The following is a 230,686-nucleotide window of genomic DNA, read 5'->3' on the forward strand; positions in this document are numbered from 1 at the left end:
GCCGCGTGGGCGATCCAGGCGCCGATGGCCGAGCCGAGGTCACCGAGCGGGGGTCGGATCCGGTCGAAGCTCAGCGCCTTGTCGAGGTGCGCGTGGGGGTCCGCGGGGGCCTCGGCGACGGCCTCGATGAGACTCGACGCGGCGATGGCCAGGAACTCGGCCCGCGCACCCGGCACCGCCCCGGCGGGCGGGAGGCCCATGACACTGCGGGCGCCGTCGCTGACGAGCCGGTACGCCTCCTCCGGCGTGAGGTGTCCCGCGGTCACGAGCAGCGAAGCGGTCTCGAGCGCGTCCGACCGCCCGACCGGGTTGAACGGGTCCCGGACGTTGTCCGCTCCGGCCGCCACCCGGACGCCGGCGTCGAGGAGCGCCCGGAGCGCCGTCAGACCGCGCGGCGTCGACACCGGGTGCTGCCAGCCCTGCAGGTACAGGTTCGTGATCGGAAGTGTGATGACGCCGAGGTCCGCGGCGAGCACGTCCTCGATCACCTCGGCGCGGCGCTGCGGCGACAGGGTGCCGAGACGCACGCAGTGTCCCGCCGAGTACTGCCGGTCCCGTGGCCAGTCCCGCACCGTCCGCGCGTAGCGGTCGAGCGTCACCGGCCCGTCGAGGCTCTCGTCGGCGTGCATGTCGACGCCGAGTCCGCGCCGCGCCGCGATCGCGAGGAGGCGGTCGAGATCCGCGTCCGGGTCGTCGGCGAGGTGCGGGGCACCGCCGACGAGGTCCACCCCGAGGTCGAGCACCGCTTCGACGTGCGCGTCCGGCGCGCGGTGACCGGCGAGTGCGACGAGCTCGATGTCCATGAGGCCGGCGAGTTCACGCCGCACCCGGAGCAGCGCTCGTGCGCCGCGGGTGGCCTGGTCGGTCGTGGCCGTTCCGTCGCCGCTGAGCACGTCGACGTGCGTGCGGACCGCGGTCGTGCCCGTGGCGAGCATCGCGAGGGCCTGGGTGCGGGCCCGGTCGGCGATGTCGTCGACGGTCATGTCCGCCGCGTGGGCGATCCAGGCGCCGATGGCCGAGCCGAGGTCACCGAGCGGGGGTCGGATCCGGTCGAAGCTCAGCGCCTTGTCGAGGTGCGCGTGGGGCTCCGCGGGGGCCGTGAGGAGCAGACGCCCCTCGAGGTCGAGGGTGGCGTCGGCGTCCGCCGTGAGCGTGCCGGCCGGGGCGACCTCGGACACCGTGCCGCCCTCGATCGCGATGTCGATACGGCGCCCGTCGGGCAGCAGTCCGTGGCGCAGGAGTGCCAGTGGCCGGGGCAGTGTCGCGCTCACGGGATCCCTCCGCTCGTGTGCCAAAATGTTGATCGCATCAACATCGCCGATGCTAGGGCGGCCACGTTTCCCGCGCGTTTCGCCCCCGTTGCCGCATGTAACGACCCGCGACGCCGCCCGCAGCGGCCAGCACGATGGAGGAGCCCGTGGTCACCACCGAGGTCGTCGACCCCGACGCCGCCGGCACGCGCGTCGTCGACGAGCAGGCCCGCCGGATCGGCCAGCACATCCGCGAACTCCGACGTGGCCGGTCCCTGACGCTCGTGCAGCTCGCCGACCGGAGCGGGCTGTCGCACTCGTTCCTCAGCCAGCTCGAGCGCGGGCACACCCGAGCGAGCATGGTGTCGCTCGACCGCATCGCCGGCGCACTCGGGACGAGCCAGGTCGCGCTGCTCGCCGCCGGTGATCCGCAGCTCCGCGAGCCCGACGACCCGCGCCCCGAGGTCGTCCGCGCCCACGAGGGTGCCCGGAGCCCGTTCGCCCTGGGATCGGCCCGCCTGCTCGTGCACGGCGGCAGCCACGCGTTCGAGCCCCTCGAGTGGATCGGCGCGAACACCGATCCCGGCGAGCACTACGAACACCACGAGGACGAGTTCCTCACCGTCGTGGCCGGGGCGGTGCTCCTCGACCTCGCCGGGGACGTGACGCGGCTCGGCGTCGGCGACTCCGCGTACTACCGCGGCGGCACGCCGCACCGATGGTGCAGCGCCGACGGCGAGCGGTTCCACCTCATCGTCGTCAAGCAGACGCCCGCGCCGACCGGAGGTGCGGCATGAGCGCGCAGGAGGCCCGCATCGCCGTCCGGGTCACGGCCAGGACCGCGGTGGCCCGGGACGTCGTCACCCTCGACCTCGCTCCGGTGGACGCGGCACCGCTGCCCGCGTGGACCCCGGGGGCGCACGTCGACCTCGAGGTGCGGCCCGGGCTCGAGCGGCAGTACTCCCTCGTCGCCACGACCGCGGACGGGCACTGGCGCGTCGCCGTCCTCCGCGAGCAGGAGGGCCGCGGGGGATCCGCCGCCGTGCACGACGTCCTCGTGCCCGGCGAGACCGTGGCCGTCCGCGGTCCGCGCAACCACTTCGCGTTCGACCCCGCACGGCCGGCGGTGTTCGTGGCCGGCGGCATCGGGATCACCCCGATCCTGCCGATGATCGCCCTGGCCGAGGCCGATGGCACCCCGTGGACCCTGCACTACGCGGGACGGGATCGGGCGGGGATGGCGTTCGCGGGGGACCTCGCCGCAGCGCACCCGGCCCAGGTCCGGCTGTACCCGGGCGACGAGGGCACCCGGCTCGACGTGCCGGGCCTGCTCGCGGGACCCTCGGACGCGGTCGTCTACGCGTGCGGGCCGCGGCGGCTCGTGGACGCGGTCGTGGCGGCCGGCGCCCACCGCGGCCCTGACGCCGTCCGGGTCGAGCGGTTCACGGCCGCCGACGATGCCACCGCACCGGGGGAGCCGTTCGAGGCGGAACTGGCGCTGTCGGGGATCACCGTCACCGTGCCTCCCGACCGGTCGCTGCTCGACGTCGTCGAGGACGCGGGCGTGCTCGTGCTGTCGTCGTGCCGCGAGGGCACGTGCGGCACCTGCGAGACCCCCGTGCTCGAGGGGGAGGTCGAGCACCGGGACACCGTGCTCAGCGCCGAGGAGCACGCCGAGGGGCTGACGATGATGATCTGCGTCTCGCGGGCGCGCGGCGGCTGCCCGCGGCTCGTGCTCGACCTGTAGGGCCCATCGCTGCCGGAGAGCGCGCGCCGACGACGACTGCGCTGTCGCTGCTCGGCGCGCTCGTCGTCCGGGCGCGACTTCGACCGAGCTCAGGCTGGGGGTGACAGGAGCGCTCCGGTGACGACGGACCCGTGGAACGTCCGGACCGCGACGAGACACCATGCGGCGACGAGCCCGACGGCGTAGACCACGGCGAGCACGTCGACCGCGACCAGCCCGGAGTGGAGGGCGAGCCCGTTCAGCCCGGTGGCGCACGTCCCGACCGGGAAGGTGAACGACCACCAGGTCAGGCCGAACGGCAGCCCTCGCCGGACGGCACGTGCCGTGACCAGGACGGCCAGAGTGGTCCACAGCAGCGCGAATCCGAGCATCGCGAAGCCGTAGACCAACGCGAGGACGAGCAGCGCGTGCGCCATCCGCGCGCCCACTGCGGACGGGGCGTTGCCCGCGAGCAGGTTCACGGCGGTGATCGACTGCCCTACCGGACCGAGCACGATCCAGAGCGTCGGAACCATGGAAGCAGGTCCCACGCCGTGCTCGCTGAGTCGGCCCCAGATGAGCCCGATGACCGCCAGGGACGCCACGAGGCTCATGCCGAAGCAGGCGTAGCAGCCCCAGAGCAGCGTGATCCTGGCCTGGCCGTCCGGCGCGTGCGGCAGCAACAGCGCTCCTGTGGACGCGGACACCATGGGCGGCACGATCGGCATGAGCCACCCACCGAACGCGGCCGCCGGTCCGTTCTCGTGGCGCGTGAACACGAGGTACGGGACCGCGACGGCACTGACGAGGCCCATCAGCGTGCCGAGCGACCAGAGGACCCAGTCCACGGTGACCGCGGCCGACAGCCCGACCCAGTCCCGACCGACGAGGAGCGCGCCGGCTCCGACGGTGAGGAACGCCATCGGCGGCGCGCCGTAGAAGTGCGCGATCACGGGATGCAGGTGGTGCTGCCTGGCGACGCCGCTGAATCGAGTCCAGTGCGCGACGGTCGCACAGACGAGTGCGACGAGCATCACCGCTGCGACCGCCCAGATCGCGGTCGCGAACAGGCGGAGGCCCGGGAACTGCAGTGGCAGCGTTGCCGCCGTCGTCGCGACGATGCCGGTGCCCATGATCGACGCGAACCAGTTCGGCGTGAGATTCGAGACGACCGAGTCGGACCTGTCGAGTTCTCGGAACATCATGCGGCGACGCGCTGTGGGTCGGGGAGTGGTGTCGGTGGTCATGCCTCCACGATCGCGTCGACAAGGAGGGCCGCGGAACGACGATCCCGTTGTCCTGCCACAATGGCCACTTGTGGTCCGACGACTGACCGATCGCTTGCTCGACCTCGACACCATCGAGGTCCTCGATCGCGTCGCGGAGACCGGCTCGTTCTCGCGGGCAGCGACCTCGCTCGGCATCACCCAGCAGGCGGTGTCGGCCCGGATCGGCGCCGCGGAGCGGCTGGTCGGCGTGCCCTTGCTCCGGCGGTCCTCGAGCGGATCGACCCTGACGACGGCCGGCACCACGGTGCTCGAGCTCGCTCAGCCCGTGCTCGAAGCGGCCCGTCGGCTCGAGGTGGGGATCGACGCGTTGCGAGCCGACACCGGTTCCCTCACGGTCGCTGCTTCCCAGACGGTCGCCGAACTGTTCCTGCCGTCCTGGTTGCTCGAACTCCGCGTGGCGCTCCCGACGGTCACGGTCCGGCTCCTGTCGGGGAACTCGGCGGACGCGGTCGAGCACGTCCGGTCGGGGCGTGCCGATCTCGGGTTCGTCGAAGGCCCGTCGATGGCGACCGACCTGCGCCACGCCCCGCTCATGGACGACGAACTCGCCGTTGTCGTCTCGCCGGATCACGCCTGGGCGGAACGCGGGGTGGTCGCGGCAGCCGACCTCGCGAGCACGCCGCTGCTCGTGCGGGAGGAGGGGTCGGGCACGCGCGCGACCTTGGAGGCATGGCTCCATGCCGCCGGCCTCTCACTCCACGAGCCGGCCGCTGTGCTCGGCACGACCGGTGTGGTGCGGGCGAACGCCGTCGCCGGTGTCGCTCCCGCTGTCATGAGCCTCCGGACCGTCGCGGCCGAACTCGGCAGCGGTCGCCTCGTCCGGATCCCGGTCGCCGACCCGCCTCTCGTCCGACCGCTCAGCGCCATCTGGTCCGCCAGCCTGTCAGCACCGGCTCGGACGCTCCTGGCGCTGGCCGGACGCCGCGCCTGAGCGGCTAGCGGCCCGCGTCGATCCGCTGCGCGCGGAGCTCGTCGACGAGTTCGGGACGCGAGCGCATGTAGCGGATCCCGGACTGCGTGCCCCACACGTACAGGCCGGCCGCGAGCACCGCGAGCACGACGGAGTCCCACGGCGCCCCGATGAAGCCGAGGCCGCCGAAGCTCCCGATCGCCGACATGCCGTAGACGACGGCGAGGTACGCGACGAGCCAGATGCCGCCGACGACCTCACCCGCACCGTGGTGCTGCAGGGCGTACGTGACCGCGTACCAGATGAGTCCGACGACGACGATCGGGATGGTGAGGACCAGCTCGGACCACGGCACCCAGTAGATGACGAGCGCGCTCACGACGAACGCGAACGGCGCGATCACCGACATCCCGGGCAGGCGTGCCGCGCGATCAGCCAGACCCGACCGCCGGAACGCGACGAGCGACACCGAGCCGATCGAGAACGTGAACGCGATGAGCGTGCCCGTCACACCGATGATCGCGTGCCAGCTCGGCAGGGGGAGCAGGAACAGGATGCCGACGAGGAAGTTCGTGATGAGCGCCCGTCGCGGCACGCCGGATCCCGGGTGCACCTTGGCGAACCACGAGGGGAAGAACCGGTTCTTCGCCAGGCCGAACATGTTGCGCGCGTTCGACGCCGTGAAGACGATGCCCGACCCCGACGGCGACACCATGGAGTCGGCGATGAGGACCCAGTACAGCCAGGTCATACCCAGGAGCATGGCGAGCTGCGCGAAGGGCGAGTTGAAGTCGATGCCGCTCCAGCCCTTGCCGAGCAGGTGCTGCGGCACGCCGAAGATGAACGCGAGCTGCAGCAGCAGGTAGAGCGCGATCGCCGCGAGGATCGTCGTGACGAGTGAGGCTGGGATGTTCCGGTGCGGGTTCCGGGCCTCGCCCGACAGCTCGACGATGTTGCGGAAGCCGGTGTAGGCGAACACCATGCCCGCGGTCGCGATGGTGCCGAGGGCCGCGCCGATGCCGTACGGCGCGAACCCGCCGCCGGCGGCGAAGTTGTGCGTGCCACCCGCGCCACCGCTGTGCGTGAACCCGCTCGCGAACAGCATGACGATGGTCAGTGTCGGGATGCAGATCTTGACCGCGGTGACGATGTTGTTGCTGCGTGCGAAGAACTGCACACCGAAGTAGTTGACGACGACGAACACCGCCATGAGGCCGATGGCGACGAGGATCCCGGGGAACGTCAGCTGGCCGTGGCGGAAGAGCCCGGGGATGTACGAGCTGGCGTACTGGACGACCCCGGACGCTTCGGTCGGCGGGTTCGCGACGTAGGTGACCCACATGCTCCAGCCCACGATGCTCGCGGCGAAGCGCCCGTTCGAGTACAGCGGGTACCGGACCAGCCCACCGGATTCGGGGTGCACCATGCCGAGTTCGGCGAACACGAGTGCGACCGCGAGCATGACCGCGCCGCCGATCACCCACGCGATGAGCGCTGCCGGCCCCGCCGTCTGTGCGGCGTACATCGCGGAGAACAGCCAGCCCGAACCGATGACGCTGCCGATTCCCGTGGCGACCAGGGACCAGTAGCCGAGCCGCTGCTTGAGGTGGCTGTCCTCGCTCGTGGCGGACTGGGGGACCGGACTCGCGCTGACCATGCACCCGTCGTACCCCGATCCACGTGGGTTGGCACGACCCGAGCCACCCGTGGACCACGGCGCGCCGACGTCCGGGAGGTCCGGTGTCGGCATGCGCGACCGGTACAGTCCCGCGCATGATCGTGTGGATCAACGGCACCCACGGTGTGGGGAAGACGACGACGAGCGCGCTCGTGCAGCAGATGCTCCCGGACGCGCGCGTCCTCGACGCCGAGAAGGTCGGTGAGGTCCTCATGGACATCCGACCGGGCCTCCCGGCGACCGACGACTTCCAGCACTGGGCGCCCTGGCGACCGCTCGTCGTCGAGACCGCCCGACGCGTGCTGCAGTACACGGGCGGGACCCTCGTCATGCCGATGACCGTCCTCGTCGAGCGGTACTGGCGCGAGATCAGCGACGGCCTCGCCGCGCACGACATCACGGTCCGGCACTTCGTCCTGCACGCCGACCAGGAGACGATCCGCGACCGGATCCAGAACGATCCGGTCCTCGGCCCGTCGACGTTCCGGTTCTCGCGCCTGGAGCCCTACGCCGAGGCCGCTCGCACCTGGCTCCACGCCGAGGCGGAGGTGGTCGACACGACGCACATCGACCCGACGCAGGCGGCGCAGCGGATCGCCGCAGCGGTCCGCGCCGGCTAGGGCCGGAGGCCTGCGGACCCGTGCCCACGGGCCTCCCGATTCAGGGCCGCTCCGTGCCCTCGAGCGGGCCCCCGCCGAGCGCGGACAGCCGGGACAACCCCGCCTCGGCGACGAGCTGCTGGGCCAGCGGCCGAGCCCGCGCGACGGCCTCGGCCGGATCGACGCGCGTGACCTCGCCATCGGCGAGGCTCAGCTCGCCGTCGACCCACACGTCCTTGACCTCGCGGCTCCCGGCGACGAACACGACCGCCTGGTAGGGGTCGTGCACGTTCGCCAGCGCCGGGCTGTCGCCGTCGAACACGACGACGTCCGCGCGCTTGCCGGGCTCGAGCGAGCCGATCTCGCCGTCCATCCGCAGCGCCCGCGCGCCGCCGATGGTGCCCATCTCGAACGCTTCGCGGGCGCTCATCGCGGTCGCCTGCAGATCGCGCATCCGGGCGAGCAGCGCCGCGGTCTTCATCGCCTGCAGGAAGTCCTGGGAGTCGTTCGAGGCGGGACCGTCCACGCCGATGCCGACCGGGACGCCGAGGGCGCGGAGTTCGGCGACGGGAGCGATGCCGCTCGCCAGGATGCCGTTCGCGACCGGGTTGTGTGCGACGCCGACGCCGTGCTCCGCGTAGAGCTGCCGGTCCTCCCGGTCCACCCACACGCTGTGCGCGGCGATCACGGGGACGGCGAACATGCCGGTGGCCGCCGCGTGCCCGACGACGGTCTTGCCGGTGCGCTGTCGCGCCGCGGTGACCTCCTCGCGCACCTCGTGGATGTGGATGTGGATGCCGTGGCCGCCGTCCACCGCGTACCCGATGTGCTGCTCCCACGCGGCGTCGGTGTAGCGGCCGATGGAGGAGATCCCGACGCGGAACGAGCTGTACCGGCTCGCGGCGGTGGCCTCCTCGAGCACACGGAGTTCGTCGAGGATCGGCGCGGGCCCGAAGTCCCGGTCGACGTCACCGGACCCGAACGAGAGCACGCCGCGGAGCCCCAGCTCGTCGAGCGCCTGGACGACGCCCGGCGTGGCGGGGTCGCCCGGGATCGGGTCCGAGCAGAACATGTCGTTCGCCGTCGTCACGCCGCTGCGGAGCATCTGGATGCCCTGGAGCATCGTCCCCGCGTACGCCTTGTCCCGCGTCATGACCGGGTTGACGGGTGCGATGAGTTCCTGCAGCCACTCCCACAGCGTGTACTGCGAGCCGATGCCGGTGATGAGCCCCTCGCTGAAGTGCCCGTGCGTGTTCACGAACCCGGGCGTCACGATGTCGTACGCCCCGCCGCGGACGACCGCGTGTGGGTTCGCCGCCCGCAGGTCGTCGTAGGTGCCGACCGCCCCGATGCGATCGCCGTCGACGAGGACGGCACCGTCACGGATCGCGGCGGGCGTCGGCGAGGCGTCGGAGTGTGCGGGGACACCGGCGACGGGGACGGACTCGGGCGCTCCGGTGAGCACCCACCCGCCACGGATCAGGGTCTGGGCCATGCCTGTGACCCTAGGGGCGACGTGTTCCGGGGATGTTTCCGGTCGGTCACGAGCGTCGGCGGGTCCCGCCCCCTCGTCATCGCGCCGAAACACACCGCCACCGCCCGGAAACACTGCGCTGCTACAACGGCCCCATGCTCACCGTCACCGGCGCCGTCCGTGTCCTCGTCGATCCCGGCACGGAGCGCGGCGGCGACGTCGTCCTCGAGGACGGCCACGCGGAGTCCTCCACCCTCGACGCGACGGGCTGCGTCGTCACGCCCGGACTCGTGAACGCACACCACCATCTGTTGCAGACGGCGTTCCGCACCCTGCCCGGAACGCGTGGGGTCCCGATGGCGGACTGGCTCCCCGCGATGGCCGCCGCCTACGGACGAGTGGGGCACGACCCCGAGCTGTACGGACTGGCGGCGACCGTGGGAGCCGCCGAGGGCCTCCTGAGTGGCGTGACGACCATCGCCGACCACCACCTCAACTGGTCCACCGACGCCACGCCCGAGGACACCGTCGCGCTCGCGCGGGCGACGGCCGACGCCGTCCGCGCACTCGGCGGCCGACTCGTCTTCGTCCGCGGCTCCGCTCGGGACGACCCGGAGCAGGCCGCGGCGTCGGCCGACGCGATCGTCGGCGCCTTGCTCGACCGGGAGGCCGTGGGCGGCGTCGACCCGGACGGTCGCCTCCAGATCGCGGTCGGGCCGGCGGGCGTGCACTCCGACGGGCGTGAGACCTTCCTGGCACTCGGTGAGGTCGCCGCGCGCCACGGCCTCCGGCGGCGGACGCAGGCGAACGAACAGGTGGACACCGCGATCGCGCTCGAGCGGTACGGCCGACGCCCCATCGACCTCCTGGAGGACTGGGGCTGGCTCGCACCGGACGTCACCATCGCGCATCTGTGCGACGTCACGGACGACGAGATCACCCGACTCGCCGGGGCCGGTGTCACCGCGACGCACGCGCCGGGCTGCGACGTGCCGATGGGCTGGGGAATCGCACCGGTCGCCCGCCTCGCCGACGCCGGCATCGCCGTCGGACTCGGGACGAGCGGTGGCGGGAGCAACGACGCCGGTCACCTGCTCGCCGACGCCCGTCTGGCCATGCAGGTGTCCTCGCTCGTCGGCCCGCAGCTCCCGGCCCGCCAGGTGCTCGGGATGGCGACCGCCGGGTCCGCCGCCGGTCTCGGTCGGCCGGAACTCGGTCACCTGGGTGCCGGGACCGCCGGTGATCTCTGCGTGTGGGACGTCTCGGGCGTCGCCGATGCCGGCGTCGACGACCCGGTCGCGGGCCTCCTCTGGGCGTCACCCGGTCGCCGTCCACGGCACGTCGTCGTCGGCGGCCGCGTCGTCGTCCGGGACGGGAGGCTCGTGGCCGCGGACGAGCGCGAGCTGGCGGCCCGGCTGCGGGAGCGGTTGGGTCGGACGCCTGCGGTGGCGTAGGAGGCCGCCAGCGTCACCAGGGCCGGGGAGCGCGACGCCGCCCTCGGACGGGAGACCCCGTGTGGCTCAGGCGGGCAGCTCGCCGAGCACGCGCCGCCACGCCGTGGTGAGCGTCTGGTACTCGTCGTCCGGGATCAGGTCGCGGACGCCGGCCGCGAGTACCGCGGAACGGACGGCTTCCTGCGCGCCGTCCTCGGCGAGTTCGTCGTCGTGGATGTGACGGAGGTCGCGTGCCGCCGCACGGCCGGCGTCCTGCGCGGCTTCGATCTCGTCGACTCGGCCCGCGGTACCCGCAGCGTGGAGCGCGTGCTCCCAGGCGGCGACGAGCTGCACGTTCGTGACGACGGGGACGTCGATGCCCCCCTGGATCTCGAACGCCCAGCTCGGCTCGGGCAGCACGATGTCCTCGTCGGCCTTCCACAGGCGACCGAGCGCCTCGGCCTCCTGCGCCGTGAGGGACCCGGCGCGCTCGATCATCGCCTGGAGGTGCTGCGCGTACGTCCGCTTCGACATCGTTGCCTTCCCGACCGCCGCCGGTGCGACGTGCCGTAGGTCATCCTGGCATCCCGACCAGCGAGGTGGCGGGAGACGGCGCCAGATCCGCGAGGACGAGGAAGCGGCGCCCTTGTCTAGGGTCGGGATGTGCTCGACTCCTCCGACCGCCTGACCCCGCCGCCCCAGCGCGTCCTGGTCGCCGGGCCGTCCGGCGCGGGCAAGACCACCTTCGCGCAGCAGATCGAACGCGTCGCCGGGTTGCCGCACACCGAGGTCGACGCGCTCTTCCACGGTCCGGGCTGGACGCCCCGACCCGACTTCGTCGAGGCGGTCGACGCGTTCACGCGCGAACCGAGGTGGGTCACCGAGTGGGCGTACACGTCGCAACTCGGCGACCTCGTGGTGTCGCGTGCGGACACGCTCGTCGCGCTCGACTACCCGGTGCTCCTGCACATGTCCCGCCTCGTGCTGCGGACGATCCGACGGTCGGTGCGACGCGTCGAGCTCTGGAACGGCAACGTCGAACCGCCGCTGCGGACGTTCATCGGGAACCCCGAGCACATCATCCGCTGGGGCTGGAAGGGCCGCGCACGGATCAGAGCGAACGTCGTCGCCGCTGAGCGCGACTGGCCGCAGCTCCGTGTCGTCCGTCTCCGCTCGCAGCGCCAGGCGGACGCGTGGTTGCGGTCGCTCGCGCTCTGACGGACCGCACGACGATCAGCGCGACGGCGACGATGACGCCGATCAGGACCCCACCCCACACCTGCCACGACCGTGCCTCGGTGGTGAACAGGAGGACCGCGAAGTCCGCGAACTCGCTCGGCACCGTGAGCAGCGCGCGGGACCCGAGCGCGCCGGTCAGCGCCACGATCGAGGTCGGTCCGATCCACGCCAGCCCGAACGCGACGACGGCCCCGACGATCTGCCGACCGAACGGGCGCTGCCAGAACGAGCCGACCGCGACACCGACGGCCAGCCCGGGCAGCAGGTGGGACACGGACAGCAGATCCGCGGACCAGGTCGGCGGTGCCGTGGTCGGCCGGACGACGAGTGCGTCGGCCCAGTCCGTCAGCGTCGCCGCGGCGAGCGCGATGCCGATCACGGGCCCGGGGGCCGGAACAGCGACGACGAGCGAACAGGCGACGAGTGCGACCACGGTCGCCGACAGCGCGATGACCACCAACCCGAACAGATAGACCTGCTCCGGGGTGACGAACGTCGCCACGTACCCCGTCGGCCGACGGAGTCCGACCCCCGTGACGACGGCCGACTCGACGACCGCGACGAGGTCGAGCGCGAACACGCCGATCAGCGCGGCCAGCACCGTGCCGATCGTCCGTGGCACGCGCACGGCGCGGAACAGCACGCCGGCGAGTGCGCCGCCCACGACGAGCATCGACGCCATGAGCGCGACGTCGTACTGGCTGAACGGCAGGAGCGCGATCGGCATCTGGTGCGGCGAGGTCACGTCGGACGCCCAGAGGTTCTGCAGCGGCAGCCGCATGCCGGTGATGATCCACGGCAGCAACCCGACCGCGGCGGATCCGGCACCGACGGCGAGTGCGGTCGTGCGGCTCCGGCTGGTCGGTGCGACGGTCATCCGAGGACGCTAGCGGGACGGTGGCCGGCGCGACGTCCTCCGCCCGGTGGATCTGTGGGGCCGCGGAGGTGGGCAGGACGCGGAACGACCTCCACCGCATGGGCGGCGCGCGCCCGTCCCGCTGCCGAGAGGCCCCAGTCCTCGACACGCGCCATCGGTTCGATCGTCACTTCTGGATGGGTGGTGAACGTGCACGGCATGTGGAGACGGTACCGGGGCAACGCGCACGCGGCGGTGGTGCTGGAGGCCTGTCGACTGACGTCCACTCGGTCGTCCGGCCGAGCGACCTCGTCCGGGCGGCTGACGACGGCGGGGTCCCCGACGACGACGATCGTCCCACCAGCGCCCGGTCCGACACCGGAGCGAGGCGCGTCGACGGAGCGGACCGGCAGCGGTCCGACGGAGGGAAGTTGCGATGGACGACAGGTCGAGCGCGGCGGGGACGACATGGACCGCAGCAGGCACCGAGCACGCTGCACGAACAGCGCTGGTGGACGCGCAGTCGTCGGGGTTCGACCCCTGGGTCGCGTACTTCGAGGCGAACACCGCGCGACAGCAGCGACTCGAACGGGACTGGGACCGGTCGGCTCCCGTCGCGCTGAGCGACCGGCAGCGGCGTGGGTTGGTGCGGTCGTTCCAACGGCTCGAGCTCGGTGAGGGCGGCGACGGGGTCCGGCTGCTGTCCAAGGCGAGGGCGGCCGGCGACCCCGTGTACACGCGGGCCCTGGAGCTGCTCGTGTCGGAGGAGCAGAAGCACTCCGCGCTGTTCGGTGTGGGCCTCCGCCGGATGGGCGCACCCTCGCTCCGGAGGCACTGGTCCGACTCGGCGTTCACCCGACTGCGACGTCTGCTCGGGCTGCGCACCGAGATCGCGCTGTTCATGATCGCCGAAGCGGTGTCCGTCGAGTACTTCGAAGCGCTCGCGGACCACGCTCCCGATCCGATCCTGCGCGGGATCGGCGAGCGCATCCGGACGGACGAACGCGAGCACCTCCGGTTCCAGGTCGACGGACTCCGAGCCGGGTTCGCCGACGCCTCCGACCTCACGAGGGCCGCCGTCGGGGTCGCGTGGTGGGTCGTCGCCGTCGGAGCTGCGACGGTGTTGTGCGTCGACCACGCCGAGGCGCTCCGTGCATGCGGACGGCGACCGCTCGGCTACTGGGGTCGCGCACTCCGGCGGTTCCGTTCCGTCGCGCGGTCAGCCCTCTGGAGCGGGCACTCCCGCGAACCGTCGGAACCGGACGACCGTCCGCACCTGCTCGGCCCCGAGGTGGCGATCGACGCGGCGAGCTGACCCGCGCGCACCGTCAGGCGCCTCCGCGATGTGGTGCCGACCACCCCGCTCAGCCCGCCTCCCCGTTCGCGAGCGCCCAGACCCGGTCCCGCGTCATCGGGAGGCGGTGGGGACGGACGCCGATCGCGTCGCGGACCGCGTTCGCCACGGCCGGCGCGACGGGGTTGTAGGGTGCCTCGCTCATGGACTTGGCGCCGAGGGGCCCGAGGGGGTCGTGCGTGACGGCGAACACCACCTCGGTCCGCGGCACGTCGGAGATCTTCGGGACCCGGTAGTTCCGGAAGCTGTCGGTCGTGACGCGGCCGGTGTCGTCGAGCACGACCTCTTCGTACAGCGACGAGCCGATCGCCTGCGCGGTGCCGCCCTCGACCTGGCCGCGGAGCTGTTCGGGGTTCATCACGGTGCCCGCGTCGACCGCCTGGACGCTCTGCAGGATCCGGACCTCGCCCGTCGGTCGATGCACCGCGACGCGGATCCCGTGCACCGTGAAGGCCACGGATCGCGGCGTGCCGTCGTGGTGGCCGTGCGCGACGAGGGGACCGTCGGCGAGGAGCTCCGCGGCGGACACGAACTCGTGCCCGATCCGGACGCCGTCCGGTTCGACGGCCACGCTCGGCCCGAGGATGCCCGACGCCGTCCGCGGAGTCCGCGCTGCGACGACGTCGAGGGCCCGGGCCGTCATCGCCTCGCGCAGGTCGAGGGCGGCCGCGTACAGGGCCTTGCCCGCGACGACGACCCCGGCCGAGCCGAACGCACCCGTGTCGTGCCGGGCGGCGTCGGTGTCCGACTGGTGGATGTCGACCCGATCGGGGGTGGTGCCGAGCGCCGTTGCGACGAGCTGCGCGTGCACCGTCGTCGTGCCGTTGCCGAACTCGGCCGTCCCGACGCCGATCCGGTAGTGCCCCTCGGGCGTCAGCGCCACGGTGGCGTGGGCGTGGTGCCCGCGCGGGGGCAGGGTCGCGATCGCCGCCAGCGCCATGCCCGATCCGAACGCCCAGTCGCCGGACGCGGGGTCGAGCGCGGGGCCGTCCATCCGCGGCACGAGGGCATCCCGCGCGGCGGTGTCGGGTCCGGTCCGCAGGGCGCCCTCGACCAGGTCGATGCACTGGTCGAGTCCGTAGCTGCCGTCGAAGTGCAGGTCGGACTCCTCGTCGGGGTCGGTGACGACGAGCGGATCACCCGGCACGATGACGTTCCTGCGGCGCATCGTGAACGGGTCGATGCCGAGGCGGCGCGCGAGTTCGTCCATGGCGGACTCGATCGCGAACACGACCTGCCCGAGTCCGTAGCCGCGGAACGCCCCGCCGGGCAGGTTGTTCGTGTAGACGGACTCGGCGTCGACGCGCTTGGCCGCGCACCGGTACACGGCGACGGACTCGCTCACCGAGTGGAACATGACGCCGATGCCGTGGTTGCCGTAGGCACCGGTGTCCATGGTCTCGTCGACATGGAGGGCCGTGAGGACCCCGTCGGCGGTCGCACCGAGTCGGACCCGCACGCGCATCGGGTGCCGCGTCGGGGCGATCGTGAACTCGTCGCGTCGCGCGTACTCGTACTGTACGGTCCGACCGGTCCGGAGGACGGCGAGCGTCACGAGGTCCTCGGTCAACATCTCCTGCTTGCCGCCGAACCCGCCGCCCACCCGCTTGGCGAGCACCCGCACCCGCTCGGGGTCGAGTCCGAACACGCGGGCGATCTCGTCGCGGACCAGGAACGGCACCTGCGTCGAGGTCCGGAGCACGAGTCGGCCGTCGTCGTCGAACCACCCGCGGGTCGCGTGGGTCTCGAGCGCCGCGTGCGAGACCCGGCCGGTGGTCCACTCGCCCTCGACGGTCGCGGCCGACGCGGCCAGCGCGGCCTCGACGTCCCCGGTCTCGTCGTGGAACGCGGCGACGACGTTCCGACGCGGCTCCGCGATCCGGTGCTCGTCCGTGGTCTTGTCGCCGTGCAGGAGCGGCGCGCCCGGAGCGCGGGCGGCGTCGGGGTCGTGCACGCTCGGCAGCACCTCGTACTCGACGCGGATGTGCTCGCACGCCTGTTCGGCGATGCGCACGCTGTCCGCCACGACAGCGGCGACGCGTTGCCCGCGGAACCGCAGCACGGGGTCGAACACGCGGGTGTCGTCCGGGTCGTCGAGCCGCGACTCGTGGCGTCCGGTGGAGAACAGGACACCGGGGTCGTCGTGGTGGGTGAGGACCGCGTGGACGCCGGGCAGGGCCTCCGCGTCCGTGACGTCGATCGCGGTGATGCGTGCGTGGGGGTGGGGGCTGCCGAGCACCGCGACGTGCAGGAGCGCCTCGGTCTTCCGGACGTCGAGCGTGTACTCCTCGCGGCCCGTCACGATGCGCATCGCCGCCGGGGCGGCCACCGAGGTGCCGACGGCGTCGCCGGTGGTCGGCGTGCAGGTGTTCCGCACACCGGCGAGCGCGTCCTCGATCGCCCGGTAGCCGGTGCAGCGGCAGAGGTTGCCCTTGAGCTTCCGGTGCAGGTCGGCGTGGTCGTCCTCGGTCAGGGTCGACGCGGTGACGACGAACCCGGCGGTGCAGAACCCGCACTGGAACGCGGCCGCGTCGGCGAAGGCACGCTGCACGGGGTGCGGGTCCTCCGGCGTCCCGAGCCCCGCCGCGGTGGTGACGGTCGCACCGTCGAGCCGATGGGCCGGCGTGATGCACGCGTGCACGGGTGTGCCGTCGACGAGGACCGAGCAGGCACCGCAGTCGCCGGAGTCGCAGCCCTTCTTGACGGCCGTCACGCCGTGCTCGCGGAGCAGGGTCCGGAGGACCTGACCGGGCTGCGGGGCGACCTCGAGCTCGGCGCCGTCCACGTGGAGCCTCACGACGCCTCCTCGGTCCGGCCGGTGAGGCTGCCGACCGACGCGGCGGCCTCGTCCCGGAGTTCGTGTGCGAACCGCACGCTGACCGCGCGGCGCCACGCGGGGCTCCCGTGTGGGTCGTCGTACCAGTCGGTGACGTCGGCGAGCACGGCGGCCAGCGCGTCGTGCGATGGGACCGCGGAGAACCGGAGCACGACCGGGCGCGGTGTCGCGGCGGTGACGACGAGCGTGAAGCCGCCGAGGACGCCGGAGGACCCGGGCGGGCCCGACCGACCCGGACGCCCCCAGCGCGCGGTGACGAGCGCCCCCGACCGTCCGTGCGGGCTGAGCGACACCCGTCGGTACCCGGTCTCGTGGCGGAGCGCGGCGACCGGGACCTCGAACGCCCGCAGCACCTCGCCGTCCCGCAGGTCGAGCGTCCGCACGCCCTGCACGAGGTGCTCGACGGCCGTCCGGCGCTCGGCCCCGTCGGGGGTCCACACGACGGCCGTCGCGTCGAGCGTCGCGAGGAGTGCGATCATCGCTCCCGCGGGGAGCCCGACCGCGACGTTCCCGCCGACCGTCGCCGCGTTCCAGATCTTGAACGAGGCCAGGAGCGCGTTCGCGCACCGACCGACGAGCGGCCACGCGGTCCAGTCCGGGTCGGGGGCGGTGCGGACGAGGGTGGCGATCGTGCAGGTCGCGGCGATCGTGAGCGTCTCACTCGTGCGTTCCACGTCGGGCCAGCCGAGCGTCGTGAGGTCGACGAGCCCGGTCAGGCCCGGCTGCTCCTCGGAGTAGAGCCAGGTGCCGCCACCGAGCGGTCGCTCACCGGGTGCGAGGGCGAGGTCGTCGCGGTGTGTGGGTGTCCGCACGGTGCGGACGGTGACGAGGTCCATGGACGGATCCGATCTGCGGGAGGGGGACGGGGACGCGCGGGACGACCGGACCTCGGCCGTGCGCGATCATGCCCCGGTTCCACGCCGCGAGCGGTCGTCGGTGCGTGACCATGGCGACCTCCCGTCCCGGATCCGGGCTCGCCGCCGGACCTCGTGTGCAGCGACGCTACGGTCGGCGTGTTTCGGCCGAGGGGTCGGCGTGTTTCCGCCCGGTTACGGCTGGCGGGGTGTCGGCCCACCCGCCGAGACATGCCGGAAACACGGCTGTGCGATCCTCCCGACATGCAGCCTCAGCGAACCGATCCGGGAGGCACGGTGCCCGCGACCGCGCCGGTCGCCGTCCGCGGCCACCGCGTCTGGACGGACGGCGCGTTCCGTCCGGCCACGGTCCTCGTGCGGGACGGCCTCGTCGACGCCGTGCTGCCCCTCGACGCGCCGGTGGAGGTGCCGGTCGTCGAGGTCTCGGCCGGCCGCGTGCTGCTCCCGGGGCTCGTCGACACGCACGTGCACGTGAACGAGCCGGGCCGGACGGAGTGGGAGGGCTTCGCGTCGGCCACCCGGGCCGCGGCGCTCGGCGGGGTCACGACCATCGTGGACATGCCGCTCAACTCGGTGCCCCCGACCACCACCGTCGACGCACTCGCCGTCAAGCGGGAGCGGGCCGAGGGTCGGGTCGCGGTGGACGTCGGGTTCTGGGGCGGCGCCGTCCCCGAGAACCTCGGTGCGCTCCGGCCCGTGTGGGACGCCGGCGTGTACGGCTTCAAGAGCTTCCTGGCACCCTCGGGCGTCGACGAGTTCGGCCACCTCGACGCCGACCAGCTCCGGCGTGCACTGGCGGAGATCGCCGCGTTCGACGGCGTGCTCATCGTGCACGCCGAGGACCCCGCGCACCTGGCGGACGGCGGAGCCCTCGGCACGGGATACGGCGCGTTCCTGGCGTCGCGGCCACCGGCCGCCGAGGAGGACGCGATCGCCCGGGTGATCGACGGCGTCCGCGCGACCGGGGCACGGGCGCACGTCCTGCACCTGTCCGACGCCGGAGCGCTGCCGATGCTCCGCGCCGCCAAGGACGAGGGCCTGCCGATCACGGTCGAGACCTGCCCCCACTACCTGACGATCGACGCGGAGTCCGTGCCGGACGGCGCGACCGAGTTCAAGTGCTGCCCGCCGATCCGCGAGGCGGGCAACCAGGACGCCCTGTGGGCGGGCCTGCTCGACGGCACGATCGACATGGTCGTCACCGACCACTCGCCGTCGACGGTCGACCTCAAGCGGGGGAGCGGCGGCGACTTCGGCCTCGCCTGGGGTGGCATCGCGGGCCTCCAGGTCGGGTTCCGCGCGACGTGGACAGAGGCGGCCCGGCGGGGTGTGCCGCTGGAGCGGATCGTGCCCGCGTTCACCACCGGGCCGGCCGCCCTCGCCGGCATGACAGACCGTGCGGCGATCGCGCCCGGCGCCGTCGCGCACCTCGTCGAGTTCGACCCCGACGCCGAGGACACCGTGCACGTCGAGGCGCTCGAGCACCGCAACCCGATCTCGGCCTACGACGGACGGACCCTCCGTGGCCGCGTCACGCGCACGTGGCTGCACGGCGCGCAGATCGCGACCGCCGACCAGGGCGTGACCGCGGTCGCAGGACGGCTGGTCCGCCGTGCCTGAGCCGCAGGGGGGACGCGCCGTGGAGCGGGCGGACGTGACGGAGTGGGGGACGGTCCTCCCGGACGGCGTCCTGCAACCCGGGACCGGACCGGTGCGGGGCGACCACCTCGTCGAAGCGCGACCGAGCGACGTGCTGTGGGGGCGCCTCCCGGCGCGTGACGACCGGCCGGTCACGACCGTGCAGCCCGGCGACACCGTGACGTTCGACACCGTGAGCCACGAGGGGATCCTCGCGGACCAGGGCGGCGATCCGGTGGCGTTCTTCGCCCGGCACGGCGTCCCGCGGGAGTTCGTGCTCGACGACGCCGTCGCGATCACCGAGGAGCTCCGTCGCGACCCGGTCGACGGGCCGCACGTGGTCTCGCGGCCGGTCGCCGTCGCGGGCGCGGAGCCCGGCGACCTCGTGTCGATGACGCTGCTCGAGGCGCTGCCGCGCGTGCCGTACGGGATCGTGTCGAACCGGCACGGCCGCGGGGCGCTCCCGGGCGAGATGCCGCGCGGCGAACTCCCGGTGAGCGTGTTCGCGGACGTGGTCGAGCGCGACGGCGAACTGCGCGGCCGTCTGCCGGTCGCCGACGGCGGTCCGCGCCTCGTGACGTTCCCGCTCCGGCCGTTCCTCGGCATCGTCGGCGTGCAGGTGTCCGACGACCTCCGCCCGCACTCGGTGCCGCCCGGCCCGCACGGCGGCAACCTCGACATCGCGCTGCTCACCGCCGGGACGACGCTGCACCTGCCCGTGCAGGTGCCCGGCGCCGGGGTGTACGTCGGCGACCCGCACTTCGCGCAGGGGGACGGCGAGGTCGCGCTCACCGCCATGGAGGCCTCGCTCCGCGCCACGTTCCGGGTCGACGTCGTGCCGCGCGAGCGCGCACTGCAGGAGTTCGGTGAGCTCGCCGGACCGCTCGGCGAGACCGCGGAGTACCTCGTGCCCACCGGCCTCGACGCCGACCTCGACGAGGCCGTCCGGCGGTGCGTCCGCCAGGCGATCACGCTCGTCCGTGCCCGGTGGGGTGTCGACGAGCACATCGCGTACGCGTACCTCAGCGCCGCGACCGACTTCCGCGTGTCGCAGGTCGTCGACCTCGTGTGCGGGGTGCACGCGACGATCCGCGTGGCCGACTTCGCCGCGGTGCCCCGTGCCGCGGTGCCCCGTCCGGCGGCGCACCGTGACCGGTGAGGTCGGCGGGGTCGACCCGCGCGCGACGGTGACCGGACCGAGCTGGCCGGAGGGCCTGCACGCGGCGTTCGACCGCTACGAGGCGGCGCTGCTCGCCGACGACGTCGCGGTCCTCGACGCGCTCTTCGAGCCGGGGCCGGAGACCCTCCGCGCCGACGCGGCCGGGCTGCTCGTCGGACACGACCGGATCAGCGCCTTCCGCTCGTCGCGTGGCGGTGTGCCCGGGCGGAGCATCGGACGGACCGAGCTGCGACCGCTCACCGACGACGTCGTGCTGGTGGTGGCCGAGTCGCACGTCGACAGCGGCGGCCGGGGCATCCAGACGCAGCTCTGGCGCCGCACGGAGGGCTCCTGGCGCATCGCCGCCGCGCACGTGACCGGCCGGGCACCCGCGTTCGACCGGACGATCTGGCGCGTCGTCGGCGACCCCCTGGTGTCCGGCGCGTCGGTGCCGACGCCGGACCGAGGAGCGCGGGACCCAGCGCTCCCGCTCGCCGGTACCGCGCTCCCGCTCGCCGGCGTCCGGGTCGCGGTCAAGGACCTGTTCGCCGTCCGCGGGCAGGTCATCGGTGCGGGGAACCCGGTGTGGGAGCGCGAGGCCCCGCCGGCGACCACTCACGCTCCGGCCGTCCGTGCCCTCCTCGACGCGGGCGCCTCGATCACCGGCATCGCCCGGACCGACGAGTTCGCCTACAGCATCGCGGGCCGCAACGCGCACACGGGCACCCCGCCGAACGGCGCGGCGCCGGACCGCATGCCGGGCGGCTCGACCTCCGGCCCGGCGGCCGCCGTCGCGCTCGGCCAGGCGGACCTGGCGCTCGGCACCGACACGGCCGGGAGCGTCCGCGTCCCCGCCTCGTACCAGGGGCTCTGGGGGCTCCGGACGACGCACGGTCTGGTGGACCGGGAGGGACTGCTCCCGCTCGCGCAGTCGTTCGACACGATCGGGTGGCTGGCCCGGGACGCCGCGACCGTCCGCGCCGCCGCGGTCGCGTCCGGTGCATCCGGCCCCGCCGATGTGCCCCCGGACCGAGACGCCGCCGACCCGCCCCTCGACGCCGCCGACCTGGTCGTGTCCCGAGCGCTCCTCGACGCGGTCCAGCCCGCGACCGGCGCTGCCTTCCGGCGGTGGCTCGCGGCGGCCCGGCTCGAGCCCGACGAGGTCGCGCTGCCGCCGCTCGACGAGCTCGCCGAGACCCTCCGCGTCGTCCAGGCCGCCGAGGCGTGGCGGAACGACGGTGCCTGGGTGACCGCGCACCGCGACGCCCTCGGCGTGGACGTGCTCGCCCGCTTCGACGCTGCCGCCGCCGTGGACGCCGCGGCCGAGGCCACGGCCCGCCGCCGACTCGCCGAGCTCCGCACCGCGGTCCGGACCGCGCTCGACGGACGGGTCCTGTGCCTCCCGACCGTGCCCGGCCCCGCGCCGCTGCGCACGGCCGACGCGGCGGACGTCCAGGTGGTCCGTGCCGCGACGCTCCGCATGACGGCCGTCGCCGGGGTGGGCGGTCTGCCCGCGGTGTCCGCACCGTTCCTCATGGTCGACGGCGCACCCGTGGGCGTCTGCCTCGTCGGCTCACCGGGACGCGACGTGGCGCTGATCGACCTCGCCGTGTCGCTCGGCACGCCGCGGCGCTGAGCGGCAACCGGGCGGCGGCACCTGTTACACGCTTGAAACGACCGGCCCAGTAGCGTCGACCGTGGAACGGAAGGAACACAGATGCAGCCAGTCGACCCGCCCGCACGACTCCTCATGGGTCCCGGCCCGGTCAACGCGGACCCGCGCGTGCTCCGGGCGATGTCGACCCCGCTCGTCGGGCAGTACGACCCGTGGATGACCGCGACGATGACCGAGACGCAGGGCCTGTACCGCCAGGTGTTCGGCACCGACAACGACGCCACGGTGCTCGTCGACGGCACCTCGCGCGCCGGGATCGAGGCCGCGCTCGTGTCCCTGCTGGCGCCGGGTGACCGGGTGCTCGTGCCCGTGTTCGGGCGCTTCGGCCACCTGCTCGTCGAGATCGCCACCCGCGCGCAGGCCGAGGTGCACACGATCACGACCGACTGGGGCCAGGTGTTCCCGCCGTCCGTGATCGAGGAGGCGATCATCGCGACCCGGCCCACGGTCCTGGCGATCGTGCAGGGCGACACGTCGACGACGATGAACCAACCGCTCGACGAGCTCGGCGCGATCTGCGCCCGGCACGGCGTCCTGCTCTACACGGACGCCACGGCGAGCCTCGGCGGCAACGCGTTCGAGATGGACGCCTGGGGGATCGACGCGGTCACCGCGGGCCTGCAGAAGTGTCTGTCCGGTCCCTCGGGCAGTGCGCCCCTCAGCCTGTCCGACGCCGCCGTCGCGGTCGTGCGGTCACGGCACTCGGTCGAGGCCGGCATCCGCGAGCCGGGCGACGACGTGCAGGACGACCCGATCCGGTCGAACTACTTCGACCTCGGCATGGTCCTCGACTACTGGGGGCCGCGACGCCTCAACCACCACACCGAGGCCACGAGCATGCTCTACGCCGCGCGGGAGTGCGCCCGTGTGCTGCTCGACGAGGGGCGCGATGCCTTCGCCGCCCGGCACGCCCTGGCCGGCGCCGCGATGCTCGAGGGGGTCCGCGCGCTCGGACTCAGGGTGTTCGGCGACGTCGCCCACAAGATGCACAACGTCGTCGCGGTCGAGATCCCCGAGGGCGTCGTCGGCGACCGGGTCCGCTCCGCCATGCTCGAGGACCACGGCATCGAGATCGGCACCTCGTTCGGGCCGTTGCACGGTCGTGTCTGGCGGATCGGCACGATGGGGGTGAACGCCCGGAAGGACGCCGTCGTGACGACCCTCGCCGCGCTCGAGCAGTGCCTCCGTCGTGCGGGCGTCGCGGTTCCGCAGGGGGGCGGCGTGGACGCCGCGCTCGACGTCTACGCGGGCGTGCGCGCGACGCCGACCGTGGACCGGGAGGCACGGTGACGGAGCCGACGCGCGCCTCCCGTCCGGCGGCGGCACGGGCCGCGACGATCGCCGACCGCTGCGACGAGCTCGCCGCCGTGACCTCGATGGAGGGCGGCATCCGCCGCGTGTACCTGTCCGCCGAGCACGCGCGGGCGAACACGATCGCGGCCGGGTGGATGGAGCAGGCGGGGCTGCGGACGTGGCAGGACGCCGCGGGCAACCTACACGGACGGGTGGCGGCGCTCGGTGCCGACGGTGATCCCCGACCGGTGCTCCTCGTCGGCTCGCACCTCGACACCGTGGTGGACGCCGGACGGTACGACGGCATCGTCGGCGTGCTCATGGGCATCGCGCTCGTCGAGCTGCTCGGTGACCGCGTCCACGACCTGCCGTTCGCGATCCAGGTCGTCGCGTTCTCGGACGAGGAGGGCACCCGCTTCGGCAAAGCGCTCCTCGGCTCATCCGCGGTCGCCGGCGTGTGGAACGACGCGTGGTGGGACCTCGCCGACGGAGACGGCACGACGCTGCGCGACGCGTTCACCGCGTTCGGGCTCGACCCCGCCCGGGTCGGGGAGGCCGCCGTCGACGCCGGATCGCTCGCCGGGTACCTCGAGGCCCACATCGAGCAGGGCCCGTTCCTCGACCGGTCCGGGCAGGCACTCGGTGTCGTCACGAGCATCGCCGCTGCGCGACGGTTCAGCGTCGAGGTCGTCGGGGAGGCCCGGCACGCGGGCGGGACACCGTACGAGATGCGCCACGACGCGCTGCTCGGCGCGGCCGAGGTGGCCCTCGCGGTCGAACGGACCTGCGTGGCCGAGCAGCACATCGGTACCGTCGGCACCATGACGGTCGAACCCGGCGCGGTGAACGTCATCCCGGGGCACGCGCGGCTCTCCGTCGACCTCCGGGGCGAGTTCGACGACGGACGGGACCGTGTGTGGGACGCCCTGGTCGCGGAGTTCGACCGGATCGCGGAGCGCCGCGGCCTGACGATCACGCCGACCGAGGTGCACGCCGCGCCCGCCGTGTTCTGCGCACCGCGGCTCATGGACGCCGTCCGGACGGGCATCCGGGCGACCGGCGAACCGACCCCACCGGAGCTGTTCTCGAAGGCGGGCCACGACGCGATGTCGCTCGGCCTCGTGACGGACGTCGCGATGCTGTTCCTCCGGAACCCGGACGGCATCAGCCACCACCCCGACGAGTTCGTGTCGGTGGCGGACATCGCCCTCGGGCTCGACGCGCTCGTCGCCGCGGTCGAGGCGCTGGCGGCGGCGGAGGTCGGCCCGTGACGGCGCCGGACCTCCGGAGCCGGATCGCCCGGGTCTGGGACGACCTCACCCCGGCCGAACGACGGGTGGCGGCCGTGGTCCGGGACGACCCCGAGCTCCTCGTCCTCCGCACCTCGGCGGAGACCGCGGCCGAGGCCGGCACGTCGAAGGCGACCGTCAGCCGGCTCGTCCGCGCGCTCGGCTACCGCGACGCCGCCGACGTCCGCGAGGCACTCATGGCAGCCCGCGGTGCCGGCCTGCCGTGGTCCGCCGAGGACGCCGCGCACGTCGACGCGCGCGAGGTCGAACGCCGGAACCTCGACGCCGCGTTCGCCTCCCTCGGCCGGGCGGACCGCGCGGGACTCGCGCGCCGCATCGTGCACGCCCGACGCGTCACCGTGGTCGGGGTCCGCAACGCCCATCCGATCGCGCTCCAACTGCGCGCCCAGCTCGCCCAGGTCCGCGCCGACGTGCGACTCGCTCCCTCCGCGGGCCAGAGCGTCGGAGAGGACGTCGCCGACGTCGGGGCCGAGGACCTCGTGGTGGTCGTGACCGTGCGTCGGCACGCCGCGGTGGTCGGCGCGCTCGTCGAGCAGTGCGTCGCGAACGGTGCCGACGTCGTCGTCATCGCCGACCCGACCGCCGCGGTGCTCGCAGCGTCCGCACGCACCCTCGTGCTGTGTCCGGTCGACTCGCCGTCCGCCTTCGACAGCCTCGCCGCGATGGCGGCGGTCGTCGCGGCCATCGCGAACGACGTGTACGACGCGAGCGGCCCGGCGGGACGCGACCGCGTCGCCGCCATCGCCAGCACCTACGCCGCGCTCGGCGAACTCGACGAGGGCGACCGTCGGCGCCCCACAGGACGACCGGGAGGTCCGCAGCGGCACCCGGGGGAGGACCGCCATGGACGTGACTGAGTTCGACGCCCTCGACCCGGACGCCGCCGCGGCGCTCGTCCGGAGCTGGGCCGACGTCCCGCGCTGGGTGGACGCGGTCGTGTCCGCCCGTCCGTACGCGACGACCGCCGCGCTCGCGCAGCACGCCGGCGACCTCGCGGCCGGCTGGACCGACGACGAGGTCGAGGCCGCGTTGGCCGACCACCCCCGCATCGGCGACCGGGCGACCGGCACCGGCGCGAGCGCCGCGGCGTCGCGGACTGAGCAGGCCGCCTCCGCCGACACGGATGCCACGACCGCGGCCGCGATCCGCGAGGGCAACGTCGCGTACGAGGCGCGGTTCGGCCGGGTGTTCCTCATCCGTGCCGCCGGCAGGACGGGTCCGGAGATCCTCGCCGAGCTCCGGCGGCGACTCGACGACGACGACGACACCGAGCGGGCCGAGGTCGCGGAGCAGCTCCGCGCGATCGCCCTGCTCCGGCTCGAACGGAGCGTCGCATGAGCCACGTGACCACCCACGTCCTCGACACGACGCACGGGAGGCCCGCCGCGGGCATCGCCGTCACGCTCACCGACGCCGCCGGCTCCGTGGTCGCGGTCGGCACGACGGACGAGGACGGCCGGGTCGGGGACCTCGGCCCGGACCTCCTGCCGCCCGGCGCGTGGACGCTGACGTTCGCCACGGGGGAGCACTGGGCGCGACTCGGGCTCCCCGTATTCCACCCGCGCGTCGACGTCACCTTCGTCGTGCCCGAACCCCCGGCGGGCCACTACCACGTGCCCCTGCTCATCAGTCCGTTCGCCTACTCCACCTACCGAGGGAGCTGACCCCATGACCGACACATCCAGCGTGCACCTGGGCCCGAACCAGTACGGCAAGGCCGAGGTCCGCCTCGTCCGCGTGACGCGGGACACCGACCGGCACGAGATCGAGGACCTGACGATCACGACGCAGCTCCGCGGTGCCGCCCTCGCCGACTCGTACACGTCGGGCGACAACGCGAAGGTCCTGGCGACCGACACGCAGAAGAACACGGTCTACGCGTTCGCCCGCGAGCACGGCGTGCACAGCCCCGAGGAGTTCCTGCTCCGTCTCGGCCGACACTTCACGACGGCGTTCGACTGGTACGAGGGCGCGACGTTGACCGCGGACCAGCACGGGTGGGCGCGCATCCCGGTGGACGGCCGCGACCACGACCACGCCTTCGTCCGCGCCGGCAGCGGCACCCGCACCGCGGTCGTGCAGGTCGACGGCGACGACGTCCACGTCCTCGCGGGCGTGACCGACCTGACCGTGCTCAAGTCGACGGGGAGCGAGTTCCACGGATTCCCCCGCGACCGCTACACCACGCTCGCCGAGACCGACGACCGGATCCTGGCGACCTCGGTGACGGCGCGCTGGCGGTACCTGCCCGAGGCGGTCGAGGCGGGCATCGACTGGAACGCCACCCACGCGGGTGTCCTCGAGCGCATGCTCGCGACCTTCGCGGACCTGCACTCGTACGCGCTGCAGCAGACGTTGTTCGCGATGGGCCGCGCCGCCATCGAAGCCTTCCCCGAGATCGCCGAGGTCCGCTTCTCGATGCCGAACAAGCACCACTTCCTCGTCGACCTCGCGCCGTTCGGCCTCGACAACCCGAACGAGGTGTTCTACGCCGCCGACCGCCCGTACGGACTCATCTCCGGCTCGGTCGTCCGCGACGGTGTCGCCGAGGCCCCCGCCGCGTGGACGTCGGTACCCGGGTTCGTGTGACCACCGACGCGACCGGGGAGCGTTCCGGCAGCACGGTCGTCGGCCTCGTGCTCGCCGCCGGCGCGGGCTCCCGCATGGGCCGACCGAAGGCACTCGTCCGGGGTGCCGACGGACGCCCCTGGGTCGAGCGCGCCGTCCGGACCCTGCTCGACGGTGGCTGCGGGACCGTCGTCGTGGTCCTCGGAGCGGCCGCCGATGTCGCACGGCCGCTCGTACCCGACCATCCGGCCGTCCGGGTCGTCGTCGCCGACGCCTGGGCGGAGGGGCTGGGGGCGTCGCTCCGCGCCGGACTGGTCGCGGTCGCCCACGGCGACCGCGCACCCGACGACCGCTCGTGTGACGACGACGGCGCACGAGGCGGCGCCGACGCGGTCCTCGTGACCCTCGTGGACCTCCCTGAGCTCCCCGTCGCTGCCGTCCGACGCCTGCTCGAGGTGGACCCGCCCGGTCCCTGCGGACCGCACGGAGGCCGCCGTGCCCGCCTCCGGCAGGCGGTGTTCGGCGACCGACCGGGGCATCCCGTGCTCGTCGGGCGCGCACACTGGGCACCGCTCGCGGCGTCCCTGCACGGCGACCGCGGGGCCGGAGCGTACCTCCGGCAGCACGGGGTGGAGCGGGTCGAGTGCGGCGACCTCTGGGACGGTGCCGACCACGACCGGCCGGCCGGATCGACGCCCTGACCCGGTTCCTCGTATACACGACATCGCGATCCTGACCGCTCCGCCGAGCTCCTGACGGCGGCTTGAAACTGCTCCTCAGCAGGGGTTTCCCTCGCGCCCCGGTACCGCGTCCAGCATCGCTTCACGAGCCGGTAACGCGCGTTCACACCCCGGAAACACGGTTCTGTATACCGTTTGGTCACCCCACCCCTCCACCCCGAGGAGCGCCCCGCGTGACCGACTCCCTGCGCCACCCCGACGCCGACCCGACCGGCTTCCGCCTGGTCGGCGTCCTGCACCTGCCGCCGCTCCCGGGAGCCGTGAACCACACGGGCGTCCCGGTCGCCGACATCGCGGTGCGCGCCGCGGAGGACGCCCGCGCCCTGCAGGACGCCGGCTTCACCCACGTCATGGTGCAGGACGCGAGTGACATGCCCCAGGCCGTGCGTGTCGACGCCCCCACGGTCGCGGCGCTGTCGGTCGTCGGTGCCGCGGTCGTCGACGCCGTCGGCGTCCCGGTCGGTGTCGTCGTCGGCCACAACGACGGCCCGAGCGCCGTCGCGATCGCCCACGCGATCGGTGCCACGTTCGTCCGCGTCAAGGTGCTCACCGGCGTCTCCGTCGGTCCGACCGGCTGGATCGAGGGCTGCGCGTACGAGGTCGCCGCGATGCGCCAGCGCCTCGGCAGCGACGTCGAGGTCTGGGCGGACGTGCACGAGGCGACGAGCCTGGCACTCGCGGGCAGCACCGCGTGGGCCGCGCAGGAGGCCCGCGCCTTCGGCCGCGCCGACGTCCTCGTCGTCACCCGGGACAGCGGCGTCGGTGACGCGCTCGACGACATCGACCTCCTCCGGCCGACCGCCGGGGACACGCCCTTCGTCGTCGGTGGCCGCGTCGGGCTCGACACCATCGCGCAGACCGTCACCCGGGCGGACGGCGCGATCCTCGGCAGCGCGATCAAACGGTCGAGTGCCCCGGACGCCCGCGTCGACCCCGCGATCGCCGCCGCCTTCGGCCGCGCGCTCGTGCCCGCCGCCGCCTGACGCCCGGCGACACCGACCCCGCACCTCGCCCGCACGGCCCCCCCACACCAGCACCAGCGCCGGACCCCAGGACAGGAACCATGACCACCACCCCGCCCAGCCCGTTCATCGGCCCGGACAGCCCGCTCGACGCGCGCCAGCAGCAGATCGTCGAGCGCGTGTCGGCCGCGGAGCACGCGTCGATCGTCGCCCTGCCGACGGACCACCCGCTCGACCCGAAGCGGCGTGCGCGGGACGAGGCCACCTACCCGGAGCTCATCGCGCAGCCCGACCGCATCCGCGAGACCCTGGCCGCCAACGACGCCGCCCTCGACGAACTCGCGGACCGGATCGCCGCGATGGACGTCGACCGCGTGTTCGTGACCGGCGCGGGGGACTCCCTCGCGGTGGCGATCGCCGCGCGGCAGACGCTCGAGCTCATGCTCGGGGTCCCGGTCGAGCCGGTCCAGAGCCTCGACCTCGCGTACTACCTCGCACCGCTCGTGACGACCCGCAGCGTCGTCGTCGCCCTCTCGAGCTCGGGGGAGACCACCCGGACGGTCGAGGCGGCCCTCGTCGCCCAGCACATCGGCGCCCTGACCGTCGCGATCACGAACACGGCGGGTTCCACGCTCGACACGGAGTCCGAGCGCACCCTGCTCCTCCGAGCCACCCGGGTCGGCTGGCCCACCCAGTCCTCCACCACGGCGCTCGCGCTCCTCGTCGACCTCGCCATCCGCGTCGGTGCGCTCCGCGGGCACGCGGCCGCCCCCGCACTCCGGCAGGCGCTCGACACGGTGCCCGCGCTCATGGAACGCGTCATCGCCGAGACCGAGCCCCGCCTGCGCGCCATCGCACAGCGAGAGCAGGCCGCCGACGCGTTCCTGTTCTCGGCCGCCGGCCCCTCGTGGGGCGCGGCGATCATCGGCGCCGCCAAGGTCAAGGAGTGCACCCCCGACCACGCCGAGGCGATCCAGGTCGAGGAGTTCCACCACTACAACTCGCTCAAGGCGGGGGAGCCCATCTGGGTGATCGCGCCCGCCGGGCCGTCCGTGCCGCGCGCCGTGCACACCGCGAGCGAGGCGAAGCGCTTCGGCGGCAGCGTCACGGTGGTCACGACCGAGGGCGTGCACGACTTCGACGACGTCGCCGACGACGTCGTGACCGTCCCGGCGGTCCCGGAGCCGATCAGCCCACTCCTCACGGTCCTCCCGGCCCAGCTCACCGGCTACCTGCTCGCGATGGAGCAGTTCGCCACGGCCGAGGCCGCGGTGGCGGCCGAGGCGGGGACGACGACCACGGCGGCGACGCATGCGTGAGGACGCGGCCGCGCCGAGCCTCCTGTGCGTCGGCAACCTGACGATCGACGACTCCGTCATCGACGGCGTGACCACCACCGCACTCGGCGGCGACGCGCTCTTCGCGGCGCTGGCCGCGCGACGCGTGCTCGACGACGTCCGCATGCTCGCACCGGTCGGGACGGACCTGCCCGCCGCGCTCCTCCAGGACGTCGCCGACGCGGGGATCCGCGTCGAGTCGGCACGGCCGCGCGACGGACGCACCGTCCGCAACCGGGTCACCTACGCCGCGGACGGCACCCGCACCTGGGACCTCCTCGACGGCGAGGACGCGTTCGACGCGATGTCGGTGTACCCGGACGACGTCACCCCCGCCGCGCTCACGGCCACGGGCGTGCTCGTCTCCGCCATGAGCCTTCGGTCACAGCTCGCCCTCGGCCCGTGGCTCCGCACCGCGACCGCGGCGACCGTCTACCTCGACCTGCAGGAGGACTACGTCGCGGGCAACGAGGACGCGCTCCTCGCGCTCCTGCCGACGTGCGACGTGTTCCTGCCGAGCGAGGTCGAGGCGGTCGCCCTCGCGGGGACCGACGACCTCGTCGCGGCAGCCGCGGTGTTCCGCGCCGCCGGGGCGGACCTCGTCGTGATCAAGACGGCCGAGCGCGGCTGCGTCCTGGCGACGGCGGACCGGACGCTCGTCGTGCCGACCGACGTCGTGACCGCCGTCGACGCCACCGGCGCGGGCGACGCGTTCTGCGGCGCCTTCGCCGCTGCGCACCAGACCGGCGCGGACCCGGTCACCGCAGCCCACGTCGGCGCCGCCGCCGCCCGCGTCGCGATCAGCGCACACGGCGTCACGGCGCTCCTCGCCGAGCGCACCGCGGCCGCCGCCGCACCGAGTGGCGCGCCGACCGCCGCGACGACCGGGGCCGCCTGATGCACGTCCGACTCCTCAACCCGAACACGAGCCTGCCGATGACCGACGCCGTCCTCGCCGCCGCCCGCGCGGTCGCGCGCCCGGACACCGTCCTGACCGCGAGCCACTCCAGTGGTGCGCCGGCGACCGTCGAGACCCACGTCGACGAGGTGTTCGGCGCCGCCGGTGTGCTCGCGCAGGTGGAGCAGGGCGAACGCGACGGGGTCGACGGCTACGTCGTCGCCTGCTTCGGCGACACGGGCCTCCCGGCCGCTCGTGAGCGCGCCCGCGGACCGGTCGTCGGCATGACGGAGGCAGCGCTCCAGACCGCCGCGCTCCTCGCCCACCGGTTCACCGTCATCACGATGCCCCCGCGGACCATCGCGATGACCGACCGCGTGGTCGCGTCGCTCGGCCTCGGGCACCGCTGCGTCGTCCGCGCCGTCGACGTGGCGGTCGAGGAGATCGAGACCGGCGCCGGTCCCGCCTTCGACGCGTTCGCCCGGGAGGCACGGCACGCGCTCGTCGCGGACGGTGCGGAGGCCATCGTGCTCGGCTGCGCAGGACTCACGGACCTGGTGTCCGGCCTCGGGGACGCGCTCGGCGTGCCGGTGGTCGACGGTGTCGCCGCCGCCACGACCGCGGTCGAGGGGCTGCTCGCGCAGGGGCTGACGACCTCGCGTGCGAACACCTGGGCCGCGCCGACGGGGTCCCCGACCACGAGCGAGGTGTGGGCATGAGCGTGCTGTTCACCGACGTGTTCGTCTGGGCACCGGAGACGCCCGCCGGCATGGTGGGGCCGACCGATCTCCTGGTCGTCGAGGACACCGTGCGCGCGATCGGCCCGGCGGTCCGGCAGCAGGCTCCGGCGGACGCGCGGGTGGTCGCCGGTGGCGGACACCACGTCCTCGTCCCCGGACTGGTCAACGCGCACTTCCACTCGCCCGCGAACCACCTCAAGGGCGCGTTCCCCAGTCGTCCGCTCGAGACCTTCATGCTCTACGAGTCGCCCGCGGACCCCGACCTCGCCCCGACCCCGCGCGAGGCGTACCTCCGGACGATGCTCGGCGCGCTCGAGATGCTCCGGACCGGGACGACGAGCGTGCAGGACGACGCGTTCCTCATGCCGGCGCCCGATCCCGACGTCATCGACGCCGTCATGCAGGCGTACGAGGACAGCGGCATCCGCGCGAGCGTCGCCCTGGACCAGCCGGAGCTCGCCGACGCCGACAAGCTCCCGTTCCTCGACGACGCCGACGACGCGCTGGCCGCGGCACTCCACGCGCCGGCACCGGCCGCGGCACCGGAACTCCTGGCCGCGTACGACCACCTGTTCCGGCGGTGGCACGGCGCTGCCGACGGCCGGCTCACCGCAGCGGTGTCGATCTCGGCGCCCCAGCGGGTGAGCCCGGAGTACTTCGGTGCGCTCGACGACCTCAGCCGTACGCACGACGTCCCGCTCTTCGCCCACATGCTCGAGACACGCACGCAGCGTGCCCTCTCCGCGCCCGGCAGCGGGCAGGAACGGTTCGCCGGGCGGAGCCTCGTCCGGTACACCGCGGACCTCGGGCTGCTCAGCGACCGCGTCAACGTCATCCACGCGGTGTGGGTCGACGAGCACGACCTCGACCTCATCGCCGCAGCGGACGCCGTCGTGGCGCACAACCCGGTGAGCAACCTGCGGCTCGGCAGCGGCGTCATGCCGTTCCGCGCCATGCGCGACCGCGGCATCCGGATCGCGCTCGGCGTCGACGAGGCGATCTGCGACGACACCGTCAACACCTGGGGCGTCGTCAAGCAGGCCGGTCTCATCCACAACGTCGCCGGGCTCGACGCGGACCGCTGGCCACTCCCGGCCGAGGTCCTCGACGCGCTCTGGGAGGGCGGCGCCGCCGCGATGCGCCGCGACGGGTGGAACGCCGAGCGCGGCCGGATCGGCCGCGTCGCCGAGGGCGCGCAGGCGGACCTCGCGCTGCTCGACCTGCACGCACCGGCGTTCACGCCGTTCAACGACCTCCGCGGACAGCTCGTCTACTGCGAGTCCGGCGGCAGCGTCCGGATGACGGTCGTCGCCGGTCGGATCGTCGCCGAGGGCGGCCGCGTGGTCTCGGTCGACGAGGCCGCACTCCTCGCGGAGGCCCGGGAGCTGCACGCAGCCCGGCGTCCCGCGCTCGAACGCACGTGGGCCGCGGCCGACGCCCTGTACCCGGCGTACGACGCCGTGGTGCGGCGGGCCGCCCGCACCGACGTGGGCATGACCAGGTGGATCGCCACGGACAGGACGACAGCATGACGCACGACGACACCCGCACCGATACCGCCCCGGGTCACGGCTTCTGGGACTACCGGCCGATCACCGACGCGCCCGGCCGGGACTGGCCCGACGGCCGACGCCTGGCCGTCTACGTCGCCGTCGGACTCGAGGAGTACCGCTTCGGCGTCGGAGCGACCGAGGACATCGTGCCGGACGTCACCGCGCCGGACCTCGTCAACACCTCGTGGCGGGACTACGGCAACCGCGTCGGGGCGTTCCGCCTGCTCGAGCGTCTCGACCGTGCGGGCATCCCACCGACCGTGCTCCTCAACACCGCCGTGTACGACGCCGCGCCGGACCTCATCCGCGCCGCCCGGGCCCTGGGCGCCGAGTTCGTCGGGCACGGCATCTCGAACTCCGACTCGCTCGGGGCCATGTCGAGCGCCGAGGAGGCCGCGTACGTCGCCGCCGTGGCCGACCGGATCGCCGCCGAGGAGGGCGAGGCGCCGGGCGGCTGGTCGAGCCCCTGGCTGACCCACACGCCCTCGACGCTCGACAACCTCGTCGCGAGCGGGTACCGCTACCTCCTCGACCTGCGTCTCGACGACCGCCCCGTGCCGATCACGACCGCCGCCGGCCAGATCGTGGCGCTGCCGTACGCGCTCGAGGTGAACGACAGCACGACGATCGTCGGCCGCGGCGCGTCGGCGTCCGAGTTCGCTGACATGGTGGTCGACGAGTTCGACGAGCTCCTGGAACGCTCCGAGGAGCAGCCGCTCGTCATGAGCGTCGTCGTGCACTCGTTCATCTCCGGCGCCCCGTTCCGCCTCCGTGCTCTCGACCGGGCCCTGCAGCACATGACCGCACACCAGGACCGCGTCTGGTTCACCCAGCCGCGGGCGATCGCGGCGCACCTCGCGACGACGGAGGTGACGGCGTGAGCGACCCCATGGACACCCCGAACGCTGGAGGCACGGCCGTGGGCGCGGCGGCCACGACGGGCGGCGTGACGGCGTCGATCCGGGACCTGCACGTGTCGCTCGAACGTGACGGTGCCCGCAGCGCGGTGCTGCGCGGCGTCGACCTCGACATCGCCCGCGGCGAGATCGTCGGGCTCGTGGGGGAGTCCGGCTCCGGCAAGAGCATGCTCGCCATGAGCCTGCTCGGGCTCCTGCCGGACGCCGCCCGTCCGCACATCAGCGGCGAGATCCGGGTGCAGGGCACCGACATGGCCCACGGCACCGACGCCGAACGGGCTCGTGCCCGGCGCACCGCGCTCGGCGCCGTGTTCCAGGACCCGATGACGTCGCTCAACCCGACGATGCGCGTCGGCCGTCAGATCGTCGAGGCCGGGCAGGACCGCGCCGGCTCGATCGCCCTCCTCGACGCGATGGGCGTGCCCGACCCCGCGATGCGGTTCAGCGTCTACCCGCACGAGCTCTCCGGTGGCCTCCGCCAGCGCGTCATGGCGGCGATCGCGATGGCCGGGAGGCCCGCCCTGGTCGTCGCGGACGAGCCCACCACCGCGCTCGACGTCACCGTGCAGGCGCAGCTGCTCGACCTGCTCCGCGAACTCCGCGACGAGCAGGGCTGCAGCGTCCTCCTCATCACCCACGACCTCGGCGTCGCGGCCCAGATCGCCGACCGGATCGCCGTGATGTACGCGGGACGCCTCGCCGAGGTCGGTCCGACGGACGCCGTGCTCACCGCCCCCGCGCACCCGTACACGGCCGGCCTCATGCGGTCCCGCCTGTCGCTCGGTCTCGACCGCGACGTCCGGCTCCCGACCCTGCCGCCGGACACGCTGACGCCCGAGCAACGCCTCGTCGGCTGCCCGTACCGCGCACGGTGCCCCCTCGCGTTCGACCGGTGCGTCGCCGAGACCCCCGGGCTCGACGCCTCGCTGCCCGCGCCGGGCCACGCAGCCGCGTGCTGGGCCCCGGCCGAGGTCGTGCGCACCGACGCGGCCACGCCGCGGACCGCCGCGGTCGCACCCGGCCCGGGCCGCGCCTCCCGGCCGGTCGCCACCCGCGCCGCACCGGCCGATGCCGCGCGCGTCGGTGACGGCACGGCCCCGGCCCCGGCGGTCGTCGTCGACGACGTCGTCTGCACGTACGTCACCGGCCACGGCCGACGGCGCCGCACCGTGGAGGCCGTGCGCGGCATGCGCTTCGACGTCGCCGCCGGTGCGTCACTCGCGATCGTCGGCGAGAGCGGGTCGGGCAAGTCGACGATCCTCCGCGCGATCGCCGGCCTCGTGCCCGTCCGGTCCGGACACATCCGGGTCGCCGACGGCGGCGCGCAGATGGTGTTCCAGGACGCCGGGTCGTCACTCACCCCGTGGATGACGGTCGGCGAGACGCTCGCCGAGCGGCTCCGCCCGCAGCGGCTCGGCCGCACCGAGACCGACCGACGCGTGTCCGAGGCCCTCGACGCCATCGGTCTCCCCGCATCGGTCGCACGGCTCCGCCCCTCCGACCTGTCCGGTGGGCAACGGCAGCGCGTCGCGCTCGCCCGAGCGACCGTCGTGCGGCCCGCCGTGCTCCTGTGCGACGAACCGACGAGCGCGCTCGACGCCTCGCTCGCCGCGACCACCCTCAACCTCATCCGGGACATGCGGGAGGAACTCGCCATGACCGTCCTGTTCGTCACGCACGACCTCGCGGTCGCCCGGCTCATGGGCGACCGGATCGCCGTCGTCGAGCGCGGCCGCATCGTCGAACTCGGTGCCGCCGACGCCGTCATCGGCGACCCACGTGAGCCGTACACGCGCACGCTCGTCGCGTCGGTCCCCGAGATCGCGGTGGCCCGGTGAGCGCCGTCGTCGCGACCCGCCGGTTCTCACCCGCGGCGTTCACGAGCGGCGTGCATGCCGGACGCACCACGGCATGGGTGCTCGTCGGGCTGCTCGGCGCACTCACCGTCGTCGCGATCGTCGCCCGCCTCATCGCGCCCGACGACCCGATCCAGCCGGTCGGCGGCGTGCAACTCCCGCTCGGGTCGCCGGGACACCTGCTCGGTACCGACTCGATCGGGCGCGACATCCTCTCGCGCACGCTGTACGGCCTCCAGACGTCCTGGTTCTCGGCACTCGCCGTCGTCGCGGTCGGCCTCGTCGTCGGCGGCGTGGTCGGCGTGGCGGCGGGCGTCGCCGGCGGGTGGGTCGACAGCGTGCTCATGCGGGTCACCGACCTGTTCCTCGCGCTGCCGTCCACGCTCGTGGCCATCGCGATCGTCGCGGCGCTCGGACCCGGCATCACGAACACGCTCATCGGCATCTCGGTCGTGTGGTGGCCCTACTACGCACGCATCATCCGGTCCGAGATCCGCGCCACCGTCGCCCGACCCCACGTCGAGGCGGCCCGGGTGGCCGGGGTCGGCCGGGCACGGCTCGTGTTCCGGCACGTGCTCCCCGCCGCCGTGCCGACCGCCATCGTCACCGCGAGCCTCGACATCGGCAACGTCGTGCTCCTGCTCGCCGGGCTGTCGTTCCTCGGTCTCGGCGCGCCGTCACCCGCACCCGAGCTCGGCGCCGACACCGCCGCGAACACGCAGCTGCTCCTCAGCGCGTGGTGGGTGCCCGTCGTCCCCGGCGTCGCCGTGCTCGTGCTCAGCCTCGTCGCGAACCTCGCCGGCGACGGCATCCGCACGCTCGTCGGGTCCAGGAGGTGACGAGCGTGATCCGCTTCCTGCTCCGTCGTCTCGGGTCCCTCGTGGCCGTGCTGCTCGTGCTCAGCGCCGTCGTGTTCCTGCTCCAGCAGATCTCGCCCGGCGACCCGGCCCGCGCGGCACTCGGCGCGAACGCGTCACGGCAGGCCGTCGACGCGGAACGCCACCGCCTCGGCCTCGACGACCCGTTGCCGGTGCAGTTCGTGCGGTTCATCGCCGGGGCCCTGCACGGTGACTTCGGGACGTCGTACCGGACGCACCGGGCCGTCGCCACCGACCTCGCATCGGCGTTCCCCGCGACCGTCGAGCTCGTGCTCGCCGCGTTCGTGATCGCGCTCGTGCTGGCCGGGCTGTTCGCGGCCTCCGCGGCCCTCCGCTGGCCGTTCGCGGGCGTCTACCGGGGCGCGCTGCTCCTGGGCGCGACCGCACCGCCGTTCCTGCTCGCACTCGGCGGGATCATCCTGTTCTACGCGCAGCTCGACTGGCTCCCCGCCTCCGGGCAGGGCACCGGCGGGGTCGGGTCCGCGGTGTCGCACCTCGTCCTGCCCGCGACCGTGCTCGCGATCGCACCGGCACTCGCGATCGGGCGCATCCTGCGGGCCGGCCTCGAGACGACGCTCGTGGCCGACCACGTCCGGACCGCTCGGTCGAAGGGCCTCGGCGAGGGGGCCGTGCTCGCCCGGCACGTCGTGCGGAACGCGATCGGTCCCGCCCTGGCGATGGCGGGCCTCCAGCTCGGGTTCATGTTCGCCGGCGACGTCGTCGTCGAGCAGGTGTTCAGCTGGCCCGGCATGGGCAACTACCTCGCCAACAGCATCCCGACGTCCGACTACCCGGCCATCGCCGCGGTGACGCTCGTGCTCGGCGCGGTCTACGTCGTCGTGAACACGGTCGCCGACGTCCTCCAGACCGCCGCGGACCCGCGTCTCGCCTGACGGCGCGAGCGACCTCGGCCAGCTCCACCCCATCCCACCCAGAACGCACCACCCCATCCCATGAAGGAGACACCGTGAGGCTCAGCTCACTCCGTCGGCGGACCCGCATCGCGCTGGTCGCGGCCGCGGCCGTCCCGCTCCTCGCCCTCGCGGCCTGTTCCGGAGGTGGCGGCTCGAGCCCGAACGCCGCACCGGAGAACGGCACGCTCACCGTCGGTCTGCTCGGCGACATCGGCCAGCCGCCGGACCCCGACATCTACTACGCGAACAACGGCCTCGCGATCGTGCTCAACACGTACGAGGGGCTCGTGCAGTACGCGAACGACACCGACTCGGTGAAGATCGCGCCCCGCCTGGCGACGTCGTGGACCGTGAGCGGCGACAACACCGTCTACACGTTCCACCTCCGCAAGGGCGTCACCTTCCACGACGGCACCCCCTTCACCTCGGCGGCGGTCAAGGTCGCCTTCGACCGACGCATCGCCGTCAAGGGCGGCGCCGCGTACATGGTGCAGGGCGTGAAGAGCGTCGCGACGCCGGACGCCTCGACCGCCGTGGTGACCCTCGACGCCCCGAACTCGGCGTTCCTGGACTACCTCGCCTCGCCGTTCGGCCCGAAGATGGAGTCGCCCACCGCGCTGCAGAAGCACGCCGGATCGGACGACGCGCAGACCTACCTGCAGACCCACGACGTCGGGACCGGTCCGTACGAGATCAGCTCGGCCGACCCCGGCACCTCGTGGACCCTGTCCCGCTACGCCGGGTACTGGGGCACGAAGTCGCCGTTCACCACGGTGAAGCTGCCGATCTACTCGGACGCCTCGGCGCTGCAGCTCGCGTTCGACCGCGGGGACGTGTCCGCGATCGTCGCCGCACTGCCCTCGTCGAGCCTGTCCAAGTACGAGGACAGCAAGCAGTACGCCAGCTACATGCTCCCCACGCTGCAGTCCGCCCTGGTCACCGTGAACCCGACCAAGTCGTTCTTCAGCAGCAAACAGGCCCGACTCGCGTTCCTCGAGAGCATCGACCAGAAGTCGATCGTCAAGCAGGTGCTCGGCAGCCGCTCCGAGCCGGCGACGACCCTCTACGCCAAGGGCATGATCCCGGGCGGCAAGGACGAGCAGACGATCACGTACGAGCCCTCGGCGATGAAGTCGTACGCGAAGACGCTGCCGTCCGGCACCACGATGACCATCGGCTACGCGAGCGGCAACACGAACGCCCAGCAGATGGCGAACATCCAGGCGGCGAAGCTCCAGGCCGACGGCATCACGGCCACGGCGAAGTCGTACCCGACGTCCCAGGTGTTCGGGTGGATCAACGACCCGACCACGGGCCCGGACGCGTTCTTCGACGGCAACAACGGGCCGGACGGCGGCTCCCCGTACATGTGGGGCCACGTCTTCTGGGACAAGTCGGGCGGCATCGACTACTTCGGCTGCGACGTCCCGGCGGTCGACCAGAAGCTCGACCACGCCGTGCAGACCGGCGACGACAGCGCGTACGTCGCCGCGGCCGAGCAGTACGCCCAGACCGGCTGCTACTACAACCTCTCCTACAACAAGGACTGGGTCGTCGCGCAGAAGTGGCTGACCGGCGTCGCGAAGTCGCACAACATCGGCGCGAACGAGCTGGACTTCAGCAAGCTCGGCATCGCCGGGTGAGGTCCGCGGGCGCCGGTGCACGCCGGCGCCCGCGGTCCTTCCCCCCGTCCACCGCTTCCAGGAAGATCGACCTGATGACCCCTCCCGAGATCGCCGCCCTGGCCACCGTCCCCGCCGCGCCGTCGCTCCCACTGCGGATCCACGCGCGCCTCCGCGAGGCGATCATCCGCGGCGAGTACCCGCAGGGGCAGAAGCTGCCGGAGGTCCGGATCGCCGACGAGCTCGCGGTCTCCCGCGTCCCGCTGCGCGAGGCCGTCCCGATGCTCGAGTCCGAGGGGTTCGTCGTCACGACGCCCCGACGCGGAGCGGTCGTCGCGACGTGGACCTCCCGCCTCGTCCACGACCTCTTCGACCTCCGTGAGGTCCTCGAGGTCGGAGCGGCCCGCCACGCCGCCCGCGCCGTCGCGGGTGGTGCCTCCGTCGACGCACTGCACGAGGCGCTCGAGCACTCGCAGGCCGTGGTCGACGACGGGGACCCGTACGCGATCGCCGCGGCGAGCACGCGGTTCCACGAGGTGATCGTGGAGATGACCGGCAACACGCTCATGCAGGCCTCGATGCGCTCGGTCTCCGGCCGCGTGCAGTGGTTGTTCTACCTGACGAGCGAACTCGACGTGCACGACGCGTTCCACGACCACGTCGAACTCGCCGCCGCGATCGAACGCGGCGACGAGCGGATGGCGGAGGCGCTGGCGTACTCCCACATCGAGCGCGACCGGATGCCGTCGATCGCCGCGCTCCACCCACGCGACTGACCGCGGCGGGCCGTGTCGCGCGCAGGTCAGCGCGCCGGCGTCACGACGCCGCCGCGCCCTCCGCATCCCGCGCCGCCTTCCGCCGCCCCACACGGGGCAGGAACACGCCGTCGCGCAGGGACCGCTCGATGTCCTCGAGCGACCGGTTCTTCGTCTCGGGCAGGCGGAAGAAGATGAACACCCAGGCGACCACGTTGAGCCCCGCGTAGACCCACATCGCGCCGCCGAGCCCGAGCCAGAGCACGAGCGTCAGGGCCGTGACGGTCACGAGCAGGTCGGAACCCCACAGCGTCATCGCCTGCAGACTCGTCGCGGCCGGTCGGACGGTGAGCGGGTAGAGCTCCGATTCGAGCAACCAGCCGATGACCTGCAGACCCCCGGACTGGAAGAACATGAACAGGAGCAGGAACAGGAGACTGAGCACCGGGTTGAGGTGGTCGCCCCCGAACAGGAACAGCGCCCCGAACGCCGCCAGGCTCGCCGCCGAGAACGGGAGCGTGAGCAGGGGGAGCCGCCGACGGCCGATCCGGTCCACGAGCCGACTGCCGATGAACGTCATGAGCAGGTACACCGCACCCACCCCGACGTTCGCCCAGAGTGCGAACGCATGCGGGAACCCGGCCTGCGTCAGGATCGTCGGCGTGTAGTAGATCATCATCTCGAGCCCGGTGATCTGCGTCAGGATCGCGACGCCGACCCCCGCGACGAGCGCGGGCCGCACCCACCGCTCCCGGAGCTGCGACCACGCCGCGCCCCCGCCGGTGCCTCCGTTCTGCTCACGGTCGGCGACGGACCGGATGTCGTCGAGCTCGTCACCCGCGTCGGCGGGGGACCGCCGCACCCACCGGAGGACCGTCCCCGCGTCGTCGTCCCGGCCCGCGTGCACGAGCCATCGGGGGCTCTCGGGGAGCACGAACATGCCGAGCAACAGCACGATGGCGGGCACACCGGACAGCATGATGAGCCAACGCCAGGAGAGCACGTCGTCGAGCGCGACGTTGACGAACGCGGCCGACAGGATGCCGATGCCGATGGCACAGCTGAACAGGGTGACCATCCGCCCGCGCCGCTCCCGGGGCGACAGCTCGGCGACGTACGTCGGGATGACCTGCGTCGACCCCCCGACGGCGAGGCCGAGGAACAGGCGGCTGAGCACGAGGGTCGTGGGGCCGGGGGAGAGTCCGGCGAACACGACGCCGAGCACGAACACGGCCGCCACGATCATGATCGTCCGACGCCGACCGATGCGACGTGAGAGCCAGGAGCTGCAGAACGCGCCGAGGACGGCACCGGCGAGGATCGCCGCCGTGATGAGCTGTTTCACCCCGTTGCCGATCCCGAAGTCCTTGCCGATCGAGATCAACGTCCCGGAGATCACACCGGTGTCGTAGCCGTAGAGCAGACCGCCGAGCGCCGCGATGAGCGCGATGCGCCGGACGTGCCCCCGCGTGGCGGACGCGACCTCGTCGTCGGACCGGCCCTCGCGGTCGATCTCGTCGGGGATGCCCCTGCCCTTGGTCGCTGTCGTCACCGCGCACACGGTACGGCGGTCCCGCCGAGCGCGGTCACGGCCGGGAGGCCCGGGCGCCGCGTCGCGCCGACGCCGCCCGGCGTCAGGCCGAGTGGGCGGGCCGTCGCGTGTGGTCGCCGCGGCCAGAACGTGTTCGGGTCTGCTCGGCCCAGTGGAGTGCGGGGTTCCGCGGAACACCGGCGAACCGGTCGGAGTCGGTGAGGAAGGAACGGACGGCGGTCATGCGACCAGCCCTTCACGAGGCTGTGGACACCTCATCGCTGCCGGACCGCCTCGCTGTGCCAGCGTTCCGCGGATCGCGGAGGCCGTCGTGGCGACGAGACTGCTGAACAGCCCGGTTCCACGACTCTACGATCTGCGATCGGGAGGCCCAACTCCCTCCACCGGACCATCCGGATCGCGCGGTCCACGCCCTTGCATGCATCTCCACGACCACGGCGCGCCGCTTAGGCTGGACCGCATGGCCACCGTCATCCTCGTCCGCCACGGCCGCACCACCGCCAACGCCTCCGGTGTCCTGGCGGGGCGGGCGGCGGGCGTGGCGCTCGACGACGTCGGACGGTCGCAGGCGCGACGCACGGCCGAGCGACTCGCCGTCGTGCCGCTCGTCGGCGTCGTCACCAGCCCCCTCGAGCGCTGCCGTCAGACGGCGCGGGCCGTGACGGACCTCCAGACCGGATCACCCACCACCCTGGCGGACCGTGGCATCACGGAGTGCGACTACGGGGACTGGCAGGGGCGCGCCCTCGGCGAGCTCGCGAAGGAGGCCCTGTGGTCGGTCGTGCAGTCGCAACCGTCGGCCGCGGTGTTCCCGGGCGGCGAGTCCATGGCGGCGATGCAGGCACGCGCCGTCGCGGCGATCCGGCGCCACGACGCCCGGTTCGAGGCCGAGCACGGTCCGGGCGCGGTCTGGGCGGCGGTGAGTCACGGCGACGTCATCAAGTCCGTGATCGCGGACGCCCTCGGCATGCACCTCGACCTCTTCCAGCGGATCTCGGTCGGGCCGGCGTCGGTGTCGATCATCCGGTACGGCACCGCCCGTCCGGACGTCGTCGCCACGAACACGGACTCGGGTGACCTGTCCTGGTTGCGCGCGCCGGCACCCGCCGCGGACGCCCCGGTGGGCGGCGGTGCCGGGCATCCGGAACCGACGGCCGACGGCCCCGCCCCTCGCTGACCGGGGTCCGACCGGACGCTCGTAGGATGGACGCATGCCCACCATCGTGCACGGGTTCGACTGGCCCGATCGCGTCGTCGTCGGCACCGTCGGCCGACCGGGATCGCGCTCGTTCTACCTGCAGGTCCGGTCCGGCTCGCGGGTCGTCAGCGTCGCCCTCGAGAAGGAACAGTCCGCTGCCCTCGCCGAGAAGATCGGCGAGATCCTCGACCAGCTGATGACGACGGCGGGCAACCCCGTCAGCGTCCCTTCGGGGACACCTGTCGAGCTCGTCGACAACGAGCCGCTCGACCAGCCCGTGGAGCCGGAGTTCCGAGCCGGTGCGATGACGCTGGGGTGGGACCCGACGACCTCGCAGGTCGTGATCGAGGCGTTCCCCATCGACACCGCGGACGACGACGACGTCCCCGACGAACCCGCCGAGATGCTCGTGGTGCGCGTCCCGGTCGGGACGGCGCGCGCCTTCGCCGAGCGCACGCTCGAGGTCGTCGGCGCCGGTCGAGCGATGTGCCCGTTCTGCGGCACCCCCATGGACCCGGACGGGCACGTCTGCCCGGTGCTCGGCGAGCGCTGATGCCCGAGGGGCCCGACCTCCTCACCGCGGACCTCGAGATCAGCGGGCGCATCACGACCGCCTCGAACGCCACCTTCCTGGGGACCATCGGCGACACCACGGTCGTGTACAAGCCGGTGTCGGGGGAGCGCCCGCTGTGGGACTTCCCGGACGGCGACCTCGCGCACCGCGAGGTCGCGGCCTACCTGGTGTCCGAGGCGTTCGGATGGGACGTCGTCCCGCGCACGTGGCTCCGCGACGGCCCGCTCGGCGCGGGGATGGTGCAGCTCTGGCAGGACGTCGACCCGGACCAGGACCCGGTCGACCTCGTCCCCTCGGACCAGGTCCCGGACGACGGCTGGCGCGAGGTCCTCGACGGGGACGACGAGACCGGCCGACCCGTGACCCTCGTCCACGAGGACTCCGTCGCACTCCGGCGCATGGCCGTGTTCGACGTCGTCGTCAACAACGCGGACCGGAAGGGCGCGCACGTCCTCGCGATGCCCGACGGTCATCGCCACGGGGTGGACCACGGGTTGACCTTCCACCAGGAGCACAAGCTCCGGACCGTGCTCTGGGGCTGGGTGGGCGAGGAACTGACGGACGACGAGCTGGCCGGTCTCGACCGCGTCCGCGCCGGGCTCGAGGGCGACCTCGCCGAGACGCTCATCGCGTACCTGAGCGCCGAGGAGATCGGGGCGTTCGCCGGCCGGTGCGCCCGCTTGGCAGCGCGTGGTCGCTTCCCGGCGCCGCACGGGCCGATGCCCGCGCTGCCCTGGCCGCTGTTCTAGCGGTCCCAGCCGCCGCGCCCCTGGTCTCCCCGCCCCCAGCCGCCGCCGAAGGCGTCGTCGAACCCGGCGGCGCCGAAGCCGCCGCGTCTCGAACCGAGGTAGGACCCGACCACCGCGGCCCCGAGGTCGTCGGCCTCCGGTGCGACGACGGTCCCGCCCGCGCGCTTCGCCATGGCTTCGATGAACCGGGCGAGCCCGGGGTCGTCGCCGAGACGGAAGAAGCTCGTGTGCGCTCCCAGGCGCGTCGACGTGTCGAGTTCGCGGATCGCGTGGGCGATCGTCAGCGGATCCGGCGGGTAGGCGAAGTACACCTCACCGCCCGGCTCGAGGTGCGAGGTCGGCTCGCCGTCCGTCACGATGAGCAGCACCGGTTGCGCGTTCGGGTGCTTCCGGAAGTGCCGGTTCGCCAGGAGCAGCGCGTGGTGCAGGTTCGTGCCCTTGTCCCACTGCGCGTCGAGCCCCACGAGCTGCTCGATGTCCATGACCTCGGCGGTCCTCCCGAACCCGATGAGCTGCAGGTCGTCGCCGCGGAACCGACTCGTGATGAGCGTGTGCAGGGCCAGCGCGGTGCGCTTCATCGGCATCCAGCGGTCCTCCATCGCCATCGAGAACGACGTGTCGACGAGGAGCGCCACGCACGCCTGTGTCCGCGCTTCGGTCTCCTGCACCTCGACGTCGTCGATCGTCAACCGGACGCCGGAACCGATCGCGCGCCCCTCGCCAGCGGTGCGCGTCAGGGCGTTCGTCATCGTGCGCGTGACGTCCCACGGCTCGGTGTCCCCGAACGCCCAGGCCCTCGTCGCGCCGGAGCGCTCGCCCGCGGCTCCAGCGCTCCGCAGGTCACGGCCTCCCGTGCGGCCGCTCATCTTCGCGGCGACGTCGCGGAGCAGCGCCGTGCCGAGCTGTCGCATGGCCTTGGGTGTCAAGCGGAGCTGCCCGTCGAGTCCGCGCTTGAGTGCCCCGGTGTCGCGGAGGGCCTTCTCGAGCTGCTGCAGCGTCCGTGCGTCGACCGCGGACTCCTCACCGAGCTGCCGCCGGAGCGCGTCGAGGTCGAGGTCGTCGAGCTGTGACCCGTTGTGCGACTGCGCGAGCTGGTCGGCGAGCTGGTCGAGGTCCGCCAGGTCCTGGAACACTCCGGTCCCGTCGCCGAGCCCGAGACCCTCGTCGCCGTCCATGCGCTCGCCCCCGCCCCAGTCCTCGCCCGGACGGAGCGCGCGGAGGTTCCCGTCGAGTTGCGCGAGGGACTGCATCAGGTCGGGGGAGCCGAAGGCCTGGGCCGCCAGCGCGTCGAGCTCGTCCCGCTGCTCCCGGGTCATCGAGTTCCGCATGCGCTGGGCGGCCGCGGCTCGGGCGGCGAGGGCGTCGAGCAGTTCGTCGATGTCCACCGGCGCCTCGGGGAAGAACGCCCCGTGCTTCGCCATGAAGTCCTCGAACTGCTCCGGCGTGTCGGCCCCCCGCGCGTGCGCGTCGAGCAGTTCGTTCAGGTCGGTGAGCATGTCGTTGATCGCGGCCCGGTCGGCGTCGGTGGCGTTCTCGAGCGCCTGCTTCATCCCGGCGAACCGCTGGTCGAGCATCTCGCGCCCGAGCAGGTCCTTGATCCGCCCGTAGGCCGCGGCCGCCTGCGGACTCTGCCACCGGTAGTCGCTGAGCTCGCTCACCGCCGCGGCGGGGGAGGACGGGAGGCTGTCCAGCTGCATCTGGGCGAGGGCGCGGACGCCGTCGTCCATCTCCACGTCACGCGCCAGCTGGCCGCGCTCCTGCGTGACGGCCTGGTCCAGCAGCTCGCGGATCTCCTCGAGCGTGCCGTCGAGGTTGTGCTTGCGCGTCAGTTCGCGTCGACGCTCGGCGACACGGCGGGCGAGGTCGTCGAGCCCGGCCTGGTCACGACCACCGCGGCGGAGGAACTCCCGCATCGCGCGCTCGGGTGAGTACCCGGCCATGACGTCCTGACCGATGGCGTCCATGGCCTCGCTCGTGTCGACGGGCGGCGCGAGCGGGTCCGGGCCGCCGGCGTACTTCCGGTACCGGGCGTCGCGGGCGAGCCGCCGGTTGGTCCCCGTCATGCGACCTCACATCCCATACGCTGCTTCGCCCCCGCCGGTCTCCTTGCTCACGCGACGGGCCAGGTACAGCCCCTCGAGCGCGAGTTCGATCGCCCCGGCGCGCTCGCCGTCGGTGTGCGCACCGAGCCGGTCGGCGACCTGGTCGTACAGGTCGGACTCGCCGAGTGACGGCAGGCCGGACAGGAAGTCCCGCGCGGTCACCTGCTCGCCCGTGGTGACCATCCCGCCGCGTTCGAGCGCGTCGACGAGCACGCCGAAGTCGATGCCTCGGAAGTGCGCGCGCACCGTCTCGGCGGTCGCCGTGCGGAGCAGGTGCTCGAGGACGTCGTCCGCGCGGTCCTCTTCGCCCGACTCGAACTCGATCTTGCCGCCGAGCACGTCGACCGCGGTCTCGAGGTCGATCGGGCGCGCCACGGCCTCGTCCTCGCCCTGCCGTGTCGCGCGGTGGACCGCCGCGGCGGCGATGGTCTCGGCACCGGCGATCGCGAACCGCGCGCTGACGCCGCTGCGCTGGTCGACCGCGCTCGACTCGCGCAGCGCGCGGGTGAACCGGGCCAGGATCTCGACGAGCACGTCCGGCACGTCGGCGGTGAACTCGGCCTCCTGCCGGATGACCGCGATCTCGTCGTCGAGCTCGGTGGGGTAGTGGGTGCGGATCTCGGCACCGAAGCGGTCCTTGAGCGGGGTGATGATGCGCCCGCGGTTCGTGTAGTCCTCGGGGTTGGCGCTCGCGACGACGAGCACGTCGAGCGGCAGGCGGAGCACGTACCCGCGGATCTGAATGTCGCGTTCCTCCATGACGTTGAGCATCGCGACCTGGATCCGCTCGGCGAGGTCCGGGAGTTCGTTGATCGCCACGATCCCGCGGTGGCTGCGGGGGATGAGCCCGAAGTGGATCGTCTCGGGGTCACCGAGGCTGCGGCCCTCCGCGACCTTCATCGGATCGACGTCGCCGATCAGGTCCGCGACGCTCGTGTCGGGCGTCGCGAGCTTCTCGACGTACCGGTCCTCCCGGCGCCGCCACTCGATCGGCAGGGCGTCGCCCAGCTCCGCCGCCCGGCGCACGCTCTCGGTCGTGATCGGCTCGTACGGGTGCTCCCCGAGCTCGGAGCCGGCGATGACGGGCGTCCACTCGTCGAGCAGGCCGGCGAGCGTCCGGAGTATGCGCGTCTTGCCCTGGCCACGTTCCCCGAGCAGCACGACGTCGTGACCGGCGATGAGCGCACGCTCGAGCTGCGGGATCACCGTCGACTCGAACCCGTGCATGCCGGGCCAGGGATCCCGACCGGCGCGCAGGGCGGCCAGGAGGTTGTCACGGATCTCGGCGCGGACGCTCCGGGCCTGGTGGCCCGAGGCGCGGAGATCGCCGACGGTGGTCATCGTTGGACGCATCACCCCGTCAACGGTACGCCCGCCCTCCGCGGCCGGGCGGTCAGTCGTCGAAGTCGGTGCTGCGGCTGACGGCTTCCCAGGTGTCCGCGTCCGCGCGCAGCGCGTCGAGGGCGGATCGGAAGCCGTCCGACGCGTCGTTGCCGAGCAGGAGCATGAACGGCGGCTCGTCCGACTCGACGGCGGTGATGAGCGCCTCCGCGGCCTTGGCCGGGTCGCCCTTCTGCGTGCCGTGGACGGTGTCGTGTTCCTTCCGGCGTCTGCCGGCGGTCTCGGCGTAGTCCGCGATCGGCTCGGCCGACTGGGTCAGCGAGCGTCCGGCGAAGTCCGTCCGGAATCCACCGGGCTCGACCACCATCGCGGTGATGCCGAGCGGCGCGACCTCAGCGCGGAGCGACAGGGTCAGGGCCTCCATCGCCGCCTTGACCGCGGCGTAGTAGCCGGATCCGGCGGGGGAGATGCGGGCGCCGATCGACGAGATGTTCACGATGGTGCCGGATCGGCGGCCGCGCATGCCGGGCAGCACGGCCTTGATCGTGCGGACGGTCCCGAACACGTGGGTGTCGAAGAGGGTCTGGACGGGTCCTTCCTCGCCCTCCTCGACCGCCGCCCGGTACCCGTACCCGGCGTTGTTGACGAGGACGTCGACGGCGCCGAACCGGTCCTCCGCGGCCCGCACGGCGGCGGTGACCTGCGCGTCGTCCGTGACGTCGAGCGCGAGCGCGAGCGCGGAGTCGGGGTGGTCGCGGGCGATGTCCTCGACCTTCGTCACGTCGCGCGCGGTGACGACGGCGTTGTGACCGTGGGCGAGCACGGCCCCGGCGAACGAGCGCCCGAGTCCGGTCGAGCAGCCGGTGATGAGCCAGGTGGCCATGGTGGGTCCTTCCGTGGTGGTGGAGATGGTGGTCGTGGTGGTGGACCCGGCGCCGCTGCGAGGTCGGACCCAGTGCGGCTGCGCGAGGACTCCGCGCGGGTCGACCGACGCGGCGACGCGGCGGAGGCGGGCGGTGTTGTCCCCGCTCAGACGACCCGCGGCGCGTAGGCCTCGGCGAGGCGGTCCATGAGCGCGTCCTTCTCGGGGTCGACCTGCTGGCGCTCGGGGTGCGCGTCGTACCAGGCGACGATCTCGCGCGCGCCCTGCCGGAACGTCGTGCGCGCCGCGAACCCGGGCACGAGCGTCCGGATCTTGGCGTTGTCGAACACCATCGTGTTCGCCTTGTCGCCGATCACCCCCGCACCCCACGCCGGGTCGTTCGCGAGGATCGCCTCGGTCGGCACGTGCACGAGTTGCGGCTCCGGCGCGCCCGCAGCGGCCGCCACCTCGGTGAACAGCTGGTTCCACGTCGGGGTCTCGTCGCCGGTGATGTGGAACGCCTCGCCGATCGCCTCGGCGCGGTCGAGGACGCCCGTGAACCCGACGGCGAAGTCGCGGCTGTGGGTGATCGTCCAGAGCGAGGTGCCGTCGCCCGGGACGACGACCGGCTTGCCGGCCCGCATCCGGGCGATCACGGTCCAGCCGCCGTCGAACGGGATGAGCGTCTCGTCGTAGGTGTGCGAGGGTCGGACGATGGTCATCGGGAAGTCGTCGTCCCGGTAGGCCTGCAGCAGGAGCTCCTCACAGGCGATCTTGTTCCGCGAGTACTCCCAGTACGGGTTCTTCAGCGGGGTCGACTCCGTGATCGGCAGGTGGGTCGCCGGCGTCTGGTAGGCCGACGCGGAACTGATGAAGACGTACTGGCGGGTCCGTCCCGCGAACACCTCGATGTCCTGACGGACCTGGTCCGGCGTGAACACGACCCAGTTCACGACCACATCGAACTGCGCGTCTCCGAGGGCCGCCTCCAGCGCCTCCCGATCGGCAGTGTCCGCGGTCAGCCGGGTGACCTCGTCGGGGATCGCCCGCAGGTCGCTCGATCCGCGGTTGAGCACGGTCACGTCGAACCCCTGCCGCACGGCCTCCCGCGTGCAGGAGGCGCTGATCGCGCCGCTCCCGCCGATGAACAACACCCTGGCACCCGTCATCGTCCGCTCCTTCGCGTCCGCGCCCGTGGTCCGGGCGCACGCTCCCAGCCTGGCACCCGCCGGGAGGCACGGTCCAGGTCCGGCGGTCCGGTCCGGCCCGGCGCGGTCCGGCGCGGCGCGGTCCGGCCGGGCCGGGCGCAACGGGAGGGGGTCCCGCCGACGTCCGAGAGCCGGAGCGGGGTAGCGTCACTGCCGTGCTCCACCGCTCCACCTCGCCCTCACGGGTGCTCCGCCCCGGCCTCGTCCTGGTCGGCCTGCTGCTCGTCGCCGCGAACCTCCGCGCCGGGATCACGTCGGTCGGGCCGGTGCTGGCCGACGTGCAGCAATCGGTGCACCTTCCCTCGGCGACGGCGTCGGCGCTCATCAGCCTGCCGTTGCTCGCGTTCGCGGCCGTCGCACCGGTCGCGCCCGCGATCGCACGCGCCCTCGGGATCGAGCGCACGCTCGGGGTGTCCTTGGCCGCCCTGGCGGTCGGGATCGTCCTCCGCTCGGTGCCCGGACCGGCGCTGCTGTGGGTCGGCACCGTCCTGCTCGGCGTCGCGATCGCGGTGGTGAACGTCGAACTGCCGGCGCTCGTCAAGCGGGACTTCCCCGACCGCATCGGGCAGGTCACGGGTGCCTACTCCGCCGTGCAGTCGACGTTCGCCGCGATCGCGGCCGGGATCGCGGTCCCCGTCGCCGGCTCCGACGGCTCGGGCTGGCGGCTCGCGCTCGGGCTCTGGGCGGGTCTCGCGCTCGTCGCGCTGGCCGTCTTCGCGCCGCAGCTCCGAGCCCGGACGGTCGTGCCGCCGGCCGCGGACGACGTCGCGCTCGACGACGTCCGGCACCCGGACCCGACCCACCGGTCACCGTGGCGCTCGGCGCTCGGATGGCAGGTCACGGCGTTCATGGGCCTCCAGTCGGTCGGCTACTACGTCGTCATCACGTGGCTGCCGACGATCGAACGCACCGCCGGGGTGAGCGCCGCCGCGGCGGGCGTGCACCAGTTCCTCCTCAACGCGTTCGCCATCGCGGGCAGCCTCCTGTGCTCCGCCGCGCTGCCACGGTTCCGGGACCAGCGCATCCTGGCGTCGGTGAGCCCGCTGTTCTTCGTGGCGGCGATGGCGGGACAGCTCGTGGACCCGCACCTCGCCGCGGTGTGGGACAGCCTCATCGGTGTGTCCGGTGGAGCGTGCATCGTGCTGGCCCTGTCGTTCTTCGGCCTCCGCACCGAGCACCACCGACAGGCGGCGGGGCTGTCCGCGATGGCGCAGACCGTCGGGTACCTGTTGGCCGCGGCCGGACCGATCGCCGTGAGCGCCCTCCACGACGCGGTCGGTTCCTGGCGACCGGCACTCGTGGTGCTGCTCGTGCTCGAGGTCGCGCTCGCCGGGCTCGGCCTGCTCGCCGGGCGCCGCCGGGTCATCGGCTGAGGCTCCCCGCCCTGGCGACCAGCACGACGGCTGCCCGCACGGCCGTCAGGTGAACTGGATCGGCGTCCCCACCGGCAGGGTCGCGAGCGCGGCGGTCATCGCGGCGGAGATCCGGACGCAGCCGTGGGAGCTGCCCGTGGGGTCCGGGTAGTAGTGCAGCGCCGTCAGGGCGGAGTTCCCCCCGTACCCGGGAAGCAGGGCGGAGTGCGCCCCGGTCAGGGCGATCGGGTGGCCCTCGGTGTACGCGATCCTCGTGTCGACGTAGTCCGCCTCCATGTACGTCGAGGTGGCGGCGGGCGTCGGATCGGTCGGTGTGCCCAACCGGGCGGCCTCGCTCGTGGCCGTCGCACCGCTCTCGGTGACGATCGCGATCGTCGAGGTCGCGTTGTCGACCCGGATCATCCGGTCCGTCCGGGTCAGGGTGAAGTCGGCCGCCCGCGCCCACGCGAAGGTCGCGCTCGGGGCGGTGGCCACACCGTTCGTGCCAGGGGTGCTCTTCCGGGACGGCGTGGACACCAGGACCATCCCGCCGTCGGCACCGGGGGAGCGTCCCCAGACCGCCGTGGCCGCTGGCCGGTTGACGGTCGGCACGGTGGCGCCGAGCGCTGCGATCGGCGCGCTGTCGGCGGCGGGGCTGGCGTAGAGCGGCACGAGCGCCTGCCTCGGTGTCGCGATCTCCCACTGGTTCGCGGGGTGGGCCGTGGTGCCGTCGAGCAGGCCGGGGATGACGGCGTCGTAGTACGCCAACGGCAGCGCCGCGAGCGCCTGGGGACCGACCGGCGGTGGCACGGCCGCGAGGGTGGGTGTCGGCGCGGGCGTCGGGGTGATGCGGCGTGCCTCGGCGGTGGGGGTCGTCGCGGGCGTGGCCGGACCACCGTGGGTGACGCCGACCCCGATGCCCACCGCGACGAGCCCGACGACGACGCCCACCGCGACGAGCAGCGGACGCTGCCGCCGCCTCGACCGGGAGGCCCGCAGCGCGTCGGCCTGGTCGCCCGGCTCGTCGACGTGATCGGTCGTGTCCACTGTTCCCCCTCCGGCACGAGGGGCCCTCGACCCTCGTGCGCCAGGTCCATTGTCGTCCGCGGGTGCCCCGTCGTCCGCCGCCGCTCCGGACGGTCAGGCGGGACGGAACCGGCGGAGCCGCAGACTGTTGCCGACGACGAACACCGAGGACGCAGCCATGGCGGCACCCGCGATCATGGGGTCGAGCAGCCCGGCCATGGCGAGCGGGAGCGCGGCGATGTTGTACGCGAACGCCCAGAAGAGGTTGCCGCGGATCGTCCGGAGTGTCCGTCGGCTCAGGGCGATCGCATCCGCCGCGGCCGCCAGGTCACTCCGGACCAGGACCACGTCCGCGGCGTCCATCGCCACGTCGGACCCCGTGCCCATCGCGATGCCGAGGTCCGCGGCGGCGATCGCGGCCGCGTCGTTCACACCGTCCCCGACCATGGCGACGACCGCCCCGGCGCGTTGCAGGTCGGTCACGGCGCGGTGCTTGTCCTCGGGTCGCACCTCGGCGACCACCTCGTCGATGCCGACCTCGGTGGCGACGGCACGGGCGACCTCCTGCCCGTCGCCGCTGAGCAGGACCGTCCGGAGACCCATGCGTCGCAACCGCTCGACCGCGGCGCGACTCGTCGGGCGGACCGCGTCGGCGACGAACACCAGGCCGAGGACGCGGCCGTCGCGTGCGACCGCCACGACGGTCCGCCCGGTCGCGGTCGCCCGTTCGACGCCGGCCACGAGTGCTGCCGGCAGGGGTGTCGCTCCGAGCCCCGTGACCCACGCTGGACGACCCACGCGGACCACGGCGCCGTCGACCACGGCCTCGACGCCGGATCCCGCGGTGGAGCGGAAGGCCGAGACGGCCGCAGCGGTGTCGTGACCCGCGCGCTCCACGAGCGCGCGCGCGACCGGGTGTTCCGACCGACGTTCCACGGCGGCGGCCAGGGCGAGCACGGTCTCCTCGTCGGTCCCCGTGCCGGGCGCGAGCACGACTTCCCGGACCTGCATGCGACCGGTGGTGACGGTGCCGGTCTTGTCGAGCACGACGGTGTCGACGCGCCGGGTGACCTCGAGCACCTGCGGGCCCGTGATGAGCACCCCGAGCTGCGATCCACGGCCGGTCCCGACGAGCAACGCCGTGGGCGTGGCGAGACCGAGGGCACAGGGACAGGCGATCACGAGCGTCGCGACGCCGGCGGCGACCGCCGGACCGGTTCCGGCCCCCATGGCGAGCCAGCCGACGAGCGCGACGAGCGCCAGGCCGATCACGACGGGGACGAACACCGCGGAGACCCGGTCGGCGAGCCGTTGCACGGACGCCTTCCCCGTCTGGGCGCGGACGAGGAGGCGACCGATCCGCGCGACCTCGGTGTCGGCGCCGATGCTCGTCGCGGCGACGACCAGGGCCCCGCCGACGTTCACGGTGGAGCCGGTCACGGCGTCACCGACCGCGACCTCGACGGGCACGGACTCGCCCGTCATGATGCTCGTGTCGACGGCGGAGGTCCCCTCGACGACGACACCGTCGGTGGCGATCCGGTCGCCGGGACGGACGACGAACCGGTCGTCGACGCGGAGCGCCGTGGTGGGCACCTCGACCTCCCGACCGTCGCGCAGCAGGCGGGCGGTCGGGGCGCCGAGGTCGAGGAGCGCCCGCAGCGCGGCCCCCGAGCGACGACGGGCCCGGAGCTCGGCCACGCGGCCGGCGAGCAGGAACACGGTCACGACCGCGGCCACCTCGGCGTAGGAGTGCGTCCCGGCCCCGTCCCGGCCGGCGAGATCGGCCACCAGGGACCAGACCGACCAGAGCAGGGAGGCGGTCACCCCGAGCGACACGAGCGTGTCCATCGTCGCGGCGCCGTGTCGAGCGTTCACGACCGCCGACCGGTGGAACGGCCATGCGCCCCACGCCGCGATCGGGAGCGCCAGCACGAGCGCGACCCAGGTCGACCCGGGGAACCGCAGGACGGGCACCATCGACAGCGCGACCACGGGCAGGGCGAGCGCGGCGGAGACAGCGAGTCGGCGGCGCAGGGGGAGGGCGGGGTCCCGTTCCTCGACGTCCGGTTCGGGCAGGTGCGCGTGGTACCCGGCGGCCTCGACCGTCCGGATCGCGTCGGGGACCCCGATCTCCGGCGGGAGGAGGACCGTGGCGGTCTCGGTCGCGTAGTTGACGCTCGCCGCCACGCCGGGCAGCTTGTTGAGCTTGCGTTCGATGCGGTTCGCGCACGATGCGCAGGTCATGCCCTCGATCGCGAGGTCGACCGGTGCGGCGGTGTCGCTCATGCCTCCGCCAGCGCGTACCCCGCGTCGTCGACGGCGGCCGCGACCTCGGCGTCGCCGAGCGGACGCTCGCTCGTGACCGTCGCGGTCGAGATCCCGCCGACCTGCAGGTCCACCACGACGCCGAGGACGCCCGGGAGCTCGCGGAACGCCTCGTCGACGCTCATGACGCAGTGCTCGCAGGTCATCCCGCTGATCCGGTAGTCGGTCGTCGTCGGCTCGGTCATGCTCGTCTCCCTCGGTCATCGCGATACCCTGGCGGGGTACCGCACCACGATACCGCCACCGACCGGGAGGCACGGCATGACCGACGAGACCACGCACCACCACGGGTACATCTCCGCGAAGGACGACTACCTGAAACGGCTCCGGCGCATCGAGGGGCAGGCGCGCGGCCTGCAGCGGATGGTCGACGAGGAGCAGTACTGCATCGACATCCTGACCCAGGTCTCCGCGATGACGAAGGCCCTGCAGTCGGTCGCCCTCGGACTGCTCGACGACCACCTCGCGCACTGCGTCGCCGACGCCATCGCGGAGGGCGGCGATGCCGCGGACGAACGCATCCGAGAGGCATCGGCGGCGATCGCGCGGCTCGTGCGCTCCTGATCGTGCGCGGCCGCCGGTGACGGTGGTGCTCCCTACGCTGCAGTCCGTGGCCGAACCGGTGGGTGTGTGGTGGGCGCGACGGCAGTGGTCGCGCGGGCGCGAGGTGCCCTACGCCGTCGGTGAGTTCCGCGAGGCATGGCGTTCCTTCCCGGTCCTCGTGCGCCAGTACCACCCCGACCGCAACAGCGGCATCGTCCTCAGCCAGATCCCGCCCGCCGCCGACGTCTTCCTGTGTTGGGAGTGTGACGCCGGCCACGTGTTCGTCGCCACACCGAGCGAACAGCGGTCCCGTCCCCGCCGCGAGCGCCGGCGGTCCTCGTGGTGTCCCGAGTGTGCCGCGCAAGCCCGACCCCGCGGACCGCTGACCCTGCTGCACCCCGCCGTGGTGCCGGCCACGGGTCGGGGCGGGGTCACCGGGCCGGCATCCGACGCACCACGTGCGCCCGCTCCGCTCGCGACGCGTCCGACTCGACCCACACGTCGTGGCCGGGACGTCTGCACCCGGACCCCCGACCTCCCGGCGGGGACCCCGTTCCGCAGTGCGTGCGCCCCGCGCCCGGCGTCCGCGGTGGAGGCGCAGCTGCGTGCCGACCTCCGCGCGCGGCTCGAGCACACCGAGGGCGACAACGCGGTGCGTCTCGCCCGACCATTCTTCGACCACCTCGAGGCGTGGCCCGACGTCGTGCTCCCGGAGCTCCGCGTCGCGATCGAGTACGACTCGACGGGACGCCACGGTCTCGAGCACGTGGGCCGCCGTGAGGACGCCGACCGCCGGAAGGACCGTGCCCTCCGAGCCGCGGGGTGGGAGGTCATCCGCATCCGGACCGGACGGCTCCCGGCACTCGGGCCGCACGACATCGAGGCCGGCGGGTGGTCCCGGCGGACGCTCGCCCGGCTCGTGGACGAACTGCGGGCGGTGCGCGGGGACCTGCTCGTCGACGCCTACCTGCGCGACTGACACCGGGCACGGTCCGCACGGGGCCCGAGATCAGGTCCGGAGCGCGACGGCCTCGCTCACCCAGCGCGTGTAGAGGTCCCACGGCGCCGGCTGGCCGTCCGTCACGCGGCCGACGTGCTGGCGGAGGTCGTCCTCGATCCTGAACCACTCCGACCCGGGGTACCGCAGGTGCGCGAACTGGTGGTGTCGGGCGCGTTCCAGGGCGCGCCCACCCCGTTCGAACCCGAGGAGTTCCTCGTGCCAGAGCCGGGCGAGCCGCTGGCGGGGGTTGGCGGAGGTGCCGATCTTGATGCGCTCCTCGAAGCGGATGTAGTAGACGACGTCGACGCGTGGCGGACGTGCCTCGCCGTCGGGCACCGCCCCGACGCGCCACTCGCACACCCCGCAGACCCACCCAGACGGATACCGCACGCCGGTCCGTGCTCCGCAGGCGGCGCACGGCGCGGGGAGGACGTCGTCGACACCGCCCGTGGCGCCGGCCCACTCGGCCGCCACGGCCAGGTGCTGCGCGCAGAGCGCGACGGGCGCGTCCGGAGGGACCGGGCGGCGGCAGGACGAGCCGCACGCCGGACCCGCACAGGCGGCCGCCCGTGTGATCCGCGAGCGTCGCGCGGCGGTCCCGTGGCCACGGTCGTCGATCGCCTCGTCGTTCGTCACCCTCGCACGGTACGGCGGACCCCCGACGCGACGGCGCTCCCGCAAGCGATGTGCACGGCAGGGCGTCCGTTCCACTCCGCTCGGAAACGGCTGGGAATCGAATTGCCGGACGGAGTCCAGGAAGGCCGACTCCGGCGGAAACACGGGGACCGAGAAAGCATACCGAGTATCCTTTTCCTGAACCATGCTCACGCATGGTTGTATGACGGCCATGGGGAAGATCTGGGAGTTCGGTCGGCGCACGAGCGGCAGCGCGGGGGAGGCGCTCCTCACCGCCGCTGACCGCGCGTCGCTCGCGACCGTGTCGGGCGCGGTCACCACGGCACGACCGTGGTTGCACTTCTGGTACTGCGACACGGAGCGGGACGCCCGAGCAGCGGCCGACCGCATGCGCGAGTCCGGATGGGGCATCCGTCGCCTCGGCCGGGCCGTCGGTGAGGACGGATGGGCCGTGATCGCGGTCCGCACCGTCTCCGTGATCGACGAACGCACGGTGTCCGACGCCCGGCGGTTCTTCACCGACCTGGCCCGTCACCACCACGGTGACTACGACGGCTGGGAGTACGGCGTCGACGCGCCCGCTCCCTCGCATGCACTTCGGCTCTGACGACGACGTCGACCGACCACGACACCGCTGATCGCGACCGGGCCCGAGGCGGCCGCGCGCGGCGGGGAGCACGGCGCCGGGAGGTCCTCCGGCGCCGACACGCGGAAGCGGCGGCGCGCACCGCGCGCCGCCGCTTCCCTACGCTGTCCCTCGTGCAGCTGTTCCTGATCCGCCATGGGGAGACCCCCACGAACGTCGCCAAGCGCCTCGAGACCCGCGTCCCGGGTCCGGACCTCACCCCGACGGGACGCGAGCAGGCCGACGCCCTCGCGGCATCGTTCGTGAGCCGCCGGCTGGACGCCGTCTACGTCTCACCGCTCGTCCGGACGCACCAGACCGCGGCCCCGCTCCTCCAGGGGCGTGACCTGGTCGCGGTGGAACTCCCGGGCCTGCTCGAGATCGAGGCGGGTGAGCTCGAGGGTCACGACGACCGTGCCGCCGTCGAGCGGTACCACGGCACGATCGGTGCGTGGGTCGCGGGGAACCTCGACCGTGCGATGCCCGGCACCATCACGGGCCGCGCCTTCCTCGACCGATTCGACGGTGCAGTGGAGCGCATCGCGACCGCCGGCGACGAGGTCGTGGTCGCCGTGAGCTCGGGCGCGGCCATCCGGGCGTGGGTCGGCCTCCGGGTGGACAACGTGGACCTCGCGTTCGTGGCCGATCACGTCCTCGGCAACACGGGTGTCGTCGAGCTCCAGGGGTCACCGGACGACGGGTGGACCTGCGTTGCCTGGGAGGGTGCCGGAGTGACCGCGGGCGCGACCGACGCGGCCGGTGGCGTCATCTGACCGCGGCTGGCGGGATCTGACGACGGTCGGAGACCACTCCTCGGCGACCCATGCCGCGCCTCCCGGCCGACGCCGCCCGCGACCCGAATGGACGAGCGTGGAGAGGGTCCGGGCGTGACCCGAACGCACCCGGACCCTCCGGTGCCCGGCGTCGCGATGTGCGACGGGGCGTCCACGCGGACGATCGCGCCATGACCCGAACACGGCTCGGTCGCCCCGTGGGCCCGCCTGGTGGCGGGCTGGTCCAGTGTCGATCGCGGTCCCGACGGGTGCAGGGGGGATGCATCCACCAGGAGCGCGTGCATGACCGACGCTGGAGGTCTGGCTCACGGCACGGGCCGACCCTTCCGTCGGCGCTGCCGGAGGACGACAGCGCCGACCGCGGCCTGGAGCAACCCTGCGGCGACCGCGGCGAACGGAGCGAGGTGCCCCGTGGACGGCGCGAGCGCGAGGAGTCCGGACGCCGCGGTGGCGGCGCCGATCGCGGCGACGACGACCGAGATGCGGCGTGGTGTCGCAGCGACCCTCCGCACGACGACGGCGGCTGTCACCGCCGCGGCTCCCGCCGTCACCATGAGGCCGGCCTCCACGACCCCGGCCGACGCGATCGGCGGCGAGGGCAGCAGCGGCACGACCCCGACCAGGAGGCCGGCGCCGCCGAACACGGCGAACGAGACCCGCCCGATCCACGATCCACGGACGGCGTCCCATGCGCCGCCGTCGCCGAACCCGAGCACGAACGCGGCCATGAAGGTCGCGGCACCACCGAGCATCGCGAACGACGCCTGACCGGACGGTCCGGTGGGACCGCCGGTGGGACCGGCGAGCTGGGCGATGACGCTGAGCAGGGCGCCCACCACCAGCGCGGTGCCACCGAGGAGCATCGTGCTGCTCCGCGGTGCGGTGACGCGCGCTGTGGTCATGTCGGCTCCGGGTCGGTCGGCGGTGGACGGGGACGACGCCGGTACCACCCCTGAGACCACGACACCGGCGCCGTTCCGTCCGATCACCAGCAGCGTAACGGCAAAACCGTACTGTTGGGTATGCTTCTTGGCCCCACTCCGGGGGTGTCGGTCCGGCGGCGCTCGGGGAGGACGGGGGTTCGACCCCAAAACGGGGGACGCAGCCTGTCCCCGTGTACCGCTCGGCCCGTCGACCGGGCAGGCGCGGACCCCGGACGGCGGGACGCCCCGCTCCTCGCGATCCGCGGCACTCCGGGCGCGCGGGCAGCACGGCGGCGAGGGCGTGGTGCCGCACGACACACGTCGTGTACCCCGCGCGAGGTGCACGTCGCCGTCGGGGCGGCGCGACCGTGTGGAACGGGTGGTGTCGCGACGGACCGCTGCCCCATACGATGCTCATGACCGCCACCGAACGTACGTCCAGTACGCGAACCCGAGAGACCGACCTGTCCCCTCACGCGCATCTCCTCCCGGGAGCCCTGGTGCACCGCCGTCAGCTGACGGAGGTGCTGCTCACTGCGCTCGAGCGGACGAGCGACAGCACCTTCGTGGCGGACGTGCACTGGCCGAGGCGGCACGCGTACTTCGGACCGTGGGGCACGGACGACGTCGCCGTCGGACCCGCGCTCGCGCTCGAGACGCTCCGTCAGACCGCGATCGCACTCGCGCACCTGCACCTCGGGGTGCCGTTCGGACAGGCGTTCGTGATGGAGTCGATGCGCGTCGAGGTCGCCGACGACGCGGTCCGCCGCTCCGACCGCCCCGGATCGCCGACCATCGACGTCGTGGTCTCGGAGCTCGTCGAGCGCAAGGGCGTCGCCGCGTCCTACGACTCGATGCTCACGGTCCGCGACGGCGACCACGTCCTCGCCCGCGGGGGCGGTCGTGCCCGCACCATCCCCGGACCCGTGTACCGCCGGATGCGCGAGGGCGCGCCGTCCTCAGCGGACGTCGATCGCCTGCCGCCTCGCCCGAGTCCGGCCGCGCACGGGCTGGTGGGCGCGCCGACGCCGGACTTCGTCCTGCTGTCCGGTGCCGCGGGCAGCGACGCGTTCGAGCTCTCGCTCGACGCCACGAACCCGGTGTACTTCGACCACCCGCTCGACCACGTGCCGGGCATGGTCGTGCTCGAGGCCGCGCTGCAGGCCTTCCGCGCCCACGCGGACGATCCGACGCACACGCCCCGCGAGGTCACGGTCGAGTTCCTCGCCCACGCGGAGCTCACGAGTCCCGTGACCATCACGCTCGAGCGCGAGGACGGCACCGAGGTCGCGGTCCTGTGCCAGGACGGCGTCGTCGTGTCGCGCGTCCGCGCCTCCGCCTTCCCCGGCTGAGTCGCACTGCCCCTGCTGAGTCGCACTGCCCAGCTGAGCGGCACTGCCCGGCCTCGTCGCACCGCCGGCCGAGCCGCACCGCCCGACGGAGCGGTGCCGTGGGGCGTGCGGTCAGACCGCCGAACGCATGATGCGGGCCGGGAGGTCCGCCACGAGCGGCTGCCGCTCGGCCGGCACGAGCGCCGGGATGAGCAACATCGTCCACATGTTCTCGAGCTGCTGGAAGAGGTCCTCGCGGCTGTGCAGGATGTCCGAGACGAGCTGCACGCCCGTGTACGCGGGGATGAGGAACGCCGCCAGGCGCGTGGGGTCCACGTCGGCGCGGATGTCGCCCTCCTCGACCGCCGCCGCGATGAGCCCCTCGACCGTGTGGATCCAGCCCGCGTACGGCGCCTCGCGCTCGAGACCGTTGCCGCCGGCCTCGGTGGTGAGCCGCACCCCGGCGGACACGACGACCTCGTCCTTCATCTGCTGGGCGAAGGTCTGCGACATCCACATCATCCGCTCGAGCGCGGTGCGTCCGAGCAGGAACACCCGCTCGCCGTACGACTGCGCGATCTCGTACTGCAGCTCGATGACCGCGTTCGCCACCTCCTCCTTCGACTTGAAGTGGTGGTAGAGCGCACCCTTGGTGACGCCCGCCTCCGAGGCGACGACGTCGAGCGACGCGTTCGCGTACCCGCGCTGCTCGAAGATCGTCGCGGCGCTCCGGACGATCTTGTCGCGCGTGACGACGGCGCGCTCCTGCTGGGCCATGGTGTCCCCTCCGACTCCCAACGGCCCCGACGGCCGCTCCGACATGGTAGCCACGCTCAGGTCCTGTTACCGTCCGCACGACACCCCTCGACATGAATGGATGGCCCCCAGCGTGCAATCGTCCCCCGAAATGTCCTCCTCGCTGTCCTCCTCGACACCTGTCGCGGTGACCGGTCCGCTCGGGTTCATCGGGCGACGCGTCGTCGACGCGCTCGTGGCGGAGGCCGTGCCGGTCCGCGGTCTCGTGCGTCGTGCGGTGCCCGAGAACGCCGCCTTCTCCCCGGTGTCCGGGGACCTGCTCGACCCGGAGGCCGTGGCCCGCCTGGTCGCGGGTGTGCAGACCGTCGTGCACAGCGCGGTCGCGATCGGCGGGGACGACGACGCCGTCCGCCGCACGAACGTGGACGGCACGCGCATCGTCGTCGAGGCGGCGGCCGAGGCAGGAGCGCGCGTGGTCCTGGTGTCCACCGCGGCGGTGTTCGGCTCCGGGCCGCACCGGGGCGGTCCGCGTCCGGGTGCGACGCCCGAGTCCGCGACCTCCGTGAGCCGTGCGGAGGCGGAGCGGTTGGTCCTCGGAGCTGGCGGAGCCGTCGTCCGCCCGAACGTCGTCCACGGGGTGGGGGACCGATGGGTGTTCCCGTCGGCGCTGCGCCTCGTCACGGCCGTGGGGGCGGTTCCGGACACCGCGGCGCGGGTGAGCGTCGTGCACGTCCGGACACTCGGCCGCCGCATCGCGGCCGCCGCCCTCACGCGCGCATCGGGCGTCGTCCCCGTCCACACCGATCCGCCCGTGGCCGCGGGCGAGGTCGTGGTCACCGCCGCCGAGGTGCTCGGCCGCTCCCTGCCCCCGGTCGTGTCCGTGGAGGAGTTCCGCGATCGCGCCGCCGGTCGGGGCCTCAGCTCCCACCAACTCGCGATGCTGCTCGACGACGCGTGGTTCGACGTCGCCGACCCGGAGCCACTCGGCACGCTCGAGCTCGACGCCGAGGACCGCGACTGGTACCGGTCCCTCGCGGGGTGAATCCGGCCGGCGTCACTCGCGACGCCGAGCCAGCGCCGCGTCGATCGCGGTCGCGCCGAGGGACACCACGGCGACCACCACGAGCACCCAGCCCGCCGCCGCCGGGGTCAGCGCGCCGGGGTGGACGGGTCGCGGGACCGCCAGGAACACGACCGCCGTGATGCCCGCGAGCGCCCCGAGCACCGTCCAGACCGTTCGACGGACCAGACCGGCGACCAGGCGTCGGTCGCGTCGGTCGGCGAGCACACGCACGTTCACGTTGAGGTGACCGGTCTCGAGGGCTTCCCCGATGCGGTCGACGCGGCGGGGCAGGCGCCGGAGTCCGGGCAGCACCGCGAGTGCCTCACGGACGAGGAGGTCCCGGACCCCGGCGGGGGTCACCTGGTCCCGGATCTGGTCGCGGGCGAGCGTCCGGGCCTCCTCGAGCAGGTCGAACGCGGGCGTGACGGTGCGCAGCGTGCCCTCGAGGATCGCGAACGCCCGGGCGGCCGCGACGAACTCCGCGGGGACCGCCATGCCGTAGCGGCCGAAGACCTCGACGGCCGCGTCGACCGTGTCGATCCCGATGCGGGCTCCGGGTCCGAGCTCGTCGACGACGAACGTCGCGATGTCCCGTCGGAACGCCGGTTCGTCCACGGGGTCGGCGAGCGGGGCGAGCCGGAGCACCCCGTCGGCGATGCCGCGCGTGTCGGCCTGCAGGTAGGCGACGAGCAGTTCCTGGACGGTCTCGCGCAGGGTGAGGTCGAGCCTCCCGACCGATCCGAAGTCGACGAGCGCCGGCCGCCCGTCGGGCATGACGAGGATGTTGCCGGGGTGCAGGTCCGCGTGGAAGACCCCGTCGACGACCACCTGCCGGATGAAGGCGCGGACCACGGTCCGCATCAGTGGTTCCAGCGACGCGGTGTCGGCCCCGTCCGCGCGGGCCGTCGCGAGCGTACGACCGTCGAGGAACTCCATGACGAGCACGCGGCGGGAGCTCAGCTCGTCGACGAGCTCGGGCAGGTGGAGTTCCGCGGCACGACGACTGCGCGCCTGCGTCGCGCGGAGTGCGGCGAGGTTCGTCGCCTCGCGGCCGAAGTCGACCTGCCGCACGAGGTCCGTCGCGTACTGGGCCGCGGCGTCCTCGACCCCGAGCCGACGTGCCTGGGCGGAGGTGCGCGCGAGGAACCGGGTGACCCGCAGGGCGATGTCGACGTCGCGGCGGATCACGACCGCGACGCCGGGTCGCTGCACCTTGACCGCGACGGTCCGGCCGTCCCGGAGGCGGGCACGGTGGACCTGCGCGATCGACGCGGCCGCGACCGGGACGGGATCGAACGCGGCGAACACCTCGTCGACGGGCGCACCGAGCTCCTCACGGAGGAGGGCCGCGACCGCGTCGGCCGGCGCGGGGGTGACGTCCTCCTGGAGATCGGCGAGGGCGGCGCGCCACTCGTCCGGCAGCAGGTCGTCACGCGTCGAGAGCAGCTGACCGATCTTGACGAACGCGCCGCCGGCCTCCTCGAGTGCGCGCCGCAACCCGGTCGCCTGCTCGACCCGGAGACCGGCCGTTCCCGGGGACCGCGAGAAGTCGAGGCGGCCGAACGGCAGCAGCCCGTTGCGCCGAGCGATGCCGAGCAGCTCCGCGAACCGGCGAGCACGGTCGCGGAGCGTCCCCGTCGCGGTGTCGTCGCCCTGGGCGAGATCGGCCAGGCGCGGCAGGGTCGCTCGTCGGTCCGTCACGACCCGATCCTGGACCGCGACCCTGAGCACGGACGACACGGCGCAGCGGCGACACGGCGCAGCGGCGACACGGCGCACCGGCGACACGACGCCCGCACCGGGACTACCGTCTGCGGCACCGCGCCCGAATCGTTCCGGCGCGGGGAGAGGAACGACGTGTTCGAGGCCGAGAACATCCGCGACTGGATCGGGCAGCCGGTCGTCGACGCCGGCGACGACCGGATCGGCAGCCTGGAGAGCATCTACTTCGACACCGCGACGTCGCAGCCGGCGTTCGCGAGCGTCCAGATCGGTCTGATCGGTCGGCAGCGACTCGTGTTCGTGCCCCTCGACGGCGCCACCGTGTCGCCCAAGCACCTCAAGGTGACCTACGACAAGAAGCTCGTCAAGGACGCGCCGTCCATCGACACCGACGGCGAGCTCGAGGCGTCGGTCGAACCGACGCTGTACCAGCACTACGGCCTCGTGTACCAGGCCGGTGCGGGCGGCGAACGGCGACTCGGGCGCCGCTGACCCCGACGACCGTCGAGCGGGCCCTGGACGTCCCCCCACATCGGCACGTCCATCCGGCCGCTCGACGGCCGTCGCACGGCCGGAGCCGCGCCTGTGCTCGAAGTCTCCCACAGGACGCCCGTCCTGGGAAATCGACGGGAACCAGGCCGGGGCGGCGTCCCTCATCGCTCCTGCCACTACGGTGGTCTGCCATGGGCATGCGTGAGGACCAACGCCGACGCACGAGGGACGCCATCCTCGAGGCCGCAGCCCTGGAATTCGGGGAACGCGGCTACCAGGCGACGACCTACGCCTCGGTAGCGGCCAGGGCGCAGGTGGCGAAGAGCCTCGTCAGCTACCACTTCGCGTCGAAGACCGACATGGTCCAGGCGATCATGGACGTGTCCTTCACGCAGGAGGGCGTGTTCGCCGCGCTGCCGGCCGCCGATCGTCCCCCGTTCGACGAACTCGCCCTGTCGACCGTCTTCGTCGCGATGCAGGAGCAGTCGGACCCCATCGGTCGGGCCGTCGTGCGGCTCGAGCGCGAGGCCGAACTCATCGACATCGACCTGCCGGTGCCGTACGTCGGGTGGATCCAGTTGTGCGCGACCACGCTGCAGCGCGCGGTCGACATCGGGGACGCCCCGCCCGAGGTCGACATCCCGTTCGAGGCGCACCTGATGGTCGCCGGGTTCGTCGGCCTCCACGAGCTCGCTGAGTCGCTCGGCGAGTACGAGGGCTTCGTCGCCCGGGCCGTGTCGAACGCGCTCGACCGCTACGCGACGCTCGGTGCCACCCCCGCGGCCCTCGCGTCCGCCACCGAACGCGCGATCGAGGCGATGGAGGAGGCCGGGTGCGACGACGTCGACCGCATCCGTCGTCGGCTGCGGCGACTGGTCGGCTGACCGCCGCCCACGATCGTCACGCGGGCCGGGAGGCGTAGCATCGGTCGCCCCGCCGCCCCCGTCCCCGCTTGGTGAGGTCCCCATCCTGCTCTGCCGTCCGCTGGCCGTGATCGCCGCATCCGCCGCCCTGTCCGTCGTCGTCATCGGCACCGCCGACCCCGGTGCGGGACCGGCCGCGTCGGCGGCCACCGTGGTGCCCGCTTCCACCGCGCACCACGGTGCGCGCGCCGGTCGCGACGGTCTGCCCCCGCGCGGAGCGGAGTACGTCGCGCTCGGCGACTCCTACGCCGCCGGCTACGGCCTGCCACATGCGACGGGGGACCCGGTCCCGGCCTGCGGCCAGTCATCCGAGGACTACCCGCACCGCATCGCGGCCAGCCTGGACCTCCGGCTCGTGGACGTGACGTGCGCGGGGGCCACGAGCGCCGACGTCGTCTCCCGACGCCAGAACGGTGCCGCACCGCAGGTCGACGCGCTGAGCGACCGGACGCGGCTCGTCACGCTGTCCATCGGCGGCAACGACGCGGGGCTGTTCGCGACGGCGTCCTCGTGCGTCGCCCTGTCCCGACGCGGACCCGTGCTGTCGGGGGCGGACGTGCCGAACTGTCGCAGCCGCCTGGTCACCGACGGGACCGACGCGCTCGCGGCGGCCGTCGAGGGTCCCGTCACCCGTGGCATCCGGTCGGCGGTGCGTGCGGTGCGGACGGCCGCGCCGCACGCCCGACTCGTCGTCGTCGGGTACCCCACGATCTTTCCGGACGCCGCCCACACACCAACGGCGGGTTGCTTCCGCGCCGCGCTCGACGCCGCGAGCCTGACCGGGTCGTTCCCGCGCGATGCGTTCCCGTTCACGGACACGGACGTCCGCTACCTCCACGGCGTGCAGCAGCGGCTCGACCGGACGACGCGGGCCGTCGTGCACCAGGCCGGTGGGACCTACGTCTCGATGCTCTCCGCGACGGCCGCCCACTCACCGTGTTCGAGGACCCGGCCGTTCGTCCGGGGGATCACCCTGTCCGCCTCGTCCGGCCTCCGGGACGTCGACCTCGTACCCGGGGCGCTGCATCCGAACGCAGCGGGTGCCGGAGCGATGGCCACGGACGCCGGACGCCGCATCCGCGCCGTGTACGCGGAGGCCGCGGCACGGGCCCGGGAGGCACGGGCCAGCGCGTCCGCGCAGGCGCGGGCGTCCGCGTCGGCAGCGGCTCGTGCGGCCGCCGCTCGGTCCTCCGCCGACGCGGGCCGGCTGGCGATCGGCGCGGGGGTGGTCGGCCTCGGCGCTGTCGTGGTCGTCTGGGCGTTCGTGCGTCGTCGACGTCGTCCCGACGGGTCGTGACGGCCGTGGTGACGAGCGCGGGCATCGTGCTGTACCGACCGGCCGCGGCATCGGTCGCTCGTGGTGCCGCCGACCCGGAGATCGACACCGAGGTCTTCGTCGCGCACATGGCCGGCCCGTTCTGGCGGCGGCGACCACGGGCGTGGTCGTTCCCGAAGGGCGAGTACCTCGACGAGACACCGCTCGACGCCGCGCGGCGCGAGTTCCACGAGGAGATCGGCGTCCCCGCACCGGACGTGCCGTACGTCGAACTCGGCACGTTCCGCCAGGCCTCGGGCAAGCGCGTCACGCTGTTCGCGGGCGCGTCGGACCTCGTCGTGGAGACGGTCCGGAGCACGACCTTCCTCGTCGAGCTCCCGCGGGGGTCGGGCCGGATGGTGTCGTTCCCCGAGGTGGACGACGCCCGGTGGACGAGCGTCGCCGCGGCACGGACGGACCTCGTGGCGGGTCAGGTGCCTGCGCTCGACGCCCTGCTCACCCTGCTCCGTCGCGAGGAGGCGTAGCGCCGACGAGAGGGGCGGCGAGAGAGGCGTCGCGCCCACGAGAGGGGCGTCGCACCCGAGAGAGGCGTCGCGCCCACGAGAGAGGCGGCGGGCTCAGGACGAGGGCCGCACACGACCGGACACGACCCCGCCGCGGACGTGCACGGTGAGGGTGCCGCTCTCGCTCTGCGTCACGAGGGTGACGGATCCGGTGAGGGCGTCGGCACGGGGGAAGCACGACGTGCTCGCCGTCCGACCGTCCGCCGTCGCGAGCAGGCAGACGAGCGACGCGTTCGTCCCGACCGCCGCGTACACGTCCCACGGCGTCTGGGCGTCGTCCGCCGACAGGGAGCGGTTCGTGAACACCAGGCGTGTGGAGTGCAGCCGCACGGGAGCCGAGACCGCTCCCGGGATCTGGTCGGCGAACGTCTGCGGCGCCGAGAGCAGCGCCGCGAGGGTGCGTTCCCCGTCGCTCGTGGCGGCCGCGACCGACGGTCGTGACCGCTGTTGGTCGATCGTCGTCCCGACCAGTGCACCGACGCCGAACGACGCGAGTGCGGTGCCGACGATCGCGACGAGGCCGACACGGCGGAGCCGGACCGGGAGGCGGCCCCACGCTCCTCGCCTCGGCGCGCGACCGGAGCCGGAGCCGCTGGACCGCCCGTCGTCGAGCGCGGTCACCGGTGCGACGTCGCTCGCCCGGGCCGAGGTCGGGTCGGGCGGTGCGGGGGCAGCGGCGCCCGCACCGGACGGGACCCGGTCGGCAGCCATCGGCATCGAGTCGGTCCGGTCGGCGCCGGTCGGTCGAGCATCGCGCGTCTCGGCGGCGACCGGCCGGCCAGGCGCGGGGTCGAGGGCATCGAGCGCCCGGCGAGCGGCCTGCGCCTCGGCGGGCGTGGCGTCCGGCCCGTACGCGATCGCCTGCAACGCCGCGCGGCGCCGGCCCGGCTCCGGGCCTGCGCCGCCGACCCCGTCATCGAGTGCCGACATGTCCTCCGCCGTTCGTCCCACCCATCCTGCTCCGTGGAGCGGCCCGCGGAGCGGCCGGGGTCAGTCCTCGGCCTCGGTGGCCTCCAGGTCGGCGGTCCGGGCGTCGTCGTCCGTGAGCGCGTCGTCCGCGGGCGCCGCATCGCTGTCGAAGGACAGGTCGCGCTCCAGCCGTTCCGCGGTGACCGGCTCCCCGTCGACGATGGGCGGTTCCCACTCGCGGTCGCTGCCGCTCGTTCCGTCGTTGCTCATGACGCCTCCTCGTCCGCGTGGCCGGGGCGCCCACGCTGAGCGCTCCTCGCGCCGACGGTAGGCGCGGCCCGCGACCCCCGTTCCCAGGGACGTCGTCGTCGCCGTCGGCCTAGGCTCGGCGACATGACGGAACCAGGGCACGACCAGCGCGACCCGGCTGCGGCTGCCGAGGCGGCAGCGGCGAGCACCTCCGACAGCGTGCTGCAGGGCGACCTCACCCGGCCGATGAGCGAGGACACCCAGTCGGGTGCGGCGGACTACGTGGCCACGAACACGGGCGGTGTCTCCGCCGAGCGCCGCAACCCGCTGCCGGACGAGGAGCAGGGACGGGGCACGGAGTACGACCCGGTGGACCAGGGCCCGCAGCAGGAGGGTCAGGGCGGCTGATCCCGTTCCGCGGGAGCGACGGCTGCCCGCGCGCCGCGGACCACGTTCAGCGGACTCAAGGCAAGATCACGGCATGACCGCTGCCTCCCCGCGCACCCCGGCCACGGTCGCACTCGACCGTGCCGGTGTCCCTTACACGCCGCACGTGTACGAGCACCACGAGACGGCGACGAACTTCGGCGCCGAGGCGGCCGCGGCGCTCGGGCTCCGCGAGGACCAGGTGTTCAAGACGCTCGTCGTCCAGGTCGACGAGCAGCTCGTGGTCGCGGTGGTCCCCGTCGCGAACCGACTCGATCTCAAGGCGATCGCGACCGCGGTCGGGGGCAAGAAGGCGTCGCTCGCGGCACCGGACCTCGCGGAGCGGCGCACGGGATACGTCGTCGGCGGCATCAGCCCCGTCGGACAGCGCACCACGCTCCGAACCGTGCTCGACGCGTCGGCCGAGGACTACGCCACGATCTTCGTGAGCGGCGGACGGCGGGGGTTCGACATCGAACTCGCGCCGCGAGACCTCCTCGCGGTCACGGCGGGCGCGACGGCCGCGATCGCGCGGGACTGAGCCGACCCCGTGGCGACCTCCTCGCGGACCTGAGTCGGGTCGACGCAACTTCTTCCCGCACCCGGGAATGGCCGGGGCACCTCTGCGTTGTATTGAGTCGGACGCACTCAAGTTCCACAGGAGGTCCCTTTGTCAGACGTCTTCGGCCCGACCGGCAGCGACAACTCGTTCGACGAGTTCCTCGCCCGCCTGCTCCAGGGCCAGCAGCGGTCCGTGCCGTTCGGCCGGCCCGTCGACATCACGCGGCTCCTCAGCCGCCGCACCCACGAAGTGCTCCGCGCCGCGGCGACGTTCGCCGTGGAGCGCGGCCACCACGAGATCGACGCGCTGCACCTGCTCCGCGTCCTCGTGACCGCCGAGCCGTTCGCCGGGCTCGTCCGCACCGTCGGCGCCGACCCCGAGCGGTTCGCCGCCGCGGTCGACGAACGACTCCCGGAGCCGTCCGACGAGCGCCCCGAGGGCCGTCCCGCGCTCACGCCCTCAGCGCAGCGCGCGCTCCTCGACGCCGCGCAGGCCGCGCGCGCGTTCGGATCCACGTACGTCGACCCCGAGCACGTCTTCTTCGCGCTCGTGGTCGAGCAGGACACCGTCGCCGGGCAGATGCTCGTCGCCGCGGGCGTGACGCCGCAGACCATGCAGCAGTACGCGCAGGACGCCGCCCGTGCCGCCCGCGAGGGTCGCCCGGTCGCTGGCAGCACCGCGGCCGGCACGCCGGGCCAGGGGTCCGACACCCCGACGCTCGACCAGTTCGGCACCGACCTCACGGCCCGCGCGCGCGAGGGCGGGATCGACCCCGTGATCGGTCGCGCCGGTGAGATCGAGCAGACCGTCGAGATCCTGCTCCGCCGTACCAAGAACAACCCGGTCCTCATCGGTGAACCGGGCGTCGGCAAGACCGCGATCGTCGAGGGCCTGGCCCAGCGCATCGTCGACGGCGACGTCCCCACGCTGCTCCAGGGCAAGCGGGTCGTCGCACTCGACATGGCCGCGATGGTCTCGGGCACGCGCTACCGCGGTGACTTCGAGGAGCGACTCACCAAGGTCATGGACGAGATCGCGGCGCACCGCGACGAGCTGATCGTGTTCGTCGACGAGCTGCACACCGTCGTCGGCGCCGGCAGCGGTGGTGACGGCGGCATGGACGCCGGCAACATCCTCAAGCCGCGCCTCGCCCGCGGTGACCTGCACATGGTCGGCGCCACGACGCTCGACGAGTACCGCCGCATCGAGAAGGACGCCGCGCTCGAACGCCGCTTCCAGCCCGTGACGGTCGGCGAGCCGAGCGTGGCCGACGCCGTGCAGATCCTCGCCGGCCTGGCGCCGCGGTACGCCGAGCACCACGGCGTCGCCTACACGGACGACGCCATCCGCGCGGCCGTCGAGATGTCACATCGCTACGTGACCGACCGCTTCCTGCCCGACAAGGCCATCGACCTCATCGACCAGGCCGGCGCGCGGCGCCGTCTCGCCCTCAGCGGCACGGTCGACGTCGACGCCCTGCGTGCCGAGATCGTCGACCTGCAGTCCGCCAAGGACCGCGCGGTCGCCGAGGAGCAGTACGAGGAGGCATCGCGGCTCCGTGACGCCATCGACGGACTGGAGGCCCGGATCGAGTCCGCCACCGCGCCCACCGCGACCGACGCGAGCAGCGCCTCCCGGACGGAGGCCGACACGACGATCACCGAGGCGGACATCGCCGAGGTCGTCGCCCGTGCGACCGGCATCCCCGCCTCGCGGCTCACCGCGGACGACCGCGCCCGGCTCGCGGTCCTCGAGGACGACCTGCACGCGCGGGTGATCGGGCAGGACGACGCGGTCGCCGCCATCGCCAAGTCCGTCCGTCGCAGCCGCACCGGCATGGGCGACCCGCGTCGCCCCGTCGGGAGCTTCCTGTTCCTCGGCCCGACCGGTGTCGGCAAGACCGAGCTGGCGAAGGCGCTCGCGTCGAGCCTGTTCGGCGACGAGACCGCGATGCTCCGCTTCGACATGAGCGAGTTCGGGGAGCGCCACACGGTCAGTCGGCTCGTCGGCGCCCCTCCCGGGTACGTCGGGTACGACGAAGCCGGGCAGCTCACCGAGCGTGTCCGCCGGAACCCGTACTCGGTGATCCTGCTCGACGAGATCGAGAAGGCGCACCCGGACGTGTTCAACCTGCTCCTGCAGGTGCTCGACGACGGACGACTCACGGACGGGCAGGGACGCACCGTGGACTTCCGGAACACGGTCGTGATCATGACGTCGAACCTCGGGTCCGAGTTCCTCGCCAGCCGTTCGGGCGCCCTGGGGTTCTCGGCGGCGACCGACGCCTCGGGGTACGAGGAGCAGGACCTGCGGAACCGGGTGATGGGCAAGCTCCGCGAGGCCATGCGGCCCGAGTTCCTCAACCGGATCGACGAGATCGTGCTGTTCCGCAAGCTCGACCGCGCGCAGCTGCACGCCATCGTCGGGCTCCTGCTCGCCGACACCGCACGTCGGGTGGCCGCGCAGGACCTCGACCTGGAGGTCCGTCCCGCCGCGGTCGACTGGCTCGCCGAGCACGGGTACGAACCCGAGTACGGCGCCCGTCCGCTGCGTCGGCTCATCCAGCGCGAGGTCGAGGACCGCGTCGCGGACCTCATGGTCCGCTCCGAGGTCGCGGCCGGCGAGACCATCGCGATCGACGTGGTCGCCGACCAGCTCGTCGCCACCGTGGACCGGGACGCCCGCGTGCGGGTCTAGGTCCACTCCGGGTGGAGGAACGCCCCCGGTGTCGCATCGACACCGGGGGCGTTCCCGTCGCCTGTCCGGGCGGTGCCACGGACCGGACGGGCGTCAGCGCGCGGCGTTCTGCACGAGTCCGACCGCGTACGACGCGAACCAGTCGCCGGCCGCCGGCCCACCGTTGCACGTGCCGTCACTCGCACCGGGTGTCTTCACCCACAGCAGCGCGTCGAGCTGGCCGCTGCCGTACGTGACGTGCGGGTCCTGACCGAGGCCGGCACCCGCTGGGTTGCACCAGTCGCCGCGGGCACCGCGACCGTTCCGCGAGACGTCGATGACGAAGTGCGATCCGCCGGTGAGGGCGGACACCTTGCCGGCGTAGGAGCGCTCCGGGTCGACGGCGTTGAAGTTCGACACGTTCGTGAAGAACCCGCGCGCCTGGCTGACGCCCGCCTGGTTCAGCTCCGAGGCCGTGACGGCCGGCGCGTTCCAGCTCGAGTTCCCCCCGTCGAGGTACGCGGGGACACCGGCGGCGTGGAACTGTGCGACCGCTGTCCTGAGGAGCGGGAGCCGCGTCGACGCGTCCTGCGAACACGACGGGAGCATCGCGAGCGAGTCGGGCTCGACGAGCACGACCGCGCGATGACCGTGGAGGTCGTCCGCGATCTGCTGGTTCCACGCGGTGTACTGCGCGGGCGTCAGCCCACCAGCGGAGTACCCGCCGCAGTCCCGGTCGGGGATCGCGTAGGTGACGAACACCGGGGTGGTGCCCTTCGATTCTGCGCTCGCCAGGTTCCGTGCGATGGTGCTGTCGAGCAGGCCGCCCTGGAACCACTCGCCCAACCAGATCGCGATCGGCTGGCGTGCGATCGTCCGCGCCGCCGCTGCCTCGGTGGCCCGGCCCTGTGCGGCGAGGGTCGCTGCCGCCTGCGCCGGCTGGCTGTCGGGCTGGACGTACAGACCGCCCTGGTAGATCGTCTGCGTCGGAGCAGTACGGATCGTCGCCGGTGTGACGGTGGCGGTCGCCGCCGATGCGCTGACGGTCTCGGTGATGGCCGTCGTGGTGCTGATCGACGCGACGGCGGCGGCCACGAGGGCCGCACGGACGATGCGGTTCATCGGTTGTTCCCCTGGGTGATCGCTGACAGACGTCCTGTACGTCTGCCGTGTGTGGGGGACAAGTCAACCGGCCGCCGTTCCGCTTGTCCACGCGGACCGGAGGGGCTTGCCAACCGCCACGCCGTGTGCTCCTCGCCGGACAGCAGGACGGCCTGTACCCCGGTGGGCATCCCGGATCGGCACACGGCGTACCCCGATCCGCGCCGGTACCGACGGCACGTCGGCCAGCGCCGTCCCCGTACGGTTGGGGCATGACCGAGCACGCCGCGTCCCTCGTCGAACGACTCACCGCCGTGGTGCCGGACTTCCCGAAGCCGGGGATCCTCTTCCGCGACGTCACCCCGGTGTTCGCCGATCCCGTCGCGTTCTCGACCGTCTGTGGCGCACTCGCCGAGCCGTTCACGGACGTCGAGGCAGTGGCGGGCATCGAGGCGCGCGGGTTCGCGTTGGCCGGGGGGATCGCCGTCCAGCGGGGCAGGGGTGTGCTCACCGTCCGCAAGGCGGGGAAGCTCCCCGGCGAGGTCCTCAGCGAGCAGTACGCGCTCGAGTACGGCGAGGCCGCGGTGGAGCTGCGCCCCGGACAACTGCCCGAGGGCACGCGCGTCCTCGTGGTCGACGACGTCCTCGCGACGGGTGGTACCGCCGAGGCGACCATCACGCTGCTCGAACGTGCCGGGTACCACACGGTCGGGTTCGCAGCGCTCCTCGAACTCGACGGCCTCGGGGGCCGGGCCCGTCTCGAGGGTCGACTGCCGGTGCACACCCTCGGGACCGCGCCCGCCTGACGCCTCGCGCGCGCTGCGCAGCGAGCACTCCCGCCACGGTGCGGGCCGGGGTCGTCGACGGGGCGGTGCGGGCCTCCCGGCCGACTAGTGTTGGTGCACCACCGAACGAGGGAGCCCCACCACCGTGACCGAGTCAGTCGTCCCCGCCGCCGACCAGCCCGACGTGCCGCCGGCACCCGCGACCGTGACGGCGACGACCACGACGACCGGGACCGAGCTGTTCGCGGGCGAGCGGTCGGTCGTGGCGATCCGGGTCGACGGTGTGCTCCGTGACCTCGCGGCCGAGGTCTCCGCCGGGGCGGTCGTCGAGCCCGTGACCCTCGCTGAGCAGGACGGCCTCGACATCCTCCGGCACTCGACCGCGCACGTGCTCGCGCAGGCCGTGCAGGCGATCAACCCCGAGGCGAAGCTCGGCATCGGACCGCCCGTCACCGACGGCTTCTACTACGACTTCGACGTGGCCGAGCCGTTCACGCCCGAGGACCTCAAGGCCATCGAGAAGGGCATGGGCCGCATCATCCGGCAGGGCCAGCGGTTCGTCCGTCGCGTGGTGAGCGACGACGAGGCGCGCGAGCTCATGGCGGGGGAGCCGTACAAGCAGGAGCTCATCGGCCTCAAGGGCGCGGCGAGCGAGGGTGACGCCGGCGAGAGCGTCGAGGTCGGTGCCGGCGAACTCACCGTCTACGAGAACGTGGACCCGAAGTCCGGCGAGGTCGTCTGGCAGGACCTCTGCCGCGGGCCGCACCTGCCCACGACCCGGGTCATCGGCAACGCTGCGAAGCTCATGCGGGTGGCTGCGGCCTACTGGCGTGGCTCCGAGAAGAACCCGCAGCTCCAGCGGATCTACGGCACCGCATGGCCCGACAAGGACCAGCTCCGCGCGTACCTCGAGCGCCTCGAGGAAGCCGCCAAGCGCGACCACCGCAAGCTCGGGGCCGAGCTCGACCTGTTCTCGTTCCCGGACGAGATCGGCTCGGGCCTCGCGATCTTCCACCCCAAGGGCGGGATCATCCGCCGCGAGATGGAGGACTACTCGCGGCGCCGCCACGAGGCCGAGGGCTACTCCTTCGTCAACACGCCGCACATCACGAAGGGCGACCTCTTCGAACAGTCCGGCCACCTCGGGTGGTACAAGGACGGCATGTTCCCGCCGATGCACCTCGACGAGGCACGGAACGACGAGGGCGAGATCACCCGGCAGGGCGCCGATTACTACCTCAAGCCGATGAACTGCCCGATGCACATCCTCGTGTACCGCTCGCAGGCCCGGTCCTACCGCGACCTCCCGCTCCGGTTGTTCGAGTTCGGGACCGTGTACCGGAACGAGAAGTCCGGTGTCATCCACGGCCTGACCCGTGTCCGTGGTCTCACGATGGACGACGCCCACATCTTCACGACGCGCGAGCAGATGAAGGACGAGCTCACCCGCACGCTGAACTTCGTGCTGTCGCTGCTCCGGGACTACGGCCTCACCGACTTCTACCTCGAGCTCTCCACGAAGGACCCGGACAAGTACGTCGGCTCCGACGAGGTCTGGGAGGAAGCCACGAGCACCCTGGCGGAGGTCGCCGCCGATTCCGGTCTCGAGCTCGTGCCGGACCCGGGCGGAGCGGCGTTCTACGGTCCGAAGATCTCGGTCCAGGCCCGTGATGCGATCGGCCGCACGTGGCAGATGTCGACGGTGCAGCTCGACTTCAACCTGCCCGAGCGCTTCGGCCTCGAGTACACCGCCGCGGACGGCTCGCGTCAGCGTCCGGTGATGATCCACCGCGCGCTCTTCGGGTCGATCGAGCGGTTCTTCGGCGTCCTCACCGAGCATTACGCGGGTGCCTTCCCCGCGTGGCTCGCACCGGTGCAGGTCGTCGGGATCCCGGTGGCCGAGGAGTACGGCGACTACCTCGACGAGGTCGTGACGCGGCTCCGCGAGCAGGGCGTGCGCGCCGAGGTCGACCACTCTGACGACCGCATGCAGAAGAAGATCCGCACCCACACCAAGCAGAAGGTCCCGTTCATGCTCATCGCGGGCGACGAGGACCGGCAGCAGGGCGCCGTGAGCTTCCGGTTCCGCGACGGCAGCCAGCACAACGGCGTGCCGATCCAGGAGGCCGTGGACCGCATCACGACGGCCATCCGCGAGCGGGCGCAGGTCTGACCGTGGCGGAGACCCCGGGAACGGAGGGCGACCCCTTCGTCATCCGCTCCTCCGCGGACATGGCCGCCGTGCCCGACGCGTTCCAGCGCCTCTGGACGCCGCACCGCGCGGTGTACATCGAGCAGGGACGCGCGGGGGAGGGGCGTGGCCAGAAGGACGACTGCCCGTTCTGCGTCGCGCCGACCCTGCCGGACGAGGACGCCCTCATCGTGGCCCGCGGCCGGACGGCATTCGTGCTGCTCAACCTCTACCCGTACAACAACGGCCACCTGCTCGTCTGCCCCTACCGCCACGTGCCCCTGTACGACGAGGCGACCGACGAGGAAGCCGCCGAGATGACCGCCCTCACGCGCACCGCGATGGGCGTGCTCCGGACCGTGGCGCACTGCGACGGCTTCAACATCGGCATGAACCAGGGCGAGATCGCCGGCGCGGGCGTCGCGGCGCACCTGCATCAGCACATCGTGCCGCGCTGGGCGTCCGACTCGAACTTCTTCCCGATCATCGCGCGGACGAAGGCGATCACCCAGCTCCTCGGCGAGACCCGGCGCCTGGTGGCCGAGGCGTGGCCGCACGAGTCGCGTGTTCGCCCAGCGTGATCACGCTCCGCCGGGCAACTAGACTGGGTGGATCATGAGCGACAGCACCGCATCGACCACCGATCCCGCCTCGACCCCCGGCACCTCGATCACCGGTTCCTCGCGCGTCAAGCGCGGCCTCGCCGAGATGCTCAAGGGCGGCGTCATCATGGACGTCATCGACGCAGAGCAGGCGCGCATCGCCGAGGACGCCGGCGCGACGGCGGTCATGGCGCTCGAGCGTGTCCCCGCCGACATCCGGGCCCAGGGCGGCGTCGCCCGCATGTCCGACCCGTCGATGATCGAGGACATCATCGCCGCCGTGTCGATCCCCGTCATGGCGAAGGCACGCATCGGCCACTTCGTCGAGGCCCAGGTGCTGCAGGAGCTCGGTGTGGACTACATCGACGAGTCCGAGGTCCTCTCGCCGGCGGACTACGTCAACCACATCGACAAGTGGGACTTCACCACGCCCTTCGTGTGCGGCGCGACGAACCTCGGTGAGGCCCTCCGTCGCATCACCGAGGGTGCGGCGATGATCCGCTCAAAGGGCGAGGCCGGCACGGGCGACGTCTCCGAGGCGACGCGGCACATCCGCACGATCTCGAAGGAGATCGCCGCGCTCCGCAACCTCAAGGACGACGAGCTCTACGTCGCCGCCAAGGAGCTGCAGGCTCCGTACGACGTCGTCAAGGAGGTCGCCCGGACGGGTGCGCTGCCCGTCGTGCTGTTCACCGCGGGCGGCGTGGCCACCCCGGCGGACGCGGCGATGATGATGCAGCTCGGCGCGGACGGCGTGTTCGTCGGCTCGGGCATCTTCAAGTCCGGCGACCCGGCGAAGCGCGCCGCGGCGATCGTGAAGGCCGTCACGTTCCACGACGACCCGAAGGTCATCGCCGAGGTCTCCCGCGGTCTGGGCGAGGCGATGGTCGGCATCAACGTGGCCGACGTCCCCGCGCCGCACCGCCTCGCCGAGCGTGGCTGGTAGCCCCGTCGTCGGGAGCGCCCGGCCCCGGATCGGGGTCCTCGCACTCCAGGGCGACTTCCGGGAGCACATCGCGTCGCTGACGGCGCTCGGTGCCGAGGTCGTGCCGCTCCGTCGCCCGGAGGAACTCGCGAGCCTCCAGGGCGTCGTGATCCCGGGGGGCGAGTCCAGCGTGATGGACAAACTGGCGCGGTCGTTCGGTCTCGCCGAGCCGTTGTCCCAGGCCATCCACGAGGGCCTGCCGACGTACGGCACCTGCGCCGGGATGATCATGCTGTCGTCGCGCATCCAGGACGGCATCGACGGGCAGCAGACGCTCGACGTGCTCGACACGACGGTCCGCCGGAACGCGTTCGGCAACCAGAACGACTCGTTCGAGATCGAAATCCCGATGCCGGACCTCGGCGAGGCCCCGGTGCACGCCGTGTTCATCCGTGCCCCGGTGGTCGAGGACCACGGTCCCGACGTGCAGGTCATCGGCGCCCTGCCCGACGGCCGACCGGTCGCGGTGCAGCAGGGCAACGTCATCGCCTCGGCGTTCCACCCCGAGGTCAGCGGCGAGGACCGCTTCCACCGCCGCTTCCTCCAGCTCGTCGCCGACGCCTGACCCGGTCGGCGCGCGCCAGCGGGGAGGCGCGGCTCCACCCGTCCCGTCCCTCCCGGCCTGTACGATGACCGGGATCACCAGAACCGATCGAGGAGAACCGTGTCCGGGCATTCCAAGTGGGCAACGACCAAGCACAAGAAGGCGGTCATCGACCAGCGCCGTGCGAAGTCCTTCGCGAAGCTCATCAAGAACATCGAGGTCGCCGCCAAGATGGGCGGTGCGGACCTCTCGGGCAACCCGACGCTGGTCGACGCCGTGCAGAAGGCGAAGAAGACCTCCGTCCCGAACGACAACATCGACCGCGCGATCAAGCGCGGCGCCGGCCTCACCGGTGAGTCGATCGACTACCAGACGATCATGTACGAGGGCTACGGCCCGAACGGCGTCGCGATGCTGATCGAGTGCCTCACGGAGAACAAGAACCGCGCCGCGGCCGAGGTCCGGACCGCGATGACGCGCAACGGCGGCACCATGGCCGACCCGGGCAGCGTGGCCTACAACTTCGCCCGCAAGGGCGTCATCTCGGTCACCAAGACCGACGGCCTCACCGAGGACGACGTCCTCGGTGCCGTGCTCGACGCCGGTGTCGAGGAGGTCACCGACCAGGGTGGCGGGTTCGAGATCATCACCGAGGCCTCGGACCTCGTCGCCGCGCGGACGGCCCTGCAGGACGCCGGGATCGACTACGACGCCGCCGACGCCGAGTTCGTCCCCGGGCTCCGGATCGACGTCGACGCCGAGACGGCCCGCAAGGTGTTCAAGCTCATCGACGCCCTCGAGGACAGCGACGACGTGCAGAACGTCTACGCGAACTTCGCGATCCCGGCCGAGGTGCAGGCCGAGCTCGACGAGGACGAGGACTAGTCCCGTGACCGGGTCCGACCGGCCCCGTCCGTGATCCGCGTCCTCGGCGTCGACCCGGGCCTGACCCGGTGTGGCGTCGGCGTCGTCGAGGTCGCGGCCGACCGTCGGGCCCGTCTCGTGCACGTCACGGTGGTCCGCACACCGTCGGACATGGCGCTCGAGCAGCGGTTGGTCCGCATCGCCGCGGGCGTCGGTGCCGCGATGGACGAGTTCCGGCCCGATGCCGTGGCCGTCGAGCGTGTCTTCGCCCAGGCGAACGTGCGCACGGTCATGGGCACCGCCCAGGCGGCAGGACTCGCACTCCACGCAGCGGCGTCGCGGTCGATCCCCGTCACGTTGCACACCCCCTCCGAGGTCAAGGCGGCGATCAGCGGCTACGGCAACGCCGACAAGAAGCAGGTGGCGACGATGGTGGCGCGGGTGCTCGGACTGGCCGAGGCCCCGAAGCCCGCCGACGCATCGGACGCGCTCGCACTCGCGATCTGCCACGCCTGGAGGGTCGGCGCACCGACCGAGGCCGGTGCGGGGGCCGTCACGCTCACGCCGGCACAGCGGGCGTGGCGAGAGGCCGAGCGGTCGGTGGTGTCTCGTAGGCTCGGAGGATGATCGCGAGTCTCCGAGGCACCTGCATCGACACGGCGGGTTCCCGCATGGTGGTCGAGGTCGGTGGCGTCGGGTACGGCGTGACCGTGACCCCGCAGCACGCGTTGGCCGTCCGCCACGGGGCCGAGGTCTTCCTGTGGACCGTGCTCGTCGTCCGCGAGGACGACATGTCGCTGTACGGGTTCGAGACCGCCGAGGCGCTGCAGGTGTTCGACCTGCTCCGCGGCGTCTCCGGCGTCGGGCCGAAGTCCGCGATGGGGGTGCTCGCGACGATGACGCCCGCACAGGTGGCGCGCGCGGTCACCGACGACGACGACACGGCCTTCCGCAAGGTGAGCGGCATCGGCCCGAAGACGGCCAAGCTCATCACGGTGGCCCTCGCCGGCAAGCTCACCGCCGTACACCAGGCCACCCCGTCGCCCGCGGCTCCGCACCCCGCATCGGAGGACGTCGTCATCGCCCTGGTCGGTCTCGGTTGGCGCGAGGACGCTGCGCGCACCGCCGTCGACGAGACGATCGCGAACGAGCCCGGTGTCGCAGCGATGGGCACGCAGGCGTTGCTCCGTGCCGCGCTCGGCACGCTCCGGCCGTCGGGTGCGGCGCGATGAGCGGGATCACGTCCTCCGCACCCGAGTCCGAGGCCGAGCTCGCCTTCGAGGGAGCCATGCGGCCGCGGTCCCTGGCGGAGTTCGTCGGCCAGCGCAAGGTGCGCGGGCAGCTCGAGCTCCTGCTCACGGCCGCGGCGATGCAGGAGCGCACGCCGGACCACATCCTGCTGGCCGGGCCTCCCGGGCTCGGCAAGACGACGCTCGCGATGATCGTCGCGCACGAGTCGGGGCGACCGTTGCGGATGTCGAGCGGGCCGGCGATCCAGCACGCCGGCGATCTCGCCGCCGTCCTGTCCTCACTCGTGCCGGGAGAGGTCCTGTTCATCGACGAGATCCACCGCATGGCGCGCTCCGCCGAGGAGATGCTCTACCTCGCGATGGAGGACTTCCGCATCGACATCATGGTCGGCAAGGGCGCGGGCGCGACGAGCATCCCGCTCGACCTCGCCCCGTTCACCCTCGTCGGGGCGACCACGCGGGCCGGGCTGCTGCCGAACCCGCTCCGCGATCGCTTCGGGTTCACGGCCCACCTCGAGTTCTACGAACAGGACGAGCTCGAGCAGGTCCTCGTCCGCGCCGCGGGGCTGCTCGACCTCGCCATCGACCGGTCCGCCCTCCGCGAGATCGCCGGACGGTCCCGGGGGACACCCCGCATCGCGAACCGCTTGCTGCGTCGCGTCCGCGACTACGCCCTCGTGCACGCGCCCGTCAGCGGCATCGACGCCGTCCGTGGCGCACTCGACCTGTACGACGTCGACGAGCTCGGTCTCGACCGCCTCGACCGCGCGGTCGTGGAGACCATGCTCACGCGGTTCGACGGCGGTCCGGTCGGTCTCAACACGCTCGCCGTGTCGGTGGGCGAAGAGAGCGAGACCATCGAGTCGGTCGTCGAACCGTTCCTCGTGCGCGTCGGGCTCGTCACCCGGACACCCCGGGGCCGGATCGCGACGCCGACGGCGTGGCGGCACTTCGGGCTCACACCCGGCGGCGCCGCCCAGCAGGGCTCCGCTCCCACGGCACAGCCAGAACTGTTCGAGCGCGACTGACGCTCCGAGCGGCGACGCGGGGCGGGACGATGCTCCCAGCGCGGTGCCCTAGACTACCCCCGCCCGATTCGAGCACCCCCCGGAAGGCCCATCCCATGCAGTCTAGTCCGACCACCATCGTCATGCTGGTCCTCGCGTTGGGGCTCGTGTTCCTCATGTTCCGCAACAGCCGGAAGCGGAAGCAGCAGCAGGAGACGATGACCACCAAGATGGTCCCGGGCGCGCGCGTCATGCTGTCGTTCGGGCTCTACGGCACCATCGTGTCCGTGAACGACGAGAAGGTCACGGCCGACGTCGAGATCGCGCCCGGCACGATCGTCACCGTCCACCGCCAGACCCTGTCGCGGGTCGTCGACGACAACGGCGACGACGCCGCCACCGCGGTCGTGGGCACCACGGCCACGGGTGACGAGGAACCCCGGCCGGTGATCGCCCCGGTCGAGACCACGGGCGAGCCGGAGTTCGGCGAACGTCTCGGCAGCGACACCACCGGCGTGGTCGACCCGGACGCCAAGCGCGACGACCGCTGACCCCGACCCACCGCCCGGCCGACCCCGATCGGCCCGCCCGAGGGCGACTCCTCCGCACCCGGTAGCCGATCGGCTGCGCGGTCCGTACAGAAAGCAGAGACGCACAGGTGGCACGAACGACACCGGTCAAGAAGGCGCTTCGCTCGCTCACCTGGTTGGTCATCATCATCGCCGCGCTCTCGGCGCTCAACGGGACGGCGACCATCCTGGCCAACAGCGCGAAGACCTCCGGATGGTGGGACTCGGCGAGCTGGGTGCCGGAACTGGCGCTCGACCTCCAGGGCGGCACGCAGATCACGCTCGCCGCGAAGCAAACGGGTGGCAACGACGTCAACGCGCAGCAGCTGCAGCAGGCGGTCGAGATCATCCGTGAGCGCATCGACGCCTCGGGAGTGTCCGAGTCCGAGATCAACACGCAGGGCTCGAACAACATCGTCGTGTCGATCCCCGGCCGGCCCGACAAGCAGACCATCCAGCGGATCGAGGCGGCCGCGAAGCTGACCTTCCGCCCCGTCCTGTACACGACCGCGGCGACGAACACCTCGGTCGGCGGCAAGGGGAAGAACGGTACGGCCTCACCGACGCCGTACAGCCCGCCCGCGTCGCTCGAGGCCACGCCCACGGCGAAGCCGACGAACGCGAGCGACCCGAACTGGGTGAGCGCGCGCCTCCAGGACCTGTACGAGAACTACGACTGCAACGCGCCGGACGACGTCACCTCCGCCCCCGACTCGAAGCCGCTCGTGACGTGTGACCAGGACGGCGCCAGCAAGTACATCCTCGGCCCGGTCGAGGTCGTGGGCGCCGACATCAGCAACGCGACGTCCGGCATCGCCACGAACTCGCAGGGCGTGTCCACCGGCGAGTGGGCCGTCAACCTCAGTTTCAACGGCCAGGGCACCAAGGACTTCCGCGCGGTCACCTCGCGCCTCGTCTCGCTCACGGCGCCGCGGAACCAGTTCGCCATCGTCCTCGACGGCACGGTGATCACCGCGCCCGCCACGAACAGCGCGATCACCAACGGCAAGGCGCAGATCACGGGGTCGTTCACCGCGGACTCCGCCAAGACGCTCGCCGACCAGCTCAAGTTCGGTGCCCTGCCGATCAACTTCACGGTGCAGAGCAACGAGGTCATCTCGGCGACCCTCGGTTCGGCGCAGCTCATCGGCGGTCTGATCGCCGGTCTCATCGGTCTGCTCCTCGTCGTCATCTACTCCGTGGTGCAGTACCGGGCGCTCGCGTTCGTGACCGTCCTGTCGCTCACGGTGTCCGCCGCGATCACCTACCTGGTGATCGCGATCATGTCGTGGCGCATCGATTACCGGTTGTCCCTGGCCGGCGTGGCAGGCCTCATCGTCGCGATCGGCATCACGGCCGACTCGTTCATCGTCTACTTCGAACGCATCCGCGATGAACTCCGCGAGGGCCGCGCGCTCGAGAGCGCGGTCGAGGCGGGGTGGCGCCGTGCCTTCCGCACGATCCTGGCGTCCGACTCGGTCAACTTCCTCGCGGCCGTGACCCTCTACATCCTCGCGGTGAGCGACGTGAAGGGCTTCGCGCTGACCCTGCTGCTCACGACGATCATCGACATCATCGTCGTGACGCTGTTCACCCACCCGATGCTCCGGCTCATCGCGCGCACCCGGTTCTTCAACGAGGGACACCGCTTCAGCGGGCTCGACCCGACCGCACTCGGTGCGGTGTACCGGGGCCGCGCGCAGTTCCGTGCCCCCGTCGTGGACGGCAAGCGCCAGCGGAGCGCACGTGAGGCCGCGCGACGACAGACGATCGCCGAACGCAAGGCGCAGGGCACGACGACGACCACGGACTCCGAACGCCCTGAGACCGACGGGAAGGACTCCTGATGGCCAGCTTCAGCCAGTTCGGCAGCGACCTCTACACCGGCAAGCGCTCCTACGACATCGTCGGGCGCCGACGCCTGTGGTACACGATCGCCATCGCCGCGATCGTCATCTCCGTCGTCGTGCCGTGGCTCCGCGGTGGCTACCACCTCGGCATCGAGTTCACCGGCGGGTCGGAGTTCACCATCTCCGACGTGTCCACCCTCGATCAGGACCCGGCCACCGCTGCGGTCGAGCGGGTCGTCCCGGACGTCGTCCCGCGGGTGTCCCAGCTCGGCCGGGACTCGATCCGGGTCCAGACCTCGCAGCTGACGACCGCGCAGAACGACGACGTCGCTGCCGCGCTCGCCAAGGCGTACGACGTGTCGGACACCAAGGTCGCGTCGTCCTACATCGGTGCGACCTGGGGTGCGGACGTCCTCGACCAGGCCATCCGCGGTCTCGTGATCTTCCTGATCCTCGCTGCCGCGTTCATGACCATCTACTTCCGCACCTGGAAGATGTCGCTCTCGGCCATGGCGGCGCTGCTCCACGACCTGCTCATCACGGCCGGGGTGTACGGCATCGTCGGCTTCGAGGTCACGCCCGCCGCGGTCATCGGGTTCCTGACGATCCTCGGGTACTCCCTGTACGACACGGTCGTGGTGTTCGACAAGGTCCGCGAGAACACCGCCCAGGACGCCGAGGGCTCGCGGCGCACCTTCGCGCAGTCGGTGAACCTCGCGGTGAACCAGACGCTCGTCCGCTCGATCAACACCTCGGTGGTCGCGTTGCTGCCCGTCGCGGCGATCCTCTTCATCGGGTCGTACGTCCTCGGCGCCGGGACGCTGCGGGACATCTCGCTCGCGCTGTTCATCGGCATCATCGTGGGCACCTACTCGACGATCTTCATCGCGTCGCCGCTCTACGCACACCTGCGGATCGGCGAGGAGAAGATCCGCAAGTCGGACCAGAAGAAGCTGCAGGCCGCGGCACGACAGCCGGCCTGACCACCGAGAGGCGACCGCATGCAGGAGATCGACGTCCACGAGGCCATGCGCCGCGTCGAGGGCGGAGCGCGACTCATCGACGTCCGCGAGCAGGACGAATGGGACGCGGGCCACGCCCCGGTCGCGCGCCTGCTGCCGATGTCGGCCCTGCAGGAGCGGTGGACCGAGATCGCCACCGACGATGAACCGGCACTGATCATCTGCCACTCCGGCCACCGGTCGGGGATGGTCGCCGACGCGCTCGAGCGGTCGGGTGTGCCGGCCGTGAGCGTGGCCGGTGGCATGGTCGCCTGGGCGCAGGCCGGGGGAGCGGTCACGACGGCCGCTGACGACGCGAGCGGGCACCACGACGCCGTGGGCGAACCGGGTTCGGACGCCTGAGTCCGCGCGCGTAGTGTTGAACGCACAGCACCCGGCGTTGCCTGCACCACGAGTGTCGGGCAGTCCGCGTGCGGACGACCGCGACCGCGGCCGAGGGACATCAGTGGGACGACGCTCCGAGCGACGTGCCGGGGCCGGAGGCGACGCATGACCGACACACGGGAATCCGCGGCGGCCGAGGGCGCCGCAGCGCGACCCGATCCGGCGACGATGCCGTCGAGCGCCCCGACCGGTGCCAACACGACCGGTTCGATCGGGTCGTTGCGCTCCCTGCTCCCGCGACTGTTCTCGCGCGCCCAACCGGCCGGGGCCGTGGACACCCTCATCCGGACGGTCCGCGCGCACCACCCGAAGGCGGACGTGACGCTCATCGAGCGCGCCTACTCCGTGGCCGAACGCGCCCACGACGGACAGCGCCGGAAGTCGGGCGAGCCGTACATCACCCATCCGGTGGCGGTCGCGCAGATCCTGGCCGACCTCGGCATCGGGTCCATCACGATCGCGGCGGCGCTGCTCCACGACACCGTCGAGGACACCGAGTACACACTCGACGAACTCCGCGACGACTTCGGTGACGAGATCGCGATGCTCGTCGACGGCGTCACCAAGCTCGACAAGCTCAAGTACGGCGACAGCGCGCAAGCCGAGACGGTCCGCAAGATGGTCGTCGCGATGTCGAAGGACATCCGCGTCCTCGTCATCAAGCTCGCCGACCGGTTGCACAACGCGCGGACATGGGGCTTCGTCGAGTCCGCCTCCGCGACCCGGAAGGCCAAGGAGACGCTCGAGATCTACGCGCCCCTGGCGCACCGTCTCGGCATCCAGATGATCAAGCTCGAGCTCGAGGACCTGTCGTTCGCGGTCCTCCATCCGAAGCTGTACGTCGAGATCGACAGCCTCGTCAAGGAGCGCACCCCGAAGCGCGAACAGTTCGTGCAGAACGTCATCGGCCTGGTCAAGAAGGACCTCAAGGCCGCGCGCATCCGCGGCGACGTGATGGGCCGCCCGAAGCAGTACTACTCGATCTACCAGAAGATGATCGTGCGAGGGCGGGAGTTCGACGAGATCTACGACCTCGTCGGCATCCGGGTCCTCGTGCCGACGGTCCGCGATTGCTACGCCGTGCTCGGGTCGGTCCACGCGCGGTGGACCCCGCTCCCGGGACGCTTCAAGGACTACATCGCGACCCCGAAGTTCAACCTGTACCAGTCGTTGCACACGACCGTCATCGGCCCGCAGGGTCGCCCGGTCGAGATCCAGATCCGCACGCACGAGATGCACCTCCGTGCCGAGTTCGGGGTCGCGGCCCACTGGAAGTACAAGCAGCGGATGAACGGCCGCGACGTCGACACGACGAGCCACTCCGACGCCGACATGGCCTGGCTCGCGCACATCTCGGACTGGCAGGCGGAGACGAGCGACCCGACCGAGTTCCTCGACTCGCTGCGGTACGAGATCGGTGCGAAGGAGACCTACGTCTTCACGCCGCAGGGCAAGGTGATCGGGCTGCCCGCCGGAGCCACCCCCGTGGACTTCGCGTACGCGGTGCACACCGAGATCGGCCACCGCACGATGGGTGCGAAGGTGAACGGTCGGCTCGTGCCGCTCGAGAGCGAGCTGTCGAGCGGCGACGTCGTCGAGATCTTCACCTCGAAGAACCCCGACTCCGGCCCGAGCCAGGACTGGCTCGCCTTCGTCCGGAGTCCTCGGGCCCGCAACAAGATCAAGCAGTGGTTCACCAAGGAACGCCGCGAGGAAGCGATCGAGCAGGGCCGCGACGCCATCGCCCGTGCGATGCGCAAGCAGAACCTGCCGCTCCAGCGACTCATGAGCCAGGACACCGTCGCCGAGGTCGCGTCGAGCATGCGGTACGAGGACGTCTCGGCGCTGTACGCCGCCATCGGCGAGGGACACGTCTCGACGCAGTCGGTGATCGAGAAGATCCTCGCGAGCGTCCAGACCGAGACCGAGACCGACGAACCCGAGCTGACGTTCCCCGCCCGGGTGTCGAGTCGGGTGCTCCGGAACAGCGACAGTGGTGTGCTCGTGCGCGGCGCACCGGACATCCTCGTGAAGCTCGCGAAGTGCTGCACCCCGGTGCCGGGGGACCAGATCGTCGGGTTCATCACGCGCGGACAGGGCGTGTCGGTGCACCAGGCGACGTGCTCGAACGTGCAGTCGCTCATGCAGGAGCCCGACCGGATGATCGAGGTCGAGTGGGCCCCGTCGTCGAAGAGCGTGTTCCTCGTGCAGATCCAGATCGAGGCACTCGACCGCGCTGGCCTCCTCAGCGACGTCACCCGGGTGCTCTCGGAACACCACGTCAACATCCTGTCGGCGACCGTGTCGACCTCGTCCGAGCGGTTGGCACTGTCCCGGTTCGTGTTCGAGATGGGTGACACGACCCACCTCGACCGCGTGCTGAACGCGGTACGCCGCATCGACGCCGTGTACGACGTCTACCGGGTCAGCGCGGGCTGAGCCGGCGGGGGACGGTCATCGCAGGGCCTCCTCGAGCCGGCCGACCGCCTGTCGCGAGTGTGGCGCGGACCGCGTCGCCGCCAGCGCGGTCCGGATCGCGTCCGGATGCACGAGCGCGGTCAACCGTCGCACCGCCTCGGCGTCGTCCCGCTCCCACCGCTCACCGACGCGCAGGAGGTCGACGGCCGTCCGGAGGGGGGCGGTGACACGTGCCGGACCGACGACGACGACGTCGGACCGAGTGAGCCGGGTCTCGCGCACGCGGAGCCGCGGCCGGGAGGCCCGAGCGCGCGTCCCGGGGCCGGCGCAGGCCTGCAGCACGGCGGGGGCGCGTGACCGAGCACCCCAGATCCACGCCGCCGTGAGCCGCTCGGCGACGATGCGCGAGTCGGACACGGACCACGCGAACGCACTCGCCCGCGTCAGGGCGTCGTCGGGGAGCGCGACGGACGCGAAGCAGGCGTCGACCTCGTAGAGCTCGCCGTCCAGCCGCGCGGCGCAGAGCTCCGCGAGGGCGAGGTCGTCAGGGGTGTGGATGCGGCGCACCGGACGAGTCTGGCGCGGCCGTCGGTCCAACGTCGTCGGTGCATCCCGCCCTGTGGAGGAGTCGCCCGACCGGGCGATCTGAGGCCGCTCAGTACGAGCTGGTGTCGTCCCCGAGGCCGGACGCCGCACCGGTACGAGCCCGATGGGCGTACTCGTCCATGATCCGTGCCGATGCGCTCGTGCCGATGCGATCCGCCCCGGCGGCGACCATGGTGATGACGGCGTCGAGACCGCGCACCCCGCCGGACGCCTTCACCCCGACGTCCGGTCCGACCGTCGCCCGCATGAGGCGGATGTGGTCCTCGGTCGCGCCGCCGCCCGCGAAGCCCGTCGACGTCTTGACGAACGAGGCTCCCGCCCGGACGGCCGCGTGGCAGGCGGCGACGATCTCGTCGTCGGTCAGGAACGCGGTCTCGAGGATCACCTTGACGGGGACGTCGCCCGCGACCTCCACCACCGCGCGGACATCGGCCTCGACCGCGGCCCAGTCGCCGCTCTTCGCGGCGCCGATCTGCTGCACCATGTCGAGCTCGAAAGCGCCATCGGCGATCGCCTGACGGGCCTCCGCGGTCTTGGTGCTCGTGGTCGTCGTGCCGTGCGGGAACCCGATGACGGTGCCGACTCCCACGCCGGTACCGGTGAGGCGCTCGACGGCGTGTCGGACGTCACTCGGACGGACGCACACGCTGAGGACCCGGTGGGTCGCCGCCTCGTCGAGTTGGGTGTCGACGGCGGCGCGGTCGAGTTCGGGCTTGAGGATCGCGTGATCGATGAGACGACGGACGTCGTCGGCGGACGCGGGGAACAGTGCGGATTCCACAGCATCCGAGCGTACCGTCCCGGACATGCGTCTCCTCGTCACCGGAGCCACCGGGTACATCGGCGGCCGCCTCGTCCCGCGCCTGCTCGAGGCGGGCCACGACGTCCGTGTCCTCGCCCGGACCCCGCGCAAGCTCGACGACGTGCCGTGGCGGGATCGCGTCGAGGTGGTGCAGGGCGACCTCACCGACGCCGACGCGGTCGCTCGCGCCGTCGACGGCATGGAGGCCGTGTACTACCTCGCGCACAGCATGGGGACGCGCGGCGACTTCGAGGAGACCGAGCGCCGTGCCGCGCGCACCATGGCCTCGGCCGCACGCGCCGCCGGTGTCCGACGGTTCGTCTACCTCGGCGGGCTGCACCCGGACGGCGCGACGAGCAAGCACCTCCGCAGCCGGGCCGAGGTCGGGCAGGTCCTCCTCGACTCGGGCGTCCCCACCGTCGCCCTGCAGGCGGGGGTCGTCATCGGGTCCGGCAGCACCTCGTTCGAGATGATCCGGCACCTCACCGACGTGCTGCCATGGATGCCGGCGCCGCGGTGGGTCCGGAACCGCATCCAGCCGATCGCCGTCCGCGACGTCCTGTACTACCTCGTCCGGGCGATCGAGCTACCGGCGGACGTCAACCGGACCTTCGACATCGGCGGCCCCGACGTCCTCCGCTACGGACAGATGCTCAACGCGTACGCGGTCGAGGCGGGCCTGCCCCAGCGACCGATCTCGACCCTCCCGGTCCTGACGCCCGAGCTGGCGGCCCACTGGTTCAACCTGGTGACGCCGATCCCGCGTGCCCTCGCCAAGCCGATCATCGAGTCCTTGCAGTACGAGTGCGTGCAGCGGGAACACGACATCGACGCGTTCATCCCGCATCCCGACGGCGGCCTGACCCCGTACCGGACGGCCGTCCGACTCGCGTTGCAGAAGACGCGCGAGGGCGAGGTCGAGACGAGCTGGCGCAACGCGAGCATGGACGGCGCGCCGAGCGACCCGCTGCCGAGCGACCCGGAGTGGGCCGGCCACGTCGTGGACGTCGACGATCGAACGCGCCGGACGACGGCCTCGGCTGAGGACGTCTGGCGTGTCATCGAGTCGATCGGTGGCGACAACGGCTGGTACTCGCTGCCCCTCGCCTGGGCCCTGCGCGGGTGGATGGACCGCATCGCCGGTGGCGTCGGTCTGAGCCGCGGCCGACGGAACCCGGATCGACTCGAGACCGGGGACGTCCTGGACTGGTGGCGGGTCGAGGAGCTCGACCGGGGCCGTTACCTCCGGTTGCGAGCAGAGTTCAAGGCCCCGGGCCGGGCCTGGCTGGAGCTGTCCGTGCGGCCCACCGAGGACGGCTCCGAGTACCACCAGCGGGCGATCTGGTTCCCGCAGGGACTCGCCGGACGCCTCTACTGGTGGTCGATCCTCCCGTTCCACGGGATCATCTTCCCCGGCATGGTCGAGCGCATCACGGCGCGTGCGGAACGCGGCGGCGGACGCCAGGACCTCCCACACGAGGCGCCGCTCGGCACACCACACCGTGAGACCGCCGCGAGCGAACGCTCGGCGGCCGGATGAGGTCCCCGGCTCGCACCGGAAGCCCGCCCACGGCAGAATGGACCACGACGTCGAGGAGGCAGTCATGACCGACGAGCAGACCGGAATCGAACAAGGCGGCGCGGACGAAGCCCACGAGGCTCCCGCGGGGGAAGCAGCAGCGGACTCGTCCGCCACCCCGGCCCCACGCCAGCGGCCGTCGTCCTCGGACCACGACGGCGAACTCGTGCTGTTCGTGGGCGACAGCCTGACGGCAGGCGGCGACTGGCAGTCGTGGCTGCCGGGGGAGCGGGTGCGGAACCTCGGGGTGAACGGGGACACCACCGACGGCGTGCTCGCGCGCCTCGACGAGGTCGTCGCGGCACAGCCCGACGTCATCGTGCTGCTCATCGGCACGAACGACTTCGGCAACCACCGGGCGACCGCGGAGCACGTGGTGCGCAACGTCGAGTCCATCCTGGTGGACCTGCGCCGCGACCTGCCGGGCGTCCGGCTGCTGCTCGTGTCGATCCTGCCCCGCGCGGCGTCGTTCACACCCCGGATCGAGGAGGCGAACCGGCACCTCCGGCAGTTCGTCGCGACCTGCCGCGCACAGTTCCTCGACCTGTGGCCGGCACTCGCCGAGGGCGACCGGATCGACCCCCGGTTCACCGAGGACGACCTGCACCTCAACGAGGACGGCTACCGCGCCGTGGTGGGCGAGCTCCTCCCCGCGCTCGAGCGGCTCCGGGACCTGCCGCCGATGTCGCGTCCGATCAACCTGGCGGACCTCCGCGACCTCCAGCGCTGATGCCGTCCGGCTCCCGCCGACAGGCGGAACCGGACTTCACACGTCCCGCTCTCGCGCCCGGCCTCCTGGCCGCGGTGGGCCTCCTGGCCTGCATCGCGCTCGTCGGCTCGTCCGGCTTCGTGTTCGTGCGTGTCGGCGTGACGTTCCTGGCGCTGGTCGTCATCGTGTTCGCGTTCCGGGCGCGAGCGTGGGTCGCCGCCGCCGTCACGCTGGCGATCGCCGTGTGCTGGAACCCCGTCGTGACGGTGCCGATCCCCGGCCAGCTGTGGGCGGCCCTCCAGATCGTCGCGGCCGCGGCGTTCGTCGCGGTGGGCATCGTCGTGAAGGTGCCCGACGACCGCACCTGACGGACGGTCACGCGCGCGCTCACGCCGCCGAGCGACCGCACTGACGCCGCCACCGTGGACCGATAGGATTCGGATGGCGGGCACCGTGCCCGACCGCATCGAGAAGGGCGTGGATGGCCGACGAGACCGCACCGGAGACCGAGAGTCCGCTGCTGAACCCTCATCCGTCCTCCGGCGGACTCGAACGATCCGACGTCGTGGTCCGGAAGGGCCGGCTGACGCTCCTCAACGGGCACCTCACCCCGCAGCAGTCGATGATCGAGGACCTGCTCTTCATCGACGACGCGCTCACGGCCGCCGACGTCGACCACATGCTCATCCGCGGCAACGACACCCGGCCCGTCCTCGCGCTCGACGAGCGTGACCGACAGCGCGCCGAGAGCACGCTCATGGACGCCTGCGTGAACGAGCCGTTCTACGCGAAGCCACCGGGGGAGCGCGCGGTCCTGATCGCCGACGACGGTCTCGGGCAGTCCGGGAGGGACGTGCTGCGGCTGTTCCGTCCCCGTCTGGAGCCGATCGGTCGCCTCCGCTACGGCGCGGACACCGCGGTCCAGGTCGAGTTCTGGCGCGTCACCGACACCGAGGTCCTCGCGCCCGTCGAGAACGCGATGATGCGCCGCAGTCTGCCGCTCGACGAGTTCGTCCGGACCGAGGTGGAGCGCTACGGCCGCACGTGGCAGACGATCGAGCACATGTTCGACGACCACGTCAGCGACATCACGTTCCCCATCGACATCGTCTTCTCGTGGGTCGACGGCAACGCGATCGAGTACCAGCGCGCCCGGCAGGCACAGCAGGCCGGCGCCGTCCTGGGCGAGGGCGACGACGCCCCGGCCCGCTTCCGGCAGATCGACGAGCTCAAGTACGCACTCCGGTCGGTGCACACGTTCGCGCCCTGGATCCGCACGATCTACATCGCGACCGATTCCCCCGCCCCGGCTTGGCTCGCCGATCACCCACGGGTGCGGATCGTCCGGAGCGAGGAGTTCTTCGCCGATCCGTCGGTCCTGCCGACGCACAACTCGCAGGCCGTCGAGTCGCAGCTCCACCACATCCCCGGCTTGAGCGAACACTTCATCTACTCGAACGACGACATGTTCTTCGGCCGCTGGGTCGACCCCTCGATGTTCTTCTCGCCCGGCTCGATCACGAAGTTCATCCTCGCCACCACCCGCATCGGCCTGGGGACGAACAACGCCCAGCGCAGCGGCTTCGAGAACTCGGCACGGGTGAACCGGCAGCTCCTCCAGCAGCGGTTCGGCGCGATCACCACGCGGCACCTCGAACACGCCGCCACCCCGCTCCGCAAGAGCGTCATGTCCGAGATGGAGCACGAGTTCGCCGACGAGTTCGCGCGCACCGCAGCGTCACGGTTCCGCGCCGCCGACAACATCTCCGTGACGAACTCGCTGTACCACTACTACGCACTCATGACCGGGCGCGCCATCGTCCAGGAGAACGCGGTGGTGCAGTACGTCGACACGACCATGGTGTCCGGCCTCACGGCGCTCGACGAGCTGCTCCGCCGGCGCAACGTCGACTTCTTCTGCCTCAACGACGGGAGCTTCCCGGAGGTCTCCGACGACGAGCGCACCGCCCGGGTGACGGACTTCCTCGAGAAGTACTTCCCGTTCCCGGCCCCGTGGGAGCGGCCCACCGATGGGATCGCTCCCGCCGGAGCCGCTACCGCCGGCTGACGGGGGAGGCCGGCACCACCTCGTCGCGGAACACCGGGATGCTCGAGGTGACCGGCTGCGGTTCGACCGCGGCCGGGATGACCACGCCTGCCGCAGCGAGCCGTTCGGCAACCTGTACCGGCGCGACGCGCTCGCCCACGGTCGCGTAGTGCCCGATCGGAACGACCGAGTGGACCACGGTCGATCCGTACACGTGCACGAGGTTGAACGACTGCGCACCGTCGCGCCCGCGGGTGCCACCGCCCTCGGTGACCAGGTCCTGCGTGTAGCAGGTCGCGCTGGCGACCGAGACGGGGATCCCGGCGAACTGCGACGTCGTCGAGTAGTGCAAGTGGCCACCGATGATCGAGATGATGTCGGAGCCCTCCACCACCTCGGCGAGTGCCTGCTGGTCGCGCAGTTCGACGAGGACCGTCAGGTCCTGGACACTCGGCACGGGCGGGTGGTGGAGCGCGAGGATGGTGCCGTGCGGCGCCGCCACGCTGAGTTCCTCGGCGAGCCAGTCGAGCTGCGCGGAGGTCAGTTCCCCGTAGTGGTGGCCAGGGACACTCGTGTCGAGCGTGATCACCCGGAGCCCGTTGACGTCGTACACGAAGTCCACGGGCCGGTCGGTGGGCTGCAGACCGAACAGCTCACGCCGGAACGCGCCACGCTCGTCGTGGTTGCCCATCGCCCAGATGAGCTGGGCACCGAGTCGTTCCGACGCCGGTTCGAGGATGCGGCGGACCCGTGCGTACGCTCCTGGCTCACCGCGGTCCGCGACGTCGCCCGTGACGACGATGGCCTCGGGGTGCGAACCCGACGCCTCGATCTCGTCGACGATCTGCTGCAACCGCGCAGCCGAGTCGACGTCTCCGTACAGCTCGCCGTCAGCGGCGATGAGGTGGGTGTCGGAGAGGTGGAGCAGGAAGTGGTTCGGCCTGGGGTGTTCGGCCGTCCGGATGTCCATGGAGCTCGCAATCAATCACTCGTCGAGGAACAGCGCGGCCAAGGTTGTCACAGCCACGTACACCAGTCCAGCACCCGCGCGTGAACGTGCCCTGAACTGGGTGGGCGTGTCCGATCGTCCCCAGGTGAACGACGAACGACGAAGCGCCCGACCACCATCGTGGTCGGGCGCTCCCGTGTGTCGGTTCAGTGACCGCCGCTGCCGACCTGCGGCGCCTGGTGCGTGCCCTCGAGGTCCGGCCCGTGGTGCGCCGCATGCGCGGCGTCGAGCTCGGGCTTGGTGACGGGGGCGATGCGATCCTCGAAGAAGAACTTCGACATCCGAGCGCGGACCCGCTCGACCGGGCTGATCTTGCCGCGTGCGTTCGGACGGAGCATGAGCGGCTGGTACTCGTTGAACTGCAGCAGACGCCACCGCTCGTACTCGTCGAGCTGCTCGTGGACCTCGATGTACTCGCCGTGCGGCAGGCGCACGATGCGGCCCGACTCGTACCCGTGCAGCACGATCTCGCGGTCCTTCTTCTGCAGCGCGAGACAGACGCGCTTCGTGATCCAGAAGGCGAAGAACGGGCCGAGGACGACCATCGCCTGCACCACGTGGATGACGTGGTTCAGGGAGACCATGAAGTGCGTGGCGATGATGTCCGAGCTCGCAGCGGCCCAGAGGCTGCCGTACAGCGTCATGCCGGCGGCACCGATGGCCGTGCGGGTCGGCGCGTTCCGCGGGCGGTCGGCGATGTGGTGCTCGCGCTTGTCGCCCGTGACCCACGCCTCGAGGAACGGGTACAGCAGGATGGCGCTGATGAGCAGCACGAGCACGATGATCGGCGCGAGGATGTTCATCGAGAGCGTGTAGTTGCCCCAGATCACGAACTCCCAGTGCGGCGGGACCAGACGCAGGGCGCCGTCGGCGAAGCCGATGTACCAGTCGGGCTGGGTCCCCGCGGACACCGGGGACGGGTCGTACGGACCGTACGTCCAGATCGGGTTGATCGTGAACAGCGACGCGATCAGTGCGAGGATGCCCGCGACGATGAAGAAGAACCCGCCCGCCTTCGCGGCGAAGGCCGGGAGGATCGGGACACCGACGACGTTCTCGTTGGTGCGGCCCGGGCCGGCGTACTGCGTGTGCTTGTTGATGACGACGAGCACGAGGTGCACACCGAGCACGGCGACCAGGATCGCCGGCAGCAGCAGGATGTGCAGCGTGTACAGGCGGCCGACGATCGCGGTCCCCGGGAATTCCCCGCCGAACAGCAGGTAGGCGATCCACACGCCGATGACCGGGACACCCTCGATCATGCCGACGATGATGCGGAGGCCGTTGCCGGACAACAGGTCGTCGGGCAGCGAGTACCCCGTGAAACCCTCGGCCATGGCGAGGACCCAGAGGAGGAAGCCGAACACCCAGTTGAGCTCACGCGGCTTGCGGAACGCGCCCGTGAAGTACACCCGGAGCATGTGCAGCATGATCGAGGCCACGAACAGCAGCGCCGCCCAGTGGTGGATCTGCCGGACGAACAGACCGCCGCGGATGTCGAACGAGATGTTGAGCGTCGACTGGTACGCCGCCGACATCTCGATGCCCTTGAGCGGGACCCACGAGCCGTCGTACGAAACGTCCGCCATCGACGCCTGGAAGAAGAACGTCAGGAAGGTGCCGGACAGCAGCACGACGACGAAGCTGTAGAGCGCCACCTCGCCGAGCATGAACGACCAGTGGTCGGGGAAGATCTTGCGACCGACCTCTTTGACCAGCCCGGAGATGCTCGTGCGCTCGTCGATGTAGTTCGCGGCCGCGCCGACCAGCCGGGACGTCGGCGTCGGCGCGTTCTGCGGCGGTGTGGCCGCCGCCGGCGTGGGACCGGTGGTCCGTGTGGTGGTGGTGCTCATGAAACGCGCTCACGCTCCCAGAAGCTGGGGCCGACGGGCTCGTGGAAGTCGCTCTGTGCGACCAGGTAGCCCTCGGAGTCGACCGTGATGGGAAGTTGGGGAAGGGGCCGGCTCGCCGGGCCGAAGATGACCTCGCAGCTGTGCGCGACATCGAACGTCGACTGGTGGCACGGGCACAGCAGGTGGTGCGTCTGCTGCTCGTAGAGCGCGACGGGGCATCCGACGTGGGTGCAGATCTTCGAGTAGGCGACGATGCCGTCGTACCCCCAGTGTTCCTGGCCCTTGCGGGGATGGAGCTCCGACGGGTCCAGGCGCATGAGCAGGACGGCCGCCTTGGCCTTCTCCTCGAGCATGTCCGACTTGTCGAGCAGACCGTCGGGGATCACGTGGAAGACCGAGCCCTGGGTGACGTCGGACGCCTTGATCGGCAGGCCGGTCGGGTCCTTCGTCAGGCGTGTGCCCTGCTTCCACATCGTGTAGCTGAGGAGCTTGTTGGGGTCGGCAGCGGGCGCGAGGTCGCGCACCAGCACGACACCAGGGAGCGGGAACGCCACGAGCGCACCGATGAGGCTGTTGCGGATGACCGTTCGACGGTTGAAGCCCGATTCCTTGTCGCCGAGCCGGAAGGCCTCGACGGCCTTCGCACGGGTCTCCTCGGAGCCACGGGTCGCGTGACGCTGCTCGGAGATCTCGCGGTCCACGACGAGGGTCTTGGACCAGTAGACGGCACCGAACCCGAGGGCGAGGAGCGCCAGCGTGATCGACAGACCGAGGAACAGGTTGCCGAAGCGGACCGTCGACAGGTCGCCGGCGCGGACGGGGAACGCGACGTAGGACGCGATCGCCAGGATGCTGCCGATGATCGAGACGTAGAAGAACGTCGCGACCTGACGCTCCGCCAGACGCTCCTTCTTCGGGTCGACGTCGGTCCGCCGCGGGCGGTGCGGCGGCTCACCCGGGTTCTGGAACGGCTCGGCGGGCAGGACCGCGGTACCGGCGGGGATCGAGGGCGTGTCGTGCTTCTCGACAGCGGAGGACGCGGACAGTACGTCGTCGTCGCGCTCTGTCATGGTGTTCCCTTCAGTGGTGTCGTGCGACACGGGTCGATCAGTTGGTCTTCGCGGTGAGCCAGACGGTCACCGCGACGACCGCACCGAGTCCGAAGATCCAGAGGAACAGGCCCTCTGCCACCGGGCCGATGTCACCGAGGGCGAACCCGCCCGGGGACTTCGTGTCCTGGATGTACTTCAGATAGGTGATGATGTCCGCCTTCTGCTTCGGCGTGATGTTCAGGTCGTTGAAGACCGGCATGTTCTGCGGACCGGTGAGCATGGCCTCGTAGATGTGCTTGCCCGACACCGTCTTGAGGTTCGGCGCGTACTTGCCCTCGGTCAGGGCACCGCCGGCACCCGCGACGTTGTGGCACATCGCGCAGTTCACCCGGAACAGTTCGGCGCCCTTGGCCGCGTTGGCGTTGCCGTTGGTGAGGCTCGCCTTCGGGATGGACGGGCCCGGGCCGAGCGACGACACGTAGGCGGCGATGTCCGCGACCTGCTCATCCGTGAACTGCGCGGGCTTCTCCTCGACCTGCGGGCCGTTCGACGCCGCGGGCATGCGACCCGTGCCGACCTGGAAGTCGACCGAGGCGGCGCCGACGCCGATGAGCGACGGACCGGACTTCGTGCCCTGTGCGCTGAGCCCGTGGCACGTGGCGCAGTTCGACGCGAAGAGCTTCTGCCCCTCGTTGACCCGCGACTGACTGGTGGCCGCGACCGTCGTCGACTGCGAGGAGTCCGCGTTGGCCGATGAGGTGAACAGGGCGTACGCGCCACCGGTCGTCATCAGGCCGACGACGATCAGCGACACGGTCGCCAGCGGGGAGCGGCGGCCCTTCTTGGCGCCGGTGCGGCGCTCGGACTTGCTTCGAGAGAACATGCGCGTGGGGCTATCCGATTCCTACTTGAGAAGGTAGATGACGGCGAAGAGGCCGATCCAGACGACATCGACGAAGTGCCAGTAGTACGACACGACGATCGCGGTGGTCGCTTCCTTGTGACCGAAGTTCTTCGCGGCGAAGCCGCGGCCGAGGGTCAGGAGGAACGCGAGGAGGCCGCCGGTGACGTGGAGGCCGTGGAAGCCCGTGGTCATGAAGAAGGCAGACCCGTAGGCGCTCGAGGACAGCGTGACGCCCTCGTGCCAGAGGTTCGAGTACTCGTAGACCTGGCCGCAGATGAACACCGCGCCCATGCAGTAGGTGACGAAGAACCACTCGGTCATGCCCCAGTCGCGCGGCTTCCAGCTCGTGCGGTGCACCTGGAAGCGCTCGGCGGCGAACACCGCGAACTGGCAGGCGAAGCTCGACAGGACCAGGACGATCGTGTTCGTGGCGGCGTACGGCACGTCGAGGTGCGCGGTCTCGGTCGCCCAGAGCTTCGGGGACGTGCTGCGCAGCGTGAAGTAGATCGCGAACAGGCCGGCGAAGAACATGACCTCGCTGCCCAGCCACACGATGGTCCCCACGGCGACGGGGTTCGGCCGGTTCAGGACCGCGCCCTGGGCTGGTCTGGAGAGAGGGGTGCTTGTCACGTCGTCCATTATGGCCCGAACCACGGACAGTGTTTTCGCAGGCAACTGGCGGGTCCTTCGAAATCAGTACGATCGGGGGCATGCACGACTCGTTCTCCTGGCCGTCGGTCATCGGCTCCCTCATGGCCGGCACGGACCTGTCGATCAGCGAATCCGCATGGGCCATGGAGGAGATCGTCGCCGGGCGTGCCACACCCGCCCAGATCGCCGGGTTCCTCGTCGCGCTCCGCGCCAAGGGCGAGACGGTGGACGAGGTCGTCGGGTTCCGTGACGCGATCCTCGAGAGCGCCGTCCCACTCGACGTCGACCCCATGGCGCTCGACATCGTCGGGACGGGTGGCGACGTCGTCGGGACGGTGAACGTCTCGACCATGGCGGCGATCGTCATCGCGTCCGCCGGGGTGCCCGTCGTCAAGCACGGCAACCGCGCATCGAGTTCCCGTTCGGGGTCGTCCGACGTCCTCGCGGCACTCGGCCTCGACCTCACCCTCGACGCCGCGCGCGTCGCCGAGACGTTCCGCCGCGTCGGCCTGACGTTCGCGTTCGCGAGTGCCTTCCACCCGGGGTTCGCCCACGCCGCGTCGGTCCGCCGGGAGATCGGCGTCCCCACGGTCTTCAACTTCCTCGGACCCCTCGTGAACCCGGCTCGGTGCGAGGCGAACGCCGTCGGCGTGGCGCAGCTCGACCTCGTGCCGATCATCACGGGCGTGTTCCAGACACGGGGTGCGACGGCCCTGGTGTTCCGGGGGGACGACGGTCTCGACGAGCTCACCACGACGGGCCACAGCCACATCTGGGAGGTCAGCGGCGGCTCCGTGACCGAGCACGATCTCGATCCCCGGGACCTCGGCATCCCTCGTGCCCGAACGACCGACCTCCTGGGCGGCGAGCCCGCCGAGAACGCCGCGATCGTGCGGCGCGTGCTGGCGGGGGAGACCGGGGCGGTGCGCGACATCGTGCTCCTCAACGCCGCCGCCGGCCTCGTCGCGTTCCGGCTCGCCGCCGATCCCACACAGGTGTTGCGGCCGCTGCTACAGCGGTTCCGCGAGGAACTCGTGGTCGCGGCCGACGCCGTCGACTCCGGAGCGGCGGAAGCGAAGCTCGCGGCCTGGGTGGGCGAGCATCGAGCCTGAGGCGTTCCTCACGGAGCACGGGCGTGTCGACGACGCGCGTCGTCCATCCCCGTCAGGTCCGGACCGCTCGGGGACGAGGCGGGCCGTGCGGCGGGGGAGGCCGGTCCTCCCGACCGACACGCGGACGGCCCCGGCCACGGTCGTGGTCGGGGCCGTCCGTCGGCGGGCGTCAGCGGCTCAGCGGACGTCCTCGTCGACCCAGTCGAAGGTCTTCGTGACGGCCTTCTTCCAGAGCCGGATCTGGCGCGCCCGCTCGGTCTCGTCGAGCTGGGGCTCCCACCGCTTGTCCTCCTGCCAGTTCGCCCGCAGCTCGTCGAGGTTCTGCCAGAACCCGACAGCGAGACCGGCCGCGTACGCCGCACCGAGCGCGGTGGTCTCCGCGACGACCGGCCGCACGACGGGCACGTCGAGGATGTCCGCCTGGAACTGCATGAGGGCGTCGTTCGCGACCATGCCGCCGTCGACCTTGAGCTCCGTCAGGTCGACGCCCGAGTCGGCGTTGACGGCGTCGAGGACCTCGCGCGTCTGGAACGCGGTCGCCTCGAGCGCGGCGCGGGCGATGTGGCCCTTGTTCGCGTAGCGGGTGAGCCCGACGATCGCACCACGGGCGTCCGAGCGCCAGTACGGCGCGAACAACCCGGAGAAGGCCGGGACGACGTACACGCCGCCGTTGTCCTCCACGGTCGTCGCGAGCGCCTCGACCTCCGGCGCGCTCCCGATCAGGCCGAGGTTGTCGCGGAGCCACTGGACGAGCGACCCGGTGACGGCGATGGAGCCCTCGAGCGCGTAGTGCGTCGGCTGGTCGCCGAGCTTGTACCCGACCGTGGTGAGGAGCCCGTTCTCCGACCGGACGATGTCGGTTCCCGTATTGAAGATGAGGAAGTTGCCGGTGCCGTAGGTGTTCTTCGACTCGCCCTGGTCGAACGCCGCCTGACCGAACGTCGCGGCCTGTTGGTCGCCGAGGATGCCCGCGATCGGGACCTCGCGCAGCAGGTTCGACGGCTCGACCGTGCCGTACACCTCGGATGACGAGCAGATCTTCGGCAGCATCGACTTCGGCACGCCGAACTGCTCGAGGATGTCGTCGCGCCACTCGAGCGTCTCGAGGTCCATGAAGAGGGTCCGCGACGCGTTCGTCACGTCGGTCGCGTGGACGCCTCCATCCGTGCCGCCGGTGAGGTTCCAGAGCACCCAGGTGTCGGTCGTCCCGAAGAGCAGGTCACCCGCCTCGGCCTTCTCCCGCGCCCCCTCGACGTTCTCGAGGATCCACATGATCTTGGTGCCGGCGAAGTACGTCGCGAGTGGCAGGCCGACGATCGACTTGAAGCGGTCGGTGTCACCGTCCGCGAGGCGGTCGACGATGGACTGCGTGCGGGTGTCCTGCCAGACGATCGCGTTGTAGACCGGCTTGCCCGTGGTCTTGTCCCACACGACGGCGGTCTCACGCTGGTTGGTGATGCCCACGGCCGCGACGTCGTGCCGGGTGATGTCCGCCCGCGAGAGCGCCTGACCGATGACCTCGCGCGTGTTGTCCCAGATCTCGGTCGGGTCGTGCTCCACCCAGCCCGCGCGGGGGAAGATCTGCTCGTGTTCCTTCTGCCCGACGGACACGATGGACCCGGAGTGGTCGAAGACGATCGCTCGCGTGCTCGTGGTGCCCTGGTCGATGGCGACGATGTAGTCGGCCATTGGTGTGTGCTCCTCTGGGTTGTCGGTGCCGGCCGCTGGTGCGGCGCGACGGTTCGGTTGGGACCGGTCCGGGAGGGACGGGGCCCGGTCGGCGGGTCCGCTCAGGGCCCGGGACGGGGACGTGGTCGTGGAGGCCCGTGGTCGTGGAGGCCCGTGGTCGTGAAGGCCCGTGGCCCCGCGTCAGCTGCCGATCGGGAGCAGTGCCACGGACAGCACCGCCGCGAGCGCGCCGCCGACGAGCGGGCCGACGACCGGGACCCAGGCGTAGGCCCAGTCATTCGATCCCTTGCCGCGGATCGGCAGGATGGCGTGGGCGATGCGCGGACCGAGGTCACGTGCCGGGTTGATCGCGTACCCGGTCGGACCGCCGAGGCTCACACCGATCGCGATGACGAGGAAGGCGACGGGGATGGCGCCGAGCTGCGCCGGGGTCTTGCCGTTCGTGAAGGCGATGATGACGAAGACGAGGACGAACGTGCCGATGATCTCGGTCACGAGGTTCCAGGCGTAGTTGCGGATGGCAGGACCGGTGGAGAACACGCCGAGCTTGGCTGCCGGGTCCGGTTCCTGGTCGAAGTGCTGCCGGTATGCGAGCCAGCACAGCGCCGCTCCGATGACCGCACCGATCATCTGCGCGAGCCAGTACAGCAGCATCGTGCCGAACGAGATGTTCCCGAGGATGAACTGCGCCAGACTCACCGCCGGGTTGAGGTGCGCACCCGACTTGTACGACACCGTGACGCCGGCGAACACGGCGAGGCCCCAACCGATCGTGACCATCAGGGTGCCGGCCGCGAACCCCTTGGTCTTCGTCAGGGCGACGTTCGCCACGACGCCGGTGCCGAGGAGGACCAGCACCGCCGTGCCCACCACCTCGGAGAGGAACTTGATCCCGATGCCGTCCATCGGCGACCTCCTTGTCATGAGGAGGAGGTGCGGGCGACCCGCCACTCCCCGTTGAGTGATTGTCGCCGAGCATAGCGGCGGGTCCGGGCTGGCCGGACGGCGGATCCGCGCCCGTGCGGGCACGTTGCACGAACGTGCAGAGCAGCGCGCGGACCGCTCCGCGCGTCCGACCGCACGAGGGTCCGCTGAGCATGCACGTTCGTGCACGCGGTCCGCCGCACCCCTCGCGCTACATTGACGACCAGCACCGGACGACGCCGACCGTGACCACCCTCGTCGTCTCGGGCCGACCACGGGAGGCACCGCATGAAGAAGCTCGTCAACGATCCGCGCGAGGTCGTCACCGAGACGGTCCGCGGGTTCGCGCTCGCCCACGCCGGGGCCGTCGTCCTGCAGGAGGACCCCGTCCACCTCCGCCGCGCCGACGCGCCGGTCGCCGGCAAGGTCGCCATCGTCAGCGGTGGGGGGAGCGGGCACGAGCCGCTGCATGCCGGGTTCATCGGGTACGGCATGCTCGACGCCGCGGTACCGGGACCGGTCTTCACGTCGCCGACGCCCGACCCGATCGTCGACGCGACGAAGGCGGTGGACGGGGGAGCGGGTGTGCTCCACATCGTCAAGAACTACACGGGCGACGTCCTCAACTTCGAGACGGCCGCCGAACTCGCCGAGGCCGAGGGGATCCGCGTCGTGTCGGTGCTCGTCGACGACGACGTCGCGGTGCAGGACTCCCTCTACACGGCAGGGCGCCGCGGGGTCGCCGGCACCGTCGTCGTGGAGAGGCTCGCAGGGGCCGCTGCCCAGCGCGGCGACGACCTCGACGCGGTCGCGGACGTCGCCCGACGCGCGATCGCGTCGACACGGTCCATGGGGCTGGCGCTCGCGCCGTGCACGGTGCCGCACGCGGGGGAGCCGTCGTTCACCCTCGGGGACGACGAGGTCGAGCTCGGCATCGGCATCCACGGCGAACCCGGGCGCGAGCGCATCCCGATGGCCCCGGCCGACGTCCTCGTCGAGCAGGTGATCGGACCGGTGCTCGCGGACCTCGACGCACCGCGCGGCTCCCGCGTGCTCCTGTTCGTCAACGGGATGGGCGGCACTCCACTGTCCGAGCTGTACATCGTGTTCCGCCGCGCCGCCGAGATCCTGTCGGACCAGGGACTCGAGCTGTCGCGTAGCTTGGTCGGGAACCACGTCACGTCTCTCGAGATGCAGGGGTTCTCGATCACCGTCACGGTGCTCGACGACGACTCCACCGCACTCTGGGACGCCCCGGTCGAGACCCCGGCGCTCCGCTGGGGCCGCTGACCGCCCCGACAGAGAGGAACGACATGCCGCTCGACACCGACTGGGCGACGCAGTGGATCCGCAGGACCGCCGACGTCATCCGGGACAACCGCACCGACCTCATCGCCCTCGACCGCGAGATCGGGGACGGCGACCACGGGGAGAACCTCGACCGTGGGTTCCACGCCGTCGTCGAGTCCCTCGACGACGGCGACCTGGCGACCCCCGGCGCGGTCCTCAAGCTCGTCGCCACGCGGCTCATCAGCACGGTCGGCGGCGCGTCGGGACCGCTCTTCGGCACCGCGTTCCTGCGCGCGTCGCAGGCGCTGGGGGATCGTGAGACGCTCGACGCCGACGCCGTGGTCGCCCTGCTGACCGCCGCGCGGGACGGCATCGTCGCCCGCGGCAAGGCCGAGCCCGGCGACAAGACCATGATCGACGCGTGGACGCCGGCCGTCGATGCCGGCACCGCCGCGGCGGCCGGGGGAGCGACCCCGGAGGCCGTGCTCGTGGCGGCGGCCGACGCGGCGGCCGAGGGCGCGGCGGCGACCGAGCCGCTCGTCGCGCGCAAGGGCCGGGCGAGCTACCTGGGGGAGCGCGCCGTGGGGCACCGCGATCCGGGCGCGCAGTCGACCGCGCTGCTCCTCCGGGCAGCGGTGGACGCATCGGGCGGCCCGGCGTGAGCGTCGGGATCCTCGTCGTCTCGCACAGCGCCAAGATCGCCGAGGGCGTCGTCGAACTCGCGGCACAGATGGCCCCGGACGTCCGGTTCGCGACCGCGGGCGGCACCGACGACGGCGGCATCGGGACGAGCTTCGAGGCCGTCACCGACGGCATCGCCGCGCTCGGCGACACCGACGGCGTCGTCGTCCTGTGTGACCTCGGTTCGGCCTACCTGACGACCGACACCGCACTCGACTTCTTGACGGACGACGACCGTGGTCGGGTGCACGTCTCGCACGCGCCGCTGGTCGAGGGGACCGTCGCAGCCGCGGTCGCGGCGCAGACCGGAGGCGACACCCGCGCGGTGGTCGCGGCCTCGGAGTCCGCCGGGGGAGCGGACACACCGGACGGGCCGGAGTCCGTACCGGACGGTGGCACCCCGGCCGGACCGACCACGGGCGTCGTCTCGGCGACGGTCGAGCTCGTGAACGCCTCGGGACTCCACGCCCGACCCGCGGCCGAGTTCGTCAAGACCGCCGCCAAGTACGACGCTTCGGTCACCGTGAACGGCGTGGACGCCAAGAGCCTGCTGGCGATCATGGCGCTCGCACTGCCCCAGGGCGCGACCGTCGCCATCGACGCGACGGGGGAGGACGCGCGAGACGCGGTCGAGGCGCTCGTCGCGCTCACGGCCTCCGGGTTCGGAGAGCGGGACGCCGAGTAACCGTGAGCGAAAATCGGACAACCGCTGGGTCCGGCGACTAGCGTCCGCGATGACGCGCGACGCCGCACTCCGACGGCCCCTGGGCGCGTCCCGTTCGAGAGGGACCCCGCATGTCCGAGAACTACCCGCCCGCACCGACTGAGCCCGGCGGTCCCGTCACCGCTCCGTCGCGCTCGAACGGTCTCACGATCGCTGCCCTCGTGCTCGGGGTCATCGGTGTCGTGTTCGCGCTCCTCGTCCCCATCATCGGGATCATCTGCGGCGTCCTGGCGCTCGTGCTCGGCCTCGTGGCGCGTCGACGCGGCGCTGCCCCTGGGCGCGGGCGCGGCATGGCACTCGCTGGCGTCATCCTGGGCGCCATCGCCATCGTCGCGGCGATCGTGAACATCATCGTCGCGGCGTCGATCATCTCGCAGCACATGTGACACTCCTGCGGATCGACGGATGGCCTCGGCAGAACGCCGGGGCCATCCGCCGTTCCGAGCAGGGGCCGTCCGCCGTTCCAAGCCGGCCCAGCGCTGGCGCTTACCTGACATAATATGCATTATCGGCGCGTGGGACGGCCGCGCGGCGCCGTCTTGCAGAGACCGCCTCGGTATCTAAGTGGCTCTTCGCAGTTGAGACAGCAGAGCGTCGTCAGGTCGGGGGTCGCGAAGGTAGCGTGGTGCCCGTCGAGGTCTTCAGACGGTGAGTGTGAAAACATCTATCCTGGGAGACCTCGACCTTCTTCCCCGGCTCAACGCGCCAGCCCTCACACCCCGGCGGCTGCCCCCTCAGCTGCGAAGAGCCGGAAACCGTAACTGGTTTCGTGGAGTGATGATGAGGGTTGGGGTGGCGTTGCGTTCATCTGATGTACCCTCAGCGGTTTCTTGCCCATTTCTCGAATCTACTCATGGACGCCGCCTCGAGTCCTTCGGGGCCAATCCGCGAACGCCCTACTAGGTTGCCTCCGCGGAGCATGTGAAATTGCTACTTTCCGCCCCCTCGAAGTTTCTGTGCCAGACCGTAACCCACGAGGATAAGTCCGAGCACAACCCCAAGGAGGCCGAATATGACGAGCGCTTCCCCGCCCACACGTGGATTCGCAGCGTTCACAGCTACTGGCATGAGGGTCGCGATGACGCCCAGGCTGAAAATGGCGGCGCCGAAGAGCATTACGCGACTTGCGCTCGGTGTTTGGCCGTTGTCCTTCGCCACCTCGGTTGCCTCCTCTTCGGATTTGACCGCTGAATCATCTACGCGGCTTCTTCTACCTGCTCGTTGATCGCGTAGGTGGCGGCCTCACCAATAACGCCACATACGAAGGTTGACGCAAGAAGCCCGATGCCCGCTGTCGCAGCAGTCACGCACGCGTCGCAGGCGATCTCAACCCCCGTTCCGGTGATGTAACCAGCCAGATTCTCGCCCTCTAGAACCGATACGAGGCTCGCCCCGGAAAATACTGCCGAGATCAACTTAGCGATCAGAGCATGAGGAATGCGCCCCGACGGATCGACATTGTTGATTGGGTCATCAGCAGCGTAGGCGTAGCGGTTCGCGATGCTGGGTTCGAGGGGTGCGTCGAGGGTGTCCTCCTGCGTCCACGACCCGGTGCCGGGCAGGCACCAGCAGAGTCCAAATTTGACAAGTCCGTCGCCGTGGATCCGGATGCCGTCCTTGTATCCATAGGGCAGGTAGAGGTACCAGTTCGAGTTACCGCCGGCGGTGAAGATGCGCCCGCCGTGGGGATCGAAGGACACTGAGTACAACCGCTGGCCGCCGTCGCTGAGCATCTCGACGGGGTTCCCGATGCCGTGGTCAAGGAACAGCGCGGTGGTCAAATCGGGACCGGTGACGTCGAGGATCTGCCCGGCGGCCGGGTCGTTGAGCATGTAGGAGCGGAGTCCGCTGCTGTCCTGCAGGGCCAGGCGGCCGTCCCTGCCGTACGTGTGAACGTACGAGTCACCGCCAGGCGTGCTCTGGCTGAGCAGCTCGTTTTGATCGGCACCCGCGTACGTGTAGGTGGTGGTCTTCCCGCCGGTAGTCGAAGACGTCATCTGCTCCGCTCCGTTGTAGGTGTACGTCACTCCTGGCGACGCCGTGAGGTTGCCCGCTCCGTCATAGCTATACCCAGACGAGGTGATCTCGTTCTGCGCGTTGAACGTCAACGTCTCGGACGAGCTCGAGGATCCGATCATCGGCATTCAGTACCGCACGCGTCCCGGACGGGAGGCGCGACACCGGCTGGTGCCGTTCCTCCCGTCCGGAGAACGGTCGGGTGCGCAGTGCGTGACCGTCAGAGGCCGGAGGCGAGCACCGTGATCGTCGAGTCGCTCGTCGTCCGCGGCACGCCCGTCGCGAGGCAGGCAGTGAGGTCGGCCGGCGTCCCGGTCGTCACCCGGACGACCTGGTCGCCGGCGAACAGCCCCGAGATGATCGAGCCGGTCTGCGTCTGCACGAGCGCGCCGTCGACGACGTCGTCGGTGAGCGTGAAGGCGAACTGACTGACCTGACCGGTACTCCACCGGATCGCGACCGCCCCGGCACCGACGTGCGCCGGTTCCAGACACGAGGCCTGCGGAGCCGTCTTCTTGGCGTAGGAGATCGACGCACTGCTGACCTGCGGCGTCGAGAAGCCGAGCGGGCAGTCGTACGACGCCGACACCGACACGGTGACACTGCGCGGGGTCATGGTCAGACCCGGGCTGTACGAGTCCGTCTCGGAGCCGACGACGGTTCGGACGATGGTGTTCATGCTGTTCCTCACGATCGAGGCGACGGGCCACGGGTTCGGCCCGGGCCCCGAGTCGCTTCGGGGTGATCGGCTCCGGGGTCGGAGCCGGCCTGAGGAACCAGCGCCGACGGCGGTGCTGCGTCGCGACCGTACGGCTCCGTCGGGGCGCACTCCCCCGGCGTTCCCGCCGACGAAGCGGCTCTGCCGATCCGAGATCAACCGCGGCGTCGTCCGCGCACGAGCGCGCCAGTCAGCAGAGTTCACCCGGGCGAAACACGATCCATGGCATCAATGGGACATGGACCCGCTCATCCTCGGCATCTTCCAGAGCCTCAGCCCGAACGGCACCGTCGGGTCGGCGTGGCAGCACCCCGACGACCGCTCGGCCGACTTCACCGACCTCGACCACTGGATCCGTCTGGCACGGATGTTCGAGGAGGCACGGCTCGACCTCCTGTTCCTCGCCGACAGCTACGGGTTCCCGGCGCTCGACGGCGAACTCATCCCGGCCTCGGTCAAGGAGGGTCGTGGGATCCCGGGCGGCGATCCGATGCCGCTCGTGACCGCGTTGGCCGCGGCGACCGAGCGACTCGGGTTCATCCTCACGGCCTCCACCACGGTCGAACCACCCGCGGCGAACGCCCGCCGGTTCGCCACGCTCGACCACTTCACCAAGGGCCGGATCGGCTGGAACATCGTCACCGGGTCCTCGGGCGCGACCGCGGCGGACCTGATGGGCAAGGCCCTCGTGCCGCACGACGAGCGCTACGACATGGCGGACGACTACCTGGCGCTCGACCTGGCGCTGTGGGAGGACTCATGGGCCGACGACGCGCTGGTCCGGGACAAGGCGACGAACACGTACGCGGACCCGGCCGGGGTCCGGATGATCACGCACGACGGGCCGTACTTCCGCTCGCGCGGCATCCTCAACCTGCCGCCGTCGCCGCAGCGAACGCCGCTCCTCGTCCAGGCCGGGACATCGGGGCGCGGGATGCGGTTCGCCGGTGAGCACGCCGAAGCCGTGTTCGTCGCCGGCGGGGCACCGGAGCGGGTCGCACGGAACATCGCCGCGATCCGGCAGGCCGCGGTCGAGGCCGGCCGCTCCCCCAGCGCCGTGAAGGTCCTGGTCGGCGCGCTGTTCCTCGTCGGACCGACCGAGGAGGCGGCGCAGCGGACGCACCGGGAGATGCTCGCGATGTCGACCCCCGAGGGGGCCGCGGCGATCTTCGCCGGGAACACCGGTGTCGACCTCCTGGCGCTCGACCCGGACCAGCCTCTGGCGCAGCAGCGGACCGAGCTCGGGCTGTCGAACCTGCAGCGGTACCTCGGCCGTGACGGTCGCCCCGGCCCCACCGTGCGCGAGATCATCGAGGACTTCCGGGTGACGGGCATCAACGGCAGCGTCTTCGTCGGAACCGGCGCGAGCGTGGCGGACCAGGTCGAGGAGTTCGTGCGGACGACGGATGCGGACGGGTTCCTCATCCAGCCCCACATGACACCGGGCACGTACGAGGACCTCATCGAGTACCTGCTGCCGGTGCTCCGTGCCCGCGGTCTCGCCCGGGACGAGTACGTCGGCGACACCCTGCGCGAGCGGTTCTTCGGGCCCGGACACCGGCGCCTCCCCGCCGAGCTGCGCCGGAACGCGGGTGCCGTGACGACGGTGTCCTGACGCCGGGGACCGCGCTACCATCGCGCCATGGACGACGTCGTGGTCGATGCGGTGGGACGCCCCGAGCCGCCGGTCGCGGCCGACGAGGCCGCGACACTCGTCGGGTTCCTCGAGTACCAGCGCGCGACCTTCGCGTGGAAGACGTCGGGCCTCGACGCCGCGGGTCTCACGACGAGCGTCGGCGTCTCGACCATGACGCTCGGGGGGATGCTGAAACACCTCGCGCTCGTCGAGGACGACTGGTTCGACCACGTCGTGCTCGGGCACCCCGACCGCGCTCCCTGGGACGCCGTCGACTGGGACGTCGACCCGGACTGGGAGTGGCGGACCGCCGCGGACGACGACCCCGACGCCCTCCGGTCGCTGTGGACCGAGGCGGTGGGGCGCGCTCGCGGCGCCGTCGCGACCGCGCTCGCGGACGGCGGACTCGACCGGGCGTCGGCCGTGGCGTGGCCGGACGGGCGACGGCCGAGCCTCCGCTGGGTGCTCTGCCACATGATCGAGGAGTACGCCCGGCACAACGGGCACGCGGACCTGATCCGGGAGGCCGTGGACGGACTCGTCGGCGAGTGACGGGACTCGTCGGCGAGTGACGGGCGCGGGCGGAGAGCCGCCGCCAGCGCTTGTCGTCGCCCGCCGTGCTCGGCAGACTCAGGGCATGACCGTTCGGTGGTTCAGCGTCGTCGTGGATTGTCAGGACCTGCACGCGCAAGCGCGGTGGTGGGCGGACACGCTCGACTGGCGACTCGTGTACGAAGCCGACGACGAGGCGGTGATCGTGCCGCCCCACGCACTCGATCCCTCTCGTCTCGTGCCCCTGCACGAGCGGGGTCCGGGCCTCGTGTCCGTCCCGGTCCCCGAAGGCAAGACGGTGAAGAACCGACTCCACATCGACCTCGCGCCAGGACCGGAGGACGACCAGGCCACCGACGTGCAGGCGTTGCTCGACCGCGGTGCGACCCGCGCGGACGTCGGTCAGGACGACGACGTCTCCTGGGTCGTCCTGCGCGACCCCGAGGGCAACGAGTTCTGCGTGCTCTCCCCGCGCGACTGACCGCGTCAGGCGAAGCGGCGCACGAGTGCGGGCAGCTCCGGCGGTTCGAACGGCTCGGTCGTCGCCGCCAGCTCGTCGGCCGTCCACCAGCGCGCGTCGAGGATGTCGACGCGCTCCTCGTCGGTCCACTCCGCGTTCGACAGGGTGAACCCGGTGGTCCGCACGACGTAGAACTCGGAGTGGCCGCGGTCGTGGTCCGCCTCGTCGAAGTCCACCGCGAAGTCCCACGACCAGACGGACTCCCCCGGGTCCTCGATGACGATGCCGGTCTCCTCGCGGAGTTCCCGGATCGCGGCGTCGCGGTGCGACTCCCCCGGGTCGACACCGCCGCCGGGCGTGATCCAGCGGTGGAAGCCGTCGCTGGACGGCGCTCGCGTGTCCATGAGGAACACGCGGCCGTCGGCGTCGAGCAGCAGGATCCGGGAGGTGCGGCGCAGGCCCGGCAGCGCGGTCACGACCGCGGTCCGCTAGGAAGCCGAGCCGACGAACTCGGACACGTCGCCGACGAGCTTCGTGTGATCGGCCGGGATGGGCTCGACCGCGGCGAGGGCGACCTCGGCCGCGAACTCGGCGACGTTGTAGAGCTTGCCGACGGACTCGCGACGCCCGCTGATCGCACCCGGGTTGATGCGCTCGAGCAGGGTCGCCGTGATCGTGCCCTCGATCATGTCGCCCGAGACGACCACGAACTCGATCCCGGCGGCGTCGAGCTGCGGGATGAGGTCACGGAGCGCGAGTTCCCCGGCCCGCTTGCTCTTGGCGACCGGCACGTACTCGGGCAGGGTCTCGGCGGTCTCGACGAAGTGCGCCTGGTGGCTCGTCACGAACACGACGCGCGACCCCGCCGGCATGAGCGGCACGGCCGTCGTGAGGACGTCGACCTGGGCGTCCCGGTTGAGGCGCAGCGCGTAGTCGTCGCCCATGCCGGCCTCCATACCGCCGGAGGCGTTGAGCACGAGGAGGTCGAGCCCGCCGAAGCGCTCGGCGATCGTGTCGAACATCGCCTGCACGGAGTCGTGGTCCGTGAGGTCGGCGCCGATGGCGATGGCCTCGCCGCCCGCGGCGGTGATGCGCTCCGCGATCTGGTCGGCGCGCTTGGCCTTGTTCCGGTAGTTCACGACCACACGGGCGCCCGCCTCCGCCAGGTAACCGAGGGTGTCCGCCCCGATCCCCCGGGACGACCCGGTGACGAGGGCGCGGGTACCGGCGAGTCGACCGGCGGCCAGGGGGTTGCTCACGTGTGGTGTCTCCTCGGATACGGGCCCGCGCCGCCGTCGGTTGGACCGCGCGTGACCGGGTCCGAGCCTAGCAACGCGGGCCTCCCGTCCCGCTGTCACCCCGCGCTGCTAGCGTGAGCGGCACCTGGATCGGACGGTGCGACGCACGCGCCGTCGGAACGCGACCCGAGGGAGGGCAGATCGCGTGGACGGTGGCATGTGGACCTGGGTGGTCGTGTGGATCGCCCTCGTCCTCGTGTTCCTCGTGGTCGAGGTCTTCACGCTCGACTTCGTGTTCGTGATGCTCGCAGCAGGGTCGGCCGGCGGTCTCGTCGCCTCGCTGCTCGGACTCCCGTGGTGGGCCGCCGTGCTCATCGCGGCGGCGCTGTCCCTCCTGCTCATCGCCCTCGTCCGACCGCGCGTCATCCACGCGCTGGGTCGGGGTGCCGATCCGCACCGCACGAACGTCGACGCACTCACCGGGATGCCGGGCGAGGTCGTCGTCGCGTTCACGGCCTCCGCCCCCGGCCAGGTCCGTCTGGCGAACGGCGAGACCTGGAGCGCGCGCATCGCCGCCGACACCGGCGCCGCGGTCCCGGTCCGCCCGCCCCTCGGCACGCCGGTCGTCGTGACCGGCGTCGAGGGCTCCACGGCGGTCGTCCGCCTCACCGAAAGGACAACACCATGACCGTCTCCACCGGGACGATCCTGCTCATCGCGCTCATCGTGGTGGTGGTCATCTTCGTGATCGTCGTGCTCAGCAGGGCGATCCGGATCATCCCGCAGGCGCGGGCCGGCGTCGTGGAACGGCTCGGCCGCTACCACAAGACGCTCACACCGGGTCTCAACCTGCTCGTGCCCTTCATCGACCGACTCCGCCCGCTGCTCGACATGCGCGAGCAGGTGGTCTCGTTCCCGCCGCAGCCCGTCATCACCGAGGACAACCTCGTCGTGTCGATCGACACGGTCGTGTACTTCCAGGTGACCGACGCCCGGGCCGCGACGTACGAGATCGCGAACTACCTCGGCGCGGTCGAGCAGCTCACGACCACGACCCTCCGCAACGTCGTCGGCGGCCTCAACCTCGAGCAGGCGCTCACCAGCCGCGACAACATCAACGGTCAGCTCCGCATCGTCCTCGACGAGGCCACGGGCAAGTGGGGCATCCGCGTCGGTCGGGTCGAGCTCAAGGCGATCGATCCGCCCGCGTCGATCCAGGACTCCATGGAGCAGCAGATGCGTGCCGAACGGAGCCGTCGTGCCGCCATCCTGCAGGCCGAGGGGACGAAGCAGTCCCAGATCCTCGAGGCCGAGGGCCAGCGGCAGTCCGCCATCCTCCGTGCCGAGGGCGAAGCGAAGGCCCGTGTGCTCGAGGCCGAGGGCGAGGCCCAGGCGATTGCGACGGTGTTCGGCGCCATCCACGCGGGCGACCCAGACGACAAGCTGCTGTCGTACCAGTACCTGCAGACCCTCCCGAAGCTCGCCGAGGGCAGCGCCAACAAGCTCTGGATGATCCCGAGCGAGTTCACCGAGGCATTGCAGGGCATCGCGCGCGGCTTCGGGGCGGGTCCGCTCGGAGGCGGCGGCCGACCCCATGTCGGGAGCGCGGGCAGCGGCGACGCCGGCCAGGACGCCCGCAACCAGGACTCCGGGAACGCTCCGGTCCGCCGCGCAGGCGGAACCGAGGCCGGCGGGTCGGCCGCTCCTGCCCTCATGGACCGCATCTCGGCCCTCGCCGCGGCGAGCCTCGCCGACACGACGCCCTCCTCGTCGGCGCCCGGAGCGGCGCTCGACGCAGCGGACGCGGCGCTCGACGCCCGGTTGGCGGAGTCGGATCGGAGTGTCGACGAGCACCTCGGCGCGAGCGACGGGAGCTCGCCGCAGCACGACTGACGGGCGCGCGGGGACTGGGAAGCCTCTGTGAAAGGCGAACATCGGAAACACCCGGGCGGGTAGCGCGGTTCCCATACACGGAAGCGATGCGGAAGGAGCGAACCATGGCTGATCGCAGTCTCCGGGGCATGCGACTCGGGAGCCAGAGTCTCCAGAGCGAAGAGGGCGTCGAGTTCTCCGAGCGCAGGCGAGCCGTCTACCAGACCGACAAGGGCACGACGTTCGAGGTCGTCTTCGCCGCCGAGGCGGAGATCCCCGACACGTGGCAGTCCCCCAGGAGCGGGCAGGAGGGTCGTCTCCTCGGTGATGACGGCGCTCCCGTCCCGATCGAGGAACACGACACGAAAGCGCCGCGCACCCACTGGGACATGCTGCTCGAGCGGCGGTCCCGCGAGGAGCTCGAAGAGCTCCTGCAGGAGCGCCTGACCTACCTGCGCGCCCGACGTGGCGAACAGAAGATCGGCGCCTGACACCGTCAGCGCCTGCGGACCGGGAGGGCCGTCCTCATCACGAGGGCGGCCCTCCCGTCATGTGCGGCGCCGGCGCCACGGCGCCGCGCCGAGCAGGACGAGCACGCCACCGATGACGACGACGGTCGTCAGACCGGTGCCGATGACGGTCGCCGGCGTGGTGCTCGTCCCCAGCGGCACGTCGGTCACCATCGACGTGGCCGTGTAGGCCGGAACCGAGTCGATGGTGCGTCCGGACGGATCGACGACCGCGCTCGCACCGACGGTCGAGATGTTCACGAGTGAGCGCCCCGTCTCGATCGCACGCATCCGGGCGATCGCGAGCTGCTGCAGGTTCTCGTCGGTGCCGTCGAAGTCGGCGTTGTTCGTCTGGGCGAGGATGAGCTGCGCATGGGCGGCCGTCATCTCGTCGGTCAGGCGGTCGTCGACGATGTCGAAGCAGATCGCGAGCCCGACGCGCACCCCCGCGACGCTGACGGTGTTCGGCTTCGTCCCCGGCGTGTAGTCACGGCCGATCAGCCCGATCAGGGACGGCGCGAGCTTGCTGTAGAACCAGCGGTCGGGCACGTACTCACCGAAGGGCACCGGATGGGCCTTGTCGTAGGAGCCCAGCCAGCCCTTGCCGGCCTGCCAGACGAAGGACGTGTTGTGGTACTGGCCACGGGCGTTCTCGGTGATCGCACCGGCGACGATCGGCGCGTGCGTGGCGGTGCTCAGGGCGTCGAGGGCCGCCGCCACCCCGGGCGAACGCCGAGGGTCGAACTCGGCCGACGCCTCCGGCCACACCACCATGTCGACTCCCTTGGCCGACGTGTCCGTCGCGTCGAGCTGGGACGACAGGACCTCGCCGGGCTGGGCGCCGTCGAAGTACCCCGCCGGACCGTCGCCCTGGACGCTCTCGACGCGGACCATGCCCGATGTCGTCGCGGGCCACGCCGGCACCGCGAGGACGACCACCACGACGCCGACCGCGAGCACGGCCCGGACGAACGGCCGCACACCGACCTCGACCGCGAGGGCGACGAGTGCCGCCACCATGAACACGAGCACGAACGTCAGTCCGAGCACCCCGAGCCAAGCGACGAGCGGTGCGAAGGGACTCTGTGACTGGCTCAGGGCGACGCGACCCCAGGAGAACCCGTTGTACGGGTAGTTCCCGCCGAGCCACTCGCGGCCCGTCCAGAGCGCCGCGACGACCGCAGGCGTGAGGAGCACTCGACCGAGGACGGTCGGAACCGCCCGCGGCACCCACCGGTACGCGAGCGCCATGGCCGCTCCCCCGAGCGCCGGGAACAGCGCCTCGAACAGCGCGAGCGCGAGCCAGGGCACCGGGCCGAGGTACTTCGCCGCCCAGTCCACGTCGACCAGGAAGAACGCGGCACCGAAGACGTAGCCGAGCCCGAACGCCACCCAGAACCGCTGTCCTCGGACCGCGAGGAGCATCATCGCGACGGCGGGGAACGCCAGCACCCAGACGCCGGCCCCGGGGAACGCGAGGTCGAGGACGAGTCCGCCGAGCGCTGCCAGCGGGTACGCGACGGAGCGCGGGAGGACACCGACCGCGCCCGCGTCGTGACCGGGGCCGTGCCTCCAGACCGGCAGGGGGTGCCGGGGACGGCGCCGCCGCGGTGTCGGACGGGGCGACTGCACGGCCTCCGCGCCGACGGCGGGCAGGCGCGTCGGACGGTCCTCGGTCGTCGTCATGGGATCGTCCCTCAGACCGTCGCGTAGGCGACGATGCCACGGCGCATGGCGTCGGCGGCACGGGAGGCGGTGCGCGACAACGGCGCGTCGGCCGCGTTGCGGAGCTGGTCGAGCAGGTCGATCACCTGCTTGGACCACCGGACGAAGTCGCCTGCGGCGAGGTCGAGGGTCCGGAGGACGTCGTCGAGCGAGGACCCCGACGCCCATCGGAAGACGCCGAGCGCGATCGCGGGCGTGGGCGGCATCGACCCCGCCAGGCGGTGGTCCCGCTCGAGGTCGTCGAGGCGCGCCCAGATCGTGAGCGTCTCGTCGAGGGCCGGACGGAAGGCGCCGCGGGGCAGCGCGTGTTCCGTGCCGGGAGCGTCCTCGCGGCGGGGCTCGTAGACGATCGTCGCCGCCATCGCCGCGAGCTGCGCCGGTGTCAACTCGTCCCAGACGTGCGCCTCGATGCACTCCGCGACGAGCAGGTCGCGGTCGCCGTAGATGCGCTGCAACCGGCGCCCACCGGCGGCGACGCGCACCTCGTCCCGTCGGGCCCCCGCGGACTCGGACGTCGGCACCGGGACGCCGTCCATGTCCTCCGGCGCGTCGCGGGTCAGGTAGCCGAGTGCCAGGAGGACGTCGGTCACCCGGTCGAACACGATCGCCACCGCACCGGTGCGCGAGCGGATCTGCGCGAGCAGCTTGTCGGTGGAGCGGGACAGGCGGTACCAGCGCTCGGCCCAGCGCGCGTGCGCCTCGCGGTCGGGACACGCGTGGCAGGGATGCCGCTGCATGCGTCGCCGGACCTCGCTGATCGCGGCCTGCCGCTCCTGGCGTGCACCGTGTGAGGACTCGCGGCCGCCCGGGATCGTCGACCGCTCCAGGTCGGAGAGCTCGCGTCGGAGCGCCGCGTACTCCGTGAAGTCCCCGAGGTGGCACTCCATGGACCGGCGGTAGCCGTCGAGCGACTCCTGCTGCGATCGGGCCTTCCGGGCGAGATCGACGACCGAGCGGTCCGCTTGGAACTGCGCGAACGACGTCTCGAGGACCTCGCGCGTCCGCTCCCGCCCGAACTGCTCGATGAGGTTGACGGCCATGTTGTACGTCGGCTTGAACGCGGAGTTCAGCGGGTAGGTCCGGCGCGAGGCGAGCGACGCCACCGCCTGTGGTTCGAGGCCGTCGGTCCACTGGATGACCGCATGGCCCTCGACGTCGATCCCGCGGCGACCGGCGCGGCCGGTCAGCTGCGTGTACTCCCCCGGCGTGATCGGGACGCGCGCCTCGCCGTTGAACTTCTCGAGCTTCTCGAGCACCACCGTGCGAGCCGGCATGTTGACCCCGAGCGCCAGGGTCTCGGTGGCGAGCACGACCTTGAGCAGCTTGCGCTGGAACAGGTCCTCGACGACCTCCTTGAACGCCGGCAGCAGACCCGCGTGGTGCGCCGCGACGCCCCGCTCGAGGCCCTCGAGCCACTCCCAGTAGCCGAGCACCGCGAGGTCCTCGTCGAGCAGCGTGCGGCAGTGGTACTCGGCGGTCTCGCGGATCTCGCGGCGCTCAGCGGCGGTCGTCAGCGAGATCCCGGAGCGGAGGACCTGGCGCACGCCCTGGTCGCATCCGTTCCGACTGAACACGAAGAAGATGGCCGGCAGCAACCGCCGCTCGTCGAGCATGTGGACGATGCCCTCGCGGTGCATGCGTTCCTGGCGCGGCCCGCGATGGTCGTACGCCGGACCGCGTCCGCGGCCGCGGCCTCGACCGCCGTTGCGGTCGCCACCCCGCGAGGCCCCACCGACCAGTCGCATGAGCTCCGGGTTGACACGGTTGGTCGCAGCCGCACCCGACGAGTCGAACAGGTCGACGAGCTTCGGACCGACGAGCACGTGCTGCTCGAGCGGCACCGGACGCTCCTCCGACACGATGACGTCCGTGTCCCCGCGCACCGCCTGCAGCCAGTCGCCGAACTCCTCGGCGTTCGACACGGTCGCCGACAGGGAGACGAGCCGGACCTCGCTCGGCAGGTGCAGGATCACCTCTTCCCACACCGGCCCGCGGAACCGGTCGGCGAGGTAGTGGACCTCGTCGAGCACGACGTAGGCCAGGTCGTCGAGCAGGTCGGACTCGGCGTAGATCATGTTGCGGAGCACCTCGGTCGTCATCACGACCACGCGCGCCCTCGGGTTGACGTTGGTGTCGCCCGTGAGCAGCCCGACCTCCGACTCGCCGTACGCGTCGACGAGTTCGCCGTACTTCTGGTTCGACAGCGCCTTGATCGGCGTGGTGTAGAACACCTTCGCCGTCGGGGAACGCATCGCGAGCCACACCGCGAACTCGGCGACGACCGTCTTGCCGGCACCGGTGGGCGCGGCGACGAGCACGCTGCGGCCCTCGTCGAGCGCCAGACACGACGCCATCTGGAACGGGTCGAGGTCGAATCGGAGCTCGGTGCGGAACAGCTCGAGATTCCGTGACCGCGCCCGCGCGCGGGCGGCGGCGAACCGGGCGGCCGGGGTCAGTCCCGTGTCGGTCACAGGCCGTACTCCGCGTCCACCGCTGCCTGACGTCGCGCCGCGCGCCGGTCGTGGAACCACGAGACCGCGCAGGCAGCGATGTACAGCACGACCATCGGCACGGCGAGCAGGAACATCGAGATGACGTCGGCCGACGGCGTGACCAGGGCGGTGAACACGAGGATGCAGAGGATCGCGATGCGCCAGGAGCCGATGATGGCCGCGGCGGAGAGCACCCCGACGAAGTTGAGGAGCACGAGGAACACCGGGAGCACGAACGCGATGCCGATGGCGAGGACGAGCTTGATGACGAAGTCGTAGTAGGTCTTGGCGTCCACGATCGAGGCGTCCTCGTGCGACACGAAGCTGCCGAGGATCCCGACGATGTGCGGCAGGACGTACCACCCGCAGAAGCAGCCGCCGAGGAAGAGCGGGATCGCCGAGCCGAAGAAGCCGATGACGTAGAGCTTCTCGCGGCGGACCAGCGCCGGCACGATGAAGGCCCACACCTGGTAGAGCCACACGGGGCTCGAGATGACGATGCCGATCGTGATCGCGATCTGCAGACGGAGGTCGAACGCACCGGTGATCACCGGGAAGTTCAGCTCGGCGACGTGCCCGCCGCCGGCACGGGCCAGGTTGCGGACCGGCGCGCGGAGGGCGTCGAGCACCCACGGCGTGAGGAACCACCCCGCCACGGCACACACGGCGATGGCGAGCACGGCGCGGAACAGGCGCTTGCGGAGCTCGACGAGGTGCTGTCCGAGGGACATCCGCCCCTCGGGGTCCTTCTTCGGCATCCCCGGGCGAGGCTGGCGTCCGCGCGCAGTCGTCGAGGCCATGGCTGTGATCCTACGTCCTCTCCGCCGTGGACCGACATGGCGGACGACGCCGGGGGCGGCTCAGTCCGCGGGGGCGAGCGCTGCCGCGGCGAAGGCGCGGAGGGCCGCGCGCGCGGCGGGTGGGTGCAGCACGACCGCACGGCCGGGCAGCCCGGCGACGAGGCGGACGACGCCGTCGAACCCGGTCGCGGCGAGCCGGATGCGGACGCGGCCCTGGTCGTCCGGGTCGTCCGCGGTGTCGGCGAGGTAATCCGCGACGAGCGGCAGGGACGAGGAGTCGAGCTCCACGGTGACGATCGTGTCCTCGGGCCCACGTTGGAACAGCGTGTCGGGGATCTCGACGTCCTCGATCCGTTTCGTCGCTGGACGGTCGTCCACGGCGACGCCCGACATGCGGTCGAGTCGGAAGGTCCGGAGCGCATCGCGATCGAGGTCCCAGGCGCGCAGGTACCAGTCGGTGTCGATGGACTCGACCCGGAGCGGGTCCACGCGGCGTTCACCGCGGGGCGCCCGCGGCCCCGCGTAGTCGAACCGGAGGCCCCGACCGGCCGACATCGCCCGCCGGATCACCTCGAGGGTGACGTCGTGCGCGTCCTGCCCGACCGCGACCGAACTGGAGGCGCCACCCGCCCCACGGGACAGCTTCGCGATGAGCGCGTGGATCGCCTCCGGGTCCCCGGCCTCGGGTAGCGCCGACAGGTACTGCAGGCCGGCGATGAGCGCCGAGGCCTCGCGGGCCGAGAGCCGCGGGGAGTCGTCGATCGCGACGAGGTTGGTCAACACGATCATGTCGTTCTGCTCGAAGTCGTCCCAGGCGATGTCGAACAGGTCACCGTGTTGGTACTGCATGGTCTCGCCCGGGACCCCCGACACGGCGATGAGCTCGACGGCGCGGCGGATCCGGGCCGCGGGGACCCCGAAGTGTCGTGCGGCCTCGGCGACCGACACGCGCTCGCGGTCGATGAGGTACGGCACGAGCGAGAGGAGGAACGCGAGCTTGTCCTGCGCCTGGAGCGGCTGCTCAGCCACGGGCAGCCTCCCCCGCGGTGTCGTCGTGGTCCTGCACGAGTCGCTCGAGACGGGCACACACGAGGTCCCGCACGGCCGACGGCTCCACGACACGGACCTCCGGCCCGAAGGCGGCGAGCTCCTCGGCCAGGATCTGGGGATCCACGAAGTGCAGGACGAGTCGACCGTCGGCGTCCGTGGTGGTGCCGCGTCGGCGGGCGAGTCGCCGCTCGGCGTCACTGCCCGTGGCGACCTGGATCGTGGCGGTCCGGTTCGCCCAGACCCGGTCGAGTTCCGCGAGGGCACGCTCCCCGGCGTCCGCCGGCGCCTCGTGCTGGCCGACCTCGTACGTCGTGACCGGACCGACGACGCGGGAGAGCAGGTAGTTCTTGTCGGAGTCGGTCGCGAACTCGTGCGCGGCGAGCATCCAGCGTCCGCCGTGCTGCACGAGTGCCAGTGGCGCGACCTGCCGGGTCCGAGCCTTGGTGCTGCCCGGTGTGATGTAGTCGAACCGGACGGCGGCGGCGCGGTCGAGCGCGGCGCGCAGTGGTTCGAACGCGGCGTCCCTGGCCCGGAGCCGAGGAGCGTAGGCGTCCACGGCGCGGCCGTCCGCGAGCGCGTCCTCGCTGTCGTCGTCGGTACCGCCGACGGACCGCAGCTTGAGCAGGGCGCGACGGGAGTCGGCCGAGAGCGCGCCCTCACGCCAGGCCATCGCCGCCAGGGACAGCAGCGCGGACTCGTCCGGGGTGAACCGGACGTCCTCGGGCAGGTCGTACTCGCCCTTCGGGATCCGGTAGCGCAGCGTCTGGTTGTTGCCGGTCGCTCCGGGCGTCTCGATGGTCTCGAGCGGGACACCGAGTTCGCGGACGTCGTCCTTGTCGCGCTCGAACTGACGCTCCAGCGAGGCGTTGTCACCACCCGGCGTGTACCGCTGGCGGTATCCCTGCACGTTCGCGAGGATCTCGCCCTTCGTGAGCCCCGACTCCGTCGACAGGAGCGCGAGCACGAGGCTGAACAGCCGTTCCTCCGCCGGGACACGCGGGGATCGGGTCGCTGGCACGACCCGATCCTACGGCAGCGGGCGTACCCCCGGGATCAGCGTGGCATCACGCCGAGCAGGTCGAACACGTACGCGTACGTCGTGCCGTTCTGCTTGACGACGGCGAGCACCTGGTCGCCGACCTGCTTGCCGATCAGGGCCTTGCGGATCGATGCGGCGATCTGGTTGCCGGGCGCCAGCGGGACCGTCACGGCACCCGATCCGTCGGTCCAGCTCGACCCGGCGACAGTCGAGTTCGTGCCCCAGTTGACCGCGGTGTACTTGACCACTGCCGTGTCCTTCGCGGTGATCTCGCGGCCGGACCCCTTGCGGAGCAGGTGCACCTGGTCACTCGACGGTGCAGCGGTGGCGGGCACGGTGATCCCGGGCGCACCGTTCGGGGCGAGCACGACGGCCGGCATGCCGTCGGCGGCGACCTGTGGCCGTCCGTCGGCACGCGAGGCGAAGCCGTCCACGACGTCCGCAACGACGACCGCGGCGTCCTGTTGGACCTTCGCCGTGGTGGTGCTGCCGTTCTGGAGCGCCTTCTTCGACACCACGATCGCGAGTCGGTCACCGACCCGCGCGCACTCGAGCGCGTTGCCCAGTGCACCGCCGTTCGTCGACCCGACGGTGATGGGACTCGTCGTCCCCTTGTACCCGCTGGTCTGCAGGGTCTTGCCGGTCGCGCCGTCCACCACCGTGTACTCGATGACCGCCGGGGAACCCTCGCCGAGGACACGGCCGGACCCCTGGTGGAGCACGGAGACCTCGGTCCGCTTCGTGGTGAGCGGCGACGGGACGTGGACCGTCGGCTTCGCACCGATCGCGCCGGATGCCGACACGGCCTCGGACGCGTTGCCGGGCGCGGGTGCCGTGCATCCCCCCGCGGACGCCGAGCCCGACGCGCACGCTGTGAGCGACGCGACGAGGCCGACCGTGACCAGGAGTGCGGGGATGGTGCGCACGGACCCTCTTTCCACTCGTTCGGGGGTTCGCGCCCGGATGACGCCGGACGACTCCGGTAGAGCTTAGCGGTCGTCCGCTGGCGCCTCGTCCGCCCGGGGCCCGTCCGCCGCGGCGACCTTCCGGGCCTGCGCGGCCGCCTGCCGGGCGACCTTCCGGAGCTTCTTGTCGCTCGTCGCCCGCTCGCCCACGGCGCCGGGCGTCCACAGCTCGACGTCCTCGTCGGCGAACTCGGGCTTGCGACGGCGCCGGTGGTCGGGCAGCACGACGCCGTCCGCGAGCCGTCGGGCCGTCACCAGGAACCCGGTGTGGCCGACCATCCGGTGGTCGGGACGCACGGCGAGTCCGTCGACGTGCCAGGTGCGGACGAGCGTCTCGCTCGGCTCCGGCTCGGTGTAGCGGCCGGTGTCGCGGATCGCCTCGCACACGCGGGAGAGCTGCGTCACGGTCGCCACGTAGCAGACGATGAGTCCGCCGGGCACGAGTGCGTCGGCGGCGTCGTCCACGCACTCCCACGGCGCGAGCATGTCGAGCACGACCCGGTCGACGGATCCGGCGTCGACGTGCTGCGCCAACTCCTCGACGAGGTCGCCCACGGTGACGGTCCAGTTGTCCGGATCGGCCCCGAGGAACGTGGCGACGTTGCCGCGGGCGATGTCGGCGAACTCGGAACGACGCTCGAACGAGTGCAGGGTCCCCTCGGCGCCGATCGCCCGGAGCAACCACAGCGAGAGCGCGCCCGAGCCGACGCCGGCCTCGACGACCCGGGCCCCCGGGAACACGTCCGCGAAGGCGACGATCTGGGCCGCGTCCTTCGGGTAGACGATCGCGGCCCCGCGGGGCATGGACATGACGTAGTCGTTCAGCAGGGGGCGGAGGGCCAGGTACTCGTCGCCGCTCGACGAGGCGATCACGGAGCCGTCCTGCTGGCCGATCACGTCGTCGTGGCGGAGGACGCCGCGGTGCGTGTGGTACTCGCCGCCGGGCTCGAGCGAGAGCGTGGTCAGCTTGCCCTTCGGGCCGGTGAGCTGGACGCGGTCGCCGGCACGGAAGGGACCGCGGGCTGGCGCGCCGGTCATCGCATGCCCTCGCCCGGGAGCTGCGCCGCCGCCGCCCCGGAGGACGCCGTGGTCGCCGCGGCGGCGTGCGCCGAGAACGCGGGCGCCGTCAGTGCGACGAGCCGGTCGACGTCCACGCCGTCCAGCGACTCGAGCCGGACGTCGGCGCTGCCCTCGGCGATCGGCACGACGTGCTCGACCGCGACCGTGACGGCCCCGGAGGCGAGCGCCGCGGCGACACCCGTCGGCGAGTCCTCGATCGCGACGCAGCGGGCCGGGTCGACGCCGAGTTCTGCCGCAGCACGGAGGTACGCCTCGGGGTGCGGCTTGGCGTGCTCCACGTCGTCGCCCGCGACGACCACGCGGAATCCCCTCGCGCCGAGCAACTCGGCCACGTCGACCGCCATCCGTCGCCGGGACATCGTCACGAGTGCGGTCGGGACGCCGCGGTCGTGCAGCTCCTCGACGAGCTCGCGGGCCCCGGGACGCCACGGCATGGCGTCGTGCATGTGCTCGACCACGTAGGTCGTCATCCACTCGACGATCTCCTCCACGGTCAGGTCCACGCCGTGCTCACGGAGGATCTCGCCGGAGCGCTCGAGGCCACTGCCGACGAGGGACAAGCCGTCCTCGTGGGTCCACGGGGCGTCGTACTGCGCGGTCAGCACCATCTGGGACCGCTGCCAGATCGGCTCGGTGTCCACGAGGGTGCCGTCCATGTCCCAGAGGACCGCGGCGGGGAGTTCGGAGGTCACGGCCCCCGAGTGTAGCGGCGGGCACCCGAACGCCCGTTCGCTCCGGGCACGACGCCGGGAGCGCGGGCCGCGGTGCCCGCGAGGACGCACGTCCTATTGTTGGTGTGCAGGTCGCGGCGCCCCGCGTCCCTCGGCAGATCGACCAGGAGGTCACCTCCGTGCCACAGCACTCCCCCTTCAGCGACGGGCGCCTGCTCGTCGTCGCGTTCGAGGGATGGAACGACGCGGGCGAGGCCGCGAGCGGACTCGCCCGACGCATCGTCGACGCGCTCGACCTGGAGGAACTCCGGGAGCTCGACGGTGAACGGTACGTCGACTACCAGTTCAACCGCCCGACGATCGGCGCCGACGACGACGGCGTGCGCGGCGTCATCTGGCCGCGGATCGTGCTCCACGGTCCGGCGTCCACCGGCACCACGCCCGCAGTCTCCCAGGTCGTCGGTGCCGGCGGCACCACGAGTGAGCGTGGGGTGTACGTGCTCGTCGGTCCCGAGCCGTCGCGGACGTGGCGCGGGTTCGCGGCGGAGATCGTGGACCTGGTGGACGTGCACGCGATCGACGCCGTCGTGTTCGTCGGCGCCATGCTCGCGGACGTCCCGCACACCCGCCCGATCTCGGTCTTCGTGTCCAGTGAGGACGAGGACGTCCGCACCGCGCTCGGCGTCGACCACTCGACGTACGAGGGCCCGGTCGGCATCATCAGCGTCTTGTCGGACGCGATGGACACCGCCGGCGTGCCCACGATCTCCCTCTGGGCCTCGGTCCCGCACTACGTCCACAACGCCCCCTCGCCGAAGGCGACCCTCGCGCTCCTCGACCGCATCGAGGACCTCACCGACGTGACGGTGCCGCGCGGGTCCCTGCTCGACGACGCCGCGAACTGGGAGCAGGGCATCGACGCGCTGGCAGCCGACGACGAGGACATGGCGAGCTACATCACGCAGCTCGAACAGGCGCGCGACACGGTCGACTCCCCGGAGGCCAGCGGCGACGCGATCGCCCAGGAGTTCGAGCAGTACCTCCGCCGACGCGACGGCAAGGACGGCGCCCCGGGTGGCCCCGGCGAGGGTCCCTGGCGCCCACCCCAGTCCTGAAGGCGGGACGGCCGACGGACCCGGACCCCCGGTCCGGGTCCCCCGTCAGTGCTGTCCGATCCGGATCCCGAGCACGGCGTCGACGAGGTCGACGAGCTCGCCCGTGCACGTGCCACCCGCCGCGATCGCGGTGTCGACCGCGGCGACCGCCCCCGGCGTGTCGAGGTCGTCCGCGACCCGCTCGCGGATCCGAGCCATGCTCGCGACGGCCACCGACGTGTCGGCGTCGCCCCGGTCCTCCAGATCGACTCCGCGAGCCCAGGCGTCCCACGAGGCGAGCCGCGTGGTCGCGCTCGTCAGCTCGCTGTCGAACCACTCCCAGTCGTCCGAGTAGCGGTGGGACAAGAGCGCGAGGCGGACGACCCGCGGGTCGGCGCCGTCGTCGAGCAGGCCGCGGACGGTCACGAGGTTGCCGAGCGACTTCGAGATCTTCGTGCCCTGGTAGGCGATCATCCCGGTGTGCACGTAGGCGCGTGCGAGTGGTGCGTGCGCGAGCGCCGCCGTGTGGCCCGCGCTCATCTCGTGGTGCGGGAACACGAGGTCGCTCCCCCCGCCCTGCACCGAGACGGGCGCACCGAGGCGGTCGCCCGCGATGACGCTGCACTCGATGTGCCATCCGGGCCGCCCGGTGCCCACAGCGGTGTCCCAGGTCGGTTCGCCGGGTCGTGCCGCGCGCCACAGCAGCGGATCGAGCGGGTCACGCTTGCCGGGTCGATCCGGGTCGCCACCGCGCTCCGCCGACAGCGCGAGCATGGTGTCGCGGTCGAGGCCGCTCTCGGCACCGAGCGACCAGGCGTCGGTCGCGCGCTGGACGTCGAAGTACACGTCGTCGCCGTCCGCGCCCTCCGTCGGCACCCGGTAGCCGTGGCCGGACTCGAGCAGGAACGCGACGGCCTCGCCGATGCGCTCGACCTCGTCGGTGACCGCGACGTACTCGTCCGGCGGGAGCACCCGCAGCGCCTCCATGTCGCGCCGGAACAACGCGATCTGCGAGGCGGCGAGCTCGCGCCAGTCGACGCCGGTCGCCGCGGCGCGCTCGAGGAGCGGGTCGTCGACGTCGGTCGTGTTCTGCACGTACTCGACGTCGAGCCCGGCATCCCGCCAGGCCCGGTTCAGGGTGTCGAAGGCCAGGTAGGTGGCCGCGTGCCCGAGGTGGGTCGCGTCGTACGGCGTGATGCCGCACACGTACATGGTCGCGCGCTCGCCGCCGTCCGTCGGGTCGACCGGGCTGCCGGTGGCGGTGTCGTGCACGCGAGGCCGGCTGCCGACGCCGAGGACCTCGGGGACGTCGGGGTGCTCCCAGGCCCGCATCAGTAGGTCGCCAGGAGGTCGGCGAGGACGCGGCGCCCGAACGCGAGCGACGCCAGCGGGACCCGCTCGTCGACCCCGTGGAACATCGCGGGGAAGTCCATGTCACCGGGGAGCTGCAACGGGACGAACCCGTACCCGGCGATGCCGAGGGTCGACAGTGCTTTGTTGTCGGTCCCGCCGGACAGCAGGTAGGGCAGTACCGGCGCGCCTGGGTCGTGCCGGTCGAGGACCGCACGGACGGTGTCGACGAGCGGACCGGCGAACGCGGTCTCGAGACCGACGTCCCGGTGCGTCGTCAGCACCTCGACGTCGTCCCCGGCCAGTTCACGGACCTCGGCGAGCACCTGCTCCTCGTCGCCGGGCAGGCACCGGATGTCGACGAGCGCCTCGGCGGTGTCGGGGATCACGTTGTGCTTGTAGCCGGCGTGCAGGAGCGTCGGGTTCGTCGTCGTGTGCAGGGCCGCGTGGATGAAGCGCGAGGCCGAACCGGTCGCCAGCGCGACCTCGTCCGGCCCCGTCCGCGTGGGGTCCACCCCGAGGAACCGGGCGACCTCGCGCACCATCGCGTCGGTCGTGTCGGACATCCGGACCGGCCACTCGCGGCTCCCGATGCGCGCGACGGCCGCGGCGAGCTTCGTCACCGCGTTGTCGCGCATCACGTGCGACCCGTGCGCGGCGGTGCCCCGCGCGACGAGCTTGATCCAGATGAGCGCCTTCTCGCCCGTCTGCAGCAGGTAGGCCCGGCGATCGCCGAGGGTGATCGAGTAACCACCGACCTCGCTGATGGCCTCCGTCGCCCCGGCGAAGACCTCGGGGTGTTCCGCGACGACGTGGTGCGCGCCGAGGACGCCGCCGGCCTCCTCGTCCGCGAAGAAGCCGATCACCAGGTCGCGCTCGGGTGCGCCCTGCCGCTCGATGACGTCCCGCAGGGCGGTGAGCATCATCGCGTCCATGTCCTTCATGTCGACCGCGCCGCGACCCCAGAGCGCGCCGTCCTGGACGACGCCACCGAACGGGTCCACGGACCAGTTCGCGGGATCGGCCGGGACGACGTCGAGGTGCCCGTGCACGACGAGCCCCGGCTTGTCGCGGTCGCGCCCGGGAACCCGTGCCACGACGCTGACCCGGCCCGGCTCCGACTCGAACAGCTGCGGCTCCAGCCCGAGGTCCCGGAGATGCGCCTCGACGTACTCGGCCGCGTCGGCCTCGCCGTTCGAACGCCCCTCGCCGTGGTTCGTGGTGTCGAACCGGATGAGGTCACGGGCGATGGCGGCGGTGGCCTCGAGCTCCGTGTCGACGTCCGCCGGTCGCTGCACATCGGTCATGTCCCCAACGGTACCGTCCGCGTACGACCACGGTGCCCGCCGGTGCGGGCGGGCCGGGCGGGCGCGCCCGGGATGCGCGCCCGTGTGCGGTCGCGCCGCCGATCCGTGCTACTGTCGTTCCTCGGCAGCGGGACCGGCCGGAAGGCCCAGGACCCGCGTCGACACCCTGTCCGGGTGGCGGAATTGGTAGACGCGCTAGCTTGAGGTGCTAGTGCCCGTATTAGGGCGTGGGGGTTCAAGTCCCCCCTCGGACACGACGAGCGGCTGGTCCCATCGGACCAGCCGCTTCTTCGTTCGGTGGCCGTCCCCGCTCGTGCACCGCGTCCTGGCTCCGCCGCTGGCGGACCCGGCTTCAGCGCCGACGCACCAGGCCCCGGACCAGCGAGGTCGCGACGAGGCCCACGAGCACGTACGGCCCCATCGTCAGCAGCGGGTCGATCCACGTGTGGTGCGTGTCCGACCGCGACGAGCGCAGTCGTTCGGCGATCCCCCGGCCGCCCCGCTCGGCAGCGATCCCGGTCTCGTGCACGACCCGGTCCGGCGACCCCTGCAGGGCCGCGGCGATCCGCGCCTCCGCGACGTTGACGCGGTCCCCGGCGATGAGGAGCAGCCAGTGCGCCGCACGCCCTTCGCTGAAGAACCCGTACGCAGCGCGGCGGATCAAACCCGAGACACCGGACAGCGGCTGCGCCGTCCCGAACACGGGCGTCACGAAGGCGTGCTCGATCGAGCGCTCGCGGCCCTCGGCACCCGGCTGTCGCTCCGGGAACGTCCAGTGCGCACCGGTGGCGGACGGGTCGAATCGGAGGCGCGGCACGGCCGGCCGGTCGGCGGGGTCGAGGTCGGCGCCCCAGCCTGGGATCCGAGCACGCAGTTCCTCTGGCGTGGGGACGTCGCGGGGCTTGTCCGGCAGGTAGGCGAGCGGTTCGTCGTCGGTCATGCGGTCCTCCTCGTGTTCGGCGATGTCCGGTCGCCGCCGCTCACGCGCTCTCCGGCACGATCACGGTCTTGATGCAGTCGTCGAGCTTCGCCGAGAACAGGTGGTAGCCCTCGGCGATGTGCTCGAGCGGGATGCGGTGGGTGATGATCTCGCTCGGCTTGAGGTACCCGGCGCGGATGTGTTCGAGCAGCCGCGGCCACTGGCGGATCACCGGCGTCTGGTTCATGCGCAACGTCAGGCCCTTGTTCATCGCGTCACCGAACTTCACCGCGCTGAAGATCGGCCCGTACGCGCCCATGACCGAGATCGTGCCGCCCTTGCGGACGCCGTCGATCGCCCAGTTGAGCGCGATGGGCGAACCGCCCTGGAGCTTCAGCTTCGTCGCGGTGACGTGCTGCAGCAGGTTGCCGTCGGCTTCGGCTCCGACGGCGTCGATGCAGACGTCCGCACCGAGGAAGTCGGTCGTGCGCTTCAGCTCGAGCACGACGTCGGCGACCTCGGCGAAGTTGATGGTCTCGGCCTGCGCGAACGTGCGGGCCTTCTCGAGCCGGTACTCGAGCTGGTCGATGACGATCACCCGGCCGGCACCCATGAGCCAGGCGGACTTCGCGGCGTACAGACCGACCGGGCCCGCGCCGAACACGACGACCGTGTCGCCCTCCGCGATGTCGCCGAGTTGTGCACCGAAGTACCCGGTGGCGAGCGCGTCGGTCATCATGAGCGCGTCCTCGTCGTCGAGCCAGTCGGGGATGACCTGCGGACCGACGTCCGCGAAGGGCACCCGGACGTACTCCGCCTGGCCGCCGTCGTAGCCGCCCGTCGTGTGGGAGTACCCGTAGATGCCGCCGACCGCGGTCGCGTTGGGGTTGACGTTGTGGCAGTTCGAGTACAGGCCGCGGGCGCAGTACCAGCAGGTGCCACAGAAGATGTTGAAGGGGACCATCACCCGGTCGCCGCGTCGGAGCCGCTCGACCGAGGAGCCGACCTCCTCGACGACGCCGATGAACTCGTGACCGAAGGTGTGCCCGATGCGCGTGTCCGGCATGAGGCCGTGGTACAGGTGCAGATCGGAGCCGCAGATGGCGGCTCGGGTCACGCGGACGATCGCGTCGTTCGGGTGCTCGATCCGAGGGACGTCCTTGTCCTCGACTCGGATCCGGTAGGGCCCCCGGTAGGTCATGGCGCGCATGCGTCTCCTCTCGACGTCCCGAGTCCACCCCACGCCCGCTGGGCGGCGATCCAGGAACGTACCCCGCCCACGGACGGGAGGGACGGCGCCGACCGGCACCGTCCCTCCCGTCCGTCTCCCGCGTCAGCGGAGCGTGACTCAGCTGTTCGCGGCGTCCACGAACTCGCGCCGCGGGTCGGTCTCCTTGATGAGCGACGTCGAGTCGCGACCCGACACGGCGCCGGTGAGCCAGCCGATGACGATGCGCGCCTTCCGGTTCAGGGTCGGCATCGCGTACACGTGGTAGGCGCGGTGGGCAGCCCAGGCCGGGAGGTTCGTCATCTTGATGCCCTTGATGTTGGCCGCGCCCTTCGCGATGCCGTACGAGGCGACCGATCCGATCGACACGTGGCGGTACTCGCGGATGGGCTGCCCGGTGATCGTCGCGACGATGTTGTCCGCGACGACGACCGCCTGCCGGACCGCGTTCTGCGCGTTCGGCGGGTAGTACGCCGGCTGCTTCTCCGCCGTCAGGTCGGGCACCTGTGCGGCGTCGCCGAGGCCCCAGGCCCCCTCGACCACCTCGTGGGTCTGCTCGTCCTCGACCTGGAGCTTCGCGTTGCACGCCAGGTGGCCCTTCGGCCCGCGCGGCAGATCGGTGTTGTCGAGCACCGGGTTGGGCTTGACGCCCGCCGTCCAGACGATGAGGCCGGCGGCGAACTCGTCGCCGTCGCTGAGCTTGACCACCCCGCCCTCGCAGCTCGGCATCGTGGTCTTGAGGCGGACGTCGATCCCGCGGGCACGGAGCGACTCGAGCGTCCACTTCGACAGGTCGGGGCCGACCTCGGGCGCCACGCGGTCGAGCGCGTCGATGAGCACCCATCGAGGCTGCTCGCCGGCGAGCGACGGGTAGGTCGCGATGGCGGCCTGCGAGACGTCGAACAGCTCCCCGATCGCCTCGACACCGGTGTAGCCACCGCCGATGAAGATGCTGGTGAGGAGCTTGCGGCGCTCCTCCTCGTCACGCGTGGCCGCGGCCTTGGCGATGTTGTCGAGGAGCTTGGCACGCACGAACGCGGCCTCCTCGACGCTCTTGAACCCCACGGCGTGCTCCTCGAGACCGGGGGTCGGGAACACGCGGGTGACCGAACCGAGGGCGACGACGACGTGGTCGTAGCCGAGCGTGCGGTCGTCCCCGCCCGCCGTGGCGACCGAGACGGTCTTCGCCGTGCTGTCGATCCCGGTCACCTTGCCCTGGATGACCCGGGTGCGCCGCAGCGCACGGCGGAGCTCCACGGTGACGTCGCGGGGTGCGATGTGCCCGCCGGCAACCTCGGGCAGGAACGGCAGGTACGTGTAGTACGTGTTCTGGTCGACGAGGGTGATCCGCATCGGGACCGTGGTGGCCTGCTTCTGCAGGTGCAGGACGGTGGAGTAACCGCCGGAACCGCCGCCGAGGACGAGGACGTGTGGGATCGAGTCAGCCATGCATACGGTCTACGCCAGATCGGCTCGGACGGTCACCATTTCCGACGGCCCGGCGTCCGTCCCGGGAGGCTCGGATCGCGTCGTCGGCGCGCGTCGCCGCCGAGCCGTGGTCGACCTGTGTCACCCGCGCCGCTGACGGAGTCGCCACCAGGCCGCTTCGGCGATGTCGAGGCCGGTGTAGACGCCGTGCGCGGTCCGTCGTGCCTCGGTCAGCGAGAAGCGACGGAGTCGGTACCCGCCGCCGAACCGGTCGATGATGGCCTCGGGCGAGGCGTCCGGCTCGCGCTTGACGAACCAGGTGCGCTCGTCGACGGGCTCGATCACCGGCGGTTGCCGATCCGGGACCGGAGGATGTCGATGCGTTTCTGGATCTGCTCGGTGCTCGCCTGGGCCACTGCCGGTCCCCCGCTGATCCGACGGAGCTCGGCGTGCACGGCGCCGTGCGGCTCGTTGCTGTGCCGGGCCCAGATCGACACGAGCCGGTGGAGCTCCGACCGCTGCTCCTTGATCGTCATGTACATCGGTCGGTGCTCGGGCTCCGGGGGTCGCGGCTGGCCGTCCTTCCCCCGTCGCGCGCGCTTGGCCTGCGTCGCCTGACGCTGGCGGAGCAGTTCGCGGACCTGGTCCGGCTCGAGGAGCCCGGGGATCCCGATGAAGTCGAGTTCCTCGAGGCTGCCGATCTCGCCGCCCGACCCGAACTCGCCGCCGTCGTAGAGGACGCGGTCGAACGACGCCTGCGAGTCGAGGGCCTGGAACGGCTGCAGGTCGAGGAGGCTGTCCGAGGCCTTGGCGTCCTGGTTCGCCTCGGCCACCATGGCGTCCTCGGGGTTGTACATGCCGTCGTCCGTGCCCTTGGGGCGGTCGAGGGCGTGGTCGCGCTCGAGTTCGAGGCTCGCCGCGAGGGCCATGAGCCCGGGCACGCTCGGCAGGAACACCGAGGCCGTCTCACCACGACGACGTGCCCGCACGAAACGACCGATCACCTGAGCGAAGAACAGCGGGGTGCTCGCGCTCGTGGCGTACACGCCGACACACAGACGCGGGACGTCGACACCCTCGGAGACCATCCGGACCGCGACCATCCACCGGGCCTCGTCGGCCGCGAACGCGCCGATGCGGCTGGAGGCCGCGGCCTCGTCGGAGAGCACCACGGTGGGTCGCTCGCCGGTGATCCGCTGGAGGATCCGGGCGTAGGCCCGGGCGGTCGTCGTGTCGGTGGCGATGACGAGACCGCCGGCGTCGGGGACCCCACGCCGGACCTCGGTGAGCCGCTTGTCGGCGGCCGACAGCACGGCGGTCATCCACTCGCCGTCGGGGGCGAGTGCCGTGCGCCAGGCCTGCGCGGTGATGTCCTTCGTGACCTGCTCGCCGAGCGAGGCCGACATCTCGTCCCCCATGCGGGTCTTCCAGCGCATCTGGCCCGCGTAGGCCATGAACAACACGGGGCGGACGACGCCGTCCTGCAGCGCTCGGCCGTAGCCGTAGCTGTAGTCGGCGATGGAGGTCCGGATGCCCTCGTCGTCCGGTGCGTAGCTCACGAACGGGATCGGGTTGGTGTCCGAGCGGAACGGCGTGCCACTCAACGACAGTCGTCGGGTCGCGGCTCCGAAGGCCTCGCGGATGCCGTCGCCCCAGGTGAGGGCGTCACCGCCGTGGTGGACCTCGTCGAGGACGACGAGCGTGCGCCCACCCTCGGTGATCCGGCGGTGGACCTCGGGGTTCATGCCGACCTGGGCGTAGGTGATCGCGATGCCCTGGTAGTGCCGACCGAACATGCCGTCGCCGTTCTTGAACATCGGGTCGAGCCGGATGCCCACGCGGTCGGCCGCGTCCGCCCACTGCCGTTTCAGGTGCTCCGTCGGGGCGACGACCACGATCCGGTCGACGGTGTTCCGCGCCAGGAGCTCGGTGGCGAGTCGGAGGGCGAAGGTCGTCTTGCCGGCGCCCGGTGTCGCGGCGGCGAGGAAGTCACGCGGCTCGGTCTCGAAGTACTTGGTCAACGCCTCGACCTGCCAGGCGCGGAGCTTCGACGCGGTGCCCCAGGCGGCACGGTCCGGGAACGCCGGCGACAGGTGCTCGGCCGCTGCGTTGCCCGCGGCCTCCTGGCTCGACTCCCCTGCACTCACTCCATGGGAGTCTACCGGCCGTGCCGTCACGCCTCGCCGTCCTGTCGGGCGTGCGGAGCGTGGGGCGCCGCTTGCGGACGCACGAGGGAGGCGGGCCGGACCATCCCCGCGCCGAACCGCGCGGCCACCGCGTCGACGGTCGTCTCGGTCTCGCGCCACGGCGCGTCGTCGTCCCACAGCGCGTTGCTCTCGCCTGCGGGCGCGAGGTTCTCGCCCCGCACACCGATCAGCCGGATCCGGTGTCCGGGCCGGTGCAGGGCGTCGTAGAGGTCGACGGCCTCGCGGTGGATGCGGCGCGCGACGTCCGTGGGCTCGGGCAGCGTGCGCGACCGTGAGAGCGTCGTGAAGTCCGTGTACCGCACCTTGAGCGCGATCGTCCGCGCGCGCAGGCCCGCCGCCCGCAGGCGAGCGGCCACCCGGTCGGCGAGGCGCAGGAGCTCCCGGGCGAGCTCGTCGCGGTCGGTGACGTCGGTCGGGAAGGTGACCTCGTGGCCCACGGACTTCTCGACCGAGCCGCTCTCGACCACCCGCGGGTCGCGTCCCCACGCGAGCTCGTGCAGGCGGTTGCCCATCGCGGGCCCGACGGCGGACACGAGCGACGCGACCGGGGTCGTCGCGAGGTCCCCGACGGTGCGGATGCCACGCCGCTCGAGCACCTCGGCTGTCTTGCCGCCCACACCCCAGAGCGCGGACACCGGCTGCGGGTGCAGGAACGCGACGGTGTCGGCCTCCGGGACCACGAGGATCCCGTCCGGTTTCGCGCGGCTCGACGCGAGCTTCGCCACGAACTTGGTGGCGGCGGCGCCGACGGAGCAGCGCAGGCCGGTCTCGCGGTGGACCTCGGCGCGGATGGCGGTGCCGACCTGCCACGGGGTGCCGTGCAGGCGGAGCGCCCCCCGGACGTCGAGGAATGCCTCGTCGATCCCGAGGCGTTCGACCCGCGGCGTGTAGCGATCGAGGATCTCCATGACGCGTCGCGAGTTCGTCCGGTACTTCTCGAAGTGCGGCTCGACGACGATCGCCTGGGGGCAGCGGCGGCGGGCGATCGCCATCGGCATCGCGGAGTTCACCCCGAACCGACGCGCTTCGTACGTGGCGGCCGTGACGACCGAGCGCTCGGCGTCGTGCCCGACGATGACCGGCTTGCCGACGAGGTCGGGACGGTCCAGCAACTCGACCGAGGCGAAGAAGGCGTCCATGTCGACGTGCAGGACCGACGCGGTCGTGTCGTCGGTCGGGGCCTCCGTGACGAGGCGGGTGCTGCCGTCCTGCTTGCTCACGCCACGTCCTTCCGCGATCGACATCGGCCGAACGCGCGACCATGGTGGCATGCGCCGCCGACAAACACCGGAGCGCTCAGCGCTCAGCGCTCAGCGGTCGGTGGCGAGCAGGTGTCGTTCGACGAGCGCCGCGGCCCGGCGTGCTCGGGCGCTCGTGCTCGTGGCTCCGGAGGCGACGCCGGCGACCGGGAGTCCGCTCCGCTCGGCCAGGACCGCGAGCGCGTCGTCGACACGACCGAGCGCCAGGACCCGGTCGTGCACCCACTCGTGCGCGGGTCCGGGTGGCGTCGCCGCGACGGCGGCGTCGAGCGCGTCGCTCGCACGCACCCACGCGTCGTCGCCGCGTCGGATCTCCCCGCGCTGACGACCGCTGCCCACGGCGCCGGAGAGCGCGTCGATCGAGGTGGCGAGCACCCCCGCGGCGTGCGCGAGGGCCTCGACGACCGGGACGGGTGGTCGCGCGATCGGAGCGGGCCTCCCGGCGAGTTCGCGCGCGAACACGGCGACCGACTGCAGCGCCGCCCGTGTGCGCGCGTCGGTGCGGGCCGCACCGCCGGACGGGAACCGCACCATGGGCTTCATGACCGCGTCGAGCTGGTAGGTCGCGGCGTCGACGGCGCGTGACCGGCGCCGCAGGTCGAAGGCATCCGGATCCGAGGGGTCGGCGTCGCGCGGACCGTCCCCACCGACATCGACGAGACCCGCGGACAGGACGAACGAGCGCACGGCCGCGAGCTGGCGTCGCACGGCGCTCCGGACCATCCTGCCCGACGCCACCGGGAGGACGACCACGCTCACGAGGACGGCGACCGCGGCGCCGAGCAGGTTCTCGGCGAGCCGGAACGGGATCAGCGTGTCCGTGAAACTGCCGCCGTACGCGTACACCTGGCAGAGCACGACCACGAGCGCTGTGACCCAGATCGCGTAGACGCCGCCGAAGCCGTAGGTGCCGACCGCGAGGGCGAACACCGCGATGCCGGCGGTCCACCACGGGTGGTGCGTGCCGAGCAGGTGCACGAGCACGATCCCGAGCGCGCCGCCGAGCACCGTCCCGACCCCGCGGTGGAGTGCCTTCCGCACCCGCTCGTGCGTCGAGTTCGTGCCGGCGAGGACGATCATGACGCCGATCACGCCCCAGTAGAACCGGCTGCCGTCGAGCAGGAGCGCGAGCGGCTCCACGACCGCGACCGCGACCGCCGCCTGGATGCCGGTGCGGAGGGACCCCGAGACGTGCCACCGCCGCCAGGGGCCGGTCATGCCGTCGGCGAGTGCGTCGTCGAGGACGGGGACCGCGCCGGACGGACGTCCGCCGACCAGGACGACCGGTGTCCGGAACGGGACCGCGTCGCCCTCACGCGGCAGCGCGGCGCGCAGTGTCCCCCAAGCGCGGGCGGCGGCGGCGAGGTCGGCGAGCTGCAGGGCGGCGCGGTGCACGACGTGCGCCAGCGTCGACCCGTCCGCCCGCGCGGACGGCGTGACCCCGAACCGGGCGAGCATCCCTTCAGCCGCCGTCGCCCCCTGCGCGCCGCCGCCGACGACGACCGTGCGGATCGCCTCCGCGACCGCGGCTCGGACGTCGTCGGGCGCCCCGCTCCCGGCGAGCGTCTCGGCGGTCCGGCCGAGTCCGTCGACGGCGAGGTGGGTGTCGAACAGCAGCCGGTGCAGCGTCTCGGCGGTCGCGCCCGTCGGTCCCGCACCCGGAGCGGCGAGCATGCCGTCGGCGGTGAGCGCGACCTCCTGGAACCGGTCGAGCCGTCGGCGCAGGCGACGGGCGGCCCGGACCCGCTCCCGGGACGCGTCGGGTCCGACCGCGAGCAGGTCGACGGCGGCACGGAGGACGGCGGTCGCCCAGGCGAGCAGGGCACGCCGGGTCCACAGCAGGGACCGGAACGGCATGGGCCGCAGGAACACACCGCGGATCACGACGGTCACCGCGAGGGAACCGGCACCGATGAGTGCCAGACCGGCCACGCTCGCCGCTGGCAACGGGGTCAGGAGCCCGCAGAGGTACCCGGAGAACACCACCGCGGCGGCGTCGGTCGCCCACGGTCCCCAGCCCATCGCGGCGAACTGCACGAACAACAGCACCACGATCAGCGCGAGCTCGAGCACGTGGAACCGATCGAGCGCGACGCTCGCGAACAAGGCGACGACGAACGGCACGACCACCGCACCCGTCCGCGCGGCGATGCGCCCGGCACTGACGTCGTTGATGATGAGGCAGCTGATGAAGGCGGGCATCGCCCCGATGAGCACGCCGAGGACGCCGGGCAGGCCGACCGCGGAGGCGAGGGCGAGACCGACCGCCATCCCGGCGGGCACGCACAGCAGGGTCCGCAGCGCGCTCTGGGTCCGGACGAGGCCGACGTCGAGCATGAGGACGCGGTCGACGACCCGCCGTCGGCGACCGGGACGCGTGATCCGCTCGGGTGCGAGCCGGGAGGCCCGGGATCGGTCGGTCGCGCTCGTCACCCGGTGCCGCCTCCTGTCGTGGTCCCCCACCAATGGTACCGGAGCGGAACGACCTTCAGTGCGGCGCCGGGACCGGCCCGAGCAGGGCCGCCGCGATCGTCCGGGCGGCGGAGTCCCGCGAGGACGGGTGGTACTGCCCCGCGCGGACGTCCCGGGCCAGCCGCGCGAGTTCCGCCCCGGCCCGGTACGCGCCCCCGCCGACGACGCGCATGGCCTCGTCGACGACGTGAGCCGCGGTGTCGACGGAGCGCGCCTTCGTGCCGACGAGCAGCGGGAACCACCGGGGTCCGTGGTCGACGAGGTCGTCGACGTCCCGCGTCAACGCATCGATCTGCAGGACCACCGCGTCCACCGCGCCCTGCGCGTCGGCCAACGCCCGACGGACGTCCGGATCGGACGACCGGGGCGTGCCGTCGAGCGCGGTCCGTCGCCCGACGCCCTCGACGGCGAGGGCCAGCGCCCGCTCGGCGATGCCGGCGTAGACCGCGGCAACGAGCAGTTCGAACGCCGCGAAGATCCCGAAGACCAACGGGTCGGCGGAGGGCCCGACGGGCAGCACGCGGACGATCCGGTCGGCGGGCACGTGGACGCCGTCGAGCTCGGTGGCGTCGCTCCGCGTGGCCCGCATGCCGAGCGTGTCCCAGTCCCCGAGCGCGCGGTGCCCGGGCTGCTGCCGCTCGACGAACCCGTGCACGAGCACCGGGGCGGCCGGGTCGCTGTCGTCCCGGCCGAACACGCTGAGCAGGTCCCACGCCGGCGCGAGCGACACCGTCGACTTCCGACCGGTGAACCGCCATCCCCCGGCACCGTCGGACTCGGCACGCGTCGTCGAGTCGAACAGGACCGCGTCGTTCCCCGCCTCGCTGACGCCGAAGGCGAGCAGCCGGTCGGCGGCCGCCGCGTCCGTCACGATCTGGAGGAACGACTCGCCCCTGGCGCCCACGGCGCGGCCGGCCTGCACCCACACCTGGTGCATGCCGAGCCCGAGCGCGGTGGCCGGTGCCGCCGCGGCGAGCCGTCGTTGGATCCGCGCGGTGTCCCGGAGACCCAGCCCCGCGCCTCCCGAGCCGACCGGCACGCCCACGCGCAGGTACCCCGCGTCGCGGAGCTCGGCCAGGTCCTCCGTGCAGAACCGGCCGTCACGGTCGTACCCGGGAGCGCGGGCGGCGATGCGGGCGAGCAGGGCGTCGTCGAGCTCCCAGCCCGGACTGGACGCGGTGGTGTCGGTCACGAGGACGAGACTATTTTGTGGTCGTGACAGATCGGCATCCGTGGTCCAGGTACGTCGCCATCGGTGACTCGTTCACCGAGGGCATCGGGGATCCTGACCCGAGCGTCCCCGGTGGCCATCGAGGGTGGGCGGATCGCGTCGCCGAGGTGCTCGCGAACCAGACCGTCGACTTCGCGTACGCGAACACGGCGATCCGCGGGCGGCTCCTGCAGCAGATCATCGACGAACAGGCCGAACACGCGTTGGCGTTGCGGCCCGACCTGATCACGGTCTCGGCGGGCGGCAACGACATCATCCGTCCCGGCAGCGACCCGGACGAGGTCGCCGAGCGCTTCGACGGGCTCATCGCCACCCTGCGGCGGGACGGCGCGACCGTCGTCCTGTTCACCGGGCCCGACGTCGGGACCACGCCGGTGCTCGGACTCGTCCGCGGCAAGGCGGCGATCTACAACGAGCACCTGCACGCGATCGCGCTCAAGCACGGCGCACTCGTGGCCGACATGTGGGCGCTCCGCGTCCTCCGGGACCCGCGCATGTGGGCGCCCGACCGCCTCCACCACTCCCCCGTCGGGCACGCCACCGTCGCCGCGGCCGTGCTCGACACCCTCGGGGTCGAACACGAGCTGGCGCCGTGGCAGCCGGAGCCCCTGGCGGCTCGGCCGTGGCGCGAGGCGCGGGTCGAGGACCTCGGCTGGGCGCGGGAGTACCTCGTGCCGTGGGTCGTCCGGCGGATCCGGCACACGTCCTCGGGCGACGGAGTCGAGCCGAAGCGGCCCGAACTCCAGACGGTGCTCGAGCACCGCTCCGACACGCCCTGACGCGCTGACGGCCTCAGGCCCCCTGGAACGGGTTCGTCCAGCGCCACCACAGGTCGGGCTCCGTGATCGACGCGTCGAGCTCGAGCGGCACCGTGACGGGGGCGTGGTGGTCGATCGTGAACCGCACGGTGCCCACCCGCTCGCCGCGACGGCCGAAGGTCACCTGCTCGAGGTGAGTGCGTGCCGTCACCGTCGTCCGCCCCCAGACGAGCACCGACCGCGCCGAGGCGGCGACCGCGTCCGTCCGGGGCCGCCAGGGGGTGGCGTAGTGGCCGAACGTCTGCCCGCGGTTCGTCAGGGTCACGACGTGGAAGTTGTCCGCGACCGAGTCGAGCAGCCGCCGCACGTCGACGTCGAGCGAGTCGTGGTCCCTCCCGCCGAGCATCGCTCCCACGACCGTGACGGTGTGTCCGCCGCGCTGGTACGTCGCGGCGAACAGCAAGCACGCACCGGCCTGGTCGAGCGTCCCGGTCTTGATGCCCTCGACACCGTCCATCCCGAGCAGCTTGTTCGAGTTCTCGATCGGACCGACCGTGGGGATGGTCGTGCGCTGCGTGCCGACGATCTGCTTCACCACGGGATTCGCGATCGCCAGCTCGCCGAGGTGCACGAGGTCCGACGCGGTCGCGGTGTTGTGCGGGTCGAGTCCCGTCGGCTCCTCGATGGTCGTGTGGTCCAGGTCGTGCGCCGACAACCAGGCGTGGACTGCCGTGCGGTACGCGTCCATCGACCCGAACGACCACAGGGCCAGCGCCCCGGCGTAGTTGTTCGCGGACTTCATGAGCATGACCTCGAACGCCTGCCGCTCGCTCAACCGGAGACCGACCGGCATGGCCGCGACCTCGCCGTCCAGGGCGAGGTACTGGTCGTACAGGGCGTGCTGCGCGGCCGTGAACGTGATCGTCGGCCCGTCGTCCGAGGTCGTCAGTGGGTGCGCTTGCAGCACCACGAGGGCCGTCACCACCTTGCTGATGCTCGCGATCGAGCGTTGACCGGTGTCGCCACTCGTCTGCAGGCTCCCGGCGAAGCCCGGGGCCTCGACCGCGGTCGCGCCGTAGCCCGGGAACGACAGCGCCGGCAGCGTCGCCGTGGGTGCGGCGTACGTCGCGCGCGAGACGGTCGCCGGCGCGAAGGGCACGACGGCCGCCGCGACCAGGTACGCGACCGCGACGAGCACCACGGCGACCACGGAGATCAGGACGGGACGCCGGACCGCGGAGCGGGGCCGGTGGACGACACGTGACACGGCACAGCAGCCTAGGGGTGGGCGGCGATGGATCAGCTGCGCGCCGCGCGCTGGGCGTGTGCGACCGCCCACAGGCCCACGGCGCTCGCCGCCGCCACGTTGAGCGAGTCGACCCCGTGCGCCATCGGGATCCGCACCACGGTGTCGGCGGTGGCCACGGCACGCGCGCTCAGGCCGTCACCCTCGGTGCCCATGACGAGTGCGACGCGCTCGGGCACGTCCTGGACGAACGCGTCGAGTGGGACGGAGTCGTCCGTCAGGGCCATCGCGGCCAGGTGGAACCCCGCGGCCCGGAGCGCGGGCCCGGCGTCCGCCCACTCGCCGATCCGTGTCCACGGGACCTGGAGGACCGTCCCCATGCTCACGCGCACGCTGCGGCGGTAGAGGGGGTCGGCACAGCGCGGCGAGACGAGGACGGCGTCCGCCCCGAGTCCGGCCACCGACCGGAAGACCGCACCGACGTTCGTGTGGTCGACGATGTCCTCGAGCACGACGACGAGACGCGCGTCCCGAACGACGTCCGCCAGTGCGGGCTCGGCGGGTCGCTGCATCGCCGCGAGCGCACCGCGGTGCATGCGGAACCCGGTGAGCTCCTCGAGCAGGGCGTCGGGACCGACGAACACCGGACCGTCGTGCCCGGCCAGCATCGGCAGGACCTCGGGCAGCCACTTCTCCTGCACGAGCGCGCTCCGAGGCACGTGCCCAGCGGCGAGGGCACGCTCGATCACGGTGTTCGACTCGGCGATGTACAGCCCACCCTCCGGCTCCCGCACGCGTCGGAGCGCGACGTCGGTCAGGCGGGCGTAGTCGTCGAGTCGCGGGTCGTCGAGGGCGTCGATGCGCACCGTCTGCACGGGATGGTCCTCCGGGAAGCGATCGGGGTCGTGGGCTGTTGAGGGTACCGTGGAGCCGATGGAGCGGGTGGAGGCGGGCGACCTCGAGCGAGGCGCACCCGAACAGGGTGACGACCTCGACCGCGTCGTCGAGACGCTGCGGGGCAAGCGCATCGCCGTGCTCTCGGGGGCCGGGATCAGCACGGACTCCGGGATCCCCGACTACCGGGGTGCGGGCCGCGTGGCGCGCACGCCGATGACGTTCCAGGAGTTCTCCGCCGACCCGGCGAGGCGCCGGCGGTACTGGGCCGGGAGCCACCTCGGTTGGCGCACGTTCTCGTCCGCCCGGCCGAACGACGGGCACCGGGCGCTCGCCGACCTCGAGGCGGCCGGTGTCGTGAGCGGGATCGTCACGCAGAACGTCGACGGTCTCCATCTCCGGGCCGGGTCGCGCCGCGTGGTCGAGCTCCACGGGTCCATGGACCGCGTGGTGTGCCTGCGCTGCGGGCAGGCGTTCGCACGCTCGGATCTCGCAGCGGTGCTCGACCGGGAGAACGCCTGGATCGACGAACCCGGCACGGTGACGCTCGCGCCGGACGGCGACGTCGACATCACGGGCGCCGACCGGTTCCGTGTCCCCGCGTGCTCGGTGTGCGGCGGCGTGCTCAAGCCCGACGTCGTGTTCTTCGGCGAGTTCGTGCCGGTCGAGAAGTTCCACGAGGCCGTCTCGATCGTCGCCGGCGCGGACGCGCTCCTCGTGGTCGGGTCGTCCCTCGTCGTCAACTCGGGCGTCCGGCTGGTCGACCACGCCGTTCGTCGCCGCAAGCCCGTCGTCATCGTGAACCGGGGTGCCACGCGCAGTGACCGTCGGGCGGTGGCTAGGCTCGACGCAGGCACCACCGAGACATTGACGGCGCTGCGCCACCGACTCCTGCACTGACCGCGTCGCCGACGCCACCACGGACGGCGCATCGCCGCGGAAGGGACGAACGGTGACGACCCTCCTGTACCTCGTGCGGCACGGCGAGACCGACTGGAACAAGCAGCGCCGCATCCAGGGGTCGACCGACATCCCACTGAACGAGACCGGACGCCGACAGGCAGCCGCCGCCGGTGCGTTGCTCGTGCGTCGCCGGTTCGACGCCGTGCTCGCGTCCCCGCTGTCCCGGGCGTTCGAGACGGGCGCGATCATCGCCTCCCGGCTCGGACTGCCCACTCCGTCGACGGACGACGGTCTCGTCGAGCGGTCGTACGGCGAGGCCGAGGGCCTGACGGACGTCGAGATCCGCGAACGGTTCCCGGACGGCTCGGTGCCCGGCCGCGAGTCGCGCTCGGCGTTGCTCGCCCGCGTGCTCGAGTCGCTCGGCGAGATCGCGATCCGGTTCGACGCCGGCGCGGTCGTCGTCGCGACGCACGGAGCGGTGATCCGTGCCGTGGTGAACGAGCTCGCCCCGGGTACCGCCGACTCCTTCACGACGCCGATCCGAAACGGGTCGATCCACTCGTTCCGTTGGGACCCCGAGCGCTTCCGCGGGGAACTCGTCCGGTTCGACGACCCGATCGAGGACCAGTCCGAGGCCCCCGGGCGGTACGAGTTCGCGTACCAGAACCCGCTCGAGGCCGAGGGCGACTGACGGCCGCCGGGCTGGCGCTCCCACCTCGGTCCGGCGGTCCTCCATGTCCGCCGAACGGGGCGACGGGCGTCGGTCAGGCGCGGCGGTCGGCGACGGCGCGCTCGACGGACGCGACGACGCGCTCGGCGGACGTGGTCCAGTCGAAGCGGCGGACCCGCTCGAGGGAGGCCCGGTGCAGGTCGTCCCAGCGCGCCTCGACCCGTCGCACCGCGGCCGCGACCGCGGCGGGCGAGGCCGGGTCGAAGTACTCGGCGGCCGCGCCGCCGATCTCGCGGAAGATCGGGATGTCGCTCACGGCGACGGGCGTGCCCACGCCCATCGACTCGACGAGCGGGATCCCGAAACCCTCGTCGTGCGAGGCGCTGACGAGCGCCGTCGCGGTCCGGAGCACCGCGCGGTACTCCTCGTCCGACGCTCCGTCGTGGAACACGAGCGAACCCGCGGGGGCGAGCCGCTCGAGCCGCTCCCGGTCCGCAGCTCGCACGCGCGACATGCAGTGCAGCCGCCAGTCGGCCTCCCCGGGCCCGCGGAGCAGCGGGATCGCGGAGGCGAGGGTCTCGACGTTCTTGTAGGGCATGAACGTGCCCATGTAGACGAGGTCCCGCGTCCGCAGGCCGTCCGCCGCGCGCGGCGCCACCGGGTCCGCGGCGTTGTACGCGACCGTCACGGGCCGACGCGTCAGCCGGTGGTCCCGGATGAGTCCGGCGGTCGTCTCGCTCACCGTGACGACGCCGTCGGCACCATCGAGCAGCATCCGCTGCGGCCACCACGCGAGGTGGAACGCACGCCACCCCAGCCGCAGCGGCCACGAGAACTCACGGGGCGGTGTGCGGTTGCGGTAGTAGATGAGGTCGTGCAGCGTCAGCACGAGCGCGTAGTGGCGTCCGCGGGATCCCATGGTCTGCATCGGCGAGAACACGGCGTCGAGCCCCAGCCGGTTCACCTGCCGCGCGACCAGGGGCTCCGCGGCGCTCGTCGGTGGACTGATGCGCTCCCAGGGCATCCCGTCCGGCAGCGAGTCCCGCTGTCCGTCCTCGCTCACCAGGAGCACGTAGTCGTGCCGGTCCGGCAGATGTGCCGCGACACCGGCCGTGAACCGGCTGATGCCGTCATGGCGCCCCACCCGGACGTAGCGGCAGTCGATGCCGATGCGGAGACGGCTCATCGGCGCATCCCGCCGCGGTCCGGTTCGGGCGTCGCCAGGGAGGCACGGATCGCGTCCGCCGCGGCGGCCGGCGTCTCGTAGTGCACGAGGTGGCCGACGCCGGGGATCACGACGAGGGTCGCGTCGGGCAGCCGGTCCGCCAGCGCTTCCTGTTCGGGCACCGCGGTGATGTCGTCACGTTCGGCGGCGATGAGGAGCACCGGTACGTCGATGCGGTCCGCGTACGCGGCGACGTCGTGCGTCACCGACGTCCGGAACGCGTCGAGGACGACGTGGCGGTCGGCGAACGCCGAGAAGTACCGGTCGTGCTGGTCGTGCACCCATCGGCGCAACCGCGGTTCGCGGGACTTGAGCATCGCGACGCTCATCGCCCGGACGATCCCCCGGTTCCGGAGGAGGGCGAGCCCGAGCGCCCGGGGCAGGACCGCACCCAGCCGGTAGTAGGCGATCGCGATCGCGGTACCCACGGCGCGCGGGCCCTGCAGTGCGGGAGCGGCGATCGGGTTGACCAGGACCAGGCGCCGGGTGTCGAGCCCGTCGGCGACCGCGGCTGCGGTGACGATGCTCCCGAAGGAATGCCCGAGCACGACGGACCGTCGGTCGAGCCCGAGGGCGCGGTGGAACGCTCGGAGCCACCGCACGAAGCCGTCCATGTCGGACCGCGGGAGCGCGTCGGACACCCCGAAGCCCGGGAGGTCCGGCACGATCGTGCGGACCTCGGGCAGGTGCGCGGCGAGCGACTCGAGCCCGTGGTGGTCGCCACGGAAGCCGTGCACGGCGAGCATGGTGGTGTCCGCGTCCTCGGGGCCGTACACCCAGTAGTGCGTCGCGCGACCGTCGACGAGGACCGACCGGTGCACCACGGGCAGCCCGGCCATGAGCCGCTGATACGGGGAGACGATCGGGGCACGCATCCCGCCGAGTCTACGGGCCGGACCCGTCGCGCCGGACGGATGCCGCGCCTCCCGGTCGGCGGGCCGTGCGGTCGTCCGTTCCCTCCGGACACGGATACCCGGGGCGACATAGAGTGGGCCGACGGGCGCCATGTCGGCCCCGACGCCCGACGGATCCACGAGGAGCACGGTGACGTTCACTGCCCCCATCCAGCTGCCCGGACTGACCCTGGACCCGCTCTGGTACAAGCGGTCGGTGTTCTACGAGTGCATGATCCGCTCGTTCGTCGACTCGAACGGGGACGGCACCGGCGATCTGTCCGGGCTCATCAGCCGCCTGGACTACCTGCAGTGGCTCGGCGTCGACGCGCTGTGGCTGCCGCCGTTCTTCCAGTCGCCGATGCGCGACGGCGGCTACGACATCTCCGACTACAAGGCGATCCTGCCGGAGTTCGGCACCCTGGACGAGTTCCGCGACCTCGTGACGAAGGCGCACGAACGGAACATGCGCATCGTCATCGACATGGTGATCAACCACACCTCCGACGCGCACGAGTGGTTCCAGCAGTCCCGCGAGGACCCGGACGGGCCCTACGGCGACTTCTACGTCTGGAGCGACAGCCCGGACAAGTACGAGAACATCCGCATCATCTTCGTCGACACCGAGGAGTCGAACTGGACGTTCGACCCGATCCGACGGCAGTTCTTCTTCCACCGGTTCTTCTCGCACCAGCCGGACCTCAACTTCGAGAACCCCGCCGTGGTCGAGGCCGTCTACGACGTCGTCCGGCACTGGCTCGACATGGGCGTGGACGGGCTGCGGCTCGACGCGATCCCGTACCTCTTCGAGTCCGAGGAGGGCAACGGCGAGGGCGAGCCCGCGACGCACGAGTTCGTCAAGGGCCTCCGCGCGATGGTCGACGAGGAGTACCCCGGGCGCGTGCTCATCGCCGAGGCGAACCAGTGGCCGCGCGAGACGGCGGCGTTCTTCGGCACCGACGACGAGCCCGAGTGCCACATGGCCTTCGACTTCCCGGTGATGCCCCGCATCTACTACTCGCTCCGCGCGCAGCACGCGACGGAGCTCCAGCGGATCCTCTCGGAGACCACCGAGGTCCCGGAGAGCGCGGCGTGGGGTGTGTTCCTGCGGAACCACGACGAGTTGACGCTCGAGATGGTGAGCGAGGAGTATCGCCAGGCGATGTACGGCTGGTACGCGTACGACCCGCGGATGCGGTCGAACATCGGCATCCGTCGACGCCTCGCGCCGCTCCTCGACAACTCCCGGGCGGAGCTCGAGCTCGTGCACGCGCTGCTGTTCTCGCTCCCCGGCTCGCCGTTCCTGTACTACGGCGACGAGATCGGCATGGGCGACAACATCTGGCTGCCCGACCGCGACTCGTCCCGCACCCCCATGCAGTGGACGCCGGACCGTAACGCCGGGTTCTCGACGGCCGACCCCGGCAAGCTGTACCTGCCGGTCGTGCAGTCCCTCGTCTACAACTACAACCTCGTCAACGTCGAGTCGCAGCTGGCGCAGTCCCGCTCCCTGCTGCACTGGATCCGCAACGTCATCCACGTGCGGAAGGCGCACCCGGTGTTCGGGCTCGGCACGCTCACCGTGCTCGAGAGCGACAACGACTCGGTGCTCACGTTCATGCGGTCGTACGAGGGCACGGGCACCCAGTTCGGTGACTCCGCCGAGGACGTCCTCTGCGTCTTCTCGTTCGCGCACAACCCCACCGCGGTCACGATCACGGCGCCCGAGCACGCCGGTCTGCCCCTGTACGACCTGTTCGGCGGCGGGTCGTTCCCGTCGTTCGACGAGGACGGCAAGGTGACGATCACCCTCGGGACGCAGGCGTTCTACTGGCTGCACGTGGGACGGCCGCGGGACTGACGGTCCGTAGGGGTCTCGGGATCGGCACCGCGTCACGTCGCCCGGTCCGGCCCGGCCGCGTCGGGTCGCCCGGACGGCCGCGTCGGGTCGCCCGGCCGGCCGTGTCGCGTCCGCGGTGTCGGCGGCCGCCGCTAGCCTGACCGCGTGACCAGCTCTCCGCTCGCAGCGCCGATCGACGCCACCCTCGGAGCCCCCTCGGCGGCACCCCGCTCCCCTGCGGAACGCCCCTGGTGGCACGCGCTCGGCGTGTTCGACCTCGAGACCACGGGGATCGACGTCGAGACAGCGCGGATCGTCAGCGCCCATGTCGGGCTCATCGACATGACCGGTGCGAGCATCGCCGCCGGCTCGTGGCTGGCCGACCCGGGCGTCCCCATCCCGGAGCAGGCAGCTGCGGTGCACGGCATCACGACCGAGCGCGCCCGTGCCGAGGGGCGTGCCGCCGGCGTCGTCGTCGCCGAGATCATCGCCGCGGTCGAGGCCGTGTTCGCCCGCGGGATCCCGCTCGTGGTCTACAACGCGCCGTACGACCTCACCGTCCTCGACCGCGAGGCCAAGCGCCACGGCCTGGCGGCACCCGTGATCGGGAACGTCGTCGATCCGCTCGTCATCGACAAGGCCGTCGACACCTACCGCAAGGGCAAGCGCACGCTCGAGGTCTGCTCCGCGCTGTACGGCGTGACCCTCGCGGACGCGCACGACGCCGGTGCCGACGCGATCGCCGCCGGACGCGTCGCGCAGGCGATCGCGAGCCGCTACCCGGACCAGCTCGGCATCAGCGCCGAGGAGCTCCACCGACTGCAGGTGGCCTGGTGCTCCGACCAGGCGGCGTCGTTCCAGGACTACATGCGGCGTGAGCGCAATCCGCAGTTCGTCGCGGACGGCCGCTGGCCGCACCGCAACCCCGCCTGATCTCGTCCCCGGCCCCGGTGTCGGCAGGCGCGCACGTGGCATCGCACGGGCACAGGCACAGGCACAGGCACAGGCACACACCTGAACCAGGCGGTCCTCGGCAACGGCTGCCCCGGAGACGCAGCAACGGGCGGCCACCCGGAGGTGGACCGCCCGTTGCTCGCTCGCCGTTCCCGACGAGGTCGCGTCAGCGTTGCCGCCGCGACCGAGGGCTCGGACTTACTTGCCGAAGCCCTTGAAGCGCTGGTTGAACTTCTCGACGCGACCGGCCGAGTCGAGGATGCGCTGCTTGCCCGTGTAGAACGGGTGCGAGGCGCTCGAGATCTCGACGTCGATCACCGGGTAGGTGACACCGTCGAGCTCGATGGTCTTGTCGCTGGTCGCGGTGGAGCGCGTCAGGAACGTCTCACCGGAGGCCAGGTCGCGGAAGACGATGGCGTTGTACTCGGGGTGCGTGTCGGTCTTCATGGTGTTCCTCGTCGTGGATGTGGTGGTTCGGAGTGCGCGAGCGCGCGGAAAACTGTGGCGTACGCCAGCGACCGAGTTTAGCAGACCGTCAGCGCGGACGGGAGGCACCGCTCGTGTCCGGCATCGGCGGCTCGGTCGTCACCTCAGCTGGCGCGGGCGGTGTAGCGACCCGCGTCCGCGGTCACGACGAGGCCGATCCCGAACGCGTCCGAGAGCACCTCGCTCGTCACGACGTCAGCGATCGGTCCGGCGGTGTGCACGCGCCCCTCGGCGAGCACGAGCGCGTGCGTGAAGCCCTTCGGGATCTCCTCCACATGGTGGGTGACGACCACGATGGCAGGAGCTTCGGCGCTCTCGGCATACCCCCCGAGCGTCCGGACCAGACTCTCGCGTGCCCCGAGGTCGAGCGATGCCGCCGGCTCGTCGAGGAACAGGACCTCGGGATCGGTCATGACGGACCGGGCGATCTGGACGCGCTTCTGCTCGCCGTCGCTCAGTTCACCGAAGGTCCGGTCGGCGAAGCCGCCGAGGCCCCACTCGTCGAGGACCCGATGGGCACGTCGGACGTCGATGTCGTCGTACTGCTCGTTCCACCGACCGGTGACCGAGTAGGCGGCCGTGAGCACGACGTCGAGCACCTGCTCGGTGACCGGGATCCGCCGGGCGAGCGCGGTGGACGCGAACCCGATGCGCGGACGGAGTTCGAACAGGTCGGCGCCACCGACCTCCGTGCCGAGGACCTCGACCGTGCCCGAGGTCGGGAACGACTGCGCCCCGGCGACCTGCAGCAGGGTCGTCTTCCCCGCGCCGTTCGCGCCGAGGACGACCCAACGGTCCGCCTCGTCGACCTGCCACGACACCTGGTCGAGGATGCTGACCCCGTTCCGGACGACGGACACGTCTTGCAAGCGCACAACCGAGGGCATGCCCTCAGCCTACGCGGTCGGCCGTTGGGGAGGAGGCGCGGCACACGTCCTGTGGACGGCCGCCGCCGGCGTCCTCAGCGACCGGCGAGGACGGCGTCGTAGACCCGACGGGTCTGGGTCGCGATGGCGGACCAGGTGAACTCGCCCTCGACACGCAGACGCCCGGCCCGACCCATGAGGGCGGCGAGCCCGGGGTCGGCGAGCACCTCGCGCAGCGTCGCGCCGAGGTCCGCCACGAAGCGGTCCGGGTCGACCGGCGTCCCGGACCCGTCCTGCACCTGCTCGATCGGCACGATGCGCCCGGTCAGTCCGTCGGCGACGACCTCGGGGATGCCGCCCGTGGCCGTGCCGACGACCGGCAGCCCGCACGCCATGGCCTCGAGGTTGACGATCCCGAGCGGCTCGTACACCGACGGACACACGAACACACTCGCCGCCGACAGCACCCGGACGATCTCGTCGTGGGAGAGCATCCGATCGATCCACACCACGCCCGAGCGGCGGGTCCGGAGGTCCTCGACCAGGCCCGTCACCTCGGCGAGGATCTCCGGGGTGTCCGGCGCTCCGGCGCAGAGGACCACCTGGACGTCCGTCGGCAGCCCGTCGAGCGCACGGAGGAGGTACGGCAGACCCTTCTGGCGGGTGATTCGACCCACGAAGACGACGGTGGGCCGATCGGGGTCGATCCCGAGCGCGCGGACCGCTTCCGGGTCGACCACGCGCTGCCAGGCGTCGATGTCGATGCCGTTGTACACGACGTGCAACCGGTCCTCGGGGATCGACGGGTAGGAGCGGGCGATGTCGGCGCGCATGCCCTTCGACACCGCGATGACCGCGTCGGCGTTCGTGTACGCCTCGCGCTCGATCCAGCTCGACAGCCGGTACCCGCCGCCCAGCTGCTCGGCCTTCCAGGGGCGGAGCGGCTCGAGGCTGTGTGCCGTCACGACGTGCGGCAGGTCGTAGGTGAGCTGCGCGACACGTCCTGCGGCGTTCGCGTACCAGGTGTGGGAGTGCACGAGGTCCGAGCCCTCGATGTCGGGCACCATCTGCAGGTCGGTGGCGAGCGTCGTCACGGCGCCGTTCGCATGCTCGAACCCCGCGGGGGCCCGGTAGGAGGTCACGCCGTCGGCGTCCCGATCGGCTCCGAACGCGCGGACGCGCACGTCGGTGTCCGTCCCGGATCGGAGCGCCGCCGTCAGTTCCGCGACGTGGACGCCCGCACCCCCGTAGATCTCCGGGGGGAATTCCTTCGTCAGCAGATCGACTCGCACGTCCCCCAACGTAACGAATGGCCCGGTCGCACGCCTACTCTTGGGGCATGCCATCGAAGAAGATCTTCGGCATCGTCCTCGCAGGGGGCGAAGGGAAGCGGCTCATGCCGTTGACCGCCGACCGAGCCAAGCCCGCCGTCCCGTTCGGCGGCAACTTCCGTCTGATCGACTTCGCGTTGAGCAACCTGGTGAACTCCGGACTGCAGCGCATCGTGGTCCTGACCCAGTACAAGTCCCACAGCCTCGACCGCCACGTGTCCCAGACCTGGCGCATGGAGGGGCTGCTGGGCTCGTACGTGGCGTCGGTCCCGGCGCAGCAGCGACTCGGCAAGCGGTGGTTCGCCGGGTCCGCCGACGCGATCCTCCAGAGCCTCAACCTCCTCCGGGACGAACGGCCCGACATCGTCGTCGTGGTCGGTGCGGACCACGTGTACCGGATGGACTTCTCCCAGATGGTCGAGGCGCACATCGCGTCGGGCCGCAGCGCGACCGTCGCCGCGATCCGACAGCCCATCGCGCTCGCCGACCAGTTCGGCGTCATCCAGGTCGACGACGAGGACCCGACGAAGATCGGCGCGTTCCTGGAGAAGCCGAAGGACGCGGTGGGACTCCCCGACTCCCCCGGTGAGGTCCTCGCGTCGATGGGCAACTACGTCTTCGACGCGGACGCGCTCATCGACGCGGTCCTGCGCGACGGTCAGATCGAGTCCTCGAACCACGACATGGGCGGTGACATCGTGCCGGACTTCGTGACCCGGGGCGACGCCGGCGTCTACGACCTCAACCGCAACGACGTCCCGGGTGCCACCGAGCGCGACAAGTACTACTGGCGCGACGTGGGGACGATCGACTCGTTCTTCGAGGCGCACCAGGACCTCATCGCAGCACTCCCGGTCTTCAACCTCTACAACGTCGACTGGCCGATCTTCAACCAGCAGATCAACTCGCCGCCCGCCAAGTTCGTCCGTGACGCCAAGGGCGTCAGCGGTACGGCGGTCGACTCGATCGTCTCGCTCGGGTGCCTGCTGTCCGGGGCACAGGTGGAGCGCAGCGTGATCGGGCCGTGGTGCACCATCGAGTCCGGCGCCCAGGTCGTCGACTCCGTGGTGTTCGATCGGGCGATGGTCGGCCCGGACGCGGTCGTGCGCCGCGCGATCCTCGACAAGGACGTCGTGATCGAGGCCGGCGCTCAGGTCGGGGTGGATCGCGGCGCGGATCTCGCCCGCGGGTTCACGGTCACGGACTCCGGAATCACCGTGGTCGGCAAGGGGGTGCGGGTCGAGGCCTGAGGCCGCGAGGCCCGGTCCGCGTCATCCGCCGTCTCGCGCCCGCGACCGCCACTAGCCTTGGCGCGTGCCGCGTTTCCTCGTCGTCCTCGATGCCGATTCCACACTGCTCGAGGACGAGGTGATCGAGCTGCTCGCCGACGCCGCAGGAGCGCGTGATCGCGTCGCCGCCGTCACCGAGCGGGCGATGCGCGGTGAGATCGACTTCGCCGACAGCCTCCGCGACCGCGTCGCGACACTCGCGGGGTTGCCCGTGAGCGTTCTGGAGGACGTCCGTCGCGCCGTCCGGGTCACGACCGGCGCCGTCGAACTGGTCGAGGGCGTCCACGCCGCCGGCGGCAGCGTCGGCGTCGTGTCCGGCGGCTTCCACGAGGTGCTGGGCCCGATCGCGGCGGCACTCGGGCTCGACCACTGTCGCGCCAACCGACTCGAGGCGTCCGGCGGCGTGCTCACCGGCCGGGTCCTCGGGGACGTGGTCGACGCGGCCGCGAAGGCCGACGCGCTCCGGGCCTGGGCGGCCGCGGACGGCGTGGACGCGCGGCGGCACACCGTGGCGGTCGGCGACGGCGCCAACGACCTGTCCATGATGCGCGAGGCCGCGCTCGCCGTCGCCTTCGTCGCGCGGCCGGGCGTCCGCGACGCCGCGGACGTCGTCGTCGACCGGCGGGACCTCACACCCGTCCTGGCGTGCCTCGGGGTGCCCGTCCGGGCCTCCTGACCGACCGGTACCGGCAGGAGCCGCGTCCGGGATGGGCTCAGTCGCCCATCCCGACGCCGCCGTCCACCGGGATGACCGCCCCGGAGATGTACCCCGCGTCGTCGCCGGCGAGGAACAGGGTGGTCGCGGCGATGTCGTGCACGCTCCCGTACCGACCGGCGGGGATCTGCTTCTTGTACTGCGCCTGGACGTCCTCGGGCAGCGCCGCGGTCATCTCGGTCTCGATGAACCCGGGCGCGATGACGTTCGCCGTGAGGCCGCGGCCCCCGAGCTCACGCGTGAGCGACCGCGCGAACCCGATGAGCCCGGACTTCGACGACGCGTAGTTGACCTGTCCGGCGGAACCGAGCGTCCCGACGACGCTGGAGATCAGGATCACCCGGCCGAACCGGGCACGCAGCATGTTCTTGGAGGCGCGCTTCACGACGCGGAACGCTCCGGTCAGGTTCGTGTCCACGACCGAGGTGAAGTCCTCTTCGCTCATCCGGAGCAGCAGGGTGTCGTGCGTGATGCCGGCGTTCGACACGAGCACCTCGACCGGTCCGAGCGCTGCCTCGACGGCAGTGAACGCGGCGTCGACGCTCGCGGCGTCCGTGACGTCCGCGGCGACGGTGAGTGCGCCTTCGGGGCCGCCGTCGCCGCTGCGCGACGTCACCGCGACCCGGTGCCCGGCGGCGACGAACTCCTGGGCGATGGCGTGGCCGATCCCGCGGTTCCCCCCGGTGACGAGGACGGTACGGGGCGTGGTCATGAGTGCTCCTGGTGCTGAACGGGGGCGGTACGGGGCGCCCGTCGGATCACCGCGGTGCGCCGAACGGACCATGCGAGCCTACCGTCGGTGGTGAGGCTTAGGCTTGAGCCGGGGAAGCGGAGAGACCATCGCATGAAGACGAACAGCATCACCTCGCTGCCGGCATCGCCCGCCGATGACCGGCGCGGTCGCCTCAGGCGGTACGTGTTCACGATGTCCGTGCGCGTGGTGTGCTTCGTCGTGGCGGTCTGCCTCCACGACGTCTGGAGCATCCTCCCGCTCGTGCTCGCCGGCGTCATCCCGTGGGTGGCCGTGGTCGTCGCCAACGCGGGGAACCGCCGCGCCGACGACCTCGTCCGACCGGGCGGCGAACTCGTCCGCGTGCTGCCCGACGACGACCGCGAACGCATCGAGCAGGAGCGCGAGGAACGCTACCGCGAAGACCAGCGCGCCCGAGCCGCGTGGGCACACGCCGAGCAGGAGCGTGCGGAGCGCGAACGGGCCGCGGCGAGCGGCGGACGGAGCCGGCGCTGATGGCGACCTTCGACCTCCACACCGATCCAGGAGCGCCGGTGTGCTCGCGGGCCGGATGCTCGAACAGGGCGTCCTGGCGGGTCAACTGGCGCAACCCGAGGATCCATGCGGTCGACCGCGTCAAGATCTGGGCGGCGTGTGACGACCACTGTGCCTTCCTCGCGGACTACCTGCGGTCCCGGGCCTTCCCGGTGACCGTGACCGGCATCGACGAGGACGTCGAGCGGCTTGAGGACGTCGCGGACTCCCTGACCTCCGGAGGTGCCGAGGGCGGCTCCCTCGGATGACGCTGCACGACCCCCGGACGGACCACGACCGCACCGACGACGAGCCGACGGCCGGCCTCCGGGACTTCGACCCGACGGCCCGCTACGGGCGCCGGGGTGCGGAGCGCCTCCGCCGGGCCGAACGCGAGGCCCACGCGGCCCGGCTCGGCACCGCCGACGAGCACGAGACCGACCGGGACCCGGACGAACCCTTCGTCGGTTGGGGCTTCGTGATCGGCCGCCGTTGGGTCGGGTACTTCGCGATCGCGGTCGGCTTCGCGATCCTCTGCGCGTTCTTCGGCATGTGGCAGTGGGACCGCCGCAACGAGGCGGTCCGCGAGAACGACCAGATCGCCGAGAACTACGACCACACCCCCGTGCCCGTCGACCGCGCACTCCCGACACGGTCCGCGTTCGACGACGACCAGACGTGGCTCCAGGTCCGCGTGACCGGGCACTACGACGTGGCGGAGCAGCTCCTCGTGCGCAACCGCGTCCACAACGGTCAGCCCGGGTTCGAGGTCCTGACGCCGCTGGTGACGTCGTCGGGGCGCGCGTTCATCGTCGACCGCGGATGGGTCCCGACGGGCAACGACCACGACTACCCCGACTCCGTGCCCACACCGCCGAGGGGCACCGTCGACGTCGTGGTGCGCCTCCAGCAGACCGAGCCGCACATCCCCGGTCGGACCGACCCGGCCCACACCGACGAGATCCAGTCGGTCACCCTGTCGGACGTCGCGGGCCGCGTCGCCCAGCCGATCTGGACCGGCGCGTACGGTCAGCTCAAGAGCGAGGATCCGGCGCCCGCACAGGCCCGGCCCCTTGGTTGGGATCGCCCGTCGGCCGACACCGGCCTCCACCTGTCGTACTTCATCCAGTGGTTCATGTTCGCCGCCGGCGGCTTCGGGTTCCTCGCCTACCTGATGGTCCAGGAGTACCGGAACCTCAACCAGGACGACCCGGAGGAACGCGAGCGCGCGCTCGAACGCAAGCGGCGGCGTGAAGCCCGTCCGAAGACGGACGCGGAGATCGAGGACGGCCTCCTCGACGACGTCCGGGTCGGCTGAGCCGGACAGCCCCCGGACGACGAGCGTCGGCGGCCCCGGTCAGGCGAGTTCGATGAGCTCCGCGTAGTCCTTGTTCCAATGGTCCTCGACGCCGTCGGGCAGCAACAGCACCCGCTCCGGACTGAGGGCCTCGACCGCACCCGCGTCGTGGCTCACGAGCACGACGGCGCCCTCGTACCCCGCCAGTGCGCCGAGGATCTCCTCGCGCGATGCCGGGTCCAGGTTGTTCGTCGGCTCGTCGAGCAGGAGCACGTTCGCCCCGGACACGACGATCATCGCCAGCGACAGACGGGTCTTCTCGCCGCCCGAGAGCACGCCCGCCGGCTTGTAGCCGTCGTCCCCGGTGAACAGGAACGAACCGAGCACGCGTCGGGCCTCGGTCTCGGTGAGCGCCGGGGACGCCGAGACCATGTTCTCGATCACGGTCCGGTTGACGTCGATGTTCTCGTGCTCCTGAGCGTAGTAGCCGATGCGGAGGCCGTGGCCTGGCTGGACCTCGCCCGTGTCCGGGCGGTCGGCGCCCGCGAGGATGCGGAGCAGGGTGGTCTTGCCGGCACCGTTGAGGCCGAGGATGACGACCCGCGATCCCCGGTCGATCGCGAGGTCGACCCCGGCGAAGATCTCGAGCGACCCGTACGACTTCGAGAGGCCTTCGGCCATCAGCGGCGTGCGCCCGCAGGCGACCGGCGTGGGGAACCGCAGCTTCGCCACGCGGTCCTGCTCGCGGACGTCCTCGAGCCCGGCCAGGAGCTTCTCGGCGCGCGCCACCATCTGATGGGCGGCCGCCGCCTTCGTCGCCTTGGCGCCGAACCGGGCGGCCTGCTTCTGCAGCTCCCCCGCTTTCTTCTCGGCGTTGGCGCGTTCCTTGCGGCGCCGTTCCTCGTCCGCGACGCGCTGGCGCTGGTAGTGCTTCCAGCCCATGTTGTAGATGTCGATGACCTGGCGGTTCGCGTCGAGGTAGAAGACGCGGTTCACGACCTCGTCCACCAGTTCGACGTCGTGCGAGATGACGATCACACCGCCCGCGTACGTCTTGAGGTACTCCCGCAGCCAGACGACCGAGTCCGCGTCGAGGTGGTTCGTCGGCTCGTCGAGGATCATCGTGTCGGCCTCGGAGAACAGGATCCGCGCCAGTTCGATGCGCCGCCGCTGCCCGCCGGACAGCGTCTTCAGCTGCTGGTCGAGGATCCGGTCCGGCAGCGCCAGGTTCGACGCGATCGACGCCGCCTCCGCTTCGGCCGCGTACCCACCGAGCGCGGTGAAGCGGTCGTCGAGTCGCGCGTACTTGGCCATCGCCTTCTCGGCGACGGCCGGGTCGCTGCTCCCCATGTCGAGCGAGGCGGCGCGCAGTCCCTCGACGATCTCCCCGAGTCCACGGGCGTCGAGGATCCGCTTGCGCGCCGTGTCCTCGGGGTTGCCGGACCGCGGGTCCTGCGGCAGGTACCCGATCTCGCCGGAGCGGGTGATCTCGCCGCCGGTCGGCATGGTCTCGCCCGCCAGCGCCTTCGTCATCGTGGTCTTGCCGGCACCGTTCCGCCCGACCAACCCGATCTTGTCGCCCTTGTCGACGCGGAAGGTCACGCCCTCCATCAGGAGGCGCGCTCCGACGCGGATCTCGAGATCGTGCACGGCAAGCACAGCGGACGTCCAATCAGTTGGTGGGGTGGTCACAACGGTGTGCAGGCGGGGGTGGCCCGTAGGATCGAGGGGAACCCGGCTCCGGCGCCGCGCTCCCGACACAGGAGCGGACCAAGGACGAGAACGCCCGGAGGCCATGGCGGATTCCGAGCGGCGCCCGCGACCACCGACCCATTCTAGGAGACTCCATGACGAACGCCGTTCCCGGCCGCGTCCACGCGGGCGCCAGCCGACCCGTGCTCGCGGACCGTATCCGCTCCCGCGGCCTCGCGACCGACGCGGCGCTCGTCGCGGGCGGCGCGCTGTTCACCGCGGCCATGGCGCAGGTCGAGGTACCGATGTGGCCGGTGCCCATCACCGGGCAGACGCTCGCCGTGGTGCTCGTCGGTGCGACCCTCGGCGCCCGCCGCGGTGCGATCTCGATGCTGCTCTACATGGTGGCCGGGCTCGCCGGAGCGCCGTTCTTCGCCGACATGACCGGTGGCCTGCACGCGCTCGCGGTGCCGAGCTTCGGGTACGTCATCGGCTTCGTCCCCAGCGCTGCCGCGATCGGGTGGCTCGCGCGCCGGAACTGGGACCGTCGCTTCGTCCGCGGCGTGATCGCCTTCACGCTCGCGAGCGCCATCCCCTTCGTGACCGGTCTGCCGTACCTGGCGGTGGTCCTCGGCCAGCTGGGTGCGCCGCACGACCTCGCTACCGTGTTCCGCCTCGGACTCGCCCCGTTCGTCGTCGGTGGCATCGCCAAGGCGGTCATCGCCGCCGGCGTCCTCCCACTGGCGTGGCGCGCCATCGGCCGCCGCTCCCGCTGATCGGCCCGACACGGACGGACGGGAGGCCCGGTACCAGCTGGTACCGGGCCTCCCGTCCGTTCGTATGTCGGCTGGCGTCAGATGGCGAAGCCGAGCGCACGCATCATCTCGCGACCGTCGTCGGTGATGCGCTCCGGCCCCCACGGCGGCATCCAGACCCAGTTGATGCGGAAGGCGTCGACGATGCCGTCGAGCGCGTTCGCGGTGTCGTTCTCGATGACGTCGGTGAGCGGGCACCCGGCGCTCGTGAGCGTCATGCTGATGATGAGGGCGTTCGCGTCGTCGTCCCACGCGAGGTCGTAGACCAGACCGAGGTCGACGACGTTGACGCCGAGCTCCGGGTCCGAGACCTCCTTGAGCGCCTCGGCGACCTCGTCGAACTTCTGTGGTGACAGTGTGGTGATCATCAGGCCCTCGCGGCGGCGGCGACGTAGCGGTCGTAGCCCTCGTTCTCGAGGCGCTCAGCGAGCTCCGGCCCGCCCTGTTCCGCCACCCTGCCCGCGACGAACACGTGCACGAAGTCGGGCTTGATGTACCGGAGGATGCGCGTGTAGTGCGTGATGAGCAGGACGCCCATGTCGGTCGCGGCCTTCGCGCGGTTGACGCCCTCCGAGACGATCTTCAGCGCGTCGACGTCGAGGCCGGAGTCCGTCTCGTCGAGCACGGCGAACTTCGGCTTGAGGAGCTCGAGCTGCATGATCTCGTGGCGCTTCTTCTCGCCGCCCGAGAAGCCCTCGTTCACGTTGCGCTCGGCGAAGGCGCTGTCCATCTTGAGGTCCGCCATGGAGCGACGGAGGTCGGACACCCAGCCGCGGAGCGCCGGAGCCTCACCGTCGATCGCCGTCTTCGCGGTGCGCAGGAAGTTCGACACCGTGACACCGGGGATCTCGACGGGGTACTGCATGGCGAGGAACAGCCCGGCGCGAGCACGCTCGTCCACGCTCATCTCGAGGACCTCCTGCCCGTCGAGGAGGATCGAGCCTCCGTCGACGTTGTAGCGGGGGTGGCCGGCGATCGTGTAGGCGAGCGTCGACTTGCCGGATCCGTTCGGACCCATGATCGCGTGGATCTCGCCCTCGTTGATGGTGAGGTCGACGCCCTTGAGGATCTCCTTCTTGCCCTGATCGGTGTCGATCGAGACCTGGAGACCGCGGATTTCGAGAGTGGACATGCGTGTTCCTTCGGTGGTCAGTTGTCGGCGCGGACGTCGGACGTGTCGACGTACACGTCGCCGTCGATGATCGAGACCCGGTAGACGGGCACCGGTTCGTACGCCGGGAAGTTGAGGGGCTTGCCGCTGGTGAGCTCGAACTTCGAGCCATGGGCCCAGCACTCGAGCGCGCCGTCCTCGACGAAGCCCTCGGACAGCGAGATGTCGCCGTGCGTGCAGGTGTCACCGATGGCGTGCACGGTGCCCGCCGAGTCCTTGACGACGGCGACGGGAGCGCCGTCGACGACGACTCGCATCGGGCTGTCGACCGCGATCTCCGACTCGGAGCAGACCTTCGTGGCCATCAGGCGAGGTCCCCGTGCTCCGTGCGGCCGCCGGCGAGCTCCTGCTCGATGGCGCGGACGAGGCGTTCCTCGAGGTCGGGGTCCCCGATCTTCTGCACGACGTCGACGAGGAACCCGAGCACGACGAGGCGGCGGGCCTCGTCCTCGGTGATCCCGCGGGACTGCAGGTAGAACAGGTGCTCGTCGTCGAAGCGTCCCGTGGCGCTCGCGTGCCCGGCGCCCTGGATGTCGCCGGTCTCGATCTCGAGGTTCGGGATGCTGTCGGCCCGCGTGCCCTCGGAGAGCACGAGGTTGCGGTTCTGCTCGTAGCTGTCGGTGCCCGCGGCGGGACGCCCGATGAGCACGTCGCCGATCCAGACGGTGTGCGCGCCCTCGCCCTGCAACGCGCCCTTGTAGTTGACGCGGCTCCGGGTGTTCGGGGCGTCGTGGTTCACGTACACCTGCTGCTCGATGTACTGCCCGGCGTCGGCGAAGTAGACGCCGTACATCTCGGTGTCGCCGCCCTGCGCACCGAGGCGCGTCGACGGGTTGATCCGGACCACGTCCCCGCCGAGCGAGACGACCACGTGCTTGAGGAAGGCGTCGCGCCCGACCTGGGCGAAGTGGGTCCCGACGTGGACGGCGTCGTCGTCCCAGTCCTGCACGGCGACGACGGTGAGCCGCGCGCCGTCCTCGACCACGATCTCGACGTTCTCGCTGAGGAGCGCCGATCCCGTGCTGTTCACGATGACGATGCCCGTGCTGTTCGCCTCGGCGGTGATCACCGTGTGGGCCGCGCGGGGCTCCGGGCCCATCGCCGACCGCGTGATCGTGACGTGCCCCGGCTCGTCGCCGCGCACCGTGATCGCGAGCACCGCGTCGCGTGCACTCCACGCCGCCGCGGACGCCCGGTCCTCCGGGAGACCCGCGCTGCCGACCCGCTCGTCGTCGCTCCGGACCCAGTCGATGTGTGTCCCGCCCGACTCGCGGGCGAGGAAGGGGTACGCCGCACCGTCGAGATCACCGTCGAGGAGGGGCCGGATCTTCGCGAGGGGTGCGAACTTCCAGTTGACCTCGCGACCGGTGACCGCCGGGAACGCGTCGACGTCTGCCGACGCGAACCGCTCGGACCGCGTCTGCACCGGGACGCGCGTGTCCCACCCGCCGTCGGAGTGGGCTCGCGCTCCGTGTTGTTCGGTCCCGCCCGCAGGCTCGACCGGCTGGTCGATGCGCGGCTGCACGTCGGTCTGGGGCTGGGGGCTGGTGGCGGACATCTAGCCGACGGATCCTTCCATGCTCATCTCGATGAGCTTGTTGAGTTCGAGCGCGTACTCCATCGGGAGCTCCCGGGCGATCGGTTCGATGAAGCCACGGACGATCATCGCCATCGCCTCGTCCTCGGGCAGGCCCCGCGACATGAGGTAGAACAGCTGCTCCTCGCTGACGCGCGACACCGTGGCCTCGTGACCGAGCTGGACGTCGTCCACCCGGATGTCGATCGCCGGGTACGTGTCCGACCGCGACACCGTGTCCACGAGCAGCGCGTCGCAGCGGACCGTGTTGGCGGCGTGATGGGCGTCCGGATCGACCCGGACCTCACCGCGGTAGCCCGCGCGGCCCCCACCGCGGGCGATCGATTTCGAGACGATCGACGACGTGGTGTACGGCGCCATGTGGATCATCTTCGCGCCGGCGTCCTGGTGCTGACCCGGACCCGCAAACGCGACCGAGAGGGTCTCGCCCTTGGCGTGTTCACCGGCCAGGTAGATCGACGGGTACTTCATCGTGACCTTCGAGCCGATGTTCCCGTCGATCCACTCCATCGTCGCGCCCTCGTGGGCGATCGCACGCTTCGTGACGAGGTTGTAGACGTTGCTCGACCAGTTCTGGATCGTCGTGTAGCGCACGCGCGCGTTCTTCTTGACGATGATCTCGACGACCGCTGAGTGCAACGAGTCCGACTTGTAGATCGGGGCCGTGCAGCCCTCAATGTAGTGCACGTACGAGTCCTCGTCCGCGATGATCAGGGTCCGCTCGAACTGGCCCATGTTCTCGGTGTTGATCCGGAAGTAGGCCTGCAGCGGGATCTCGACGTGGACGCCCTTCGGGACGTAGACGAACGAACCGCCCGACCAGACAGCGGTGTTCAGCGCCGCGAACTTGTTGTCGCCGGCCGGGATCACGGTGCCGAAGTACTCCTCGAAGAACTCGGGGTGTTCGCGGAGCGCCGTGTCCGTGTCCATGAAGATCACGCCCTGGGCCTCGAGGTCCTCGCGGATCTGGTGGTAGACGACCTCGGACTCGTACTGAGCCGCGACGCCCGCCACGAGACGCTGCCGCTCGGCCTCGGGGATGCCCAGGCGCTCGTACGTGTTGCGGATGTCCTCGGGGAGGTCCTCCCACGACTGCGCCTGCTTCTCGGTCGAGCGCACGAAGTACTTGATGTTGTCGAAGTCGATCCCGGTGAGGTCCGCGCCCCACGTCGGCATCGGCTTGCGGCCGAAGAGCTGCAGGCCCTTGAGCCGGTTCTTGAGCATCCACTCGGGCTCGGACTTGAGCCGGGAGATGTCGGTGACCACCTCTTCGGAGAGACCACGGCGGGCGGAGGCGCCAGCGGCGTCGGGGTCGGCCCAGCCGAACTCGTACTGGCCGAGCCCTTCGAGCTCGGGACGGTCGATGAGCACGTCGGACATGGTCTCCCTCTATCTCTCTTCGGGCCGTTCGGTCCGTTGGACGACAACGCCTGGGTCTCCGGCACCATTCCTCGGACGCCGTCCGCGGTACCGGCCGTCTGACGATGGTCGCACCGGCTCCGGCCATCAGCGACGATGTGCGGCGGTTTCGAAGCCCGGAGTCAACTTCCAGCGCTCCGCTGAATACACTTGACTGCTCCGTCCCCGTCCGCTCGGCCCCTGCGGGCCGACCCGCGGGGCCGTCGTGCCGAACCCGCTGAGTCTACAGGTTCGACCCCCGGAACAACAGGAAGGCACCCACTCCGTGACACGCGTCGGGACCCCGATCGACCGATCCACGCCGACCCGGTGGTGGGGGCTCCCCCGCACGGTCGACGCACGGGTCGTCGTCCTGGCCTGGGCGTCGTTCGTGATCGAGGTCGTGCTCATCGGCACGGGCGGGCTCGTCCGCCTCACCGCGTCCGGACTCGGCTGCCCGACGTGGCCCGAGTGCACGAGCGGCTCCTTCGTCACGACACCCGAGATGGGCCTCCACGGGGTCATCGAGTTCGGCAACCGGCTCCTGACGTTCGTGCTCGTCGTGATCGCGATCGCCATGTTCCTCGCAGTCGTGCGACTCCGACGCACGCGGCCCGAGCTCTTCTGGCTCGCGTTCGCCCAGGGCGCGAGCATTCCCCTCCAGGCCGTGGTCGGCGGCATCAGCGTGCTGACGAACCTCAACCCGTACGTCGTCGGTCTGCACTTCGTCATCTCGACCGCGCTCGTGTCCATCACGGCCCGCCTCGTCTACCGCTCCCTCAACGGTCCGCGGCGCCCCGGCCCACTCGTCCCCCGCTGGTACCGGACGGTCGTGGAGGCCCTCATGGGCGCCGTCGCGGTGACGGTCCTGCTCGGGATCCTCACGACGGGATCGGGGCCGCACGCCGGCGCGGGCGAGTCGGTGCAGGGCGGCAAGCTCGTCCGGACGGGCTTCGACCCGGCGGTCATCGAGGACCTCCACGCGGTCCCCGCCTTCGCGGTCTTCGCGTTGACGCTGGTCCTGCTCGTCGCCGCGGTGCGACTCCGCATCTCGAGCCGCTGGGTGCTGCTCCTGCTCGTCGTCGAGTTCGTGCAGATCGCCGTCGGCATCACGCAGGCCCGCAGCGCGCTCCCCGTCGGTCTCGTCGGGACCCACATGGTCCTGGCCGGGTTGCTCGTCGGTGCCACCACCGCGGTGTCGCTGTCCTCGCACCCGAGCGCTGGCCGGGACGCCGTCCGGTCCTGAGCGCGGGCACCGGCTGCGCTGCGCCCCGGCCCGGAGGCCCGCTGGCAGCTGAGCGGTGCCAGCGGACGACCCGCCTCCCGGCCGCCACGCCGGACTGGAGGCGCACTGCCAGCCGGTCCCGCGCCTCCCGTCGGCTGCGCCACGCGCGGCGGGACGGGGGCTGCCAGCCGGTGGCGGTCCTCCCGGATGCACCGGCGGCGTCGGGCGCGACCGCGCCCCGCGTCGCCCGGACCGCTACCGCGTCAGGGCGTTCTGCATCCGGACCGCTACCGCGTCAGGGCGTTCTGCAGGAGCGGATCGATGCCCACCGCCAGGAACAGGAGCGTCAGGTAGATGATCGAACTCCGGAACACGCGCATCGGGTGCACCTGCTCGACGTGCTGGATCGCCCGGCCGTACAGCTGGTGGGACTCGACGACGAACCACGCGCCGGCCGCGAGGGCGACGACCGTGTACAGGACGCCCATGTGCGCCACGGGCACGAGCATCACCGAACAGACGACGGTCGCCCAGGCGTAGAGCACGACCTGCAGCCCGACGACCGTGCGCCCGCGGACGACCGCGAGCATCGGCACGCGCGCCGCGGCGTAGTCGTCGCGGTACTTCATCGAGAGCGGCCAGTAGTGCGGCGGCGTCCAGAGGAAGATGACGCCGAACAGGATGACCGGTGCCCAGCTGAGCGAGTCCGTCACCGCTGCCCAGCCGATGAGCACCGGCATGCAGCCCGCGACGCCGCCCCAGACGATGTTCTGCGGCGTCCGACGCTTGAGCCAGAGCGTGTAGAACACGACGTACAGCAGGATCGCCCCGACGCTGAGCGCCGCCGCGAGCCAATTCACCAGGAGCCCGAGCTCGAGCGTCGACGCGATCGAGAGCGCCCACGAGAAGACGAGGGCCTCGCGGTCCGAGACCGCACCGGTGACGAGCGGACGGTCGCTCGTGCGCTTCATGACCCTGTCGATGTCGCGGTCGATGTAGCAGTTGAACGCCGAGGCGCCGCCGGCGGACATCGCGCCCCCGATGAGCGTCCACAGGACCAGCCAGAGGTCCGGCACACCGCGAGCCGCCAGGAACATCGTCGGCGCGGTGGTGACGAGCAACAGCTCCATCACGCGCGGCTTGGTCAGGGCGACGTAGGCGCGCAGTTTGCGGACGAGTGTCGGTTGGACGATCTCGGGCCGGGTCACGACGGCTGTCGGCATGGAACCTCTGTCTCGGGGAGTGGGCACCCGCGTCGGAGACCGGGCCGCCTCCCACTTTACGTGATGGTCCCCGCGGGCACGCTCGCGATGGTCCCCGCGGGCACGCTCGCGTTGCACCGGCTCCGCCCACGGCTGAACGCCGACTGAGTGCGTCTTCACTATGCTGGGAGACGCCTGCCCGCAGTGTGCCCGACGTCGTGCGCACCAGCGCACTCAGGGCCGCCGGACCACCCGACGACCACGGGACCCGGGTGGGCGTCATGTCCGTGCGGGAGCACGAGCCCTCGCACATGTCGCATCAAGAAGGGTCAATCCACCAGTGGCTGAATTCACATGGGATTCCATCGACAAGAAGGCCGTCGACACGGCCCGCGTGCTCGCCGCCGACGCCGTCGAGAAGGCGGGCAACGGCCACCCCGGCACCGCGATGAGCCTCGCCCCGCTCGCCTACCTGCTCTTCCAGAAGGTGATGCGGCGCGACCCGAGTGACAGCACCTGGATCGGCCGCGACCGCTTCATCCTGTCGGCCGGACACGCCTCGATCCTCCAGTACGTGCAGTTCTACCTCGGTGGGTACGGCCTCGAGCTCGAGGACCTCGAGCACCTCCGCAAGTGGGGCTCCAAGACCCCGGGTCACCCGGAGTACGGCCACACCGACGGCGTCGAGATCACCACCGGTCCCCTCGGCCAGGGTCTCGCCTCGGCGGTCGGCTTCGCCTACGCGCAGCGCTTCGAGCGGGGCCTGTTCGACCCCGACACCGCGCCCGGTCAGAGCCCGTTCGACCACTTCACCTACGTCGTCAGCGGTGACGGCGACAACCAGGAGGGCGTGACGAACGAGGCCGCCTCGCTCGCCGGCCACCAGGAGCTCGGCAACCTCATCGTCTTCTACGACTCCAACCAGATCTCGATCGAGGACGACACCGACATCGCCTTCACGGAGGACGTCGCGGCACGGTACGAGGCGCTCGGTTGGCACGTCCAGCACGTCGACTGGAAGAAGACCGGCGAGTACTCCGAGGACGTCGAGGCGCTGTACGCCGCCGTCGAGGCCGCCAAGGCCGAGACCGTCAAGCCGTCGCTCATCGTCCTCAAGACGATCATCGGATGGCCCTCGCCGAAGAAGCAGAACACGGGCAAGATCCACGGTTCGGCCCTCGGCGCGGACGAGCTCGCGGGCCTCAAGGAGGTCCTCGGATTCGATCCGGAGAAGACGTTCGACGTCGCTCCCGAGGTGCTCGAGCACACCCGCGGCGCGGTCGAGCGTGGCCAGGCCGAGCACGCCGAGTGGCAGCAGGCGTTCGACGCCTGGGCCGCGGCGAACGCCGAGAAGAAGGCGCTGTTCGACCGGGTCCAGGCGCAGGAGCTGCCCGAGGGCCTCGAGCAGGCGCTCCCGGTGTTCGAGCCGGGCAAGGACGTCTCGACGCGTGCGGCCTCCGGCAAGGTGATCAACGCGATCGCCCCGCTCATGCCCGAGTTCTGGGGTGGCTCGGCCGACCTCGCCGAGTCGAACAACACCACGATCGAGGAAGCCAAGTCGTTCGTCCCGACGAAGTTCTCGACCAAGATGTGGAAGGGCGACCCGTACGGTCGTGTCCTGCACTTCGGCATCCGCGAGCACGCCATGGGCTCGATCCTCTCCGGCATCGTGCTGCACGGGAACACCCGCCCCTTCGGCGGCACCTTCCTCATCTTCAGCGACTACATGCGCCCGGCGGTCCGCCTCGCAGCCCTCATGAAGGCCCCGGCCATCTACGTGTGGACGCATGACTCCGTGGCCCTCGGTGAGGACGGCCCGACCCACCAGCCGATCGAGCAGCTCACCGCGCTCCGCGCGATCCCGGGGCTCGACGTCGTGCGACCGGCCGACGCCAACGAGGTCGCGTACGCCTGGCTCGCGATGCTGTCGCGTCGCGAGGGCCCGGCTGGCATCGCGCTGAGCCGACAGAACCTCCCGGTCTTCGAGCGCGGTGACGGCGACGCCACCGGCGACACCTTCGCCTCGGCGAAGAACGTCGCCAAGGGCGCGTACGTGCTCGCCGAGGCGCCGAACGGGACGCCGGACGTGATCCTCATCGCGACCGGCTCCGAGGTCCAGATCGCGGTCGCGGCTCGCGAGCAGCTCAAGACCGAGGGCGTGAACGCGCGCGTCGTGTCCGCCCCGAGCCTCGAGTGGTTCATGGCCCAGCCGGAGGAGTACCGCGAGAGCGTGCTCCCGTCGGCGATCACCGCGCGCGTCTCGGTCGAGGCGGGCATCGCGATGAGCTGGCGCGACATCGTCGGCGACAAGGGCCGCAGCGTGTCGATCGAGCACTTCGGCGCCTCGGCTGACTACCAGACGCTCTACAAGGAGTTCGGTCTCACGGCAGAGGCCGTGGTCGCCGCCGCGAAGGAGACCATCGCGGCGTCCTGAGCCAGGAGGGCCGGGTCCGGTTCACCGGACCCGGCCCCTTCCTCGTCGGATGACGACACCACCAGACCGGACCCGCCCGGGCAGCTCGCCAGGGAACGGGTCGATGACGAAAGAGATGAAGCGAGAAATGACTGACACCACCCCCACCGCCGCGCTCTCCGCTGCGGGCGTGAGCATCTGGCTCGACGACCTGTCGCGCGAGCTGCTCCAGACCGGACGACTCGACAAGCTCATCGCCGACCGGAACGTCGTCGGTGTGACGACGAACCCGACGATCTTCGCGTCGGCCCTCGCCAAGGGCGAGCGGTACGACGACCAGGTCAAGGAGCTCGCCGCGGCGGGCACCTCGGTCGTCGACGCGATCTTCGAGATCACGACGCGCGACGTCGCCGACGCCAGCGACAAGTTCCGGTCGATCTACGAGTCGTCGAACGGCTTCGACGGCCGCGTGTCCATCGAGGTCGAGCCCGGTTACGCGCACGACGCGGCCGAGACCATCAAGGAGGCGAAGTTCCTGCACGAGAAGGTCGGCAAGGAGAACGTCCTCATCAAGATCCCGGCGACGATCGAGGGCCTCGAGGCCATCACCGAGGTCATCGGTGCCGGTATCAGCGTCAACGTGACCCTCATCTTCAGCCTCGAGCGCTACCGCGCCGTCATCGACGCCTACCTCGGGGGGCTCGAGAAGGCGAAGGCCGCCGGCCACGACCTCTCGAAGATCCACTCGGTGGCGTCCTTCTTCGTGTCGCGCGTCGACACCGAGATCGACAAGCGCCTCGACGCGATCGGCTCGGACGAGGCGAAGGCGCTCAAGAGCAAGGCCGGCATCGCCAACGCGCAGCTCGCGTACCAGGTGTTCGAGCAGGCGTTCGCTTCCGAGCGCGCCAAGGGCCTGCTCGAGGCCGGCGCGAACCCGCAGCGTCCGCTCTGGGCCTCGACCGGTGTCAAGGACCCGTCGCTCCCCGACACGCTCTACGTCGTCGAGCTCGTCGCACCCCAGACCGTCAACACGATGCCGGGCAAGACCCTCGAGGCCACGTTCGACCACGCTGAGGTCCGCGGTGACACCATCACGGGCTCCTACGACGCGGCCAACCAGGTGATGGACCAGCTCGCGGCGATCGGCATCGACTACGACGACGTCGTGGCGCTCCTCGAGAAGGAGGGCGTGGACAAGTTCGACGTCTCCTGGGGCGAGCTCGTCGACACCGTGAAGACCGCCCTCGAAGGGGCGAAGTGACGGTTTCCATCGCCGCTTCGGGCGACGCAGCGCCTGCGATCGAGACCGTGGTGTCCCGAGTCGTCACCGATCAGGTGGCCTCGGGCATCACGGTCGAGGTCGGACCGCTGTGGGGCCCGGAGGCCGAGTCCGAGGCGTCACGGCGCCGCGGCTGGGTCGAGGCGGTCTCGGCGTCGCGCCCGCTCGTGGAGCAGGTCGCGGCACTGAGGTCGGAACTGCAGGACGAGGGCGTCGACCACGTCGTCCTCGAGGGCATGAGCGGTTCGTCGCTCGCGTCCGAGGTCATCGCGCGGGCGAACGACACCGAGCTCGTCGTCCTCGACGCCACCGATCCCGCACCGGGGCGATCCGCCGTCGGCACGGCGCTCGAGCACGGATCGTGGCTCGAGCGGACCCCACGAGGGGCTGTCGACCGCGTCTCCACCGCCGACCCCGAGGTGGGCGGGCAGTACGAGGTGGGCGGGCAGTACTCGAGTGCCGTGCTCGCGGGCACCGATCCCCTCCGGGACGCGACCGAGATCGTCCCGGACGGCACCCGGAGCCGGAAGCCCCGGACTTCGTGGAACTGGGCGTCGCGATCCCGGACCGTCCGTCCACCTTCGGTCAGCTCGTCCAGGCCCAGGCATCCCGTGACGCGAGCGTGCTCGCGGCACAGGGTCGCCCGGTCCTGACGCTGACCGTCTTCGACGTCGAGGTCACGGCACCCATCATCGCCGCGGCCCTGCGTCCCCAGAACATCGAAGGAGCTCACCGACACATGTCACCGGTGGCCATCACTCCGGAGCACAATCCGCTCCGACTGCCGTCCGACCGACGCCTGAACCGGATCGCGGGCCCCAGCGCCCTCATCATCTTCGGAGTCACGGGGGACCTCTCCCGCAAGAAGCTGATGCCCGCGGTCTACGACCTCGCGAACCGCGGGCTGCTCCCGCCCGGCTTCGCGTTGGTCGGGTTCGCCCGGCGTGACTGGGAGGACCAGGACTTCTCGCAGGTCGTCCACGACGCCGTGCGGGACTACTCGCGGACGCCGTTCGACGAGGCCGTCTGGCACCAGCTCGCGCAGGGCATCCGGTTCGTCCAGGGGTCGTTCGACGACCCGGAGGCGTTCCGACAGCTCAAGGAGACCGTCGACGAACTCGACGCCGAGCGCGGGACCATGGGCAACCACGCGTTCTACCTGTCGATCCCGCCCAAGGCGTTCCCGGTGGTCACCGAGCAGCTCAAGCGCTCCGGCCTCACCGAGAAGCCCGACGAGGCCTGGAGCCGGGTGGTCATCGAGAAGCCGTTCGGCTCGGACCTCACGACGGCGCGGGAACTCAACGCGATCGTCGAGACCGTGTTCGCGCCGGACGACGTCTTCCGGATCGACCACTACCTCGGCAAGGAGACCGTCCAGAACATCCTGACGCTCCGCTTCGCCAACCAGATGTACGAGCCGCTGTGGAACGCGAACTACGTGGACCACGTCCAGATCACCATGGCCGAGGACATCGGCGTGGCGGGTCGGGCTGCGTACTACGACGGCATCGGTGCGGCGCGCGACGTCATCCAGAACCACCTGCTGCAGCTCCTCGCGCTCACGGCGATGGAGGAGCCGGTCTCGTTCAAGGCGGGGGATCTCCGCGCCGAGAAGGAGAAGGTCCTGTCCGCGGTGCGGCTGCCGGCCGACCTCGCGACGGCGACCTCGCGCGGCCAGTACGCCGGCGGGTGGCAGGGTGGCGAGAAGGTGCTCGGGTTCCTCGAGGAGGCCGGGATGAACCCGGATTCCACCACTGAGACCTTCGCGGCGATCAAGCTCGGCATCGCGACGCGCCGGTGGGCCGGAGTCCCGTTCTACCTGCGGGCCGGCAAGCGCCTCGGCCGACGCGTGACCGAGATCGCGATCGTGTTCAAGCGGGTACCGGAGGAGATCTTCGGCATCGGTGAGCGCTCGCCCCTCGGCCAGAACGCACTGGTCATCCGTGTGCAGCCCGACGAGGGTGTGACGCTGCGGTTCGGTTCGAAGGTCCCGGGCGTCGGCACGCACGTGCGCGACGTGACCATGGACTTCGGCTACGGGCACGCGTTCACCGAGGCGAGCCCCGAGGCGTACGAGCGGCTCATCCTCGACGTGCTCCTCGGCGACCCGCCGCTGTTCCCCCGTCACCAGGAGGTCGAGCTCTCCTGGAAGATCCTCGACCCGATCGAGGAGTTCTGGGCGACCCAGGGTCAGCCCGAGCAGTACCGTCCCGGCACGTGGGGTCCGGCGTCCGCCGATGCCCTGCTCGCCCGCGACGGCCGGAGTTGGAGGCGTCCATGAAGATCGATCTGCCGAACACCACGGTCTCGAAGATCCAGAAGTCCCTCATCCGCATCCGTGAGGAGGGCGGCGCGGTCGCACTCGGACGGGTGCTCACGCTCATCGTCGCGACCTCGCTCGGTCACGAGGAAGAAGCGATCGAGGCGGCCAACGAGGCCTCTCGCGAGCACCCGATGCGAGTGGTGATCGTGTCCCGGAACGAGGGCGACCGGAAGTCCCCGGGGCGCCTCGACGCGCAGATCCGAGTCGGGAGCGACGCCGGTGCGAGCGAGGTCATCGTCCTCCGGGCCTACGGCGAGACCGCGTCGGACGAGGAAGGCCTCGTCACGGGGCTCCTGCTGCCCGACGCGCCGGTCGTCGCCTGGTGGCCGGAGCGCGCTCCGGAGACCCCGGCGGACTCCGCACTCGGCCGGATCGCCCAGCGCCGGATCACCGACGCCGCCAACCAGCCGGACCCGCGGGTCGCGATCGAGGCGCTCGGAGCCTCGTACACGCCCGGTGACACCGACTTCGCGTGGACACGGTTGACCCTCTGGCGGAACCAGCTGGCTGCCGTGCTCGACCAGCCACCCTACGAGCCGGTGACCGCTGTGGAGGTCTCAGGCGCCAGCGATTCACCCTCCACCCACCTGCTCGCCGGATGGCTGCAGCTGCAGCTCCAGGTCCCCGTCACCCAGGTGACCTCGCCGCGGGCGACGGGTTCGAGCGGGATCCACGGCGTGACGTTGACGCGCGAGTCGGGGGACATCGTCCTCGAGCGGTCACTCGTCGACGTCGCGACGCTGTCGCAGCCGGGACAGCCGGTCCACGACCTGTCGCTGCCGCGCCGGAGTCTCCGGGACTGTCTCGCGGAGGAACTCCGTAGACTCGACCCCGACGTGCTCTTCGGAGACGTCGTCAAGCACGGAGTCCGCCAGCTCGGCGACACCGTCGCCGGCTGATCGACCGCGTCAGTCGCAATCGAAACGGAGTCACGTGACCAACGAACGACGGGTGCTGGTACACCCGGACAAGCAGGCCCTCGGCGCGTCGGTCGCCGCTCGCTTCATCACGAAGATCATCGACGTCATCGACGACCAGGGGCAGGCGTCCATCGCCATCTCGGGTGGTTCGGTGTCGACGCTGGTCCTCGCAGCGATCGGGCAGTCTCCCGCCCGCGAGAGCGTCGACTGGTCGAAGGTCCACGTCTGGTGGGTCGACGAGCGGTGGGTCCCGAAGGGCGACGCCGACCGGAACGACACCGGCACGGAGTCGGACTTCTTCGCCCACGTGTCCATCCCGGACGACAACATCCACCGGATGCCGTCGAGCGATGAGGGCCTGACGATCGACGAGGCCGCGGCCAAGTACGCCGAGGAGCTGGCCGGTTCGGCATCGTCCGACGCGATGGCGCCGAGCTTCGACATCACCCTCCTCGGTGTCGGGCCCGACGGCCACACGGCGTCGCTGTTCCCGGAGTTCCCGCAGCTGGCCATCACCGACCGCAGCGTCGTTCCCGTGGACGACTCCCCCAAGCCGCCGCCGCAGCGGCTCACCCTCACCTACCCGGTGATCAACGCTTCGCAGCGCGTCTGGGTGGTCCTGTCCGGCGCCGAGAAGGCTTCGGTTCTGGGGCTCGCCCTGGCCGGCGCGTCGGTCGAAGACGTCCCGGTCGGCGGTGTGCAGGGTCGGAAGCGGACCGTGTTCTTCATCGATCAGGACGCCGCGCGCGACGTGCCGGAGAACCTCATCGCGTCGACGTACTGACGTCCGCACAGCGTCGTCCGACGGCCCCGGTGCTCCCTCGAGGAGCACCGGGGCCGTCCTCGTTCCCCGAGCACCAAGCGCTCCGCCCGAGGCCGCCGGATGGTCGCCCATGAGCGAGACGGACCCGGCGACGGCCGGGACGACGAAGCCCCGGCCTCCCGCGATGGGAGCCGGGGCGTCGTCGACAGGCGACGGCGCGGGCTACTCCGACTTGAGCGTCCCGCGACGAGCTCGGAGCTGCTGGAGCGCTTCCTCCAGGAGCTGCGCGGCTTCCTCTTCGGTACGACGCTCCTTGACGTACGCGAGGTGCGTCTTGTACGGCTCGGTCTTGGTCACGAGGGGCGGGTTGTCCTTGTCACGCCCGGCCGGGAGACCCGACGACGGTGAGTCGATGACCTCGGGGATCTCCTCGTCCGGCAGACCCGCGGCGAAGTACCGCACAGTCTCGTTGCCGAGCGCGTCCCAGTACGAGATCGCCACTCGGTCCGCCTGGATGCCGCGGTCCTGCTCCCCCATCGGGCCCGCGCCGACGCGTGACCCTCGGATTGCACTGCCTCCGGATGCCATGTATTCAGCTCCCCGCCGTGAACTTGCTGATGAGACCGAGCACGATGATGCAGACGATCCACACCAGCCCGAGGATCACCGTGATCCTGTTGAGGTTCCGCTCTGCGACGCCGGACGCTCCGAGATTGCTCGTCACGCCACCGCCGAACATGTCGGAGAGACCGCCGCCGCGACCGCGGTGCAGGAGGATGAGCAGCGTCAGCAGGAGGCTCGTGATGGCGAGCAGCACCTGGAGGACGACCTGGAGGATGACCACGCGGACCCTTTCGTGTCAGTCAGCTGTACGAGTATAACGGCACGGCCACGCCGAACAGCGCGCCGGACCGGGAACGTGAGGCACGGTACCGGCCGGAGTCGAGCCTCCCGGGCGGTGCCGGCCCGGCTGCCACGGTGTGCGGAGGAACGCGTCCGGCACCCAGGTGCGGGCCGAGGCGAGACGTGCGGCCCGAGGCGAGACGTGCGGCCCGAGACGTGCGGCCCGCACCGACGGTGGTCAGAGGCCGACGTGCTGCCGGAAGCGGCAGATGGCCGCGAACTCGGCGACGTCGAGGCTCGCGCCACCGACGAGGGCGCCGTCGATGTCGGGCTCCCGCATGAACCCCGCGATGTTGCCGGACTTCACGGAACCGCCGTAGAGCACCCGAGTGCTCGCCGCGATGTCGTCGCCCCATGCGGTCGCGATCGCACGACGGAGCGCGGCGCAGTCGTCCTGCGCCTGCTCGGGCGTCGCGGCCTGACCGGACCCGATGGCCCACACGGGCTCGTACGCCACGACGATCTCGGCGGCGGGCACGGCGCGGAGCACCACCTCGAGCTGCTCGACCGGTACCTTGCCGGCACCGTGGGACTCCCGGTCCTCGGCGGTCTCACCCACGCACACGACCGGAACCAGGCCGTGCCGGAGCGCCGCGGCCGTCTTCTCCGCGACGATCTCGTCGGTCTCCCCGTGTTCGGTCCGCCGCTCCGAATGCCCGACGATCACGTACGTCGCGTCGAGGGCGGCGAGGAACGCCCCGCTGACCTCGCCCGTGTGCGCGCCGGACGAGTGCCGTGAGAGGTCCTGTCCACCGAAGCGGATGCGCAACTTGTCCGCGGAGACGAGCGTCTGCACGCTCCGCAGGTCCGTGAACGGCGGGAACACCGCGACCTCGACGTCGTCGTGGTCGTGTCGGGCGTCCTTGAGCGTCCAGGCGAGCTTCTGCACCGTGGCGATGGCCTGGAGGTGGTCCAGGTTCATCTTCCAGTTGCCCGCGATGAGCGGCGAGCGGGTCATGCGCTCCACCCGAGGGCTTCGAGGCCGGGCAGGCTCTTCCCCTCGAGGAACTCGAGGCTCGCCCCGCCACCGGTCGAGATGTGACCGAACTGGTCGTCGTCGAAGCCGAGTGAGCGGACCGCGGCCGCGGAGTCGCCGCCACCGACGACCCCGAGGCCCTGGACCTCGGTGAGCGCCTGGGCGACCGTCTTGGTCCCAGCGGCGAACGCCGGGAACTCGAACACGCCCATCGGGCCGTTCCAGAACACCGTCCGCGAGCCGCGGACCGCGTCGGCGAACCGCGCCGCGGTCTCCGGCCCGATGTCGAGACCGATGCCGTCCGCGCCGAAGCGGGCGGACTCGATCGCGTCCGCCGCGACGACCTCGTGCTCGGCGTCGGCCGCGAATCCGGACGCCACCACGACGTCGGTGGGCAGGTCGATGGTGACGCCGCGCTGCGCTGCCTCGTCGAGGTAGCCCCGCACGGTGTCGAGCTGGTCGCGTTCGAGGAGCGACGACCCGACACCGTGGCCCTGCGCCGCGAGGAACGTGAACAGCATGCCGCCCCCGATGCACAGGGTGTCCACCCGCGGGAGCAGGTGCGCGATCACGCCGAGCTTGTCGCTGACCTTCGAGCCGCCGAGCACCACGGTATAGGGGCGCTCGGGTTCGGTGGTCAGGCGCTCGAGGACACCGAGCTCCTGTTCGATCAGGAGCCCGGCCGCGCTCGGCAACGCTCCCGCCAACTCGTAGACGCTCGCCTGCTTGCGGTGCACGACGCCGAATCCGTCGGAGACGAACGCCTCGCCCATGGCGGCGATGCGGTCCGCGAAGTCGCCGCGCACGCCGACGTCCTTCGCGGTCTCCTCGCTGTTGAACCGGAGGTTCTCCAGTACCAGGACGTCGCCGTCCTCGAGGGCCTCGGCGGCTGCGGTGGCGGCGTCACCGACGGTCTCGTCGCAGAAGGCGACCGGCTTGCCGAGCAGTTCGGAGAGCCGCTGCGCGACGGGTGCGAGGCTGAACTCTGCCTTGCGTTCGCCGTCGGGCCGCCCGAGGTGCGAGATCACGATGACCCGTGCGCCGACTCCGATGAGTCGATTCAGGGTGCCGAGCGACGCGCGCACGCGGCCGTCGTCCGTGATGGTGCCGTCGGCCAGCGGGACGTTCAGGTCACACCGGACGACGACGCGCTTGCCCGCCAGGTCGCCGAGGTCCTCGAGGGTACGGAGTGCCATGGGTTACAGGCGCTCCCCGACGTACTCCGTCAGGTCGACGAGGCGGTTGGAGTAGCCCCACTCGTTGTCGTACCACGAGGTGATCTTGACCAGGTTGCCCATGACCTTCGTCAGGCCCGAGTCGTAGATCGACGAGTGCGGGTTCGTCGTGATGTCGCTCGACACGAGCGGCTCGTCGCTGTACTCGAGGATGCCCTTGAGCGGCCCCTCCGCGGCGGCCTTGTACGCCGCGTTGATGTCGTCGATCGTCACGTCGGAGGAGGTCTCGAGCGTGAGGTCGGTGATCGACCCGGTCGGCACCGGCACGCGGAGCGCGAATCCGTCCAGCTTGCCCGCGAGCTCCGGGAGCACGAGACCGATGGCCTTGGCGGCGCCGGTCGAGGTCGGCACGATGTTGAGCGCGGCGGCGCGGGCGCGGCGGAGGTCCTTGTGCGGGCCGTCCTGGAGGTTCTGGTCCGCGGTGTAGGCGTGCACCGTCGTCATGAGACCGCGCTCGATGCCGAACGCGTCGTTGAACACCTTGGCGAGCGGCGCGAGGCTGTTCGTCGTGCAGGACGCGTTCGAGATGATGTGGTGCGACGCCGGGTCGTAGGTGCCCTCGTTCACACCGAGCACGATCGTGACGTCGTCGCCCGTGGCCGGCGCCGAGATGATGACCTTCTTGGCGCCCGCCTCGATGTGCTTCCGCGCGTCCTCGGCCTTCGTGAAGAACCCGGTCGACTCGATGACGATGTCGACACCGAGCTCGCCCCACGGCAGCTTGGCGGGGTCGCGCTCGGCCAGGACCTTGATCGGCTTGCCGTCGACGACGATGCTGTCGCCCTCGAGCCCGACCTCAGCCGGGAGCTTGCCCGTGATCGAGTCGTACTTCAGGAGCTGAGCGAGCGCCTTGTTGTCGGTGAGGTCGTTCACCGCGACGACCTCGAGCTCGCTGCCCTTGGCCAGGGCGGCCCGGAAGAAGTTGCGGCCGATCCGGCCGAAGCCGTTGATGCCGATCTTGACGGTCAATGGAACTCCTGTGTCTGTCGAGCGTGCTTTCGACGCTGGTGTTCGGAGTGCAGGTCGGGGCCTGCGCCTGAGGCTGACGATACGCCCGAGACGTCGTCGGGACGACAGTAGCAGTCGGCACAGACCGGTCGACGCACGAGGTCGAGCGACGTCACGGACGGGCGCGGGAGACGCTTCCGCGGGTCCGTGGCCGAGCGCTCAGGCCTCGTCGAGGTCGTCCGGCAGGTTCGCCTCGGTGCCCGGGACACCCAGGTCGAGCGCCTTCTTGTCGGCCATCGCGAGCAGGCGCCGGATGCGTCCGGCGATGGCGTCCTTCGTCATGGGAGGGTCAGCGTGCTGCCCGAGCTCGTCGAGGCTCGCATCGCGGTGGGTGAGCCGCAGTGCCCCTGCGTACTTCAGGTGGTCCGGGACGTCGTCGCCCAGGATCTCGAGCGCTCGCTCCACCCGGGCGCACGCGGCGACCGCCGCCTGCGCCGAGCGACGGAGGTTCGCGTCGTCGAAGTTCACGAGCCGGTTCGCGGTCGCGCGGACCTCGCGACGCTGACGGAGCTCCTCCCACTCCGCGCTGCACCGCGCTGCGCCCATGACGGTGAGCATCTGGCCGATCGCCTCACCGTCACGGATCACGACGCGGTGGACGCCCCGGACCTCCCGGCCCTTCGCCGCGACACCGAGGCGGGACGCCGCTCCGACGAGCGCCATCGCAGCCTCGTTCCCGGGGCAGGTGACCTCGAGCGCGGCAGCGCGCCCCGGGTCGGTCAGCGTGCCGGTGGCGAGGAAGGCGCCACGCCAGATGGCGGCGAGGTCGTCACGGTTGCCGGTCGTCAGTCGGTTCGGGAGGCCCCGAACCGGGCGACGACGGGCGTCCATGAGACCGGTCTGGCGCGCCAGGGTCTCGCCCGCCTCGAGCACGCGGACCAGGTAGCGGGTCCCGCGCCGCGCGGATGCGGACGAGCCGACGCTCGCCTCGCTGCGCACGCCGTACAACTCAGCGAGGTCCTTCCGCACGCGGTGCACGATGATCCGGGTGTCGAGTTCGACCTCGACCGCGATCCTGCCCGAGATGACGTGCAGGCCCCCCGCGAACCGCAGCACCGTCGCGAGTTCCGCGGCGCGGACCGTGTTGCGGTTCACGGCCACACGGGCCAGTTCGTCCTTGACCTCGGCAGTCAACGGCAATGCATCATTCCTTACGTTCGGGGGCACGCGGGAAGGGAGGGTCGGTCACTCCCTACCGAGGTCGCGGTTCTTGACGCGCACGGCCACGTTCGGCATCCCGCGGATGAGACTCGCCAGCTCGGCGACGATGGCGACGGACCGGTGCTTGCCGCCCGTGCAGCCAATGGCGATCGTAGCGTGTCTCTTGTTCTCTCGCTGGTACCCGGCCAGCACCGGCTCGACCGCCGCCGCGTAGCGGTCGATGAACGGACGTGCTCCGTCCTGGGCCAGGACGTAGTCCGCGACGTCGGCGTCGAGGCCCGTGTGCTCGCGGAGTTCCGGCACCCAGTAGGGGTTCGGGAGGAAGCGGACGTCCGCCACCATGTCCGCATCGGCGGGCAGTCCGTACTTGAACCCGAAGCTCATCAGGGTCACCTGAACGCCCACGAACCGGTCCTCGGCGAACTGCTCCGCGACCCGGGCGGCGAGCTGGTGGATGTTGAGGTCCGACGTGTCGATGACGACGTCCGAGGCTTCACGGAGTCCGAGCAGACGCGACCGCTCTCGACCGATGCCGTCGAGGAGCGTGTCCTCGCCCTGCAAGGGGTGGGGCCGCCGCACCTGCTCGAACCGCCGGACGAGGACGGCGTCGGTCGCCTCGAGGAAGAGCACCCGGACCCGTGCGGTGGTGCTGTCCCGGAGTCGTCGGACGGCCCCCTCGGGGTCGGTGAAGAACCTCCCACCGCGGACGTCCACGACGGTCGCGATCTTCGGCAGCGACTCCCCCGCCCGCTCGGCCAGGTCGGTCAACGGACCGAGCATCTGCGTCGGCAGGTTGTCGACGACGTACCAGCCGAGGTCCTCCAGCGCCTTCCCGACGGTGGACCGCCCCGCGCCGGACATGCCGGTCACGATGAGCACGTCGTGCGAGGGACTACTGAGGTCGGTCATTCGTGAGCGCGCTCCGTGGTCACCGTGCGGTGTGGTCGTCATCGGACTGGTCCGCCCAGGCTAGCGGCTCACCGAATGGAGCGCGGGCAGATCCGGCGCTTCGGGCGCTGACCCGGGTTCGGGCGCTTCGGGCGCTGATCCGGGTTCGGGCGCTTCGGGCGCTGACCCGGGTTCGGGCGCTGACGTCGGTGCCGACGCGTCGAGCTGTCTCCGGATGGCAGCGGCCGTCGCCGGACCGATGCCGGGGACCTCGGCGATCTCCTCCGGTGTCGCATCGCGCAGCCGAGCCACGGACCCGAAATGCTTGAGGAGACCGTTGACGCGCGTCGGACCGAGGCCGGGGATCTCGGCGAGCCGGCTCCGGACATCGCGCTTGCGCCGTGTCCGCTGGTGGGTGATCGCGAACCGGTGCGCCTCGTCACGGATCCGCTGGATCAGGAACAACGCCTCGGAGTTCCGCGGCAGGATCACCGGGAAGTCATCGCCCGGTAACCAGATCTCCTCCAGGCGCTTGGCGATCCCGCACAGCGCGATGTCCGTGACGCCGGCGTCGGCCATCGCCCGGGCAGCGGCCTCGACCTGCGGCTGACCGCCGTCGACGATGAGCAGCTGCGGTCGGTACGCGAACCGCTTGGTGCGTGTGCCCTGCTCGACGACCTCGTCGCTGGTCGGGTCCGCCACGGTCGGGAGGTCGGCGTCCTCGTCGAGCCGCGCGAGGCGTCGTGACAGCACCTGGTACATGCTGTCCGTGTCGTCACGGGACTCGGCGATCGTGTAGCGCCGGTACTGGTCCTTCCGTGGCAGGCCGTCCTCGAAGACGACCATCGACGCGACGATGTTCGTGCCCTGCAGGTGGGAGATGTCGTAGCACTCCATCCGCAGCGGCGCCTCGGTCATCCCGAGGGCGTCCTGGATGTCGGCGAGCGCGGCGGAGCGGGTCGTGTAGTCGGCCGACCGCTTGGTCTTGTACAGCATCAGGGCCTGGGCAGCATTGACCGTCGCGGTCTTCGCCAGGCCGGCACGGTCCCCACGCTGGGCTGTGCTGAGTCGTACCGCGCGGCCACCACGCTGTTCGGACAGCCAGGTCTCGAGGGCGTCGGCGTCCTCGGGCAGCGCCGGGACGACGACCTCGCGCGGCGGCTCCTCGGCTCCCGCGTACACGCTCTGCACGATCTGCTCGACGAGCTCGCCGGTGCTGATGTCGAGCTCCTTGTCGACCACCCAGCCCCGCACGCCTCGGATCCGGCCACCCCGCACCGTGAACTGCTGGACCGCGGCCGCGAGTTCGTCCTCGGCGACACCGAACAGGTCGAGGTCGACCGAGTCGCGGAGCACGACCGCGCTCTTCTCGAGCACCGCCTCGAGCGCCTCGACCTGGTCGCGGTAGCGGGCCGCTTCCTCGTAGTGCATGGCGTCGGCGGCGGCTGCCATCCGTGCACGACGTTCGCTGATGACCCGCCGGTCGTAGCTGCCCATGAAGCGGACGAACTCCTCGACGATCGCCCGGTGCTCCTCGATCGACACCCGACCGGAGCACGGACCGCCGCACTTGCCGATCTGCCCCGGGAAACAGGGCCGCCCGGTCTGCATCGCGCGCTTGTAGCTCGAGTCCGAACAGGTGCGGATCGGGAACACCTTGATCATCAGGTCGATCGTGTCGTGCACCGCCCAGATCTTCGGGTACGGCCCGAAGTACTTGGCGCCCCGGATCTTCCGGTTCCGCGTGACCATGACCCGAGGGGCTTCGTCCCCGAGGGTGATCGCCATGTACGGGTACGACTTGTCGTCCCGGAACTTGACGTTGAAGGGCGGATCGAACTCCTTGATCCACGTGTACTCGAGCTGGAGGGCCTCGATCTCGCTCCCCACCACGGTCCACTCGACGCTCGCCGCCGTGAGGACCATCCGCCGGGTCCGCTCGTGCAGGGTCGGCAGCGGTGCGAAGTAGTTGCTGAGGCGAGCACGGAGGTTCTTCGCCTTGCCGACGTACAACACGCGCCCGTCGGCGTCACGCCACCGGTACACGCCCGGGTCGGTCGGGATCTCGCTCGCTCTCGGTCGCCACGGGACGGTGTCCGCCACCTACCGGACCTCCGCCGCGACCCGACTGCGTCCGGCCACGTGGTCCGCCGACCGACGGTCGACCGCACGCTGCGCGCCCACTCGGGCGTCCTGGGCATCGAAGATCTCGCGGAGGAACACGCCCGTGTGACTCTCCGGCACGTCCGCGACGTGTTCCGGCGTCCCCGTGGCGAGCACCGTGCCACCACCCGACCCGCCCTCGGGGCCCATGTCGACGATCCAGTCCGCCGACTTGATGACGTCGAGGTTGTGCTCGATCGTGATGACCGTGTTGCCCTTGTCGACGAGCCCCTGCAGCACGAGCAGGAGCTTGCGGACGTCCTCGAAGTGGAGTCCGGTCGTCGGCTCGTCGAGCACGTACACGGTCCGCCCGTTCGAGCGACGCTGCAGTTCGGTCGCGAGCTTGACGCGCTGGGCCTCACCACCGGAGAGCGTCGTGGCACTCTGACCGAGACGCACGTAACCGAGTCCGACGTCGACGAGGGTCTTCATGTAGCGGTGGATCGCCGAGATCGGCTCGAAGAACTCGGCCGCCTCGCTGATCGGCATCTCGAGCACCTCGGAGATGTTCTTGCCCTTGTAGTGGACCTGCAGGGTCTCGCGGTTGTAGCGCGCACCGCCACAGACCTCGCACGTCACGTAGACGTCCGGCAGGAAGTTCATCTCGATCTTGATCGTGCCGTCGCCCGCGCAGTTCTCGCAGCGCCCGCCCTTGACGTTGAAGCTGAAGCGACCGGGCCCGTAGCCGCGGGTCTTGGCCTCTTGCGTCTCGGCGAACAGGTTCCGGATCCGGTCGAACACACCGGTGTACGTCGCGGGGTTCGACCGCGGGGTCCGGCCGATGGGCGCCTGGTCGACATGCACGACCTTGTCGAGCTGGTCGAGGCCCTTCACGCGGGTGTGCTTGCCCGGGATGTGTCGAGCACCGTTGAGCTGGTTGGCGAGCACCTTGTAGAGGATGTCGTTGACGAGCGTCGACTTGCCGGAACCACTGACCCCGGTGACGGCCGTGAACACCCCGAGGGGGAACTGCACCTCGACGTCCTTCAGGTTGTTCGCCCGTGCCCCCTGGACGGTGATGACGCGCTTCCGGTCGACGCGACGACGCTCTGCAGGGAGCTCGATGGCACGACGCCCCGCGAGGTAGTCCCCGGTCGTCGAACCGCGGTTGTCGAGCAGCTCCTGGTACGGCCCCGAGTGCACGATCCGACCGCCGTTCACGCCCGCACCCGGGCCGACGTCGACGATCCAGTCGGCCGTCCGGATCGTGTCCTCGTCGTGCTCCACGACGATCAGCGTGTTCCCGAGGTCGCGCAGCTTGACCAGGGTGTCGATGAGACGCCGGTTGTCCCGCTGGTGCAGGCCGATGCTCGGCTCGTCGAGCACGTACAGCACGCCGGTCAGGCCCGAGCCGATCTGCGTCGCCAAGCGGATCCGCTGGGCCTCCCCGCCGGAGAGCGACCCTGCACCACGAGACAGGGTCAGGTACGACAGCCCCACCTCGAGCAGGAACTCGAGGCGCGCGCGGATCTCGCGCAGCACGGCGGCCGCGATGTGGGCCTCCCGAGGGGTGAGGGCGAGCGACTCCATGAAGGCGTGGGAGTCCTCCAGGCTGAGGTCGCAGACGTCGGCGATGCTCCGGTCCGCGACCGTCACGGCGAGCACCTCGGGCTTGAGGCGCGTGCCGTCGCAGACGGGACACGGGACCTCGCGGAGGTACCCCTGGAACCGCTGGCGCTGCGCGTCGGTCTCGGCCTCGCCGTACTTGCGCTCGATGTAGGGCATCACGCCCTCGAAACCACTGGTGTAGCGCATCTCACGGCCGAACCGGTTGCGCCAGGACACCGACACCTCGAAGTCCTTGCCCGTCAGGATGGCTGCCTGGACGGCCGGGTCGAGCTGGTTCCACGGGGTGTCGAGCCGGAACCCGAGCTCCTTGCCGAGTCCCTGCATGAGCTTCTCGAAGTAACTGTAGAGGCCGCCCGTCCCCGTCCACGGCAGGACGACGCCGTCGGCGAGGCTCGCCTCGGGGTCGCCGAGCACGAGGTCCGGATCGACCGACATCCGTGTACCGAGGCCTGAGCACTCGGGGCATGCTCCGAACGGCGCGTTGAACGAGAACGTCCGGGGCTCGATCTCGGTGAGCGCGAGCGGGTGGTTGTTCGGGCACGAGAGGTTCTCGGAGTAGGTCCGAACCGCACCGGGGCCCTCGTGGTCGACGAGGTCGATCGAGACGGTGCCGCCGGTGAGCCGGAGTGCGGTCTCGAGCGAGTCGGTCAGGCGCCCGAGGACGTCGTCCGACGCGACGAGGCGGTCGACGATGACCGCGATGTCGTGCTTGACCTGCTTCTTCAACGTGGGCGGTGTGCTCAGTTGCACGCGCTCGCCGTCGACGATGGCCCGCGCGTACCCGGAGGCCGCGAGTTCCTGGAAGAGGTCGACGAACTCGCCCTTCTTCTTCGACACGATGGGTGCCAGCACCTGGAACCGCGTACCGGTCTCGAGCGTCATCAACTGGTCGGCGATCTGCTGCACCGACTGCTTGCTGATCACCTCGCCGCACACCGGGCAGTGCGGAACGCCGATGCGCGCCCACAGCAGCCGCATGTAGTCGTAGACCTCGGTGATCGTCCCGACCGTCGAGCGCGGGTTGCGGTTCGTCGACTTCTGGTCGATCGACACGGCGGGGCTGAGTCCCTCGATGAAATCCACGTCGGGACGATCCACCTGCCCGAGGAACTGGCGCGCGTACGCCGACAGCGACTCGACGTACCGACGCTGCCCCTCGGCGAAGATCGTGTCGAACGCGAGCGAGGACTTGCCCGAGCCGGACAGACCCGTGAACACGACGAGGGAGTCCCGCGGGATCTCGAGGTCGACGTCCCGCAGGTTGTGCACGCGCGCACCCCGGACGCTGAGCGTCGAGGTCGAGGTCCCGGAGATGCTGGCGCCGGGGACGTGCGGCTCGCCGGGTTGCCCGAAGGCCGCCAGATCGGAGGAAGGAGTACCGCGGTCGGAGGTGATGGTCATCACCTCGATTCTACGAAGCCCGTCTGACATCCGGCCCGCCCCGCGCGTCCCACGGGGTTCGCCCCTCGCGGACAGCGGCGGCCGGCCCGGCACACGTCCGGGGTCAGACCGACGTGGCGGCGGGCTCGCGACCCACGACCGCCGCCGAGGCCTCCCAGAGGCGCGCCGCCGCGGTGCGATCGTGGGCATGGGGTTCCGCGGGGACGACGGTCGCCCCTCCGCGCAACTGGAACCATCCGTCCGGGCCCCAGTACGCGCCGGATCGGACGTCATCGCCCACCGCGGCGTGCACGAGCGGGACGGCCCCGGCGTCCTTGCCCTGCGCGACCAGACGGCCCCCGACGCGGAGCCACGGTGCTCCGGGTCCGGACGGCACGACCCCCGGACGCGACGGCGACAGCGAGTCGAGCGCGAGACCAGGGTGCGCCACGACGCTCCGCACGGAGGAGCCGCTGTCCGCGAGACGCTGGGCGAGCTCGAACCCGAACAGCATCACGGCGAGCTTGCTCCGCGCGTACTGGAGGTAGTTCACGTAGGGATCCGCCCGGAAGGGGTCCCGCCCGTCGAGCCGGACCCTGCGGTGGCTGATGCTCCCGACGTGCACCACGCGACCCGCCGTCCGCTCGAGCAGCGGCAGCACCTGCGCCGTCAAGGCGAAGTGCCCGAGGTGGTTCGTCCCGATCTGCAGCTCGATCCCCTGGGCGGTGCGACGTTCCCGGCGCGACCCCACGACCCCCGCGTTGTTCACGAGGGCGTCGACCGGTCCGAGACCGGCGATGGCGTCGGCCGCCTCCGTGACGCTCCTGAGGTCGGCCAGGTCGACGAGGACCTGCGCGATCGATGCGTCCGGTGCCGCACGACGGATCGCCTGCTCGGCTCGCGCAGCGCGCTCCCGGTCGCGGCACGCGAGCACGACGCGGTGCCCCGCCACGGCGAGCTGCTCGGCCGTGAAGTACCCGAGGCCAGCACTCGCCCCCGTCACGACGACGGTGCGCCGGACCGCCGGATCACCGGACATGTCCGGCGGCCTCCATCTGTCGCAGGGCCTTCTTCAGGTCCTGGACCTCGTCACGGAGCCGCGCGGCCAGCTCGAACTTCAGCTCGCCGGCCGCCTGCAGCATCTGCTCGTTGAGGTCCGCGATCGTCGACTCGAGTTGGCTCGCACCCTCGGCCGCGAGGCCTTCGCGGCGGAGGTTCGGCGTGGGCGAGCGACGGGCGTCGCCGGCCCCGCGGCGCTCCAGGAGCTCGCGGGTGTCGGCGCCCTCGCGCGCGAGGACCTCGGTGATGTCCGCGATCTTCTTGCGGAGCGGCTGCGGGTCGATCCCACGCTCGGTGTTGTAGGCGATCTGCTTCTCGCGACGCCGCTCGGTCTCGTCGAGCGCCTGCCGCATCGAGTCCGTGATCTTGTCGGCGTACATGTGGACCTCACCGCTGACGTTGCGAGCGGCACGACCGATCGTCTGGATGAGCGAGGTGGACGACCGGAGGAAGCCCTCTTTGTCGGCGTCGAGGATCGCGACGAGCGACACCTCGGGCAGGTCGAGCCCCTCGCGCAGCAGGTTGATGCCGACGAGCACGTCGTACACGCCCTGCCGCAGTTCGGTCAGCAGCTCGACGCGCTTCAGCGTGTCGACGTCCGAGTGCAGGTAGCGGACACGCACGCCCGCGTTCCCGAGGAAGTCCGTGAGCTCCTCGGCCATGCGCTTGGTCAGGGTGGTCACGAGGACGCGCTCGTCCCGGTCCACACGGATGCGGATCTCCTCGAGCAGGTCGTCGATCTGCCCCTCACTCGGTTTGATCACGATCTGCGGGTCGACGAGCCCCGTCGGCCGGATGATCTGCTCCACCACGCTGTCGGTCACACCCAGCTCGTAGCGGCCGGGCGTCGCCGACAGGTAGACCTTCTGACCGACGCGGTCGAGGAACTCCTCCCACGTCAACGGGCGGTTGTCCATCGCGCTCGGCAGCCGGAATCCGTGCTCCACGAGCGTGCGCTTGCGTGACGCGTCGCCTTCGTACATGGCGCCGATCTGCGGCACGGTGACGTGCGACTCGTCGATGACGACGAGGAAGTCGTCCGGGAAGTAGTCGATCAGGCAGTGGGGCGCCTCGCCGGGGGCGCGGCCGTCGATGTGACGCGAGTAGTTCTCGATGCCGCTGCAGAACCCGATCTGCTCCATCATCTCGATGTCGAACGTCGTGCGCATGCGCAGCCGCTGGGCCTCGAGCAGCTTGCCCTGCTGCTCGAGTTCGGCCAGGCGCTCTGCCAGTTCCTCCTTGATGGTGCCGATCGCGCGGTGCATCACGTCGGTGGCGGCGACGTAGTGCGAGCCGGGGAACACGGTCACCGCGGGCAGCTCCTTCACGACGTTGCCCGTGAGCGGGTGCAGCGCCGTCAGGGCCTCGATCTCGTCGCCGAACATCTCGATGCGGATCGCGAGTTCCTCGTACACGGGGATGATCTCGATCGTGTCGCCACGCACGCGGAACGTGCCCCGGGCGAAGTCGACGTCATTGCGCTGGTACTGCATCGCCACGAAGCGGCGCACGAGCGTGTCCCGCGAGATCTGCTGTCCCACCTGCAGCGCGAGGGACGCGTTCATGTACTGCTCCGGCGTACCGAGGCCGTAGATGCAGGACACCGTCGAGACGACCACGGTGTCCCTGCGGCTCAGCAGGGAGTTCGTCGTCGAGTGCCGGAGCCGCTCGACCTCGGCGTTGATCGACGAGTCCTTCTCGATGAAGGTGTCGGTCTGCGGGACGTACGCCTCGGGCTGGTAGTAGTCGTAGTACGAGACGAAGTACTCGACCGCGTTGTTCGGGAGCAGACCGCGGAACTCGTTGGCGAGCTGCGCGGCGAGCGTCTTGTTGTGGGCGAGCACCAGGGTCGGCCGTTGCACCTGCTCGATGAGCCACGCGGTGGTCGCCGACTTGCCCGTCCCCGTGGCGCCGAGCAGGACCACGTCCGTCTCGCCCGCGTTGATCCGCCCCGCGAGTTCCGCGATGGCGGCCGGCTGGTCACCGCTGGGCTCGTACTCGGAGATGACCTCGAACCGACGGAGGGCTCGGGTGGGTTCGATCATCGTGGTCATGCCGTCGATGCTAAGCGCGACGACCGACAGCGGCCCGACTGGTTCGCGGCGGGCTGATCGCTCGCGCGTATCCTGGTGTGATCACGCTCCAAGATGGCTGATAGGGACCGGCGATACCGTGATCGACCGTGGGGAGGCGCTCAGGTCGCCGGCTCCACCGCTCCCCCGCTCACTCCGAAGAACAGGACCCGCGATGACCACCGCAGCGAAACCGGCCGCGGCCCCCGTACCCGTCAAGGCGAGCCCCTTCCGCGGACGCCTCCGCGGACGGGTCCTGCTCCTGCTCTGCGTCATGTACGCGATCTCGTACATCGACCGGACGAACATCTCGACCGCCCTCCCCGAGATGGCGAAGGACCTGGACCTGTCGACGACGGCGCAGGGTGCGATCGTGTCCGCGTTCGCGCTCCCCTACGCCTTCGTCCAGATGGGCGGCGGCTGGCTGGGCGAGAAGATCGGCCCGCGTCGGTCGCTCCTCGCCATCGGTGTCCTCTGGGGCGTCGCGACGATCTGGACGGGCCTCGCGGGCGGCGTCCTCAGTCTCTTCCTCGCTCGCGCACTCCTCGGCCTCACCGAGGGATCCGCGTTCCCCACCGCGACGCAGGCGATGAGCCGGTGGATCCCCCGGGACCGCAACGGGTTCGCCCAGGGGATCGTGCACTCCGCCTCGCGGCTCGGCAACGCCCTCGCCCCGCTCCTCGTCGCGGCGATCATCGCCGCCGCCGGCTGGCGCGAGTCCTTCATCTACGTCGGCCTGCTCAGCGCCATCTGGGCGGGATTCTGGTGGTTCCTCTTCCGCGATCGTCCGGAGACCGCACCCGGCATCTCGCAGCGGGAGCTGGACGAACTCCCGCCCGCCCAGGTCCGCGCCACGCGTCCGCCGGTCCCGTGGCGCCAGCTCATCAAGCAGATCCTGCCGGTCTCGTTCGTCGACTTCGGCTACGGCTGGACGCTCTGGGTGTTCCTCACCTGGATCCCGTCATTCCTCGCCGACTCCTACCACCTCCCGCTCACGACGTACGCCGGCTACACGTCGGTGATCCTCCTCGCCGGCGTGATCGGCGACACCGTCGGTGGCATCGTCTCGGACCGACTCATCCGTCGTGCCGGTGATGCGCGCAAGGCCCGGCGCACGGTCCTCCTGATCGGGCTCGTGGGTTCCGCGGTGTGCCTGCTCCCGCTGCTGTTCTCGCACCACCTCTGGCTCGCGTCCGCCTCGCTCATGCTCTCGTTCTTCTTCCTCGAGCTGACGAACGCCAACCTGTGGGCCATCCCGATGGACGTCGCCCCCCAGTGGTCGGGCACCGCGAGCGGCATGATGAACACCGGCTACGGCTTCGCCGGCGTGTTCTCCCCCATCGTGTTCGGGTGGCTCGTCGGGGTGTCCGGGTGGCAGTGGCCGTTCGCCCTGTCCGTCGCACTCCTCCTCGGCGCCGCGATCGTCGCCTGGTTCATGAACCCGAGGCGCCTGACGGTCACCGACGGCGTGCTCGAGATCGGCGTCCCGGCGGCGGAACGCATCGCCTGAGACCACGACGGACGGGCCGTCCCACCTGGGTGGGACGGCCCGTTCGCGGATCACCGCTCGGCGTGCGACCCGCCGACGTCGTCCGTCTCGCCGACGAGCGCGTCATCCGGTTCGACTGCCTCGCTCGAGCGCTCGCGTCCCGCGTCGCGGACGGCACGAGCCGTCGTCGTGGTCGTACCGCCAGCGGACGCGAGCCGCTCCCGTCCGCGGCGCCGGGCCTCCCGGGCGCTCCGGGACCCGAGCGACGGACGCCCGGTGAGCGGGATGCTGAGCGGCGTCCAGCGGAACAGTTCGGTGATCGCGACGGCGAGCACGATGACGAGCACGTACGTGACCGGCGTGAGCCACGGCTGCGCGACATGCCGCTCCAGCCAGCTGTCGCCGTAGAGCAGCAGGAAGATCACGAACGGGTGGCTCAGGAAGATGCCGAACGACCGGTCGGACCCGTAGTCGATGACGCGCGCCAGGAGGGTCGAGGGGTCGCGTCGGTCGGCCCACGCCGCGCCGAGCGCGAGGAAGCCCATCCCGATCGCGGCGCTCCAGACGACCTCGATCGGCTGCAGCGGGGTGCCGGCCGCGTACAGGGACTGGCCGAGGAGCACCTGCCCCGCCCACACGGCGAGGGTGAGCACGCCGACCCCGGTGACCCCCCAGCCGATGAGTCGCCGACGCACCCGGATCCAGGTGAGGAACGCCTCCGCGTGGTCCGCGGCGACGGCACCCGAGACGATGAAGAAGACGTACATGAAGAAGAACTGCTTGCTGTACCCGTGCATCCAGTCGAACGAGTGCGGCCAGTACTTGTACGCGCCGTAGACGACCAGGTTGACCACGAGCGCGACGACCGTCAGCAGCACGTGGTGACGGCGCGTGCGTCGGACCAGCCACATGATCGCCGGGAGCAGCAGGTACACCTGCATGGTCACGAGCAGGAAGTACAGGTGGTACATCGCCGTGCCGGTCACGATCCCGTGCGCGAGGTCCGTCACCAGGAGCGGGACGTCCCCGCGCTCGGTCGCGCTGAGGAGCCACGCCGACCCGACGTACACGAGGGACCACGCCAGGTACGGCACACCGACGAGCAGGAACCGCTTCGGCCAGAACTGCGACATCGGCTTCGGTCGCAATGTGTAGCTGTAGACGAGGACGAACGCCGTCAGCGAGAAGAACACGAGGCGGGTGAAGTGCAACAGCGCGAGCAGGGCGTAGTAGAAGTGGTTGTCCGACGCGGTCGTGTGGCTCGTCGTGTGGACGCCGATCACACACGCGAAGGTCAGGATCCGCAGGACGTCGACCTCGTACAGGTGACGCGGGCGGCCGTTCTGCCGTGTCGGTGTGGTGACGTTCGTGTCGGTGGCGGCGGGGGCGGATTGCACCGCTCAAGGCTACGGCGTGATCCGATGAAGGTCCCGCAGGCGGTGACTACTCCACCGAGGCCATCGCCCGCACGCGCGCGCGCTGCACCTTGCCGGTCGGCGCCCGGGGCAGGTCCGGGACGACGATGATCTCGACCGGCCGGCGGAACCGGGTCAGCTGCGCCGCGCAGCGGGCGGTCAGGTCGGCGACGAGCGACGCGGCCGCCGTGTCCTCGCTCGGTTGCGGGATGACGTAGGCGACCGGGACGTGCCCGAGGATCGGGTCGGGGCGCCCCACGACCACGGCCTCGAGCACGCGCGCGTCGCCGAGCAGGACGTCCTCGACCTCGGACGGGTAGACCTTCTCGCCTCCGCGGTTGATGACGTCGTCCGATCGACCGGCGAGCGACACCCACCCGTCTGTGGAGATCGAGCCGAGGTCGCCGGTGGACAACCAGCCCTCGGCGTCGAACCGCTCGGAGGCCCGGCCGAACAGGTACCGGCTCACGACCCCGGGTCCGCGGATCCACAGCGCACCGACCTCGCCGGCCGGGAGGAGCGCGCCGTCCTCTCCACGGACCTGGACCTCGGAGCCGACGGGGACGCCGACGGAACCGGGTCGGGGCGCTGAACCGAGGGGGGTCGCGGTGATCTGGCTGGCACCCTCGGTCATCCCCCAGCTCACGACGAGCGGCGTCGCACCGAGGGCCGCTCGGACCGGGTCGGGAAGTGGGGCGGAGGCGCTCCGGACGAACCGGAGACCCGCGGGGAGGTCGAGCGGCCCCGTCTTCGCGAGGACGGCGAGGACCGCCGGCACGGCGTTGAGCCAGGTGATGCGACGCTCGGCCAGGAGCTCCCAGAAGCCGGTGCGTCGGAACCGCTTGTCGAGCACGAGCGTCGAACCGGCCACCATGGTGGCGAGCAGCCCGACGACCTCGGCGTTGACGTGGAACAGCGGGAGCGAGTTGAAGCCCCGGTCCTCCCGGGTGAGCTCGTTGTGGTCAGCGACCGCTCGTGCCACGAACACGAGCTGGGGTTCGGGCAGTTCGACGCCCTTCGGCGTGCCCGTCGAACCGGACGTGAACAGCACGACGGACCCGGTGTCGAGCGCGTCGGGAGCGCTCGACGGGACGGTGCCGGCCACGACGTCGATCGGGTGACCGGTGGCGGGGTCGATGTGCGCCGCCGCGGTCCCGGCGATCGTGGCGTCGTCTGCACGGTCGGAGACGACGAGGGAGGCGCCATGGAGCAGGTCCGCGAGGCGCAGGGGCTCGGAGGTCGGCTGCCCGGTGTCCACCGGGACCGCACGACGGCCGGAGGACAGCGCTGCGAGGTGCACGACCGCGAACGACAGCGGGTCCCCGAGATCCACGAGGACCGCGCCGGAGGGGGCGATCCCGAGGTCGTCGAACACCGACGTCCAGGCCTGGACCGCTTCGGCGAAGGCCCGGTACGTCAGCACCCGGTCGGACCGGGCGTCCTCCAGGTAGTGGTGGTCCGGGTCGTCGGTTCCCCGACGTCGGATCAGGGCGGCGAGGGTCTCCGCTGACCTGTTCCCGGAGCCTTCCGGATGCCGGTCTCCGCTGACGTCGTCCACTCCACGTTGCACTCGCCCATGCTATTGCGGCTCCCTATGAACGTGCAGAGGCGCGGGATCCTCACCCCCGGGACGGCGTCGGTGCCGCGGAGCGCGTGGGGTTCGGCTCGTGGGTCTGCGGGAGCGGGAACCGCGTCAGCATCCAGTGCCACAGCGGCAGCATGCGCGGGGTGCCGTTCGCCTGGAGCGGGGTGGCGTCGTCGATGATGAGCGAGTGCGCCTGGTCGGGGTCACCGACGTCCAGCCGGGTGAGGATCGCGTGCGGGTCGCCGGATGGAGGCCGCGTCGTCGTGACCGACGGGCCGTGCGGACCGTCGAGACCGAGCACGCGCCACGAGCCGCGGATACGCGGCCCGAACACGTCACGCACGTCGTCGATCGCGTACTCGCGGGTGATCGGCGTGACACCCGGGCGGTCCATCCACGCCGCGTGCGCCGCCCCGTCGGACTCGACGGGCGACGAGAACATGAGCGCACCGAGCACCGGTCGGATGTGCGCGATGAAGGCCGCCTCGCCGCCGCCCTGGGAGTGGCCGGCCACCACGATGTGGTCCCAGGCGATGTGACCCGCACCGTCCACGAAGCGGTTCCATCCGCCCGCGGGGTCCGCGCTCGACAGGTGCGCCACGGCGTCCCGGAGGCGAGCGGTGATCGACCCGGCAGGTCCGACGTCGCTGAACTGGGAGGCATCGGTGCCGTCGAACCGGTTCCGCTGGACCTGCGTGTAGCAGCGGGGGTCGTTCTCGCACGTCCCGGACAGCGTCGTCCCGAGGTTCCAGTAGTCGAGTCCGAGCACGTTGTACCCGGCCTGGGACGCGACCGACAGGAACGTCCGGTAGTCCGCGGGGCGCGCCCGCGTGGCGGGCAGGAACAGCAGCAGGGGGCCGTCGCCGACCGATCGGGACGCGAAGTCCGTCGCGTTCGGCGTGAGGCGCTGCCCGTCGACGGCACCGATCCGGAACCGACGGAAGTCATGCGTCTCCGCGGGCGGGCCGACGTGGCCGAGCGACCCCGACGGGCCCCGGGGAGCCTCAGCGGTGGCCTGCTGGTGCTCGGACGCCGTGTCGACCACGACCACGACCGCGACCACGACGGTGACGGCGAGTACGACCACGAGCAGGGCATGGAGGGCGTGACGCGCGGCCGAGGACACGTGCGGGGACGTTACCGGACGTCGCCGCGCGCAGGCTGCTTGCTCCCTGACGGGTCAGAAGAACTACTCAGGTTGAGACGCGACGATGCGGTCCCACACCTCGTCCGCAGCGCGGATCGTGTCGGCTGGCGAACCGGTCGCGTCGACGACCAGGTCCGCGAGCGCGAGCCGCTCCTCGTCGCTCGCCTGTGCCGCGACCCGACGTTCCGCGTCCCCACGCTCCATGCCACGGTGGCGCACCAGGCGGTCGATCCGGTCCGGAGCGGGCGCGTGCACGACGACCACGGTGTCGAAGCGGAGCGGCCGTCCCTCCTGGGCCTCGGCCAGCAACGGCACGTCGTAGACCACCACGGCGTCGGGATCGGCCCGCTCGGCCTCGGCGAAGCGCTCCTTCGCGATGCGCCACACCTCGGGGTGGATGATCGCGTTGAGGGCGGCGCGCGCCTCCGCGTCGCGGAAGACGACCGCGCCGAGGGCCGGGCGATCGAGGGACCCGTCCGGCGCGATCACCGCCGGGCCGAACCGCTCGCTGATCGCCGCGAGCCCCGGGCTCCCGGGCGCGACCGCCTCGCGCGCCAGGAGGTCGGCGTCGACGACCACCGCGCCGCGCTCCGCCCAGCGCGCGGACACCGTCGACTTGCCCGCCGCGATGCCACCCGTCAGTCCGATGATCCGCACGTCCACCACCTTAACGGGCGAGAGCCCGGCACCCTCGTGGGTACCGGGCTCTCGGGACGCGTCGGGCGGTCAGCTGTTCGAGCTGAGCCGCTCGCGCAGCGCCGCGAGCGAGGCGTCGTCGGCCAGGGTGCCCTGACCAGCCGTCTCGCTCGAGAACGACGACCCAGCGGACGCGGCGGGCGCGTCGAAGGGCGTGGACTCCTCGGCGATCGACGCGGCGACCTGCTTCTTGTGCGCTTCCCAGCGAGCCTGAGCAGCCGCGTACTCCTTCTCCCACGCGTCGCGCTGGGTCTCGAAGCCCTCGCGCCACTCGTTGGTCTCCGGGTCGAAGCCCTCGGGGTACTTGTAGTTGCCCTGCTCGTCGTACTCGGTCGGCATGCCGTAGAGCGCCGGGTCGAACTCGTCGCCCTCGGGGTCGACGCCCTCGTTCGCCTGCTTGAGGCTGAGCGAGATACGGCGACGGTCGAGGTCGATGTCGATGATCTTGACGAAGACCTCGTCACCGACGGACACGACCTGCTCCGCGAGCTCGACGTGCTTGTTCGACAGCTCCGAGATGTGCACGAGGCCCTCGATGCCGTCGGCCACACGGACGAACGCACCGAACGGCACGAGCTTCGTGACCTTGCCCGGCGCGACCTGACCGATCGCGTGGGTGCGGGCGAAGACCTGCCACGGGTCCTCCTGCGTCGCCTTGAGCGAGAGCGACACGCGCTCGCGGTCGAGGTCGACCTCGAGGATCTCGACGGTGACCTCCTGGCCCACCTCGACGACCTCGCTGGCGTGCTCGATGTGCTTCCAGGAGAGCTCGGACACGTGGACGAGACCGTCGACGCCGCCGAGGTCGACGAACGCACCGAAGTTGACGATCGACGAGACGATGCCCTTGCGGACCTGGCCCTTGTGGAGGTTGTTGAGGAACGTCGTGCGCGACTCGGACTGCGTCTGCTCGAGCAGGGCGCGGCGCGACAGGACCACGTTGTTGCGGTTCTTGTCGAGTTCGAGGATCTTCGCTTCGATCTCCTGGCCGAGGTACGGCGTGAGGTCACGGACGCGACGGAGCTCGATGAGCGAGGCCGGGAGGAAGCCACGGAGGCCGATGTCGACGATGAGACCGCCCTTGACGACCTCGATGACCGTGCCGGTCACCACGCCGTCGGACTCCTTGATCTTCTCGACGTCGCCCCACGCACGCTCGTACTGCGCGCGCTTCTTCGACAGGATGAGACGGCCTTCCTTGTCCTCCTTCTGGAGGACGAGGGCCTCGACGTCGTCGCCGACCTCGACGACCTCGTTGGGGTCGACGTCGTGCTTGATCGAGAGCTCGCGGGAGGGGATCACACCCTCCGTCTTGTAACCGACGTCGAGGAGGACCTCGTCGCGGTCGATCTTCACGACGGTCCCGGAGATCAGGTCGCCGTCGTTGAAGAACTTCAGGGTCTTCTCGACCTCGGCCAGGAAGTCATCAGCCGAACCGATGTCGTTGATGGCGACCTGCTTAGGAGCCTTGGTCGTGGTGGTTGTCATGTAGAGATTGCTCCGAACGGGCATTGATCGGGCCATGACGATCGGGGTCCCCCTGGCGAGCACGGGAGGTCCGTGCACGCTTCGGCATGGCGAAGTGGATGCTTGACGCGGATTGCGCCGCACCAGTCTAGCCGGGCCTCCCCCACGGTCACAACCGCGAGCGGGACCCGCGACGCCTCCGTCCCGGGACCCCCGGCAGGGGGTGTAACCGCCCCGGGGCGGGCGTCATTCCCGCTCGGGGAGCAGCGCCGACCGGAGCGTGTCGAGTCCGACCCCGCCGAGGGCCAGGGCGTCGCGGTGGAAGGCCCGCAGGTCGAAGTCGGCACCGGCACGCGCCGCGGCCTCGTCGCGGATGGACTCCCACACACGCTGACCCACCTTGTACGACGGGGCCTGTCCCGGCCAGCCGAAGTAGCGGTCGACCTCGAACCGGACGAACGCGTCGTCCATGTTCACGTTCTGTCGCATGAAGTCGAGCGCGTACTCGTGCGTCCAACCACCGCCGTCGGGGTTCGTCTTCTGCAGGTGCACCCCGATGTCGAGGACGACGCGGGCCGCCCGCATCCGCTGGCCGTCGAGCATGCCGAGGCGGTCGCCGTCGTCGTCGAGGTGGCCGAGCTGCTCCATGAGCCGTTCCGCGTAGAGCGCCCAACCCTCGACGTGTCCCGAGGGGCCGGCGAGCTGACGCCGCCACGTGTTGAGCTCGCCGCGGTTGTAGACCGCCTGGCTGATCTGCAGGTGGTGGCCCGGGACGCCTTCGTGGAACACCGTCGTCTTCTCGCGCCAGGTCGCGAACTCGGTCACGCCGTCGGGCACGGACCACCACATGCGGCCCGGCCGGCTGAAGTCGTCGCTCGGGCCCGAGTAGTAGATCCCGCCGTCGTGGGTGGGGGCGATCCGGCACTCGAGGCGACGGATGGGGTCCGGGATGTCGAAGTACGTCCCCGCCAGGGCCTCGACCGAGGCGTCCGAGGTCTCCTGCATCCAGGCGCGGAGTGCGTCGGTGCCGTGGAGCTTCCGGGCCGGGTCCTCGTCGAGCACCGCGATCGCCCGGGCGACGCTGGCCCCGGACTCGATGCGGTCGGCGATGCGCTCCTGCTCGGACCGCATCCGCGCGAGCTCCTCGAGCCCCCACGCGTAGGTCTCGTCCAGGTCGACGACCGCGCCGAGGAACCGACGGGAGTGCAGCTCGTAGTCCTCGCGTCCGACCGCGTCCACCGGGGTGGCGAGCGGCATCAGCTCGTGCTCGAGGAACCGACCGAGCGACCGGTACGCGGCAGCCGCGACGGCGGCGCCACGGGTGACATCGGCACGGACCGACTCCGGCAGCGCACCACCGTCGTCGAGGGCGGCGCCGGCGGCCAGCTCGTCGAAGAACCCGCCGTCGCGGGCGTTCCGGAGGGCCTGCTGCGCCACGGCGGCGACCTGTCGCTTCGCGGGGGTCACGCCCTCGCGCGTCCCCTGCAGCAGGGTCTCGCGGTACCCCTCGAGCGCGTCGGGGAGCGCGGACAGCCGGTTCGCGATGTCCGACCAGTCGTTCGCCGTCGCCGTCGGCATGAGGTCGAGGACGTCCCGCAGGTGCTGCGCCGGGCTCGCGATGACGTTGAGGTCCCGGAGGTGGAGTCGCCGGTCGTACGACTCGACGACCAGGTCGAGTTCCGCGCCGAGGTCCGTCTTCGTCACGCGGTCGATCGCGTCGACGGGCTCCGCGGCGTCGAGGCTCCGGCGGGCCGCGCGTGCGGCGTCCGCGAGGGCGTCCGCTCCCGCGGGCGACGTGTCACCGTACGCACCCTGCCGACCGCCCACGCCGATGTAGGTCCCGATCGTCGGGTCGAGGTCGACGAGTGTCGTCACCCAGTCCTCCGCGACGCGGTCGACGGCGGACGGATTGCGGACAGGACGCTCGGAGCTCATGGTGCGACCATACCGACTCCGCGATCCGGGAGGCCCGGAGCGACCCCGGCGGACCGTCCGACCGGGCGATCGCGCCTGGTCGCTCAGTGCGCCGCTGCCTCCCAGTTCGGCCCCGTGCCGACCTGGACGTCGAGGGGCACGCTCAGGTCCGCGGCACCGCCCATGCGCCGACGCACGATCTCCTCGACCGCGTCCTGTTCGCCCGGAGCGACCTCGAGGATGAGTTCGTCGTGCACCTGCAGCAACAGGTGCGAGTCGTGGCCACCCGCGTCGAGGTCCGCCGCGACGCCGAGCATCGCGATCTTCATGATGTCCGCGGCCGAACCCTGGATCGGCGCATTGAGCGCAGCCCGCTCGGCGTTCTCCCGGAGCACACGGTTCGGGCTCTTGAGGTCGCCGAACGGACGCCGGCGACCGAAGATGGTCTCGGTGTAGCCGTCCTCGCGGGCCTGTTCCACGACGTTGCGGAGGTAGTCGCGCACCGCTCCGAAGCGCGCGAAGTACTCGGCCATGAGGCCGCGTGCCTCTTTCTGGTCGATCCGGAGCTGCTTCGACAGGCCGAACGCGCTCAGTCCGTAGGCGAGTCCGTACGACATCGCCTTGACCTTCGTGCGCATCTCCGGGGAGACGTCGGCGGGCTCGACCCCGAACACGCGGGCACCGACGAATCGGTGCAGGTCCTCGCCCTCCTTGAACGCCTGGATGAGGCCCGGGTCCCCCGACAGGTGCGCCATGATGCGCATCTCGATCTGGGAGTAGTCGGCGGTGAGCAGGGTCGTGTACGGAGCGGCCACCGTGAACGCGGACCGGATCCGACGGCCGACCGCGGTCTTGACGGGGATGTTCTGGAGGTTCGGGTCGGTCGACGAGATGCGTCCGGTGCTCGTCCCGGTCTGTTCGTAGGTCGTGTGCACGCGACCGTCGACCACGGCGGCGTCGAGGGTGTCGACGATCTGCCGCAGCTTGGTCGCGTCGCGGTGCTGCAGCAGCAGGCCGAGGAACGGGTGCGGGTGCTGCTCCTGGAGGTCCGCGAGCGACGCGGCGTCGGTCGAGAAGCCCGTCTTGGTCTTGCGGGTCTTCGGCATCGCGAGCTCGGTGAACAGGACCTCTTGGAGCTGCTTCGGCGACCCGAGGTTGACCTCGTGCCCGATCTCCGCGAACGCCTGCTGTGCGAGCTCCGAGGCGCGCTCCCCGAGTTCGCCCGACAGGTCGGCGAGGACCGCGTGGTCCATCGCGACGCCCCGGGACTCCATGTCGGCGAGGACGGACACGAGCGGGAGCTCGATGTCGTCGAGCACGCGCAACGACCCGGGGTCGATCCGGGCGCGGAGCGCGGTCTCGACCCGGAGGGTGTACCAGGCTCGTGTCGCCGCGCTCGCCGGCTCCGACTCGGGGACGAGCTGGTTCGGGTCGGCCGTGGGCATGGTCTCGCGGAGCTCGCCGTAGACGAGGTCCTCGAGCGACTGCCCCTGCCGGGCCGGGTTCGCGAGCCACCCCGTCACGCGGGGGTCGCCCGCGAGGCCGCCGAGCGTGAACCCCGCCGTCGCGAGCGCCTGGACCGCCGCCTTCGCGTCGTGCAGGTGCTTGGGCGCGTCGCCGGCGAGCCAGGTCTGCAACTGCTCGTAGTCACGCGCTCCACTGCCCCCGGGCACGAGCACGGCGTCGTCATGCGTCGCGATGCCGATCGCGCTGAGACGCCCGTCGACGGTCTCGACCGACACCCCGAAGCCGTTGTCCGCGTCGTGCTCGGTCTTGGTGCGGAGCCAGTGTCCCAGCTCCTCGTCGATCAGGGTCCGCGCGGCCGGCGGCGTCGGAGCACCGTCGTCCACCCCGCCCTCGGTCGCGGCGTCGCCGCCGTCACCGGTCCCGGCGACCTTGAACACGCGGTCGAGGAGCGTGCGGAACTGCAGGCGGTCGAACAGCTCACGCACCGCGGCCTCGTCGACCGGACGGATGACGACGTCGGCCGGCCCCACCGGCAGCTCGACGTCGCGCACGAGACGGTTCAGGCGGCGGTTCCGCACCGCGCGGTCCTTCTGTTCGCGGAGGTTGGCGCCCACGACGCCCTTGATCTCGTCGGCGTGCTCGAGGACACCGTCGAGCGAGCCGTACTGGGTGATCCACTTGACGGCGGTCTTCTCGCCCACCTTGTCGATCCCGACGAGGTTGTCGCTGGTCTCACCCACGAGCGCCGCGACGTCCGGGTACTGGTGCGGTTCGATGCCGTACCGCTCGTACACCTTGTCGCGGTCGTAGCGGGTCAGTTCGGACACGCCCCGCACCGACGGGTAGAGCAGCGTCACGTCGTCGTCGACGAGCTGGATGGCGTCGCGGTCACCCGAGACGACGTACACGCGGTACCCCTGCTGCGCGCCCTGCAGCGACAGCGTGGCGAGGATGTCGTCGGCCTCGTAGTCCTCTTTCGTGACCGTGGTGATGCCCATGGCGTGCAGGGCCTCTTGCAGGAGCGGGATCTGCCCCTTGAACTCCTCGGGGGTCTCGGAGCGGGTGCCCTTGTAGTCCTCGTACTCACGGGTGCGGAACGAGAACCGCGAGATGTCGAACGCCACGGCGATGTGGGTCGGTCGTTCGCGCTGCAAGAGCATGAGCAGCATCGAGATGAAGCCGTGGATCGCGTTCGTGTGCTGGCCTTCGCGGTTCACGAAGCTGTCGACCGGCAACGCGTAGAACGCCCGGAACGCCAGCGAGTGTCCGTCGATGACCAGGAGGGTAGGCTTTTCCGCGTCCGACACCCGGACAGCCTATCCACGGCCGGTGACAACCCCGGAGGCCACGAGTGACCGACAGCCCGACCATCACCGGCTCCCCCGAGGGCGTCGAGCGGTACGACCAGCGCGGGATCGGTGAACTCGCCGAGAAGATGGGCATGCAGATCCTCGAGCTGAGCGCCGAGCGCGCCGTCGGCACGATCCCGGTCGAGGGCAACCGTCAGCCGGTCGGGCTGCTGCACGGCGGGGCGTTCGTGGTCCTCGCCGAGAGCCTGGGCTCGATGGCGGCGACCGTCCACGCCGGCCCCGGGCGCATCGCGGTCGGCATCGAGCTGAACGCGTCACACAGCCGGAGCGCCACGACGGGCGTCGTCACGGGTACGTGCACCGCGATCCACCTCGGCCGCACCCTGTGCACGCACGAGATCGTGCTCACCGACGACGAGGGGCGACGCTGCTCGACGGTCCGCATCACCAACCTGCTCCGCGACGCCTGAACGACGCCGCGCCGCTGGCCGGTCGCGCTACTTCTTGACGCTGAGCTGCTCGATGATCGCCTTGGCGACGTCGTGCATGGTGAGCCGCCGGTCCATCGAGGCCTTCTGGATCCACCGGAAGGCCTCGGGCTCCGTCAGGCCCATCTTCTCGTTGAGGAGCCCCTTCGCGCGGTCGACGAGCTTGCGGGTCTCGAACCGCTCGACGAGGTCGGCGACCTCGGCCTCGAGTGTGATGATCTGCTGGTGCCGAGAGAGCGCGATCTCGATCGCGGGCAGCAGGTCGTTCGGCGTGAACGGCTTCACGACGTATGCGAGGGCACCGGCCTCGGTCGCACGCTCGACGAGCTCCTTCTGACTGAAGGCCGTCAGCAGCACGACCGGCGCGATGTGGTTCTTCGACAGCCGCTCGGCCGCGGAGATCCCGTCGAGCTGCGGCATCTTGACGTCCATGATCACGAGGTCGGGCCGCAGATCCGTGGCGAGCGCGACAGCGGTCTCGCCGTCGCCGGCCTCGCCGACCACGTCGAAGCCGTTGTCCCGGAGGATCTCGACGATGTCGAGGCGGATGAGCGACTCGTCCTCCGCGACGACGACGCGACGGGGTGCGGTGGGGGTTGCTTCTGTGTCACTCACGCGGCAATCCTACTATGCCCATCCCGGCCCTCCCGGAGTCCCGGGACGGTCAGCAGGCGACGTCGTTCCGGCGACCGGTGATCCTGCCGGGCGCCGTCGGTACGAGTGGCGGGACTCGAACCCGCACGCCGTGAGGCAGAGCATTTTGAGTGCCCCGTGTCTGCCGATTCCACCACACTCGCGTCCTGCTCAGGCTAGCAGGAGGGCCGGACCGCACCAGGTGAGGCAAGCCTGTCCATGCTGGCGGCGCAGGTCCGGTGGTGGTTCCATTCCTGCATGTCGCACGCAACGGATCTCGCCCTCCCGGAGACGAGCGCCGTCGACGACGCGACGAGCGCCGGTCGACTCAACTGGCTCCGGGCGGGCCTCCTCGGTGCGAACGACGGGATCGTGTCCGTCGCGGCGATCGTCGTCGGCGTGGCGGGTGCCGGCGCGTCGACCGGAGCGATCGCCGCCGCCGGCACGGCCGGACTCGTCGGAGGCGCCATCTCGATGGCCCTCGGCGAGTACGTCTCGGTCAGCGGCCAGCGGGACGCACAGCGCACCGGACTGGCCGCACGCCAAGCGGAGCGCGCGGCAGAGGCCGAGGACGCCGGCGCGATCGCCGGTCACTACGCCGCCCTCGGCGTCGACCCCGACACCGCAGCGTCGATCGCGGCCGAGCTCGTGCGTCCCGAGGTGCGACGCCGACGCGCCGCCATCGCCCTCGCGGACGAGGAAGCCGACATGGTCAGCCCGTGGCGCGCCGCGTGGGTCTCGGCGGCGACGTTCACGGTCGGCGCCCTGTTGCCCCTGTTCGCCATCCTGATCCCGCCAGCCGGTGCTCGTGTGCCCGCGACGATCGTCGCCGTGCTCCTCGCCCTCGCCGTGACCGGCGCGACCGGGGCGACCCTCGGCGGCGCGGCCCGCGGTCGCGCGACGGTGCGGGTGGTGGTCGGCGGGGCCCTCGCGCTCGCGGCGACCTACGCCGCCGGACTGCTCCTCGGCGCGCACGTCGGCGGATGATCGCGAGGTCCTCCGTCGGCTCGCTGAACACCCGCTGAGCGCGGCGCCCGCCCGATCGGTACCGTCTGCCCGGAACCCGGATCCGACCCCGAGCCCGGGACCCGACGGAGAGGGACAGCCAACGTGGACACACGTGCGGTCCGGACCTTCCGCGTGTTCGTGGTGACCACCGCGGTCGTCGCGATCGTGCTCGGCGGTGTCGGCATCCTGTGGCCACGCCCGACGCTCGTCGTGCTCGCACTCCTGTTCGGCGTCGATCTCGTCGTCGCCGGGGTCCTGCGGGTGGCCTCGGCGGCGATCGGCCGGGGCACGCACCGGGTCTGGCGCTGGGTGTCGATCGTCGGTGGCGTGTTCGTGGCAGCCGCGGGGCTCGTCTGCCTGCTCGACCCGGCGGCCCCGCTCGTCGTCCTGGCGACGCTCGGCGGGATCGGGTTCGTCGTCGAGGGTGTCGCGGCACTCGTCGGCGCGGTCGTCGGTCACCCGGGCTCGTCGCGCGGACCGAGTGCGGTGAGCGGTGCGCTGTCGATCCTCGCCGGTGTGGCGGTCCTGGTCGCACCCGGACTCGCGTTGGCGGCGTTCGTCGTCCTCGCCGGCATCGTCCTCGTCGTCGTCGGCATCGCGGCGCTGCTGCTCGTCCCGCCACGCGCCGCCATCCGCGGATGACGCCACGGCACCGTGCGTCCCGCGCCGGAACGTGCCGGCGGGAGGACGGCCGGGGACCGGACCACCCGGACGGTCAGATGCCGGCGGTCCCGAACAGCAACCCGAGCAGGTAGGTCACCGCCGCCGCACCGTACCCGATCGCGAGCTGCCGCAGTGCCCGCCGTGCGGGGGACGCACCCGAGAGCACACCGACGACCGCCCCGGACACGAGCAGCGCGATGCCGACCAGCACCGCGGCGACCGCGACGGCGGACCACTCCCCGAGTCCGAACAGGTACGGGAGGACGGGGACCACGGCCCCCGACGCGAAGAACAGGAAACTCGAGATCGCGGCGCTCAGCCCGCTCCCGACCGCCTCGTGCTCCACCGTGCCGACGGCCCCCGTCTCCGACGTCTGCCGGAGTCCGGTGAGCACCTCGTGGGCGTGCTGCGCCGCCGCGGCCTCGTCCATCCCGCGCGCTCGGTAGACGAGCGCGAGTTCGTTCTGGTCGACGTCGAGGTCGACCACGGCCTGGCCGGCCTCGGGATGCGGAGCGGAGGCGTCGAGCAGCTCGCGCTGCGACCGCACGGACACGTACTCCCCCGCCCCCATGGAGAGTGCACCGGCGAGCAGCCCCGCCACGCCGCTCAACAACACGACGTGCTGATCGGCGCCGGACGCGCCGATGCCGATGATGAGCGCCAGGTTCGACACCAGGCCGTCGTTCGCGCCGAACACCGCGGCCCGGAAGGTGCCGGACAGACGGAGTCGCCCCCGGTTCGCCAGACCGCGCACGACCTCGCCGTGGATGCGCTCGTCCGCCGCCATCGCCGCCGAGGCGTCGACGTCCGCCCCGTACGGAGACCGGTCCTCGGTGCGCTGCATCAGCGCGAGCACGAACACCGAACCGAAGCGCTTCGCGAGGCCCGCGAGGATCCGGGTCCGCAGATCGCCACGGAGGGGACGCCCCACGTCGTCGCCGAGCAGCTCGAGCCAGTGCTGCTCGTGGCGCCCCTCGGCCTCGGCGAGGGCGAGCAGGATGTCCCGCTCCTCACCGGACCGCCGCGCGGCCAGGTTCCGGTAGACCGACGCCTCGGCGCGTTCGTCGGCGAGGTACCGGCGCCAGCGCCGGAGCTCGGTCGGCGGACGTCGCGCGCGACCGTCGGTCGACGTCGAGACCACGCCCCGTGCCTCCTGTTCGGATCCGGCGGTCAGTTGCGGACGTAGGCCGGAGCAGCCTCCGCGTGGGCGTCGCCGACGCGGTGCACGCGGAGGTCGTTCGTCGACCCCGGCAGCCCGGGAGGCGAACCGGCCGTGACGACGACGCGGTCGCCGGGCTTGGCGAGGCCGTGCCCGATGAGGAGGTCGTCGACCTGCGGGAAGAGCTCGTCGGTGTGCGTCATGCGCTCGACCAGGAACGAGCGGACGCCCCACGTCAGCGCCATGCGGCGTCGCGTCGCCTCGTTCGGGGTGAAGGCGATGATCGGCAGACCGTGGCGGAGCCGGGACATGCGGCGAGCCGAGTCGCCGGACTCCGTGAAGACGCAGAGGTACGACGCCTCGGTGAACTCCGCGATCTCGACGGCGGCGAGGGTGATCGCACCGCCGAGGGTGCGGGGCTTCGTGCCGAGCGGCGCGATCCGCTCGAGGCCGTGGTCCTCGGTCGACTCGACGATGCGGGCCATGGTGCGGACCGTCTCCACCGGGTACTCGCCGACGCTCGTCTCGCCCGAGAGCATGACCGCGTCCGCGCCGTCGAGGACCGCGTTCGCGACGTCCGAGGTCTCGGCGCGCGTCGGGATGGGGCTCGAGATCATCGACTCGAGCATCTGCGTGGCGACGATGACGGGCTTCGCCATGCGGCGGGACAGCTCGACGGCGCGCTTCTGCACGATCGGCACGGCCTCGAGCGGCAGCTCGACACCGAGGTCCCCGCGCGCGACCATGATCGCGTCGAAGGCGTCGATGATCTCCTCGAGCGCGTCCACGGCCTGCGGCTTCTCGACCTTCGCGATGACCGGGAGCCGCTTGCCCTCCTCGTCCATGATCTCGTGGGCGCGCTCGACGTCGGCGGCGTTGCGGACGAACGAGAGCGCGATGAGGTCGGCGCCCTGCCGGATCGCCCAGCGGAGGTCGGCCTCGTCCTTCTCGCTCAACGCGGGGACGTTCACGGCGACGCCGGGGAGGTTGATGCCCTTGTTGTTCGACACCGTCCCGGGCACGACGACCTCGGTGCGCACGCGGACGCCGTCCGAGTCGAGCACCCGGAGGCGGACACGGCCGTCGTCGATGAGGAGCGGGTCGCCGGGCTTGACGTCCTGTGGGAGCCCCTTGAAGGTCGTCCCGCACACGTCCTTCGAGCCGGGGACGTCCTCGGTGGTGATCGTGAAGACGTCGCCGGCCGCGAGCTCGTGGGGGCCGTCCGCGAACCGCGCGAGGCGGATCTTCGGGCCCTGCAGGTCGACGAGGACCGCGACGGGCTTGCCGAGGTCGTCCGCCGCACGTCGGACGTTCTCGTAGTTCGCCTCGTGCACGCTGTAGTCACCGTGGCTGAGGTTCAGCCGGGCCACGTCGACGCCCGCCTGGATGATGTCCTTGACGGTCTCGTAGTCCGAGGTCGCCGGTCCGAGCGTCGAAACGATCTTTGCGCGTCTCAATGGTGTCCTTCGTGTGGTGGATGTCGTGCTGCGGTGGCGCCCGCACGGGCGGTCCCGGCCGGACGACCGGCCACCGGCAGCCTACCGGCCGGTGCCGCTCCGTCAGACGCTGATCGCGCGGTCGGTCGCACGGACCGGGGCCGGGAGGCGAGTGGATCCCTCGAGGTAGCGGTCCACCTCGGCGGCCGCCGCGCGGCCCTCCGCGATCGCCCAGACGATGAGGGACTGCCCGCGACCGGCGTCACCGGCGACGAACACCCCGGGCTCGTTGGTCGTGTAGTCGGCGCCCCGCTCGAGGGCGCCGGACGGCGCGAACGGGAGGCCCAGCTGCGGCTCGAGCGTGTCGCGTTCCGGTCCGGTGAAGCCCATCGCGATGAGCACGAGGTCCGCGGGGATCTCACGCTCGGTCCCCGACTTCGGCACACGGCGGCCGTCGAGGTACTCGGTCTCCGCGACCCGGAGGGCCCGCACCTCGCCGGCCTCGTTCGCCAGGAACTCGACGGTCGAGGCGAGGTACCGACGCTCGCCGCCCTCTTCGTGCGCGCTCGAGACCTCGAACACCGTCGGGAACATCGGCCAGGGCTGGTCCGACGGACGCTCGAGCGGCGGCTGCTTGCCGATCGCCAGGTTCGTCACACTGATGGCGCCCTGCCGGTGCGCGGTGCCGATGCAGTCCGCGCCCGTGTCACCGCCACCGATCACGACGACGTGCTTGCCCTCCGCCGTGATCTGGTTGTCGACCACCGTGCCGGCACCGGTGCGGTTCTGCTGCACGAGGTACTCCATGGCGAAGTGGACGCCGGACAGGTCCCGGCCCGGGATCGGCAGGTCGCGCGGGACCGTCGCGCCCGTGGCGACCACGACGGCGTCGTACCGGCTCTTCAGGTCGGACCAGCTGATGTCCACGCCGATCTCCACGCCCGCGCGGAACCGGGTGCCCTCGGCCTGCATCTGCTGCAGACGGAGGTCGATCTGCCGCTTCTCCATCTTGAAGTCGGGGATGCCGTAGCGCAGGAGGCCGCCGATCCGGTCGTCGCGCTCGTACACCGCGACGGTGTGCCCGGCGCGGGTGAGCTGCTGCGCGGCGGCGAGTCCCGCGGGACCCGACCCGACGACCGCGACCGTCTTGCCCGTGAGTCGCTCGGGCGGGTGCGGCGTCACCCAGCCGTTCTGGAACGCCTGGTCGATGATCGAGACCTCGACCTGCTTGATCGTCACCGGTGGCTGGTTGATGCCGAGCACGCACGCGGCCTCGCACGGCGCCGGGCACAGCCGCCCGGTGAACTCCGGGAAGTTGTTCGTCGCGTGCAGGCGCTCGATCGCCTGTCGGCCCTCGCCGCGCCACATGAGGTCGTTCCACTCGGGGATGAGGTTCCCGAGGGGGCAGCCCTGGTGGCAGAACGGCACGCCGCAGTCCATGCAGCGGCCGGCCTGGCGCCGGAGCGCACCCGGTTCCTGCTGCTCGTAGACCTCTTTCCAGTCCATGAGCCGCACCGGCACGGGCCGACGGGGCGGCAGTTCGCGTTCCTGGACCTTGAGGAAGCCCTTCGGGTCAGCCACGGGTCATCACCTCCGGTGACGTGCGGGTCGATCGGGGTCGGACTGACCCCGTGGGTGGGACGGATCGGATCCGGGTGCGCTCAACCACCGGTGACCTCCAGGATGCGGTTCCAGACGACGTCGCCGTCGGGGTCGAGCCCCTCGTCGACCGCGGTCTGGCGGGTCTTGAGGACGGCAGCGTAGTCGCGCGGGAGCACCTTGACGAACGCGGTGAGGTCCGGGTCCTCGGCCAGGATCGACCGGGCCAGCCCGGAATCGGTCTCGGCCACGTGACGCTCGAGCAGATCGGTGACGATCTCGGCGTCCGCGCTGTCGAGCGACGACAGGACGAGCTCGCCGGACGCGAGGGCGTCCTGGTTGACGTCCTCCGGTCGGAGCCCGCGGACGTACGCCGTGCCGCCCGACATGCCGGCGCCGAGGTTGCGGCCGGTCGCGCCGAGGATCAGTGCGAGACCGCCGGTCATGTACTCGAGCGCGTGGTCGCCCACGCCCTCGACCACGGCCGTGGCGCCCGAGTTCCGGACGAGGAACCGCTCGCCGACGATCCCGCGGATGAACATCGACCCCTGCGTGGCGCCGTATCCGATGACGTTGCCGGCGATGACGTTCTCCTCGGCCGCGAACCCGGCACCCTCGGTGGGGCGGACGACGATCTCGCCGCCGGAGAGCCCCTTGCCGACGTAGTCGTTGCTGTCGCCGAAGAGCCGGATGCGGACGCCCGAGGGCAGGAACGCGCCGAGCGACTGCCCAGCGGATCCGCGGAGCGTCACCTCGATCGCGCCGGCCGGGAGGCCGTTCTCACCGTGTCGCACCGTCACCTCGTGCCCGAGCATGGTCCCGACCGCGCGCTCGGTGTTCCGGACCGGCAGGTCGAGCGCGACGTTGCCGCCGTGCTCGAGGACGTCGGTCGCGGCGCGGATGAGCCCGTTGTCGAAGTGAGCGTCCAGCTCGTGGTCCTGCTCGCGCAGGTTCCGGCGCGGCTCGTCGTCGGCGAACTCCGGCCCGCGCAGGACCGGGGCGAGGTCGAGCCCGGAGGCCTTCCAGTGCTCGACGGCGCGGTCGACGTCGAGGACCTCGGTGTGCCCGATCGCCTCCTCGAGGCTGCGGAACCCGAGCTCGGCGAGGTACTCGCGGACCTCCTGTGCCAGGAACTCGAAGAAGTTCACGACGAACTCCGGCTTGCCCGTGAAGCGCTTGCGGAGCTCCGGGTTCTGCGTCGCGACGCCGACCGGGCACGTGTCGAGGTGGCACACCCGCATGAGGATGCAGCCCTCGACGACGAGCGGTGCCGTCGCGAACCCGTACTCCTCGCCCCCGAGCAGTGCGGCCACCACCACGTCACGCCCGGTCTTCATCTGACCGTCGACCTGGACCACGACGCGGTCGCGCATCTTGTTGAGCATGAGCGTCTGCTGGGTCTCGGCCAGGCCGATCTCCCAGGGCGTCCCCGCGTGCTTGAGCGAGTTGAGCGGGCTCGCGCCGGTGCCGCCGTCATGGCCCGAGACGAGCACGACGTCGGCGAGTGCCTTCGTGACCCCCGCCGCGACCGCACCGATGCCCGACTGGCTCACGAGCTTGACGTGCACGCGCGCGGACGGGTTCGCTCGCTTGACGTCGAAGATGAGCTGCTTGAGGTCCTCGATCGAGTAGATGTCGTGGTGCGGCGGCGGTGAGATGAGGCCGACACCGGCGGTGGCGTGGCGGGTGCGCGCCACCCAGGGGTAGACCTTGGCCGGCGGGAGCTGGCCACCCTCGCCCGGCTTCGCACCCTGCGCCATCTTGAGCTGGATGTCCGTCGCGTGCGTCAGGTACATGCTCGTCACGCCGAAGCGCCCCGAGGCGACCTGCTTGATCGCGCTCCGGCGCTCGGGGTCGAGCAGTCGTTCGACGTCCTCCCCGCCCTCACCCGTGTTCGAGCGTCCGCCGAGCCGGTTCATGGCGATCGCGAGTGTCTCGTGGGCCTCCCGGGAGATGGAGCCGTAGCTCATCGCACCCGTGTTGAACCGCTTGACGATCGACTCGATGGGCTCGACCTCGTCGAGGGGCACCGGCGGGCGGAGTCCCTTGTGGAACGAGAAGAGTCCGCGCAGGGTCATGAGCTGCTCGGCCTGGTCGTCGACCGCGGACGAGTACTCGCGGAAGATGTCGTACCGGCGGGCGCGGGTGGCGTGCTGCAGCCGGAACACCGTCTCGGGGTTGAACAGGTGCGGCGGTCCCTCGCGGCGCCACTGGTACTCACCACCGGTGGCCAGGCGCTCGTGTGCGCTGACCGCACCGTCCTGCGGGTAGGCGCTCGCGTGCCGTTCGGCGTTCTCACGGGCGATGACCTCGATGCCGACCCCGCCCAGGATCGACGACGTGCCGGTGAAGTACTCGTCGACGAACTCCTGGCTCAGTCCGACGGCCTCGAACGCCTGCGCCGCAGCGTAGCTCGACACCGTCGAGATGCCCATCTTCGACATGATCTTGAGCACGCCCTTGCCGAGCGCCTTGATGACGTTCTTGACGGCCTGTTCTGGCGTCATGCCGGGGAGCATCCCCGACCGGACGAGGTTCTCGCAGGTCTCCATCGCGAGGTACGGGTTGATCGCGGACGCGCCGTACCCGATGAGGGTCGCGACGTGGTGGACTTCGCGGACGTCGCCGGCCTCGACGATCAGACCGACCTTCATCCGCTGCTCGGTCCGGATGAGGTGGTGGTGCACGGCCGCGAGCATGAGCAGGCTCGGAACGGGCGCGAGGTCCACGGTGCCGTCACGGTCGGAGAGCACGATGAACTGCTTGCCGGCCTCGATCGCGGCGTCGACCTCGTCGAGCATCCCGCGGATGCGCGTCTGCATCGCCTGCTCGCCCGCGTCGACGCGGTAGAGCCCCTTGACCGTGACGGTGAGCTGCCGGCCGGACTCGGTCTCGAAGTGCTCGATCTTGGCGAGCTGGTCGTTGTCGATCACCGGGAAGTCCAGGACGATCTGCTTCGCGTGCTCCGGCGTCGCGTCGAGGAGGTTGCGCTCCGGGCCCAGCCCGAGTCCCATGCTCGTCACGACGGACTCGCGGATCGAGTCGAGCGGCGGGTTCGTCACCTGCGCGAACTGCTGGGTGAAGTAGTCGAACAGCAACCGGGGTCGCTCCGACAGCACCGCGATGGGCGTGTCCGACCCCATGGCGCCGAGGGGTTCGGCTCCCGTCTGCGCCATCGGACGCAGCAGGATCCGGACTTCCTCCTCCGTGTACCCGAAGGCACGCTGCCGTCGGGTCACGGACGCCGGGGTGTGCACGACGTGCTCGCGGTCCGGCAGGTCCTCGAGGTTGATCCGGCCCGCGGCCAGCCACGCGGCCCACGGCCCGGAGGCGGCCAGCTCACGCTTGACCTCGTCGTCCTCGATGATGCGCCCGGCCTCGGTGTCGACGAGGAACATCCGGCCCGGCCGCAGGCGCCCCTTCCGGACGACCCGCTCGGCCGGGACGTCGATGACACCCGTCTCGCTCGCGAGCACGACGAGGCCCTCGTCGGTCACGAGGAAGCGACCCGGCCGGAGGCCGTTGCGGTCCAGCGTCGCACCGACCAGCGAGCCGTCGGTGAACGTGATGGCGGCGGGGCCGTCCCACGGCTCCATGAGCATCGAGTGGTACTCGTAGAACGCCCGGAGGTCGGGGTCCATGTCCGCGCGGTTCTCCCACGCCTCGGGCACCATCATCGACACGGCGTGCGGCAGCGATCGGCCCGACAAGCTGAGGAGTTCGACGACCTCGTCGAACGACGCCGAGTCGCTCGCGGCCGGACTGACGATCGGCAGCAACGGCGCCATGTCGCCGAGGAGCTCGTTCTCGAGCTGCGACTGCCGTGCGCGCATCCAGTTGCGGTTGCCGCGCACCGTGTTGATCTCGCCGTTGTGCGCGATCATCCGGAACGGCTGCGCCAGTGGCCAGGACGGGAAGGTGTTCGTCGAGTAGCGCGAGTGCACGATCGCGAGCTTCGAGGCGAACCGTTCGTCGCTCAGGTCGGGGTAGAACGGCTCGAGCTGGAGGGTCGTGACCATGCCCTTGTAGACGATGGTCCGACTCGACAGCGACATGAAGTACACGTCCTGGTCGCGCTCGATCCGCTTGCGGAGGCGGAAGGTCTGTCGGTCGAGCGCGATGCCCGACCGCGGCGTGCCGTCCTCGTCGTGGCGCTCGCTCGCGACGAAGCACTGCTCGAACGCCGGCATGGCAGCTCGCGCGAGCGTGCCGAGCTCGTCCGGGCGCACGGGCACCTCACGCCAACCGAGGACCCGGAGCCCCTCGTCCGCCGCGACGGCCTCGATCGCCGCCTTGACGGCGGCGCGCGCGTCCAGGTTGGTCGGGAGGTACGCCGTACCCACCGCGTACCCGCCCGCATCGGGCAGCGCGAACGGCACGACCTCGCGGAGGAAGGCGTCCGGGACCTGGCAGAGGATCCCCGCGCCGTCACCCGTGCCGGCGTCGCTGCCGATGGCACCGCGGTGTTCGAGGTGACGGAGGGCACCGAGCGCCGCGTCGACGATGTCGTGACCGGGCGTTCCGCGGAGCGTGGCGACCATGGCCAGACCGCAGGCGTCCTTCTCGTTCGCCGGGTCGTACGCGCCGACGGCGGCCGGGACCGCGCTGAAACGCTGGTGGGGTGGCAGGAGCGCCATGGGAACCGTCCTCACGAGGAGATGGGGAACTGGGACGTCGAGCGGTCGACTGGACCCGGTGGTACGTCGCCGAGCGGCGAGGCGTGTGCCCGGGCACAGCCGCCCGTGACGGTGCTCCGGGCGGCGTGCGAGGTGTCGGGCCACTTGTGGTGACCCTACGACGGTCGGGTCCCGCGCGGGACCCGGACGACATCACGAGTTGCTGTGGACGTGATGTCGTCGGACCACGGCTCTGCCGCGGTCGGTCGGAGTTCAGCTCGGGTGTGCCCTAGCTGCGGTCGGCGGCGGTGGCGACCGGTTCCGGATCGGTGACGACGAGCGGTTCGTCGTCGGACTCCGAGTAGGTGTCGTCAGATCCTACACTGCTGGCCGCGCGCGGACCGCGACCGGCCAGGTACCCACTGGGCTCGGTACCCGGGTGTCGCCGGGTCTGCACGACGAAGATGACGATGCCGAGCACGATCGCCGCGAGTGCGGCCCAGACGTTCGTGCGGACTCCGAAGAAGGTCTCGCTCGTGTCGACCCGGATCGACTCGAGCACCGACCGCCCCGCGCCGTACCAGATCAGGTAGAGCGCGAGCACGCGGCCCCACTGCAGGTGGAAGCGCCGGTCGATGAGCATGATGACCGCGAACCCGACGAGGTTCCAGATGATCTCGTAGAGGAACGTCGGGTGGAACAGCGTCCCGGCCGGCAGACCGACCGGGTACGCGGGGTTCGACTGCTCGATCTGGAGCCCCCAGGGCAGGTTCGTCGGCATGCCGAAGAGCTCGTGGTTGAAGTAGTTGCCGAGCCGGCCGAACGCCTGAGCGACGAGCAGCCCGGGCGCGACGGCGTCGACGAAGGTGGTGAACCGGAGCCCGACGTACCGGCAGGCCCACCAGGCACCGAGGGCGCCGGCGATCAGGGCGCCGAAGATGGCGAGCCCGCCCTCCCAGATGGCGAACGGTTCCCACCATGCGATGCCCGGCCCGAAGTAGTCCCCGACGTGGGTGAACACGTGGTAGGCGCGCCCGCCGATGATGCCGAGCGGGACCGCGCCGATCGCGATGTCGACGATGACCCACTTCTCGACGCCGCGACGCACCAGCCGACGGTCGGTGATGACGACGCAGGCGACGATCCCGAGCAGGATGCAGATGGCGTAGGCGTGGATCCGGAAGTCGAGTGGGAAGGACCACCCGAAGACCCGGTCCAGCCAGTTCGTCAGGTCGAAGTACTGCCAGGCCGTGCTCGGGCTCGGGATGCTCAGGGGAAGCATGGAGGGGCGTACGCCTTTCGTCGCTGTTCCGTCAGACGACCGGCGAGGCCGGGCCGTCGTCGGAGATCACTGTAGCGCCACGGGTCAGGTCGGCAGCGCGGCGGCCGACGCCGCGGACGCCCTCGTCCTGCAGGGCCCGGACGAACGCCGAACCGATGATCGCGCCGTCCGCGTAGGCGAGGATCTCCGACACCTGCTCCGCGGTCGAGATCCCGAGACCGACGCAGGTGCGCTCGACCCCCGCGGAGCGCAGGCGCGACACGACCGAGCGCGCAGCGGCGTCGACGCCCGAACGAGCACCCGTCACGCCCATGGTGGACACGGCGTACACGAAGCCCCGGCTCGCCTCGACGGCCTGGCGCATGCGGTCGTCGGACGAGGACGGCGCGGCGAGGAACACGCGGTCGGCGCCGGTGCGCTCGGACGCGGCGATCCACTCGCCTGCTTCGTCCGGGATGAGGTCGGGCGTGATGAGCCCGGACCCGCCCGCGGCGGCGAGGTCGTCCGCGAACCGGTCGACGCCGTAGCGCAGCACCGGGTTCCAGTACGTCATGACGAGGACCGGGACGTCGGCCCGCTCGGTGATCGCGTGCACGGCGTCGAAGACGTGCGCCACGCGGAAGCCGTTCGCGAGACTCGTCTCGGTCGCGCGCTGGATGACCGGGCCGTCCATGACCGGGTCCGAGTACGGCAGGCCGAGCTCGATCGCGTCGACCCCGTTCTCGGCGAGGGCCACCGCGGCCGCCACACTCGTGGGCAGGTCCGGGAACCCCGCGGGGAGGTAGCCGACGACCGCCCCGGCACGCTCGGCGTTCGCGGTGTCGATGGCGGCGCGCACGGACCGCGACGTCGTGGTGCTCACAGCTGCTCCGCTCCCTCGTCGATGAGCCCGAACCAGCGGCTGGCGGTCGCGACGTCCTTGTCCCCGCGCCCGGACAGCGACACCAGGACGATGGCGTCGGGGCCGAGCCGCGCCCCCAGCTTCACCGCGCCCGCGAGCGCGTGGGCCGACTCGATCGCCGGGATGATCCCCTCCGTGCGCGTCAGCAGCCGGAAGGCGTCCATGGCCTCGACGTCGGTGATCGGCTCGTAGGTGGCGCGCCCGATCGCAGCGAGGTGAGCGTGCTCCGGGCCGACACTCGGGTAGTCGAGGCCGGCGGACACCGAGTGGCTCTCGATCGTCTGCCCGTCGTCGTCCTGCATGAGGTAGGACTTCGCCCCGTGGAGGACGCCCGACCGGCCGAGGGTGATGCTCGCCGCGTGCCGTCCGCTCTGCACGCCCTCGCCACCGGCCTCGAAGCCGTACAGCGCCACGGACTCGTCGTCGAGGAACGCCTCGAAGATGCCCATCGCGTTCGACCCGCCACCGACGCACGCCGCGACCGCGTCGGGCAGGCGCCCGGTGAGCTCGAGGACCTGGGCACGGGCCTCCTCGCCGATCACCTTGTGGAACTCACGGACCATCTCGGGGAACGGGTGCGGGCCGGCGACCGTGCCGAGCAGGTAATGCGTGGTGTCGACGTTCGCCACCCAGTCCCGCAGAGCCTCGTTGATGGCGTCCTTGAGCGTGCGCGAACCGGTCTCGACGGCGACGACCTGGGCCCCGAGCAACCGCATGCGCGCGACGTTGAGCGCCTGGCGCTCCGTGTCCACGGCACCCATGTAGACCACGCACTCCATGCCGAACAGCGCCGCGGCGGTGGCGGTGGCGACCCCGTGCTGGCCCGCCCCGGTCTCGGCGATGAGCCGGGTCTTGCCGAGCCGCTTGGCCACGAGCGCCTGCCCGAGCACGTTGTTGATCTTGTGCGACCCGGTGTGGTTGAGGTCCTCGCGCTTGAGGACCACTCGGGCACCACCGGCGTGTTCGGCGAACCGCGGGACCTCGGTGATGATCGACGGGCGGCCGGTGTAGTCGCGCTGCAGGGCGTCGAGTTCGGCGTGGAACGCCGGATCCGCCCAGGCGGCGCGGAAGGCCTGCTCGAGTTCGTCGAGCGCCAACACGAGCGACTCGGGGACGAACCGTCCGCCGAAGTCGCCGAAGTACGGACCATGGAGGTCGCGGAGGTGGGTCACGTGGTGCTCCGGTGAGGAGGGTCCGGGCGGGCCCGGCGGATGGGTTCTAGACGACGCGGAACGCAGCGAGCGTCGCCGCCGGGTCGTCACCGGTCACGAGGGCCTCGCCGACGAGCACGGCATCGGCGCCCGCGGCGCGGTAGTGGGCGACGTCGGCGGGCGACGACACGGCGGACTCGGCCACGCGGACCACACCATCCGGCACCGCACCGACGAGGCGCCCGAAGAGGTCGCGGTCGAGCGAGAAGTCGGTCAGGTCGCGGGCGTTGACACCGAGGATGCGCGCCCCGGCGTCGAGCCCGCGGCTGACCTCGTCCGCTGAGTGGGCCTCGACCAGTGCCCGCATCCCGAGCTGCTCGACGAGCGTGTGGAGTTCGACGAGCCGGGGCTGGTCCAGCGCGGCGACGATGAGCAACACGATGTCGGCGCCCGACGCCCGCGCCTCGAGCACCTGGTAGGGATCGGCGATGAAGTCCTTGCGCAGCACCGGGACGGCCACCCGGGCCCGGACGGCCTCGAGGTCGGCGAGGCTCCCCCGGAACCGGCGCCCCTCGGTCAGGACGCTGATCGCGCTGGCGCCGCCGGCCTCGTACCGGCTCGCCAGCTCGGCTGGATCGGCGATCTCGGCGAGCGGCCCACGCGAGGGGCTGGCCCGCTTGACCTCCGCGATGACGTGCACGCGGTCGCCGGGAGCGAGGAACGCGAGCGCGTCGCGCGGCGACGACACGCGGTCGAGGTCGCGCTCGACGTCCGCCGCGGGACGGTCGAGCCGTCGCGCCGCAGCGTCCTCCAGCGCTCCCGCCACGAGCCCCGCGAGCAGATCCGTGGTCGGCTCGGCCGTCATCGGGTCACTCGTGGGTGCGCGTGACGTACTTCGGGCCGTTGACGCCGTACCCGAGCTTCGCGAGCACGCCGCCGAGGATCAGCCCGACGACGAGGAGTCCGGCGGACGCCCAGACCGCCCACGCGATGCTGAACCAGAAGCAGATGACGCCGATGGCGAAGGCGACCAGCATGATGATCACGGCCGTCCAGGCGGCGGGCGAGTGTCCCTCGCCGAGTTCTGCGGGCTCAGTGTTGCTCACGGTGCTCCTCGTGGTCCGGTGCGTCGTCCTCGGTGCGACGCTCCCCCGATCCTACCGTGCGGTCCTCCGCCGTCCCGTCAGCGGCGGCCACCCCGTCGACCCCGGCGGTGGAGGTCCCGGCAGCCGTGGGGTCGACGCCCGCGCTGAGGTCGTCCCAGTCGACGATGGCATCCCGCGGCGCGTCGGCCGCCGGCACCCGTCCAGTGCCCCCGTACCGGCGACTCGGGCCGGGCCAGGACCGCTGGACGACGAGCACGAGCAGGCCGAGCGCCACGGCGAGCACGCCACCCGCGATGCCGACGTACGGCCACGGGGTGACGTCGATGCTCCGTACGATCGAGCGGATCGCGGGGACGTCCTGCACGCCGGTGACACCACTGATCGCGGACTGCGCGGCGACCACGGGATCGCTCAGACGGCCGATCCCCGTCACGACGACCGCGATCCCGAGCAGCACCTCGACGACCGCGAGCACGACGCGGAGCACGCGCCCCGCGATGGTCAGGGCGATCGACAGGGCCAACATGGCGATCGCGAGGGCTGAGTAGGGCACGACGGAGCCGTCCGCCGTCACCGTGCTCGCCGTCGCGCTCGTGGCGTCGAGGTGCGCCGTGAACCAGGTCTGCGTCCAGGACAGGAGCACGATGCCCGCGACCGCGAGACCGGCGAGGACGACGAGCGGGCGTGAGCGCCTCACGACCGGACCGCCCGCATGGCGTTGGCGGTCGCGACGGCGCGCAGCGGCGCCGCGGCCTTGTTCTGGGCCTCCACGTGCTCCGTGGCCGGGTCGGAGTCGGCGACGAGCCCCGCACCCGCCTGCACGCGGGCGACCCCGCCCTGGATCAGCGCCGTGCGGATGGCGATCGCCACGTCCGCCGAGCCCGCGAAGTCGAAGTAGCCGACGACGCCGCCGTACACGCCCCGCTGGGCGGGTTCGAGCTCGTCGATGATCGCGAGCGCACGCGGCTTCGGCGCACCCGACAACGTGCCTGCCGGGAACGTCGCGCGGAACACGTCGATCGCGCTCGCCCCGGGGCGGATCGTCCCCTCGACACTCGACACGAGGTGCATGATGTGGCTGAACCGCTCGACCTGCATGAACTCGGTGACGGCGACGGTGCCGGGCAGACACACCTTCTGGAGGTCGTTCCGCGCGAGGTCGACGAGCATGAGGTGCTCGGCCCGTTCCTTCGGGTCGAGGAGCAGTTCGTCGGCGAGACGCACGTCCTCCTCGGTGGTGCGACCGCGAGGCCGGGAGCCGGCGATGGGGTGGGTCATGGCGCGACCGTCCTCGACCCGCACCAGGGCCTCCGGCGAGGCACCGACGATCCAGTACGGCTCGTCGCTCGTGTCCGCGAGACTGAGGAAGTACATGTACGGGCTCGGGTTGAGCGTCCGGAGCACGCGGTAGACGTCGAGCGGGTCGGCCGTGACGGGCTGGTCGAACCGCTGCGAGATGACGACCTGGAACACGTCGCCGTCCCGGATGAAGCGCTTCGAACGCTCGATCGCCGCCGCGTACTCCTCGGGGGTCGAGCGAGCGGACGGGGACGGCGCCGCCACGTCGAAGGCCTCGGCCACCGTGGCCGTCGACGGCTGCACGAGGTCGCGCTGGAGACGGTCGAGCCGCGCCTGCGCATCCGCCCACATGGCGTCGGGGTCGTCCGCGCCGTCGTTGAGGGCGCTCGCCACGAGGAGCACGAGTCCGGTCCGGTGGTCGATCGCCGCGAGCTCGGAGACGAACGCCATCGCTTGGCCCGGCACCGTGAACTCGGCCGGTGGCGCGTCCGGGAGGTGCTCGAGCTGACGGACGGCCTCCCATCCGATGAACCCGACGGTGCCCCCGACGAGCGGCGGCATGCCCGCGAGCCGCGGGGTCGCCCACCGCTCGTGCAGTCGTGCGAGCACGTCGAGCGGCGCGCCCTCGAGCGATCCGACCGCACGCTCCGCGTCGATGCCCGTGTCGATCCACCGCGCCTCGGTACCGTCCTGCGTCAGGACGCCGAAGCTGCGGACCCCGACGAACGACCAGCGCGACCAGAGTCCGCCCTGGCCCGCGGACTCGAGCAGGAAGCTCCCCGGACGCCCCGCTGCCAGTTTCCGGTAGACGCCCACGGGCGTCTCGCTGTCCGCGAAGAGCGCTCGTACGACCGGGACGACGCGGTGGCCGTCGAGCATGGCGTCGAACTCCGCGCGCGCGGTCGTGTGCGGGTGGTCCACGGGTGCCGCCTCGGTGCCCGGGATGGTCGCCTCAGGCACCGGTCGCCTCCCTCGCGTCGACGTCGGCCGCGTCGCCACCGGCTGCGGCGGTGCCGGCCACGGCGGTGCCGGCCGTGCCCTCGGCGCTGCCCACGACCGGTGCGAGCGGGTCGACGTCGAAGCACCGGTGCGCACCGGTGTGGCACGCGGCGCCGATCTGGTCGACGGTGACGAGGATCGTGTCGGCGTCGCAGTCGAACGCCGCCGCTCGGACGAACTGCGCGTGCCCCGAGGTGTCGCCCTTGCGCCAGTACTCCTGCCGGGACCGCGACCAGAAGGTGACGCGACCCTCCGTCAGGGTCCGGCGGAGGGCCTCCCGGTCCATGTACCCGAGCATGAGGACGTCCTTGGTGGCGGCTTCCTGGATGACGGCGGGCAGGAGGCCGTCGGCCCCGAAGCGGGCGCGGTCGAGGACCGCCTCGGTGGACGAGGGGGACGGTACTGCGGTGCTGGTGCTGTCGGCCATGTCGTCCATCAGCGTACGGCGTGTCCGGCCGCGCGCAGGGCGTCCTTGACGTCGCCGATGGTCATCTCGGCTCGGTGGAACACGCTGGCCGCGAGGACCGCGTCGGCCCCGGCGTCGATCGCGGGCGCGAAGTGCTCGAGCGCGCCCGCGCCTCCCGACGCGATCACCGGCACCGAGGCGACGGCACGCATGGCGGCGACGAGCTCGAGGTCGAAGCCCGCCTTCGTGCCGTCGGCGTCGATCGAGTTGACGAGCAGCTCGCCCGCGCCACGCTCCACGGCCTCCCGTGCCCAGGCGAGGGCGTCGATGTCGGTCTCGCGCCGACCGCCGTGCGTGGTCACGACGAACCCCGAGGGCATGCGATCGGCGCGCTTGACGTCGAGCGACAGCACGACGGCCTGGGCTCCGAAGCGGTCCGCGATCTCGCCGACGAGTGCCGGTCGGGCGATCGCCGCGCTGTTGACGCCGATCTTGTCCGCGCCGCACTGCTGGAGACGGGCGACGTCGTCGACGCTGCGGACGCCACCACCCACGGTGAGCGGGATGAACACCTGCTCGGCCGTCCGGGTGACGGTCTCGTACATGGTCGCGCGGCCCTCGACGGTCGCCGACACGTCGAGGAACGTGAGCTCGTCCGCGCCCTGCTCGTAGTACCGCGCCGCCAGCTCGACCGGATCCCCGGCGTCCTGCAGGTCGAGGAAGTTGACGCCCTTGACGACCCGGCCCGCCGAGACGTCGAGGCACGGGATCACCCGGACCGCGACCGACATGCCCGTGCTCCCGCTCACAGTCGCGCGGCGTGGATCGCGCTGACGAGGATCGCGCGCGCACCGAGTTCGTAGAGGGCGTCCATGATCGGGTTCGTGTCGGCCCGCGGGATCATGACGCGCACGGCCGACCACGTGGGGTCGTGCAGGGGCGACACGGTCGGTGACTCGATCCCGGTCGCGATCGCCGTGGCCTGGGGCAGGAGCACGGACGGGATGTCGTAGTCGAGCATCACGTAGCTCCGGGCCACCAGCACACCGTGGAGCCGTCGTCGCAGCACGGAGATGCCCTCGATCGACTCGTCCGTCGTCACGAGCACGGCGGTGGACTCGAGGATCACCGGCCCGAAGATCTCGAGTCCCGCGGCGCGCAGCGTGCTCCCCGTCGAGACGACGTCGGCCACCGCGTCGGCGACACCGAGCCGCACGGCGCTCTCGACCGCGCCGTCCAGCTTCACGAGGACCGCGGTCACCCCGTGCCGAGCGAGGAAGTCGCCGACGAGCCCCGGGTAGCTCGTCGCCAGACGCACGCCCTCGAGGTCCGTCAACTCCGTGAAGCGTCCGGGCGGCCCGGCGAACCGGAAGGTGGAATCCGCGAAGTCGAGCTCCTCGATCTCCGAGGCCGTCGAACCGCTGTCGAGCAGCAGATCGCGTCCTGTGATCCCGACGTCGAGCGCGCCGGAGCCGACGTAGGTCGCGATGTCACGTGGGCGGAGGAAGAAGAACTCGACCCCGTTGCGCTCGTCGACGAGGTGGAGCGCCTTCGGGTCACGCCGGCCGGCGTAGCCCGCCTCGCGCAGCATGTCGGTCGCGGTCTCGGACAGGGATCCCTTGTTGGGCACGGCGACGCGGAGCATCGGGTCTCGCTTTCTGGAGGAGCGGCTCGGGTGATCGGGGAGGCCGCCGGTGGTCACCGGCGCGGCTCACAGATGCTCGTAGACGTCCTCGGGGGTCAGGCCCTTCGCGACGAGCAGGACCTGCAGGTGGTACAGGAGCTGGGAGATCTCCTCGGCGGTCCGCACGTCGCCCTCGTACTCGGCGGCCATCCACACCTCGGCGGCCTCCTCGACGATCTTCTTGCCGATCTGGTGGACGCCGGCGTCGAGCTCGGCGACCGTCCCCGACCCCGCGGGACGCGTCCGTGCCTTCTCGGACAGCTCGGCGAACAGGTCATCGAACGTCTTCACGGCGATCAGGCTACCCGGCTCGCAGCCGCCCGCAGGGCCGCGATCCGCTCAGCCGGGTCCCCGCCGTAGACGGCCGAGCCGGCGACGAGGGTGTCGGCGCCGTTCGACACGGCCTCATCGACCGTGTCCAGCGCGATGCCGCCGTCGACCTCGAGCCACACGTCGAGACCGGACGCCGCGACCGCCGCGCGGGCGGCGGCGAGCTTCGGCATGACCTGCGGCATGAACGCCTGACCGCCGAATCCCGGCTCGACGGTCATGAGCAACACCATGTCGTACGCGTCGAGGTGGTCGAGCACGGGCGCGATGTCCGTCCCGGGCTTGACCGCCACGGCCGCGCGAGCGCCATTGCTCCGGATCGCCGCCGCGGTGGCCACGGGATCCGTCGCGGCCTCGATGTGGAACGTCACGCTGGCCGCCCCCGTCTCGGCGTACTTCGGTGCGTTGGTGTCGGCGTCGGAGACCATGAGGTGCACGTCGAGCGGGACGGGCGAGACCTGCTGCAGCCGCGTCACGACGGGCAGACCGATCGTCAGGTTCGGCACGAAGTGGTTATCCATGACGTCCACGTGCACCATGTCCGCCGTCGCGATCCGCCCGAGCTCCCGCTCGAGGTTGGCGAAGTCGGCGGACAGGATGCTGGGCGCGATGCGGATCGTCACGCGACGAGCGTACCGGGAGCGCCCGGAGCGCGACGACGGGGCGGAGCCGCTCCCGCCCCGTCAGCGCCGACGCAGGAGGGCGATGAACATCGCGTCCGTGCCGATGCGGTGCGGCCAGAGCTGGACGGTGGCGCCGTCGGCGACCTGCGGGTCCCGCGCGGCGATGCTCCGCACCACGGACGCCGTGTCGAGCTGCTCGAGGACGTCGCCGTGCCGGGCGAGGAGCGCGTCCACCTGCCCACGGGTCTCGGCGAGGTGTGGCGAGCACGTCACGTACGCCAGCGTGCCGCCCGGTGCGAGCGACGCGACGGCGGCGTCCAGCAGTTCCGCCTGCACCACCGCGAGCTCCGAGACGTCCTCCGGGTCCTTCCGCCATCGCGCCTCCGGTCGACGACGGAGGGCGCCGAGGCCCGTGCACGGCGCGTCGAGCAGGACGCGGTCGTAGCCGCCGGGGGCAGTGGGTCCGGCCTCTCCAGGGCGTCCGAACCGGCGGCCGTCGCCCTCGGTGACCGTCACGGTGTCGGTGAAGCGTTCGAGCGCCGATCGGACGAGTCCCGCACGCGCCGGGACGAGCTCGTTGGCGACGAGCGTGGCGCCGGCGACCCGGGCCTCCGCGGCGAGCAGCGCGGCCTTGCCGCCCGGGCCGGCGCAGAGGTCGAGCCAACGCTCCCCCGGAGCGATGGCCGACGAGCGGGTCAACGCGAGCGCAGCGAGCTGCGACCCCTCGTCCTGCACCCGCGCTCGGCCGTCGGCGACCGCGGGGACCCGCGACGGGTCCCCGGCGACTCCGCGGACCCCGACCGGCGAGACGGGAGGCTCCGCCTCGGCATCCGGCAACACGTCGCCGGGTACGACGAGCCCGGGCAGCGCCGCCAGGGTCACACCGGCCGGCACGTTGTCGGCCGCGAGCAGGGCGACGAGCTCGTCGCGGGCGCGCTCGGCGGCGAGGGCGTCGCGGAGGGCACCGACGACCCAGCGCGGGTGTGACCAGCGCCTCGCGAGCAGGTCGTCGCCCGTCAGGCCGCGGGTGATCTCGGCGTCCCAGCCGTCCGCGTCGCGCCCACCGACCTTCCGGAGCACGGCGTTGACGAACCCGCTCGCCCGACGCGCTCCGATCGCCCGGGTGAGGTCGACCGTCTGCGACACGGCCGCGTGGGACGGCACGCGCATCCCGACGAGCTGGTGGACGCCGAGGCGGAGGACGTCGAGCACGTCGGCCTCGATGTTCGCGACCTGGCGCCCGGACGCCGCCTCGATGATCGCGTCGTACGTGCCGATCATCCGGATGGTGCCGTACGTCAGCTCCGTCGCGAAGCCGGCGTCCCGGGCGGAGAGCCCCGCGCGTCGGATGCGGACCGGGAGCAACAGGTTCGCGTACGCGTCGTCCGCCTGGACCGCACGGAGCACGTCGAGCGCCACGCGCCGGGCGCTCGTCCCCGCACCGCGGTTCCCCCAGCCGCTGCCCTCGGGCGTCGTGGGTGTCACGCGAGCACCGCCGACGTGAGGTCCCCGAGACCGCGGGCCCACGACGCGCCGGGCATCGGACGCCCACCGGCCGGCTGCACCTCGAGGAGCTCGAGCGGCTCGGTCGCGGTGCCCACACGGAGCGCGCCGCCGACCAGCCCGAGCGCACCGGGTGCGAGCTCCTCGGTCGTCGTCACCAGGCCTGCCGGCCGTGTCGTCGGTGTCGTGCGGGCGGTCCGGAGCAGCTTGACCCTCGTGGCACCGAGGTAGGCGTACGCGCCCGGTTCCGGCGTCACCCCGCGCACGTGGGCGTGCACGACCGCAGCCGGACGGTCGAAGGCGACGTGGCCATCGGCGGAGGTCGTCTTCGGAGCCGTGGTGGGTTCGCCCACCTGCGCGACGCCGACCGCGCGGCCCGCCGCGACGTCGTCGACGACGCGCGCGACGAGCTCGGCGCCCGTCTCGGCCATGGCGGCGAGGACCTCGCCGGCCGTCGCGTCGGGCCCGATCGGGAACGGCTCGGAGGCGTACACCGGTCCGGCGTCGAGCTCCTCGACGAGGCGGAACACGGTCGCCGCGGTCGACCGCTCGCCCGCCATGACGGCGCGCTGGACGGGCGCAGCGCCCCGGAAGGCCGGGAGCGACGAGAAGTGCAGGTTGAGCCAGCCGTGTCGCGGGACGTCGAGGGCGGCACGACGCAGCAACGCACCGTACGCGACGATGACGCCGAGGTCCGGTCCGAGGAGACGGAGTCGCTCCGTGACGTCGGCGTCCACGCGGGACGCCGTGATCACGGGGAGCCCGAGTTCCTCGGCGGCGACCGCGACCGGGGTCGGGGTGAGCACGCGCTTACGGCCCTGCGGCGTCGGAGGCCGGGTCAGGACGGCGACGATCTCGTGGTCCGTCGCGGCGAGGCGACGGAGGGTGGGGACGGCGGCTGCGGGGCTGCCCGCGACGACGAGACGCATGGACTCCGGGTGGTGGTCGGTGGAGGGGGCTCAGGGGCCCTCGGAGAACGGTTCGACGTCGTCGAGCCGCACCCTGAGTGTAGGTGCGGCGCGGCGACGGTTGCCCCCGGGCAGCACCCGACGGGTCGACGACCGCCGGATCACCTCGGCCTTGAGCGTCGCCGCGACCTCGGTGCCGTGCGCGTACGGGAACCGCACGATCGTCCGGACCGTCCCGGGTACGGGGTCGTCGACGGCCACCGGACCGAGCACGGGCCCGACGAGGGCGTCGCCGAGCGCCTCGACCGCGGCGGCCACCGCCTCGTCCGTCCCGGTCAGCGTCGCCACGCGGACGGCGGGCGGGAAGTGCAGGACCCGGCGGTCGGCGAGCTCGTCGTGCGCCGGGACCTCGAGCCGCCACGTGGCCATCGCCGTCGCCAGCCGTCCGCCGACGCCGACGAGGAACGTCGTGCCGCCGCGCGCCGTCCGGGCCGCCGCGTTCGCCCAGACCCGGAGGACGTCCTCGGCGACGCGCAGGCCCTCGCGGGCGAGCATGCGCTCGCCGTCGAGCAGGAGGACGCACGCGTACCCGCCGGGCGTCGACGGTTCGGCGCCGCGGGTCGCGACCACGACGGCGGGTCGGTCGTCGACCTCGTCCACCGGACGGGCGCCGTCGGCGACGACGATCCGCGTCCCGGGGAACGCCCGTCCCAGCTCGTCCGCGGTGCGCTGCGCGCCGTGGCCGACCGGACGGAGCGTGGACCCCTGGCAGGTGGGACACCGGTACCCGACCGCCAGGGCCCCGCACCAGCGGCACTGCGGCACGCCGGACGACGTCGCCCGGCCGAGGGGTCCCCCGCACCGCGGACAGCGGGCCCGGTCGCCGCAGTCGGCACACACGAGCCCCGTCGCGAACCCCGGACTCGCCACCTGCACGAGCACAGGACCGGTACGGCTGGCCTCGCGTGCCGCACGCCAGGCCGCGGACGGGATCCGGGCGTGCGCGGCCCAGCCCTCCGCGGACGTCTGCTGCGCGGTCGGCACCACGCGCGGGACGACCGCGCGGACGGGCCGGACGTCGTCGAGCCACCCGAGTTCGACCAGACGTTGGACGTCGGTGCTCCGCGCGTGCGCTGCGAGCAGCAGGGCCGCCCCCGACTGCGCGGTCCGGAGCAGCACGGCGTCACGGGTGTGCACGTAGGGAGCGCGTTGCTCGACGAACGAGGGGTCGCCGTCGTCCCAGACGGCGAGCAACCCGAGGCGCTCGGCCGGTGCGTACACCGCCGCGCGGTTGCCGACGACGACGACCGGACCCGACCGGGCCGTCAGGAGTGCGCGGGCGCGCTGCCCGTTCGTCTGCCGCGCGTCGAACCGCACCACGCGCTCCGCGGGGACGAAGGCGGCGACGGCGCGCTCGACCTCGGCGAGATCCCGGAAGTCCGGCACCACGAGGATCGCGGTCCGCTCCGACGCGAGCACCCGGGCCGCCGCCTCGGCGAAGGTGCGCGCCCACCCGTCCACCCAGGAGTCGCCCGGCAGCCGCACCGGATGCGCGATCGCGGTCATCGCGGCGCGGCCGCCGTCCTCGAGCAGGGCCTCCACGCGGCCCTCCGGGTACGCCGTCACCACCGGCGCGGTGACGACCGGCGGCACCGTGGTGGTGTCCCGTGCGAGGAACGCCTTCTCGGCGCGCACCTGACGCGGTGGCACCGCCAACCGGAGGACGTCGCTCGCCACCCCCGCCGCGCGGTCCGCGACGGCGCGCGCCAGCCGCCAGACCTCCGGCGCCAGGACCGGGACGGGCGACACGACCTCCTCGAGCGGACTGAGGTCGCCGGGGAACGAGCCCTCGGTGGCGACCTCGACGACGAAGGCGTCCGCGATCCGGGCACCCGTGCGGAGCGGGACGCGCACCCGGACACCCGGGAGGCACGCCTCGCGCATCGCGTCCGGGATGCGGTAGTCGAACAACCGGTCGAGCTGCGGGAGCGGTGAGTCGAGGACGACGCGTGCGATCCGCGGGGTCGCGGACGCGGGCGACGCCGTGCCCGCGGGCACGGGCGACGCCGCGGCCTCGACCGTCGGCACCGTTGGGGCGCCGGGCAGGGGCGGCCGCGCGGCCGCGCGCGGGGACCGCGCCGCTTCAGCGGGCGCTGGCGCGTCCTCCGGCACGACGGACCGTCAGACCCCGGCCGTCACGAGCCCGGCGGCGACCCGCAGCGCCTCGACACGGTCGAGGGCCTCCCAGGTGAACCCGGGGAGCTCCCGACCGAAGTGTCCGTAGGTCGCCGTCGCGGCGTACGTGGGGCGGAGCAGGTCGAGGTCGCGGATGATCGCCGCGGGCCGCAGGTCGAAGACCGCCCGGATGGCGTCGACGATCACGGCGTCGTCCACGTGGCCGGTCCCGAAGGACTCGACGTACAGCCCGACCGGGGCGGCGCGGCCGATCGCGTAGGCGACCTGGACCTCGAGCCGGTCGGCGAGACCGGCGGCCACCGCGTTCTTCGCGACCCACCGCAGGGCGTACGCGGCCGAACGGTCCACCTTCGACGGGTCCTTGCCGCTGAAGGCACCACCACCGTGCCGCGAGGCGCCGCCGTAGGTGTCCACGATGACCTTCCGGCCCGTCAGCCCCGCGTCGCCCTGGGGACCGCCGATCTCGAAGCGGCCGGTCGGGTTCACGATGACGTCCACGGCGCTCGAGTCCAGCGCGACCGTGTCGAGCACGGGGCGGATCACCCGGGCCGTGATGTCGACGGTGAGTTGCTCGAGCGACACGGTCGGCGCGTGCTGGGTCGACAGCACGACGGTCTCGACGGTCCGCGGGGTCACGCCGTCGTACCCGATCGTCACCTGCGTCTTGCCGTCGGGTCGGAGGTACGGCAACTCGCCCGACTTGCGGACCGCGGCGAGGCGCTCGGCGAGCCGGTGTGCGATCCAGATGGCGACCGGCATGTACTCGGGCGTCTCGTTCGTCGCGTAGCCGAACATGATGCCCTGGTCACCGGCACCCTGGCGATCGAGCGGATCCGTCGCGCCCGTCCGGGCCTCGAGCGCGTCGTCGACGCCCTGCGCGATGTCGGGCGACTGCGAGCCGATCGAGACCTCGACCCCGCAGGTGTGGCCGTCGAAGCTGACCTCGGACGAGTCGTACCCGATGCCGGTGATGACGTCGCGCACGATCGTGGGGATGTCGACGTAGCCGGCGGTCGTGACCTCGCCCGCGACGTGCACGAGACCGGTCGTCACGAGGGTCTCCACCGCGACTCGGGCGTGGGGGTCGACGGTCAGGAGCGCGTCGAGGATGCGGTCCGAGATCTGGTCACAGATCTTGTCCGGGTGCCCCTCGGTGACCGACTCGGAGGTGAAGAGGCGGAGTGCGGACGTCACGGATCAGGCGTCGGGCGTCTGCGGCGTGGCAGTCAGCTTGTTCTCGTTGATCTCGTGGAGCGCGACCGACAGCGGCTTGTCGTCGATGGTCGAGTCGACGAGCGGGCCGACGTTGTCGAACAGGCTGCCCTCGTGCAGGTCGGCGTAGTAGTCGTTGATCTGCCGCGCACGCTTCGACGCGAAGATGACGAGCGCGTACTTCGACTCGACCTTGGCGAGCAGGTCGTCGATGGGCGGATCGATGATGCCCTGGGAACGGTCGGCCATGGGAGCTCCTCGGTAGGTTGACGAGCGCCGGGTCACGGCGCGGAGAACAAGTCTACGACCTCCTGCGCAGCGGTACGGACATCGGAGTTCACGATCCGGACGTCGAACTCGTCCTGGGCGGCGAGCTCCACCTTCGCCGTGTCGAGCCGCCGTTGCTGCTCCGCGGGGCTCTCGGTCCCCCGCCCGATGAGCCGCCGGACGAGTTCCTCCCACGTCGGCGGGAGCAGGAACACCAGGAGCGCCTCGGGCATCGCGGCGCGGACCTGCCGCGCACCCTGCAGGTCGATCTCGAGCAGCACGTTGCGCCCCTGGTCGAGCGCGCGGTCGATGGGCGGTCGGGGCGTGCCGTACCGGTAGGAGTTGTGGACCGTCGCCCACTCCAGGAGTTCGCGCTCGCGGACCATCCGGTCGAACTCGGCGTCGTCGACGAAGTAGTAGTGGACGCCGTCGACCTCGCCCGGGCGCGGTGCCCGGGTCGTCGCGGAGACGCTGAGGAGCACCTCCGGGTGGTGTTCCCGGATGTACGCCGAGACCGTGCCCTTGCCGACCGCGGTGGGCCCGGCGAGCACGACGAGCCGCGAGGCGCGTCGGCGACGACCGGACCGCGACGCCAGCCAGTCCGCGAGTTCCCCGCGCTGCCGCGTGCCGAGGCCGCCCAGCCGCTTCGTCGGTGCGATGCGGAGCGTGGCCATGACGCTCTCGGCACGCGCCGGACCGATGCCCGGGAGGCTCGTCAGGAGGTCGCGGACGCGGAGCGACTGCTCCGCGGTGGCCGCGTCGCTCCCCCAGGCAGCCCGCGCGACGTCGAGCCCGGACCGGGCACCGGAGGCCACGTCGGCCTTCACGGCTGCCCGCGCCCGGCGTGCGGCGACCGCGGCCCGGGCGGCCGCGGCGCGGTCGACCTCGGGCGGCCGGGACCCGCGAGGGCCGGACGCCCCGCCCGGGGGGACGTCCTCGTTGCCCGTGCCGTCCACGTTCACGCGAGCGCCGCCGCGATGCGGTCGACCCGCGCGGCGACCTCGTCCTGGACCCCGTCGGGACCGGACGCCAGCAGGCCACGCGACTCGTTCACGAGGACCTGGTCGGCGACGGCGCCGAAGCGCTCCCGGAGGTCCTCGATCCGGGCCCCCTGCGCGCCGAACCCCGGCGCGAGCACCGGTGCCGACCCCACGGCGTCCCTGCGGAGACCGAAGTCGGCGAGGTCGAGCGTCGCGCCGATGACCAGTCCGACCGAGCCGAGCTCCCCCGGCCCGCCCGTGTGCTCCCCTGCCCTGCGTCGGTTCTCGTCTGCCACGTCCAGAACGATACCGGCGGCGACGGACGACCCGGAACGGGGCCCCTCCTGCACCACGGCGGTCTGCAGGACCCGGCCCTCGGGGTTGCTCGTGGCGGCCAGGACGAACACGCCCGCCCCCGCCGCCGCCGCGACGTCGAGCGTGCCGGCGAGGGCGCCGAACCCGAGGTACGGGGACACCGTCAGGGCGTCGGACGCGAGCGGCGAGGAGGGGTCGAGCCACGCGGCGGCGTAGTCGTCCCCCGTCGACCCGATGTCCCCGCGTTTCGCGTCCGCGATGACGAGGAGGCCGGCGTCCCGTGCGCGCCGGACCGTGGCCTCGAGCGCCCGGTAGCCGGCGGCGCCGGCGATCTCGAAGAACGCGACCTGGGGCTTCACCGCGGCGGCGCGGCCCACGGCGGCGTCGACGAGCACCGCGCCGAACGCGGTCAGACCGGCCTCGTTCCGCGGGAGTCCCCAGGCGCGGAGCGTCGCGGCATGCGGGTCGATCCCGACGCACAGCGGCGACCGCTCCCCCATGGCGGACCGGAGGCGCGCACCGAACCGTGTCGCGCCTCCCGTCCGAGCCGACGGAGCGGTCGCCTCGTCGGTCACCAGGTCGCCCGCTCGAGGGCGTAGTCCTGGAGGCTGCGCACGCTGTGCGGGGTGCCGATCGTCTCGATCGCCGCGACCGCCGCACCGAGCTGCGCGATGGTCGTGAAGAGCGGCTTGTCCGCCGCCACGGTCGCGGCGCGGATCTCGTACCCGTCCGCGCGACCGGCCGCCCCGCTCGGCGTGTTGATGACGATGTCGACCTCGTCGCGGGCCAGGAGGTCGACGACGTTCTCGCCACCCTGGCTGTACTTGCCGACCACGCGGACGTCGATCCCGTTGCGGCGCAGGATCTCGGCGGTGCCCTCGGTCGCGATGATCGTGAACCCGAGCTGCTGGAGGCGGTGCACCGGCAGGACGATGGCCCGCTTGTCCGTGTCCGCGACGCTGACGAACACCGTGCCCGAGGTGGGCAGACCGCCGTACGCGGCGATCTGGCTCTTGAGGAACGCCCGCGGGAAGTCGCGGTCGATGCCCATGACCTCGCCGGTGGACCGCATCTCGGGGCTGAGCACGCTGTCCACGACCTGACCGTCGCGGGTCCGGAACCGCCGGAAGGGCAGCACGGCCTCCTTGACCGCGATCGGGGCCTCCATCGGGACGACCGAGCCGTCACGCTCGGGGAGGAGACCCTCGGCGACGAGGTCGTCGATCGAGCTGCCGGTCATGACGCGCGCCGCCGCCTTGGCCAGCGGGATGCCGAGCGCCTTCGACACGAAGGGGACGGTCCGGCTCGCACGGGGGTTCGCCTCGATGACGTGGAGCACACCGGCCGCGATCGCGAACTGCACGTTGAGGAGACCCGCCACGCCGACCCCGCGGGCGATCCGCTCGGTCGCCGCGCGGACCGCGTCGATCTCGGCACGACCGAGGCCCACCGGCGGCAGGGTGCAGCTCGAGTCGCCGGAGTGGATCCCGGCCTCCTCGATGTGCTCCATCACCCCGCCGATGTAGAGCCGCTGGCCGTCGAACAACGCGTCGACATCGATCTCCACGGCGTCGTCCAGGAACCGGTCCACGAGCAACGGCAGATCCGGGCCGATGATCGCCTGGTCGGCGACGCGGTCGAAGTAGTCGACGAGCGAGGGGCTGTCGTACACGATCTCCATGCCGCGACCACCGAGGACGAACGACGGACGGACGAGCACGGGGTAGCCGATCTCCTCGGCCACGGCGGTCGCGCTCTCGAGGTCGTGCGCCGTGCCGTTCCGCGGGGCCACCAGCCCGGCCTCGTCGAGGATGCCGGAGAACAGCCCCCGCTCCTCGGCCAGGTCGATCGACCGCGGGCTCGTGCCGAGGATCGGGATGCCGGCGGCCTCGAGCGGCTTCGCGAGCCCGAGCGCGGTCTGCCCGCCGAGCTGCACGACGACGCCGACCAGCTCGCCCGACGCCGCCTCGGCCTCGATGACCTCGAGGACGTCCTCGGCGGTCAACGGCTCGAAGTAGAGGCGGTCCGAGGTGTCGTAGTCGGTCGACACGGTCTCGGGGTTGCAGTTCACCATGATCGTCTCGAAGCCGGCGGCCGCGAGTGCGAAGGACGCGTGCACGCACGAGTAGTCGAACTCGACGCCCTGCCCGATCCGGTTCGGACCAGAACCGAGGATGACGACCTTCTTGCGGTCGCTCGGCGCGACCTCGGTCTCGGCGTCGTAGCTCGAGTAGTGGTACGGCGTCAGGGCCGGGAACTCCCCGGCGCAGGTGTCGACCGTCTTGAACACGGGGCGGATCCCGAGCTCGTGGCGGGTCGCCCGCACGGACTGCTCGTCGGTCCCGCGGAGCTCCGCGATCTGGGCGTCGCTGAAGCCGTGCTGCTTGGCCCACCGGACCGTGCCCGCGTCGAGCGTCGACGCCCCGCGGACCTCGGCAGCGACCTCGTTGATGAGCACGATCTGGTCGACGAACCACGGGTCGATCCCCGTCGCCGCGAAGACCTCCCCCGCCGTTGCACCCGCGAGGAGCGCCTGCTGCACCGTCACGATGCGACCGTCGGTCGGCACCCGGGAGGCCGCGAGCAGGACGTCCTTGTCGCCCGGCTCCGCAGGCCAGTGGAAGCTCGATCCGCGCTTCTCGAGGCTGCGCAGCGCCTTCTGCAGTGCCTGCGCGTAGTTGCGTCCGATCGCCATGGCCTCGCCGACGCTCTTCATCGTCGTCGTGAGCGTCGCGTCGGCCGCGGGGAACTTCTCGAACGCGAACCGCGGCACCTTGACCACGACGTAGTCGAGCGTCGGCTCGAAGCTCGCCGGCGTCTTCTGGGTGATGTCGTTCGGGATCTCGTCGAGGCGGTACCCGATGGCGAGCTTCGCCGCGATCTTCGCGATCGGGAACCCGGTCGCCTTCGACGCGAGCGCGCTCGAGCGGGACACCCGCGGGTTCATCTCGATCACGATGACCCGGCCGGTC

208 protein-coding genes, 2 tRNA genes and 1 pseudogene (1 of these 211 cut by a window edge) are annotated in these 230,686 nt (G+C 71.7%); 98 read left to right on the forward strand and 113 right to left on the reverse strand.

Translation table 11 applies throughout. The features are described 5' to 3' along the window. Nucleotides 1–1,271, reverse strand: a 1,271-nt coding sequence (locus DEI86_RS02355; RefSeq protein WP_111048747.1) for an amidohydrolase family protein, incomplete at its 3' end; no start/stop codon positions are given. 146 nt (nt 1,272–1,417) lie between these two features. Between DEI86_RS02355 and DEI86_RS02360 the strand changes: the two genes are divergently transcribed. After that, nucleotides 1,418–2,047, forward strand: coding sequence for a helix-turn-helix domain-containing protein (locus DEI86_RS02360; protein ID WP_258376443.1), 630 nt, complete (start codon nt 1,418–1,420; stop codon nt 2,045–2,047). Continuing rightward, a complete protein-coding gene (locus DEI86_RS02365) occupies nt 2,044–2,997 on the forward strand; it encodes a PDR/VanB family oxidoreductase (protein WP_111048748.1) in 954 nt (317 codons plus the stop codon). The genes DEI86_RS02360 and DEI86_RS02365 overlap by 4 nt, the downstream gene beginning before the upstream one ends. 89 nt (nt 2,998–3,086) lie before the next feature. On the opposite strand, the gene DEI86_RS02370 is transcribed toward DEI86_RS02365, so the two are convergent. Further along, entirely contained in the window at nt 3,087–4,223 is a 1,137-nt protein-coding gene (locus tag DEI86_RS02370) for a TDT family transporter (RefSeq protein WP_111048749.1), read from the reverse strand. A 70-nt stretch (nt 4,224–4,293) separates the two neighbouring features. Between DEI86_RS02370 and DEI86_RS02375 the strand changes: the two genes are divergently transcribed. Next, on the forward strand, nt 4,294–5,196 hold the full coding sequence (locus tag DEI86_RS02375) for a LysR family transcriptional regulator (RefSeq protein WP_258376444.1): 903 nt from the start codon (nt 4,294–4,296) through the stop codon (nt 5,194–5,196). A 4-nt stretch (nt 5,197–5,200) separates the two neighbouring features. Here DEI86_RS02375 and DEI86_RS02380 read toward each other — a convergent pair whose 3' ends face one another. After that, complete coding sequence (locus tag DEI86_RS02380) at nt 5,201–6,832, reverse strand: APC family permease (RefSeq protein ID WP_111048881.1); 1,632 nt, start codon at nt 6,830–6,832, stop codon at nt 5,201–5,203. Between the two features lie 116 nt (nt 6,833–6,948). Between DEI86_RS02380 and DEI86_RS02385 the strand changes: the two genes are divergently transcribed. After that, nucleotides 6,949–7,473, forward strand: a complete 525-nt coding sequence (locus DEI86_RS02385) for an AAA family ATPase (protein WP_111048750.1) — start codon at nt 6,949–6,951, stop codon at nt 7,471–7,473. 40 nt (nt 7,474–7,513) lie between these two features. Here the strand turns inward: DEI86_RS02385 and DEI86_RS02390 are convergent, their stop codons facing one another. After that, nucleotides 7,514–8,947 carry an amidohydrolase family protein gene (locus DEI86_RS02390; RefSeq protein WP_111048751.1) on the reverse strand — a complete coding sequence of 478 codons (1,434 nt, stop codon included), beginning with the start codon at nt 8,945–8,947 and terminating at the stop codon, nt 7,514–7,516. Nucleotides 8,948–9,081: 134 nt separating this feature from the next. On the opposite strand from DEI86_RS02390, the gene DEI86_RS02395 reads away from it, so the two are divergent. Then, complete coding sequence (locus DEI86_RS02395) at nt 9,082–10,380, forward strand: amidohydrolase family protein (RefSeq protein WP_111048752.1); 1,299 nt, start codon at nt 9,082–9,084, stop codon at nt 10,378–10,380. A gap of 66 nt (nt 10,381–10,446) precedes the next feature. Here DEI86_RS02395 and DEI86_RS02400 read toward each other — a convergent pair whose 3' ends face one another. Then, on the reverse strand, nt 10,447–10,893 hold the full coding sequence (locus DEI86_RS02400) for a hypothetical protein (RefSeq protein WP_111008981.1): 447 nt from the start codon (nt 10,891–10,893) through the stop codon (nt 10,447–10,449). 129 nt (nt 10,894–11,022) lie between these two features. On the opposite strand from DEI86_RS02400, the gene DEI86_RS02405 reads away from it, so the two are divergent. Beyond that, nucleotides 11,023–11,577: an AAA family ATPase gene (locus DEI86_RS02405; protein WP_111048753.1), complete on the forward strand. Its 555-nt coding sequence runs from the start codon at nt 11,023–11,025 to the stop codon at nt 11,575–11,577. Here the strand turns inward: DEI86_RS02405 and DEI86_RS02410 are convergent. Next, entirely contained in the window at nt 11,471–12,475 is a 1,005-nt protein-coding gene (locus DEI86_RS02410) for a hypothetical protein (protein ID WP_111048754.1), read from the reverse strand. The two genes, DEI86_RS02405 and DEI86_RS02410, sit on opposite strands and share 107 nt — an antisense overlap. Before the next feature lie 415 nt (nt 12,476–12,890). Between DEI86_RS02410 and DEI86_RS02415 the strand changes: the two genes are divergently transcribed. Then, a complete protein-coding gene (locus DEI86_RS02415) occupies nt 12,891–13,769 on the forward strand; it encodes a ferritin-like domain-containing protein (RefSeq protein ID WP_258376445.1) in 879 nt (292 codons plus the stop codon). A 49-nt stretch (nt 13,770–13,818) separates the two neighbouring features. Here the strand turns inward: DEI86_RS02415 and DEI86_RS02420 are convergent, their stop codons facing one another. Further along, a complete protein-coding gene (locus DEI86_RS02420; RefSeq protein ID WP_111048756.1) occupies nt 13,819–16,605 on the reverse strand; it encodes a molybdopterin cofactor-binding domain-containing protein in 2,787 nt (928 codons plus the stop codon). Then, nucleotides 16,602–17,480: an FAD binding domain-containing protein gene (locus DEI86_RS02425; RefSeq protein ID WP_111048757.1), complete on the reverse strand. Its 879-nt coding sequence runs from the start codon at nt 17,478–17,480 to the stop codon at nt 16,602–16,604. The genes DEI86_RS02420 and DEI86_RS02425 overlap by 4 nt, the downstream gene beginning before the upstream one ends. Nucleotides 17,481–17,762: 282 nt before the next feature. Between DEI86_RS02425 and allB the strand changes: the two genes are divergently transcribed. The 21 genes from allB (at nt 17,763) to DEI86_RS02530 (ending at nt 40,355) form a co-directional block, all read left to right on the forward strand. Beyond that, complete coding sequence (allB, locus tag DEI86_RS02430) at nt 17,763–19,139, forward strand: allantoinase AllB (protein WP_111048758.1); 1,377 nt, start codon at nt 17,763–17,765, stop codon at nt 19,137–19,139. Beyond that, entirely contained in the window at nt 19,132–20,316 is a 1,185-nt protein-coding gene (locus tag DEI86_RS02435) for an acetamidase/formamidase family protein (RefSeq protein ID WP_309146552.1), read from the forward strand. The genes allB and DEI86_RS02435 overlap by 8 nt, the downstream gene beginning before the upstream one ends. After that, entirely contained in the window at nt 20,306–21,952 is a 1,647-nt protein-coding gene (locus DEI86_RS02440; RefSeq protein ID WP_258376446.1) for an AtzH-like domain-containing protein, read from the forward strand. Before DEI86_RS02435 ends, DEI86_RS02440 begins: the two co-directional genes overlap by 11 nt. An 81-nt stretch (nt 21,953–22,033) precedes the next feature. Next, nucleotides 22,034–23,281 carry an alanine--glyoxylate aminotransferase family protein gene (locus DEI86_RS02445; protein WP_111008988.1) on the forward strand — a complete coding sequence of 416 codons (1,248 nt, stop codon included), beginning with the start codon at nt 22,034–22,036 and terminating at the stop codon, nt 23,279–23,281. Further along, on the forward strand, nt 23,278–24,555 hold the full coding sequence (locus DEI86_RS02450; RefSeq protein WP_258368464.1) for an allantoate amidohydrolase: 1,278 nt from the start codon (nt 23,278–23,280) through the stop codon (nt 24,553–24,555). The genes DEI86_RS02445 and DEI86_RS02450 overlap by 4 nt, the downstream gene beginning before the upstream one ends. After that, nucleotides 24,552–25,451, forward strand: coding sequence for a MurR/RpiR family transcriptional regulator (locus DEI86_RS02455; RefSeq protein WP_111013364.1), 900 nt, complete (start codon nt 24,552–24,554; stop codon nt 25,449–25,451). Before DEI86_RS02450 ends, DEI86_RS02455 begins: the two co-directional genes overlap by 4 nt. Continuing rightward, complete coding sequence (uraD, locus tag DEI86_RS02460; RefSeq protein ID WP_111009327.1) at nt 25,438–25,932, forward strand: 2-oxo-4-hydroxy-4-carboxy-5-ureidoimidazoline decarboxylase; 495 nt, start codon at nt 25,438–25,440, stop codon at nt 25,930–25,932. Before DEI86_RS02455 ends, uraD begins: the two co-directional genes overlap by 14 nt. Continuing rightward, the gene (gene uraH / locus DEI86_RS02465) at nt 25,929–26,258 is read left to right on the forward strand and encodes a hydroxyisourate hydrolase (RefSeq protein WP_111008990.1); all 330 of its coding nucleotides are present in this window, start codon (nt 25,929–25,931) and stop codon (nt 26,256–26,258) included. Before uraD ends, uraH begins: the two co-directional genes overlap by 4 nt. A gap of 4 nt (nt 26,259–26,262) precedes the next feature. Next, nucleotides 26,263–27,183 (forward strand): factor-independent urate hydroxylase, encoded by a 921-nt coding sequence (pucL, locus tag DEI86_RS02470; protein ID WP_111013363.1) that lies wholly within the window; start codon nt 26,263–26,265, stop codon nt 27,181–27,183. Continuing rightward, nucleotides 27,180–27,863, forward strand: a complete 684-nt coding sequence (locus tag DEI86_RS02475; RefSeq protein WP_258368466.1) for an NTP transferase domain-containing protein — start codon at nt 27,180–27,182, stop codon at nt 27,861–27,863. The genes pucL and DEI86_RS02475 overlap by 4 nt, the downstream gene beginning before the upstream one ends. Before the next feature lie 212 nt (nt 27,864–28,075). Continuing rightward, complete coding sequence (locus tag DEI86_RS02480; RefSeq protein ID WP_181435308.1) at nt 28,076–28,885, forward strand: BtpA/SgcQ family protein; 810 nt, start codon at nt 28,076–28,078, stop codon at nt 28,883–28,885. Between the two features lie 80 nt (nt 28,886–28,965). Next, nucleotides 28,966–30,183: an SIS domain-containing protein gene (locus DEI86_RS02485; protein ID WP_111008993.1), complete on the forward strand. Its 1,218-nt coding sequence runs from the start codon at nt 28,966–28,968 to the stop codon at nt 30,181–30,183. Next, entirely contained in the window at nt 30,176–31,099 is a 924-nt protein-coding gene (locus tag DEI86_RS02490; RefSeq protein ID WP_111048759.1) for a carbohydrate kinase family protein, read from the forward strand. The genes DEI86_RS02485 and DEI86_RS02490 overlap by 8 nt, the downstream gene beginning before the upstream one ends. Further along, nucleotides 31,099–31,818, forward strand: a complete 720-nt coding sequence (locus tag DEI86_RS02495; RefSeq protein WP_111008995.1) for an aspartate/glutamate racemase family protein — start codon at nt 31,099–31,101, stop codon at nt 31,816–31,818. Before DEI86_RS02490 ends, DEI86_RS02495 begins: the two co-directional genes overlap by 1 nt. Beyond that, nucleotides 31,815–33,371, forward strand: a complete 1,557-nt coding sequence (locus DEI86_RS02500) for an amidohydrolase family protein (RefSeq protein ID WP_111048884.1) — start codon at nt 31,815–31,817, stop codon at nt 33,369–33,371. The genes DEI86_RS02495 and DEI86_RS02500 overlap by 4 nt, the downstream gene beginning before the upstream one ends. Beyond that, nucleotides 33,368–34,273 carry a polysaccharide deacetylase family protein gene (locus tag DEI86_RS02505; RefSeq protein ID WP_111048760.1) on the forward strand — a complete coding sequence of 302 codons (906 nt, stop codon included), beginning with the start codon at nt 33,368–33,370 and terminating at the stop codon, nt 34,271–34,273. Before DEI86_RS02500 ends, DEI86_RS02505 begins: the two co-directional genes overlap by 4 nt. Beyond that, a complete protein-coding gene (locus tag DEI86_RS02510) occupies nt 34,270–36,147 on the forward strand; it encodes an ABC transporter ATP-binding protein (RefSeq protein ID WP_220038483.1) in 1,878 nt (625 codons plus the stop codon). Before DEI86_RS02505 ends, DEI86_RS02510 begins: the two co-directional genes overlap by 4 nt. Next, nucleotides 36,144–37,004 (forward strand): ABC transporter permease, encoded by an 861-nt coding sequence (locus DEI86_RS02515; protein WP_111013356.1) that lies wholly within the window; start codon nt 36,144–36,146, stop codon nt 37,002–37,004. Before DEI86_RS02510 ends, DEI86_RS02515 begins: the two co-directional genes overlap by 4 nt. Nucleotides 37,005–37,009: 5 nt before the next feature. Further along, on the forward strand, nt 37,010–37,936 hold the full coding sequence (locus tag DEI86_RS02520; RefSeq protein WP_111048885.1) for an ABC transporter permease: 927 nt from the start codon (nt 37,010–37,012) through the stop codon (nt 37,934–37,936). A gap of 74 nt (nt 37,937–38,010) precedes the next feature. Further along, a complete protein-coding gene (locus tag DEI86_RS02525; RefSeq protein WP_111048762.1) occupies nt 38,011–39,600 on the forward strand; it encodes an ABC transporter substrate-binding protein in 1,590 nt (529 codons plus the stop codon). A 74-nt stretch (nt 39,601–39,674) separates the two neighbouring features. After that, nucleotides 39,675–40,355, forward strand: a complete 681-nt coding sequence (locus DEI86_RS02530) for a GntR family transcriptional regulator (RefSeq protein ID WP_111013354.1) — start codon at nt 39,675–39,677, stop codon at nt 40,353–40,355. A gap of 40 nt (nt 40,356–40,395) precedes the next feature. On the opposite strand, the gene DEI86_RS02535 is transcribed toward DEI86_RS02530, so the two are convergent. Further along, the gene (locus DEI86_RS02535; protein ID WP_220035620.1) at nt 40,396–41,886 is read right to left on the reverse strand and encodes a sugar porter family MFS transporter; all 1,491 of its coding nucleotides are present in this window, start codon (nt 41,884–41,886) and stop codon (nt 40,396–40,398) included. A 460-nt stretch (nt 41,887–42,346) separates the two neighbouring features. On the opposite strand from DEI86_RS02535, the gene DEI86_RS02540 reads away from it, so the two are divergent. Genes DEI86_RS02540 through DEI86_RS02550 form a run of 3 tightly spaced genes read left to right on the forward strand, consistent with a single transcriptional unit; the run spans nt 42,347 to nt 44,407 of the window. Beyond that, nucleotides 42,347–43,063, forward strand: a complete 717-nt coding sequence (locus tag DEI86_RS02540) for an MSMEG_4193 family putative phosphomutase (RefSeq protein ID WP_111009002.1) — start codon at nt 42,347–42,349, stop codon at nt 43,061–43,063. 34 nt (nt 43,064–43,097) lie between these two features. Further along, on the forward strand, nt 43,098–43,637 hold the full coding sequence (locus DEI86_RS02545; protein ID WP_111048763.1) for a DUF3090 domain-containing protein: 540 nt from the start codon (nt 43,098–43,100) through the stop codon (nt 43,635–43,637). Further along, nucleotides 43,637–44,407: an SCO1664 family protein gene (locus DEI86_RS02550; RefSeq protein ID WP_111009004.1), complete on the forward strand. Its 771-nt coding sequence runs from the start codon at nt 43,637–43,639 to the stop codon at nt 44,405–44,407. Before DEI86_RS02545 ends, DEI86_RS02550 begins: the two co-directional genes overlap by 1 nt. On the opposite strand, the gene DEI86_RS02555 is transcribed toward DEI86_RS02550, so the two are convergent. The 4 genes from DEI86_RS02555 to DEI86_RS02570 all read right to left on the reverse strand — a co-directional run bounded on the left by DEI86_RS02555 (nt 44,404) and on the right by DEI86_RS02570 (nt 49,881). Continuing rightward, on the reverse strand, nt 44,404–46,470 hold the full coding sequence (locus DEI86_RS02555) for a VWA domain-containing protein (RefSeq protein ID WP_111048764.1): 2,067 nt from the start codon (nt 46,468–46,470) through the stop codon (nt 44,404–44,406). The genes DEI86_RS02550 and DEI86_RS02555 overlap by 4 nt on opposite strands. A gap of 6 nt (nt 46,471–46,476) precedes the next feature. Then, a complete protein-coding gene (locus tag DEI86_RS02560) occupies nt 46,477–47,862 on the reverse strand; it encodes a magnesium chelatase (RefSeq protein ID WP_111009331.1) in 1,386 nt (461 codons plus the stop codon). A 40-nt stretch (nt 47,863–47,902) separates the two neighbouring features. Then, nucleotides 47,903–48,733 (reverse strand): oxidoreductase, encoded by an 831-nt coding sequence (locus tag DEI86_RS02565; protein ID WP_111009332.1) that lies wholly within the window; start codon nt 48,731–48,733, stop codon nt 47,903–47,905. Nucleotides 48,734–48,879: 146 nt separating this feature from the next. Next, nucleotides 48,880–49,881, reverse strand: coding sequence for an SDR family oxidoreductase (locus tag DEI86_RS02570; protein ID WP_111048765.1), 1,002 nt, complete (start codon nt 49,879–49,881; stop codon nt 48,880–48,882). A 194-nt stretch (nt 49,882–50,075) separates the two neighbouring features. On the opposite strand from DEI86_RS02570, the gene DEI86_RS02575 reads away from it, so the two are divergent. Further along, the gene (locus tag DEI86_RS02575; RefSeq protein WP_111009007.1) at nt 50,076–51,293 is read left to right on the forward strand and encodes an MFS transporter; all 1,218 of its coding nucleotides are present in this window, start codon (nt 50,076–50,078) and stop codon (nt 51,291–51,293) included. 45 nt (nt 51,294–51,338) lie between these two features. On the opposite strand, the gene DEI86_RS02580 is transcribed toward DEI86_RS02575, so the two are convergent. The 3 genes from DEI86_RS02580 to DEI86_RS02590 all read right to left on the reverse strand — a co-directional run bounded on the left by DEI86_RS02580 (nt 51,339) and on the right by DEI86_RS02590 (nt 54,811). Next, nucleotides 51,339–52,319 (reverse strand): L,D-transpeptidase family protein, encoded by a 981-nt coding sequence (locus tag DEI86_RS02580; protein ID WP_111048766.1) that lies wholly within the window; start codon nt 52,317–52,319, stop codon nt 51,339–51,341. 93 nt (nt 52,320–52,412) lie between these two features. Next, nucleotides 52,413–54,587, reverse strand: a complete 2,175-nt coding sequence (locus tag DEI86_RS02585; RefSeq protein WP_111048767.1) for a cation-translocating P-type ATPase — start codon at nt 54,585–54,587, stop codon at nt 52,413–52,415. After that, entirely contained in the window at nt 54,584–54,811 is a 228-nt protein-coding gene (locus tag DEI86_RS02590) for a heavy-metal-associated domain-containing protein (RefSeq protein WP_111009010.1), read from the reverse strand. Before DEI86_RS02590 ends, DEI86_RS02585 begins: the two co-directional genes overlap by 4 nt. 76 nt (nt 54,812–54,887) lie before the next feature. Here DEI86_RS02590 and DEI86_RS02595 point away from each other — a divergent pair, with 76 nt between their 5' ends. Together DEI86_RS02595 and DEI86_RS02600 are read left to right on the forward strand one after the other, a co-directional pair. Then, nucleotides 54,888–55,190: a metal-sensitive transcriptional regulator gene (locus tag DEI86_RS02595; RefSeq protein ID WP_111048768.1), complete on the forward strand. Its 303-nt coding sequence runs from the start codon at nt 54,888–54,890 to the stop codon at nt 55,188–55,190. Nucleotides 55,191–55,236: 46 nt separating this feature from the next. Continuing rightward, nucleotides 55,237–56,148: a zinc-ribbon domain-containing protein gene (locus DEI86_RS02600; RefSeq protein ID WP_111048886.1), complete on the forward strand. Its 912-nt coding sequence runs from the start codon at nt 55,237–55,239 to the stop codon at nt 56,146–56,148. Between the two features lie 30 nt (nt 56,149–56,178). Here the strand turns inward: DEI86_RS02600 and DEI86_RS02605 are convergent, their stop codons facing one another. Continuing rightward, nucleotides 56,179–56,805, reverse strand: coding sequence for a GIY-YIG nuclease family protein (locus DEI86_RS02605; RefSeq protein WP_258376447.1), 627 nt, complete (start codon nt 56,803–56,805; stop codon nt 56,179–56,181). 202 nt (nt 56,806–57,007) lie between these two features. Here DEI86_RS02605 and DEI86_RS02610 point away from each other — a divergent pair, with 202 nt between their 5' ends. Continuing rightward, the gene (locus DEI86_RS02610; protein ID WP_181435093.1) at nt 57,008–57,412 is read left to right on the forward strand and encodes a ribonuclease E inhibitor RraB; all 405 of its coding nucleotides are present in this window, start codon (nt 57,008–57,010) and stop codon (nt 57,410–57,412) included. A gap of 152 nt (nt 57,413–57,564) precedes the next feature. After that, nucleotides 57,565–58,203 (forward strand): histidine phosphatase family protein, encoded by a 639-nt coding sequence (locus DEI86_RS02615; RefSeq protein ID WP_111048769.1) that lies wholly within the window; start codon nt 57,565–57,567, stop codon nt 58,201–58,203. A 326-nt stretch (nt 58,204–58,529) separates the two neighbouring features. On the opposite strand, the gene DEI86_RS02620 is transcribed toward DEI86_RS02615, so the two are convergent. After that, on the reverse strand, nt 58,530–59,126 hold the full coding sequence (locus DEI86_RS02620; RefSeq protein WP_146244853.1) for a hypothetical protein: 597 nt from the start codon (nt 59,124–59,126) through the stop codon (nt 58,530–58,532). Between the two features lie 521 nt (nt 59,127–59,647). Between DEI86_RS02620 and DEI86_RS02625 the strand changes: the two genes are divergently transcribed. Next, nucleotides 59,648–60,499 carry a ScbA/BarX family gamma-butyrolactone biosynthesis protein gene (locus DEI86_RS02625; protein ID WP_181435094.1) on the forward strand — a complete coding sequence of 284 codons (852 nt, stop codon included), beginning with the start codon at nt 59,648–59,650 and terminating at the stop codon, nt 60,497–60,499. A 111-nt stretch (nt 60,500–60,610) separates the two neighbouring features. Here the strand turns inward: DEI86_RS02625 and DEI86_RS02630 are convergent, their stop codons facing one another. Then, complete coding sequence (locus tag DEI86_RS02630; RefSeq protein ID WP_181434812.1) at nt 60,611–61,255, reverse strand: ScbR family autoregulator-binding transcription factor; 645 nt, start codon at nt 61,253–61,255, stop codon at nt 60,611–60,613. A 166-nt stretch (nt 61,256–61,421) separates the two neighbouring features. Here DEI86_RS02630 and DEI86_RS02635 point away from each other — a divergent pair, with 166 nt between their 5' ends. Then, nucleotides 61,422–62,276, forward strand: coding sequence for an NAD(P)-dependent oxidoreductase (locus DEI86_RS02635; protein ID WP_181439682.1), 855 nt, complete (start codon nt 61,422–61,424; stop codon nt 62,274–62,276). A 12-nt stretch (nt 62,277–62,288) separates the two neighbouring features. Here the strand turns inward: DEI86_RS02635 and DEI86_RS02640 are convergent, their stop codons facing one another. Next, nucleotides 62,289–63,998 (reverse strand): AarF/ABC1/UbiB kinase family protein, encoded by a 1,710-nt coding sequence (locus DEI86_RS02640; RefSeq protein WP_181439683.1) that lies wholly within the window; start codon nt 63,996–63,998, stop codon nt 62,289–62,291. Nucleotides 63,999–64,154: 156 nt separating this feature from the next. On the opposite strand from DEI86_RS02640, the gene DEI86_RS02645 reads away from it, so the two are divergent. From DEI86_RS02645 to DEI86_RS02660, 4 genes are all read left to right on the forward strand, one after another. Beyond that, nucleotides 64,155–64,511: a PRC-barrel domain-containing protein gene (locus tag DEI86_RS02645; protein ID WP_111009335.1), complete on the forward strand. Its 357-nt coding sequence runs from the start codon at nt 64,155–64,157 to the stop codon at nt 64,509–64,511. A 191-nt stretch (nt 64,512–64,702) separates the two neighbouring features. After that, a complete protein-coding gene (locus tag DEI86_RS02650) occupies nt 64,703–65,395 on the forward strand; it encodes a TetR/AcrR family transcriptional regulator (RefSeq protein ID WP_111009018.1) in 693 nt (230 codons plus the stop codon). A 106-nt stretch (nt 65,396–65,501) separates the two neighbouring features. Beyond that, nucleotides 65,502–66,731: an SGNH/GDSL hydrolase family protein gene (locus DEI86_RS02655; protein ID WP_146244854.1), complete on the forward strand. Its 1,230-nt coding sequence runs from the start codon at nt 65,502–65,504 to the stop codon at nt 66,729–66,731. Next, entirely contained in the window at nt 66,728–67,234 is a 507-nt protein-coding gene (locus DEI86_RS02660) for an NUDIX domain-containing protein (RefSeq protein ID WP_258376448.1), read from the forward strand. Before DEI86_RS02655 ends, DEI86_RS02660 begins: the two co-directional genes overlap by 4 nt. A gap of 93 nt (nt 67,235–67,327) precedes the next feature. Here DEI86_RS02660 and DEI86_RS02665 read toward each other — a convergent pair whose 3' ends face one another. Further along, nucleotides 67,328–68,203, reverse strand: a complete 876-nt coding sequence (locus tag DEI86_RS02665) for a hypothetical protein (RefSeq protein ID WP_146244855.1) — start codon at nt 68,201–68,203, stop codon at nt 67,328–67,330. Between the two features lie 60 nt (nt 68,204–68,263). Next, entirely contained in the window at nt 68,264–68,452 is a 189-nt protein-coding gene (locus tag DEI86_RS02670; protein WP_111013338.1) for a hypothetical protein, read from the reverse strand. Between the two features lie 123 nt (nt 68,453–68,575). On the opposite strand from DEI86_RS02670, the gene DEI86_RS02675 reads away from it, so the two are divergent. The 3 genes from DEI86_RS02675 (at nt 68,576) to DEI86_RS02685 (ending at nt 72,116) form a co-directional block, all read left to right on the forward strand. Beyond that, nucleotides 68,576–68,839 (forward strand): hypothetical protein, encoded by a 264-nt coding sequence (locus tag DEI86_RS02675; RefSeq protein WP_111009022.1) that lies wholly within the window; start codon nt 68,576–68,578, stop codon nt 68,837–68,839. Between the two features lie 73 nt (nt 68,840–68,912). Further along, on the forward strand, nt 68,913–69,398 hold the full coding sequence (ybaK, locus tag DEI86_RS02680) for a Cys-tRNA(Pro) deacylase (protein WP_111013337.1): 486 nt from the start codon (nt 68,913–68,915) through the stop codon (nt 69,396–69,398). 129 nt (nt 69,399–69,527) lie between these two features. Then, a complete protein-coding gene (locus DEI86_RS02685; protein ID WP_111048772.1) occupies nt 69,528–72,116 on the forward strand; it encodes an ATP-dependent Clp protease ATP-binding subunit in 2,589 nt (862 codons plus the stop codon). Between the two features lie 93 nt (nt 72,117–72,209). On the opposite strand, the gene DEI86_RS02690 is transcribed toward DEI86_RS02685, so the two are convergent. Further along, nucleotides 72,210–73,217 carry a glycoside hydrolase family 6 protein gene (locus DEI86_RS02690; RefSeq protein WP_111048773.1) on the reverse strand — a complete coding sequence of 336 codons (1,008 nt, stop codon included), beginning with the start codon at nt 73,215–73,217 and terminating at the stop codon, nt 72,210–72,212. Between the two features lie 251 nt (nt 73,218–73,468). Here DEI86_RS02690 and DEI86_RS02695 point away from each other — a divergent pair, with 251 nt between their 5' ends. The 14 genes from DEI86_RS02695 to DEI86_RS02760 all read left to right on the forward strand — a co-directional run bounded on the left by DEI86_RS02695 (nt 73,469) and on the right by DEI86_RS02760 (nt 87,688). After that, on the forward strand, nt 73,469–74,002 hold the full coding sequence (locus DEI86_RS02695) for an adenine phosphoribosyltransferase (RefSeq protein WP_111048774.1): 534 nt from the start codon (nt 73,469–73,471) through the stop codon (nt 74,000–74,002). 184 nt (nt 74,003–74,186) lie between these two features. Continuing rightward, entirely contained in the window at nt 74,187–76,154 is a 1,968-nt protein-coding gene (gene thrS, locus DEI86_RS02700; protein WP_111048889.1) for a threonine--tRNA ligase, read from the forward strand. Nucleotides 76,155–76,213: 59 nt separating this feature from the next. Further along, nucleotides 76,214–76,753: an HIT domain-containing protein gene (locus DEI86_RS02705; protein WP_111013400.1), complete on the forward strand. Its 540-nt coding sequence runs from the start codon at nt 76,214–76,216 to the stop codon at nt 76,751–76,753. A 34-nt stretch (nt 76,754–76,787) separates the two neighbouring features. After that, a complete protein-coding gene (gene pdxS / locus DEI86_RS02710) occupies nt 76,788–77,720 on the forward strand; it encodes a pyridoxal 5'-phosphate synthase lyase subunit PdxS (protein WP_111009027.1) in 933 nt (310 codons plus the stop codon). Next, nucleotides 77,710–78,324 (forward strand): pyridoxal 5'-phosphate synthase glutaminase subunit PdxT, encoded by a 615-nt coding sequence (pdxT, locus tag DEI86_RS02715; protein WP_111048775.1) that lies wholly within the window; start codon nt 77,710–77,712, stop codon nt 78,322–78,324. Before pdxS ends, pdxT begins: the two co-directional genes overlap by 11 nt. A 99-nt stretch (nt 78,325–78,423) precedes the next feature. Next, nucleotides 78,424–79,188: a YebC/PmpR family DNA-binding transcriptional regulator gene (locus tag DEI86_RS02720; RefSeq protein WP_111013333.1), complete on the forward strand. Its 765-nt coding sequence runs from the start codon at nt 78,424–78,426 to the stop codon at nt 79,186–79,188. Between the two features lie 30 nt (nt 79,189–79,218). Continuing rightward, the gene (gene ruvC, locus DEI86_RS02725; protein WP_111048776.1) at nt 79,219–79,794 is read left to right on the forward strand and encodes a crossover junction endodeoxyribonuclease RuvC; all 576 of its coding nucleotides are present in this window, start codon (nt 79,219–79,221) and stop codon (nt 79,792–79,794) included. Next, a complete protein-coding gene (gene ruvA / locus DEI86_RS02730) occupies nt 79,791–80,399 on the forward strand; it encodes a Holliday junction branch migration protein RuvA (RefSeq protein WP_111009031.1) in 609 nt (202 codons plus the stop codon). The genes ruvC and ruvA overlap by 4 nt, the downstream gene beginning before the upstream one ends. Further along, nucleotides 80,396–81,445: a Holliday junction branch migration DNA helicase RuvB gene (ruvB, locus tag DEI86_RS02735; protein WP_111009032.1), complete on the forward strand. Its 1,050-nt coding sequence runs from the start codon at nt 80,396–80,398 to the stop codon at nt 81,443–81,445. Before ruvA ends, ruvB begins: the two co-directional genes overlap by 4 nt. Before the next feature lie 95 nt (nt 81,446–81,540). Next, entirely contained in the window at nt 81,541–81,975 is a 435-nt protein-coding gene (yajC, locus tag DEI86_RS02740; RefSeq protein ID WP_111025594.1) for a preprotein translocase subunit YajC, read from the forward strand. A 107-nt stretch (nt 81,976–82,082) separates the two neighbouring features. Continuing rightward, nucleotides 82,083–83,840: a protein translocase subunit SecD gene (gene secD / locus DEI86_RS02745; RefSeq protein ID WP_111048777.1), complete on the forward strand. Its 1,758-nt coding sequence runs from the start codon at nt 82,083–82,085 to the stop codon at nt 83,838–83,840. After that, nucleotides 83,840–84,826 carry a protein translocase subunit SecF gene (gene secF, locus DEI86_RS02750; RefSeq protein WP_111013331.1) on the forward strand — a complete coding sequence of 329 codons (987 nt, stop codon included), beginning with the start codon at nt 83,840–83,842 and terminating at the stop codon, nt 84,824–84,826. The genes secD and secF overlap by 1 nt, the downstream gene beginning before the upstream one ends. A gap of 18 nt (nt 84,827–84,844) precedes the next feature. Next, nucleotides 84,845–85,207, forward strand: a complete 363-nt coding sequence (locus DEI86_RS02755; RefSeq protein WP_111013330.1) for a rhodanese-like domain-containing protein — start codon at nt 84,845–84,847, stop codon at nt 85,205–85,207. A 210-nt stretch (nt 85,208–85,417) separates the two neighbouring features. After that, the gene (locus tag DEI86_RS02760) at nt 85,418–87,688 is read left to right on the forward strand and encodes a bifunctional (p)ppGpp synthetase/guanosine-3',5'-bis(diphosphate) 3'-pyrophosphohydrolase (protein ID WP_111009339.1); all 2,271 of its coding nucleotides are present in this window, start codon (nt 85,418–85,420) and stop codon (nt 87,686–87,688) included. Between the two features lie 15 nt (nt 87,689–87,703). On the opposite strand, the gene DEI86_RS02765 is transcribed toward DEI86_RS02760, so the two are convergent. Further along, nucleotides 87,704–88,234, reverse strand: a complete 531-nt coding sequence (locus tag DEI86_RS02765; protein WP_111009037.1) for a hypothetical protein — start codon at nt 88,232–88,234, stop codon at nt 87,704–87,706. A gap of 88 nt (nt 88,235–88,322) precedes the next feature. Further along, nucleotides 88,323–89,054, reverse strand: coding sequence for a deoxyribose-phosphate aldolase (gene deoC, locus DEI86_RS02770; RefSeq protein WP_258376449.1), 732 nt, complete (start codon nt 89,052–89,054; stop codon nt 88,323–88,325). 25 nt (nt 89,055–89,079) lie between these two features. Between deoC and DEI86_RS02775 the strand changes: the two genes are divergently transcribed. The 4 genes from DEI86_RS02775 (at nt 89,080) to DEI86_RS02790 (ending at nt 93,431) form a co-directional block, all read left to right on the forward strand. Further along, a complete protein-coding gene (locus tag DEI86_RS02775; RefSeq protein ID WP_111009039.1) occupies nt 89,080–90,615 on the forward strand; it encodes an SDR family oxidoreductase in 1,536 nt (511 codons plus the stop codon). Between the two features lie 64 nt (nt 90,616–90,679). Further along, the gene (locus DEI86_RS02780; protein WP_111009340.1) at nt 90,680–91,384 is read left to right on the forward strand and encodes a GDSL-type esterase/lipase family protein; all 705 of its coding nucleotides are present in this window, start codon (nt 90,680–90,682) and stop codon (nt 91,382–91,384) included. Then, the gene (locus DEI86_RS02785) at nt 91,384–91,731 is read left to right on the forward strand and encodes a DUF6804 family protein (RefSeq protein ID WP_111013328.1); all 348 of its coding nucleotides are present in this window, start codon (nt 91,384–91,386) and stop codon (nt 91,729–91,731) included. Before DEI86_RS02780 ends, DEI86_RS02785 begins: the two co-directional genes overlap by 1 nt. A 113-nt stretch (nt 91,732–91,844) precedes the next feature. Continuing rightward, on the forward strand, nt 91,845–93,431 hold the full coding sequence (locus tag DEI86_RS02790) for a stealth conserved region 3 domain-containing protein (protein WP_111035862.1): 1,587 nt from the start codon (nt 91,845–91,847) through the stop codon (nt 93,429–93,431). Here DEI86_RS02790 and DEI86_RS02795 read toward each other — a convergent pair. The 5 genes from DEI86_RS02795 to DEI86_RS02815 form a co-directional block, all read right to left on the reverse strand. Next, complete coding sequence (locus tag DEI86_RS02795) at nt 93,418–94,380, reverse strand: phosphodiesterase (protein WP_111009042.1); 963 nt, start codon at nt 94,378–94,380, stop codon at nt 93,418–93,420. The genes DEI86_RS02790 and DEI86_RS02795 overlap by 14 nt on opposite strands. A 185-nt stretch (nt 94,381–94,565) precedes the next feature. Further along, entirely contained in the window at nt 94,566–96,272 is a 1,707-nt protein-coding gene (locus DEI86_RS02800) for a cytochrome bc complex cytochrome b subunit (protein WP_111048778.1), read from the reverse strand. Further along, complete coding sequence (locus DEI86_RS02805) at nt 96,269–97,342, reverse strand: ubiquinol-cytochrome c reductase iron-sulfur subunit (RefSeq protein ID WP_111013325.1); 1,074 nt, start codon at nt 97,340–97,342, stop codon at nt 96,269–96,271. The genes DEI86_RS02800 and DEI86_RS02805 overlap by 4 nt, the downstream gene beginning before the upstream one ends. 37 nt (nt 97,343–97,379) lie before the next feature. Then, a complete protein-coding gene (locus tag DEI86_RS02810; protein ID WP_111013324.1) occupies nt 97,380–98,207 on the reverse strand; it encodes a c-type cytochrome in 828 nt (275 codons plus the stop codon). 21 nt (nt 98,208–98,228) lie between these two features. Then, nucleotides 98,229–98,867, reverse strand: a complete 639-nt coding sequence (locus DEI86_RS02815; RefSeq protein ID WP_111009046.1) for a heme-copper oxidase subunit III — start codon at nt 98,865–98,867, stop codon at nt 98,229–98,231. Nucleotides 98,868–98,938: 71 nt separating this feature from the next. On the opposite strand from DEI86_RS02815, the gene trpD reads away from it, so the two are divergent. After that, nucleotides 98,939–99,991, forward strand: coding sequence for an anthranilate phosphoribosyltransferase (gene trpD, locus DEI86_RS02820; RefSeq protein ID WP_111013323.1), 1,053 nt, complete (start codon nt 98,939–98,941; stop codon nt 99,989–99,991). 177 nt (nt 99,992–100,168) lie between these two features. Here the strand turns inward: trpD and glpK are convergent, their stop codons facing one another. Further along, nucleotides 100,169–101,680, reverse strand: coding sequence for a glycerol kinase GlpK (gene glpK / locus DEI86_RS02825; protein WP_111013322.1), 1,512 nt, complete (start codon nt 101,678–101,680; stop codon nt 100,169–100,171). Nucleotides 101,681–101,860: 180 nt separating this feature from the next. Next, entirely contained in the window at nt 101,861–102,586 is a 726-nt protein-coding gene (locus tag DEI86_RS02830) for an MIP/aquaporin family protein (RefSeq protein WP_111048779.1), read from the reverse strand. Between the two features lie 306 nt (nt 102,587–102,892). Between DEI86_RS02830 and dhaK the strand changes: the two genes are divergently transcribed. The 4 genes from dhaK to DEI86_RS02850 all read left to right on the forward strand — a co-directional run bounded on the left by dhaK (nt 102,893) and on the right by DEI86_RS02850 (nt 105,685). Continuing rightward, entirely contained in the window at nt 102,893–103,894 is a 1,002-nt protein-coding gene (dhaK, locus tag DEI86_RS02835; RefSeq protein ID WP_111048780.1) for a dihydroxyacetone kinase subunit DhaK, read from the forward strand. Nucleotides 103,895–103,917: 23 nt separating this feature from the next. Then, nucleotides 103,918–104,556 (forward strand): dihydroxyacetone kinase subunit DhaL, encoded by a 639-nt coding sequence (gene dhaL / locus DEI86_RS02840; protein WP_111013319.1) that lies wholly within the window; start codon nt 103,918–103,920, stop codon nt 104,554–104,556. Beyond that, on the forward strand, nt 104,553–105,260 hold the full coding sequence (gene dhaM, locus DEI86_RS02845) for a dihydroxyacetone kinase phosphoryl donor subunit DhaM (protein WP_111048781.1): 708 nt from the start codon (nt 104,553–104,555) through the stop codon (nt 105,258–105,260). The genes dhaL and dhaM overlap by 4 nt, the downstream gene beginning before the upstream one ends. A 110-nt stretch (nt 105,261–105,370) precedes the next feature. Further along, entirely contained in the window at nt 105,371–105,685 is a 315-nt protein-coding gene (locus DEI86_RS02850; RefSeq protein ID WP_111013317.1) for a DUF4190 domain-containing protein, read from the forward strand. Between the two features lie 810 nt (nt 105,686–106,495). Here the strand turns inward: DEI86_RS02850 and DEI86_RS02855 are convergent. Both DEI86_RS02855 and DEI86_RS02860 read right to left on the reverse strand, forming a co-directional pair. Next, a complete protein-coding gene (locus DEI86_RS02855; protein ID WP_181439685.1) occupies nt 106,496–107,437 on the reverse strand; it encodes an RHS repeat-associated core domain-containing protein in 942 nt (313 codons plus the stop codon). Nucleotides 107,438–107,535: 98 nt separating this feature from the next. After that, nucleotides 107,536–107,994: a hypothetical protein gene (locus DEI86_RS02860; RefSeq protein WP_181439686.1), complete on the reverse strand. Its 459-nt coding sequence runs from the start codon at nt 107,992–107,994 to the stop codon at nt 107,536–107,538. A gap of 277 nt (nt 107,995–108,271) precedes the next feature. Here DEI86_RS02860 and DEI86_RS02865 point away from each other — a divergent pair, with 277 nt between their 5' ends. The 3 genes from DEI86_RS02865 to DEI86_RS02875 all read left to right on the forward strand — a co-directional run bounded on the left by DEI86_RS02865 (nt 108,272) and on the right by DEI86_RS02875 (nt 110,702). Next, a complete protein-coding gene (locus DEI86_RS02865) occupies nt 108,272–109,648 on the forward strand; it encodes an NtaA/DmoA family FMN-dependent monooxygenase (protein WP_181434800.1) in 1,377 nt (458 codons plus the stop codon). Between the two features lie 27 nt (nt 109,649–109,675). Further along, nucleotides 109,676–110,221 (forward strand): DinB family protein, encoded by a 546-nt coding sequence (locus tag DEI86_RS02870; protein WP_111048785.1) that lies wholly within the window; start codon nt 109,676–109,678, stop codon nt 110,219–110,221. A gap of 85 nt (nt 110,222–110,306) precedes the next feature. Beyond that, entirely contained in the window at nt 110,307–110,702 is a 396-nt protein-coding gene (locus DEI86_RS02875) for a VOC family protein (RefSeq protein ID WP_111048786.1), read from the forward strand. 5 nt (nt 110,703–110,707) lie between these two features. Here DEI86_RS02875 and DEI86_RS02880 read toward each other — a convergent pair whose 3' ends face one another. Continuing rightward, nucleotides 110,708–111,157, reverse strand: coding sequence for an NUDIX hydrolase (locus DEI86_RS02880; protein ID WP_111013308.1), 450 nt, complete (start codon nt 111,155–111,157; stop codon nt 110,708–110,710). Nucleotides 111,158–111,169: 12 nt separating this feature from the next. Further along, on the reverse strand, nt 111,170–111,940 hold the full coding sequence (locus tag DEI86_RS02885; RefSeq protein WP_111009058.1) for an SDR family oxidoreductase: 771 nt from the start codon (nt 111,938–111,940) through the stop codon (nt 111,170–111,172). A 196-nt stretch (nt 111,941–112,136) separates the two neighbouring features. Here DEI86_RS02885 and DEI86_RS02890 point away from each other — a divergent pair, with 196 nt between their 5' ends. From DEI86_RS02890 to DEI86_RS02900, 3 genes are all read left to right on the forward strand, one after another. After that, on the forward strand, nt 112,137–112,607 hold the full coding sequence (locus DEI86_RS02890; protein WP_111025601.1) for an NfeD family protein: 471 nt from the start codon (nt 112,137–112,139) through the stop codon (nt 112,605–112,607). Beyond that, the gene (locus tag DEI86_RS02895) at nt 112,604–113,812 is read left to right on the forward strand and encodes an SPFH domain-containing protein (protein WP_111048787.1); all 1,209 of its coding nucleotides are present in this window, start codon (nt 112,604–112,606) and stop codon (nt 113,810–113,812) included. Before DEI86_RS02890 ends, DEI86_RS02895 begins: the two co-directional genes overlap by 4 nt. Nucleotides 113,813–113,916: 104 nt before the next feature. Continuing rightward, complete coding sequence (locus DEI86_RS02900; RefSeq protein WP_111009061.1) at nt 113,917–114,282, forward strand: RNA polymerase-binding protein RbpA; 366 nt, start codon at nt 113,917–113,919, stop codon at nt 114,280–114,282. Between the two features lie 57 nt (nt 114,283–114,339). Here DEI86_RS02900 and lnt read toward each other — a convergent pair whose 3' ends face one another. From lnt to DEI86_RS02940, 8 genes are all read right to left on the reverse strand, one after another. Then, entirely contained in the window at nt 114,340–115,986 is a 1,647-nt protein-coding gene (gene lnt, locus DEI86_RS02905) for an apolipoprotein N-acyltransferase (protein WP_111048788.1), read from the reverse strand. A gap of 11 nt (nt 115,987–115,997) precedes the next feature. Further along, nucleotides 115,998–118,496 (reverse strand): RNA helicase, encoded by a 2,499-nt coding sequence (locus DEI86_RS02910; protein WP_111048789.1) that lies wholly within the window; start codon nt 118,494–118,496, stop codon nt 115,998–116,000. Then, nucleotides 118,493–119,248 (reverse strand): twin-arginine translocase subunit TatC, encoded by a 756-nt coding sequence (tatC, locus tag DEI86_RS02915; RefSeq protein ID WP_111009341.1) that lies wholly within the window; start codon nt 119,246–119,248, stop codon nt 118,493–118,495. The genes DEI86_RS02910 and tatC overlap by 4 nt, the downstream gene beginning before the upstream one ends. Nucleotides 119,249–119,377: 129 nt before the next feature. Next, nucleotides 119,378–120,346 (reverse strand): YafY family protein, encoded by a 969-nt coding sequence (locus tag DEI86_RS02920; protein WP_111048790.1) that lies wholly within the window; start codon nt 120,344–120,346, stop codon nt 119,378–119,380. Further along, a complete protein-coding gene (locus DEI86_RS02925; protein ID WP_111048791.1) occupies nt 120,339–121,385 on the reverse strand; it encodes a YafY family protein in 1,047 nt (348 codons plus the stop codon). The genes DEI86_RS02920 and DEI86_RS02925 overlap by 8 nt, the downstream gene beginning before the upstream one ends. A 35-nt stretch (nt 121,386–121,420) precedes the next feature. Next, nucleotides 121,421–122,332 carry an FKBP-type peptidyl-prolyl cis-trans isomerase gene (locus DEI86_RS02930; protein ID WP_111013302.1) on the reverse strand — a complete coding sequence of 304 codons (912 nt, stop codon included), beginning with the start codon at nt 122,330–122,332 and terminating at the stop codon, nt 121,421–121,423. A 63-nt stretch (nt 122,333–122,395) separates the two neighbouring features. Next, complete coding sequence (locus DEI86_RS02935) at nt 122,396–123,409, reverse strand: tRNA (adenine-N1)-methyltransferase (protein ID WP_111048792.1); 1,014 nt, start codon at nt 123,407–123,409, stop codon at nt 122,396–122,398. Then, nucleotides 123,406–124,143 carry an HAD family phosphatase gene (locus DEI86_RS02940; RefSeq protein ID WP_111048793.1) on the reverse strand — a complete coding sequence of 246 codons (738 nt, stop codon included), beginning with the start codon at nt 124,141–124,143 and terminating at the stop codon, nt 123,406–123,408. The genes DEI86_RS02935 and DEI86_RS02940 overlap by 4 nt, the downstream gene beginning before the upstream one ends. A 158-nt stretch (nt 124,144–124,301) precedes the next feature. Between DEI86_RS02940 and DEI86_RS02945 the strand changes: the two genes are divergently transcribed. After that, the gene (locus DEI86_RS02945; RefSeq protein WP_111048890.1) at nt 124,302–125,237 is read left to right on the forward strand and encodes a proteasome assembly chaperone family protein; all 936 of its coding nucleotides are present in this window, start codon (nt 124,302–124,304) and stop codon (nt 125,235–125,237) included. 45 nt (nt 125,238–125,282) lie between these two features. Here DEI86_RS02945 and mshC read toward each other — a convergent pair whose 3' ends face one another. Together mshC and DEI86_RS02955 are read right to left on the reverse strand one after the other, a co-directional pair. Continuing rightward, nucleotides 125,283–126,548, reverse strand: a complete 1,266-nt coding sequence (gene mshC, locus DEI86_RS02950) for a cysteine--1-D-myo-inosityl 2-amino-2-deoxy-alpha-D-glucopyranoside ligase (protein ID WP_111048794.1) — start codon at nt 126,546–126,548, stop codon at nt 125,283–125,285. After that, a complete protein-coding gene (locus DEI86_RS02955; protein ID WP_111009070.1) occupies nt 126,548–127,873 on the reverse strand; it encodes a M20/M25/M40 family metallo-hydrolase in 1,326 nt (441 codons plus the stop codon). Before DEI86_RS02955 ends, mshC begins: the two co-directional genes overlap by 1 nt. A gap of 168 nt (nt 127,874–128,041) precedes the next feature. On the opposite strand from DEI86_RS02955, the gene DEI86_RS02960 reads away from it, so the two are divergent. Continuing rightward, nucleotides 128,042–128,127, forward strand: a tRNA-Leu gene (locus DEI86_RS02960). A 98-nt stretch (nt 128,128–128,225) separates the two neighbouring features. On the opposite strand, the gene DEI86_RS02965 is transcribed toward DEI86_RS02960, so the two are convergent. The 8 genes from DEI86_RS02965 to DEI86_RS03000 form a co-directional block, all read right to left on the reverse strand. Continuing rightward, nucleotides 128,226–128,813 (reverse strand): hypothetical protein, encoded by a 588-nt coding sequence (locus DEI86_RS02965; RefSeq protein ID WP_111009071.1) that lies wholly within the window; start codon nt 128,811–128,813, stop codon nt 128,226–128,228. A 40-nt stretch (nt 128,814–128,853) separates the two neighbouring features. Continuing rightward, a complete protein-coding gene (locus tag DEI86_RS02970) occupies nt 128,854–130,002 on the reverse strand; it encodes a zinc-dependent alcohol dehydrogenase (protein ID WP_111048795.1) in 1,149 nt (382 codons plus the stop codon). Between the two features lie 138 nt (nt 130,003–130,140). Continuing rightward, the gene (locus DEI86_RS02975; protein WP_111013298.1) at nt 130,141–131,469 is read right to left on the reverse strand and encodes an NAD(P)/FAD-dependent oxidoreductase; all 1,329 of its coding nucleotides are present in this window, start codon (nt 131,467–131,469) and stop codon (nt 130,141–130,143) included. A gap of 120 nt (nt 131,470–131,589) precedes the next feature. Continuing rightward, entirely contained in the window at nt 131,590–131,793 is a 204-nt protein-coding gene (locus DEI86_RS02980) for a hypothetical protein (RefSeq protein ID WP_111009074.1), read from the reverse strand. Continuing rightward, nucleotides 131,790–133,595: a DEAD/DEAH box helicase gene (locus DEI86_RS02985; protein WP_111048796.1), complete on the reverse strand. Its 1,806-nt coding sequence runs from the start codon at nt 133,593–133,595 to the stop codon at nt 131,790–131,792. Before DEI86_RS02985 ends, DEI86_RS02980 begins: the two co-directional genes overlap by 4 nt. A gap of 26 nt (nt 133,596–133,621) precedes the next feature. Next, entirely contained in the window at nt 133,622–134,875 is a 1,254-nt protein-coding gene (gene dinB, locus DEI86_RS02990) for a DNA polymerase IV (protein WP_111025611.1), read from the reverse strand. Between the two features lie 90 nt (nt 134,876–134,965). Next, nucleotides 134,966–137,347 (reverse strand): FUSC family protein, encoded by a 2,382-nt coding sequence (locus DEI86_RS02995; protein WP_111048797.1) that lies wholly within the window; start codon nt 137,345–137,347, stop codon nt 134,966–134,968. Nucleotides 137,348–137,402: 55 nt separating this feature from the next. Next, a complete protein-coding gene (locus DEI86_RS03000) occupies nt 137,403–138,578 on the reverse strand; it encodes an acyl-CoA dehydrogenase family protein (protein ID WP_111048798.1) in 1,176 nt (391 codons plus the stop codon). A gap of 23 nt (nt 138,579–138,601) precedes the next feature. Between DEI86_RS03000 and DEI86_RS03005 the strand changes: the two genes are divergently transcribed. Continuing rightward, entirely contained in the window at nt 138,602–139,396 is a 795-nt protein-coding gene (locus DEI86_RS03005; RefSeq protein WP_111035953.1) for an SGNH/GDSL hydrolase family protein, read from the forward strand. A 13-nt stretch (nt 139,397–139,409) separates the two neighbouring features. Here DEI86_RS03005 and DEI86_RS03010 read toward each other — a convergent pair whose 3' ends face one another. Continuing rightward, complete coding sequence (locus DEI86_RS03010; protein ID WP_111048799.1) at nt 139,410–140,642, reverse strand: D-alanyl-D-alanine carboxypeptidase family protein; 1,233 nt, start codon at nt 140,640–140,642, stop codon at nt 139,410–139,412. A gap of 32 nt (nt 140,643–140,674) precedes the next feature. After that, a complete protein-coding gene (locus DEI86_RS03015) occupies nt 140,675–141,496 on the reverse strand; it encodes an RNA methyltransferase (RefSeq protein WP_111048800.1) in 822 nt (273 codons plus the stop codon). A gap of 58 nt (nt 141,497–141,554) precedes the next feature. Between DEI86_RS03015 and DEI86_RS03020 the strand changes: the two genes are divergently transcribed. Continuing rightward, nucleotides 141,555–142,415, forward strand: a complete 861-nt coding sequence (locus DEI86_RS03020; protein ID WP_111009081.1) for a Sir2 family NAD-dependent protein deacetylase — start codon at nt 141,555–141,557, stop codon at nt 142,413–142,415. Nucleotides 142,416–142,467: 52 nt separating this feature from the next. Then, nucleotides 142,468–143,109, forward strand: a complete 642-nt coding sequence (locus DEI86_RS03025) for a histidine phosphatase family protein (RefSeq protein WP_111009082.1) — start codon at nt 142,468–142,470, stop codon at nt 143,107–143,109. A gap of 73 nt (nt 143,110–143,182) precedes the next feature. On the opposite strand, the gene DEI86_RS03030 is transcribed toward DEI86_RS03025, so the two are convergent. Both DEI86_RS03030 and DEI86_RS03035 read right to left on the reverse strand, forming a co-directional pair. Next, a complete protein-coding gene (locus DEI86_RS03030; RefSeq protein WP_111048801.1) occupies nt 143,183–144,274 on the reverse strand; it encodes a glycosyltransferase family 1 protein in 1,092 nt (363 codons plus the stop codon). Continuing rightward, nucleotides 144,271–145,188: an alpha/beta fold hydrolase gene (locus DEI86_RS03035; protein WP_111048891.1), complete on the reverse strand. Its 918-nt coding sequence runs from the start codon at nt 145,186–145,188 to the stop codon at nt 144,271–144,273. The genes DEI86_RS03030 and DEI86_RS03035 overlap by 4 nt, the downstream gene beginning before the upstream one ends. A gap of 130 nt (nt 145,189–145,318) precedes the next feature. Between DEI86_RS03035 and treS the strand changes: the two genes are divergently transcribed. Both treS and DEI86_RS03045 read left to right on the forward strand, forming a co-directional pair. Further along, entirely contained in the window at nt 145,319–147,067 is a 1,749-nt protein-coding gene (treS, locus tag DEI86_RS03040; protein WP_181435100.1) for a maltose alpha-D-glucosyltransferase, read from the forward strand. Nucleotides 147,068–147,238: 171 nt separating this feature from the next. Continuing rightward, nucleotides 147,239–147,979: an exonuclease domain-containing protein gene (locus DEI86_RS03045; protein ID WP_111013394.1), complete on the forward strand. Its 741-nt coding sequence runs from the start codon at nt 147,239–147,241 to the stop codon at nt 147,977–147,979. Between the two features lie 219 nt (nt 147,980–148,198). Here the strand turns inward: DEI86_RS03045 and DEI86_RS03050 are convergent, their stop codons facing one another. The 3 genes from DEI86_RS03050 to glgA form a co-directional block, all read right to left on the reverse strand. After that, complete coding sequence (locus DEI86_RS03050) at nt 148,199–148,447, reverse strand: type B 50S ribosomal protein L31 (protein WP_111009085.1); 249 nt, start codon at nt 148,445–148,447, stop codon at nt 148,199–148,201. 143 nt (nt 148,448–148,590) lie between these two features. Next, the gene (locus tag DEI86_RS03055; protein WP_111009086.1) at nt 148,591–149,373 is read right to left on the reverse strand and encodes an ABC transporter ATP-binding protein; all 783 of its coding nucleotides are present in this window, start codon (nt 149,371–149,373) and stop codon (nt 148,591–148,593) included. A gap of 74 nt (nt 149,374–149,447) precedes the next feature. Beyond that, a complete protein-coding gene (gene glgA / locus DEI86_RS03060; protein ID WP_111048802.1) occupies nt 149,448–150,644 on the reverse strand; it encodes a glycogen synthase in 1,197 nt (398 codons plus the stop codon). 47 nt (nt 150,645–150,691) lie between these two features. On the opposite strand from glgA, the gene DEI86_RS03065 reads away from it, so the two are divergent. Both DEI86_RS03065 and serB read left to right on the forward strand, forming a co-directional pair. Beyond that, a complete protein-coding gene (locus DEI86_RS03065) occupies nt 150,692–151,933 on the forward strand; it encodes a glucose-1-phosphate adenylyltransferase (RefSeq protein ID WP_111013290.1) in 1,242 nt (413 codons plus the stop codon). 64 nt (nt 151,934–151,997) lie between these two features. Beyond that, nucleotides 151,998–152,648 carry a phosphoserine phosphatase SerB gene (gene serB, locus DEI86_RS03070; RefSeq protein WP_111013289.1) on the forward strand — a complete coding sequence of 217 codons (651 nt, stop codon included), beginning with the start codon at nt 151,998–152,000 and terminating at the stop codon, nt 152,646–152,648. Between the two features lie 37 nt (nt 152,649–152,685). Here the strand turns inward: serB and fabG are convergent, their stop codons facing one another. After that, entirely contained in the window at nt 152,686–153,399 is a 714-nt protein-coding gene (fabG, locus tag DEI86_RS03075; protein ID WP_111013288.1) for a 3-oxoacyl-ACP reductase FabG, read from the reverse strand. A 132-nt stretch (nt 153,400–153,531) separates the two neighbouring features. Here fabG and DEI86_RS03080 point away from each other — a divergent pair, with 132 nt between their 5' ends. Genes DEI86_RS03080 through DEI86_RS03090 form a run of 3 tightly spaced genes read left to right on the forward strand, consistent with a single transcriptional unit; the run spans nt 153,532 to nt 155,269 of the window. Next, nucleotides 153,532–153,933: a DUF3099 domain-containing protein gene (locus DEI86_RS03080; RefSeq protein WP_111035886.1), complete on the forward strand. Its 402-nt coding sequence runs from the start codon at nt 153,532–153,534 to the stop codon at nt 153,931–153,933. Beyond that, entirely contained in the window at nt 153,933–154,220 is a 288-nt protein-coding gene (locus tag DEI86_RS03085) for a hypothetical protein (protein ID WP_111013286.1), read from the forward strand. Before DEI86_RS03080 ends, DEI86_RS03085 begins: the two co-directional genes overlap by 1 nt. Then, nucleotides 154,217–155,269 carry an SURF1 family protein gene (locus tag DEI86_RS03090; RefSeq protein WP_111048803.1) on the forward strand — a complete coding sequence of 351 codons (1,053 nt, stop codon included), beginning with the start codon at nt 154,217–154,219 and terminating at the stop codon, nt 155,267–155,269. Before DEI86_RS03085 ends, DEI86_RS03090 begins: the two co-directional genes overlap by 4 nt. A 39-nt stretch (nt 155,270–155,308) precedes the next feature. Here the strand turns inward: DEI86_RS03090 and DEI86_RS03095 are convergent, their stop codons facing one another. Then, complete coding sequence (locus DEI86_RS03095) at nt 155,309–156,907, reverse strand: ABC-F family ATP-binding cassette domain-containing protein (RefSeq protein ID WP_111013284.1); 1,599 nt, start codon at nt 156,905–156,907, stop codon at nt 155,309–155,311. Nucleotides 156,908–157,095: 188 nt separating this feature from the next. Here DEI86_RS03095 and DEI86_RS03100 point away from each other — a divergent pair, with 188 nt between their 5' ends. Further along, nucleotides 157,096–157,716 carry a biotin transporter BioY gene (locus DEI86_RS03100; protein ID WP_111048804.1) on the forward strand — a complete coding sequence of 207 codons (621 nt, stop codon included), beginning with the start codon at nt 157,096–157,098 and terminating at the stop codon, nt 157,714–157,716. Nucleotides 157,717–157,793: 77 nt separating this feature from the next. Here the strand turns inward: DEI86_RS03100 and DEI86_RS03105 are convergent, their stop codons facing one another. From DEI86_RS03105 to sufB, 5 genes are read right to left on the reverse strand one after another with little or no spacing between them, the layout of a single operon-like run. Beyond that, nucleotides 157,794–158,123 carry a metal-sulfur cluster assembly factor gene (locus DEI86_RS03105; RefSeq protein WP_111009105.1) on the reverse strand — a complete coding sequence of 110 codons (330 nt, stop codon included), beginning with the start codon at nt 158,121–158,123 and terminating at the stop codon, nt 157,794–157,796. Continuing rightward, on the reverse strand, nt 158,123–158,887 hold the full coding sequence (gene sufC, locus DEI86_RS03110; protein ID WP_111009106.1) for a Fe-S cluster assembly ATPase SufC: 765 nt from the start codon (nt 158,885–158,887) through the stop codon (nt 158,123–158,125). Before sufC ends, DEI86_RS03105 begins: the two co-directional genes overlap by 1 nt. Before the next feature lie 17 nt (nt 158,888–158,904). After that, on the reverse strand, nt 158,905–159,231 hold the full coding sequence (locus DEI86_RS03115) for a non-heme iron oxygenase ferredoxin subunit (protein ID WP_111009107.1): 327 nt from the start codon (nt 159,229–159,231) through the stop codon (nt 158,905–158,907). Next, nucleotides 159,231–160,484 carry a Fe-S cluster assembly protein SufD gene (sufD, locus tag DEI86_RS03120; protein ID WP_111025623.1) on the reverse strand — a complete coding sequence of 418 codons (1,254 nt, stop codon included), beginning with the start codon at nt 160,482–160,484 and terminating at the stop codon, nt 159,231–159,233. The genes DEI86_RS03115 and sufD overlap by 1 nt, the downstream gene beginning before the upstream one ends. After that, entirely contained in the window at nt 160,485–161,903 is a 1,419-nt protein-coding gene (sufB, locus tag DEI86_RS03125) for a Fe-S cluster assembly protein SufB (protein ID WP_111009109.1), read from the reverse strand. Between the two features lie 304 nt (nt 161,904–162,207). Between sufB and DEI86_RS03130 the strand changes: the two genes are divergently transcribed. Then, nucleotides 162,208–163,167 (forward strand): heme A synthase, encoded by a 960-nt coding sequence (locus DEI86_RS03130; RefSeq protein ID WP_111048805.1) that lies wholly within the window; start codon nt 162,208–162,210, stop codon nt 163,165–163,167. A 266-nt stretch (nt 163,168–163,433) separates the two neighbouring features. Here DEI86_RS03130 and DEI86_RS03135 read toward each other — a convergent pair whose 3' ends face one another. Further along, the gene (locus DEI86_RS03135) at nt 163,434–164,369 is read right to left on the reverse strand and encodes a heme o synthase (RefSeq protein WP_111009111.1); all 936 of its coding nucleotides are present in this window, start codon (nt 164,367–164,369) and stop codon (nt 163,434–163,436) included. Nucleotides 164,370–164,688: 319 nt separating this feature from the next. On the opposite strand from DEI86_RS03135, the gene tkt reads away from it, so the two are divergent. The 6 genes from tkt (at nt 164,689) to pgl (ending at nt 172,067) form a co-directional block, all read left to right on the forward strand. Continuing rightward, nucleotides 164,689–166,782, forward strand: coding sequence for a transketolase (gene tkt, locus DEI86_RS03140; RefSeq protein WP_111048806.1), 2,094 nt, complete (start codon nt 164,689–164,691; stop codon nt 166,780–166,782). Between the two features lie 127 nt (nt 166,783–166,909). After that, nucleotides 166,910–168,022 (forward strand): transaldolase, encoded by a 1,113-nt coding sequence (tal, locus tag DEI86_RS03145; protein ID WP_111048807.1) that lies wholly within the window; start codon nt 166,910–166,912, stop codon nt 168,020–168,022. Then, nucleotides 168,019–168,693, forward strand: a complete 675-nt coding sequence (locus DEI86_RS16285) for a hypothetical protein (RefSeq protein ID WP_146244856.1) — start codon at nt 168,019–168,021, stop codon at nt 168,691–168,693. The genes tal and DEI86_RS16285 overlap by 4 nt, the downstream gene beginning before the upstream one ends. Nucleotides 168,694–168,779: 86 nt before the next feature. Continuing rightward, on the forward strand, nt 168,780–170,321 hold the full coding sequence (gene zwf / locus DEI86_RS03155; RefSeq protein ID WP_111013393.1) for a glucose-6-phosphate dehydrogenase: 1,542 nt from the start codon (nt 168,780–168,782) through the stop codon (nt 170,319–170,321). After that, on the forward strand, nt 170,318–171,262 hold the full coding sequence (locus tag DEI86_RS03160) for a glucose-6-phosphate dehydrogenase assembly protein OpcA (protein WP_111009115.1): 945 nt from the start codon (nt 170,318–170,320) through the stop codon (nt 171,260–171,262). The genes zwf and DEI86_RS03160 overlap by 4 nt, the downstream gene beginning before the upstream one ends. Nucleotides 171,263–171,296: 34 nt before the next feature. Next, nucleotides 171,297–172,067, forward strand: coding sequence for a 6-phosphogluconolactonase (pgl, locus tag DEI86_RS03165; RefSeq protein ID WP_111013278.1), 771 nt, complete (start codon nt 171,297–171,299; stop codon nt 172,065–172,067). Nucleotides 172,068–172,268: 201 nt separating this feature from the next. On the opposite strand, the gene DEI86_RS03170 is transcribed toward pgl, so the two are convergent. The 11 genes from DEI86_RS03170 to uvrB all read right to left on the reverse strand — a co-directional run bounded on the left by DEI86_RS03170 (nt 172,269) and on the right by uvrB (nt 186,442). Continuing rightward, nucleotides 172,269–172,634, reverse strand: a complete 366-nt coding sequence (locus DEI86_RS03170; protein WP_111009117.1) for an RNA polymerase-binding protein RbpA — start codon at nt 172,632–172,634, stop codon at nt 172,269–172,271. A gap of 4 nt (nt 172,635–172,638) precedes the next feature. Next, entirely contained in the window at nt 172,639–172,890 is a 252-nt protein-coding gene (gene secG, locus DEI86_RS03175; RefSeq protein WP_111009118.1) for a preprotein translocase subunit SecG, read from the reverse strand. Nucleotides 172,891–173,127: 237 nt separating this feature from the next. After that, a complete protein-coding gene (gene tpiA / locus DEI86_RS03180) occupies nt 173,128–173,907 on the reverse strand; it encodes a triose-phosphate isomerase (protein ID WP_111009348.1) in 780 nt (259 codons plus the stop codon). Then, nucleotides 173,904–175,121 (reverse strand): phosphoglycerate kinase, encoded by a 1,218-nt coding sequence (locus tag DEI86_RS03185; protein WP_111048809.1) that lies wholly within the window; start codon nt 175,119–175,121, stop codon nt 173,904–173,906. The genes tpiA and DEI86_RS03185 overlap by 4 nt, the downstream gene beginning before the upstream one ends. Before the next feature lie 3 nt (nt 175,122–175,124). Then, complete coding sequence (gap, locus tag DEI86_RS03190) at nt 175,125–176,129, reverse strand: type I glyceraldehyde-3-phosphate dehydrogenase (protein WP_111009120.1); 1,005 nt, start codon at nt 176,127–176,129, stop codon at nt 175,125–175,127. Nucleotides 176,130–176,327: 198 nt separating this feature from the next. Then, nucleotides 176,328–177,308 carry a DNA-binding protein WhiA gene (gene whiA / locus DEI86_RS03195; RefSeq protein ID WP_111013276.1) on the reverse strand — a complete coding sequence of 327 codons (981 nt, stop codon included), beginning with the start codon at nt 177,306–177,308 and terminating at the stop codon, nt 176,328–176,330. A gap of 45 nt (nt 177,309–177,353) precedes the next feature. Further along, nucleotides 177,354–178,238 carry an RNase adapter RapZ gene (gene rapZ, locus DEI86_RS03200; protein WP_111048810.1) on the reverse strand — a complete coding sequence of 295 codons (885 nt, stop codon included), beginning with the start codon at nt 178,236–178,238 and terminating at the stop codon, nt 177,354–177,356. A gap of 60 nt (nt 178,239–178,298) precedes the next feature. Continuing rightward, complete coding sequence (uvrC, locus tag DEI86_RS03205) at nt 178,299–180,320, reverse strand: excinuclease ABC subunit UvrC (RefSeq protein ID WP_111048811.1); 2,022 nt, start codon at nt 180,318–180,320, stop codon at nt 178,299–178,301. After that, nucleotides 180,321–183,350 carry an excinuclease ABC subunit UvrA gene (gene uvrA, locus DEI86_RS03210; protein ID WP_258376450.1) on the reverse strand — a complete coding sequence of 1,010 codons (3,030 nt, stop codon included), beginning with the start codon at nt 183,348–183,350 and terminating at the stop codon, nt 180,321–180,323. It abuts the gene before it with no gap. A gap of 103 nt (nt 183,351–183,453) precedes the next feature. Then, entirely contained in the window at nt 183,454–184,368 is a 915-nt protein-coding gene (locus tag DEI86_RS03215; RefSeq protein WP_111048812.1) for an SDR family NAD(P)-dependent oxidoreductase, read from the reverse strand. Then, nucleotides 184,358–186,442 (reverse strand): excinuclease ABC subunit UvrB, encoded by a 2,085-nt coding sequence (gene uvrB / locus DEI86_RS03220; RefSeq protein WP_181434794.1) that lies wholly within the window; start codon nt 186,440–186,442, stop codon nt 184,358–184,360. Before uvrB ends, DEI86_RS03215 begins: the two co-directional genes overlap by 11 nt. A gap of 193 nt (nt 186,443–186,635) precedes the next feature. On the opposite strand from uvrB, the gene DEI86_RS03225 reads away from it, so the two are divergent. Beyond that, on the forward strand, nt 186,636–187,970 hold the full coding sequence (locus DEI86_RS03225; RefSeq protein ID WP_111013273.1) for an MFS transporter: 1,335 nt from the start codon (nt 186,636–186,638) through the stop codon (nt 187,968–187,970). A gap of 50 nt (nt 187,971–188,020) precedes the next feature. Here DEI86_RS03225 and DEI86_RS03230 read toward each other — a convergent pair whose 3' ends face one another. The 7 genes from DEI86_RS03230 to polA all read right to left on the reverse strand — a co-directional run bounded on the left by DEI86_RS03230 (nt 188,021) and on the right by polA (nt 198,947). Continuing rightward, on the reverse strand, nt 188,021–189,346 hold the full coding sequence (locus tag DEI86_RS03230) for an acyltransferase (RefSeq protein ID WP_111048813.1): 1,326 nt from the start codon (nt 189,344–189,346) through the stop codon (nt 188,021–188,023). 46 nt (nt 189,347–189,392) lie between these two features. Next, a complete protein-coding gene (locus DEI86_RS03235) occupies nt 189,393–190,934 on the reverse strand; it encodes a class I adenylate-forming enzyme family protein (RefSeq protein ID WP_111048814.1) in 1,542 nt (513 codons plus the stop codon). Nucleotides 190,935–190,983: 49 nt separating this feature from the next. Beyond that, nucleotides 190,984–192,075 carry a hypothetical protein gene (locus tag DEI86_RS03240; RefSeq protein WP_111048815.1) on the reverse strand — a complete coding sequence of 364 codons (1,092 nt, stop codon included), beginning with the start codon at nt 192,073–192,075 and terminating at the stop codon, nt 190,984–190,986. Nucleotides 192,076–192,138: 63 nt separating this feature from the next. Next, nucleotides 192,139–192,753: a dephospho-CoA kinase gene (gene coaE / locus DEI86_RS03245; RefSeq protein WP_111048893.1), complete on the reverse strand. Its 615-nt coding sequence runs from the start codon at nt 192,751–192,753 to the stop codon at nt 192,139–192,141. Nucleotides 192,754–192,822: 69 nt separating this feature from the next. Beyond that, nucleotides 192,823–194,280 (reverse strand): 30S ribosomal protein S1, encoded by a 1,458-nt coding sequence (gene rpsA, locus DEI86_RS03250; RefSeq protein WP_111009129.1) that lies wholly within the window; start codon nt 194,278–194,280, stop codon nt 192,823–192,825. A gap of 225 nt (nt 194,281–194,505) precedes the next feature. Beyond that, the gene (locus tag DEI86_RS03255) at nt 194,506–196,194 is read right to left on the reverse strand and encodes a DUF885 domain-containing protein (protein WP_111048816.1); all 1,689 of its coding nucleotides are present in this window, start codon (nt 196,192–196,194) and stop codon (nt 194,506–194,508) included. Nucleotides 196,195–196,277: 83 nt separating this feature from the next. Continuing rightward, nucleotides 196,278–198,947 carry a DNA polymerase I gene (polA, locus tag DEI86_RS03260; protein ID WP_111048817.1) on the reverse strand — a complete coding sequence of 890 codons (2,670 nt, stop codon included), beginning with the start codon at nt 198,945–198,947 and terminating at the stop codon, nt 196,278–196,280. Nucleotides 198,948–199,075: 128 nt separating this feature from the next. On the opposite strand from polA, the gene DEI86_RS03265 reads away from it, so the two are divergent. Next, nucleotides 199,076–199,420, forward strand: a complete 345-nt coding sequence (locus DEI86_RS03265) for a PaaI family thioesterase (protein WP_111009352.1) — start codon at nt 199,076–199,078, stop codon at nt 199,418–199,420. Between the two features lie 27 nt (nt 199,421–199,447). Here DEI86_RS03265 and DEI86_RS03270 read toward each other — a convergent pair whose 3' ends face one another. Further along, nucleotides 199,448–200,053, reverse strand: a complete 606-nt coding sequence (locus DEI86_RS03270) for an ANTAR domain-containing response regulator (RefSeq protein WP_111009132.1) — start codon at nt 200,051–200,053, stop codon at nt 199,448–199,450. Nucleotides 200,054–200,153: 100 nt separating this feature from the next. Beyond that, nucleotides 200,154–200,235, reverse strand: a tRNA-Leu gene (locus DEI86_RS03275). 94 nt (nt 200,236–200,329) lie between these two features. Here DEI86_RS03275 and DEI86_RS03280 point away from each other — a divergent pair. Both DEI86_RS03280 and DEI86_RS03285 read left to right on the forward strand, forming a co-directional pair. Next, entirely contained in the window at nt 200,330–201,058 is a 729-nt protein-coding gene (locus DEI86_RS03280) for a VIT1/CCC1 transporter family protein (RefSeq protein ID WP_111013390.1), read from the forward strand. A 123-nt stretch (nt 201,059–201,181) separates the two neighbouring features. Then, nucleotides 201,182–201,721 (forward strand): HdeD family acid-resistance protein, encoded by a 540-nt coding sequence (locus tag DEI86_RS03285; protein ID WP_181435102.1) that lies wholly within the window; start codon nt 201,182–201,184, stop codon nt 201,719–201,721. Nucleotides 201,722–201,794: 73 nt separating this feature from the next. Here DEI86_RS03285 and DEI86_RS03290 read toward each other — a convergent pair whose 3' ends face one another. From DEI86_RS03290 to carB, 24 genes and pseudogenes are all read right to left on the reverse strand, one after another. Then, nucleotides 201,795–202,883: a VIT1/CCC1 family protein gene (locus DEI86_RS03290; RefSeq protein ID WP_111009134.1), complete on the reverse strand. Its 1,089-nt coding sequence runs from the start codon at nt 202,881–202,883 to the stop codon at nt 201,795–201,797. A 29-nt stretch (nt 202,884–202,912) separates the two neighbouring features. Then, complete coding sequence (gene pyk / locus DEI86_RS03295; RefSeq protein WP_111009135.1) at nt 202,913–204,358, reverse strand: pyruvate kinase; 1,446 nt, start codon at nt 204,356–204,358, stop codon at nt 202,913–202,915. A 102-nt stretch (nt 204,359–204,460) separates the two neighbouring features. Next, nucleotides 204,461–205,918 carry a glutamate synthase subunit beta gene (locus tag DEI86_RS03300; RefSeq protein ID WP_111009136.1) on the reverse strand — a complete coding sequence of 486 codons (1,458 nt, stop codon included), beginning with the start codon at nt 205,916–205,918 and terminating at the stop codon, nt 204,461–204,463. An 80-nt stretch (nt 205,919–205,998) separates the two neighbouring features. Continuing rightward, a complete protein-coding gene (gene gltB / locus DEI86_RS03305; protein WP_111048818.1) occupies nt 205,999–210,573 on the reverse strand; it encodes a glutamate synthase large subunit in 4,575 nt (1,524 codons plus the stop codon). 268 nt (nt 210,574–210,841) lie between these two features. Continuing rightward, the gene (lgt, locus tag DEI86_RS03310) at nt 210,842–211,834 is read right to left on the reverse strand and encodes a prolipoprotein diacylglyceryl transferase (protein WP_111013265.1); all 993 of its coding nucleotides are present in this window, start codon (nt 211,832–211,834) and stop codon (nt 210,842–210,844) included. 31 nt (nt 211,835–211,865) lie between these two features. Further along, nucleotides 211,866–212,696, reverse strand: coding sequence for a tryptophan synthase subunit alpha (gene trpA, locus DEI86_RS03315; protein WP_111009139.1), 831 nt, complete (start codon nt 212,694–212,696; stop codon nt 211,866–211,868). Continuing rightward, the gene (gene trpB / locus DEI86_RS03320; protein ID WP_111009140.1) at nt 212,693–213,907 is read right to left on the reverse strand and encodes a tryptophan synthase subunit beta; all 1,215 of its coding nucleotides are present in this window, start codon (nt 213,905–213,907) and stop codon (nt 212,693–212,695) included. The genes trpA and trpB overlap by 4 nt, the downstream gene beginning before the upstream one ends. A gap of 46 nt (nt 213,908–213,953) precedes the next feature. Continuing rightward, nucleotides 213,954–214,727, reverse strand: coding sequence for an indole-3-glycerol phosphate synthase TrpC (gene trpC / locus DEI86_RS03325; RefSeq protein ID WP_111009354.1), 774 nt, complete (start codon nt 214,725–214,727; stop codon nt 213,954–213,956). 28 nt (nt 214,728–214,755) lie between these two features. Next, nucleotides 214,756–214,992, reverse strand: a complete 237-nt coding sequence (locus DEI86_RS03330; protein ID WP_111009141.1) for a DUF6704 family protein — start codon at nt 214,990–214,992, stop codon at nt 214,756–214,758. After that, complete coding sequence (locus tag DEI86_RS03335) at nt 214,979–215,689, reverse strand: Trp biosynthesis-associated membrane protein (protein WP_111035901.1); 711 nt, start codon at nt 215,687–215,689, stop codon at nt 214,979–214,981. Before DEI86_RS03335 ends, DEI86_RS03330 begins: the two co-directional genes overlap by 14 nt. Next, nucleotides 215,686–217,170, reverse strand: a complete 1,485-nt coding sequence (locus DEI86_RS03340; RefSeq protein WP_111035958.1) for an anthranilate synthase component I — start codon at nt 217,168–217,170, stop codon at nt 215,686–215,688. The genes DEI86_RS03335 and DEI86_RS03340 overlap by 4 nt, the downstream gene beginning before the upstream one ends. Before the next feature lie 163 nt (nt 217,171–217,333). Continuing rightward, nucleotides 217,334–217,717 (reverse strand): annotated as a pseudogene (gene hisI, locus DEI86_RS03345) (phosphoribosyl-AMP cyclohydrolase); the annotation flags it as partial. A gap of 8 nt (nt 217,718–217,725) precedes the next feature. After that, nucleotides 217,726–218,487, reverse strand: a complete 762-nt coding sequence (hisF, locus tag DEI86_RS03350) for an imidazole glycerol phosphate synthase subunit HisF (protein ID WP_111009143.1) — start codon at nt 218,485–218,487, stop codon at nt 217,726–217,728. A 14-nt stretch (nt 218,488–218,501) separates the two neighbouring features. Beyond that, complete coding sequence (hisG, locus tag DEI86_RS03355; RefSeq protein WP_111035902.1) at nt 218,502–219,341, reverse strand: ATP phosphoribosyltransferase; 840 nt, start codon at nt 219,339–219,341, stop codon at nt 218,502–218,504. A gap of 66 nt (nt 219,342–219,407) precedes the next feature. After that, nucleotides 219,408–219,671, reverse strand: a complete 264-nt coding sequence (locus tag DEI86_RS03360) for a phosphoribosyl-ATP diphosphatase (protein WP_111013262.1) — start codon at nt 219,669–219,671, stop codon at nt 219,408–219,410. Between the two features lie 5 nt (nt 219,672–219,676). Next, a complete protein-coding gene (gene rpe / locus DEI86_RS03365) occupies nt 219,677–220,333 on the reverse strand; it encodes a ribulose-phosphate 3-epimerase (protein ID WP_111025642.1) in 657 nt (218 codons plus the stop codon). A 60-nt stretch (nt 220,334–220,393) separates the two neighbouring features. Further along, complete coding sequence (locus DEI86_RS03370; protein ID WP_258376451.1) at nt 220,394–221,818, reverse strand: RsmB/NOP family class I SAM-dependent RNA methyltransferase; 1,425 nt, start codon at nt 221,816–221,818, stop codon at nt 220,394–220,396. Next, on the reverse strand, nt 221,815–222,765 hold the full coding sequence (locus tag DEI86_RS03375; RefSeq protein WP_111035905.1) for a methionyl-tRNA formyltransferase: 951 nt from the start codon (nt 222,763–222,765) through the stop codon (nt 221,815–221,817). Before DEI86_RS03375 ends, DEI86_RS03370 begins: the two co-directional genes overlap by 4 nt. Nucleotides 222,766–222,795: 30 nt before the next feature. Further along, a complete protein-coding gene (locus tag DEI86_RS03380) occupies nt 222,796–224,832 on the reverse strand; it encodes a primosomal protein N' (protein ID WP_258376452.1) in 2,037 nt (678 codons plus the stop codon). A gap of 93 nt (nt 224,833–224,925) precedes the next feature. Further along, nucleotides 224,926–226,134 carry a methionine adenosyltransferase gene (gene metK / locus DEI86_RS03385; RefSeq protein WP_111009150.1) on the reverse strand — a complete coding sequence of 403 codons (1,209 nt, stop codon included), beginning with the start codon at nt 226,132–226,134 and terminating at the stop codon, nt 224,926–224,928. 3 nt (nt 226,135–226,137) lie between these two features. Further along, the gene (gene rpoZ / locus DEI86_RS03390) at nt 226,138–226,401 is read right to left on the reverse strand and encodes a DNA-directed RNA polymerase subunit omega (RefSeq protein WP_111009151.1); all 264 of its coding nucleotides are present in this window, start codon (nt 226,399–226,401) and stop codon (nt 226,138–226,140) included. A gap of 32 nt (nt 226,402–226,433) precedes the next feature. Then, nucleotides 226,434–227,375 (reverse strand): guanylate kinase, encoded by a 942-nt coding sequence (gene gmk / locus DEI86_RS03395; RefSeq protein ID WP_111025712.1) that lies wholly within the window; start codon nt 227,373–227,375, stop codon nt 226,434–226,436. 2 nt (nt 227,376–227,377) lie between these two features. Further along, the gene (gene pyrF, locus DEI86_RS03400; RefSeq protein WP_258376453.1) at nt 227,378–228,289 is read right to left on the reverse strand and encodes an orotidine-5'-phosphate decarboxylase; all 912 of its coding nucleotides are present in this window, start codon (nt 228,287–228,289) and stop codon (nt 227,378–227,380) included. Further along, nucleotides 228,286–230,686, reverse strand: partial view of a carbamoyl-phosphate synthase large subunit gene (gene carB / locus DEI86_RS03405; RefSeq protein ID WP_111009152.1) — the 3' portion only. It continues 872 nt past the right edge of the window; 2,401 of the gene's 3,273 nt are visible here — the last part of the coding sequence; its start codon lies beyond the right edge, outside the window; the stop codon is at nt 228,286–228,288. The genes pyrF and carB overlap by 4 nt, the downstream gene beginning before the upstream one ends.

The organism is Curtobacterium sp. MCBD17_028 (assembly GCF_003234875.1).
Classification (GTDB): Bacteria; Actinomycetota; Actinomycetes; order Actinomycetales; family Microbacteriaceae; genus Curtobacterium.

Bases quoted from the DNA above. Each gene is read 5' to 3' on its own strand.
- mshC (WP_111048794.1), bottom strand. From the start codon at position 126,548: ATGCGGGCCTGGGAGCACCCCGACGTCCCCGAGGTCCTCGGCGTCGGC.
- DEI86_RS03050 (WP_111009085.1), bottom strand. From the start codon at position 148,447: ATGAAGACCGACACGCACCCCGAGTACAACGCCATCGTCTTCCGCGAC.
- DEI86_RS03035 (WP_111048891.1), bottom strand. From the start codon at position 145,188: ATGCGTGCCCCGATCGTCTCCCCGTATCAGCGGCTCATGGCCGGGCTG.
- DEI86_RS02365 (WP_111048748.1), top strand. From the start codon at position 2,044: ATGAGCGCGCAGGAGGCCCGCATCGCCGTCCGGGTCACGGCCAGGACC.
- DEI86_RS02485 (WP_111008993.1), top strand. From the start codon at position 28,966: ATGACCACCACCCCGCCCAGCCCGTTCATCGGCCCGGACAGCCCGCTC.
- DEI86_RS02665 (WP_146244855.1), bottom strand. From the start codon at position 68,203: ATGTCGGCACTCGATGACGGGGTCGGCGGCGCAGGCCCGGAGCCGGGC.
- DEI86_RS03185 (WP_111048809.1), bottom strand. From the start codon at position 175,121: ATGGCACTCCGTACCCTCGAGGACCTCGGCGACCTGGCGGGCAAGCGC.
- DEI86_RS02705 (WP_111013400.1), top strand. From the start codon at position 76,214: ATGGCCGCCGTGCCCGACGCGTTCCAGCGCCTCTGGACGCCGCACCGC.
- DEI86_RS02875 (WP_111048786.1), top strand. From the start codon at position 110,307: ATGACCGTTCGGTGGTTCAGCGTCGTCGTGGATTGTCAGGACCTGCAC.
- DEI86_RS02760 (WP_111009339.1), top strand. From the start codon at position 85,418: ATGCCGTCGAGCGCCCCGACCGGTGCCAACACGACCGGTTCGATCGGG.
- DEI86_RS02780 (WP_111009340.1), top strand. From the start codon at position 90,680: ATGACCGACGAGCAGACCGGAATCGAACAAGGCGGCGCGGACGAAGCC.
- dhaL (WP_111013319.1), top strand. From the start codon at position 103,918: ATGCCGCTCGACACCGACTGGGCGACGCAGTGGATCCGCAGGACCGCC.
- sufB (WP_111009109.1), bottom strand. From the start codon at position 161,903: ATGTCCGACGTGCTCATCGACCGTCCCGAGCTCGAAGGGCTCGGCCAG.
- DEI86_RS02815 (WP_111009046.1), bottom strand. From the start codon at position 98,867: ATGGACGACGTGACAAGCACCCCTCTCTCCAGACCAGCCCAGGGCGCG.
- DEI86_RS02695 (WP_111048774.1), top strand. From the start codon at position 73,469: ATGACCGAGCACGCCGCGTCCCTCGTCGAACGACTCACCGCCGTGGTG.
- DEI86_RS03100 (WP_111048804.1), top strand. From the start codon at position 157,096: ATGACGAACGCCGTTCCCGGCCGCGTCCACGCGGGCGCCAGCCGACCC.
- tatC (WP_111009341.1), bottom strand. From the start codon at position 119,248: ATGTCCCTCGGACAGCACCTCGTCGAGCTCCGCAAGCGCCTGTTCCGC.
- trpD (WP_111013323.1), top strand. From the start codon at position 98,939: ATGCACGACTCGTTCTCCTGGCCGTCGGTCATCGGCTCCCTCATGGCC.
- DEI86_RS02650 (WP_111009018.1), top strand. From the start codon at position 64,703: ATGGGCATGCGTGAGGACCAACGCCGACGCACGAGGGACGCCATCCTC.
- DEI86_RS02415 (WP_258376445.1), top strand. From the start codon at position 12,891: ATGGACGACAGGTCGAGCGCGGCGGGGACGACATGGACCGCAGCAGGC.
- yajC (WP_111025594.1), top strand. From the start codon at position 81,541: ATGCAGTCTAGTCCGACCACCATCGTCATGCTGGTCCTCGCGTTGGGG.
- DEI86_RS02380 (WP_111048881.1), bottom strand. From the start codon at position 6,832: ATGGTCAGCGCGAGTCCGGTCCCCCAGTCCGCCACGAGCGAGGACAGC.
- DEI86_RS03225 (WP_111013273.1), top strand. From the start codon at position 186,636: ATGACCACCGCAGCGAAACCGGCCGCGGCCCCCGTACCCGTCAAGGCG.
- DEI86_RS02385 (WP_111048750.1), top strand. From the start codon at position 6,949: ATGATCGTGTGGATCAACGGCACCCACGGTGTGGGGAAGACGACGACG.
- DEI86_RS02395 (WP_111048752.1), top strand. From the start codon at position 9,082: ATGCTCACCGTCACCGGCGCCGTCCGTGTCCTCGTCGATCCCGGCACG.
- sufD (WP_111025623.1), bottom strand. From the start codon at position 160,484: ATGTCCGCCACCAGCCCCCAGCCCCAGACCGACGTGCAGCCGCGCATC.
- DEI86_RS02630 (WP_181434812.1), bottom strand. From the start codon at position 61,255: ATGGCCCAGCAGGAGCGCGCCGTCGTCACGCGCGACAAGATCGTCCGG.
- DEI86_RS02670 (WP_111013338.1), bottom strand. From the start codon at position 68,452: ATGAGCAACGACGGAACGAGCGGCAGCGACCGCGAGTGGGAACCGCCC.
- DEI86_RS03080 (WP_111035886.1), top strand. From the start codon at position 153,532: ATGAAGACGAACAGCATCACCTCGCTGCCGGCATCGCCCGCCGATGAC.
- rpsA (WP_111009129.1), bottom strand. From the start codon at position 194,280: ATGACAACCACCACGACCAAGGCTCCTAAGCAGGTCGCCATCAACGAC.
- rapZ (WP_111048810.1), bottom strand. From the start codon at position 178,238: ATGACCGACCTCAGTAGTCCCTCGCACGACGTGCTCATCGTGACCGGC.
- DEI86_RS02610 (WP_181435093.1), top strand. From the start codon at position 57,008: ATGACGGCCATGGGGAAGATCTGGGAGTTCGGTCGGCGCACGAGCGGC.
- DEI86_RS02500 (WP_111048884.1), top strand. From the start codon at position 31,815: ATGAGCGTGCTGTTCACCGACGTGTTCGTCTGGGCACCGGAGACGCCC.
- DEI86_RS02550 (WP_111009004.1), top strand. From the start codon at position 43,637: ATGCCCGAGGGGCCCGACCTCCTCACCGCGGACCTCGAGATCAGCGGG.
- DEI86_RS02410 (WP_111048754.1), bottom strand. From the start codon at position 12,475: ATGACCGTCGCACCGACCAGCCGGAGCCGCACGACCGCACTCGCCGTC.
- fabG (WP_111013288.1), bottom strand. From the start codon at position 153,399: ATGACCACGCCCCGTACCGTCCTCGTCACCGGGGGGAACCGCGGGATC.
- lgt (WP_111013265.1), bottom strand. From the start codon at position 211,834: ATGCTTCCCCTGAGCATCCCGAGCCCGAGCACGGCCTGGCAGTACTTC.
- DEI86_RS03340 (WP_111035958.1), bottom strand. From the start codon at position 217,170: ATGCTCGACGGCCACCGCGTCGTCCCGGTCGTACGAGCGCTCTTCGCG.
- DEI86_RS02595 (WP_111048768.1), top strand. From the start codon at position 54,888: ATGACCGACGAGACCACGCACCACCACGGGTACATCTCCGCGAAGGAC.
- DEI86_RS03170 (WP_111009117.1), bottom strand. From the start codon at position 172,634: ATGGCATCCGGAGGCAGTGCAATCCGAGGGTCACGCGTCGGCGCGGGC.
- uvrB (WP_181434794.1), bottom strand. From the start codon at position 186,442: ATGACCACGATGATCGAACCCACCCGAGCCCTCCGTCGGTTCGAGGTC.
- sufC (WP_111009106.1), bottom strand. From the start codon at position 158,887: ATGTCCACTCTCGAAATCCGCGGTCTCCAGGTCTCGATCGACACCGAT.
- treS (WP_181435100.1), top strand. From the start codon at position 145,319: ATGTCGGCCCCGACGCCCGACGGATCCACGAGGAGCACGGTGACGTTC.
- DEI86_RS02370 (WP_111048749.1), bottom strand. From the start codon at position 4,223: ATGACCACCGACACCACTCCCCGACCCACAGCGCGTCGCCGCATGATG.
- DEI86_RS02585 (WP_111048767.1), bottom strand. From the start codon at position 54,587: ATGAGCGACACCGCCGCACCGGTCGACCTCGCGATCGAGGGCATGACC.
- DEI86_RS02530 (WP_111013354.1), top strand. From the start codon at position 39,675: ATGACCCCTCCCGAGATCGCCGCCCTGGCCACCGTCCCCGCCGCGCCG.
- DEI86_RS03375 (WP_111035905.1), bottom strand. From the start codon at position 222,765: ATGCGTCTCGTCGTCGCGGGCAGCCCCGCAGCCGCCGTCCCCACCCTC.
- dhaK (WP_111048780.1), top strand. From the start codon at position 102,893: ATGAAGAAGCTCGTCAACGATCCGCGCGAGGTCGTCACCGAGACGGTC.
- gltB (WP_111048818.1), bottom strand. From the start codon at position 210,573: ATGGCGCTCCTGCCACCCCACCAGCGTTTCAGCGCGGTCCCGGCCGCC.
- DEI86_RS03030 (WP_111048801.1), bottom strand. From the start codon at position 144,274: ATGAGCCGTCTCCGCATCGGCATCGACTGCCGCTACGTCCGGGTGGGG.
- DEI86_RS03115 (WP_111009107.1), bottom strand. From the start codon at position 159,231: ATGGCCACGAAGGTCTGCTCCGAGTCGGAGATCGCGGTCGACAGCCCG.
- DEI86_RS02400 (WP_111008981.1), bottom strand. From the start codon at position 10,893: ATGTCGAAGCGGACGTACGCGCAGCACCTCCAGGCGATGATCGAGCGC.
- DEI86_RS02970 (WP_111048795.1), bottom strand. From the start codon at position 130,002: ATGCGCGCCATGACCTACCGGGGGCCCTACCGGATCCGAGTCGAGGAC.
- DEI86_RS02545 (WP_111048763.1), top strand. From the start codon at position 43,098: ATGCCCACCATCGTGCACGGGTTCGACTGGCCCGATCGCGTCGTCGTC.
- secF (WP_111013331.1), top strand. From the start codon at position 83,840: ATGGCCAGCTTCAGCCAGTTCGGCAGCGACCTCTACACCGGCAAGCGC.
- hisF (WP_111009143.1), bottom strand. From the start codon at position 218,487: ATGTCGGTCGCGGTCCGGGTGATCCCGTGCCTCGACGTCTCGGCGGGC.
- DEI86_RS03105 (WP_111009105.1), bottom strand. From the start codon at position 158,123: ATGATCACCACACTGTCACCACAGAAGTTCGACGAGGTCGCCGAGGCG.
- zwf (WP_111013393.1), top strand. From the start codon at position 168,780: ATGTCACCGGTGGCCATCACTCCGGAGCACAATCCGCTCCGACTGCCG.
- DEI86_RS03055 (WP_111009086.1), bottom strand. From the start codon at position 149,373: ATGCCCTCGGTTGTGCGCTTGCAAGACGTGTCCGTCGTCCGGAACGGG.
- DEI86_RS02850 (WP_111013317.1), top strand. From the start codon at position 105,371: ATGTCCGAGAACTACCCGCCCGCACCGACTGAGCCCGGCGGTCCCGTC.
- DEI86_RS02505 (WP_111048760.1), top strand. From the start codon at position 33,368: ATGACGCACGACGACACCCGCACCGATACCGCCCCGGGTCACGGCTTC.
- DEI86_RS02690 (WP_111048773.1), bottom strand. From the start codon at position 73,217: ATGAACCGCATCGTCCGTGCGGCCCTCGTGGCCGCCGCCGTCGCGTCG.
- allB (WP_111048758.1), top strand. From the start codon at position 17,763: ATGCAGCCTCAGCGAACCGATCCGGGAGGCACGGTGCCCGCGACCGCG.
- DEI86_RS02965 (WP_111009071.1), bottom strand. From the start codon at position 128,813: ATGACCGACGACGAACCGCTCGCCTACCTGCCGGACAAGCCCCGCGAC.
- DEI86_RS02890 (WP_111025601.1), top strand. From the start codon at position 112,137: ATGTGGACCTGGGTGGTCGTGTGGATCGCCCTCGTCCTCGTGTTCCTC.
- DEI86_RS02590 (WP_111009010.1), bottom strand. From the start codon at position 54,811: ATGACCGAGCCGACGACGACCGACTACCGGATCAGCGGGATGACCTGC.
- DEI86_RS02620 (WP_146244853.1), bottom strand. From the start codon at position 59,126: ATGACCACAGCGCGCGTCACCGCACCGCGGAGCAGCACGATGCTCCTC.
- DEI86_RS02490 (WP_111048759.1), top strand. From the start codon at position 30,176: ATGCGTGAGGACGCGGCCGCGCCGAGCCTCCTGTGCGTCGGCAACCTG.
- DEI86_RS02495 (WP_111008995.1), top strand. From the start codon at position 31,099: ATGCACGTCCGACTCCTCAACCCGAACACGAGCCTGCCGATGACCGAC.
- tpiA (WP_111009348.1), bottom strand. From the start codon at position 173,907: ATGACCCGCTCGCCGCTCATCGCGGGCAACTGGAAGATGAACCTGGAC.
- DEI86_RS02805 (WP_111013325.1), bottom strand. From the start codon at position 97,342: ATGACAGAGCGCGACGACGACGTACTGTCCGCGTCCTCCGCTGTCGAG.
- DEI86_RS02975 (WP_111013298.1), bottom strand. From the start codon at position 131,469: ATGGCTGACTCGATCCCACACGTCCTCGTCCTCGGCGGCGGTTCCGGC.
- uraD (WP_111009327.1), top strand. From the start codon at position 25,438: ATGGACGTGACTGAGTTCGACGCCCTCGACCCGGACGCCGCCGCGGCG.
- rpoZ (WP_111009151.1), bottom strand. From the start codon at position 226,401: ATGGCCGACCGTTCCCAGGGCATCATCGATCCGCCCATCGACGACCTG.
- pdxS (WP_111009027.1), top strand. From the start codon at position 76,788: ATGAGCGACAGCACCGCATCGACCACCGATCCCGCCTCGACCCCCGGC.
- ruvB (WP_111009032.1), top strand. From the start codon at position 80,396: ATGAGCGGGATCACGTCCTCCGCACCCGAGTCCGAGGCCGAGCTCGCC.
- DEI86_RS02540 (WP_111009002.1), top strand. From the start codon at position 42,347: ATGGCCACCGTCATCCTCGTCCGCCACGGCCGCACCACCGCCAACGCC.
- DEI86_RS02800 (WP_111048778.1), bottom strand. From the start codon at position 96,272: ATGAGCACCACCACCACACGGACCACCGGTCCCACGCCGGCGGCGGCC.
- DEI86_RS02865 (WP_181434800.1), top strand. From the start codon at position 108,272: ATGGACCCGCTCATCCTCGGCATCTTCCAGAGCCTCAGCCCGAACGGC.
- DEI86_RS02425 (WP_111048757.1), bottom strand. From the start codon at position 17,480: ATGGACCTCGTCACCGTCCGCACCGTGCGGACACCCACACACCGCGAC.
- lnt (WP_111048788.1), bottom strand. From the start codon at position 115,986: ATGACGACGACCGAGGACCGTCCGACGCGCCTGCCCGCCGTCGGCGCG.
- DEI86_RS02935 (WP_111048792.1), bottom strand. From the start codon at position 123,409: ATGACCGGCGCGCCAGCCCGCGGTCCCTTCCGTGCCGGCGACCGCGTC.
- DEI86_RS03160 (WP_111009115.1), top strand. From the start codon at position 170,318: ATGAAGATCGATCTGCCGAACACCACGGTCTCGAAGATCCAGAAGTCC.
- DEI86_RS02675 (WP_111009022.1), top strand. From the start codon at position 68,576: ATGACGGAACCAGGGCACGACCAGCGCGACCCGGCTGCGGCTGCCGAG.
- DEI86_RS02860 (WP_181439686.1), bottom strand. From the start codon at position 107,994: ATGAACACCATCGTCCGAACCGTCGTCGGCTCCGAGACGGACTCGTAC.
- uraH (WP_111008990.1), top strand. From the start codon at position 25,929: ATGAGCCACGTGACCACCCACGTCCTCGACACGACGCACGGGAGGCCC.
- DEI86_RS03135 (WP_111009111.1), bottom strand. From the start codon at position 164,369: ATGCCGACAGCCGTCGTGACCCGGCCCGAGATCGTCCAACCGACACTC.
- ybaK (WP_111013337.1), top strand. From the start codon at position 68,913: ATGACCGCTGCCTCCCCGCGCACCCCGGCCACGGTCGCACTCGACCGT.
- uvrA (WP_258376450.1), bottom strand. From the start codon at position 183,350: ATGACCATCACCTCCGACCGCGGTACTCCTTCCTCCGATCTGGCGGCC.
- DEI86_RS02775 (WP_111009039.1), top strand. From the start codon at position 89,080: ATGCGTCTCCTCGTCACCGGAGCCACCGGGTACATCGGCGGCCGCCTC.
- DEI86_RS03065 (WP_111013290.1), top strand. From the start codon at position 150,692: ATGCCATCGAAGAAGATCTTCGGCATCGTCCTCGCAGGGGGCGAAGGG.
- DEI86_RS02755 (WP_111013330.1), top strand. From the start codon at position 84,845: ATGCAGGAGATCGACGTCCACGAGGCCATGCGCCGCGTCGAGGGCGGA.
- DEI86_RS02790 (WP_111035862.1), top strand. From the start codon at position 91,845: ATGGCCGACGAGACCGCACCGGAGACCGAGAGTCCGCTGCTGAACCCT.
- DEI86_RS02795 (WP_111009042.1), bottom strand. From the start codon at position 94,380: ATGGACATCCGGACGGCCGAACACCCCAGGCCGAACCACTTCCTGCTC.
- DEI86_RS02895 (WP_111048787.1), top strand. From the start codon at position 112,604: ATGACCGTCTCCACCGGGACGATCCTGCTCATCGCGCTCATCGTGGTG.
- pucL (WP_111013363.1), top strand. From the start codon at position 26,263: ATGACCGACACATCCAGCGTGCACCTGGGCCCGAACCAGTACGGCAAG.
- tal (WP_111048807.1), top strand. From the start codon at position 166,910: ATGACTGACACCACCCCCACCGCCGCGCTCTCCGCTGCGGGCGTGAGC.
- DEI86_RS02555 (WP_111048764.1), bottom strand. From the start codon at position 46,470: ATGACGGGGACCAACCGGCGGCTCGCCCGCGACGCCCGGTACCGGAAG.
- DEI86_RS02900 (WP_111009061.1), top strand. From the start codon at position 113,917: ATGGCTGATCGCAGTCTCCGGGGCATGCGACTCGGGAGCCAGAGTCTC.
- hisG (WP_111035902.1), bottom strand. From the start codon at position 219,341: ATGCTCCGCGTCGCCGTGCCCAACAAGGGATCCCTGTCCGAGACCGCG.
- ruvA (WP_111009031.1), top strand. From the start codon at position 79,791: ATGATCGCGAGTCTCCGAGGCACCTGCATCGACACGGCGGGTTCCCGC.
- DEI86_RS03215 (WP_111048812.1), bottom strand. From the start codon at position 184,368: ATGTCCGGTGATCCGGCGGTCCGGCGCACCGTCGTCGTGACGGGGGCG.
- DEI86_RS03255 (WP_111048816.1), bottom strand. From the start codon at position 196,194: ATGAGCTCCGAGCGTCCTGTCCGCAATCCGTCCGCCGTCGACCGCGTC.
- DEI86_RS03020 (WP_111009081.1), top strand. From the start codon at position 141,555: ATGGAGCGGGTGGAGGCGGGCGACCTCGAGCGAGGCGCACCCGAACAG.
- DEI86_RS02445 (WP_111008988.1), top strand. From the start codon at position 22,034: ATGCAGCCAGTCGACCCGCCCGCACGACTCCTCATGGGTCCCGGCCCG.
- DEI86_RS03280 (WP_111013390.1), top strand. From the start codon at position 200,330: ATGTCGCACGCAACGGATCTCGCCCTCCCGGAGACGAGCGCCGTCGAC.
- DEI86_RS02390 (WP_111048751.1), bottom strand. From the start codon at position 8,947: ATGGCCCAGACCCTGATCCGTGGCGGGTGGGTGCTCACCGGAGCGCCC.
- DEI86_RS03265 (WP_111009352.1), top strand. From the start codon at position 199,076: ATGGGCATGCAGATCCTCGAGCTGAGCGCCGAGCGCGCCGTCGGCACG.
- DEI86_RS02785 (WP_111013328.1), top strand. From the start codon at position 91,384: ATGCCGTCCGGCTCCCGCCGACAGGCGGAACCGGACTTCACACGTCCC.
- DEI86_RS02565 (WP_111009332.1), bottom strand. From the start codon at position 48,733: ATGGCCACCTGGCTCATCACCGGCTGCTCGACCGGACTCGGGCGCTCG.
- DEI86_RS02855 (WP_181439685.1), bottom strand. From the start codon at position 107,437: ATGATCGGATCCTCGAGCTCGTCCGAGACGTTGACGTTCAACGCGCAG.
- DEI86_RS03085 (WP_111013286.1), top strand. From the start codon at position 153,933: ATGGCGACCTTCGACCTCCACACCGATCCAGGAGCGCCGGTGTGCTCG.
- DEI86_RS02810 (WP_111013324.1), bottom strand. From the start codon at position 98,207: ATGTTCTCTCGAAGCAAGTCCGAGCGCCGCACCGGCGCCAAGAAGGGC.
- DEI86_RS03090 (WP_111048803.1), top strand. From the start codon at position 154,217: ATGACGCTGCACGACCCCCGGACGGACCACGACCGCACCGACGACGAG.
- DEI86_RS02955 (WP_111009070.1), bottom strand. From the start codon at position 127,873: ATGACCGATGTGCAGCGACCGGCGGACGTCGACACGGAGCTCGAGGCC.
- glpK (WP_111013322.1), bottom strand. From the start codon at position 101,680: ATGGCCGACTACATCGTCGCCATCGACCAGGGCACCACGAGCACGCGA.
- DEI86_RS02560 (WP_111009331.1), bottom strand. From the start codon at position 47,862: ATGCGTCCAACGATGACCACCGTCGGCGATCTCCGCGCCTCGGGCCAC.
- DEI86_RS02830 (WP_111048779.1), bottom strand. From the start codon at position 102,586: ATGGACGGCATCGGGATCAAGTTCCTCTCCGAGGTGGTGGGCACGGCG.
- DEI86_RS02870 (WP_111048785.1), top strand. From the start codon at position 109,676: ATGGACGACGTCGTGGTCGATGCGGTGGGACGCCCCGAGCCGCCGGTC.
- DEI86_RS02570 (WP_111048765.1), bottom strand. From the start codon at position 49,881: ATGACGGGTGCCAGGGTGTTGTTCATCGGCGGGAGCGGCGCGATCAGC.